Source organism: Mesorhizobium erdmanii (assembly GCF_013170725.1).
Taxonomy (GTDB): domain Bacteria; phylum Pseudomonadota; class Alphaproteobacteria; order Rhizobiales; family Rhizobiaceae; genus Mesorhizobium; species Mesorhizobium erdmanii.
The window spans coordinates 3,119,670-3,349,000 of record NZ_CP033361.1 but is presented as its reverse complement, the minus strand read 5'-3'; the positions used below and the strand labels follow the sequence as shown (position 1 = coordinate 3,349,000).

Annotated in this window: 209 protein-coding genes, 2 other RNA genes and 1 pseudogene (2 of these 212 cut by a window edge); 83 read left to right on the top strand and 129 right to left on the bottom strand. The window is 63.7% G+C overall.

What is annotated here, in order from left to right; genetic code table 11:
- Nucleotides 1-524: the 5' portion of a (R)-1-hydroxy-2-trimethylaminoethylphosphonate oxygenase gene (gene tmpB / locus EB233_RS16245; protein ID WP_064988234.1), read on the bottom strand. Its footprint begins 61 nt before the window's first position; 524 of the gene's 585 nt are visible here — the first part of the coding sequence; it begins with the start codon at nt 522-524; its stop codon lies off the left edge, out of view.
- Nucleotides 521-1,672 carry a 2-trimethylaminoethylphosphonate dioxygenase gene (gene tmpA, locus EB233_RS16240; RefSeq protein WP_064988233.1) on the bottom strand — a complete coding sequence of 384 codons (1,152 nt, stop codon included), beginning with the start codon at nt 1,670-1,672 and terminating at the stop codon, nt 521-523. Before tmpA ends, tmpB begins: the two co-directional genes overlap by 4 nt.
- A 119-nt stretch (nt 1,673-1,791) precedes the next feature.
- Here tmpA and EB233_RS16235 point away from each other — a divergent pair, with 119 nt between their 5' ends.
- A complete protein-coding gene (locus EB233_RS16235) occupies nt 1,792-2,679 on the top strand; it encodes a LysR family transcriptional regulator (protein WP_064988232.1) in 888 nt (295 codons plus the stop codon).
- Nucleotides 2,680-2,689: 10 nt separating this feature from the next.
- Here EB233_RS16235 and EB233_RS16230 read toward each other — a convergent pair whose 3' ends face one another.
- From EB233_RS16230 to EB233_RS16220, 3 genes are read right to left on the bottom strand one after another with little or no spacing between them, the layout of a single operon-like run.
- Complete coding sequence (locus EB233_RS16230) at nt 2,690-3,220, bottom strand: GNAT family N-acetyltransferase (protein WP_064988795.1); 531 nt, start codon at nt 3,218-3,220, stop codon at nt 2,690-2,692.
- Nucleotides 3,221-3,260: 40 nt separating this feature from the next.
- Entirely contained in the window at nt 3,261-3,569 is a 309-nt protein-coding gene (locus tag EB233_RS16225; RefSeq protein ID WP_064988231.1) for a hypothetical protein, read from the bottom strand.
- Between the two features lie 4 nt (nt 3,570-3,573).
- The gene (locus EB233_RS16220) at nt 3,574-4,137 is read right to left on the bottom strand and encodes a helix-turn-helix domain-containing protein (protein WP_064988230.1); all 564 of its coding nucleotides are present in this window, start codon (nt 4,135-4,137) and stop codon (nt 3,574-3,576) included.
- A gap of 154 nt (nt 4,138-4,291) precedes the next feature.
- Here EB233_RS16220 and EB233_RS16215 point away from each other — a divergent pair, with 154 nt between their 5' ends.
- Nucleotides 4,292-6,124 (top strand): ATP-binding protein, encoded by a 1,833-nt coding sequence (locus EB233_RS16215; RefSeq protein WP_027051189.1) that lies wholly within the window; start codon nt 4,292-4,294, stop codon nt 6,122-6,124.
- 227 nt (nt 6,125-6,351) lie between these two features.
- On the opposite strand, the gene EB233_RS16210 is transcribed toward EB233_RS16215, so the two are convergent.
- Nucleotides 6,352-7,143, bottom strand: coding sequence for a GGDEF domain-containing protein (locus EB233_RS16210; protein ID WP_027051188.1), 792 nt, complete (start codon nt 7,141-7,143; stop codon nt 6,352-6,354).
- Nucleotides 7,144-7,247: 104 nt separating this feature from the next.
- Nucleotides 7,248-8,237, bottom strand: coding sequence for a tRNA (adenosine(37)-N6)-dimethylallyltransferase MiaA (gene miaA / locus EB233_RS16205; RefSeq protein ID WP_064988229.1), 990 nt, complete (start codon nt 8,235-8,237; stop codon nt 7,248-7,250).
- On the opposite strand from miaA, the gene serB reads away from it, so the two are divergent.
- Complete coding sequence (serB, locus tag EB233_RS16200) at nt 8,227-9,114, top strand: phosphoserine phosphatase SerB (RefSeq protein ID WP_081293932.1); 888 nt, start codon at nt 8,227-8,229, stop codon at nt 9,112-9,114. The two genes, miaA and serB, sit on opposite strands and share 11 nt — an antisense overlap.
- Nucleotides 9,111-9,674 (top strand): GNAT family N-acetyltransferase, encoded by a 564-nt coding sequence (locus EB233_RS16195; protein WP_064988228.1) that lies wholly within the window; start codon nt 9,111-9,113, stop codon nt 9,672-9,674. Before serB ends, EB233_RS16195 begins: the two co-directional genes overlap by 4 nt.
- Here the strand turns inward: EB233_RS16195 and EB233_RS16190 are convergent, their stop codons facing one another.
- The 8 genes from EB233_RS16190 to EB233_RS16155 form a co-directional block, all read right to left on the bottom strand.
- Nucleotides 9,675-9,935, bottom strand: coding sequence for a pilus assembly protein HicB (locus EB233_RS16190; RefSeq protein WP_027051184.1), 261 nt, complete (start codon nt 9,933-9,935; stop codon nt 9,675-9,677). It lies immediately after the preceding gene.
- On the bottom strand, nt 9,932-10,357 hold the full coding sequence (locus tag EB233_RS16185) for a putative toxin-antitoxin system toxin component, PIN family (RefSeq protein WP_064988227.1): 426 nt from the start codon (nt 10,355-10,357) through the stop codon (nt 9,932-9,934). Before EB233_RS16185 ends, EB233_RS16190 begins: the two co-directional genes overlap by 4 nt.
- Nucleotides 10,358-10,404: 47 nt before the next feature.
- On the bottom strand, nt 10,405-11,919 hold the full coding sequence (locus tag EB233_RS16180) for a DegQ family serine endoprotease (RefSeq protein ID WP_064988226.1): 1,515 nt from the start codon (nt 11,917-11,919) through the stop codon (nt 10,405-10,407).
- A gap of 150 nt (nt 11,920-12,069) precedes the next feature.
- Nucleotides 12,070-12,258 (bottom strand): DUF2065 domain-containing protein, encoded by a 189-nt coding sequence (locus EB233_RS16175; RefSeq protein ID WP_064988225.1) that lies wholly within the window; start codon nt 12,256-12,258, stop codon nt 12,070-12,072.
- Between the two features lie 3 nt (nt 12,259-12,261).
- Entirely contained in the window at nt 12,262-13,233 is a 972-nt protein-coding gene (gene hflC / locus EB233_RS16170; protein WP_064988224.1) for a protease modulator HflC, read from the bottom strand.
- The gene (gene hflK / locus EB233_RS16165; protein ID WP_027051179.1) at nt 13,233-14,348 is read right to left on the bottom strand and encodes an FtsH protease activity modulator HflK; all 1,116 of its coding nucleotides are present in this window, start codon (nt 14,346-14,348) and stop codon (nt 13,233-13,235) included. The genes hflC and hflK overlap by 1 nt, the downstream gene beginning before the upstream one ends.
- 168 nt (nt 14,349-14,516) lie before the next feature.
- The gene (locus EB233_RS16160) at nt 14,517-15,035 is read right to left on the bottom strand and encodes a dihydrofolate reductase (RefSeq protein WP_064988223.1); all 519 of its coding nucleotides are present in this window, start codon (nt 15,033-15,035) and stop codon (nt 14,517-14,519) included.
- Entirely contained in the window at nt 15,035-16,051 is a 1,017-nt protein-coding gene (locus tag EB233_RS16155) for a DUF4424 domain-containing protein (RefSeq protein WP_064988222.1), read from the bottom strand. Before EB233_RS16155 ends, EB233_RS16160 begins: the two co-directional genes overlap by 1 nt.
- A gap of 128 nt (nt 16,052-16,179) precedes the next feature.
- Between EB233_RS16155 and cobF the strand changes: the two genes are divergently transcribed.
- From cobF to EB233_RS16115, 8 genes are all read left to right on the top strand, one after another.
- Nucleotides 16,180-16,956 (top strand): precorrin-6A synthase (deacetylating), encoded by a 777-nt coding sequence (gene cobF, locus EB233_RS16150; protein WP_064988221.1) that lies wholly within the window; start codon nt 16,180-16,182, stop codon nt 16,954-16,956.
- A 381-nt stretch (nt 16,957-17,337) separates the two neighbouring features.
- On the top strand, nt 17,338-18,873 hold the full coding sequence (locus tag EB233_RS16145; RefSeq protein WP_064988220.1) for an FGGY-family carbohydrate kinase: 1,536 nt from the start codon (nt 17,338-17,340) through the stop codon (nt 18,871-18,873).
- Nucleotides 18,870-19,646, top strand: coding sequence for a DeoR/GlpR family DNA-binding transcription regulator (locus tag EB233_RS16140; RefSeq protein WP_027051174.1), 777 nt, complete (start codon nt 18,870-18,872; stop codon nt 19,644-19,646). The genes EB233_RS16145 and EB233_RS16140 overlap by 4 nt, the downstream gene beginning before the upstream one ends.
- A complete protein-coding gene (locus EB233_RS16135) occupies nt 19,643-21,403 on the top strand; it encodes a glycerol-3-phosphate dehydrogenase/oxidase (RefSeq protein WP_064988219.1) in 1,761 nt (586 codons plus the stop codon). The genes EB233_RS16140 and EB233_RS16135 overlap by 4 nt, the downstream gene beginning before the upstream one ends.
- Before the next feature lie 308 nt (nt 21,404-21,711).
- Nucleotides 21,712-22,371 carry a DUF2291 family protein gene (locus tag EB233_RS16130; protein ID WP_064988218.1) on the top strand — a complete coding sequence of 220 codons (660 nt, stop codon included), beginning with the start codon at nt 21,712-21,714 and terminating at the stop codon, nt 22,369-22,371.
- Entirely contained in the window at nt 22,368-23,948 is a 1,581-nt protein-coding gene (locus EB233_RS16125; RefSeq protein ID WP_064988217.1) for a sugar ABC transporter ATP-binding protein, read from the top strand. Before EB233_RS16130 ends, EB233_RS16125 begins: the two co-directional genes overlap by 4 nt.
- Nucleotides 23,911-25,068 carry an ABC transporter permease gene (locus EB233_RS16120; RefSeq protein ID WP_064988216.1) on the top strand — a complete coding sequence of 386 codons (1,158 nt, stop codon included), beginning with the start codon at nt 23,911-23,913 and terminating at the stop codon, nt 25,066-25,068. The genes EB233_RS16125 and EB233_RS16120 overlap by 38 nt, the downstream gene beginning before the upstream one ends.
- A gap of 31 nt (nt 25,069-25,099) precedes the next feature.
- A complete protein-coding gene (locus tag EB233_RS16115; RefSeq protein WP_027051169.1) occupies nt 25,100-26,053 on the top strand; it encodes a D-ribose ABC transporter substrate-binding protein in 954 nt (317 codons plus the stop codon).
- A 54-nt stretch (nt 26,054-26,107) separates the two neighbouring features.
- On the opposite strand, the gene EB233_RS16110 is transcribed toward EB233_RS16115, so the two are convergent.
- From EB233_RS16110 to modA, 4 genes are all read right to left on the bottom strand, one after another.
- A complete protein-coding gene (locus EB233_RS16110; RefSeq protein WP_027051168.1) occupies nt 26,108-26,449 on the bottom strand; it encodes a winged helix-turn-helix domain-containing protein in 342 nt (113 codons plus the stop codon).
- Nucleotides 26,450-26,540: 91 nt separating this feature from the next.
- A complete protein-coding gene (gene modC / locus EB233_RS16105) occupies nt 26,541-27,653 on the bottom strand; it encodes a molybdenum ABC transporter ATP-binding protein (RefSeq protein WP_064988215.1) in 1,113 nt (370 codons plus the stop codon).
- Nucleotides 27,650-28,354, bottom strand: coding sequence for a molybdate ABC transporter permease subunit (modB, locus tag EB233_RS16100; RefSeq protein WP_064988214.1), 705 nt, complete (start codon nt 28,352-28,354; stop codon nt 27,650-27,652). The genes modC and modB overlap by 4 nt, the downstream gene beginning before the upstream one ends.
- Nucleotides 28,355-28,374: 20 nt before the next feature.
- Nucleotides 28,375-29,169 (bottom strand): molybdate ABC transporter substrate-binding protein, encoded by a 795-nt coding sequence (gene modA, locus EB233_RS16095; RefSeq protein ID WP_064988213.1) that lies wholly within the window; start codon nt 29,167-29,169, stop codon nt 28,375-28,377.
- Between the two features lie 142 nt (nt 29,170-29,311).
- On the opposite strand from modA, the pseudogene EB233_RS16090 reads away from it, so the two are divergent.
- Nucleotides 29,312-29,520: pseudogene (locus EB233_RS16090) on the top strand (TOBE domain-containing protein).
- 13 nt (nt 29,521-29,533) lie between these two features.
- On the opposite strand, the gene EB233_RS16085 reads toward EB233_RS16090, so the two are convergent.
- Together EB233_RS16085 and EB233_RS16080 are read right to left on the bottom strand one after the other, a co-directional pair.
- Nucleotides 29,534-30,328, bottom strand: a complete 795-nt coding sequence (locus tag EB233_RS16085; protein WP_027051163.1) for a thymidylate synthase — start codon at nt 30,326-30,328, stop codon at nt 29,534-29,536.
- Nucleotides 30,329-30,505: 177 nt separating this feature from the next.
- On the bottom strand, nt 30,506-30,817 hold the full coding sequence (locus EB233_RS16080; protein WP_064988212.1) for a DUF2853 family protein: 312 nt from the start codon (nt 30,815-30,817) through the stop codon (nt 30,506-30,508).
- Between the two features lie 168 nt (nt 30,818-30,985).
- Between EB233_RS16080 and ssrA the strand changes: the two genes are divergently transcribed.
- Both ssrA and EB233_RS16070 read left to right on the top strand, forming a co-directional pair.
- Nucleotides 30,986-31,346: a transfer-messenger RNA gene (gene ssrA / locus EB233_RS16075) on the top strand.
- A 117-nt stretch (nt 31,347-31,463) separates the two neighbouring features.
- The gene (locus EB233_RS16070) at nt 31,464-32,018 is read left to right on the top strand and encodes an AAA family ATPase (protein ID WP_064988211.1); all 555 of its coding nucleotides are present in this window, start codon (nt 31,464-31,466) and stop codon (nt 32,016-32,018) included.
- Between the two features lie 45 nt (nt 32,019-32,063).
- Here the strand turns inward: EB233_RS16070 and EB233_RS16065 are convergent, their stop codons facing one another.
- Nucleotides 32,064-33,269, bottom strand: a complete 1,206-nt coding sequence (locus EB233_RS16065; RefSeq protein ID WP_064988793.1) for a multidrug effflux MFS transporter — start codon at nt 33,267-33,269, stop codon at nt 32,064-32,066.
- A gap of 188 nt (nt 33,270-33,457) precedes the next feature.
- On the opposite strand from EB233_RS16065, the gene EB233_RS16060 reads away from it, so the two are divergent.
- From EB233_RS16060 to EB233_RS16045, 4 genes are all read left to right on the top strand, one after another.
- Nucleotides 33,458-34,147 (top strand): TetR/AcrR family transcriptional regulator, encoded by a 690-nt coding sequence (locus tag EB233_RS16060; protein ID WP_064988210.1) that lies wholly within the window; start codon nt 33,458-33,460, stop codon nt 34,145-34,147.
- Between the two features lie 164 nt (nt 34,148-34,311).
- The gene (locus tag EB233_RS16055) at nt 34,312-34,848 is read left to right on the top strand and encodes an SspB family protein (RefSeq protein ID WP_027051159.1); all 537 of its coding nucleotides are present in this window, start codon (nt 34,312-34,314) and stop codon (nt 34,846-34,848) included.
- A gap of 16 nt (nt 34,849-34,864) precedes the next feature.
- The gene (locus tag EB233_RS16050) at nt 34,865-35,059 is read left to right on the top strand and encodes a DUF4169 family protein (RefSeq protein WP_064988209.1); all 195 of its coding nucleotides are present in this window, start codon (nt 34,865-34,867) and stop codon (nt 35,057-35,059) included.
- Nucleotides 35,060-35,083: 24 nt separating this feature from the next.
- Nucleotides 35,084-35,308 carry a ribbon-helix-helix domain-containing protein gene (locus tag EB233_RS16045; protein WP_064988792.1) on the top strand — a complete coding sequence of 75 codons (225 nt, stop codon included), beginning with the start codon at nt 35,084-35,086 and terminating at the stop codon, nt 35,306-35,308.
- Here EB233_RS16045 and EB233_RS16040 read toward each other — a convergent pair.
- The gene (locus EB233_RS16040) at nt 35,305-37,107 is read right to left on the bottom strand and encodes a chloride channel protein (protein WP_064988208.1); all 1,803 of its coding nucleotides are present in this window, start codon (nt 37,105-37,107) and stop codon (nt 35,305-35,307) included. The genes EB233_RS16045 and EB233_RS16040 overlap by 4 nt on opposite strands.
- Between EB233_RS16040 and EB233_RS16035 the strand changes: the two genes are divergently transcribed.
- A complete protein-coding gene (locus EB233_RS16035) occupies nt 37,106-37,249 on the top strand; it encodes a hypothetical protein (RefSeq protein WP_155765291.1) in 144 nt (47 codons plus the stop codon). The two genes, EB233_RS16040 and EB233_RS16035, sit on opposite strands and share 2 nt — an antisense overlap.
- Nucleotides 37,228-37,674 carry a MarR family winged helix-turn-helix transcriptional regulator gene (locus tag EB233_RS16030; RefSeq protein ID WP_171892237.1) on the top strand — a complete coding sequence of 149 codons (447 nt, stop codon included), beginning with the start codon at nt 37,228-37,230 and terminating at the stop codon, nt 37,672-37,674. The genes EB233_RS16035 and EB233_RS16030 overlap by 22 nt, the downstream gene beginning before the upstream one ends.
- 71 nt (nt 37,675-37,745) lie before the next feature.
- On the opposite strand, the gene EB233_RS16025 is transcribed toward EB233_RS16030, so the two are convergent.
- Complete coding sequence (locus EB233_RS16025) at nt 37,746-41,732, bottom strand: AsmA family protein (RefSeq protein WP_064988207.1); 3,987 nt, start codon at nt 41,730-41,732, stop codon at nt 37,746-37,748.
- A 132-nt stretch (nt 41,733-41,864) separates the two neighbouring features.
- Between EB233_RS16025 and EB233_RS16020 the strand changes: the two genes are divergently transcribed.
- Nucleotides 41,865-42,848, top strand: coding sequence for a Dyp-type peroxidase (locus EB233_RS16020; RefSeq protein ID WP_064988206.1), 984 nt, complete (start codon nt 41,865-41,867; stop codon nt 42,846-42,848).
- A 31-nt stretch (nt 42,849-42,879) separates the two neighbouring features.
- Here EB233_RS16020 and EB233_RS16015 read toward each other — a convergent pair whose 3' ends face one another.
- The 3 genes from EB233_RS16015 to EB233_RS16005 form a co-directional block, all read right to left on the bottom strand.
- Entirely contained in the window at nt 42,880-43,401 is a 522-nt protein-coding gene (locus tag EB233_RS16015; RefSeq protein WP_064988205.1) for a hypothetical protein, read from the bottom strand.
- A 104-nt stretch (nt 43,402-43,505) separates the two neighbouring features.
- A complete protein-coding gene (locus EB233_RS16010; protein ID WP_064988204.1) occupies nt 43,506-44,063 on the bottom strand; it encodes a hypothetical protein in 558 nt (185 codons plus the stop codon).
- Nucleotides 44,064-45,482, bottom strand: coding sequence for an FAD-binding oxidoreductase (locus tag EB233_RS16005; protein ID WP_064988790.1), 1,419 nt, complete (start codon nt 45,480-45,482; stop codon nt 44,064-44,066). It lies immediately after the preceding gene.
- 161 nt (nt 45,483-45,643) lie between these two features.
- Here EB233_RS16005 and EB233_RS16000 point away from each other — a divergent pair, with 161 nt between their 5' ends.
- Nucleotides 45,644-46,123 carry a thioesterase family protein gene (locus EB233_RS16000; RefSeq protein ID WP_064988203.1) on the top strand — a complete coding sequence of 160 codons (480 nt, stop codon included), beginning with the start codon at nt 45,644-45,646 and terminating at the stop codon, nt 46,121-46,123.
- Nucleotides 46,124-46,372: 249 nt separating this feature from the next.
- Nucleotides 46,373-46,570 carry a hypothetical protein gene (locus tag EB233_RS15995; RefSeq protein ID WP_015317249.1) on the top strand — a complete coding sequence of 66 codons (198 nt, stop codon included), beginning with the start codon at nt 46,373-46,375 and terminating at the stop codon, nt 46,568-46,570.
- 29 nt (nt 46,571-46,599) lie between these two features.
- Here EB233_RS15995 and EB233_RS15990 read toward each other — a convergent pair whose 3' ends face one another.
- Entirely contained in the window at nt 46,600-47,079 is a 480-nt protein-coding gene (locus tag EB233_RS15990; RefSeq protein ID WP_081293931.1) for an Lrp/AsnC family transcriptional regulator, read from the bottom strand.
- A gap of 89 nt (nt 47,080-47,168) precedes the next feature.
- On the opposite strand from EB233_RS15990, the gene EB233_RS32160 reads away from it, so the two are divergent.
- From EB233_RS32160 to EB233_RS15980, 3 genes are all read left to right on the top strand, one after another.
- Nucleotides 47,169-47,297 (top strand): hypothetical protein, encoded by a 129-nt coding sequence (locus EB233_RS32160; protein ID WP_279626465.1) that lies wholly within the window; start codon nt 47,169-47,171, stop codon nt 47,295-47,297.
- A gap of 309 nt (nt 47,298-47,606) precedes the next feature.
- Nucleotides 47,607-48,755, top strand: coding sequence for a histidine kinase dimerization/phosphoacceptor domain -containing protein (locus EB233_RS32155; RefSeq protein WP_064988201.1), 1,149 nt, complete (start codon nt 47,607-47,609; stop codon nt 48,753-48,755).
- Nucleotides 48,752-49,198 (top strand): response regulator, encoded by a 447-nt coding sequence (locus tag EB233_RS15980; protein ID WP_064988200.1) that lies wholly within the window; start codon nt 48,752-48,754, stop codon nt 49,196-49,198. The genes EB233_RS32155 and EB233_RS15980 overlap by 4 nt, the downstream gene beginning before the upstream one ends.
- A 9-nt stretch (nt 49,199-49,207) precedes the next feature.
- Here the strand turns inward: EB233_RS15980 and EB233_RS15975 are convergent, their stop codons facing one another.
- Complete coding sequence (locus EB233_RS15975; protein ID WP_064988199.1) at nt 49,208-50,095, bottom strand: dienelactone hydrolase family protein; 888 nt, start codon at nt 50,093-50,095, stop codon at nt 49,208-49,210.
- Nucleotides 50,096-50,172: 77 nt separating this feature from the next.
- Nucleotides 50,173-50,448 carry a hypothetical protein gene (locus EB233_RS15970; protein ID WP_155765290.1) on the bottom strand — a complete coding sequence of 92 codons (276 nt, stop codon included), beginning with the start codon at nt 50,446-50,448 and terminating at the stop codon, nt 50,173-50,175.
- Nucleotides 50,449-50,527: 79 nt separating this feature from the next.
- Here EB233_RS15970 and EB233_RS15965 point away from each other — a divergent pair, with 79 nt between their 5' ends.
- Entirely contained in the window at nt 50,528-50,965 is a 438-nt protein-coding gene (locus tag EB233_RS15965) for a hypothetical protein (protein ID WP_064988197.1), read from the top strand.
- Nucleotides 50,966-50,996: 31 nt separating this feature from the next.
- Here EB233_RS15965 and EB233_RS15960 read toward each other — a convergent pair whose 3' ends face one another.
- Nucleotides 50,997-53,312: a glucose/quinate/shikimate family membrane-bound PQQ-dependent dehydrogenase gene (locus EB233_RS15960; RefSeq protein ID WP_064988196.1), complete on the bottom strand. Its 2,316-nt coding sequence runs from the start codon at nt 53,310-53,312 to the stop codon at nt 50,997-50,999.
- A 260-nt stretch (nt 53,313-53,572) separates the two neighbouring features.
- On the opposite strand from EB233_RS15960, the gene EB233_RS15955 reads away from it, so the two are divergent.
- Entirely contained in the window at nt 53,573-56,236 is a 2,664-nt protein-coding gene (locus EB233_RS15955) for an ATP-dependent helicase (RefSeq protein WP_064988195.1), read from the top strand.
- Between the two features lie 22 nt (nt 56,237-56,258).
- On the opposite strand, the gene EB233_RS15950 is transcribed toward EB233_RS15955, so the two are convergent.
- The 5 genes from EB233_RS15950 to EB233_RS15930 all read right to left on the bottom strand — a co-directional run bounded on the left by EB233_RS15950 (nt 56,259) and on the right by EB233_RS15930 (nt 61,248).
- On the bottom strand, nt 56,259-57,308 hold the full coding sequence (locus EB233_RS15950) for an ABC transporter permease (protein ID WP_064988194.1): 1,050 nt from the start codon (nt 57,306-57,308) through the stop codon (nt 56,259-56,261).
- The gene (locus EB233_RS15945) at nt 57,305-58,102 is read right to left on the bottom strand and encodes an ATP-binding cassette domain-containing protein (RefSeq protein WP_064988789.1); all 798 of its coding nucleotides are present in this window, start codon (nt 58,100-58,102) and stop codon (nt 57,305-57,307) included. The genes EB233_RS15950 and EB233_RS15945 overlap by 4 nt, the downstream gene beginning before the upstream one ends.
- Nucleotides 58,103-58,189: 87 nt before the next feature.
- Entirely contained in the window at nt 58,190-59,197 is a 1,008-nt protein-coding gene (locus EB233_RS15940) for a substrate-binding domain-containing protein (RefSeq protein WP_064988193.1), read from the bottom strand.
- A gap of 114 nt (nt 59,198-59,311) precedes the next feature.
- Nucleotides 59,312-60,220: a sugar phosphate isomerase/epimerase family protein gene (locus tag EB233_RS15935; protein WP_064988192.1), complete on the bottom strand. Its 909-nt coding sequence runs from the start codon at nt 60,218-60,220 to the stop codon at nt 59,312-59,314.
- Entirely contained in the window at nt 60,217-61,248 is a 1,032-nt protein-coding gene (locus tag EB233_RS15930) for a Gfo/Idh/MocA family protein (protein ID WP_064988191.1), read from the bottom strand. The genes EB233_RS15935 and EB233_RS15930 overlap by 4 nt, the downstream gene beginning before the upstream one ends.
- Before the next feature lie 195 nt (nt 61,249-61,443).
- Between EB233_RS15930 and EB233_RS15925 the strand changes: the two genes are divergently transcribed.
- Entirely contained in the window at nt 61,444-62,469 is a 1,026-nt protein-coding gene (locus EB233_RS15925) for a LacI family DNA-binding transcriptional regulator (protein ID WP_064988190.1), read from the top strand.
- Nucleotides 62,470-62,488: 19 nt separating this feature from the next.
- Here the strand turns inward: EB233_RS15925 and EB233_RS15920 are convergent, their stop codons facing one another.
- Nucleotides 62,489-62,803 (bottom strand): ferritin family protein, encoded by a 315-nt coding sequence (locus EB233_RS15920; protein WP_064988189.1) that lies wholly within the window; start codon nt 62,801-62,803, stop codon nt 62,489-62,491.
- Nucleotides 62,804-62,857: 54 nt separating this feature from the next.
- Entirely contained in the window at nt 62,858-63,613 is a 756-nt protein-coding gene (locus tag EB233_RS15915) for a bestrophin-like domain (RefSeq protein WP_064988188.1), read from the bottom strand.
- A gap of 169 nt (nt 63,614-63,782) precedes the next feature.
- On the opposite strand from EB233_RS15915, the gene EB233_RS15910 reads away from it, so the two are divergent.
- From EB233_RS15910 to EB233_RS15895, 4 genes are all read left to right on the top strand, one after another.
- The gene (locus EB233_RS15910) at nt 63,783-64,835 is read left to right on the top strand and encodes a sensor histidine kinase (RefSeq protein WP_064988788.1); all 1,053 of its coding nucleotides are present in this window, start codon (nt 63,783-63,785) and stop codon (nt 64,833-64,835) included.
- 5 nt (nt 64,836-64,840) lie between these two features.
- Entirely contained in the window at nt 64,841-65,452 is a 612-nt protein-coding gene (locus tag EB233_RS15905; RefSeq protein WP_064988187.1) for a response regulator transcription factor, read from the top strand.
- A gap of 777 nt (nt 65,453-66,229) precedes the next feature.
- On the top strand, nt 66,230-67,987 hold the full coding sequence (locus tag EB233_RS15900) for an ABC transporter permease (RefSeq protein WP_064988186.1): 1,758 nt from the start codon (nt 66,230-66,232) through the stop codon (nt 67,985-67,987).
- Nucleotides 67,988-68,011: 24 nt separating this feature from the next.
- On the top strand, nt 68,012-69,346 hold the full coding sequence (locus tag EB233_RS15895; RefSeq protein ID WP_064988185.1) for an ABC transporter ATP-binding protein: 1,335 nt from the start codon (nt 68,012-68,014) through the stop codon (nt 69,344-69,346).
- 44 nt (nt 69,347-69,390) lie between these two features.
- On the opposite strand, the gene EB233_RS15890 is transcribed toward EB233_RS15895, so the two are convergent.
- Together EB233_RS15890 and EB233_RS15885 are read right to left on the bottom strand one after the other, a co-directional pair.
- The gene (locus tag EB233_RS15890; RefSeq protein WP_064988184.1) at nt 69,391-70,944 is read right to left on the bottom strand and encodes a trimethylamine methyltransferase family protein; all 1,554 of its coding nucleotides are present in this window, start codon (nt 70,942-70,944) and stop codon (nt 69,391-69,393) included.
- A gap of 12 nt (nt 70,945-70,956) precedes the next feature.
- Complete coding sequence (locus tag EB233_RS15885) at nt 70,957-73,368, bottom strand: GcvT family protein (protein ID WP_064988787.1); 2,412 nt, start codon at nt 73,366-73,368, stop codon at nt 70,957-70,959.
- A 305-nt stretch (nt 73,369-73,673) separates the two neighbouring features.
- On the opposite strand from EB233_RS15885, the gene EB233_RS15880 reads away from it, so the two are divergent.
- Nucleotides 73,674-75,143: an esterase-like activity of phytase family protein gene (locus EB233_RS15880; RefSeq protein WP_064988183.1), complete on the top strand. Its 1,470-nt coding sequence runs from the start codon at nt 73,674-73,676 to the stop codon at nt 75,141-75,143.
- Between the two features lie 54 nt (nt 75,144-75,197).
- Here the strand turns inward: EB233_RS15880 and EB233_RS15875 are convergent, their stop codons facing one another.
- Nucleotides 75,198-75,998, bottom strand: coding sequence for a L,D-transpeptidase (locus EB233_RS15875; RefSeq protein ID WP_064988182.1), 801 nt, complete (start codon nt 75,996-75,998; stop codon nt 75,198-75,200).
- A 183-nt stretch (nt 75,999-76,181) separates the two neighbouring features.
- On the opposite strand from EB233_RS15875, the gene EB233_RS15870 reads away from it, so the two are divergent.
- Both EB233_RS15870 and EB233_RS15865 read left to right on the top strand, forming a co-directional pair.
- Nucleotides 76,182-77,654, top strand: coding sequence for an MATE family efflux transporter (locus tag EB233_RS15870; protein WP_064988181.1), 1,473 nt, complete (start codon nt 76,182-76,184; stop codon nt 77,652-77,654).
- A 173-nt stretch (nt 77,655-77,827) separates the two neighbouring features.
- A complete protein-coding gene (locus EB233_RS15865; protein ID WP_064988180.1) occupies nt 77,828-78,403 on the top strand; it encodes a TMEM175 family protein in 576 nt (191 codons plus the stop codon).
- Nucleotide 78,404: 1 nt separating this feature from the next.
- Here the strand turns inward: EB233_RS15865 and EB233_RS15860 are convergent, their stop codons facing one another.
- A complete protein-coding gene (locus tag EB233_RS15860) occupies nt 78,405-78,686 on the bottom strand; it encodes a hypothetical protein (protein ID WP_013894692.1) in 282 nt (93 codons plus the stop codon).
- 204 nt (nt 78,687-78,890) lie between these two features.
- Between EB233_RS15860 and EB233_RS15855 the strand changes: the two genes are divergently transcribed.
- Nucleotides 78,891-79,757 (top strand): SDR family NAD(P)-dependent oxidoreductase, encoded by an 867-nt coding sequence (locus tag EB233_RS15855; protein WP_064988179.1) that lies wholly within the window; start codon nt 78,891-78,893, stop codon nt 79,755-79,757.
- 12 nt (nt 79,758-79,769) lie between these two features.
- Here EB233_RS15855 and EB233_RS15850 read toward each other — a convergent pair whose 3' ends face one another.
- The 3 genes from EB233_RS15850 to EB233_RS15840 form a co-directional block, all read right to left on the bottom strand.
- Nucleotides 79,770-80,195, bottom strand: coding sequence for a low affinity iron permease family protein (locus EB233_RS15850; RefSeq protein ID WP_064988178.1), 426 nt, complete (start codon nt 80,193-80,195; stop codon nt 79,770-79,772).
- A 275-nt stretch (nt 80,196-80,470) separates the two neighbouring features.
- Nucleotides 80,471-81,112, bottom strand: coding sequence for a transferase hexapeptide repeat family protein (locus tag EB233_RS15845; protein WP_064988177.1), 642 nt, complete (start codon nt 81,110-81,112; stop codon nt 80,471-80,473).
- Between the two features lie 79 nt (nt 81,113-81,191).
- Nucleotides 81,192-81,710 carry a CreA family protein gene (locus EB233_RS15840; RefSeq protein ID WP_064988176.1) on the bottom strand — a complete coding sequence of 173 codons (519 nt, stop codon included), beginning with the start codon at nt 81,708-81,710 and terminating at the stop codon, nt 81,192-81,194.
- A 185-nt stretch (nt 81,711-81,895) separates the two neighbouring features.
- Between EB233_RS15840 and EB233_RS15835 the strand changes: the two genes are divergently transcribed.
- Together EB233_RS15835 and EB233_RS15830 are read left to right on the top strand one after the other, a co-directional pair.
- The gene (locus EB233_RS15835) at nt 81,896-82,474 is read left to right on the top strand and encodes an SCO family protein (protein WP_027051121.1); all 579 of its coding nucleotides are present in this window, start codon (nt 81,896-81,898) and stop codon (nt 82,472-82,474) included.
- A 10-nt stretch (nt 82,475-82,484) separates the two neighbouring features.
- A complete protein-coding gene (locus EB233_RS15830) occupies nt 82,485-83,357 on the top strand; it encodes a 50S ribosomal protein L11 methyltransferase (RefSeq protein WP_064988175.1) in 873 nt (290 codons plus the stop codon).
- 40 nt (nt 83,358-83,397) lie between these two features.
- On the opposite strand, the gene EB233_RS15825 is transcribed toward EB233_RS15830, so the two are convergent.
- The gene (locus tag EB233_RS15825) at nt 83,398-86,430 is read right to left on the bottom strand and encodes an autotransporter outer membrane beta-barrel domain-containing protein (protein WP_064988174.1); all 3,033 of its coding nucleotides are present in this window, start codon (nt 86,428-86,430) and stop codon (nt 83,398-83,400) included.
- Between the two features lie 631 nt (nt 86,431-87,061).
- Here EB233_RS15825 and EB233_RS15820 point away from each other — a divergent pair.
- Nucleotides 87,062-88,906: an aminopeptidase P family protein gene (locus EB233_RS15820; RefSeq protein WP_064988173.1), complete on the top strand. Its 1,845-nt coding sequence runs from the start codon at nt 87,062-87,064 to the stop codon at nt 88,904-88,906.
- A gap of 182 nt (nt 88,907-89,088) precedes the next feature.
- On the opposite strand, the gene EB233_RS15815 is transcribed toward EB233_RS15820, so the two are convergent.
- Entirely contained in the window at nt 89,089-89,385 is a 297-nt protein-coding gene (locus EB233_RS15815) for an AzlD family protein (protein ID WP_064988172.1), read from the bottom strand.
- Nucleotides 89,382-90,110, bottom strand: a complete 729-nt coding sequence (locus tag EB233_RS15810; RefSeq protein ID WP_064988171.1) for an AzlC family ABC transporter permease — start codon at nt 90,108-90,110, stop codon at nt 89,382-89,384. The genes EB233_RS15815 and EB233_RS15810 overlap by 4 nt, the downstream gene beginning before the upstream one ends.
- A 200-nt stretch (nt 90,111-90,310) precedes the next feature.
- Here EB233_RS15810 and EB233_RS15805 point away from each other — a divergent pair, with 200 nt between their 5' ends.
- The gene (locus tag EB233_RS15805) at nt 90,311-91,069 is read left to right on the top strand and encodes an SDR family NAD(P)-dependent oxidoreductase (RefSeq protein WP_064988170.1); all 759 of its coding nucleotides are present in this window, start codon (nt 90,311-90,313) and stop codon (nt 91,067-91,069) included.
- Between the two features lie 25 nt (nt 91,070-91,094).
- On the opposite strand, the gene EB233_RS15800 is transcribed toward EB233_RS15805, so the two are convergent.
- The 9 genes from EB233_RS15800 to EB233_RS15760 all read right to left on the bottom strand — a co-directional run bounded on the left by EB233_RS15800 (nt 91,095) and on the right by EB233_RS15760 (nt 103,295).
- Nucleotides 91,095-91,790 (bottom strand): DUF2461 domain-containing protein, encoded by a 696-nt coding sequence (locus EB233_RS15800; RefSeq protein ID WP_064988169.1) that lies wholly within the window; start codon nt 91,788-91,790, stop codon nt 91,095-91,097.
- Entirely contained in the window at nt 91,787-93,991 is a 2,205-nt protein-coding gene (ligA, locus tag EB233_RS15795) for an NAD-dependent DNA ligase LigA (RefSeq protein ID WP_064988168.1), read from the bottom strand. The genes EB233_RS15800 and ligA overlap by 4 nt, the downstream gene beginning before the upstream one ends.
- Before the next feature lie 133 nt (nt 93,992-94,124).
- Complete coding sequence (gene recN, locus EB233_RS15790) at nt 94,125-95,798, bottom strand: DNA repair protein RecN (protein ID WP_064988786.1); 1,674 nt, start codon at nt 95,796-95,798, stop codon at nt 94,125-94,127.
- Between the two features lie 216 nt (nt 95,799-96,014).
- Nucleotides 96,015-96,887: an outer membrane protein assembly factor BamD gene (locus EB233_RS15785; protein WP_027051112.1), complete on the bottom strand. Its 873-nt coding sequence runs from the start codon at nt 96,885-96,887 to the stop codon at nt 96,015-96,017.
- Nucleotides 96,888-97,149: 262 nt separating this feature from the next.
- The gene (gene lpxC, locus EB233_RS15780; RefSeq protein ID WP_027051111.1) at nt 97,150-98,100 is read right to left on the bottom strand and encodes a UDP-3-O-acyl-N-acetylglucosamine deacetylase; all 951 of its coding nucleotides are present in this window, start codon (nt 98,098-98,100) and stop codon (nt 97,150-97,152) included.
- A 280-nt stretch (nt 98,101-98,380) separates the two neighbouring features.
- Nucleotides 98,381-100,069: a cell division protein FtsZ gene (ftsZ, locus tag EB233_RS15775; RefSeq protein WP_027051110.1), complete on the bottom strand. Its 1,689-nt coding sequence runs from the start codon at nt 100,067-100,069 to the stop codon at nt 98,381-98,383.
- A 66-nt stretch (nt 100,070-100,135) separates the two neighbouring features.
- A complete protein-coding gene (gene ftsA / locus EB233_RS15770) occupies nt 100,136-101,443 on the bottom strand; it encodes a cell division protein FtsA (RefSeq protein WP_064988167.1) in 1,308 nt (435 codons plus the stop codon).
- The gene (locus EB233_RS15765) at nt 101,440-102,381 is read right to left on the bottom strand and encodes a cell division protein FtsQ/DivIB (RefSeq protein WP_064988166.1); all 942 of its coding nucleotides are present in this window, start codon (nt 102,379-102,381) and stop codon (nt 101,440-101,442) included. Before EB233_RS15765 ends, ftsA begins: the two co-directional genes overlap by 4 nt.
- Nucleotides 102,369-103,295 carry a D-alanine--D-alanine ligase gene (locus EB233_RS15760; RefSeq protein WP_064988165.1) on the bottom strand — a complete coding sequence of 309 codons (927 nt, stop codon included), beginning with the start codon at nt 103,293-103,295 and terminating at the stop codon, nt 102,369-102,371. The genes EB233_RS15765 and EB233_RS15760 overlap by 13 nt, the downstream gene beginning before the upstream one ends.
- A 135-nt stretch (nt 103,296-103,430) precedes the next feature.
- Here EB233_RS15760 and EB233_RS15755 point away from each other — a divergent pair, with 135 nt between their 5' ends.
- A complete protein-coding gene (locus tag EB233_RS15755; protein ID WP_155765289.1) occupies nt 103,431-103,628 on the top strand; it encodes a hypothetical protein in 198 nt (65 codons plus the stop codon).
- Between the two features lie 375 nt (nt 103,629-104,003).
- Here the strand turns inward: EB233_RS15755 and murB are convergent, their stop codons facing one another.
- Genes murB through mraZ form a run of 12 tightly spaced genes read right to left on the bottom strand, consistent with a single transcriptional unit; the run spans nt 104,004 to nt 117,711 of the window.
- Nucleotides 104,004-104,969, bottom strand: a complete 966-nt coding sequence (gene murB, locus EB233_RS15750; protein WP_027051106.1) for a UDP-N-acetylmuramate dehydrogenase — start codon at nt 104,967-104,969, stop codon at nt 104,004-104,006.
- On the bottom strand, nt 104,966-106,366 hold the full coding sequence (murC, locus tag EB233_RS15745; RefSeq protein ID WP_064988164.1) for a UDP-N-acetylmuramate--L-alanine ligase: 1,401 nt from the start codon (nt 106,364-106,366) through the stop codon (nt 104,966-104,968). Before murC ends, murB begins: the two co-directional genes overlap by 4 nt.
- Nucleotides 106,363-107,490, bottom strand: coding sequence for an undecaprenyldiphospho-muramoylpentapeptide beta-N-acetylglucosaminyltransferase (gene murG / locus EB233_RS15740; RefSeq protein ID WP_064988163.1), 1,128 nt, complete (start codon nt 107,488-107,490; stop codon nt 106,363-106,365). Before murG ends, murC begins: the two co-directional genes overlap by 4 nt.
- A gap of 1 nt (nt 107,491) precedes the next feature.
- Nucleotides 107,492-108,643 carry a putative lipid II flippase FtsW gene (ftsW, locus tag EB233_RS15735; protein WP_027051103.1) on the bottom strand — a complete coding sequence of 384 codons (1,152 nt, stop codon included), beginning with the start codon at nt 108,641-108,643 and terminating at the stop codon, nt 107,492-107,494.
- On the bottom strand, nt 108,643-110,043 hold the full coding sequence (murD, locus tag EB233_RS15730; RefSeq protein ID WP_064988162.1) for a UDP-N-acetylmuramoyl-L-alanine--D-glutamate ligase: 1,401 nt from the start codon (nt 110,041-110,043) through the stop codon (nt 108,643-108,645). The genes ftsW and murD overlap by 1 nt, the downstream gene beginning before the upstream one ends.
- A gap of 9 nt (nt 110,044-110,052) precedes the next feature.
- Nucleotides 110,053-111,135, bottom strand: a complete 1,083-nt coding sequence (mraY, locus tag EB233_RS15725; protein ID WP_064988161.1) for a phospho-N-acetylmuramoyl-pentapeptide-transferase — start codon at nt 111,133-111,135, stop codon at nt 110,053-110,055.
- Between the two features lie 23 nt (nt 111,136-111,158).
- On the bottom strand, nt 111,159-112,613 hold the full coding sequence (locus tag EB233_RS15720) for a UDP-N-acetylmuramoylalanyl-D-glutamyl-2,6-diaminopimelate--D-alanyl-D-alanine ligase (protein WP_064988160.1): 1,455 nt from the start codon (nt 112,611-112,613) through the stop codon (nt 111,159-111,161).
- Nucleotides 112,610-114,064, bottom strand: coding sequence for a UDP-N-acetylmuramoyl-L-alanyl-D-glutamate--2,6-diaminopimelate ligase (locus EB233_RS15715; protein WP_064988159.1), 1,455 nt, complete (start codon nt 114,062-114,064; stop codon nt 112,610-112,612). Before EB233_RS15715 ends, EB233_RS15720 begins: the two co-directional genes overlap by 4 nt.
- 54 nt (nt 114,065-114,118) lie before the next feature.
- Nucleotides 114,119-115,828 (bottom strand): peptidoglycan D,D-transpeptidase FtsI family protein, encoded by a 1,710-nt coding sequence (locus EB233_RS15710; RefSeq protein WP_064988158.1) that lies wholly within the window; start codon nt 115,826-115,828, stop codon nt 114,119-114,121.
- Nucleotides 115,825-116,220, bottom strand: a complete 396-nt coding sequence (gene ftsL, locus EB233_RS15705; protein WP_064988157.1) for a cell division protein FtsL — start codon at nt 116,218-116,220, stop codon at nt 115,825-115,827. The genes EB233_RS15710 and ftsL overlap by 4 nt, the downstream gene beginning before the upstream one ends.
- A gap of 4 nt (nt 116,221-116,224) precedes the next feature.
- On the bottom strand, nt 116,225-117,241 hold the full coding sequence (gene rsmH, locus EB233_RS15700; protein WP_027051096.1) for a 16S rRNA (cytosine(1402)-N(4))-methyltransferase RsmH: 1,017 nt from the start codon (nt 117,239-117,241) through the stop codon (nt 116,225-116,227).
- Complete coding sequence (gene mraZ, locus EB233_RS15695) at nt 117,238-117,711, bottom strand: division/cell wall cluster transcriptional repressor MraZ (RefSeq protein ID WP_027051095.1); 474 nt, start codon at nt 117,709-117,711, stop codon at nt 117,238-117,240. Before mraZ ends, rsmH begins: the two co-directional genes overlap by 4 nt.
- Nucleotides 117,712-118,118: 407 nt before the next feature.
- Between mraZ and EB233_RS15690 the strand changes: the two genes are divergently transcribed.
- Nucleotides 118,119-119,234, top strand: a complete 1,116-nt coding sequence (locus EB233_RS15690) for a cystathionine gamma-lyase (RefSeq protein WP_064988156.1) — start codon at nt 118,119-118,121, stop codon at nt 119,232-119,234.
- Here EB233_RS15690 and EB233_RS15685 read toward each other — a convergent pair.
- From EB233_RS15685 to EB233_RS15655, 7 genes are all read right to left on the bottom strand, one after another.
- The gene (locus EB233_RS15685) at nt 119,224-119,403 is read right to left on the bottom strand and encodes a type II toxin-antitoxin system RelE/ParE family toxin (protein ID WP_081293929.1); all 180 of its coding nucleotides are present in this window, start codon (nt 119,401-119,403) and stop codon (nt 119,224-119,226) included. The two genes, EB233_RS15690 and EB233_RS15685, sit on opposite strands and share 11 nt — an antisense overlap.
- Nucleotides 119,400-119,684, bottom strand: a complete 285-nt coding sequence (locus EB233_RS15680; protein ID WP_064988155.1) for a type II toxin-antitoxin system ParD family antitoxin — start codon at nt 119,682-119,684, stop codon at nt 119,400-119,402. Before EB233_RS15680 ends, EB233_RS15685 begins: the two co-directional genes overlap by 4 nt.
- A gap of 168 nt (nt 119,685-119,852) precedes the next feature.
- An RNA gene (gene rnpB / locus EB233_RS15675) (RNase P RNA component class A) lies at nt 119,853-120,252 on the bottom strand.
- Between the two features lie 77 nt (nt 120,253-120,329).
- On the bottom strand, nt 120,330-121,028 hold the full coding sequence (locus EB233_RS15670) for a lytic transglycosylase domain-containing protein (RefSeq protein ID WP_064988154.1): 699 nt from the start codon (nt 121,026-121,028) through the stop codon (nt 120,330-120,332).
- A 212-nt stretch (nt 121,029-121,240) separates the two neighbouring features.
- Nucleotides 121,241-121,996 carry an N-acetylmuramoyl-L-alanine amidase gene (locus EB233_RS15665; protein WP_064988153.1) on the bottom strand — a complete coding sequence of 252 codons (756 nt, stop codon included), beginning with the start codon at nt 121,994-121,996 and terminating at the stop codon, nt 121,241-121,243.
- The gene (locus EB233_RS15660) at nt 121,993-122,712 is read right to left on the bottom strand and encodes a J domain-containing protein (protein ID WP_064988785.1); all 720 of its coding nucleotides are present in this window, start codon (nt 122,710-122,712) and stop codon (nt 121,993-121,995) included. The genes EB233_RS15665 and EB233_RS15660 overlap by 4 nt, the downstream gene beginning before the upstream one ends.
- Nucleotides 122,713-122,858: 146 nt before the next feature.
- The gene (locus tag EB233_RS15655) at nt 122,859-123,071 is read right to left on the bottom strand and encodes a hypothetical protein (protein WP_027051090.1); all 213 of its coding nucleotides are present in this window, start codon (nt 123,069-123,071) and stop codon (nt 122,859-122,861) included.
- A gap of 180 nt (nt 123,072-123,251) precedes the next feature.
- Here EB233_RS15655 and EB233_RS15650 point away from each other — a divergent pair, with 180 nt between their 5' ends.
- The 3 genes from EB233_RS15650 (at nt 123,252) to EB233_RS15640 (ending at nt 129,348) form a co-directional block, all read left to right on the top strand.
- On the top strand, nt 123,252-127,205 hold the full coding sequence (locus EB233_RS15650; protein ID WP_064988152.1) for a hydantoinase B/oxoprolinase family protein: 3,954 nt from the start codon (nt 123,252-123,254) through the stop codon (nt 127,203-127,205).
- A gap of 158 nt (nt 127,206-127,363) precedes the next feature.
- Entirely contained in the window at nt 127,364-128,662 is a 1,299-nt protein-coding gene (locus EB233_RS15645) for a BtaA family protein (protein WP_064988151.1), read from the top strand.
- Nucleotides 128,659-129,348, top strand: a complete 690-nt coding sequence (locus EB233_RS15640; RefSeq protein WP_064988150.1) for a class I SAM-dependent methyltransferase — start codon at nt 128,659-128,661, stop codon at nt 129,346-129,348. The genes EB233_RS15645 and EB233_RS15640 overlap by 4 nt, the downstream gene beginning before the upstream one ends.
- On the opposite strand, the gene EB233_RS15635 is transcribed toward EB233_RS15640, so the two are convergent.
- The gene (locus EB233_RS15635; RefSeq protein ID WP_064988149.1) at nt 129,342-130,721 is read right to left on the bottom strand and encodes a serine hydrolase domain-containing protein; all 1,380 of its coding nucleotides are present in this window, start codon (nt 130,719-130,721) and stop codon (nt 129,342-129,344) included. The genes EB233_RS15640 and EB233_RS15635 overlap by 7 nt on opposite strands.
- A 377-nt stretch (nt 130,722-131,098) precedes the next feature.
- On the opposite strand from EB233_RS15635, the gene EB233_RS15630 reads away from it, so the two are divergent.
- The 3 genes from EB233_RS15630 (at nt 131,099) to EB233_RS15620 (ending at nt 133,643) form a co-directional block, all read left to right on the top strand.
- Entirely contained in the window at nt 131,099-131,890 is a 792-nt protein-coding gene (locus tag EB233_RS15630) for a glycoside hydrolase family 25 protein (RefSeq protein WP_027051083.1), read from the top strand.
- Nucleotides 131,891-132,127: 237 nt separating this feature from the next.
- A complete protein-coding gene (locus EB233_RS15625) occupies nt 132,128-133,306 on the top strand; it encodes a lytic murein transglycosylase (protein WP_064988148.1) in 1,179 nt (392 codons plus the stop codon).
- A gap of 1 nt (nt 133,307) precedes the next feature.
- On the top strand, nt 133,308-133,643 hold the full coding sequence (locus tag EB233_RS15620; protein WP_155765288.1) for a hypothetical protein: 336 nt from the start codon (nt 133,308-133,310) through the stop codon (nt 133,641-133,643).
- Nucleotides 133,644-133,669: 26 nt separating this feature from the next.
- Here the strand turns inward: EB233_RS15620 and EB233_RS15615 are convergent, their stop codons facing one another.
- On the bottom strand, nt 133,670-134,890 hold the full coding sequence (locus tag EB233_RS15615) for an alanine racemase (RefSeq protein WP_064988147.1): 1,221 nt from the start codon (nt 134,888-134,890) through the stop codon (nt 133,670-133,672).
- Nucleotides 134,891-135,105: 215 nt separating this feature from the next.
- Here EB233_RS15615 and EB233_RS15610 point away from each other — a divergent pair, with 215 nt between their 5' ends.
- On the top strand, nt 135,106-136,023 hold the full coding sequence (locus EB233_RS15610) for a DMT family transporter (protein ID WP_064988784.1): 918 nt from the start codon (nt 135,106-135,108) through the stop codon (nt 136,021-136,023).
- A gap of 432 nt (nt 136,024-136,455) precedes the next feature.
- On the opposite strand, the gene metF is transcribed toward EB233_RS15610, so the two are convergent.
- Nucleotides 136,456-137,373, bottom strand: coding sequence for a methylenetetrahydrofolate reductase [NAD(P)H] (gene metF / locus EB233_RS15605; protein ID WP_064988146.1), 918 nt, complete (start codon nt 137,371-137,373; stop codon nt 136,456-136,458).
- Nucleotides 137,373-138,389, bottom strand: coding sequence for an ArsR/SmtB family transcription factor (locus EB233_RS15600; protein WP_027051078.1), 1,017 nt, complete (start codon nt 138,387-138,389; stop codon nt 137,373-137,375). Before EB233_RS15600 ends, metF begins: the two co-directional genes overlap by 1 nt.
- Before the next feature lie 191 nt (nt 138,390-138,580).
- Here EB233_RS15600 and tsaA point away from each other — a divergent pair, with 191 nt between their 5' ends.
- Nucleotides 138,581-139,120, top strand: a complete 540-nt coding sequence (gene tsaA / locus EB233_RS15595) for a tRNA (N6-threonylcarbamoyladenosine(37)-N6)-methyltransferase TrmO (RefSeq protein ID WP_081293928.1) — start codon at nt 138,581-138,583, stop codon at nt 139,118-139,120.
- Nucleotides 139,117-139,431: a DUF2293 domain-containing protein gene (locus EB233_RS15590; RefSeq protein WP_027051076.1), complete on the top strand. Its 315-nt coding sequence runs from the start codon at nt 139,117-139,119 to the stop codon at nt 139,429-139,431. Before tsaA ends, EB233_RS15590 begins: the two co-directional genes overlap by 4 nt.
- A gap of 4 nt (nt 139,432-139,435) precedes the next feature.
- Here the strand turns inward: EB233_RS15590 and EB233_RS15585 are convergent, their stop codons facing one another.
- Entirely contained in the window at nt 139,436-139,945 is a 510-nt protein-coding gene (locus tag EB233_RS15585; RefSeq protein ID WP_064988144.1) for a hypothetical protein, read from the bottom strand.
- A 154-nt stretch (nt 139,946-140,099) separates the two neighbouring features.
- Between EB233_RS15585 and EB233_RS15580 the strand changes: the two genes are divergently transcribed.
- Together EB233_RS15580 and EB233_RS15575 are read left to right on the top strand one after the other, a co-directional pair.
- Complete coding sequence (locus tag EB233_RS15580; RefSeq protein WP_064988783.1) at nt 140,100-141,062, top strand: D-amino acid aminotransferase; 963 nt, start codon at nt 140,100-140,102, stop codon at nt 141,060-141,062.
- Nucleotides 141,063-141,194: 132 nt separating this feature from the next.
- Nucleotides 141,195-142,034, top strand: coding sequence for an SDR family oxidoreductase (locus EB233_RS15575; protein ID WP_064988143.1), 840 nt, complete (start codon nt 141,195-141,197; stop codon nt 142,032-142,034).
- A 67-nt stretch (nt 142,035-142,101) separates the two neighbouring features.
- Here the strand turns inward: EB233_RS15575 and EB233_RS15570 are convergent, their stop codons facing one another.
- Complete coding sequence (locus tag EB233_RS15570; protein WP_064988142.1) at nt 142,102-142,719, bottom strand: MOSC domain-containing protein; 618 nt, start codon at nt 142,717-142,719, stop codon at nt 142,102-142,104.
- A gap of 17 nt (nt 142,720-142,736) precedes the next feature.
- Entirely contained in the window at nt 142,737-143,366 is a 630-nt protein-coding gene (locus tag EB233_RS15565; RefSeq protein ID WP_064988141.1) for a TetR/AcrR family transcriptional regulator, read from the bottom strand.
- A gap of 113 nt (nt 143,367-143,479) precedes the next feature.
- On the opposite strand from EB233_RS15565, the gene EB233_RS15560 reads away from it, so the two are divergent.
- The 3 genes from EB233_RS15560 (at nt 143,480) to EB233_RS15550 (ending at nt 144,975) form a co-directional block, all read left to right on the top strand.
- Complete coding sequence (locus tag EB233_RS15560) at nt 143,480-143,899, top strand: tautomerase family protein (protein ID WP_064988140.1); 420 nt, start codon at nt 143,480-143,482, stop codon at nt 143,897-143,899.
- A 1-nt stretch (nt 143,900) separates the two neighbouring features.
- On the top strand, nt 143,901-144,299 hold the full coding sequence (locus EB233_RS15555; protein WP_064988139.1) for a VOC family protein: 399 nt from the start codon (nt 143,901-143,903) through the stop codon (nt 144,297-144,299).
- A gap of 109 nt (nt 144,300-144,408) precedes the next feature.
- A complete protein-coding gene (locus tag EB233_RS15550) occupies nt 144,409-144,975 on the top strand; it encodes a methyltransferase family protein (RefSeq protein ID WP_064988138.1) in 567 nt (188 codons plus the stop codon).
- 25 nt (nt 144,976-145,000) lie between these two features.
- On the opposite strand, the gene EB233_RS15545 is transcribed toward EB233_RS15550, so the two are convergent.
- From EB233_RS15545 to ettA, 5 genes are all read right to left on the bottom strand, one after another.
- Nucleotides 145,001-145,417, bottom strand: a complete 417-nt coding sequence (locus EB233_RS15545; protein WP_064988137.1) for a GFA family protein — start codon at nt 145,415-145,417, stop codon at nt 145,001-145,003.
- A gap of 178 nt (nt 145,418-145,595) precedes the next feature.
- Entirely contained in the window at nt 145,596-146,717 is a 1,122-nt protein-coding gene (locus EB233_RS15540) for a beta-ketoacyl-ACP synthase III (protein ID WP_064988136.1), read from the bottom strand.
- Nucleotides 146,718-146,916: 199 nt separating this feature from the next.
- Nucleotides 146,917-147,705, bottom strand: coding sequence for a trans-aconitate 2-methyltransferase (gene tam, locus EB233_RS15535; protein ID WP_064988135.1), 789 nt, complete (start codon nt 147,703-147,705; stop codon nt 146,917-146,919).
- A 31-nt stretch (nt 147,706-147,736) separates the two neighbouring features.
- Nucleotides 147,737-148,501 carry a hypothetical protein gene (locus EB233_RS15530; protein ID WP_064988134.1) on the bottom strand — a complete coding sequence of 255 codons (765 nt, stop codon included), beginning with the start codon at nt 148,499-148,501 and terminating at the stop codon, nt 147,737-147,739.
- Between the two features lie 2 nt (nt 148,502-148,503).
- Nucleotides 148,504-150,153: an energy-dependent translational throttle protein EttA gene (gene ettA / locus EB233_RS15525; protein ID WP_027051064.1), complete on the bottom strand. Its 1,650-nt coding sequence runs from the start codon at nt 150,151-150,153 to the stop codon at nt 148,504-148,506.
- A 258-nt stretch (nt 150,154-150,411) separates the two neighbouring features.
- Between ettA and EB233_RS15520 the strand changes: the two genes are divergently transcribed.
- Nucleotides 150,412-151,698, top strand: a complete 1,287-nt coding sequence (locus EB233_RS15520) for a GGDEF domain-containing protein (protein WP_081293927.1) — start codon at nt 150,412-150,414, stop codon at nt 151,696-151,698.
- 119 nt (nt 151,699-151,817) lie between these two features.
- On the opposite strand, the gene EB233_RS15515 is transcribed toward EB233_RS15520, so the two are convergent.
- Entirely contained in the window at nt 151,818-152,825 is a 1,008-nt protein-coding gene (locus EB233_RS15515) for a ribonuclease T2 family protein (protein WP_064988133.1), read from the bottom strand.
- A gap of 182 nt (nt 152,826-153,007) precedes the next feature.
- Here EB233_RS15515 and EB233_RS15510 point away from each other — a divergent pair, with 182 nt between their 5' ends.
- The 3 genes from EB233_RS15510 (at nt 153,008) to EB233_RS15500 (ending at nt 156,862) form a co-directional block, all read left to right on the top strand.
- Nucleotides 153,008-153,940, top strand: a complete 933-nt coding sequence (locus tag EB233_RS15510) for an alpha/beta fold hydrolase (RefSeq protein WP_064988132.1) — start codon at nt 153,008-153,010, stop codon at nt 153,938-153,940.
- Between the two features lie 82 nt (nt 153,941-154,022).
- Entirely contained in the window at nt 154,023-155,216 is a 1,194-nt protein-coding gene (locus EB233_RS15505) for a CaiB/BaiF CoA transferase family protein (RefSeq protein WP_064988131.1), read from the top strand.
- A complete protein-coding gene (locus tag EB233_RS15500) occupies nt 155,213-156,862 on the top strand; it encodes a thiamine pyrophosphate-binding protein (RefSeq protein WP_064988130.1) in 1,650 nt (549 codons plus the stop codon). The genes EB233_RS15505 and EB233_RS15500 overlap by 4 nt, the downstream gene beginning before the upstream one ends.
- Nucleotides 156,863-156,913: 51 nt before the next feature.
- Here EB233_RS15500 and EB233_RS15495 read toward each other — a convergent pair whose 3' ends face one another.
- Nucleotides 156,914-157,357, bottom strand: a complete 444-nt coding sequence (locus EB233_RS15495) for a CHRD domain-containing protein (protein ID WP_064988129.1) — start codon at nt 157,355-157,357, stop codon at nt 156,914-156,916.
- 160 nt (nt 157,358-157,517) lie between these two features.
- The gene (locus EB233_RS15490; protein WP_064988128.1) at nt 157,518-158,801 is read right to left on the bottom strand and encodes a cystathionine gamma-synthase family protein; all 1,284 of its coding nucleotides are present in this window, start codon (nt 158,799-158,801) and stop codon (nt 157,518-157,520) included.
- A gap of 122 nt (nt 158,802-158,923) precedes the next feature.
- On the opposite strand from EB233_RS15490, the gene EB233_RS15485 reads away from it, so the two are divergent.
- Complete coding sequence (locus EB233_RS15485; RefSeq protein WP_064988781.1) at nt 158,924-159,382, top strand: Lrp/AsnC family transcriptional regulator; 459 nt, start codon at nt 158,924-158,926, stop codon at nt 159,380-159,382.
- Between the two features lie 63 nt (nt 159,383-159,445).
- On the opposite strand, the gene EB233_RS15480 is transcribed toward EB233_RS15485, so the two are convergent.
- The 4 genes from EB233_RS15480 to EB233_RS15465 form a co-directional block, all read right to left on the bottom strand.
- A complete protein-coding gene (locus tag EB233_RS15480) occupies nt 159,446-160,417 on the bottom strand; it encodes an ABC transporter substrate-binding protein (RefSeq protein WP_056571965.1) in 972 nt (323 codons plus the stop codon).
- Between the two features lie 40 nt (nt 160,418-160,457).
- Nucleotides 160,458-161,612, bottom strand: coding sequence for an ABC transporter permease (locus EB233_RS15475; protein ID WP_064988127.1), 1,155 nt, complete (start codon nt 161,610-161,612; stop codon nt 160,458-160,460).
- Nucleotides 161,609-162,487 (bottom strand): ABC transporter permease, encoded by an 879-nt coding sequence (locus EB233_RS15470; protein ID WP_064988126.1) that lies wholly within the window; start codon nt 162,485-162,487, stop codon nt 161,609-161,611. The genes EB233_RS15475 and EB233_RS15470 overlap by 4 nt, the downstream gene beginning before the upstream one ends.
- A 343-nt stretch (nt 162,488-162,830) precedes the next feature.
- Nucleotides 162,831-163,622, bottom strand: coding sequence for an ABC transporter ATP-binding protein (locus EB233_RS15465; protein WP_027051052.1), 792 nt, complete (start codon nt 163,620-163,622; stop codon nt 162,831-162,833).
- A 129-nt stretch (nt 163,623-163,751) separates the two neighbouring features.
- Between EB233_RS15465 and EB233_RS15460 the strand changes: the two genes are divergently transcribed.
- Nucleotides 163,752-164,156, top strand: coding sequence for a cupin domain-containing protein (locus EB233_RS15460; RefSeq protein WP_027051051.1), 405 nt, complete (start codon nt 163,752-163,754; stop codon nt 164,154-164,156).
- Nucleotides 164,157-164,179: 23 nt separating this feature from the next.
- On the opposite strand, the gene EB233_RS15455 is transcribed toward EB233_RS15460, so the two are convergent.
- The 5 genes from EB233_RS15455 to aptA all read right to left on the bottom strand — a co-directional run bounded on the left by EB233_RS15455 (nt 164,180) and on the right by aptA (nt 169,217).
- Nucleotides 164,180-164,557: a hypothetical protein gene (locus EB233_RS15455; RefSeq protein WP_064988125.1), complete on the bottom strand. Its 378-nt coding sequence runs from the start codon at nt 164,555-164,557 to the stop codon at nt 164,180-164,182.
- Between the two features lies 1 nt (nt 164,558).
- Nucleotides 164,559-166,010 (bottom strand): dihydropyrimidinase, encoded by a 1,452-nt coding sequence (gene hydA / locus EB233_RS15450; protein WP_064988124.1) that lies wholly within the window; start codon nt 166,008-166,010, stop codon nt 164,559-164,561.
- Nucleotides 166,011-166,075: 65 nt separating this feature from the next.
- A complete protein-coding gene (locus tag EB233_RS15445) occupies nt 166,076-167,326 on the bottom strand; it encodes a Zn-dependent hydrolase (RefSeq protein ID WP_064988123.1) in 1,251 nt (416 codons plus the stop codon).
- A 3-nt stretch (nt 167,327-167,329) separates the two neighbouring features.
- Nucleotides 167,330-167,776: an endonuclease domain-containing protein gene (locus EB233_RS15440; protein WP_064988122.1), complete on the bottom strand. Its 447-nt coding sequence runs from the start codon at nt 167,774-167,776 to the stop codon at nt 167,330-167,332.
- A gap of 112 nt (nt 167,777-167,888) precedes the next feature.
- Nucleotides 167,889-169,217: an omega-aminotransferase AptA gene (gene aptA / locus EB233_RS15435; RefSeq protein ID WP_064988121.1), complete on the bottom strand. Its 1,329-nt coding sequence runs from the start codon at nt 169,215-169,217 to the stop codon at nt 167,889-167,891.
- 224 nt (nt 169,218-169,441) lie between these two features.
- Between aptA and EB233_RS15430 the strand changes: the two genes are divergently transcribed.
- Nucleotides 169,442-170,095, top strand: coding sequence for a TetR family transcriptional regulator C-terminal domain-containing protein (locus EB233_RS15430; RefSeq protein ID WP_064988120.1), 654 nt, complete (start codon nt 169,442-169,444; stop codon nt 170,093-170,095).
- A gap of 101 nt (nt 170,096-170,196) precedes the next feature.
- Here EB233_RS15430 and EB233_RS15425 read toward each other — a convergent pair whose 3' ends face one another.
- Nucleotides 170,197-171,069 carry a helix-turn-helix transcriptional regulator gene (locus EB233_RS15425; RefSeq protein ID WP_064988119.1) on the bottom strand — a complete coding sequence of 291 codons (873 nt, stop codon included), beginning with the start codon at nt 171,067-171,069 and terminating at the stop codon, nt 170,197-170,199.
- A 104-nt stretch (nt 171,070-171,173) separates the two neighbouring features.
- Here EB233_RS15425 and EB233_RS15420 point away from each other — a divergent pair, with 104 nt between their 5' ends.
- Both EB233_RS15420 and EB233_RS15415 read left to right on the top strand, forming a co-directional pair.
- Nucleotides 171,174-172,013 carry an SDR family NAD(P)-dependent oxidoreductase gene (locus tag EB233_RS15420; RefSeq protein WP_064988118.1) on the top strand — a complete coding sequence of 280 codons (840 nt, stop codon included), beginning with the start codon at nt 171,174-171,176 and terminating at the stop codon, nt 172,011-172,013.
- A complete protein-coding gene (locus tag EB233_RS15415; protein WP_064988117.1) occupies nt 172,010-172,732 on the top strand; it encodes an SDR family oxidoreductase in 723 nt (240 codons plus the stop codon). The genes EB233_RS15420 and EB233_RS15415 overlap by 4 nt, the downstream gene beginning before the upstream one ends.
- A 9-nt stretch (nt 172,733-172,741) precedes the next feature.
- On the opposite strand, the gene EB233_RS15410 is transcribed toward EB233_RS15415, so the two are convergent.
- The 8 genes from EB233_RS15410 to EB233_RS15375 all read right to left on the bottom strand — a co-directional run bounded on the left by EB233_RS15410 (nt 172,742) and on the right by EB233_RS15375 (nt 179,354).
- Entirely contained in the window at nt 172,742-173,119 is a 378-nt protein-coding gene (locus EB233_RS15410; RefSeq protein ID WP_064988116.1) for a DoxX family protein, read from the bottom strand.
- Nucleotides 173,120-173,181: 62 nt separating this feature from the next.
- Complete coding sequence (locus tag EB233_RS15405; RefSeq protein ID WP_027051041.1) at nt 173,182-173,640, bottom strand: carboxymuconolactone decarboxylase family protein; 459 nt, start codon at nt 173,638-173,640, stop codon at nt 173,182-173,184.
- 11 nt (nt 173,641-173,651) lie between these two features.
- Nucleotides 173,652-174,182 (bottom strand): RrF2 family transcriptional regulator, encoded by a 531-nt coding sequence (locus tag EB233_RS15400; protein WP_064988780.1) that lies wholly within the window; start codon nt 174,180-174,182, stop codon nt 173,652-173,654.
- Between the two features lie 288 nt (nt 174,183-174,470).
- Nucleotides 174,471-174,854: a cupin domain-containing protein gene (locus EB233_RS15395; protein WP_064988779.1), complete on the bottom strand. Its 384-nt coding sequence runs from the start codon at nt 174,852-174,854 to the stop codon at nt 174,471-174,473.
- Between the two features lie 114 nt (nt 174,855-174,968).
- Complete coding sequence (gene preA, locus EB233_RS15390) at nt 174,969-176,282, bottom strand: NAD-dependent dihydropyrimidine dehydrogenase subunit PreA (protein ID WP_064988115.1); 1,314 nt, start codon at nt 176,280-176,282, stop codon at nt 174,969-174,971.
- Between the two features lie 12 nt (nt 176,283-176,294).
- Complete coding sequence (locus tag EB233_RS15385; RefSeq protein ID WP_064988114.1) at nt 176,295-177,137, bottom strand: class I SAM-dependent methyltransferase; 843 nt, start codon at nt 177,135-177,137, stop codon at nt 176,295-176,297.
- Between the two features lie 5 nt (nt 177,138-177,142).
- The gene (locus tag EB233_RS15380) at nt 177,143-178,498 is read right to left on the bottom strand and encodes an NAD(P)-dependent oxidoreductase (protein ID WP_064988113.1); all 1,356 of its coding nucleotides are present in this window, start codon (nt 178,496-178,498) and stop codon (nt 177,143-177,145) included.
- 121 nt (nt 178,499-178,619) lie between these two features.
- Nucleotides 178,620-179,354, bottom strand: a complete 735-nt coding sequence (locus EB233_RS15375) for a gamma-glutamylcyclotransferase (RefSeq protein ID WP_064988112.1) — start codon at nt 179,352-179,354, stop codon at nt 178,620-178,622.
- A gap of 168 nt (nt 179,355-179,522) precedes the next feature.
- On the opposite strand from EB233_RS15375, the gene EB233_RS15370 reads away from it, so the two are divergent.
- A complete protein-coding gene (locus tag EB233_RS15370) occupies nt 179,523-180,299 on the top strand; it encodes a VOC family protein (protein WP_064988111.1) in 777 nt (258 codons plus the stop codon).
- 235 nt (nt 180,300-180,534) lie between these two features.
- On the opposite strand, the gene EB233_RS15365 is transcribed toward EB233_RS15370, so the two are convergent.
- Complete coding sequence (locus EB233_RS15365; protein WP_064988110.1) at nt 180,535-181,023, bottom strand: hypothetical protein; 489 nt, start codon at nt 181,021-181,023, stop codon at nt 180,535-180,537.
- A 220-nt stretch (nt 181,024-181,243) separates the two neighbouring features.
- Here EB233_RS15365 and EB233_RS15360 point away from each other — a divergent pair, with 220 nt between their 5' ends.
- The gene (locus tag EB233_RS15360) at nt 181,244-181,636 is read left to right on the top strand and encodes a DoxX family protein (RefSeq protein ID WP_064988109.1); all 393 of its coding nucleotides are present in this window, start codon (nt 181,244-181,246) and stop codon (nt 181,634-181,636) included.
- Between the two features lie 22 nt (nt 181,637-181,658).
- On the opposite strand, the gene EB233_RS15355 is transcribed toward EB233_RS15360, so the two are convergent.
- Together EB233_RS15355 and EB233_RS15350 are read right to left on the bottom strand one after the other, a co-directional pair.
- Nucleotides 181,659-184,085, bottom strand: coding sequence for a GcvT family protein (locus tag EB233_RS15355; protein WP_064988108.1), 2,427 nt, complete (start codon nt 184,083-184,085; stop codon nt 181,659-181,661).
- 85 nt (nt 184,086-184,170) lie between these two features.
- Nucleotides 184,171-185,709: a trimethylamine methyltransferase family protein gene (locus EB233_RS15350; RefSeq protein WP_064988777.1), complete on the bottom strand. Its 1,539-nt coding sequence runs from the start codon at nt 185,707-185,709 to the stop codon at nt 184,171-184,173.
- On the opposite strand from EB233_RS15350, the gene EB233_RS15345 reads away from it, so the two are divergent.
- Together EB233_RS15345 and EB233_RS15340 are read left to right on the top strand one after the other, a co-directional pair.
- Complete coding sequence (locus EB233_RS15345) at nt 185,708-185,905, top strand: hypothetical protein (RefSeq protein ID WP_155765286.1); 198 nt, start codon at nt 185,708-185,710, stop codon at nt 185,903-185,905. The two genes, EB233_RS15350 and EB233_RS15345, sit on opposite strands and share 2 nt — an antisense overlap.
- 21 nt (nt 185,906-185,926) lie before the next feature.
- Nucleotides 185,927-186,517 (top strand): transglycosylase SLT domain-containing protein, encoded by a 591-nt coding sequence (locus EB233_RS15340; protein WP_064988107.1) that lies wholly within the window; start codon nt 185,927-185,929, stop codon nt 186,515-186,517.
- A 13-nt stretch (nt 186,518-186,530) separates the two neighbouring features.
- On the opposite strand, the gene EB233_RS15335 is transcribed toward EB233_RS15340, so the two are convergent.
- From EB233_RS15335 to EB233_RS15310, 6 genes are all read right to left on the bottom strand, one after another.
- Nucleotides 186,531-188,864: a dipeptide ABC transporter ATP-binding protein gene (locus tag EB233_RS15335; protein WP_027051029.1), complete on the bottom strand. Its 2,334-nt coding sequence runs from the start codon at nt 188,862-188,864 to the stop codon at nt 186,531-186,533.
- Between the two features lie 50 nt (nt 188,865-188,914).
- Nucleotides 188,915-190,072, bottom strand: a complete 1,158-nt coding sequence (locus EB233_RS15330) for an ABC transporter permease (RefSeq protein ID WP_064988106.1) — start codon at nt 190,070-190,072, stop codon at nt 188,915-188,917.
- Nucleotides 190,073-190,084: 12 nt separating this feature from the next.
- Complete coding sequence (locus EB233_RS15325) at nt 190,085-191,119, bottom strand: ABC transporter permease (RefSeq protein ID WP_027051027.1); 1,035 nt, start codon at nt 191,117-191,119, stop codon at nt 190,085-190,087.
- Between the two features lie 150 nt (nt 191,120-191,269).
- Complete coding sequence (locus EB233_RS15320) at nt 191,270-192,928, bottom strand: ABC transporter substrate-binding protein (protein ID WP_064988105.1); 1,659 nt, start codon at nt 192,926-192,928, stop codon at nt 191,270-191,272.
- A gap of 251 nt (nt 192,929-193,179) precedes the next feature.
- Nucleotides 193,180-199,236 (bottom strand): translocation/assembly module TamB domain-containing protein, encoded by a 6,057-nt coding sequence (locus EB233_RS15315; protein WP_064988104.1) that lies wholly within the window; start codon nt 199,234-199,236, stop codon nt 193,180-193,182.
- Between the two features lies 1 nt (nt 199,237).
- Nucleotides 199,238-201,166: an autotransporter assembly complex protein TamA gene (locus EB233_RS15310; RefSeq protein WP_064988103.1), complete on the bottom strand. Its 1,929-nt coding sequence runs from the start codon at nt 201,164-201,166 to the stop codon at nt 199,238-199,240.
- Between the two features lie 280 nt (nt 201,167-201,446).
- On the opposite strand from EB233_RS15310, the gene EB233_RS15305 reads away from it, so the two are divergent.
- The 7 genes from EB233_RS15305 (at nt 201,447) to EB233_RS15275 (ending at nt 214,047) form a co-directional block, all read left to right on the top strand.
- A complete protein-coding gene (locus tag EB233_RS15305; protein ID WP_064988102.1) occupies nt 201,447-206,927 on the top strand; it encodes an alpha-2-macroglobulin family protein in 5,481 nt (1,826 codons plus the stop codon).
- A 98-nt stretch (nt 206,928-207,025) separates the two neighbouring features.
- Nucleotides 207,026-209,116 (top strand): penicillin-binding protein 1C, encoded by a 2,091-nt coding sequence (gene pbpC, locus EB233_RS15300; protein WP_081293979.1) that lies wholly within the window; start codon nt 207,026-207,028, stop codon nt 209,114-209,116.
- The gene (locus EB233_RS15295; RefSeq protein WP_081293925.1) at nt 209,109-209,840 is read left to right on the top strand and encodes a M15 family metallopeptidase; all 732 of its coding nucleotides are present in this window, start codon (nt 209,109-209,111) and stop codon (nt 209,838-209,840) included. The genes pbpC and EB233_RS15295 overlap by 8 nt, the downstream gene beginning before the upstream one ends.
- A 203-nt stretch (nt 209,841-210,043) precedes the next feature.
- Nucleotides 210,044-211,072, top strand: a complete 1,029-nt coding sequence (locus tag EB233_RS15290) for a sulfate ABC transporter substrate-binding protein (RefSeq protein ID WP_064988100.1) — start codon at nt 210,044-210,046, stop codon at nt 211,070-211,072.
- 76 nt (nt 211,073-211,148) lie between these two features.
- Entirely contained in the window at nt 211,149-212,000 is an 852-nt protein-coding gene (cysT, locus tag EB233_RS15285) for a sulfate ABC transporter permease subunit CysT (RefSeq protein ID WP_064988099.1), read from the top strand.
- Nucleotides 211,993-212,877, top strand: coding sequence for a sulfate ABC transporter permease subunit CysW (gene cysW / locus EB233_RS15280; protein ID WP_027051018.1), 885 nt, complete (start codon nt 211,993-211,995; stop codon nt 212,875-212,877). Before cysT ends, cysW begins: the two co-directional genes overlap by 8 nt.
- 129 nt (nt 212,878-213,006) lie before the next feature.
- A complete protein-coding gene (locus EB233_RS15275) occupies nt 213,007-214,047 on the top strand; it encodes a sulfate/molybdate ABC transporter ATP-binding protein (RefSeq protein ID WP_064988098.1) in 1,041 nt (346 codons plus the stop codon).
- A gap of 20 nt (nt 214,048-214,067) precedes the next feature.
- Here the strand turns inward: EB233_RS15275 and EB233_RS15270 are convergent, their stop codons facing one another.
- Nucleotides 214,068-214,502, bottom strand: a complete 435-nt coding sequence (locus EB233_RS15270) for a PIN domain-containing protein (protein ID WP_081293924.1) — start codon at nt 214,500-214,502, stop codon at nt 214,068-214,070.
- 53 nt (nt 214,503-214,555) lie between these two features.
- Here EB233_RS15270 and EB233_RS15265 point away from each other — a divergent pair, with 53 nt between their 5' ends.
- The 3 genes from EB233_RS15265 to EB233_RS15255 all read left to right on the top strand — a co-directional run bounded on the left by EB233_RS15265 (nt 214,556) and on the right by EB233_RS15255 (nt 217,437).
- Nucleotides 214,556-215,542 (top strand): sulfate ABC transporter substrate-binding protein, encoded by a 987-nt coding sequence (locus tag EB233_RS15265; RefSeq protein WP_064988097.1) that lies wholly within the window; start codon nt 214,556-214,558, stop codon nt 215,540-215,542.
- Nucleotides 215,543-215,792: 250 nt separating this feature from the next.
- Nucleotides 215,793-216,242 (top strand): RrF2 family transcriptional regulator, encoded by a 450-nt coding sequence (locus EB233_RS15260; protein WP_010910348.1) that lies wholly within the window; start codon nt 215,793-215,795, stop codon nt 216,240-216,242.
- Between the two features lie 70 nt (nt 216,243-216,312).
- A complete protein-coding gene (locus EB233_RS15255) occupies nt 216,313-217,437 on the top strand; it encodes a hypothetical protein (RefSeq protein WP_064988096.1) in 1,125 nt (374 codons plus the stop codon).
- A 104-nt stretch (nt 217,438-217,541) separates the two neighbouring features.
- On the opposite strand, the gene EB233_RS15250 is transcribed toward EB233_RS15255, so the two are convergent.
- The 7 genes from EB233_RS15250 to EB233_RS15220 form a co-directional block, all read right to left on the bottom strand.
- Nucleotides 217,542-218,105, bottom strand: a complete 564-nt coding sequence (locus EB233_RS15250; RefSeq protein WP_064988095.1) for a gluconokinase — start codon at nt 218,103-218,105, stop codon at nt 217,542-217,544.
- Nucleotides 218,106-218,221: 116 nt separating this feature from the next.
- A complete protein-coding gene (locus tag EB233_RS15245; protein ID WP_155765302.1) occupies nt 218,222-219,208 on the bottom strand; it encodes an ABC transporter permease in 987 nt (328 codons plus the stop codon).
- A 14-nt stretch (nt 219,209-219,222) separates the two neighbouring features.
- On the bottom strand, nt 219,223-220,203 hold the full coding sequence (locus tag EB233_RS15240; protein WP_064988093.1) for an ABC transporter permease: 981 nt from the start codon (nt 220,201-220,203) through the stop codon (nt 219,223-219,225).
- Nucleotides 220,200-221,747 (bottom strand): sugar ABC transporter ATP-binding protein, encoded by a 1,548-nt coding sequence (locus EB233_RS15235; protein WP_027051011.1) that lies wholly within the window; start codon nt 221,745-221,747, stop codon nt 220,200-220,202. The genes EB233_RS15240 and EB233_RS15235 overlap by 4 nt, the downstream gene beginning before the upstream one ends.
- Nucleotides 221,748-221,826: 79 nt before the next feature.
- A complete protein-coding gene (locus EB233_RS15230; RefSeq protein ID WP_064988092.1) occupies nt 221,827-222,954 on the bottom strand; it encodes a sugar ABC transporter substrate-binding protein in 1,128 nt (375 codons plus the stop codon).
- Nucleotides 222,955-223,258: 304 nt separating this feature from the next.
- Nucleotides 223,259-224,287 (bottom strand): HTH-type transcriptional regulator GntR, encoded by a 1,029-nt coding sequence (gene gntR, locus EB233_RS15225; RefSeq protein ID WP_064988091.1) that lies wholly within the window; start codon nt 224,285-224,287, stop codon nt 223,259-223,261.
- 164 nt (nt 224,288-224,451) lie between these two features.
- Entirely contained in the window at nt 224,452-225,678 is a 1,227-nt protein-coding gene (locus tag EB233_RS15220) for an MFS transporter (protein ID WP_064988090.1), read from the bottom strand.
- Nucleotides 225,679-225,855: 177 nt separating this feature from the next.
- Between EB233_RS15220 and EB233_RS15215 the strand changes: the two genes are divergently transcribed.
- Nucleotides 225,856-226,161: a DUF3175 domain-containing protein gene (locus tag EB233_RS15215; protein WP_343064839.1), complete on the top strand. Its 306-nt coding sequence runs from the start codon at nt 225,856-225,858 to the stop codon at nt 226,159-226,161.
- Here the strand turns inward: EB233_RS15215 and EB233_RS15210 are convergent.
- Entirely contained in the window at nt 226,153-226,929 is a 777-nt protein-coding gene (locus EB233_RS15210) for a FadR/GntR family transcriptional regulator (RefSeq protein ID WP_064988774.1), read from the bottom strand. The genes EB233_RS15215 and EB233_RS15210 overlap by 9 nt on opposite strands.
- A gap of 102 nt (nt 226,930-227,031) precedes the next feature.
- A complete protein-coding gene (locus tag EB233_RS15205; RefSeq protein WP_064988089.1) occupies nt 227,032-227,928 on the bottom strand; it encodes an NAD-dependent epimerase/dehydratase family protein in 897 nt (298 codons plus the stop codon).
- A 119-nt stretch (nt 227,929-228,047) separates the two neighbouring features.
- Here EB233_RS15205 and EB233_RS15200 point away from each other — a divergent pair, with 119 nt between their 5' ends.
- A complete protein-coding gene (locus EB233_RS15200) occupies nt 228,048-228,986 on the top strand; it encodes an NAD(P)-dependent oxidoreductase (RefSeq protein ID WP_064988088.1) in 939 nt (312 codons plus the stop codon).
- A gap of 14 nt (nt 228,987-229,000) precedes the next feature.
- On the opposite strand, the gene EB233_RS15195 is transcribed toward EB233_RS15200, so the two are convergent.
- Nucleotides 229,001-229,331, bottom strand: the 3' end of a protein-coding gene (locus tag EB233_RS15195) for a FadR/GntR family transcriptional regulator (RefSeq protein WP_064988773.1). 452 nt of this gene lie beyond the right edge of the window; the window shows 331 of its 783 coding nt (coding positions 453-783); the start codon falls outside the window, past its right edge; it ends in the stop codon at nt 229,001-229,003.

Sequence of the window (229,331 nt, the reverse complement as noted above, 5' to 3'; positions counted from 1 at the left end):
GCCCGCGTCTCCATGTTGGCGACCTTGCCGCCCTCGTCCCAGATGCGGACCCGTACCGCTTCCTCGTGGAATGGGTTCTCGCGGAACTCCGCCACCTCTTCCGCGCTCATCGGCCCGCCCTGCAGCGACAGCGTATGCACCGATGCCGGCGACAGCTTGGAGAAATAGGTCGGATCGGTGGCGCATAGATAGCGCTTGGCCGCGACATGCAGCCTGACGCATTCGACGATGACGGGTGGGAAGAACGGCGCCAGCACGTCGCCGCCGGCCTCGTCATGATGCTTGTCCTCGACATCGTCGGGCGAATAGGTGCCGAACTCGCTGGTATAGTGGCCGATGTCGTGCAAAAGGGCCGCGGCCACCAGCGCTTCGGGCGCGCCGTCCTGTTCCGCCAGCCAGGCGCCCTGCAGCATATGCTCGGACATCGTCACCGGCTCGCCGAGATAGGATTCCGCGCCCCGCCGCTCGAAAATGTCGGCGATGAACTCGACAATGTTGTCCGCGTTCAAATCCTGGCCGCTCATTCCGCGGCCTCCTTGAAGCTGTGCTCGATCGCCGCAAGCGTCGACAGCAAGCCATCCTTGTCGGCGTAGCAGCCCTGCAGCCAGCGTGTGCCGGTGCCGGAGAATGCCTTGCGGGCATGCATGACGCGGGTGTTGTCGACGATGAAGGCCTGCCCTGCCTCCAGCTTGAACGTGACTTCGAAGGACGGATGCTCGATCAGTTCAGCGAACCGGCGATAGGCGGCATAATAGGCGTCCATGTCGGCGAACGGCACGTCGACGACAGGCGCCAGCGAGCGGTTGTTGAAGCGGATGCAGATCAGCTCGCCATCCGGCCCGAGCTCGATCATCGGGCGCTTCGCCTGCAGCCGCACGCCGGATGAACCGGCATATTCGAAACGCGCCGGGCAGCAACTCAACAGCCGGAAGCCTTCCGGGTTCTCGGCCTGCAGCGCGGCCGCGACGGCAAATCCGTCGACGACACTGGACTCGCCACCCTCCACCGTATTCTCGATGCAGGACAGGATCTGCAGCGTCGGCACCGGATCGCGATAGGGATTGTCGGTGTGCGCCTGAAGGCCGAGATTGGTGTAGGCGAGATTGTTCGGATTGACCTCGGCCCGCACGTCGAACCAGCGGCCGTAATTGGTCTCCCTGATATAGCCGAACAGGTCGGACACCTTGCACAGCGAACCGGATTCGGCCGGCAGTCCGTCCATCACCGCAAAGCCATAGGTCCGCACCGACGAGAGCCATTCGCGCAGGACGCCGCGGCTATGAAATGCCGCCCGGTAGCCGGCGCGCGGCACCGAATTCTGCATCGTCACCTTGGTCCAGCGCTGGACGATATCGGCTGTCCAGCCGGGCTGGCGGTGTTCGTCTCGATCATAGGCATTGGCGCTCAACCATTGCGCTGGAAAGCTGACCGTTTTTCCTTCCGGCATGAAATTGACCTCCAGCGCGCCGGCCTTGATCGAAGCCGCCCCGATCCTGGTGTCGCGTGGAATGTCAAGGATGGTGACGAGGCGCTGGCCATTGCCGGCACTGCGTGTCTTGTCGTCGAGCGCATTGTCGCGCAGCCACATTGCGTGAAAGCGGGTGCGCCTCCCGTCCTGCCACCCAAGTTCGATTGTTCTGCCTTCGTCGCCGATCAGCGCGTGGGTGAGCATGGAGATCCGTTCCTGTCCGCTTCGCCCCACGGCTCTATCCATGGGTTTCGGTTGCATGTTGGTCTCGCGACAGGCATAACTCAAATTATCATTTTTTGGCCAAAGATCATAAATAACTAATGGCTCGAAGAACCATCCCCGCGCTGCCGCCACTCGACTGGCTGCGCAGTTTCGAGGCCGCGGCGCGGCTGTCGAATTTCACCGCGGCCGCTGCCGAACTCGGCCTGACCCAGGCCGCCGTCAGCCAGCACATACGATCTCTGGAGGAACGGTTGAAGACGCGCTTGTTCTCGCGGCTGGCGCGTGGCGTGGCGTTGTCGCCGGAGGGGGCCGCCTACCTGCCGCACATCCAGTCGGCCTTCGCCACTATCTCCAGCAGCACGGCGGAGCTGTTCGAGCCACGCGCCATCCAGACCGTCTCGATCCGGGTGCCGATCTCCTTCGCCCTGCTGATCCTGGTACCGGCGCTGCCCGATCTCGCCGAAGCATTGCCACGCATCCAGCTCGATCTGGTGACGATCCACCGGCCAACCGACTACGACCTGCCGGGCTCGGCGCTCGACATCCGCTTCGGCAACGGGTCCTTTCCCGGTCGCGAGGCCGACATGCTGACAGCCGAGCGGCTTGTGCCCGTGGCAAGTCCGGCGCTCGCCGACGCCGCCGACTGGACAGCGCTGCCGCTGCTTCTGGTCGCCGGCGCGCGCGAAATGTGGGCGGAATGGTTCGCCGCGGCCGGATTGGCCGGTCACCCCCAGCGATCGCATCGCTTCGACAGTTTCGTTGCCGCGATGGAGGCGGCAAGCGCTGGCGCTGGCGTGCTTCTCGGCTCGCGGCCGCTTGTCGACGCGGCACTCACGAGCAGGACCCTGGTGCCACTCTCGGGCTTCGAGCTATCCAGCACGTCAGGCCATTTCCTGACCCGAGCGTCGACGGCGCGCCTGACCAGCGCCGAAGAGGATTTCCGCCAATGGCTGCTGAGCTATCTGTCCAGGGAAACCTCTGCGTGACCGGCGTGAGCTATCGCGACGAAGCGCCGATGCGCTTCCAGTAGATCAGCGTGCCGGTCAGCCCGCCATGCGGTTTCAGCGCATAGTCGGGTATTTCCCCAGCCAGGGTGAAACCGAGTCTTTCGTAAAGGCCCGAAGCCCCCTCGTCCGTCGCCGTGTCAAGAACCAGAAGCGTGCGCCCCTTGTCCACGGCAAGACGCTCGGCGGCCCGCATCAGCCGCGTCCCGACACCCCTGCCCCGGTATTCAACCGACGTCATAAGCTTGGCGATCTCGGCCCGGTGCGGCTGGTTGGGCGGGCAATCGAGCAGCAGGGTCACGGTACCGACCAGGACCGTGCCATCCCATGCGCCGAGCACCATTCGCTCCCCTCTGGCCGCTGCCGCCAGCGACTTCTCCCAGAACGCGCTCGCCGCTCCCGGCGCCAGCGGATGCATGAAGCTGACCGATCCGCCGGCCGCAACCGTCTCGACCAGCAGATCAGCCAGATCAGCCAGCGTTTCGGAACTGGCGCTCAGGGCTCCGATTTCGATGGAATTCATGGCCAGTCCTTTGGAAACGATGAATGGATTCAATGCTGTATCAGTCGAGATGGCGCACCCGGCGTCGCTTGCGCGCGGCCTTGATGGCGCTGATGCGCTCGGTGTCTCCTTCCCTGAGATGCCGCCCGCGCTCGAGGATCTCGAGCGTGTACTCCTCATAGGTCAGGCCCAGCCGTTCGGCCTTGTCCATGCGCATCAGCATGACCTCTCGGCTTGGCGCCTTCCACGCCTTGGCGTGCGCGGCCTGCCAGGCGAGGAAAATATAGGGATCGCCCTTGCCCCATGGCGGTCCCCTGTATTCGTCAAGCGGCGGCCCCCCATTGTGGGAGCGCTTGGGTCGTCTGGCCATGATGTCAGCCCCTGACCAGCGCGACGAGATAGTCGGCGTCCGCCTCTGGAGCATGGAAGGTGCAGTCCGACGGCGCGCCGAGCGCCAGGCAGTCGCCGGGCGCCAGCCTGTGTACTTGCTCGCCCTCGGTGAATTCGAGCTGCCCGGAAATCAGCCATATCTGTTGCTTGATGAAGGCATAGGAGGCCGCCGGCAGGCTGACCCTGGCGCCCGCCGGCAGATGCACCTTGATCAGTTCGAGCGGCATGTCGCTGGCCGGCGACAAATGTCGCCTGATATAGCCCGTATCGGGATCGCGCCAAACCGGCTGGTCGGCCTCGCGCAGCAGCCCGCCGCCCTGCAGCTCTGCCCGCGCGATGAGCGTCGACAGCGTCATGCCGAAGGCCGCCGCGATGCGCACCAGAAGGGTTGCCGTCGGACTGGTCATGCCGCGCTCGATCGTGCTCAGCATCGCCTTGGAAACACCGGATCGATCTGCGAGCTCGGCCAGCGACCAGTCCCGCAGGGTTCTTTCGGTGTGTATCCGCTTGCCGATGGTCGAGGAAATGTCGTTCGCTATATCATCCATTCGTCCATTATAGCGAAGGGATGCGATTGGAAAAGAGCGATCTTGTAACAATTTTTGTCAGGCTCTTAATCCTCTCTACACCATCCGACCTCATCCGACCTTAACCCCATCCCTGTAGGGTCCGATCTCCAGGAAAATGGGGATTGGCCTGTCCATGTATGTCGAACGCGAAGCTTCCGTCGGAGAACCGACATCGCAGGAGCGCCGCAACGCAGAGCAGAACGACAGACGCATCCTGGGCAATGTCGTACAATGCGACGGCGCGCGCGCCACCATCAGCGCCTATGCCGACGATGTCGACGGCGCCGTCACCGGCCTGTGGACGGTCGGCAAGATGATCTCCATCAATCTGGGCACGACGCGAACCGTCGGCCTGGTCTATGCCATCGGCAAGTCGGACCGCGCCTGGAGCAGTGAAGGCCAGAACGCCATCGAGGTCAGCATCGAGCTGGTCGGCGAAGTGCGCGACGGTATTGAGCCCGGCGCCAAGCCGATCTTCGATCGCGGCATCACCACCTATCCGCATATCGGCGCAATAGCGCACCGTATCCGCACCCGCGATCTGCAGGCCGTCTACGACCTTGCCGGGCGTCATTCGATCACCGTCGGTTCGCTGGCGCAGGACGAAGCCATCGCCGCCAACATCGCCATCGACGACACTCTCGCGCGCCATTTCGCCATTGTCGGCACCACCGGCGTCGGCAAATCCACGGCCGTCTCGCTGCTGCTGCGCAAGTCGATCGAGGCGCGGCCCGATCTGCGCATCCTGATCCTCGATCCGCACAATGAATTTGCCTCGTCTCTGCCCGAATATTGCGTCAAGGTCGATTCCAAGACGCTCGATCTGCCATTCTGGATGTTCAAGCTCGAGGAATTCGCCGAGGTGCTGTTTCGCGGGCGCGAAACGGACGCCGAAGAAATCGACGCCCTGCGCGACCTCATCCCGCTTGCCAAGAACCTCTACCGCAACCCGAACTCAGGCGCCTATCTCAGGCGCGGCAACGATGCGCTGACCGCCGATACGCCGGTGCCTTACCGCATCGCGGACCTGCTCAAGCAGATCGACGAGCGTATGGGCATGCTGGAAAGCAAGAACGATCGCCCGACACTGAAATCGCTGAAGACGCGCATCGAATCGGCGGCCGCCGATCCGCGCTACCGCTTCATGTTCAGTTCGCGCCTGATCGAGGACACCATTCACGAGACGATCGGCAACATTTTCCGCGTGCCGCATCACGGCCGCCCGGTGACGTGCTTCGAGATGGCCGGCATGCCCTCCGAAGTGGTCAATTCCGTCTGTTCGGTGTTGGCGCGCCTGGCCTTCGATCTCGCTCTGTGGAGCGAGGGCAAGCTGCAGCTGCTGTTTCTGTGCGAGGAAGCGCACCGTTACATGCCGGCCGATCCGCGCCTCGGCTTCGCGCCAACCAGGCACGCGCTGTCGCGCATCGCCAAGGAAGGCCGCAAATATGGCTGCTATCTCGGCGTCGTCACCCAGCGTCCAGGCGAGCTTGACCCCACCATCCTGTCACAGTGCTCGACCTTCTTTGCCATGCGGCTGGCCAACGAGCAGGACCAGGCGATCATCCGTTCGGCCATCGCCGACTCGTCGGCCTCGACGCTTGCCTTCCTGTCGTCGATGGGCCAGCGCGAAGCCATTGCCTTCGGCGAAGGCGTGGCGACGACCATGCGGCTGAAGTTCGAAAGATTGCCCAGCCACCTGCTTCCCGGTACGGCCAAGCGCGAAGAGGCCGAGTCGCCAAACGCAGGCAACGATGTCGATCTGGTGGCGATCGTCGAGCGGCTGCGCAACGTGCCGAAACCGACGCCGCAGGCGATGGCTTTCGCCGAGGTGGTCGATTCCGGGCGGCAGGCAGGCGACCCCGACTACCGCAAGCCCGCGACCACCCGCGTGCAGGCGGACGACGATTTCGACACCCGTTACGGCCTGAAGCCCGCGACCTTCGGCCTGCGCCCGCAGAACGATTGAGCCCAGAGCGTCACGCCCATTTGCCGGCAGTTCTGAGAAGCCGCGCCAGGCTTACATGGCTCTTCTTCGCTCGAAAGCTTGGGTAAATCCCGTCAGGGAATTCGTCAGGCCGAGTCGGCTGGTTGCTGTTTTCGAGAACCGGAGCGGAGCGGACTTTTGGTCCGTGAGCACCGGAAGCGCAGAAAATGGCGGCAGACGGCCGGCCTCACGAATTCAATGATGGGATTTTAGGCGCAGACGCGATTGCGGCCTTGCCGCTTGGCTTCATAGAGTTGCCTATCCGCCCGGCGGTAGAACGCCTCGGCCGTTTCCTGGCGGTCCCAGACGGCAAGACCGACGCTGGTCGTGATCTTGAGCCGGACATTGCCCGAGAGTATCGACATGTTGGCGATCGCCTTGCGGATGCGCTCGGCGAATTTGGCCAGCAGTTCCGCCTCCATGTTGGGCGTAACGACGGCGAACTCCTCGCCGCCCAGCCGCGCCACCACGTCGTGGTAGCGCGTCATGTCCTTGAGGCAACTGGCGACAGCCTTGAGCACCTCGTCGCCGACATCGTGGCCATGAGTGTCGTTGACCTGCTTGAAATGATCGAGATCGAGGATCATCAGCCCGACCGGCTTTTCGATGCGCCGGAACTCCTCGAGATATTCCTTGAGCGCATCGTCGAAATAGCGCCGGTTCTGCATGCCGGTCAGGCCATCTGTCAGTGCCGCGTGCTCGAACGTTTCGGAGCGGGCGCTGAGCGAAACCGTCATGGCGCGCAGCTTGCCTTCCTCCGTCGCCTGTTTGCGGATCAGCGGGTAGATGAAGAAGATGCCGAAAAACAGCGCGGTCGCCAGCAGAACGCCCGTCGCGAACAACAGCTTGTTGAGGTAGATGACCTTGTCCAGGCCCGACTGCGTCTGGAGTTCCGTGGCGAAGGATTGCAAGAGACCATAGGCGTGCAGCGTCACCAAGCCAGCGGCCAGGATCACGAAAATAAAGACGAAAAAAGCGGATTCCGCCTTATGGAAACGCATCTGCTCCCCAATGGAAAGTGCCCATCGACCTTATGGCACGGGCCGCCTTACGGAGCGTTAATCCCGACAACTTCGGCGGGAACCCTTCCCTCAAGGTCAACTTTTTAAGTTGCATTAGCAACAAGTGTTTGGATCGTGGTTTCGAGATCGTCACCCGCGCGCAGCCTTTGCCATTCCGGCCCCAGCTGATGCCGAAACCAGGTCGACTGCCGCTTGGCATATTGCCGGGTTGCGATCTTGGCGCGCTCGATCGCTTCGGGATAGCCCAGCTGTCCGGCCATCGCGGCCTGCAGTTCACGAACCCCGATCGCCTTCATCGCCGGCAGATCCGGATCGAGGCGAAGGGCCGCTATTTGCCTGACCTCCTCCAGCGCGCCCTTGTCCAGCATCTGATCGAAGCGCCGCTCGATGCGACCGACCAGCGCGGAACGGTCCGGCTCGATGACCAGGAAACGCGCCGTCTGCCTGTCGATGAGCGGCCGGCCGCGCTCTGCCTGCCATTCCAGGATCGATCGTCCGGAGGCGTCCAGCACCTCGAGCGCCCGCACGATCCGCTGGCTGTCGGTTGGCTTCAACTGCATGGCGACCTTCGAATCCTCGCGCAGCAAAAGGGCGTGCAGCTTGACCGCGCCTTGCTCCTTCAACTCGTAGCGCCAGCGGTCGCGGATGCGCGATGGAATGTCGGGCATTTCCGAAATACCCTCGGCCAGCGCGCGAAAGTAGAGCCCGGTACCACCGACGAAGACCGGCCGACGCGACAGCGTTCCGTCAGGCCGCTCGAAAAACGCGCCTTCGTCGATGAGTTTCATCACATCGCGCAGCCATGCGCCCGTCGAATAGGCGGTACCGGGATGGACATGGCCGTAGAGAAAATGCGGCACCCGAGCGAGGTCGGCCGCCTCCGGCCGGGCGGTCAGCACATCGAGGACCGAATAGCCCTGCATGGAATCGGTGTTGACGATGACGCCGCCTGTGCGTTCGGCGAGATCGAGCGCCAGTGCCGACTTGCCGCTGGCGGTCGGCCCGGCTATCAGGATCGCGTTCTTCACGCGGCCTTCGCCCGCATCCGCGCCGGAATTCTCCATGCCGCTCATTGCCACGCTTGTTTCCCGTCCCGCCGACCGCGCTCTGTCGCCGTCGCTTGCGACTATGGCCTCACGGTCGGTCGGCGCAAGCACTGTCGTCTGGCTGGCCGAAGGCATTGCCTGCGATCTTGCCTTGCCGCAAGAGGCCGACGCCGCCGATATAATGAATGCCCTGCGCGCCGCACTGGCCACGGAGCCGGTCGACGTCATCGTCCAGCAGACCGAGACGCGTCGCAAGAAAATCCTCATCGCCGACATGGATTCGACCATGATCGACCAGGAATGCATCGACGAACTGGCCGACGAGATCGGCGTCAAGGATCGCGTTGCGGCGATCACCGCGCGTTCCATGAATGGCGAGATCGCCTTCGAGCCGGCGCTGCGCGAGCGCGTCGCGCTGTTGAAGGGGCTCGATGCCGCCGTTGTCGATAGCATCGTTGCCAACCGGCTGACCTTGGCTTCGGGCGGCCGCGCACTGGTCCGGACCATGCGCGCCAACGGCGCCTGGACGGCCCTGGTCTCGGGCGGCTTCGAGGTCTTCACGACGCGCATCGCCGCCATGCTGGGCTTTCAGGAAAACCGGGCCAATCGTCTGCTCGAACAGGACGGACGCTTCACTGGCCTGGTCGGCGAACCGATCCTCGGCCGCGCCGCCAAGGCTGACGCTCTGATCGGGATTTCGGCGCGTCTTGGATTGACGCCGGACGATGCCATCGCCGTCGGCGACGGCGCCAATGATCTCGACATGATCCGCCTCGCCGGCACTGGTGTGGCGCTGCATGCCAAGCCGACCGTGGCGGCGCAGGCAAAGGTTCGCATCGACCATGGCGACCTCACCGCATTGCTCTACCTTCAGGGCTACCGGAGTGAGGAAATCGTCCAATGAAACCCATGCGAACCGAGCGCCTCATCCTGCGTAACTGGGAAGAGCGCGACCGCGAGCTCTTCCATCGCATCAATTCCGATGACCGTGTCATGGAATTCTTCCCGTTCCGTCGCGACCGTGCCGCCGCTGACGCCAAGATGGACGAGGTCCGCGCCTGGATCGATAAGGATGGCTATGGCTTTGCCGCGGCCGAAATTGCCGCCACGGGCGAGTGCATCGGCTTTGTCGGGCTATCGGGAACAGAGGATATCGACGTCCTTCCGGCCGGCACGATCGAGATCGGCTGGCGGCTGGCGCCCGAATTCTGGGGCAAGGGCTACGTCACCGAAGCCTCTGAAGCCTGGCTGGCCTACGGCTTCGAGACATTGGCCGTCGACGAGATCGTCTCCTTCGCCGTCGCGGAAAACCACCGCTCGACCGCCGTCATGAAACGCCTCGGAATGATGGCCGATCCCTCGGCCGATTTCGATCATACCGGCATTCCCGACAGCCATCCGAAGCTCAAGCGGCATGTGCTCTACCGGCTCGCTGCAGCGGATTGGCGGGGGGTTCGTCGCTGATCAGTGCCTGTCAGGTGGAAGCTCATCGCCGGGTTGCGGCGACCTGTCTGCGACCTGCTCAAGCATCTGTGCGAAATCGCCGGTTGACGCATTACCAGCCCGGCGACGCAAGAAGGCGGCTGCCGTTTCCATTGCCCCTACCTTCTGTGCCACAGCCGATGCAATCCATTGATTGAGCGACACGCCATCAGCCTTCGCGAAGCGCGCTGCTGCTTCCTTGACCGAAAGCGGGAGTTTCAACGGATAAGTCGCCTTGCTCATGTTCGAAGTCCTTCCAGGAACTCGGCCGGGCTTACAACTCGAACGTCGAACCGGCCTGCCACGGCGGAAAAATCCCGGCGATTGTGAGTCACCAGCGCATCTGCTCGACCGTTGATCGCAGCTTCAAGCACCATCTCATCCTTCGGATCGCTCAACTGCGGGCGCCAAAGAAAGTGTAACTCGACAGGCGCCCCCAAAGTGGCGAAGCCAGCAAGCAAGCGATCGAGATCCGCGGTGGACAATCCGTGAGCTGCCATCTGCTCGGGTCTGGTCAGTACGGTCTCGTATTCAAGAAACAGCGCTGTCGTCACCAATGGGCAAATCTGTTGATCCGCAACCAATTGCAGGATGGCAAACGATGCGCCATTCCTGCTTCGCAAACCTGCCGTCAGAACGTTTGTATCCAGTACGATCCGCTTCACAAGTCAAAATAGTACATCCCATGGGATGTTACAACATGCCTGTTCGCTCAATCCATCCGGATCGTCACGAAGCGCAACTCGCCTGTCTTCGAGGCCAGCATCAGGAGCGCGTTCTTGCGGCCCTGCTCCTTCAGCGCGCCGATCCTGTCCATGACATCCTTCGGCGTGGCGACCGATTCCTGCGCGATTTCGGTGATCACTTCGCCGGGCTGGATACCACGTTCGGCGGCGGCCGAGTCCTTGGCCACATCGGTGACGACGACGCCGGAGACATCGGCGGCGATGCTGAACTTCTTGCGCGTCTCGTCATTCAGTTCGCCGACGGTCATGCCGAGCACCGAAGCGGTCGAGACCGCCGGTGCCTTGTCCCCCTTTTGCTGGTCCGTGTTGCCATTCTCGCCACTGGCGAGCTTCTCGCCATCTTCGAGCCGGCCGAGCGTCACCTTTACCGTCTGCTCGACGCCCTTGCGCACGATCAGCACGTCGACCGCCTTGCCGACCGGGCTTTCGGCAACGACACGCGGCAGGTCGCGCATTTCATGGATGTCCTTGCCGTCGAACTTGAGGATGACGTCGCCCGCCTGGATGGTGCCGTTGTCGACCGGTCCGCCCTTGATGACGCCGGCCACCAGCGCGCCCTTGGCGGTCGCCATGCCGAGGCTCTCGGCTATATCGTCCGTCACCGGCTGGATACGCACGCCGAGCCAGCCGCGCCGTGTCTCGCCATACTGGCGCAACTGGTCGACGACGCCCGAGGCGAGTTGCGAGGGAATGGAGAAGCCGATGCCGATCGAACCGCCGGACGGCGAAATGATCGCCGTGTTCATGCCGATAACTTCACCAGCGCTGTTGAACAGCGGTCCGCCCGAATTGCCGCGATTGATCGCCGCATCGGTCTGAATGAAATCATCATAGGGACCGGAGTTGATGTCGCGGTTGCGGGCCGAGACGATGCCGACCGTAACCGTGCCGCCAAGGCCGAACGGATTGCCGACCGCCATCACCCAGTCGCCGACGCGCATCTTGGTGGAATCACCGAACTTCACCGCTGTAAGCTTGTGGCCTTTCGGATCGACCTTCAGCACCGCGACATCGGTCTTGGTGTCGGTGCCGACCAGCGTCGCCTTCAAGGTGACGCCATCGGAGAAATTGACCTCGATGTCGTCGGCGTCCGCGATCACGTGGTTGTTGGTGACGACGATGCCTTGCTCGGCGTCGATGACGAAGCCGGAGCCCAGCGACTGGACCTTCTGCGAGCCGGCATCCTTGTCGCCGCCTTTGTTCTTGAAGAAATCATCGAAGAAATCCTGGAACGGCGAACCTTCGGGCAGCTGCGGCATCGGCACCGCGCCTGGGCCTTCCGTGCCCTTCACGGTCTGCGAGGTCGAGATGTTGACCACCGCGCCGAGCACACGCTCCGCCAGATCGGCCACCGACGCAGGCCCATCGGCGGCGAAGGCCGGCGACGTGAAGGACGGGACGGCAGCCGCGCCGACAAGAAGCGCCGCCGTGCCGGCGATGAACGTCCGCCGTGCCGCGCGCAAAATGGATGTGGATGTCATCGAGAAGCCTCCCGGTCTTTCCTAGAGAGAAAGCGCTACGGCGAAAACACCGCGTTGCGCCATGTTGGCAAAAAATACGGCACGTTTGCGGCTACGACTACCGGCTGAGGATAAATCCTTCATTATGCCGGAGATCAAAACCTAGCGTTCTCATCCGCCCCGGACCAGCCAGACGATGCCGACACCGATGCCGATCGCGACCAGCCCGGCGATCCGCAACGCATTCTCCGGCATTGACAGCACCTCGCTCGCGAATTTCCTCGCCAAGCTCGGAAAGCCGCCATAGACCAAGCCCTCTATCACGAGGACCAGGCCTATCGCCGCGAAGAAATCCTGCACCGGCTATTGCTGGCCAGTGCTGGGTTGTGTCGCCGGCGCGGCAGGCGCCGCCGCTGGAGCGACGGGCGCAGCGGGCGTCGGTTTGGCCGGCCCTTCCTTGCCGTCCGAATCACGGAAGAAACGGAAGAACTCCGAACTCGGCGACAGCACCATGGTCGTCCCGGTGTTGTCCAGCGCTGTGCCATAGGCATTCATCGACCGGTAGAAATCGAAGAAGGCCGGGTCGCGCTTGTACGCGTCGGCGAAGGTGGCACTGCGCTGGGCTTCGCCCTCGCCGCGCAGGATCTCGGACTCCTTCTGCGCTTCGGCAACGATCTCGACCACTTCGCGATCGGCGCGTGCCGTAATGCGCTGGGCCGCTTCGTTGCCGCGTGCCCGAAGCCGAGCGGCCTCGGCCAGACGTTCGGCCTTCATGCGGTCGTAGGTCTGCTGAGAAACCTCGGCCGTGAGGTCGGTGCGGCGGATGCGGACATCCTCGATCTGCAGGCCGAGCGACGTGGCGTCGGGCCGCAGCTGATCGCGCACTTCGCGCATCATCACAGCGCGCTCTTCCGAGAGCGCCGCCTCGAAGTCGCGCAGACCGTAGACACGGCGCAAGGCAGCGTCGAGACGTGTGCGCAGCCGCTGTTCGGCCAGATCGATGCTGCCAGACACGGCTGCACGGAAGACGCGTGGATCCGAGATGCGGTAGGCGATGAAGGCGTCGACCTCATAGAACTTGCCGCCCGACACCTGCACACGGATGTTGTCGAGATCGAAACGCAGCACCCTGTTCTCGATCAGTTGCACCGTATCGGCGTCGAAGAACGAGAACGGCGCCTTGAAGTAGATGCCGGGCTCACTCTTGACGTCGACGATCTCGCCGAAGCGCAGCACCAACGCCTGCTGGCGGGCATTGACCACGAAGACCGAGGAATAGATCAGGAAGAGGATGACCGCCGCGATGACGACGAAGATGGGAAGACGGTTGGCCATCACTGTGCAGCTCCCGTGTTCGCGGCAGGCGCGGCCGCAGCCGGCGGTTTCGGCTGCAACGCCGGCAGCGGCAGATAAGGCACGACACCTTGTCCGTTGCCCTGCTCGACGATGACCTTGCTCGAGTCCTTCAGAACCTTCTCCATGGTTTCCAGATAGAGGCGTTTGCGCGTGACGTCGGGTGCCTTGGCATATTCGTCATAGACCGAGATGAAGCGCTGGGCTTCGCCTTCGGCTTCCTGCACGACGCGGTTCTTGTAGGCGGCGGCGTCTTCGCGGATCTGTGCCGCCTCGCCGCGCGCCTGGCCAAGCTTCTGGTTGGAATACTGGTTGGCCTGCTCGACGAACTTGTCCTCGTCCTGCTCGGCGCGCTGCACCTCGTCGAACGCATCGGCGACTTCGCGCGGCGGAGCCGCATCCTCGATGGAGACGGCGTTGATGTTGAGGCCGGCCTTGTAGCCGTCCAGCGTCGTCTGGATGATCTCGCGCACCGAGGCCGCTATGCCCTGGCGGTCATCGCGAAAAATGTCCTGTGCCGGCCGGCGGCCGACGGCTTCGCGCATGGCGCTTTCGGCAACCTGCCGCAGCATGCCGTCCGGGTCGGAGACATCGAACAGATAGGCGCGCGGATCGGAGACCTGATAAGCCACCGAAAACTGCACGTTGACGATGTTCTGGTCGCCCGACAGCATCAGGCCGTTGCCGCTGGTGTTGCCGCCGCCAATGTCGACGAGCTGCTCGGAAATCTTGGCCGTCTCGACGGTTTCAAGCGGCCACCAATGGAAATGCAGGCCTGGCTGGGAGAGTTCGGGCTTCGGCTTGCCGAAGCGCAGTTCGACCGCGACCTCGTCGGGCTGCACCGTATAGACCGCCTGGAATGCCCAGAGAACGACCAGCACCGCGCCGATCAACCCGAACACCGCCGGGCTGGCGCCGCCGCCACCGGGCAGCGCGCGCCGCAGCCGGTCCTGGCCGCGGCGGATGATGTCTTCGAGGTCGGGAGGCGACCCCTGCGGGCCGCTTGGCCCCTTCGGCCCCTGCCCCCAGGGTCCCTGATTGTTACCGCCGCCGCCCCACGGGCCGCCGCCTCCGCCACTCTTGTCGTTCCAGGGCATGAATGTCCTTTCGCTTGGAATTCCCTCAAGCGCCGGAGTTACGGCGCAAATCCAGTGTCGTTCTTCTATAGGGACGCCATGGCACGCTTTCAACGCGATGCGCCGCCGAGTTCATCCGTTTTGGGTCGGTAGCGACCCTTTGTCGTCCTTCAATGCACTTTTTGTCTATCAATGCATCTGGCGGCGGCGCTCGTAAACCGAATAGCGCGTCGCTTGGCTGTCCTTTTCCCCGGCCGGAAACTCCTGCGAACCGACCACGCGCCATGTCTGAGGGTCGATCGGCGGGAAATGCGCGTCGCCCTCGACGGTGGCCAGCACATGCGTGACGTGCAGCCGGTCGGCCAGCGGCAGCGCCTGCGCGTAGATCTCGCCGCCGCCGATGACGCAGATCTCGTCCACGCCGGTCATGCAGCGTCCGCGCACCGTAGCCAGCTGAATTGCCGCCTCCAGCGTATGCGCCACTTCGACGCCATCGGCGCGCCAGGCCTTGTCGCGGGTGACGACGATATTCAGCCGGCCCGGCAACGGGCGGCCGATGCCTTCATAGGTCTTGCGGCCCATGATGATGGGCTTGCCCATCGTATCGGCCTTGAAACGCTTGAGATCGGTGGACAGCCGCCAGGGCAGCTCCCCGTCCCGCCCGATCACGCCGTTCTCGGCGATGGCGACATAGATCGCGACATGCATCAGTTCGCGTCCCCGCCATTGTTGTCCGACGGTTCGAGCAGCAGGATATCGATGTCGTGCTCCGGGTAGAAATCGTTGGCGGTCATCTCGAAGGTTGTCGGCCCGACCTTCTTGACATTGTCGCCACAGAACGAGACCAGGGCTTTTGCGCTGCCCTTGTCGATGGTCAGCTTGAACTTGCCGATCGTGCCGGCCGCCCAGTTGCCCCCGGTGGTCAGGATATAGGCGATGCGGCTTTCGTAGAATTTGGGATAGCCGTCGGCATTGTCCTTCGCTGCCTTGCGCACAGCGTTCTCGAACGTGCCGTCCATGCAATAGCGGGTCTTGTAGGCCGCGTACGAGCCTTGAAACTGGCCCTCGCTGAAAAAACTGACCGACGACGTGCCGCCGACGCTCGGCTTGTAATGGTGCGAGACTCGGACGTCCTTGTTGGCCGGAAAAGTCGAGCGCCACCAATAGGTCGAGCGCAGCTGCCACCATGGCGCATAAGCTGATTTCATGCCGTCGCCATTATCGGCTGTGTCTTCGATGATGATGCCGCGGTTGACCCAGTCCTCGGCCACTGCCTTTGGCAGCTTTGCCAATGCCGCCTTGGCCGCGTCGCCGAACGGATTGAACGGCACATTCTGCGCCTTCAAATCGGCGCTGATGTCGATGCCAAGCGCGAACACCTTCTGCTCGAGTTGCGGCTTTGCCGCGACGCCGTCAATCGTCACCTCGAAGCCTAGGAAATTGTCGTTCTGGTTTTCCGGGATAGCCGGCATCTCCTCGGGATTACCCGAAATGTCGGGCAACGGGAACGCGACGATCGCGTCGACATCCTTGTCGGTGTTGTTGTGGAAGACGTAGTCGACCGTGACCTTTTCGGGCGAGATGAAGAGGTCCTCGCTTTGCATCGCGACCGCATCGCTGCGCGACAGGATCAGGCCGCCGGTGCCGAGTTCGGCGACCGAGTCGTTGGCTGATGCGGATGCCGCCGACAGGGCCAGCACGGTGGTCAGAACATATCGCAGCATGAAAGCCCCCTCGGCGAGAATGCCGGCAGGACCCTAGCCGTTTCAATGCGGCGTTCAAAGCCCTTGCGTGACCAACCCACACTGGTCGGGCTGGACTAAAAGTTTCCGATCGGGCAGGAGTTCGCCCCATGCGCAAGCTTCTCGTCATCGGCATCGGCGCCGGCAATCCCGACCACATGACGGTTCAGGCCATATCAGGCCTGAACCGCGCCGACGTGCTGTTCATCCCCGATAAGGGCGCTGGGAAAACCGACCTTGCGGAATTGCGGCGCGAAATCTGCGACCGCTTCGTCACCAACCCGAAATCGCGTCGCGTCGAGTTCGACGTGCCGGTACGCGCCGAGCCGGCGCCGTCCTACCGCTCGACCGTCGACGACTGGCACGAAGCGATCGCCGCAATCTATGAAGGGCTGATCCGCGACGAGATTGCCGAGGATGGCTGCGGCGCCTTCCTGATCTGGGGCGATCCCTCGCTCTATGACAGCGCGCTGCGCATCCTGGAGCGGGTGCGTCTGAGGGGCAATATCGCCTTCGAGCTGGAGGTCATCCCCGGAATCACCGCTATCCAGGCACTTGCCGCCAGTCACAAAATGGCGCTGAACCGCATCGGCGATTCCATCCTGATCACCACCGGCCGCAGGCTTACCGAAGAGGGTTTGGCCGGAAATGCCGGCAGCACCGTCGTCATGCTCGATGGCAAATGCGCCTTCAACAAGCTGGATGACAGGGATGTCGTCATCCATTGGGGGGCCTATCTCGGCACGCCGGACGAGATCATCCTCTCCGGCCTTCTCGGCGACGTCGGCGCCGAGATCGAAAAGGTCCGCGAGGAAGCCCGTCGCGACAAGGGCTGGATCATGGACACCTATTTGCTGCGCAAGCCCGGCGAGCCCCAAGGCGACTAGAGCCTGACACAGACACGAATCGGGTTGTTACCGCTGCCAGCCTCCAAGACCGTGGTAGGCGGGCTGGGCGACATGTAGCCATGGCTTGAATTCTGTACCGTCAGGCTGAACAGGGACGCCTCCCCGGCGGCGGGATCACACAGTCGACGGTATAGAAAGATGCTTTGAAAAATGCAATAAATCCAGCATATTGATCAGTCCATGCGGCCATTATCACCGTCCTTGCCGCATATGGTCGGGAAGAAATCACAAACATTGACGTTAAAATCACACCATTGTATGGTCGATTGCGTAGCTTGGTACGCGCATCGCAGTTTTCGTTTGGCCGCCGTTTCAGTTCGTTGCCCATAAGTTCATGGGACGCCGGCGAGGGTAATTTCCATGTCCAGCCTGCTTGGGATCGACAACGGCCTGACGGTCACGAAGGCGGTGATCTTTGATGCCGATGGGTCGCAACTGGCGGTGGCCAGGCGCCGGGTACCGCAATCGATGCCGCATCCGCGCTGGGTCGAACGCGATATGCTGGGCCTCTGGCAAGCGACCGCCGAGGCGATCAGGGAAGCCATCGCTCTGAGCGGCAGGCCGGCTAGCGACATCAAGGCGGCGGCGGCTACCGCGCATGGCGACGGGCTGTATCTGCTCGACAGGAATCGCAGGCCGCTCGGTCCCGGAATATTGTCGCTCGACAGCCGCGCCGGCGAGATCGTCGATGAATGGGAAAAGGGTTCTGTTTTTGCCGAGGCCCTCGCCCTGACCGGACAGGTTCCGCACGCTTCGGCACCATCGGCGATACTGGCCTGGCTGAGAAAGCACGCCCCGGAAGACTTCAGCCGGATCGGCCATATCATAGGCTGCAAAGACTGGCTCCGCTTTTGCCTGACGGGCACGGTCGGCACCGATTTGACCGAGGCGAGCACCTCGTTCACCGACGTGCGCACGCAGGCCTACGCACCGGAAGCGATGCGTATCTTTGGGCTGGGGGAGCTGTTCGCGGCCTTGCCTCTGGCCACGCATTCGGCCGACATTGTCGGCTACACGACCGCTGACGCGGCAGCCCTGACCGGGCTTGTGGAAGGCACGCCGGTCGCTTGCGGCCTGCATGACGTCACCGCTTCGGCGCTTGGCATCGGAGGCCACCAGGATGGCGTCGTCAGCATCGTCGCCGGCACCTACTCGATCAATGAAGTGGTCTCCACCGAACCGCGTACCGACCCGCGCTGGTTCTGCCGCAACGCCATCGACCTCGGCCGCTGGAACAACATGTCGATCTCGCCGGCCTCGACGGCGAATTATGACTGGTTCCTCGACACGCTCTGCCGCGCCGAACAGGAAGAAGCCAAAAGGACCGGCGGCTCGATCCACGAGATGCTGGCGGCGGAGATCGACAGCGCGCTGAAGAAGCAGTCGACCTTGCTCTTCCACCCCTATCTGTTCGGTTCGCCCTACGGCAATGCCGCGAGCGCCAGCTTCGTCGGCTTGCGCGGCTGGCATGACCGCGGCGATATGCTGAAGGCGGTGCTGGAAGGCATCGCCTTCAACCACCGCACCCACGTTGAAGCCCTGCGCGATAGCTTTGCGGTTCGCGAGGTTCGGCTGACCGGCGGCGCCTCCCGCAATCCTGCATTCGCGCAGATGTTCGCCGACGTGCTCGGCGTGCCGGTCATTGTGACCTCGACCGACGAAGCGGCCGCCTACGGCGCCGCTCTGTGCGCTGGCGCGGCGGTCGGCCTGTTCGCCTCGCCGCAAGAAGGCGCGCGCGCCACCTGCACCGTGAGCCGCCAATACCGGCCGGACCCGTTGCGTAGTGCCGTCCTTGACGAGCGCTATTCCATCTATGGCCGCGTTGCCGAGCAGCTCAGGCCGAAATGGGTGGAGATCGAAAGCCTTGCAGGGCAAGAAATGGGGGGCGCGACATGATCAAGGCAGACGAACGGCGTGAAGAAATCGCCGAGTACGTGATAAAACTCGGCCAGGTGCGCATCGACGATCTGGTCGAGCATTTCGGCGTGTCGCGCATGACCATCCACCGCCATATCGATCAGCTGGCGCATCAAGGCGTGCTCCGCAAGCTGCATGGCGCCGTCACCGTGCAGCCATCCGGCCTCTACGAAAGTACTTTCCGCTACCGGGTAACGGTTGGGCGCGCGGAGAAGGACGCGCTGGCCCGCGCCGCGATGGATTATGTCGAGCCCGGCCAGGCGGTGATCTTGGACGATTCGACCACGGCGAATGCCGTTGCGCCGCTGCTGCTTGACGTCACGCCGCTGACCGTCATCACCAACAGTGTGTCGACGGCGGCATTGCTGACCAATGTCGACGACATCGACTTTATCTGCCTCGGTGGCCAGTACCATCGCACCTACAACGCCTATATCGGCATCGTTTGCGAGAACGCGATCTCGCGCTTGCGCGCCAATCTGCTGATCTGCTCGGCATCCGCGATCAGCGGCACCACGGCCTTCATCCAGGACCAGCATGTGGTGCGGGTCAAGCAGGCGATGATGGCGGCGGCGATCAAGCGCGTGCTCCTGGTCGACCATTCCAAGTTCGACAAAGTGGCCTTGCACGTGCTCGACGATTTGGTCAGCTTCGAGGCGGTGCTGATCACCGACGGCATCAGTGACAAGCATGCGCAAAAGCTGGAGCAGGCCGGGGTACAGTTGCGCGTCGTCAAGACGGCGAAGCCATGAATTTAACCGCCGAAAGCCATCACGGCTCCGAGCGGCGCTCCGGCATCCCCGGTGACGGCGATGTCGATGTCATTATCCTCGGCGCCGGCATCAATGGAGCCGGCCTGTTTCGCGATCTCTGCGCGCAAGGCGTCAGTTGTTGCATCGTCGACAAGGCGGATTTCGGCTCCGGCACGAGTGCGGCGCCCTCGCGCCTGATCCATGGCGGGCTGAAATATCTGGAGACCGGCGAGTTCGGGCTGGTGGCGCAGTCGACGCTGGAGCGCAACCTGCTCCTCAAAAACGCACCGCACTATGTCAGCCCGCTGCCGACGGTCATCCCGATCTTCTCCTGGGGCAAGGGCATGTGGGCCGCGCTGCGCACCCTCCTGGGCTCGACCAGCGCGCCGCGCAGCCGAGGCGCCATCCTCATCAAGATCGGCCTGATGATCTACGATTTCTACGGATCGCGGCACCGCGTGATGCCGCGCCACCGCCTCGTCGGACGACGCCAGGCTCTGCGCGACATGCCGGCGCTAACCGGGTCGATCGTCGCCACCGGCACCTATTACGACGCCAAGATCAGCCATCCCGAGCGGCTGGTGCTAGAGCTCATCGCCGATGGCCTCGCGGCCAATCCCAGCTCCAGCGCGGCCAACTACACCGCGCTGGTCTCCTCCTCGAACGGAGTGCTGGCGTTCAGGCGGGAGAACGGCGGACGCGAGTTCTCGCTGCGGCCGAAATTGGTCATCAACGCCGCCGGCCCATGGATCGACCATGTCAACGCCGCGCTCGGCGCTCCTTCCAGGATGATCGGCGGCACCAAGGGCTCGCACATCGTCCTGAAGCACGACGCGCTGGTGCAAAGCCTGGCCGGGCGCATGCTGTACTTCGAGGCCGACGACGGCCGCATCTGCCTCGTCTACGACTATCTCGGCAAGGCGCTCGTCGGCTCGACGGATCTTGCGGCCGACAACCCGGATACGGTTCGCTGCGAGCCGGACGAAATCGATTATCTGCTGGAAAGCGTGCGCACGCTGTTGCCGGGCATGAGCTTCGAACGCGACCAGATCGTCTATGCCTATAGCGGCATCAGGCCCCTGCCCTCGTCCGACGCCGCTGTCCCCGGCCTGATCAGCCGGGACCATTCGGCGCCCGTGGCGGAACCGGCGCCTTCGCGCCCCTTCCCGATCATCTCGCTGATCGGCGGCAAATGGACGACGTTTCGCGGTTTCGCCGAGGAGGTCGCCGACACCGTGCTCGATCGCCTCGGCCGCGACCGCAAGGTGACTACGCGCACGATGCCGATTGGCGGCGGCAAGGACTTTCCGGCCGACACGGCGGCACGGGCGAGCTGGCTGGCCAATGCCGCATCAGCTTCAGGCATCGACGAGGCCCGCCTCGACCAACTTTTGTCGCGCTACGGCACCAATGCATTGCGGATAGCCAGCCACCAGAGCCCGTCGAACAACGAAGATCGCTTGCCGGACTCGCATGACTACAGCCTGTCGGAGATCGACTACATCGCCCGCAACGAATTGGTCGAGCATCTGGCCGATATCGTCATGCGGCGCACGACGCTGGCCATCAGCGGCGAACTGACGAGCAGCGACTTGCAGCGGATCGCCATGGTTGCGGGCCAGGCGCTTGGCTGGAACCCGCAAAGGACAAGCGATGAGATCGATGCGGTTGTCGCGCGGCTCAACGGCACCAATTTGATGGGACTGCAGTCGGAGCGACACCCGCGAACCGCGAGCGAGTGCGCCAAACAGGCTTGAGCACGGAAAGACCCCTTGCCGTCTTGAAAACAAGCGTATCACAGTCTCTGTGAGATATTAATCGCCTAAAAAAGACAGCAAAATCAATTGCATTGCTCGATTTATATCAGCCATACGGTCACATGAATGTTACATTCTTGCCAAAGTATCACACTCATTGACGGTAATTTCACATCGATGTATGGTCGATTACACTGGAGGAGCACGCTGCCGGAGGGGTCGATGCAAGCGAACCGCCCGTACAGCGGCTTGTGCGGCGCTGCGCGCCGACAAAACGAAATCGCTACCATTACACAGGTCGTCACAGCATGAGTTCGCACCCAGCAACCACCACGATGAATCGGCGAGGATCGCCAGGCGTCCGTTGGGTGATCGTCGCGGTCGCGATCCTGGTCCTGCTCGGCGCGATGATCCTCGATACCAAGGTCGTCACCATCGGCTCGGCCGAAGATACCCGCAAGGCCGCCTTCTCTCCGGAAGCGTTCGGCAAGGCTGAGTTTCCGAACGTGCAGTCCGCCGTGGAACAGCGTGCCGTCGATGCCCCGACGCTGGCGTCGGCCATCGCCAAGGACAAAGCGGCCGCGGAGAAACAATATGGCGTGCCGGCCAATGTCGGCACCGAATTCTCGGTCAAGTTCACGGGCGTCGTCGGTGAGGGAAAGTCCGGCATCTACACCATCAAGGTCGCTGACGTCCCCGATGCGCTGGTCGTTCGCGTCCAGACCGGGCCGGCGATCAACGGCACCGAGTTGCGCGACGCAACCGGTACGATCACGTTCGGCCAGTTTACCAACCAGATAGAATATCAGAACGCAGGATCCGCGCTGAACAACGAGATGAAGAAGCAGGTGCTGTCGACGATCGACAGCACGCAGCTCACGGGAAAGACCATCTCGGTCGTCGGCGTCTTCAAGCTGATCAATCCCAAAGGCTGGCTGGTCACGCCGGTGAAGCTGAGCGTCCAATGAATGCGGCGCCTGAATTCGAGCCGGCCGCCGGCGACACCGTGCTTGCGGCCCGCCACATCGTAAAGACCTATGGCGGCACGCACGCCCTCAAGGGCGTCAATTTCGACATCCGTCGCGGCAAGGTCACCACGCTGTTCGGCGAGAACGGCGCCGGCAAATCGACATTGATGAAGATCCTGTCCGGCGTCACCACGCCGACATCGGGAAGCATCGAGCTCGATGGTCAATCCGTCAGCTTTTCCTCCGCGTCCGACGCCCGCGATCGCGGCATCTCGATCATCCATCAGGAGCTCAGCCTCGCGCCCAATCTGAACGTGCGCGACAACATCTTCATGGGCCGGGAAATACGCGGCGCGACCGGGGTCGATTTTGCCGAGGAAGCCCGGCAGACGCGGCTGCTGATGGCAGATCTCGAGGAAGACATCGATCCGCTTACACTGGTCCAGGATCTGCGCCTGGGGCAGCAGCAGATCGTCGAGATCGCCCGTGCGCTTTCGGTCGATTCGCGCATCCTGATCATGGATGAGCCCACTTCGGCGCTTAGCGCCACCGAGGTGGAGGTGCTGTTCAACGTGATCCGCGACCTGACGGCCCGCGGCGTCTCGATCGTCTACATTTCGCACCACCTCGAGGAGGCGCTGCAGATCACCGACTACGCCGTGGTGCTCAGGGACGGAGCGATCACCGCGACGGCCAACGCCAGGCACATCAACCTCGAATGGATCGTCCGCAACATGGTCGGCGAGAACTTCGACCTCGGCTCGCCGCCCGTGGGATACGCCTTCGGTGAGGTCGCCTTGTCGGTCGAGGACGTCAGCATCGCCGACGCGTCGAGTTCGGAACGGTCGGTCGTCGACAGGCTCTCGCTTGAAGTACGCAGCGGCGAGATCGTCTGCATCTACGGGCTAATGGGCGCCGGGCGCACCGAACTGCTGGAATGCATCGCCGGGCGCCTGCAGCCGTCGGGCGGACGCATTTTGCTCGGCGGCAACGACATCTCCCGCCTCAGCATCGCCGAACGCATCGCCCGGGGGCTCGTCCTGGTGCCCGAGGACCGCCAGCGTGACGGTCTGGTTCAGACGATGTCGGTAGGCGCCAACCTGTCGCTCGCCAGCATCGGCTCCTTCGTCAGGGGAATGCTGTTGTCGCGGTCGCAGGAGCGGTCGCTGGTCCACGCGTCGATCCGCGACGTGCACGTCAAGAGCGCTGGCGGCAACGCGCCCATCGGATCGCTGTCCGGCGGCAACCAGCAAAAGGTCGTCATCGGCAAGATGCTGACCACCAATCCAAAGGTCATGCTGCTCGACGAGCCGAGCCGCGGCATCGACATCGGCGCCAAGGCGGAGGTGTTCCGCCTGCTTGGCGAACGGGCGACACGTGGGCTCGCCGTCGTCTTCTCGACTTCGGAAGTCGCCGAGTGCCTGAGCATCGCGCATCGGATCATTGTCATGCATCGCGGCAGGATCTCGGCCGAGTTCGGCGCCGATGCCACGAAGGAGGAGATCATGACGGCTTCCGGCGAGGCCGTGGTCTCCGACCATGAGGAACACAGGAGCCACCATCGTGACCGACGCTAGCCCAGACCGCAGCCGCTCCCGTCCAAGAGTTTCGGCCGACGGCTTCAGCCTAGCCAAGCTTTTGCTGGAGGGCCGCGCGTTTTTCGCGCTGATCGCGATCATCATCGTCTTCTCGCTTCTCTCTCCTTATTACTTCTCGGTCGGCAATTTCCTGACCATGGCCTCGCATGTCGCTATCTTCGGCATCCTGGCGGTCGGCATGCTGCTGGTCATCCTCAATGGTGGTATCGACCTGTCGGTCGGCTCGACGCTCGGTTTCTCTGGCGTGATCGCCGGCTTCCTGATGCAGGGCGTGCAGTTGTCCACCTTCGGCGTCATTCTCTATCCGCCGGTCTGGGTCGTCGCGGTGCTGGTCTGCGTGCTCGGCGCCCTGGTCGGCCTGATCAACGGCGTGCTCATCGCCTGGCTGAAGGTGCCGGCCTTCGTCGCCACGCTCGGCATGCTCTACGTCGTGCGCGGCGCCGCGCTCCTGATGACCAACGGCCTGACCTACAACGATCTCGGCGGCAAGCCGGAACTCGGCAACACCGGCTTTGAATGGCTGGGCTTCAACCGCCTGCTCGACATCCCGATCGGCGTGCTGGTCATGGCGGTCATCGCCCTCATCGGCAGCATCATCCTCAACCGTACCGCCTTCGGCCGCTGGCTCTATGCGTCCGGCGGCAACGAGCGCGCCGCCGAACTCTCCGGTGTGCCGGTGAAGCAGGTGCAGGTCTCGGTCTATATGCTCTCCGGTATATGTGCGGCGGTGGCGGGCCTCATTCTGTCCTCCGAACTGACCTCGGCGGGCCCGACCGCCGGAACCTCATACGAACTGACCGCCATTGCCGCCGTCGTCATCGGCGGCGCCGCCCTGACCGGTGGCCGAGGCAATATACGCGGCACGCTGGTCGGCGCCTTCGTTATCGGCTTCCTGTCCGATGGTCTGGTGATCATCGGCGTCTCTGCCTACTGGCAAACAGTGTTCACCGGCGCGGTCATCGTGTTGGCGGTGCTGCTCAACGCCATCCAGTATCGCCGCCGCGTCAAGCTTCCGAGCCCGGCCGGCAGCCCCCCGACTTCTCCACAAAAGGACAAGGCCCAAACGGCCGATCCCGCTCTCGAGAAGACTGCCGGTTGACCGGCGCAATTGTAAACAATGGAGGAACTCTATGTATCGCAGTGCCAGAATTCTGATGCTCTCGGCCTTCGCCCTGGCCGCTCCGATTGTCGCGGCAACCGCGGCATCGGCCGGAGGCCTTATCTCGATCATCGTCATCGATCCGGCCAATCCCTACTGGCTGACCGAAGGCAATGTCGCCAAGGCCGAAGCCGAGAAGCTCGGCTACACCGCGACCGTCGGCGCCTCGAAGGCCGACACCAACACCGAAAGCAAGTTGATCGATACGGCGATCACCAACAAATCCGTGGCCATCATCCTTGACCCGGCCGATGCCAGCGGTTCGATCGGTGCGGTGAAGAAGGCGATCGCCGCCAACATCCCGGTCTTCCTCGTCAATGCCGAGATCAACCAGGAGGGCCTCGCCAAGGCGCAGCTTGTCTCCAACAACGCGCAGGGCGCCGCACTCGGCGGCCAGCAATGGGTGACGGCCATCGGCGAGAAGGGCAACTACGTCGAACTGCTCGGCGCCCCGTCAGACAACAACGCCGCCACCCGCTCGAACGGCTACGAGACCGTCATCAGCCAGTATCCGGACCTCAAGAAGGTCGGCTCGGAAGTCGCCAACTGGGACCGCACCCAGGGCCACGACAAGATGCAGAGTCTGCTTCAGGCCCATCCCGACATCATCGGCGTGACCAGCGGTAATGACGAAATGGCGCTCGGCGCGATCGCTGCCCTGAAAGAGGCCGGAAAACTTGCGAGCATCAAGGTCGGCGGCTTCGATGGCTCGCCGGACGCTGTCGCCGCCATCAAGGCCGGCGACCTGCAATACACCGTGCTGCAGCCGGTGGCCGTCTACTCGGCCAAGGCCGTGCAGCAGGCCGATTCCTTCATCAAGACCGGCAAGACCGGTGCCGCGACCGAGAAGCAGCTGTTCGACTGCCTTCTCATCACCAAGGACAATGTAGACAAGTACACGGCCCCGTTCACACTCTCGGAGTAATGCTGATGAGGGGCGACCTTCGGGTCGTCCCTCACCTATTCCCGCCCGGTCAACTCAGCCCGCATCGATCTCCGCCTGCAACGCATCCATATGCGTCGTAGCCGCGGCGGTTGCGGCGCGCTCGATGGCGCGAAAGCGGCTGACCACCGCCAGGCCGATGGCGGTCAGTTGCGCGCCGCCGCCCTTGCGGCCGCCGGTCTGCGCCGCGACCAGCGGCTTGCCGAACACCCTGTTCATGTCCTCGACCAGGTCCCAGGCGTGCTTGTAGGACATCTCCATGCCGCGGGCGGCGGCCGAGATCGAACCGAAGGTGGCGATGTGCTCCAGAAGCTCGATCTTGCCCGGACCGATCCGCCCGTCCGGATCGAGATTTATCCGCAAGCTCAGCGATGGCATCTCTGCTCCTCCGCGGTCATCGGGACTCCTATCGAAGCCACTTCGGAAAAACCGCTATTCCAAAACAATATAGCGGCGATCGCCGCACCTGTCAGCCATCCACCACGAACGGCAGGCCGGCGCCAGTATTCGCCCCGTCGAAGCTCACTGTCTTGACCACCGCGAAAACCTTCCCTCCGAGCCGCAGCTTCAGCGCATGCCGCGACTGTTCGGTGATGCGGGCCAGCACCGTTGCGCCATTGCAGTCGATGCCAAGCTCGACCGCCGGCCCCTCGCCTGGGCGGATAGCGACGATCGTGCCGGGCAGGATGTTGAGCGCGCTGAGGCCTGTCGGTTTCTCCGTCGCGATCATCACATCGCGGGCACGGATGCGGATACGCACGGGGGCCCCGGTCTTCACCGCAAGCCGCGGCACGCGGATCTCGCCGCCGGCCGAGCCCAGCACGGTCATGCCGAACACTTCGTCGTGGCGCAGCACTCTCGTATCCAGCACCGCCCCGCCCTCGCCGCGCTCCTCAGCCGGCAGCAGGTCGAGCCTTTGCATGACCGCTTCGGTCGGTCCGGTGGCAACGACCTTGCCTTGCGCCAGCATCACCACGTCGCTCGCCAGCCGCGCCACCTCGGCGACCGAATGGCTGACATAGACGATCGGGATCTTCGTCTCGTCACGCAGCCGCTCGATATAAGGCAGGATCTCAGCCTTTCGCGCTTCGTCGAGCGAGGCCAGCGGCTCATCCATGAGCAGAATTTTCGGGCTGGCCAGCAGCGCCCGGCCGATCGCCACGCGCTGCTTCTCGCCGCCAGACAGCTTTGCCGGCCGCCTGTTCAGCAGCGGTCCGATGCCGAGCAATTCGACAACCGAATCCGTCTCCACGTAACGCTCCGCCGGCGGCGTGAACCAGCGGCCATAACGCAGATTGCCGGCCACGCTCATATGCGGAAACAGGCGTGCGTCCTGGAACACCATGCCGATGCGGCGCCTGTGCTTCGGCACGAAAACGTCCTTGGCCGTGTCGACCAGCACCCGGCCGTCGACCTCGATGCAGCCCTTGTCGGGCCGGATCAGTCCGGCGATCAGGTTGATGAGCGTCGTCTTGCCGGAGCCGGACGGCCCGAACAACGCCGTCAGCCGCCCGGCGCTGTCGAAACGCGCCTCGATGGCGAAATCGCCGAGCCGGTGGCCGATGTCGACGAGGACGCTCATTCGATGTCCATCCGCCGGCCGACGCGGCGCGCCAGCACTTCCGAAGCAACCAGTGCCGCCATCGAGATGACGATCGAGATCAGCGTCAGCCGCAGCGCGCTTTCGTCACCGCCCGGCACCTGCGTGAACGTGTAGATCGCCGAGGGCAGCGTCTGCGTCTCGTTGGGAATGTTGGAGACGAAGGTGATCGTCGCGCCGAACTCGCCCATCGCCTTGGCGAAGGCCAGGATGGAGCCGGCGATCAGCCCGGGCACGATCAGCGGTAGCGTGATGGTGGCGAACACCCACAGGGGATTGGCGCCGAGCGTGCCCGCCGCCGCCTCCATCTTGCGGTCGACCGCTTCGATCGACAGCCGGATCGCCCGCACCATCAGGGGAAACCCCATGACCCCGCAGGCGAGTGCCGCACCCGTCCAGCGAAACGAGAAGACGATGCCGAAATGCTCGGCCAGGAAGGCGCCGGCCGGGCCGCGCTTGCCGAACGTCAGAAGCAGGAGATAGCCGGTCACGACAGGCGGCAGGATCAGCGGCAGGTGCACCAAACCGTTGAGCAGCGTCTTGCCCCAGAATTGTCCGCGGGCAAGCAGCAGCGCGATCAGTATGCCCGGCGGCAGGCTGAAAAGCATCGCCACCGTCGCCACCTTGATGGACAGCCGGACCGCATTCCATTCGTCGGGAGTGAGGTCCAGCAGCCAGGTCATATTGCTTTATCGGGCCCTTTTCAGTTGCTCGGCGCGAGCACGGTAAAACCCTGTTCCTTGAACAGCGCGCCGGCCTTGGCGGACTGCAGGCATTTCAGGAAAGCCGGCGTATCCTTGTCCTTCGAATCGGCGGTCTGGGCAACCGGATAGACGATCGGCGGATGCGAATCCTCCGGGAAGGTGCCGACCACCTTGACGCCCTTTTCGGCATGCGCGTCGGTGGCGTAGACGATGCCGAGAGCGGCCTCGCCTGTCGAAACCAGCTTGAGCGCCGCACGGACGTTCTCGGCTTGCGCCACCTTGCCCTCGACCGAGGACCAGACGCCGAGCGATTCAAGCGCCGCCTTGCCGTATTTGCCGGCCGGCACCGCCTTGAAGTCGCCCATGGCGAGCTTGCCGTCGCCGATCAGCTTGGCGAGGTCGAAACCCTTCTCGATCTTGGTTTCAACCGTCGAATCCTTCGGCGCCACCAGCACGATCTCGTTGCCGAGCAGCTTCACCTCGGTGTCGGACTTGGTCAGCTTCTTGTCGGAGAGATAGTTCATCCAGTCGAGGTCGGCCGAGATGAAGACGTCGGCCGGCGCTCCGCCCTCGATCTGCTTGGCCAGCGCCGAGCTCGCGGCATAGGAAACGGTCGCGGCCTCGCCGACATCGGCCTCGCAGGCCTTGTTCACCGCGTCGAGCGCGTCCTTGAGGCTGGCAGCCGCAAACACCACGACCTTGTCTTCCGCGTGCGCGGCCGGCGCCGCCGCCAGCAAAGCCGCCGCGAAGCCGCCAATGGCCATCGCCCTCAACCCGAAACCTTTGCGCGTCATCGAAACTCTCCCTGGTTTGAAATCCGTGCGGCGCGAAGCCTGCCGATCGATATATCCGCATGAATATAACAAGGGAAGGCCCAGCACCAGAAGTGACCTCGGTTTTGGGAGAACGACATGCAGAAAAGCAAGGGAGAGCCCACTGAAGATCCACGCCCGCAACGTCCTCGAGGGGACGATCACCGAGATCGTCAAGGAAGCCACCACCTCGCATGTAAGGATCGACATTGGCGGCGGCGCCATCGTCACCGCCTCGATCACCAACGAGGCGATCGCCGATCTCATCTCGAAAAGGGCCAGCAGGCCTATGCCGTGGTCAAGGCCTCGGACGTGATGGTCGGCATCGATTGAACCCGTCTGTGGCTCAGACCGCTATCGGCGCCTTGATCGAGGCATCGGCGAGGTAGTTTTCCAGCCGGAAATCCTCGAAGCGGAAGGCGAACAGATCCTTCACCTCCGGATTGATCCACATCGTCGGCAGCACCCTCGGCGTGCGCCGCAATTGTTCGCGCGCCTGTTCGAAATGGTTCGAATAGAGATGCGCATCACCCAACGTGTGGACGAAATCGCCCGGCTTCAGCCCGGTCACCTGCGCCACCATCAGTGTCAGCAGCGCGTAGGACGCGATGTTGAACGGCACGCCGAGGAAGATGTCGGCCGAACGCTGGTAGAGCTGGCAGGAAAGCCGGCCCTCGGACACGTAGAACTGGAACAGGCAGTGGCAGGGCGGCAGCGCCATCGCTTCCACCTCGGCCGGGTTCCACGCCGAAACGATCAGCCGCCGCGATTGAGGATTGCGGCGTATCTCCTTCAGAAGATTGGCGATCTGGTCGATCGATCCGCCATGGCCATCCGGCCAGGAGCGCCATTGCTTGCCGTAGACCGGGCCAAGGTCGCCATTCTCGTCGGCCCATTCATCCCAGATCGTAACGCCGTGGTCGGTGAGATATTTAATGTTGGTGTCGCCGGCCAGGAACCACAGGAGTTCGTGGATGATCGACTTCAGATGCAGCTTCTTGGTCGTGGTGACCGGAAAGCCACGCGCCAGATCGAAGCGCATCTGGTAGCCGAAGACGGAGCGCGTGCCGGTGCCGGTGCGGTCACCGCGATCGGCGCCGTTTTCCAGCACGTGCTGCAAGAGGTCGAGATACTGGCGCATCGGTTCCGGCTCGATTCGAGATTTCACCAATCATAGCGCAAGTGCGCGCCGACGCCACGCCTGTCTGAAGTCTTTCCTACCCAGATCGGGGGCAGAGCCTCTTCAGAACTCACTCTGGCGAGCCGGAGGCGCAGTAACCCGCGCCAGCCGGCGGCCAGAGTAGCATCGTCAGAGGTCTCAGAGCGAGCCGAGTTTGCCCAGATCCTTGGCCACCAGATAGTAGAAAGTCACGCGGCCCTTGCTGTGATCGGCCGCCATCGCCTTGCAGGTCTTCTCGATCGCGGCATCGGCCTTGGCCCCGTCACTGACGCCGAGTTTCTTGGCCACCCAGCTCTCCTTGACGCGCTCGAGTTCCTTCGGGTCGGTGCAGGACACCAGCGAGGAGTCGCGGTTCCTGAGCGCAATACCCAGATGCTTGACGATCTTTTCGACCGCATCGGCGCTGGCGCCCGCATCGTACTTCTTCACGTCTGCAAGATAGTCGGCCATTAAAATTCCCCTCGTCGGCGCCACGGATCCGATCGATGAGGGCTGTGGCGCGCTTCGCAACCTGTGCGCTAGGTCGGTAACGCCTCACCGTCCGCAAAGCTTCCGTTGAGACCGCGTCCAAGTCAACCCTTGCCGTCGCAATTTGACACAGGGACAAAGCCCCATTGCGGCCTTTCATTTCTCACGCTGGCCCCCTATATTCGTTTTGTCGGCTTGACCGACTATGGCGATAAATGGGCGATGAAATAAGCCGTTCGGACCCGGGGGCGGTACCCGGCGCCTCCACCAAAAGCCGCTGTCGACGACAGAGCGGTTTTTGCTGGGGGCGAAATAGGATCGACGAAGGTGTAAAGATCGTACTTTTGCCCGGCATTGTACCACCGTCATCGGGCTAAACTTATAGTTGCCAACGACAACTATGCGGAAGCACGTCTCGCTGCTTAATGCAGTGCGATAGCTTCAAATCAAGCCCTAGGGGTTCGCACTTCTAGGCGGGGTTCGGAGGTACCTGGCAACAGAAACCTCCACTTCTCCCCTCCTCCAATCCGCCTCATGCGCAACGGCAGCTTTTTGCCGTCCAGACTTCGCTCGGCCCGTCGGCCGCGAAGTGACCGCATCACGTATCTCCTTCCCAGTAGGCAAAGAAATGCAAAACGATTCCGATCGATTCTTCGTGCTGACCGGTGGCCCGGGCTCCGGCAAGACCACACTGATCGAGGCGCTGCGCCAGGCCGGCTTTGCGACGGCGCCGGAGGCCGGGCGCGGCATCATCCGGCACCAGGTGGCGATCGGCGGCCCTGCCCTTCCCTGGCACGACCGCGCGCTCTTCGCCGAACTGATGCTGTCATGGGAGTTGCGTTCCTGGCATGCCGCGCATGCTGAGCGCGGCCCAGTCTTCTTCGATCGCGGCGCGCCTGACGCGATAGGCTACCTCAGGCTTTGCAGCCTGCCAGTGCCGGATCATGCCATTAGCGCGGCCAAGACATTCCGCTATGCGCGCCGTGTCTTCATCGCTCCGCCCTGGCCGGAAATTTTCGCGCAGGATGAAGAACGCAGACAGACGATCGACGAGGCTATGCGCACCCATGATTCGGTGGCTGGCGTCTATGCCGAGCTCGGCTATGAACTCGTCCCCCTGCCGCTCGCCCCGGTCGAAGAACGCGTCCGCTTCATTCTGGACGAGACCGGCCCGCGGGCATGAAAAAGGCCGGGGCAAGCCCGGCCTTTCCCAGGTATTTGCGATCGCCTACTCAGCGGGCGCCTCGACGGCTTCGCGCGAACGGCCAAGCGTGACCTTGGCCAGCGTGAACGAGATCACCGCACAGAGCGTGATGCCGGCGACCATCGGCAGCGGCGTGCCGTCGAAGAACACGCCGGCGACGCCCATGGCGAGCGCGCCGATGGCGAAGTGCAGCGTGCCCATCAGAGCCGAGGCCGTGCCGGCGATTTCGCCATGTTCTTCCATGGCCAGCACCGAGGTGGTGGGGATGACAAGGCCGAGGAAGCCGTAGCCGACGAACAGCAGCGCCGCCATCACGTCGAGCCGGTCGACGCCTGTCGCCATGATCGCAAACAGCACCACCATCGTCGAGGCATAGCCGGTCACCGCGACGCGCACCACGCGCCGAAGCCCGAAACGCTCGGCCAGCAACCCCGTCAGCTGCGACATGCCGATGAAGGCCACCGCATTGATCGAGAAGAACACGCTGTAGACCGAAGGCGACAGCCCGTAATGGTCGATCAGGATGAAGGACGAGCTCGACAGATAGACGAAGAAGCTTGCAATGCCGAAGCCGGCGATCGCCACCAGGCCAAGGAAATTGCGGTCACCCATCAGGAAGCGGTAGCCGGCAAGCGCGGTTCCGAAGGAGGAACCGACGCGTTCTTCCGCCGGCCGCGTCTCCTTGAGCGAGGTGGCGAGCAGGATGGTGGCAAGGGCTGCCGCCGCGGTGACCGTCCAGAACACGGCGCGCCAGCCGAAATTCTCGATGATCTGGCTGCCGGTCAGCGGCGCCAGGATCGGCGACACCGAAAACACCAGCATCAGCAAGGACATCAGCTTGGCCGCCTCGTTGCCGGTGTGCAGGTCGCGCACGATGGCGCGCGGCACGGCCATGCCGGCGCTGGCGCCAAGGCCCTGTAGGAAGCGGAACGCGATCAGCCACTCGATGGTCGGCGCCATCGCCGAACCGATGCCGCCGACCATGAACAGCGCAAGGCCGCCATAGAGCGGCAGCTTGCGGCCGACCATGTCGGAGATCGGCCCGACGACGATCTGGCCAAAACCCATCGACAGGAAGAAAATCAGCAGGCTCATCTGCACGGCGGCGGTGCCGGCGTGAAGATCCGCGCCGATTGACGGCAAAGCAGGAAGATACATGTCGATCGCGAAAGGACCGATGGCGGACAACAGGCCGAGCACGACCGCGATGCGGAGGAATTTGGGACTCATGATATTGGCTTCTTTCGAATCTGGCTGCCGCCGCCAGGCGGCGTCTAACCCCAGGACGTTCCATCCCATGAGGTTCCGACACTCCAAGGGCAAATTCTATTCGCCCCCCGGCGCGAAATCTCTTTATCGTATGTCCACAAATTTAGACACCCTTGTCCAAATCGTCAATCGCCTCTATATAGATTTTCATGAGAGCAAGCGTTTCTCCTGACATTTTCCCGCCACGTGGCCATGAGGCCAAGCGCCTGTCGATCGTCGACGCCGCGGCGAGCGTGTTTTGCCGCGAGGGCTACGCCGGCGCCAACATCGACCTGATCGCCGCCGAGGCCGGGGTGTCGCGCCAGACCGTCTATAACCACCATGGCGACAAGGAAAAGCTCTTCATGGCCGTGGTGCGCGACCTGACCGAGCGCTGCAATGTCGGCATTTTCGCCACCATCGCCACCTTCCCAGACCAACCCGGCGATCTCGAAGCCGATCTGATCGGCTTTGCCGTGCGCCTCAACCAAAACTGCATCTGCAACCGCGACGGAAAATTCCTGCGCAAGCTTATCCAGACCGAAGGCGAGCGCTATCCCGAGTTGTTTGCCGAGTGGCGCGAACAGGGTCCGGGCCGGACATGGCCGGCAATCGCCGCCCGCTTCGCCCGCCTCGCCTATGGCGGCTACCTCGCCATCGACGACCCCGACGTCGCGGCACGACAGTTTCTTGGCCTGGTCAACGCCGAATTGCAGACCACCTTCATGCTTGGCGGCTCGCCAAGCGAAGACGAGGTGGTGCAATCGGCGAAGAATGGCGTGCGCACCTTCCTGCGGGCTTTCGGCAGGCGCCCTCCCCCGGGCGGCATCAAGAAGCACACTGCGCTGGCTAACGCCTGACATTTGCGCTTGCCGCCATCCCGCCTTGCCGAAACAAGCCGCCTTGCCGATCAAATCATTCGCAATAGTCCTCGTCTCGGTGCGGCGGTGGGCTATATCAGGTTTACGCCGCGCTCAAGCTTGATTACAGCTATGCGGACGATTCAACGGAACCCGACCACCCCATGGCCGACGACCACATCCGCTACGACATTCTGGCCCAGGAGGCGTTGCGCGGCGTCATGCGCAAGGTCCTGGCCGAGGTCGCACGCACCGGCCTCCCCGGCAACCATCATTTCTTCATCACCTTCCTGACCGGCGCGCCCGGCGTGCGCGTTTCCTCGCGCCTGCGCGAGCGCTACCCCGAGCAGATGACCATCGTCATCCAGTTCCAGTACTGGGACCTCAAGGTGACCGACACCGGCTTCGAGGTCGGGCTGTCCTTCTCCGACGTGCCGGAAAAACTCGAGATCCCGTTCTCGGCCGTGCGCGGCTTCTATGATCCCTCGGTCAATTTCGAACTGGAGTTCGACGTCAAGACCGACGCGCAGGTCGAAGAGGAAGCGGCCCAGCCTGCGCCCGAGCCACTGACCATCGTTACCGAGAAGAAGCCTAAGGCCGAGAAGAAGGCTGCCGCCGAAGCGGAGAAGAAGCCCGCTGCGGCCGAAGCCGGCGCCAAGGGCGCCGAAGTGGTTTCGCTCGACGCCTTCCGCAAAAAATAGCTCGGCCGTTCGCGCCATGGCCGACATCGTCAACCTCCGCCAGGCCCGCAAGCAGAAGGCGCGGGATGATAAGACGCGCGTCGCCGAACAGAACCGTGCCTTGCATGGCCGTTCCAAGGCGCAGAAGCAACGCGACCAGCTTATTGCCGACAAGGCCGAGAGATTTGTCGGCGGCCATCGCCTCGATCCATCCGGCAAGGACGAGCAGTGAGTGTTCGGCCATGAGGGTCTGGCCATGAGCGTCGTCGAAAAACGCTCGGTGACCATTCGTGGCCATCGTACCAGCTATTCCCTCGAAAAGCCCTTCTATGACGATCTCGTCGCCATCGCGGCGGCGAAAGAGCGGACGCTCGCCGCCCTTGTGGCCGAAATCGACGAGACCCGGCCCCGCGACACCAATTTGTCCTCGGCGCTGCGGCTTTATGTGCTGGAGTGGGCGAAGCGCGGCAGGAGCGACTAGAGGCTTTCTACCGCGTCCGTCCTTTTCCCCCGCCTGGTGCCAAAGCCAAGCAAGGTCGAGCGATCACGCTCTTCGGCCTGTTTGCGCGACCGGACGCGCATCAAATCCTTCCAGCCGACATAGCCGACCAGCCTTCCGTCATCGCGGGTCACGACCGGCAGATGCGAGACGTTGGCCATCAACAGCTTGTCCGACAGGCCTTCCAGATATTCGTCGGGATAGGCCAGCGTCACCTTGCTTCCGGCAAGCAGTTCGCCGAGCGTTGTCGTCCGGTGCGTGCCGGCGCGGCGCCAGCGCAGGATCGCCGGCGGGTCGATGAGGCCGAGCACCTGCCTGTTCTCGTCGACCACCGGAAAGCTCGGGTGCCGGGTTTCCGGCGCGGTCAGGAAGGCTGCCGCGCCATGCAGCGTCATCGTCGCCGGCACGCTCTCGACCTGCGACGTCATCACCTCGCGCACCCTGGTCAGGGCGAACGGATCGACGCGATATTCGCGCACCAGGTGATGCCCTCGCCTGGCGATCTTCTCGGTCAGGATGGAACGCTTCATCAAGAGCACGGTGACGGCATGCGCCGCGGCACAGGCCGCGATCAGCGGCACCAGCACATGCGTGTTGCCGGTCAGTTCGACGGCGAAGAACGTCGCCGTCAGCGGCGCCCGCATCGTGCCGCCCATCGTCGCCGCCATCCCCAGCAGCGCCCAGAAACCGGCATCGGCTGGCGGCAGGAATCCGCCGAGCACGGCGCCCATCGCGCCGCCCATGATCAACAGCGGCGCCAGCACGCCGCCAGACGTCCCCGAACCGAGCGCCACCGACCAGATGATGGCCTTGACCACCAGCAGCATCAGCGCGGCGGTGGCGAGCGTGCGGCCATCGAGCATGTCGGCGATGTTGTCGTAGCCGACGCCAAGCGCCTGCGGCTCGATCAAGCCGCCCAGGCCGACCACCAGGCCGCCGATCATCGGCCACCACATCCAGTGGATGGGCAATTTCTGGAAGGCGTCCTCGCAGGCATAGACCATCTGGGTGAGCAACCCCGACAGCAGGCCGGCGCAGATGCCAACCAGAACCCAGCCGCCAAGCCCGACGAACGACACCGCCATGCTGCCCTGAAACGGAAAGATCGGCCCGGGCAGGTGCAGCACGGTACGCTCGACCTCCGCCACGATGGCCGCCACCGCCACGGGAATGAAACTGCGCGGCGTCCATTCGAACAGCAGCAACTCCACCGCCAGCATGATGGCGGCGATCGGCGTGCCGAACACGGTGGTCATGCCGGCCGCGGCACCCGCCACCAGCAGCGTCTTGCGTTCGTTGTCGGTGACCGGCAGCATCTGCGCGATCAGCGAACCGATGGCGCCGCCGGTCATGATGATCGGTCCTTCGGCGCCGAACGGCCCGCCGGAGCCGATCGAGATCGCCGACGACAACGGCTTCAGGATCGCCACCTTGAGCCCAAGCTTCGAACGCCCGAGCAGGATCGCCTCGATCGCCTCGGGAATGCCGTGGCCGCGTATCTTCTCACTGCCATATCTGGCCATCAGGCCGATGATCAGCGCACCGATGACCGGCACCATCACCGCGGCAAGCCCAAGCGGCGTGTCCTGCAATTTCAGATCGGCGAGCGTGAACTGGCCGAAATAAGCAATGTTGGTGGCAAGCCGGATCAGCTTCAGCAGCGAGATGCCGGCGAACAGGCCCGCCGTGGCGACCACCACGGCTATGGTGGCAATGGTCAGCACGCGCGCGTCGGTGGTGAAATCGCGCAGATGATCGTTTTCGGAATGATGAGGCTTCATGTCAGGCTTTCTGGCGGCGGCCGATCTCGGATATGCCGGCTTTATCGGCTCGCTATGTATCGTAACACGATATAAATTCAAGCGGGTCTTGCAGCAAAACCGTTTGAGCCTTTTGCCGGAATGGAACACATGTCTGGAATGACGCAGCCCAAGAAACCTCGCCCCGCCATCAAACAGGCCGACTACCAGCGGCTTTCCGAGTTCCGCTACCTGATCCGCCGCTTCCTCGAATTCAGCCAGGTGCAGGCGGAAGACGCCGGCCTGACGCCGCGCCAGCACCAGGCGCTGCTGGCGATCAAGGGCTATCCGGGTGGCGGACCGGTGACAGTCGGCGATCTGGCGGCGCGCCTGCGCATCCGCCATCACAGTGCCGTCGAACTGGTCAATCGCCTGTGCGAGGCCGGACTGGTCGTGCGGGATCAGGATAAGGACGATCATCGCCGCGTGCTGCTTCGGCTGACCGATCGCGCGGACGATTGCCTTGCCGAGCTGTCGGCGGCGCATCTCGATGAGCTTTCGCGCATCGAGCCCATGCTGAGGCGCTTGCTCGATCAGGGCCGCGAGTGACGCTTCGGCGTCTTGGCGGCAAAAAGCTCATCCTTTGAAACAGTGCCGGAACGAGAAGGCTGCCCTGCTGCCTACTGCAGCGACTTCAACAAATTGTCGATCGTGAACGGATTGGCCTTGGGCTTGGCGGGCGGCGGATTGTCGTTGGCCTCCGGCGGCGGCGCGCGCTCCACTTTCGGCGCCTGTTGCGCCGCCTTGCGCTCAGCTTCCAGCCTGGCCTTTTCCTGCGTGGCGATGCGCATCGCCTCTTCCGCCTTTTGCCGCTCTTGCTCGGCCTGCGCCTTGGCGGCTTCGTCGGCGGCCTGCTGTTCCGCCGCGGCCTTTGCATCGGCATCGGCCTTCGCCTTTGCGTCGGCGTCCGCCTGGGCCTTCGCTTCGGCATCGGCTTTGGCCTTCGCTTCGGCCTCAGCCTGAGCTTTGGCATCGGCATCGGCTTTCGCCTGGGCGTCAGCCTCGGCTTTCGCCTTGGCATCCGCCTCCGCCTTCAGCCGCGCCGCCTCTTCCTGCTGGCGCAGTTCCTCTGCCGCCCTGTCACGTGCATCCTGCAAGGCCGCGTAATAGCGCACCTCGCGCCGCAGCCGCTGCTTTTCGAGCAGCGCGGCCTGCATCGCCTCGACCCGCTGCTGTTCTTTTTCCAGCGCGCGCTGGGTCAGGAACTGCGCCAGCGGCTCGCTGTCGAACTGCCGTTTGACGGCACCGAAGGGCCCTTCGGCGGTGAAATTGATGACGGGTTCGGAGCCAACCAAAGCCTCGTCACCTGGCTTGTAGGTGATCGCGCCCTTGGCTGACACCGTGCTCGCGTTGAGATCGGCGGTGATGTCGGCGGATAAGGTCGCCGCCGGATTTTCGAGACTGATCGGCGGCGCCCGCAGCGTACCGCCGGCAATCGTGAAGGCGACGTCGGCATCCCCGGCGGCAAAGCTGCCATCAGCGGCAATGGCGGGTGCGAACTCCGCGGTCTTGGCCGCGTCGATGTCGCGCCCGATCGCATCCGCCTTGGCCAGCAAGGCGCCGAACGCATCGGGATTGACGCCGTCGATCCGTAAGCCCTTGAGCGTCGCCGTGCCGGACCCCGACAGGGCGGCGATCATCGCGTCGACCGACTTGCCGCTGGTCGACAGCGTCGTCGAGAAATCGCCCAAGCCGTTGATGCCGGCGTCCGGCAGCACATTTGTCAGATCGGCACCCGCCAGTTTCATCTGGCCGGTGAAAAGCCCGGTGCCCTCATTGTTCTTCAACTCGAACAGGCCGGTCAGCGCCCCGCCGAGAAGTTTCGCCTTGAGGTCCGAAACACGGATGCCTTCCTGGTCGACTTCCAGCGAAAAAGAAGCACCATAGGCGGTGGCGAAAGGCCCGGCGGCAAGGGCTGCCGTCGTCAGGTCGAGATCGGCGGTGAACGGCAGGCCGGACTTCTGGCTGAACGGAGCGGCGGGCCACGCGCCAGCCTTGTCGCTCGCACTCTTGTCTGCCCCATTCTTGTCGGCCAGAAAGGCGGAATCGCCGAACAGCGCCACCGCCATCGGATCGAAGTCGAGTTCGTCGAGCGCCAGCGCGCCAGCCAGATGCGGCACACCGTTCTTGGCGTCGATGTTGACGTCGCCCGAGACGGCCGCCTCGTTGATCGCACCGCTGACATTGTTGAGCACCAGCAGGCCGTTGCCATAGTCACCCTGCGCTGAGAGTGAGGTCGACATGCCCGCCCCCATGCCCGGCAAGCCGATGCCCGATGTCATCAGCCAGGGTTCGATGTCGGCGGCATCGAGGTTGATCTTGCCCTTGGCGGCGGGACCTTGCGGCGTATCGGCGATCGTGCCTTCGAAGCCGGCCTTGAAGTCATTGCCGGCAAGGCTGAAAGTCGTCGCCATGCCACCGCCAAGCGTGCCCTTGGCCTGAATATCTGTGGTCGCCTCACCCAACATGCCGAGCGGCAGCGCCGGCAGGCCGTAAAGCGCCAGCAGCGCGGTGGCGTCCGGGTTCCTGGCGTTGAATGTCACCGTCACCGGCGCGTCGAGCAGCTTGTCCGGCGCGCCCTTTCCCGACAGCGAGGCGGAGAAGGCCGAGCCACCGGCCTTGCCCTGTCCGCTTACCGCCAGGCCCGTGGTGCCATCGCCATTGTCGGCGGCACTGGCCACGACATCGACGCGCGCATCCTGGAACAGGTCCGGATAGGCGGCGACACGGCTGGCAAGCCCCTTCAGCACCGCATTGTCGGGATAATGCTGCGCGGCAACGTCGATCAGCGGCTTCAAGTCGACCGCGACAACCGACGCATCGAGCTTGCCGGTCGGGCTCGCCGGAAAATCCTTGACCCGGCCCGTGGCGCTGATCGAGGCGCCGGCAAGTCCGCCGATCGACAGCCTGTCGACCTCCAGCAGCCCGTCGCGCAGCCTGAGCGCGGTATCGACCGTGTCGGCGGTCAGCCCGCCGGCGCTGACCGGGCCGGCCTTGATCTGAAAATCGAGATCGCTGTCGGCAAACCGGTTGGCGCCCTTGTCGCTGACGAAGATCGAGGCGAAGGCCGCCAGCCCGTCGACGTCGAGTTCGCCGCCTTCGAGCCGCATCAGCACCGATGGCCTGGCCTCGTCGGGCTGGCTGGCATCGATGCGGCCGGAAAACTTCGCCTTGCCCAGGATCAGTTCGAGATCGCTGAAGGATTGATGGTTTTGCGAGAGATCGACCTTGGCCTTGAAGCCGGCGGCAGGCAGACGGCGGATCGCCTCGTCGACATCTTTCGACAGCCACGCCGCAAAACCCGAAGGTTGCGCCACGGCCAGCAGCAGCGAGCCGGTGAAGTCGAAATGGCTCTGTACGTTGAGCACCAGCATGCCATCGGCTTCCAGCGTGGTGCGGCCGGGCAGCGTCGCGGCAAGCGACTTTATCTTCCAGCCGCCTTCGACCGGTTCGGCGGAGAGATGCACGTCGCGCACCGTGGTGTCGCCGGCCACCACCGCCGGCAACTTGACCTCGACCGTTCCGGGTATCGTCGGCTTCGGCAGGTCGAGCAGCGTCTGCTCCAGCCCGGCAATGCGCTGGTCGAGCGTCAGGCCGGCGCCGGCCTCGGCGCCCACCGCCTCGTCGAACTGCACCTGCGCGCCATTGGCCTCGATGGCAAAGCTCGGTTGCTGGCCAAGATCGACCGAGGCCTTGCCGTCGGCGGTATAGGGATTGTCGAGTGGTCCGGTCTCGAAACGGAATTCGTCGACACCAAGCTTCTGGTGGTCGAGCGAGAACTTGCCATTCAGCCGAAAGCCCGGATCGGGCTTGCCGGTGCTGACCTTCACCGTCTCGCCATCGGTGCCGCGCAATTCGGCGCTGTTCTTGTCGGCGCCGGAGATCTTGAACTGGCCGGAATAGAGAGCGGCGCCGTTGACGATGCCGGCATTGCCGTCGGTTTCGATAACCAGCGGATAGGCATCGGGATCGGCGCGCACCCGAAGCCGTATCTGTCCCGAGGGTTCGGCCTTGCCGGTCGATGCCGCGACCGTGGTGCGCAAACCGTCCAGCCGCAACGTGCCATCCATCCGCCAGGGACCGGCCAGCGATTTCGCCGAAATGGTCGAGTTGATCTCGGAAAAAATATGGCTGCGGCCGCCGGCGGCGTGGCGCAGTTCGATCTGCCCTTCCGTCACCGTCAGCTTCTCGATCGAGATCTGGCCGGGATCGACGGGCGTGGACGGCCGCATCGCCCAATCGACGGTTCCGTCGGCGGCAATGTCGATCGTGGCCTTCGGCCGCACCAGCCGCATGTCGAAGATCAGCACCTCGCCACGCAGGAAAGGCGCCAGTTCCGCGTCCATCGAAAACGTTTCGACCGTCATCGCCGGCTGGCCGTTGGGGCCGCCGGCGACCGCGACATTGGAGAAGGTTACCGACGGGAACGGCAGCAGCCGCGCCGTCGCATCGCCCTGCACGGTCACCTTGCGACCGAGGATGGCGCTTGCCTCGCGCTCGAACTCGGCGCGGTAGCCGGTCCAGTCGACGAAATACGGCACCACCAGCGCCGCGCACAGCACCAGCACGAACAAGCCACCGAAGATCACGAACAGGCGTGCGAGCATCAGCTCCGAACGGGTTGATTGAATTTCTGCCGCACTCTACCTGCATCCGCGTGTCGATAAAGAGGCAATTCATCCTGTATTGCGTCATCCCGGGCTATCTGAAACAAATCCGGGAAAAGCGGAGATTCTCGGATGTCGGGCAAGAACTGGGACCGCGTGCCGATCGACGCGCAGAGCGTCGATGCTCCGCTCTCGCAGTCGGCGATTTTCCTGGTCGTCACCGTCGCCGCGGATCAGCCGGCCCTGGCCAAGGTTTGTTCGGTGCTGGGCGAGCTTGACGATCTGGTCAAGACCGTCGGGTTCCGCGACCTTGGCGGCCGCCTGTCGTGCATTTCGGGCATCGGCCGCGATCTCTGGGATCGTCTCAGCCCCGGTCGGCACCCGCTGGAGTTGAAGCCATTCGCGCCGATCAAGGGGGCGGCCCATTCGGCGCCATCGACCCCGGGCGACCTCCTCTTCCACATCCGCGCCGAACGGCCCGATATGTGCTTCGAGCTCGAGCGTATCCTGCTCGACAGGCTCGGTCCTGATGTGACCGTCGTCGACGAAGTGACCGGCTTTCGCTATTTCGATGCCCGTGACCTGCTCGGCTTCGTCGACGGCACCGCCAATCCCACCGGCCTCGACCTGCCCGCCTCGGCGCTGGTCGGCGACGAGGATGCCGACTTTGCCGGCGGCAGCTACGTCGTCGTCCAGAAATATCTGCACGATATGCAGGCCTGGGCGCGCATTCCGACGCCCGAGCAGGAGGCGATCATCGGCCGCACCAAGATCGACAACATCGAAATCGACGACGACGCGCCGCGCAAATCGCACAAGTCGCTGGCCACCATCGAGGATGCCGACGGCAACGAATACGACATATTGCGCGACAACATGCCGTTCGGCCGGCCCGGGCAGAATGAGTTCGGCACCTATTTCATCGGCTATTCCAGATATCTCTGGGTCACCGAAAAGATGCTGCAGCGCATGTATGTCGGCGACCCGCCGGGCGCCTATGACCGGCTTCTCGATTTCTCCACGCCGCACACGGGCACAACCTTCTTCGCGCCGACCCGCCCCATGCTGCAGGCCCTTGTCGAGGGCGCGCAGAGGCAGCTTCCCGCCGCACGGTAATCGGCGACTGACCACACTTATCCGCTGAACCTCAGCGTGCGTCGCGCTTGGCCTGCGCCACCTTGCCCGCCTTGCGCTGCCGGCCGAGTTCCGCCGGCCGCACCAGCTTCGGCGCCCGCTCGTTGGCGACCGCCCGCATGCCCTTGTGAGCCGTCCGTGAATTGAGCGCGGGACCGTCAGCCGGCGCATTTTGCTTCAAGGCCAGTGCCTTGCGCGCATTGCCGACCAGCGAAATGCGGGCCGCCAGTTGCCGCCGCCGTTCGGCCTCGCCATTCAGCCGTCGCATCGCGTTCGCCAGCACCGCGAGCTTCATCTGCGAACCGCCATCAGCCTTCGAGGGCGCAGCGCCCTTCGCCGCGCCCTTGCCGCGTATTTCACGCCGGCGGCGATGCGCTTCGGTCTGCGCCTTGTCGCGCCGCTCGCGCAGCAGCTTGACCAGGCCGGAAAGGTCGGCGTCGGAAAGCTCCTGCACTGCCGGATGGTGCGATTTCTCGACCAGTTCCTTCTCATCGGCGCCCAGCGCGCGCGCTTCTTCCTTGCGTGAAATGGCCATGACAGTCCTCCTCGGCTGGCAAACCTCTCTGTTACAGGCTTGCTGCCGGAGGAGCGTCGGCCCGAATGGCGGCGTGGTCAAGGCGGCGAGAATCCCCCGAGGGATCAATTGCGTCGCCAAAGCCTGTCGAGAAAACGGGCCTGTCTGACGCGCTGCATTGGGAGGCTGTGTCCAACAGTCTCCATGAGCACGGTCAAAAGCGCCCCCTCGTGGAGGTTGATCGAGAAACGCTCTGCAATGAACTCAAGTGTCGAATCATGGAACGTCAGGATGAAATGCCGATAGCCTGCAAACAGTTCAGACGTGTGGGACGAATGAACCCGATTTGCCTTTTCCAGGGATGCGATCCACGACGAGTTGAGGATTTCAAATGCCTCGTAAGGCCGCAGGCCCAGCGCATAGAGACGGTGGCCGCTGATAGCCTCATCGTTCGGCGGGCCGAACTGAAATGCCAGATAGGGCTCTGCCGTCAGGATCGCGACCGACTGCTTGCCTGTTAGTAGCGAAACCGAGCGCGGATTTGTACCGTCAAATGACGGATCCGGAGCATTGGCGATGTAGGCAACGAGCAGCTTGCCTTCATCCGCAAACACATGAGGAAGTGGCGCGCCCGCCGACGACGGCGGGATGTCGATCGGCTGCAGGGTCTCGCCGGTCGACATCTAATGGCCGGCGCCCGGCAAAATCTTCCCCGGATTCATGATATCAAGCGGGTCTAGCGCCTGCTTGATGGTGCGCATGATGTCGACGCCGTGGCCTAGTTCGCTACGCAGGAAACCGATCTTGCCCTGGCCGATGCCGTGCTCGCCGGTGCAGGTGCCGTCCATGGCGATCGCCCGCATGTTGAGCCGCGCGACGAATTTTTCCGACAGTGCTATCTCCTTGGGATCGTTGACGTCCATCAGCACCAGCACGTGGAAATTGCCGTCGCCGGCATGGCCGACGATCGGCGCGATCAGACCCATCTCGGTGATATCGGCCTCGGTTTCGGTGACGCATTCGGCAAAGCGAGAGATCGGAACGCAGACATCGGTCGACAGTCCCTTGGCGCCCGGCCGCAGCGTCAGCGACGACCAATAGGCGTCGTGCCTCGCCTTCCACAGCTTCGTCCGTTCCTCGGCGACACTGGTCCACAGGAACGGCCCGCCGCCGTTTTCCTCGGCGATCATGCCAAAAGTTTCGGCCTGCTCGGCAACGCCGGCGTCGCTGCCATGGAATTCGACGAACAGGCACGGGCTCTCAGGGTAGTCGAGCTTGGAATAGGTCTTCATCGCCCGCATCTGCAACGCGTTGACCAGTTCGATGCGCGCCACCGGAATGCCCATCTGGATCGTCGCGATGACGGCGTTGCAGGCCGCCTCGACGCTTGGGAACGGACAGACGCCGCCGGAGATCGCCTGCGGGATGCCTTGCAGCTTCAGCGTCAGCGAGGTGATGATGCCGAGCGTACCCTCCGAGCCGACCAGCAGCCGGGTCAGATCGTAGCCGGCCGAGCTCTTCTTCGCCCGCTTGCCGGTCGTTACCGTCTCGCCATCGGCCATGACGGCCGTCAGCGACAGCACGTTCTCGCGCATCGTGCCGTAGCGCACCGCATTGGTGCCGGAGGCCCGGGTCGCCGCCATGCCGCCGAGCGAGGCATTGGCGCCGGGATCGATCGGGAAGAACAGGCCGGTGTCGCGCAGATGCCGGTTCAGATCCTCGCGCGTCACGCCTGGCTCGACCGTGCAGTCGAGATCCTGCGGATTGACCGCAAGGATGCGGTTCATGCGCGAGGTGTCGACCGAGATGCCGCCGCCCGGCGCGTTGGTGTGGCCTTCCAGCGAGGAGCCCACGCCAAAAGCGATGACCGGCACGCGATGCGCCGCGCAGGCGCGCACAATGTCCTGCACCTCGGCGGTCGTCTCGGGGAAAGCGACGCCATCGGGCGCCTGCGTCGGGATATAGGTGGTGGTGTGGGCATGCTGCGAGCGAATGGCCTGGCCGGTTTGAAAACGCTCGCCCAGTCGTTGCTTGAGGATGCCGAGCACCGCGGCGATGCCTTCCTCGTTGCGTTCGACCGGATTGAGGTCGCTCAGGGCCATGAATTCCTCCGCGAATGGACCAGCGTCCACGCTTGTCATGCAGCTATGGATGATGCCTAAAGCAATTCCAGGAAAAGTGTGAAGCGGTTTTCCCTCCGGAATTGCGCCACAACAAAGGACCTCAGCAGCCACGCCCTGTCCAGCGCCAGAAGGAAGTTTCGATGCCCATCCCCGCCCCCTTCGTCTCCAAGCCCATGGACATCGAGAAGGACTGGATCGATTACAATGGCCATCTCAACATGGCCTACTACAACGTGCTGTTCGACCGCTGCTCGGACGAGGCCTTCGAGGCGATGGGCATGGGACTGGACTACGTGAAGAACCGCCGCCTCACCATCTACACCGCCGAAGTCCATGTCTGCTACGTCCAGGAACTGCATCTGGACCACAAGGTCGTTGTCTCCTTCCAACTCATCGACCATGACGAGAAGCGGCTCAGGGCCTATCAGGAAATCCGCCATGTCGATGGCTGGCTCGCCGCCACTTCGGAAACCCTGTCGCTGCACGTCGACATGTCGGGGCCGAAGGTAGCGCCCTTCCCCGGCGATGTGCTGGCCAAGGTCGAAGCCATGCGCGCTGCACATTCGGTGCTGCCGATGCCGGAGCGGGCCGGCCGCTCGATCGGCATCAAACGCAAATAAGCCGACGCCCGTCTCTCCCCCGTCGACAGCGACGGCCGGACCTCAAAGCCACACCGGCAATTCAAAATCGCCAAACGCTGAAATCCGCCGGCACCGGTGCTTGAAGCCGCCTCGCCCCCGCATTAACCTTACCGAGGTTTTAACGGGAACAAGCCAATTGAGCCGTTGAACGACTCAGCGGAGCGGTCGAAAACGTCCGCACTGGGTTGTTTTACGGGCGGCAGGGCGAAGCCGGTTCGAGGGACGTGCATGAAAACCGACATCAAGGTCGAGGTGGACAGGCTGGCCGCTGATCCGCGCATATCGGACTATGATTTCTGGCGTTCGCTCAAGAACGTCGACAACGAGATCTTTCACATCGCCAACAACAACGAGCCGATCCCGTTCGACATGATCCGCTGGCGCAGCATCTTGAAGCGCGCCCGCCTGAAGCGCGGCCACGCCTGATCATCGGGCAACCAATCAAATCGCGCCGTTCACACCGATCGCTTCACCGCCGATAGCGGCGAGCGCGCCATCACCGGTGACGACTGGATGATGGCCGTGTTGGTCATCGCATAGGGGATGATCCGGTCGATCACCCGTTCGAGTTCGGTCATCGAGCCGACATGCGCCAGCGCGATGAAGCAGTCCTCGCCTGTCACCCGGTCGCATTGCACGATCTCCGGCAACTCACGGATGATCCCGGCCACCACGGACAGTTGCCCCGGCACCGGCCGGATGCGCAGCCACGCCGATAGCGTAAGGCCGAGGGTCGCGGGGTTGATCCTGACGCAATAGGCTTCGATCACGCCGTTTTCCTGCAGCCGCTTGATGCGCTCGGCGACACTCGGCGCCGACAGGCCGACCGCACGCGCAAGCTCCGCCGTACTGGCGCGCGCATCCTTTTCCAGCAGACGCAGGATCTTCATATCAGCCGCATCGAGGTCGGCTTTTTCTGTTCGAAGGCGTTTCAATGAAAACTCCTTGCTTCTGATAGCGGAATTGTCACAGCGTCTGGCCATCTTCCATATGAAGCGGGGAAATCGCCTGCGATACTGGTCCGATGAACGATCAGACGCAAGCATCTGATCTCTACCCTGCGCCCGCATCCGCCAGCCCGGCGGCAAGATGGCCGCTCCATGTCTGGTTCGGGCTCGGCGCCATCTTCTATCTCGGCCGGCCTGTGCCGTGATGCTGTTCCCGCATCTCGGCGCACCCATGAGGAGGCTGCGCATAGCAACCGCGCCACAGATGTTCGCGTCGTGCGGCGCCAATTGCAGGCCTGACCGATTGACCCGGCATCGCACTGGTCATCGCGGGCGTTGCCCTCCACAAGCCGGCGGCTGCCGGCAGAAGCCAGGAAGTTCCTTTCCCCTCAATCTCTTGCAAAAGTCGCCCGTTGGTTCCCCGCCTGCGACGAACTGCGACAGGGCATTCGAGATTGAACCAAATCCGCCTCCGAGCCGTTTTCCCCCCACGAAAAAAGGCTTGGAGCGACGCGATGGATTGGAAAAGAACCAGGGAACCGGCCGGCGCATGGCACATGACCGACGACCTTCATGCCGAGCAAGGCAAGGGCGACCCCTTCGCGGCGGCCATCCGCGCAACGCGCATGTCGATGATCATCACCGATCCGCGCCGACCCGATAACCCGATCGTCTTCGCCAATGACGCCTTCCTGCGGCTGACGGGCTATGAGCGCCACGAGGTCATCGGGAAGAACTGCCGCTTTCTGCAGGGGCCGAAAACCGATAAGTCCGCCATCGCGCAGATACGCGATGCGATCTCGGGCGAAGCCGATCTCAGCGTCGACATCCTGAACTATCGCAAGGACGGATCGACATTCTGGAACGCGCTCTACATCAGCCCGGTCTCCAACGACAAAGGCGAACTGCAGTTCTTTTTCGCCTCACAGCTCGATGTCTCGGACCGCAAGCGCTCGGAGCATCGCATTACCGCGGACAAGGACCGCTTCGAAAAGGCGGTGAAAGAACGCACGGCGGAACTCGAAGCAGCGCTCGAGGCGCAGACCACGCTTCTGCACGAGGTCGATCATCGCGTGAAGAACAACTTGCAGATGATCTCTTCCCTCATCCTGATGCAAAGCCGCACCGCAAGCGACAAGAACCTGAAACGCTCTTTGAGCACGATGCTTGAACGCATCGAGGCACTCAGCACCGTGCACCGTCGGCTCTACCAGTCCAAGGATGTCAGCAAGTTCGACGTCTCGGACTTCGCCAGGGATCTCATCTCCGACCTGCTCACGGCTTCAGGGCGTTCGGAAATCAGCCCGACACTCGATCTCGAGCCGATCGTCATCCCGGCCGAGAAGGCGACGCCTGTAGCGCTGATGGTCAACGAACTCGTTACCAACGCGCTGAAGCATGCCTTCAAGGAAAAGCCGGATGGAACGAGGTCAGGCAGGATTGGCATCAAGATGAGCCAGCCTGACGGCCACTTGAACATCGAGGTCTCCGATGACGGCGTCGGCATGGCCGATGCCAATGGTGACGCCTCCTTTGGCATGCGGCTTATCAAGTCGCTTGCCCGCCAACTGCGCGCCGACATCGAGTGGCGCGATGCCGGTCCCGGCACCCGTGTGGTCATCTCGATGCCCAACGGCCCTCAGCAAAAAGGCAACCAGTCATGATTGAACCACTCAAGGTCTTGATCGTCGAGGACGAGGCGCTGCTGGCCATGGAGTTGGAAAGCCTTGTCGAGGACGCCGGGCACAGTGTCGTCGGCTGGGCGACATCGCTTGCCGAGGCAAAGGACATGGTCGATTCCACGCGGGCCGACATCGCCTTCGTCGACATCCATCTCACCGACGGCCCGACCGGCGTCGACGTCGCCGAATATATCGGCGACAGGAAGAACTCGATGGTCGTCTTCATGACCGCCAATCCGAAGCGCATTCCCGATCATTTCGCCGGCGCGATCGGCGTCATTGCCAAACCGTACACAATGAACGGATTCACCTCCGCCTTGCGCTATTTGCAGGAAGGGGTGCGGCGCCCGCCGCCTACGTCGGAACGCCCGGCGGGCTTCACCTTGTCGCCGGCCTTCGAGACGGTCTGGGCACCAGCCACCTGACGGTGATCCTCAAGCAAGTTTTTCCTTGAGGAACGCTATCGTCCGGCCCCAGGCGAGGTCGGCAGCCTTCTTGTCGTAGCGCGCCGCCGACGTGTCGTTGTTGAAGGCATGGTTGGCGCCTTCATAGACATAGACGGTGTATTCGACATGCGCGGCATCGAGTTCCTTCTTGAAGGCGTCGATGCCCGCATTGGTGCGATCGTCGAGGCCGGCATAGTGCAACAGCAAGGCGGCCTTGATCTTCGACGCGTCGGCGGCCTTTGGCTGCATGCCGTAATAGGCGACGCTGGCGGCGAGGTCTGGTGCGTTGACGGCCAGCATGTTGGCCGTGCCGCCGCCCCAGCAGAAGCCGATGGCGCCAACCTTGCCGTTGCCGTCCTTGTCGGCCTTGAGGAAGGCGACTGTCGCCACGGCGTTGGCGACAGTCTGCGCCGGATCGAGTTTCGTGAACATGTCGCGCGCCTTGTCCTCGTCATCAGGCGTGCCGCCGAGCGGCGACAGGAAATCCGGTGCAAGCGCCACGAACCCCTCCAGCGCCACGCGTCGGGCGACATCGCGTATGTGCGGGTTGAGCCCTCTGTTTTCGTGGATAACGATGACGGTGCCGAGCTTGCCGGTCTGGTCCGCCGGTTTGACCAGGTAGCCCTTCATCTCGCCGCCGCTGCCAGCATAGCTGATGTCCTCGCCTTTCACCCGGGCATCGCTTTCCGCGACGATCGCCGCCTGGGCGGAATTCGCCGCCAGCATCGGCGCGATCGCCGCCGCCGCCGCACCCGATCCGGCAAGCCTGGTCAGCTGTTCCATGAAGCGGCGACGATCGAGCGTCAGATGCGTGTATTCGTCATAGGCGTCGATCATCGCCTGGGTGATGACCGGTTTTCCAGTCCATTTCGACATGGCGCACTCCTCGATCGCGGTGTCTCGACGTTTATCCTTGCCGCTCGCAAGATAGGGGCGAGCCTCGCATGGTCCAGTCACGGGTCGGTGAGGCTCGCCTTCCCTTGACGAGCGGCGGCCGTCATCATCACATTTAAGTCATCGGCGACAAATCTTGATGGCGCTGCCACAATAGTAGCGGAAACTGATTGCCGGCCTGCTCCATGGCGCGGCCACGGCCTTGAAAAGCTTGATATGAAAGGAATAGTGCCGATGACGATGACGTCGCCGATCCTGGCAACCGCCTTCATGGTCGCCGCGGCCGCCATTCTGGCGATGCGCGCGAGTGTTCTCGCCGTGAGCCGGAAGTCCATGGTCAAGGTCCCCAGCCGCCAGGCTAGCAGCCGCCAGCGCCATCCGGCAAACACGAAAACCCAAGGTTGAGGTGAAGTCATGGACGTACAGGATATCGTGAACACGGTTTCGCAGAAGGCCGGCCTCGACCAGGCAACGACGGAAAAAGTCGTCGGCACCATTTTCTCGGTGCTCGAGCACGAGGCGGACGGCACCAGCGCCTCATCCTTCTTCGCCAAGATTCCGGGCGCCGATGCGCTGGCGCAGAAATATGACGTCATGGCCGCCGCCCCTGCCGGCGGTGGCGGCGGCTTCCTGTCTTCGCTGCAAGGCGCGCTTGGCGGCGTTCTCGGCGAAAAGGCGGGCGCCCTGGTCAACGGCCTCGCCGCCCTCAAGGCATCCGGTCTGGACATGGCGCAAATCCAGAAAGCCGGCGCCACACTGGTCCAGCAGGCCGAAGCAGCCGCCGGCCCCGATCTGACCAACCAGGTCCTCGGCTCCGTGCCGAGCCTGAAGAGCCATCTGGGGCTTGGCTGATCGACAATTTGCCTCCAGGCAACGCCACCCTTTATTTGGGCAGCGCGTAAGCCATCACGTAATCCCCCGGCTTAGTGCCGACCGAGCCGTGGCCGCCGGCGACGATGACCACGAACTGGCGCCCGTCGGCGACCGTATAGGTCATCGGCGTCGATTGCCCGCCAGCCGGAAGCCGCGCCCGCCAGAGCTGCTTGCCCGTCGTCAGGTCATAGGCGCGCAGATAGTCGTCGACCGCAGCTGCCAGGAAAGCGACGCCACCGGCGGTGATCATCGGCCCGCCAATGCCGGGCACACCGACCTTCAACGGCAGCGGTAGAGGTGTCATGTCGTAGACGGTGCCGTTGCGGTGCTTGTAGGCGATTTCGCCGGTCCTGAGATCGACACCGGCGACATAACCCCAGGGCGGTGCCTGGCAAGGGATGCCGAGCGGCGACAGGAACGGTCCCATCACCACCGCATAGGGAGCGCCTTCGTTGCGGTTGAGGCCCTGCTCGCTGCCGCGCCCCTCGTCCGGCGGCGGCACCTGATCACGCGGAATGAGTTGCGACTTGAACGCCAGATAGGTCGGCATGCCGAACATCACCTGCCGGACCGGATCAACCGCCACGCCACCCCAGTTGAACGTCCCGAAATTGCCGGGATAGATCAGCGAGCCCTGTACGGAAGGCGGCGTATAGCGACCCTCATAACGCAGGCCTTGGAATTCGATCCGGCACGCCAGCTGGTCGAACATGGTGATGCCCCACATGTCGGCACCTGTCAGTGGCTTCGGATTGAAGGAGAGGTCCGACGCCGGCTGGGTCGGCGACGTGTGGTCGCCTTCGATGGCGCCGCCGGGCGCCGGCACTTCCTTGACCGCGATCACCGGCTCGCCGGTACGCCGGTCGAGCACATAGAGATCGCCCTGCTTGGTCGGCCCGACCAGAGCGGGCACGACGGAGCCGTCGGCCCTGGTGATGTCGATCAGGCTCGGCTGCGCCGGCACGTCCATGTCCCAAAGGTCGTGATGCACGGTCTGCCGCACCCATTTCAACTGCCCGGTATTGAGGTCGAGCGCGGTGATCGAGGACGAGAATTTCTCGACATTGGCGCTGCGGCCCATGCCAAGCTGGTCCGGGGTTTGGTTGCCGAGCGGCACGTAGAGCAGGCCCAGCTTCTCGTCGGCGCTCGGCGTCGACCACATGTTGGGCGAGTTGGCGGTGTAGGTCTGGCCGGCCGGCAGCGGGGTCGTCTGGTCTGGATTGCCGGAATCCCAGTTCCAAAGCAGTTTGCCGCTGCTCGCATCATAGGCACGGATGACGCCGGACGGCTCCTGCGTCGAATAATTGTCGTTGACCGCGCCGCCGACGATGATTTTTCCGCCGGCGATCAGCGGCGCCGAGGTCGAGTAATAATAGCCCGACTTCGGATAGGGCATGTTGGTCAAAAGGTTGAGCGTGCCGGCCTCGGCGAAGGCCCGACAGACCTGCCCGCTGGCGGCATCGAGCGCGATCAGCCGCGCATCCGAGGTCGGCAGATAGACGCGGGTTGCGCAGGGCTGCCCGGCGGCGCCGGCGGCATCGGCATAGTAGGATACGCCACGGCAGGTCTGGTGCTGGCGATCCTTGTCGAGCTTGATCTTGGGATCGTAACGCCATTTTTCCTTGCCGGTGGCTGCATCCACGGCAATGGCGAAATTGTGCGGCGTGCAGATATAGAGCGTGTCGCCGATCTTGAGTGGCGTCACCTGGTAGGTGGTCTCGCCGACGTCGTCCGGCCCTTTCACGTCGCCGGTGCGGTAGGTCCAGGCAGGCTGTAGGTTGGCGACATTGTCCGGCGTGATCTGGTCGAGCGGCGAATAGCGTTGGCCGAACTGTGTGCGGCCATAGAAGTGCCATTCGCCCGCCGGTACGTCGTTGCCGAGATTGGCGTTGGGGATCACCTTGTCGGTGTCGAGCGCGCCGGCGATGTCCTTCGGGTCCGTGGTCATCGAATAGCCGGCCACCGCCACCGATGCCAGCACAGCCAGGATCAGCGGCGCGCGCCCGTCGGGACCGGCAAGGCCTCGCCTCGCCCACGGCGTCAGCAGCCACAGCGCCACCAGCACGATGATGCCGCCGCGCGGACCGAGCTCCCACCAGTCGAAGCCGGTTTCCCACACCGCCCAGGCCAGCGTGCCGATCACGATCGCCGCGTAGAGCCACAGTGCCGTGGAACGGCGGCGATAGAGCAGCCAGGCGGCTATCAGGAACGCCAGGCCGACGATCATGTAGTACCAGCTGCCACCCAGCGAAGCCAACCAGACACCGCCGGCGCCGAGCGCCAGGCCGATGAGGCAAAGGATCAGGGAGGTGATGGTGACAGCCAAGATGATACTCCTTCGACTGTTGCGCGCTCACGCGGCCATAGGCGGCCGATGCACCGTTGCCGCCCGGCGCACAGCTTTCTCCCGCCTGCCTCGCCTGTCAAGCTTGGGCCACGAGCCGAGGATGCGGCTGCCGGTCCGCCGCAAATGCGCGGCGGCCTGATCATCATGCGTGCCAAGGTGGCCGGATAAGCCACTTTACCGGGAACAAAACGTAGACGCTTCTGGTCTTTCCCTCCCGAATCACTACATTCGGGGGGAAGATGTCCGGCTTTTCCGAAGACATGCCCTTTTTCGACGAACCCAATGCGCGGCTCACGGCCCCGTCGGGCATCGCCGCGCGCGCCATGGCTGCCCGCGGCGGCAATAACGGCGCGCCGGATTATCTGAAGGGGCTCAACCCCGAGCAGCGGCTGGCGGTGGAGACCACCGAAGGCCCGGTTCTGGTACTGGCCGGCGCCGGCACCGGCAAGACCCGTGTGCTCACCACCCGCATCGCTCACATCCTCGCCACCGGCAAGGCCTTCCCCTCGCAGATCCTGGCCGTAACCTTCACCAACAAGGCCGCGCGCGAGATGAAGCAGCGCATCGGTATCCTGATCGGCGAAGGCAATGTCGAAGGCATGCCCTGGCTGGGCACCTTCCACTCGATCGGTGTCAAGCTGCTGCGCCGTCATGCCGAGCTTGCCGGTTTGAGATCCGACTTCACCATCCTCGACACCGACGACGTCGTGCGGCTGATCAAGCAGTTGATCCAGGCCGAAGGCCTGGACGACAAGCGCTGGCCGGCCAAGCAGTTCGCGCAGATGATCGACGGCTGGAAGAACAAGGGCCAGGGACCAGCCGACATCGCCGAGGGCGACGCCCGCAGTTTCGCCAACGGCAAGGGCCGCGAGCTCTACAAAGCCTATCAGGAGCGGCTGCGGACGCTGAACGCCTGCGATTTCGGCGACCTGCTGTGCCACCCCATCCGCATCTTCCGCGCCAATCCGGACGTGCTGAAGGACTACCACCGGCGGTTCAAATACATCCTCGTCGACGAATACCAGGACACCAACACCGCCCAGTACATGTGGCTGCGCCTGCTCGCGCAACGGCCGGATTCAGGACGTAACAACTCGACGTCGACAGATGTGCGCACGGCCGAAGGCCGCAAGCCCGACCGGGCGCCCGAACCCTTGCGAGGCCCGCGCGGAGGGCCCGCGCCGGCAGGCGCGGAACAGCCCGTGAGCGAAAACAAGGTCAACATTTGCTGCGTCGGCGACGACGACCAGTCGATCTATGGCTGGCGCGGCGCCGAGGTCGACAACATCCTGCGCTTCGACAAGGATTTTCCCGGCGCCACCATCATCCGGCTGGAGCGCAACTACCGTTCCACCGCGCACATACTGGGCGCCGCCTCCCACCTCATCGCCCACAATGAGGGCCGTTTCGGCAAGACGCTGTTCACCGACCGCAACGACCCCGAGGATGGCAAGGTCAATGTCCACGCCGCCTGGGATTCCGAGGAGGAAGCCCGAGCCATCGGCGAGACCATCGAGGCGTATCAGCGCCAGAAGCATAATCTCAACGACATGGCGATCCTCGTGCGTGCGTCTTTCCAGATGCGCGCCTTCGAGGATCGCTTCATCACGCTCGGCCTCAACTACCGCGTCATCGGCGGCCCGCGTTTCTACGAGCGCTTGGAAATTCGCGACGCGCTGGCCTTTTTCCGCGTCGTCGCCAACGGCACCGACGACCTTGCCTTCGAGCGTATCGTCAATGTGCCGAAGCGCGGCCTGGGCGAAGCCACCATCCGCCAGATCCACGACACCGCGCGCGCCCTGCGCATCCCGATGCTGGAGGCTGCCGCCAACCTCGCCGAAAGCGATGAACTGAAGCCGAAGCCGCGCGCCGCGCTGCGCGAAGTGGCTGCCAATTTCGAACGTTGGCAAAAGGCGCTGGAAACCAAGCCGCACACCGAGCTTGCCGAGACCATTCTCGAGGAGAGCGGCTACACCGACATGTGGAAGAACGACCGTTCGGCCGAGGCGCCGGGACGGCTGGAGAACCTCAAGGAACTGATCCGCTCGATGGAGGAGTACGAATCGCTGCGCTCCTTCCTCGAACATGTGGCGCTGGTCATGGACGCCGAGCAGAATGCCGGACAGGACGCCGTCTCGATCATGACGCTGCATTCGGCGAAAGGCCTCGAATTCGAAACCGTCTTCCTGCCCGGCTGGGAGGAAGGCCTGTTCCCGCATCAGCGCGCGCTCGATGAAGGCGGCCGCTCCGGGCTGGAGGAAGAGCGCCGGCTGGCCTATGTCGGCCTGACCCGCGCCAAGAAGAACCTGCATCTGTGGTTCGTCTCCAACCGCCTCATCCACGGCCTCTGGCAGTCGACCATCCCGTCGCGCTTCCTTGAGGAACTGCCGGAATCGCATGTCGAGATCGCCGAAAGCGGCAATTCCTATGGCGGCTACGGCAATTCCTATGGCGGCGGCTCCTTCGCCTCCGGTCGTGGCGGGCGGCAGAACCCGTATGGCGCCTCGCGCTTCGACAATGTCGGTGCTGAAAGCGAAAAATCCGGCGCCTTCTCCAACACCTATTCGACGCCGGGCTGGCAGCGCGCGCAGGCCAACCGCACCGAAGCGACCGATCGAAACTGGGGCACGCGCTCCGGCCACCAGGTCGAGCGCATCGGCTATGGCGAGACCGACTCCGGATACGGCGCCGGCCGCACGAGCGTGAAAGGCCGCACCATCGACGGCGAACTGGTCGCCAAATCCGTCTCCGACACGCCTTCGGCCTTCACTGTCGGCGACCGCGTCTTCCACCAGAAATTCGGCAACGGCAACATTTCGGCCATCGAAGGCAACAAGCTGACCATCGACTTCGACAAAGCCGGCCAGAAGCGTGTGCTGGACGGGTTTGTCGCGGCAGTGTGAGTCAGCCTTTAGTGGCTGCCCCTCACCTGTACCGCGCCTGGTTCCATTTGTGCCCCAGCAGCGACAGGATGATGATCAGGCCGTTGAAGAACTGCACGTAGAAGCCGCTGAGGCCCGCCGCTACCACGCCGGTCTGGATGAATGACACGGTGACCGCGCCGATGGCTCCGCCGGCCACGGTGCCGATGCCGCCCCAGGTCGGGGTGCCGCCGACGAACACCGAGGCCAGCACCGGCAGCAGATAGCCGTCGCCCGCCGTCGGCCACCAGGTGAAGTTGATCATCACCGAGAAGCAGCCGGCGATGGCCGCACCGATGCCGACGAAGACGAACACTTTCACCCGCACCCGTTTGACGTCGATGCCCATCTGACTGGCGCTGTCGGGATTGTCGCCGACCACCTTCACCTGCGCACCGAAACGGTGCCTGTTGTAGAGCATCGCCGACAGCACGACGAAGGCGATGGCCCAGAAGATCTGCACCGGAACGCCGTAAACCTGGCTGGAGAAGATCTTGTAGGCCGGGCTGTTGGCAAGGCCGGTCAGGGCCATCGACTTGCCCTCGTTGATGATCTGGATCAGGCCGCGCAGCAGGAAATTCATGCCGAGCGTGGCGATCAGCGACGACAGCCCGCCATAGACGACCAGCGATCCCACGAGGAAGCCGAGCAGAATGCCGGTGAGAACAGCCGCCGCGATGCCGAGGAACGGATCGTAGCCTGCCTGCACCACGAGCGCGAACACCCAGGACGCAAAACCCATCGTCGCCGGAAACGACAGATCGATCTCGCCGCAGGTGACGACGAAGACCAGCGGCACCACCACGAACAGCGCAACGGGAAGCGTCGTCAGCACGGAGCTGTAGAGATACCAGGTGGTGAACACGGTCGGGTTGGCGATCATGAACACCGCCATCATGACGATGAACACGGCGAGCGTGCCGAGCGAGGCGCGGTTGTCGAGGACGAAGCCGCGCAGCCCGTGACTGGCGGGATGTCTCCATTCCTTGCCCTCCACTGCCGCGCGCACGTCTCCGAAGGGATTTTGCAGATCGGGTTCCATGGCCTTGCTCATCGTGCTCCCTGCTCCGCTGCGCTCGCTTCGCGCAGGCCGGGCAAGCCGCCGGGATGCGCGATGTCCTCCATGAAGTGAATGAGGTCTTCCGCCGACTTGACCGCGCTGCGGTCGGTGGTCAACGCCACCTTGCCGCGGTCGAGCACGACGAAACGGTCGGCGATTTCGAAGACATGATGGATGTTGTGCCCGATGAACAGGATCGAGCGGCCGCTCGCCCGCACCTGGCGCACGAAATGGAACACCTTGGCGGTCTCGGTCAGCGACAGCGCCGTCGTCGGCTCGTCGAGGATGATCAGCTCGGCCTGCTTGTAGATGGCGCGCGCGATGGCCACGCCCTGGCGCTCGCCGCCGGAGAGCTGGCCGACGATCGAGTGCGGCGTGAACACTTTCGAGGTGAAGCCGATCTCGCGCATCAGCCGGCTCGCCTCCTCGATCTCCTTGTTGACCTTCAGCCAGCCCATGAAGCCGGTCAGTTCGCGGCCCATGAAGATGTTGCGCACGATGGTCTGCTGCACGGCAAGCGCCCGGTCCTGGAACACCGTTTCGATGCCGGCATCGCGCGAGCGCGCCGCGCTCCAACCGCTCACCGGTCTGCCGCGCACGAGGATGTCGCCGCTGGTCGGCCTGACGACGCCGGACAGGATCTTGATCAGCGTCGACTTGCCGGCGCCATTGTCGCCGATCAGGCCCACCACCTCGCCGCGGTCAACCGAGAGATCGACGCCGCCCAGAGCATAGACTTGACCGTAGGACTTCTTGATGTCGCGCAGTTCGATGATGCGTTCGGCCATCGGATCCTCGCTTTTCATTGTCGCTTGCCGGCATGTTCGCCGGCGGTCCTGCCGGCCGGGCCTGGCCCGACCGGCAGCCTTGGGAGGTCAGCGCAACGCCTGCTTGGCGAGCTCTGAGACGATCTCGTAATTCTGCGGCGTGACGAAGCCGGCGCCCGTGTCGACATTCATCGGCGACAGGCCCAGAACCACTTGCTGGCAAAGGCTGAGGATCGGCAGATAGCCTTGCATGAACGGTTGCTGGTCGGCGGTCAGTTGCACCCACCCGCCCTTGAAGGCCTCGACGATCTGCGGACTGGTATCGAAGCCGAAGTTGAAGATATCGCCGGGCTTGCGCCCCGCGGCCTGCATATAGGTCGGCACATTGCCGAGCATCTGCCCACCGGGATAACCGACCGCCTTGACGCCGGGATTGTTGAGCAGTGCGGCGGTGATCAATGGGATCGCCAAATTCGGATCGGCAGCCCACTCGGTTTGGGAATTGATTTGGACGACATCGATGCCGGCCTCTTTCAATGCCGCGACGGTCCCACGCTCGCGTGCGCCTCGGCTTTCGTTCTCGAACGGGCCGATCATGATCGCCTTGTCGCCAGATTTCAGCCCGGCCAGCTTGAACGCCTCGGCGCCGAGCGCGCGGCCTTGCTGTTCCTGCTGGGCGCCGACATAGCCGCCGCCAAACGCCGCCGTGACCGTCGGCACCGGCACGTTCTGATACATCATCTTGATGCCGTCCTTATGCGCCTGTTCGGCCAGCGGCATGATCGCGGCGTCGCCGGGATGGCCCATCATGGCAATGCCGTTGGGCTTGACGGCGACCGCCTCACGCAATTGCTGGACCATCTTTTCGACGTCCCAGCCCGAGAAGATGTAGTCGACCTTCGGCCCGAGATCGGCCGCCGCCTGCTTGGCGCCATTATAGACGATGGTGCCGAAAGCGTCGCCCTCGGCGCCGCCCACGAAGAACCTGATATGGACATCCTTGCACCATTGGGCGTCGAGCGCCCGTGCCGGCAAGGTCGAGACGGCGGCGCAAAGCGCCGTGGTGGCCGCCATGACGGTCGTGCGCACAAATGTCGTTCTGATCGCGATGCTCATGCACTTGTCCTCCCATTGTTTCCCTCGTCAGCCGAGGGGGCTGTTGACGATTGCTGGCATTGGCATGTGACGGCCGGCTCCTCCCGCCGGCCGCTTCTCACGTCGAATCTGGCCTCAATTCGGGTTTGGCAGGTAGCTCGCACCTCCCCGGCATTGCTTGAGATACTCCAGCCCCCGCACCTGGCCCGTAATTTCGAGATCGCCGCGATAGACCGGGTCGTGCCAGCCCTCGATATCGATGGCGCCCTTGTAGCCGGCCAGCCGCAATTCGCTGATCACCCGCGTCCAGTCGCTGTCGCCGAAGCCCGGCGTGCGCATCTGCACGAAAGGCAGCCGGCCGAACACGCCGTGCTCGCGGATGACATCCCAGCGCACCGTCGCGTCCTTGCCGTGGACGTGGAAGATTCGCGGCGCCCATTTGCGGATCTGCGGCATCGGATCGATGAGATAGACCAGCTGATGGCAGGGCTCCCATTCCAACCCGAGATTGTCGTCGGGCAATTCGTTGAACATCAGCTCCCAGGCATCCGGATTGTGGGCGATGTTCCAGTCGCCGGCGGCCCAATTGCCGTCCATGGCGCAGTTCTCGAAGGCGATGCGCACGCCCTTGTCGGCGGCGCGCTTGGCCAGCGGCCCCCACACCTCGCGGAAGCGCGGCAAGCTGTCGGTCAATGGTTTGCCGCGGATACGGCCGGTGAAGCCGCTGACCGTGGAAGCGCCGAACAGATGCGCATTGTCGATCACCGTCTCCCACGCCGCGAGCACGCCGCGATCGACCTCGCCGCTCTCCAGCGGGTTGCCGAACACGCCGAGCGAGGACACGATGACGTCGGCATCGCCGATCGCCTCGCGAATCTGGCCAGCAAGTCGCGGCAAATCCTTGCCATCCAACGTCTGCCAGAAGAAGGGCTGGATGCTCTCGAAACCGAGCGGCAGTATCTGTTTGATGTAGGCGGCCGGATCGTCGAGATTGGCCCGCACCATGGTGCCGATACGGATGTCGAGAAGCGGGTTTGGCATCATGGTTCTTCCCTTGCAATCGCCACGCGCCGGCCGGTCTCGGCGCTTTCGATGGCGCCGAAAACCATGGCCAGGCTTTTGATGTTGTCGGCACCGCGCGTCTCCGGCTCGGTGCCGGTCTCGATGGCGTGGATGAAATCCCTGATGAGGCCGAGATGGCCGCCGACGCGATCGGCAGGATCGAGCGGCGGCACCTCGATCGGTTGGGTTTTGTCGAAAATCCCGTCGCGGCCAGGCACCACGACCTCCGCCTTCAACGCATCATGGCCATCCCAGAGGAGGCTGCCGCGCTCGGCGACGATGCGCCAGCTGCCTTCCCAACTGGTGCGGAAGCCGTCGGCGCACCAGGAGCCGGCATAGGTGAAGACCTTGCCGCCTCCGAGATCGAAGACGGCACTTGCCGACGATCCCTGCCGGTACCAGGAACCGGCCGGTTCCCATTCCTGGCAAAAGACACCGGCCGGCTCTCCATCGGCCATGTAGCGGGCGGCATCGAATGTGTGGATCGCCATGTCGAGCAACAGCACATGCGCCATCTCCTCGCGGAAGCCGCCGAAATGCGGCGCCACGAAGAAGTCGGCGTGGATGCTGGTCGCCCTGCCAATGGCGCCGGAGTCGAGAAAGCGGCGGATGCGCCGGACATTGGCGACATAGCGCCGGTTCTGGACGACGGCATGCAAGCGACCTGCGCTTCGCGCAGCCTCCACGATGGCGCGTGCATTCTCCGGACTGTCGGCCAGCGGCTTCTCGGTCAAGAGATGGCAATTATGGGCAAAGGCCGAAAGCGCGACCTCACGGCGGGCGGCCGGAACCACGACATCGAACACCATGTCAGGCCTGGTCTGGTCGAGCACCGCGTCGAGGCTGGTGCCGACGACGGCGTCGGTGAGATTGTATTCGAGCGCCCTCGTCTTCGCCCGTTCGCGGTCGAGGTCGACGAGCCCGACGATGGCGAGACCGTCGATCTGCCTCGCGGCATCGAGCCACTGCCTGCTCATCGCGCCGCAGCCGACGAGGACGACTTTCATCATCCGGCGTTCCTCCCGTCCGGCCCCTCCCGGCCGAATGTCACGGCATTCACGGCATCGCCGTAAACGTTTTTCCGTAAACGTTTACGAGAACACACCCGATAGCGTAGAATGTCAATTGGCTGCCTTGAAAAATCGTCTGTAAGTCTTGGCCTGAGTGGCAGCCGGTGCTAGCCAGAGGTCGGGGGAGAACTGTCCTTGGCGTCCACCATCCATGACCTCGCGCGTCACCTGAACATCTCGATCGGCACCGTATCACGGGCGCTGAATGGCCGCGCCGACGTCAACGCCGACACCCGCCAGCGCGTGCTCGACGCCGCCAAAAAGCTGAACTACTCACCCAACCAGTCCGGCCGCAGTCTCAGGCAGGGCGCCACCCACTCCATTGCCTTCATGCTGCAGCCGCACCCCGGCGACCAGCAATATGGCGAACCGTTCTTCATCCCCTTCCTGATCGGGCTACAGGCGAAGCTTGCCGAGCACGGCCTCGATCTGATGGTCGTCATGGGTGAGCCCGGCCAATATCAGCAGGAGCGGTTGCGCCGCGTGGTTGAGACACGATTGGTCGATGCCGTCGTGTTGGCCAACACGCGACGAGCGGACGATCGGATTGACTATCTCAGCAAGGCCGGCTTTCCCTTCGCCACGCTTGGCAGAAGTCAGTCCGGCGACGACACCTATCCTTCGCTCGATATCGATTTCGAGGGGGCGGGTGATGAAGCCGTCGACCGCCTGGTGGCGCGCGGACACCGCCGCATTGCCGCCATTCGCCCTTCGAACGATCTCAACTTCGGTTATCTGTTCCTCGACGGCTATCGCAAGGCCTTGCGGCGGCACGGCATCGAGGTCGACCCCTCGCTGATCGCCGATGGCTTCATCAACGAGGCCGGCGGCTACGAGGTGACGCCGGAGGTCATGCGCTCGCAGGACCCACCGACGGCAATCATCTTCAACAATGACGCCATGGCGCTTGGCGGCTGCAAGGCCCTGGCCGAGATGGGCATCAAGCCTGGCCATGACATGGCCGTGATTGTCATCGTCGACACGCCGCTCTGTCGTTATTTTTCCCCGGCGCTGACTGCCTTTCGCCCGGCGCTGGAGCCGATGGGCCGGCGGCTGGCCGAAATGCTGCTGGCCTCGCTGCCGGCCTTCGCCGGCCCCGAAGGCACGCGCATAATCCGCGAAGTCTGGCCGCTTGAGTTGGTCGCGCGCGACAGCGATTGATGGGGCCGGCGTGAGCCGATCAATCCACCTTCTTCTCGCCCCGCTCGCCGGCCTTGACGATGTCGCCCGTCGTGAACAGGATCTCCTTCAGTTCCGCCCGCCAATCCTTCTTCTGGCGCAGCAGGAATTCAAGATCCATGCCGAAATGCTTGAACTCCTCGCTCTGCGCATTCTTCATGATCGCGCGGGCCTGAGGATCCTTTTCCACCGAGATGCGCTGTTCGTACCAGCCGATCGCTTCCGCCTCCTCGATCAGCGAGGTGATCATGCGGGCAAAGGTCCGCACCTTCTGCGACAGTTCCTCAGGCGGTTCGTGATACTGGTCGAAACCCATGTCGTCCTCCGTGGTTGATTCCCATGAATGCTTTGGGATGTGGCCGGTTCCTCGTCATCGCTGCAATTCCACGAGCGCCCGCTGCAGCGGCAACTGGGAAATCTGGATCGGACCAGAGAACGGCACGTCCATGTCCAGGATCAGATAGATCGCCCCGGCAATCAGCGCGGCCGACACCAGCAGGGTTGTGGCGGTGATGGCATTCCTGGGTGCCCTGAATCCGAAACTGGCAAAGATCAGCGCCAGCCACGCGACCAGCATCGCAATCAGCGGCCAAGGGATCGCCCCCTCCGACTGCTCGACCAGGATCCAGCGCAGTTCCAGCACCTTCTGCAGACGCTGGCGTCCATCCTGCAGAAGAAAACCATGGACGGCATTGGGGGCGGTCAGCCCGTTGAGCCGCAAGCCAATTTCCGTCAGCAGACGTTCGGACAGCTGGTTGGCGACGATGGTCGTCTCGGTGGTTTGTGACGAGGTCGCCACCACTCTCTCCATATAGGCGACCAGAGGTTGTCGCACTGCGTCGGTTTCCGGACCATACTGGCGCAAGGCCCGGTCGAGCAGGATCAGCTCCGTCGCATAGGCATGCAAATTGTGATCGATCGATTCGAAGGTATTCTTGGCCGAGTTGATCATCAGGCCGAGTATCAGCGAGGTCATGACCGCGAACAAATTGGCGGTGAGCCGGACCACGGTGTTCGTGTCGTCATCACGATGTTTGGCAGGCAATCTCGGCCAGATCGTCATGCTGGCGAACGCCGATGACGCCAGGCACAGGAAGATCACCATTGCGATCAAGGCTTCACGCATGAGGCTCATCTCTGCACGCCATGCGCCGATTGCCAATGGCAAGACTACCTGCGGGCGGCGAAAGTTCGGTCATGCCGGCGGCTATGCGCCTTGCCGCCTCAAAAAACGGCGCGGTAATGTCCTTCCCGTTCTGGCCATCAGCGAGGGTCGCTTGTTCCCAAGATCATCCATGCCCCTCCTCTGGCGCCGGCCGCTGCTGCCGGCGCTGCTCGTGCTGCTGGCGGCGGCGATCTTCCTTGCCGACACGATCACCAATCTCGAGATCGCCGTCGCGGTCTTCTATGTCGCCATAGTCCTGATCGCGGTTCGCTATCTCGACCGCCGCGGCGTGGCAATGGTAGCGGCGGCCTGCATGGCGCTCACCGTGCTGAGTTTTTTCCTCACGCGGGCGGGTTCCGTGCCGGCGGGCGTGATCAACTGCGCCATCAGCCTGGTGGCAATCGCCGTCACCGCCTATCTGGCGCTGCGCACCGCCACAGCCGAGGCGACCGCGCGCGAGGCACAGGCGCAGCTCGCTCACATCACGCGGGTGACCATGCTGGGCGAATTGACCGCCTCGATCGCCCACGAGCTCAACCAGCCGCTGGCGGCGATCGTGCTGAACGGCAATGCCGCCCAACGCTGGCTGGCGGGCGGCAATCGCGATGAGGCCGGCAAGGCGGCCGAGCGCATCGTCAGGGATGCCGAGCGCGCCAGCGAACTGATCAAGCGGCTGCGCGGCCTCACCAGGAAAGTCGCCGGCAAGGCAGTCTGGCTCGACGTCAACCAGACGATCGTCGAGACGTTGCCGCTGGTCCAGAACGAGGCCGGCCGCAATCACGCCGCCTTGCGGACCGAACTGGCCAGGGACCTTCCCCGGATCCAGGTCGACCCGGTGCAGGTCCAGCAGGTCATTCTCAACCTGATCCTCAATGCCCTGGAAGCGGTGAAGGATGAGCGTGTGCGCGACGTGACAGTGCAGACCAGCCTCGGCAAACCAGGCGAGGTTGTCATTGCTGTCCGCGATTCCGGCCGTGGATTGAAGGGCGTCCAGCTCGACCATGTCTTCGACGCCTTCTACACCACCAGGCCGGACGGTATGGGCATGGGGCTTGCCATCAGCCGCTCGATCGTCGAGAGCCATGGCGGACGCATCTGGGCGGAGCCGACGGTGCCGCACGGCGCCATCTTCCGCTTCTCGCTGCCGTCCGGCAGGACAGGCCTGCGCCAACCAGACCGGTGAAGCCAATGAATGAGCCAGATCAGATCGTTTTCGTCATCGACGACGATCCCGCCATGCGCGAGGCGCTCGACAGCCTGCTGCGCTCGGTCGGGCTGGCGGTGCGTTGCTTCGGCTCGGTCGCCGAATTCCTCGGCGCGCCCAGGCCCGACATCCCCTCTTGCCTGGTGCTGGACGTGCGCCTGCCGGGCAAGAGCGGCATGGATTTCCACAAGGAGCTCGCTCATTCCGAGACGTCGCTGCCGGTCATCGTCATGACCGGCCATGGCGACATCGCCATGTCGGTGCAGGCGATGAAGGCCGGAGCCGTCGATTTCCTGCCAAAGCCGTTTCGCGAACAGGACCTGCTCGATGCCATCACGGCCGCCCTGGACAAGGACCGGCAGCAGCGGGCGCGGTCGGCGGAACTCGACACCTTGCGCGAACGCCAGGCGACGCTGAGCGAAGGCGAACGCGGCGTCGTGGCGCTGGTCGTGCAGGGACGCCTCAACAAGCAGATCGCCGGCGAGCTCGGCGTCAGCGAGATCACCGTCAAGGTCCGCCGGGCGCGAGCCATGCGCAAGATGCAGGCCGGCTCGCTCGCCGAGTTGATCAAGATGTTTGGCCGGCTGGAGTCGTAGCCGGCGAAAGCCGGCAATGCCTGCTCTTCAAGGCATTGCCCGTGCACCCCTAACCGGCTGATCCGGACGGCCATACGTTGGCGGTATGCGTGGGTATCAGGCCATATACTTAAGATTCCCGCGGCCGCGTTGACACGACGTGAGCGGCGGGCGTAAGGCGGCGTGGCTTCGGCTGATCGAAGCATCAACTCGAGATCGAACAGGTTATGGACAGCTACCCTAGTCGCTGTCCGGATACGGCCCCAGGCACGGTCCGGACACTGGCCCCGTCAACAACTATCGTTTCCGGCATGTGGCGCCGGTCGGGCCTCGGCAGGGCATAACCCGCCTGCGGCTCGCCTTGCCGTCCCGCCGGACCGCAAGAGGTGAGCCATGAACACCAAAATCATTCCTTTCCGCACGCGCGCTGTCAGGCGCCTAGCGTCAACCACACGGCCGTCCGTCGCAACGACGCGTGGCCTGGCGGGGAAGGCCGGTTTCACCACGCCGCCGACCCGGCTCGTCTGCGTCTGGCGCCACGGCTTGGTGAGCGGCCGCCTGGAATGCCGCTGGATGCAGGAACGGCAGCCCGTTTCCGAAGAGGGCGTCAGTCGTCGATCGGCCCTCCCACGGCGCGCTGCCTGAGTCCCTCTTCGACGCGGCACAAGACTCCGCGAAAATCTCCGCATTGACAGCCGAGCCTTGGCGTCCGGCGCGACCGCCTCCCGGCCGCTCCCTTTCGCATGTCCGCAATCTCCCAAGCCATTCCGAAAACGGCCCATCTTCCGGAGGCCCGCCATGATCTTCCTGCCCCACAACCGCAATTCCCTCGGCGAGGCAGCCGCCCTCGCGCGCGGACGCATCGCCCCCAACATCTACGACACCATCGCCTTTGCCCTGCTGGTGGCGTTGCTGGTGCTTTTGGCGCATGGCGCCGCCGGCATGCACGCACCGAGCACCTTGCTCACCACCTCGCCGGTGACGCTCGACCTCGCCAAACTGCCGGAATACGCGCTGCGCACGACGCTGCGCATGTTCGCGGCCATCATCTTCTCGCTGATCTTCACCTTCACGGTGGCGACGCTCGCCGCAAAGAGTCGCCGCGCCGAGATGGTGATCATTCCGGCGCTCGACATCCTGCAATCGGTGCCGGTGCTGGGTTTCCTGACCTTCACCGTGACCTTCTTCATGGGCCTGTTTCCCGGCAGCCAGCTCGGCGCCGAATGCGCGGCGATCTTCGCCATTTTCACCAGCCAGGCCTGGAACATGGCGTTCTCGTTCTACCAGTCGCTGCGCACCATTCCGGGCGACCTCGACGAGGTCAGCCGTGGCTTCGGGCTCACGGCCTGGCAAAGGTTCTGGCGGCTGGAGGCCCCGTTCGCGGCACCAGGCCTGGTATGGAATACGATGATGTCGATGTCCGGCGGCTGGTTCTTCGTTGTCGCTTCGGAAGCCATCACCGTCGGCAATACCACGGCGCAGCTGCCCGGCATCGGCTCCTGGCTGGCGCTGGCCATCGACAAGCAGGATTTCAGGGCCGTCGCCTGGGCCGTGCTGGCGATGGGCATGCTCATCCTGCTCTACGACCAGCTGCTGTTTCGCCCCGTTGTCGCCTGGGCCGACAAGTTCCGCTTCGAACAGACCGCCGGACAGGAAAAGCCCCGCTCCTGGGTCTACGACATCTTGCGCCGCGCCCGGCTGCTGCACACCGTGGGGCTGCCGATCGCCTGGCTCTGGCAGCGCGCCATGCTGTTTCGCCTGGCCAAGCGGGCCATGCCGGCAGCCTCCACCAACGCGTCGCGCCGGTTGTCGCGGGCGCTCGACATCGTTTGGCTGGGCCTGGTGCTGCTTATCGCCCTGTGGAGCGCTGTCGAGACGGTCCTGTATCTGCGCCAAACCCTTGGCTGGAACGACGTCGTCGAAGCGTTCGAAGGCGGCCTTCTCACCTTGCTGCGCGTCGTCGTGCTGATCGCCGTGGCCAGCGTGATCTGGGTGCCGATCGGCGTCTGGATCGGCCTGCGGCCCGCTGTCGCGGAGCGCGTTCAGCCGCTGGCGCAGTTCCTCGCCGCCTTCCCCGCCAACGTGCTGTTTCCGTTCGCGGTGATCGCCATCGTCGCCACCGGCGCCAGCCCGAGCATCTGGCTGTCGCCGCTGATGGTGCTGGGCACGCAATGGTACATCCTGTTCAACGTCATCGCCGGCGCCAGCGCCTTCCCTTCCGATCTCAAGGAGGCGGCCAGGGTCTTCAAGATACGGTCTTGGTCGTGGTGGAAGAACGTCATGCTGCCGGGGATCTTCCCCTACTATATCACCGGCGCGCTGACCGCCTCCGGCGGCTCGTGGAACGCCTCCATCGTCGCCGAACTGGCAAGCTGGGGCAACACCAGGCTCGAAGCCTTCGGCCTCGGCTCCTACATCGCCAAGGCAACCGAAGCCGGCGATTTCCCGCGCGTCATCCTCGGCATCGCAGTGATGTCGCTGTTCGTCACTTTGTTCAACCGCACCCTTTGGCGCCCCCTCTACGTCTTTGCCGAACGCCGCATGCGGCTCGACTGACCCCCATCCATCAGGAGACCGATCATGAACCAAGCTCTCATCACCCAAGCCGTAATCACGAAGACCCTCCCGCTCGTCGAAGTCCACGGCGTCTGCCAGACCTATGACAAGGGCAGCGCCGGCAAGCTCGTCGTCCTCGACCAGGTCGGGCTGACGCTCGTCTCCGGCGAGATCGTCGGCCTGCTCGGCCGCTCGGGATCCGGCAAGTCCACTTTGCTGCGCTCCATCGCCGGCCTGATCCGGCCGAGCGAAGGTGCCATCACCTTCGAGGGCAAGGCCGTGTCCGGCACGCCGGACGGCATCGCCATGGTCTTTCAGAGTTTCGCGCTGTTTCCCTGGCTGACCGTGCTGCAGAACGTCGAACTCGGGCTTGAGGCACAGGGCGTCTCGCCCGCCGAGCGCCGCAGACGGGCGCTGTCGGCCATCGACCTGATCGGCCTTGACGGCTTTGAGAACGCCTATCCCAAGGAACTGTCCGGCGGCATGCGCCAGCGTGTCGGCCTCGCCCGCGCGTTGGTCGTGCACCCGAAGGTGCTGTTGATGGACGAGCCGTTCTCGGCGCTCGACGTGCTGACGGCCGAGACGCTGCGCACCGACCTGCTCGACCTCTGGTCGGAAGGCCGCATGCCGATCGAATCGATCCTGATGGTGACGCACAACATCGAGGAAGCGGTGTTAATGTGCGATCGCGTGCTGATCTTTTCGTCCAACCCGGGCCGCGTCGTCGCCGAGCTCAAGATCGATCTGCCGCAGCCGCGCAATCGACTGGACCCGGCCTTCCGCGCCTTGGTCGAGGACATCTACGCCCGCATGACCGCCAGGAAGGAAACCGGCGCTCCTGCCCGCGACGGGGTCTTCCCTGGTTCGGGCATCGCCATGGTGCTGCCGCGCGTCTCGACCAATCTGCTGGCCGGCCTGATCGAGGCCGTCGCCGCCCCGCCTTACAACGGCCATGCCGACCTGCCGCCGCTGGCGGCCAGCCTGCAACTCGAGATTGACGATCTGTTCCCGATCGCCGAGACGCTACAATTGCTGCGCTTTGCCGAACTGGCCGAAGGCGACATCCAGCTGACCCCAGCGGGAAGACGCTTCGCCGAGAGCGAGGTCGATACGCGCAAGCAATTGTTCGCACAGCAGCTGGCAACTTATGTGCCGCTGGCCGGCCATATCCGCCATGTGCTGGATGAGCGCGCCAATCACAAGGCGCCGGCCCGCCGCTTTCGCGACGAGCTGGAGGACCACATGTCCGAGGACTATGCCGACCAGACGGTGCGGGCCGTCATCAGTTGGGCCCGCTACGCCGAGTATTTCGCCTATGACGAGGAGAGCGATCTCTTCACGCTCGATAACCCGACATAGCGGGTTTGTCCGGCCGACGAGTCAGTCCGCCTTGACCGACCTCGTCACGATATCGGCGCGGCGCCACCCTCTTCGGTGCGCCGCGCGATGAATTCGTCGAGCACGCCTGATGTCCCGGCAGCCGACGCCGGCGGCTCGAAATCGGCCAGGACCCGCTTCCAGATACCCGTGGCACGTTCGGTCGCGGTCTTCGATCCGCTTTGCGTCCAGTTGCCGAAATTCGACCAGTCGGCGACCAGCGGCTCGTAGAAGGCGGTGCGGTAGCGCGCCATCGTGTGGCCGGCGGAGAAGAAATGCCCGCCAGGCTGCACCTCCGCGATCGCCTCGAAGCCGATCGAATCCTCGTCACCCGGCGTCGCGGCGCACAATTCCGCAAGCGTCTGCACCGCCTCGATGTCGGTGATCAGCTTTTCATAGGAGACGCTCAAGCCACCTTCCAGCCAGCCGGCGGCGTGGATGCACATCGTCGCGCCGGCCAACACCGAACCCCAAAGCGCGAACTGCGACTCATGGGCTGCCTGGACGTCAGAAATGTTGGCGGCACTGCCGGCGCCCGAACGCCAGGGAAGGCCGATGAAGCGCGCCAGCTGGCCGGCCCCCAGCGTTGCCTTGACATGCTCGGGCGTGCCGAAGGCCGGCGCTCCCGACTTCATATCGACATTGGAGGAGAAGGAGCCGTAGAGCACCGGTGTGCCCGGGCGCACGATCTGCGCCAGCGCCAGACCGGCCAGCGCCTCGGCATGCTGCAGCGTCAGCGCGCCGGCGACAGTGATCGGCGCCATGGCCCCGGCTAGGCAGAACGGCGTGATGACCAGGATCTGTCCCGCGCGGGCGAAGTCGATGATGCCTTGCGCCATCGGTATGTCGAGCTGGCGCGGCGAATTGGTGTTGATGATGGTGTAGCAATGGGCGCCGGCGCGGAATTCATCCTCCGACAGCCGGCGTGCCAGCCGGATCATCTCGAACCCATCCTCGACCTGCGGCGTGCCGCGCGCGAACACGAACGGAAACTTGTCGGACAGCGTCAGTTGCGCGCGGTTGACGGCATAGTGGCGCAACCGGTTATCGACATCCTGTGGCTCGATGGCGGGGCAAAGCATGTGCAGCACGTCGAAATGCTGGATGAGCTTGGTGAGCTCCTCGAAGGCGGCGAGCGTTCCCGGCCGCCGGCCGCGTTCGAGATCGGTGACGTTGGGCGCCCCGGCGCCGGCGAGGAAGGTCATCGAGCCGAGTTCAAGCGTCAGATCGCGGCTGCGGTCGCCCGCCAGCGCTGGAATTGATTTTGGCGCCGAGGCCAATGCCGCGACGACGATGTCGCGGCCGATGCGCACCATCTGGCTGTCCTCGTCGACCAGCGCGCCGGCTCGGGCGAAGATCTCCCGCGCCTGCGGCAGCAGCACCTTGATGCCGAGTTCCTCCAGCACGCGCAGCGCCGTGTCGTGGATCGCCGCGACCTGGTCGTCCGAAAAGACCGGCTGCGGCAGGAACGGGTTCTTCAGCGAGCGGTAATTGGGCCGGCGGCTGCTTTCGCTGCCAGCCTCGCCCGTGCGCCCACGCCGGCGTTCGCGCCTCGAGTCTCGTGCCGCGTCATCGACCATCGAAAATCCTCCTCATTGCCGCATCGCCTCGCCCGAGGGATCGTAGGGCGAGGCCGCGATGACCCGCGCCGGCCGTTCGACGCCGACAATGTGCACCGAAAGCGCCGTCCCCTCCTCGGCAAAATCGTCGTCCACCAACGCCAGCGCGACGCTCTTGCCGATCGTGTAGCCAAAGCCGCCCGAGGTGACGAAGCCGACGCGCCTGCCCTCGTGCCAAACCGGCTCGAAGCCGCTCGCGTCGGCATCGATGGCGTCGATCTCGAGCGTCACGATCCTTTGCGAGACGCCTGCCTGGCGTTCCCTGAACGCTGCTTCGCGGCCGACGAAATCGCCCTTGTCGAATGCGATGAAACGGTCGAGGCCGGTCTGGCCCGGCGTATAACCCTGGGTGAATTCGCGCGACCAGATGCCAAAGCTCTTCTCCAGCCTGAGCGCATTGAGCGCGTAATAGCCGATCTCGGCCAGGCCGAGATCCTCGCCGGCGGCAAGCAGTGTATCGCGCAGTGCGGCATGCATGGTTGCCGGGCAGCTGATCTCGAAGCCGAGCTCGCCGGCGATGGAGACCCGGGCAACTCGCGCTGGCACCATGCCGATGTCGAACCCGCCGCAGGCCATGAATGGCAGTGCCGCGGCGGACACGTCCTGATGCGTCGTGCGCTCCAGGATCCTGCGCGCGTTCGGCCCGGTCAGCAGGAAGCCGCCCGTCGTGTCGGAAACGTCGGCGACCGTGACGCCTTCCGCCGCGTGGCTTTCGAACCAGCGCATGTGGAATTCCCTGAGATAGTAGGAGCCCATCAGCCAATGGTCGCCACCGCCCCAGTTGATCGCGGTGAGGTCGCCCTTCAGCCGCCCGTCAGGCCCCAGCATCGGCGCCAGCCGCGCCTGCCCTGCCTTCGGCAGCTTGCAGGCAAGCAGCCGGTTGAGCCATGCCTCGGCGCCGGGCCCGGACACCGCATAGCGTGAATAGGCCGAGATATCGACGAGGCCGGCGGCCCGCCGGACCTGCAGCGCCTCGTCGCCGACGATGTCGAAGGCATTGGAACGCTTGAGCGTGGTGTTCTCGCGAAAACCCATCGGCGCGAAATAGGCCGGGATTTCCAGCCCCCACGACGCCATCCATTCGCAACCCGCGGCACTCATGCCGTCATAGGCGCCGGGGCGTTTCAAGGGCCTGCCCGCCGGCAGCCGCTCATTGGGAAATGTCATGACGAAACGGCGCGAATAGAATTGTCGCGTCGTTTGCCTCAAATACTCACGGTTGGCGGCGAAGGCGCCATAGCGGGCGATGTCCATGCCGAAAATGTCGGCCTGCGGCTCGCCGTATATCATCCATTCGGCCAGCGATTTGCCCACGCCACCGCCCTGGCTGAAGCCGGCCATGACGCCGCAGGCGACCCAGTAGTTCTTCACGCCACGCACCGGCCCGACGATCGGGTTGCCGTCAGGGGTAAAGGTGAAGGCGCCGTTGACCCATTTGCGGATGCCGGCACTCGCCAGGCAGGGAAAGCGCTCATGCGCCTTGGCGAGTTCGGGACTGATGCGGTCGATGTCTTCCGGGATCAGCTCTATGCCGTAGTCCCATGGCGCACCATCCATGTTCCAGTGCTTCGGGTTCTGCTCGTAGACGCCGAGCAGCACGCCCTTGCGCTCCTGGCGCAGGTAGGAAAAGCCGTCGAGATCGACGGCGATGCCGATCTCCCGGTCGAGTGCGGCGATCTCCGGAATGTCCTCGGTGATGAAATAATGGTGCTCCATCGGCGTTACCGGCAGATCGATGCCGGCCATGCGGCCAAGCTGCTTCGCCCACAACCCGCCGGCGTTGACGACATGCTCGGCGACGATGGTGCCTTGCTCGGTGACGACGTCCCAATGGCCGTCGGCGCGGGACTTCAACTCGACCACACGATTGCGCAGGATGATTTCAGCCCCACGCTTCTTCGCGGCGCCGGCATAGGCGTGCGTGGTGCCGTAGGGATCGAGATGGCCTTCGTTGGCATCATGCAGGCCGCCGAGCACGCCGGTGACATCGACAATCGGGCAGATCGCCTTGATCTCTGCCGGGGTCACTAGGCGCGCCGTCTCGATGCCGACCGACTGGAACACCGCCCAGGCCGATTTCAGCCATTCCCAGCGCTGGGGATCGCTGGCGATGTTGACGCCGCCGGTCATGTGCAGGCCGATATTCTGGCCGGATTCGGCCTCGATCTCGCGGTAGAGGTTGATGGTGTAGTCCTGCAGCGCCGCTACGTTGGGATCGGCGTTGAGCGCATGGAAGCCGGCCGCCGCATGCCAGGTCGAACCGGCGGTCAATTCGGCGCGCTCGATCAGCGCCACATCGGACCAGCCGAACCGCGTCAGATGGTAGAGCACCGAGGCGCCGACCACCCCACCCCCGATAACCACTGCGCGATAATGCGGCTTCAAGGTTCCCTCCCGGTCTGCCTGAAGCGGCACCTTATACACACTGGACATAAGTGTCTAGTACTCTGCGAATGCACGATGCCTTGTCGACCTGGGACTTGACAGACCATCAATTCCTTCGCCCGAGCGCATGTCCTTGTCGGCGCGCGAAACAGGCCAGCAGCCATCCATCCCGCACTTGTCACGCAAGCATCATGTTCGCGCCGTAGACCGCTTTGGGGGGCGCGCGGCGTCATCGATGTGCCGCCTCCTTTCAGCTTTTTCGTCTTTCGGCCGCTCCGGCACATCCGTCACAAAGAGGATTATCCATGAAACACCTGTACCGAACCGCGTCGCTCGGCGTCGCGCTGGCCGTGTTCACAGCCTTGACACCGGCGCTGGCCGACGGCGCCGCGACCGTCGGCGGCCTCGTCAACAAAGGCCTGGTCGGCGTCGGCCGGATCCCGGCCGCCCAGCGCGACAAGTTCGGCGAGACGTTCGGTTCAGGCTCCGGCATGGCGATCGATACCGCCAGTTGGACGCATGATGCCGGCACCTACAAGGGTTCGCTCTGGCTGCTCCCGGATCGCGGCTACAATGTCGCCGGCACCACCGATTACCGGGCGCGCGTCAACACCATAGGCATCGAATTCACCCCGGCGGCACCAGGCGCGGTCGGCCAGGAGCAGACCGAAGTCAAGGCGACGCTTGCCGACACCATGCTGCTCACCGACGACAAGGGCGCCGACACCACCGGCCTCGATCCCCTGTCGGATGTGCGCGCCGCCGCCGGCGACATGCCGATGCTGCCCGTCGCCACCAACGGCAAGCTCGCCCTCGACGACGAGGCGATCGTGCGGCTGCCCGACGGCTCGATGTTCATTTCAGATGAATACGGCCCCAACATCTACCGGTTCTCGGCGCAAGGCCGACTGCTGTCGGCGACCCAGCCGCCGGCGGCCCTGGTGCCGATGCGCAAGGGCGCGCCGAACTTCTCCTCCGACAATCCTGGTCCGGGTGCGTCAGAGCCCGATCCGAAGGATCCCGATACCGGCCGCCAGAACAACCAGGGCCTGGAAGGCATGGCGATGACGCCGGATGGCAAATTCCTGATCGCCGTGCTGCAGTCGGCGACGAGGCAGGACGGCGGCGATTCCCCTGCGACGCGGCAGAACACCAGGGCCCTGGTCTATGACGCCTCCGACCTCGCCCATCTCAAGCTGGCGCATGAATATGTCGTGCCGCTGCCGGTGTTCAAGGATGCCAAGGGCAAGACCAAGATCGCCGCGCAAAGCGAGATCGTGGCGCTGTCGGACACGTCCTTCCTGATGCTGGCGCGCGACAGCGGCAACGGCCAGGGCCTGAAGGGCGACACATCGCTGCTGCGCCAGATCTTCGTCGTCGACGTTTCAACCGCGACCGACATCGCCGGCGGCGCCTTTGATGCCGCCAACAAGCCGGTCGCTCCCAAGGGCGTGCTCGATCCGTCGGTGACGCCGGCCAGGCTGACGCCGTTCATCGACATCAACGACAATGCGCAACTCAATCGCTTCGGCCTGCACAATGGCGCGCCGAACGACCACAACAATCTCTCCGAGAAGTGGGAGGCGATGTCGCTGGCCAGTGTCCTGGACCCGAATCTGCCCGACGACTACTTCCTGTTCGTCGCCAATGACAACGACTTTCTCGCCCAGGACGGCTTCCAGGTCGGCGCGCCCTACAAGGCCGACGACGGCGCCAATGTCGACACCATGTTCCTGGTCTACCAGGTCACGCTGCCCGGCCTCGCCAAGAAGTAGTCGCCACTTCCAGGCGGACGCGCATGACGTGTCCGCCTGGAGAGGCCGTGAAGGCTACTTCAAGAATTCCGCATCCTTCGGCACGCCCGCATCGATCGGCTCGGCGGTCCTGCTCGACACGGCCATGATCTTGCCGGCAGCCGACAGGTTGGGACGCACGTAGACCTGGGCGGGGCCGTTGACCCGGCTGTAGAGGTCGATGATGTCCTGGTTCATGAAGCGCACGCAGCCCGACGATGCGTTCTTGCCGATGGAATCCCACTCCGGCGTGCCGTGCAGCCGGTACATCGTGTCCTTGCCGTCGCGGAACAGATAGAGCGCGCGGGCACCGAGCGGGCTCTGCGGGCCGGGCGGCATGCCGTCCTTGTATTTCGCCAGTTCCGGCCGGCGCTGGATCATTTCCGGCGGCGGCGTCCACACCGGCCACTTCTTGCGCGCCTGGACCACGGCGTTGCCGGTCCATCCGAACCCGGCCTTGCCGAGGCTGACGCCATAACGGATGGCCTTGCCGCCGTCGCGCACCAGATAGAGGAAGTGCTCGGAGACATCGACGACGATCGTGCCGGGTTTCTCTCCGGTCGGATCGGCCACGATCTGGCGCACGAACTTCGGATCGAGCTTGGCGACCGGGATGGCCGGCAGCTGAAAGCCCTCATCGGTGCGCGCGGTGTACATGCTGGCGGCATCGCCGAGAGCGGGCTCGCTCGGGCCCGACGGTGGCGCCGGCGCCACTGTCGGCGGTGCCACTTCGGTCGTGGTGCAGGCGGAAAGAGCCAGCGAAGTGGCACCCAAAGCGGAAGCGCCAAGAAACGCACGCCGGCTCAGGCGCTCGGAAAACTGCGAGATATCGGACATGAACCCCCCGGCTCTAATAGAAACGCGGTCCCGCGCGGGGAGGATCAATATCCCATTCCTGATGCTTTGAGAACATGCCGGGATCAAGGATGCCGGGACTGAAGCGGCGCGGCATGGACCTCTCCGCTTGAATCGGCGATCATCGGCGGCGGGCCGCAGAGAAGCTTTACCGAGTAGCAAGCCATGGACGAGAAAATGCCGGCGCGCCGGCGTACCGGCGACCTGACCAGCGGCCCGATCCCGCGCACGCTGCTTATGTTTGCCTTGCCTGTGCTGGGCTCCAACGTGCTGCAGTCACTCAACGGCTCGATCAATGCCGTCTGGGTCGGCCGTTTCCTAGGTGAATCGGCGTTGACCGCCACTTCCAACGCCAACTTAGTACTGTTCCTGATCCTGGGCACGGTATTCGGCATCGGCATGGCGGCGACCATCCTGGTAGCGCAGTCGGTCGGCGCCCGCGACCTGCCCGAGGCGCGTCAAATCGTCGGCACCAGCGCCACCTTCTTCTTCCTCGTCTCGGTGGTGTTTGCCGTCTGCGGCTGGATCTGGGTCGACGCCATCCTCAACTCCCTTGGTACGCCAGCGGACGCCTTGCCGCTGGCGCGCTCCTACCTGCGCATCATCTTCGTCGCCGTGCCGATGATGAACCTCCTGTCCTTCGTCATGACCGTGCTGCGCGGTGCCGGCGATTCACGCACGCCCTTCATCTTCATGGCGTTGGCGGTCGTCCTCGATATCGTGCTCAACCCGCTGCTCATCCGCGGCATCGGCCCCTTCCCGGAACTCGGTATCGCCGGCTCCGCCACCTCGACGCTGATTGGCCAGACGGTGAGCGTCATCGCCATCCTCATCGTGCTTTATGCGCGCAAGCATCCCTTGCGGCTGGCGGGCGCCAACCTCGCGCTGCTACGCCCCGACCCGGCGCTGCTGCGCATCGTCGTCTTCAAAGGCGTGCCGATGGGGCTGCAGATGATCGTCATCTCGGTGGCGGCACTGACGGTGATGGGCATCGTCAATTCCTACGGTTCCCAGGTCGCCGCCGCCTACGGCATCGCCGCGCAGTTGTGGACCTACATCCAGATGCCGGCGCTCGCCATCGGTGCCGCGGTCTCCTCCATGGCGGCACAGAATGTCGGCGCCGGCCGCTGGGACCGGATCGGCCGCATCGCCGCCTCCGGCGTCGGCTTCAACCTCGTCCTGACCGGCGCCCTGGTCGCGCTGCTGTGGCTCTTCGACCGTTCGATCCTCAGCCTGTTCCTGAGCAGCGACAGCGCGGCGATCGACGTCGCCGCCCACATCAACACGGCCGCGTCCTGGTCATTCATCCTGTTCGGCATCACCATCGTGCTGTTCGCCACGGTGCGCGCCACCGGAGCCGTCATGCCGCCACTGGTCATCCTGGTGATTTCGGTGCTGATCGTGCGCACCGGCTTTGCCTACTTCATGCGCGGCGTCATCGGCGAGGAAGCGCTGTGGTGGAGTTTTCCGGCCGGCTCGATCACCTCGCTGGTTCTGGCCGCGGCCTACTACCGCTTCGGCGGCTGGCGCAGCTTGCACATGATCGAGAACAGGCCGGCCGCCGGCGAACCGCCGGATACCGGCCTCGGCGTGCCGCGTGGGCGCGCCAACATGGCTCCTGAAACGCCGAACGGTTGAGAACCGACATTCAGGCCTTTCCCGACTCCGTTCGGCTCATCTAGATTGGCAGCCTAGAGCAATTCCAGGAAAAGTGTGCAACGGTTTTCCGTTCGGAATTGCGTAAAAACAAAGAGTTAGAGCAGTTCAGCGATTCAATCAAACGCTGAACCGCGCTAACGGCGGGAGGTTCCATGGGCAAAGGCAGGGTCGAGGCATTCACCGATGGCGTGGTGGCCATCATCATCACCATCATGGTGCTGGACCTGAAAGTGCCGGAGGGTGAGGATTTTTCGACACTGCTGCCGCAGTGGCCGATCTTCCTGTGCTACGTGCTGTCGTTCATCAATGTCGGCATCTACTGGAACAACCTGCACAACATGTTCCACACCGTGCAGCGCGTCGACGGCCGGGTGCTTTGGGCGAACCTGCATCTCTTGTTCTGGCTGTCGCTGATGCCGGTGACGACCGCTTTCATGGGCGAGAACCATTTCGCCACGGTTCCGGTCGCCGTCTACGGTTTCGTCCTCGCAATGTGTGCGACCGCTTACACCATCCTGGTCCTGGCTCTGCACCAGTTGCATGGACAAGATACCGCCTTTGCCAAGGCAGTTGGCAATGACCGCAAGGGAAGGATTTCGCTTGCCGTCTACATTGCGGCCGTTCCGCTGACCTTCCTCGACCGGTGGATCGGTGTGGCGCTCTATGTCGCCGTCGCCCTGGTGTGGCTGGTGCCCGACACGCGTTTTTCGCGCGTCCTGGAGAAGTAGTTCATCTACGCATCGCTTTCAGCTTTTCCGCCACCGACGCGGCAAGGTCGGCATAGCGTTCCTCCAGCCGTTCGGCCGCCTTGATGATCGAGAAATCATGGCCGAACTTCTCCAGCGCCATGCGCAGTTTCTCGACGAACTCGGCCTGTTTTTCCAGCGCCGAGAACAGCGTCTTCACCTGAGCTTCGCTGATGTCGGGATTGGCCAGCATCTGCGGCACCTCGCGCCCCATCTGGTCGCCGGTGGCGGTCTGCTCCTTCAGAATTGCGACCCAGTCCGTCAATCGCGAAATCTCCTTTTACCCCCAGGGCAAAAGTTTCCTTTTGTCCCAGAAAAAGTCTCCTTTGCCCCGGCAAAAATCTCTTTTGTCCCGGCAACATGCGCAGCCACGGCCCGACTGGTCAACCCGGACACGTGCCGACGGAGGCTTGCACAAGCCTGTTCCAGCGCTAAGGTCTGCGCGATCGAGAAAAGGATCCCATTGCTCATGATTACCGACGCCGAAATCCAGACCGCCCTGCCCGCGCTCAAGCCCGGCAACGCCGCCGTCATCACCGGCGCCGCCAGCGGCATTGGCCTGGCGGCAGCCAAGCGGCTAGCGCTGATGGGCATGAAAATCGTGCTCGCCGACATTGGCGGCACCCGCCTTGACGATGCGTTCCGGGCCGTCTCGGCCATTGCCGGCGAAGACGCCGTGCTTGCCGTTGCCTCGGACGTTTCGAAGGCCGATGAGGTCGATCGTCTCGCCGACCGGGCATTCGGCGCCTTCGGCGAAGTCTCGCTGCTGATGAACAATGCCGGCGTCGGCGACAACCCCGGGAAACCCTGGGAAAACCGTGATGCCTGGAAACGGCTGCTCGACATCAATTTCTGGGGGGTCGTGCATGGCGTCGAAGCCTTCGCGCCGCGGATGCTGGCGTCGGCCAGGCCGGGCCTGATCGTCAACACCGGCTCCAAGCAAGGCATCACCACGCCGCCTGGCAACCTTGCCTACAACGTCTCCAAGGCGGGCGTTAAAACATTCACCGAAGGCCTCGCGCATGCGCTGCGAAACGAGCCTGGCGCTCGCCTGTCGGCGCATCTCTTGATCCCCGGCTTCACCTATACCGGCCTCACCGAAGGTGCGACGGAAAAGCCGGCCGGCGCCTGGACCGGCGAACAGGTCGTCGATTTCATGCTGGAATCCCTGGTCAGGGGCGACTTCTATATCCTTTGCCCGGACAATGATGTGGCACGCTCCATGGATGAAAAGCGCATGGCCTGGGCGATCGGCGACATCATCGAGAACCGTCCTGCCTTGTCGCGTTGGCACGCCGATCACAAGGACGCGTTCGCGGCCTTCATGAAGGGCTAATTTTCCAGGTCTTCAAGCCGCCCTCTTCTTCGGAGCCCGCTTCTGCGCCACGGCCTTCTTCGCCGCCATGGCAGCGATCTTCTTGTCATGGCGCAATGCCGCGCGCTCGCACTTGTCGCGGATTTCCTCGACTTCGGATTCGGTCAGGTGCTCGATGCCGATGAAATGGTTGTGGCCCTCGCTGACCCGGATCAGCTCATCGAGCTTGGCCTGGATCGCCGCGCCATCGCGGTTCTGGGTGTTCTGGATGAGGAACACCATCAGGAAGGTGATGATGGTGGTGCCGGTGTTGATCACCAATTGCCAGGTGTCAGAGAACCCGAAGAACGGCCCGCTCACCGCCCAGACGATGACAATCAGGCAGCAGCCGGCAAAGGTCAGCGGCAGGCCCGTTATGTGGGCGACCGAGTTGGCGACCTTGGTGAAAAGCTTTTCCATCTATCGAGATCCTCAATGGCTGCCGCGATGAGAAACAACCGTCGCCCGTCTCGGGTTCCCACCGGCAACAAATACGTCAGGTGCAATTGGATACACGCGACGCGCGCATGGGATGGAAAACACGCTTTATGGGTTTAGTGTCATGGTAGCCGTGCAGGCAGAGAGCCTGTTCCTTCCGCTTCACAGCGGTTTACCTCCAGCCCCTTCCGCCGCGCCACCCCCGCATGGCGGAAGGGGTTTCAGTCCGGAGCTTGCCTCGCAAGCGTGTGCGGGCTCTAACCGGCGTCGTTTTCCCAACGATCGAGGAAGGCCTCGATTGGCATCACCTGGATGTCGGGAACCGCCCTGGCGAGTTTAGCGACCGGCCAGTCCCACCAGGCGAGCGCTTCGATCCGCGCCGCTGTGTCAGGCGCAAAGCGCGGCCTGAGCGGCTTCGCCGGCACGCCGGCGACGATCGTGTAGGATGGCACGTCCTGCGTCACCACCGCATTGGCGCCGATGACCGCGCCATTGCCGATGGTGATGCCGGGCATGACCACCGCGCCATGGCCGATCCAGACATCATGGCCGATGGTCACGGCTTTCGCCTGCCGCCGCTCGCGGAACGCCGCATCGACGCCCAGCCAGCGAAAATATTCGTTTGGCCGATAGCTGACCTTATGCTGGGTCAGCCTTTCGATCGGATGTTCCAGCGCGTTGATGCGGCTGTCGGCGGCGATCGAGCAGAATTTGCCGATGCTCGTATAGATCGCCTCGGCATGACGCTCGAAATAGGAGAAGTCGCCGACGCTCACCTCGCGCAGCACCACCCGCTCGCCGATCGAAGCGTAGCGGCCGAGCCTGCACGCCTTCAACTCCGCGGTCGGGTGGATGCGCGGCTCTGGATCTTTCAGGACGAGATTTTCGGAACGGTCCATGCCGGCGGCTTTACCTCCGAGCGATTGGTCCCGCAAGCGGGACCAATCGTCCGCCAAGCCAGTTCCAGTAAAGAGCCCCCTATTTCGGCTTGCCGTTGGTCCACACCACGCTCTGGCCGTAGAGCGGCACGGTTGTGACCGACATTTTGGCCGAGCCGTTCTGTACCTGGCGCGAATGCGAGAGATAGATCAGCGTCTCGTTGGTCTTGTCGTAGATGCGGTTCACTACCTGCTTCTTCCAGATCAGGCTTATGCCTTGCTTGAAAACCTCCTCGCCGCCCTCGCTCATGTCGATGTCGCCGATGGTGATCGGACCGGTCTGACGGCAGGAGATCGAGGAGTCGGAGGGATCCTCGAACCAGTTGCCCTTGTGCAGGCGATCGATGACGCTGCGGTCGAAATAGGAGACATGGCAGGTCACCCCCTCCACCTTCGGGTCCTTGATCGCCTCGACGATGATGTCGTTGCCGACCCAGTCGACGCCGACCTTGCCGACTTCCTCGGCGACGGCGCTGCCCGCGCCGAGCGCAACGCACGCGGCGAGCGCGCCGCCGATCAGTTTTCGCCCAATCCGTTCGCGCCCAATCAATTCGAGCAAAGGAGCCTCCTGCGGTTCGAGTTGCCGGTCTCAGGTGGGACGCGTTGTGCGGCTTTGCAAGCGGAAGCGTCAACACAACGGTTGCGGCAACGCGGCACTTTGCCTGCACGGGGCCGAACCGCTAAGAGTGTCGCACCGGCGCGGCATCGAGCCGGCGCGATGATTTCAGCGGACGGACTTTTCTGATGATGCGTTCTATCCTGGTCGGCATTCTCGTCTTGATGGCGGCCGGCATCGGCTGGCTGACCTTCGATTGGTATCGCGGCCATTATGGCGGCGAACCGTTCGGCGCTCCCTTCACGCTGGTCGACCAGAAAGGCGCGCCGATCACCGAGGCGGCGTTCCGCGGGCAGCCCAGCGTCGTCTTCTTCGGCTTCACCCACTGCCCCGAGGTCTGCCCGACCACGCTGTTCGAGCTCTCCGGCTGGCTGAAGACGCTGGGCGACGACGGCAAGAACCTGCATGCCTACTTCGTCTCGATCGACCCGGCCCGCGACACGCCGGCGGTGATGAACGCCTATGTCAGCAATTTCTCCGACCGCATCACCGGCATATCCGGCGACCCGGACAAGGTATACGCCATGGCCAAGTCGTTCGGCATCTACTGGAAGAAGGTCGATACCGGTGACGGCGACTACACGATGGACCACACCGCCTCGGTGCTGCTGCTCAACTCCAAGGGCGACTTTGCCGGCACCATCGCCTATGGCGAAAGCGCCAGCACCGCCGTGGAAAAGCTGAAGCGGCTCGCGGCCAAGGGTTGATCCGGACAACATGACCCAGACGCGGCTCCATTTCACCAGCGGAAAGATCGAGGCTGAGCGCATATTCGCGGCGCTCGAGCTGGCTTTCGAGGAAGAAGGCCTGCCGATCGCCGTGCTGGAAGTCGACGAGGACCGGGACATCCACGAAGTCTCGCTCTATACCGATGGCGACGTCGACGCGGTCGAGGCGCGGGTAAAGGACGTTCTAACCGGTCTAGCTCTGTCAAAACCGATCGAGCGTGAGGCGCTGCCCGACATCGACTGGGTGGCGCGCTCGCTGGAGGGCCTGAAGCCGGTGCGCGCCGGCCGTTTCTTCGTCCATGGCGCGCATGACCGCAGGAAGCGCCACAGCGGCGAACTCGCCATCGAGATCGAGGCCGGCCTTGCCTTCGGCACCGGTCACCACGGCACCACATCAGGCTGCCTGGAAATGCTGGAGAAGGTGGTGCGGCGCGAGCATCCGCGCAACGCGCTCGACCTCGGCACCGGCAGCGCCGTGCTGGCGATCGCCGTCGCCAAGCTGGCGCATATTCCGGTGCTCGCCACCGATATCGATCCGGTGGCGGTGAAGGTCGCCGCCGCCAATGCGCGGCTCAACCACGTCAAGGCATCGATCGAAACGGTGACCGCACCGGGCTTCCATCACCCGATCTTCGGCAAGCGTGCCCCCTTCGATCTGATCGTCGCCAACATATTGGCGCGGCCGCTCATGCGGCTGGCGCCGCAGATGGCCCGGCATATCTCACTCGGCGGCTCGATCGTGCTGTCAGGCATCCTCGAGCGCCAGCGCGACCCCGTCATCTCGGCCTATGTCGGCCAGAACTTTCGCCACGTGCGCACGCTCCACCGCGAAGGCTGGGTGACGATCCATCTCAAGCATTGAGGCCGGCAAGCAGCGCCGGTCCTCTGACGCTTGCCAATTCTTAGAACTTGATGCCCAGATTGGCCTTGAAGCCATTTTCGAAGGCATCCGGCCCGAACTGTCCGGCATAGGACAGGCCAAGCGTGGCGTTCCGCGCCAATTGCACCTCGAAGCCGGCTTCGACCAGCATCGCGTCCCTGGCGATCGGCACGCCGGCAATGGTGAAGTCGTCGCCGCCGGCAAACGCGACGGTCGATAGCGGTGTCACGTCGCCGAAGGCATGGCGCCAGCCGAACATGCCGCGCGCGGTCGCCGCAACGCCACCGATGGTGATGTCGGTGGAAGCCCTGACGCCGAGCGTGGTAAAGGTCACGTCTGACGTCGAGCTGGCGCTGGTCAGCGCAGCGGCGCCGCCGCTCTCGGCAAAACCATCCGTGTGCAGATTGACATAGGCGAGATTGGCGAAGGGCTCGAAGGCAAAAGGCCCGGCATCGGTCTTGTAGGCCACCTCGCCGAAGGCCTGCGCGGTCGCGGCATCGTAATCGGCCGACAGATTGTCGGTGAAGCCCTGGAAAGCCACGGAGCGCGATGTCGAGATCCGGTGCCAGGTGTAGGCGGCACCGGTCCGTAAGGCGACGGCGCCCCAATTGGTCCCGCCATAGAGACCGAGATGATAATTGTCACTGTCGCCGGACGAGTTCCTGTCGTCGGCATTGAAGCTGGTGCGGCTGTAGCCGCCAACCACGCCGATCCGCCAGTCGCCGGCCATGCCGTCGGCGCCGATCAGCAGGCCGCCAGTGGAACGGTCGAACGCGGCCGCATTGCCGTCGCTGTCGGTACCGCCCCAGGAGCCGAAACCCTGCGACCAGACGGCGAAGCGGTCCGTGTCGGCGGCTACGGGCTGAACGCCGTCCTCGCCATAGGCCATGACCGGCAGCGAGGCGGTCTTGCCGCTGTCGCCGAAGGCGGCGCGCAGGCGCGCCGTAACCGCGTCCCGCAGGAAGTGGCTGTCCTGGAGAATCATACCCTTGGCCGAGGCATGGATTTCGCCCGAAAGCTGGTCGAAAGCCGCCTGCGCGGCCGCGTCGCTCGGCAAGCCAAGCACCGCGCTGACCAAGGCACTGCTGGCCGCACTGTCGAGCCCTTCGCCGGTGGCGGTCTGGTTCGGCGTCAGGCCGGCTGAACCGAAGGTCTTTGTCTGGCTGACGTCGACATAGGCGTGGGTTGCGTCGGATGTGGTGCTCAGGCTGGCGAAGGCGGAGACCTGCGGATCGCCCACCAGGGTGAACGTTCCGCTCACGCTGCCTGCCCGGAGCACCGTGTAGCGGGTACCCGCGACCAGGCCACTCAGCCCGATATTGGTCACCGTCAAGCCGGCGCCATTGGTTACGGTAGCGGCACCGGATGCGTCGATCAGATCCGAAAGACCAGCCGAATTGAGTTCCACCGCATAGGTCGAGCCGGACTCGAACTTGGCGGCGCCGTTGACGGTCAGCGTGCCGATCGCATTGTTGCCGGGCGCGACCGTGCCGGAAGCATCGAACGAGCCAACCGTGCCGCCGCTGGCGAGCGTGGCGCCACTGTCGACTGTAACGGCAGAACTGGCCAGCGAGCCTGAGACCAGCAAGGTACCGGCCTTCACGTCGGTCCCGCCCGACAACGCGTTGACACCCGACAGCTCGAAGGTTCCAGTCCCGTCCTTGATAAGTCCGTTGGTACCGGTGATGGCGCCCGAAAATACCGTCGAGCCATTGTTGCCTCCGGTTGTCAGCTTGCCTGTGCCGCTGGTAACCGCTCCCGCGCCGGCAAGCGAGCCGATCGCCTGGTCGAAATTGTTGAGGTCAAGCGTTGCGCCGCTTGCCACCGTATAGGCGCTGTTCGCGCTGAAGATGTTGGTCGTGGCCGCCTTCAGCGTGCCTTGGGCCACGTCCGTGGCCGTAGCGTAAGTGTTGTTGCCGGCGAAACCGTCGGCCGTCAGCGTCCCCGCGCCGGTTTTGGTGAATGTCCCGCTTGGCGTATCATTGTCACCCATGCTGGCGTTCGTGCTGACGTCGAAGCCATTCGTGTCGATGGTGCCGCCGGCAGTTCCGAACAGGATCGAGACGTTCGCAAGGTTGAGGTTTGCGCCCGCCTGCCACGTGCCGCCATCCAGCGTGATCGGGCCCGAACCCAACGCATGATCGGCCGTGACCCGGATCGTGCCCTCCTCGATCCTGGCGCCGGAGCTGAAACTGTTGCTGTCGTTGGTCAAAACGAGCGTGCCGGCGCCGGTCTTGGCGATCGCGGTTGGATCGCTGAATTCCGAAATCTGACCGGCATAGGTTCCGGTTGCCCCCGAGCCGACATTCAGATTCATGCCGGCATACATGATCAGGTCATTGTTGATCGTGATGCCGTTCTGGATGTCGATGGTCGTGCCGCCGTTGGCGTAGACAGCCCCCGTCCCAAGCGCCGCATCGTTGCCAAGGCTGAGCGTGCCGCCATAGAGGTTGGTGCCGCCCGTGTAGGTGTTTGCACCATTCAAGGTCAGCAAGCCGTCACCGCTCTTGGTGAGGCTTGCGCCTGAGATCACTCCATCGGCCGTAAAATGAGCACCGGCATCGACCGTGACGACAGTGTCGGAGACGAAATTGAAGCTGGCGCCGGCGTCCAGGTCGGAAATGAAATTGTTCGTCTGCACGTTGATCGAGGCCTGCCCAGAGGCCTGGAAATTCAAAACGCCGCTTGAAAACCGGTAACCGCCGGAGGTGCTCGTGGCATTCAAGTTCAGCGTGCCGACCGTATAGGGTCCACCAGTCAGGAAAACGGTATAGCCGAGCCCCTGGTCCGGCGCATCATGGTTGAAGTTCACGACCGCATCGACGCTGTTGGGAACCGTTGCGGGAGTCCAGTTCGCAGCCGAACCCCAATCGCCGCTGTTGTGAGCGAAATCCTCGGCCGAGGCGCCACCTGACATGATCGGCGTTACAGCGGTCGCAATCAGCCCGGCTATCAGCAGAGCCGGAAGCGACGTCGACGACCGAAGCGAGCCCGCAAGCCGCGCATTCACCTCGCCATCGCCTTTGGCACGCGCTGCGGAAACAGAATATCTCATCCAAAATCCCCCCGACCAACCATCCTTAAGCCCGTGTCGACGCTACGAAACCCGCTGCCGAGAGACAAGCGAATGGAAGCCGTATAGATTACCGGAACCAAGCAACACGGAGCCCAGACAAGAAATCAGAGCAAATCCGTTGCGAATTTGCATCGATCAATAGTTGGCCACACCAGACGCCAGGCCGCGAACAAGCACGGTTGTTGCCGACTGAATGGCTCAAGACGTAGTCCTCACTTTCAACATCGACCCTGCAAACGGCAAGCGGCCAGCATCATCGCTTTCAACAGCGTGCCGGAACTGGCCGCCGACACCAACCACCGGAAGGCCCCGCCCCCGGCTGTCAAGAAAAGAAAACCCGAACCAGATAACTTGCCATGCGAAGTGACGCACGCTCAAAAAGCAGGCGTTGCTGACTTTTTCTGGTTACAATTCCCGTGTGCTGGCGGGCAGCGCAGCAAAGCCGCGTTGTGTCGGGGATGAACAACGACACCCAGCCCTCGTACTGCGGCTGGACCAGCCCCATCTGGTTGTCAGCCAGGCGGCACTGTAGCAGGTTGCGCCAGCTGGAAATCGATTCCGATTTCCAGGGCCGTGAGCTACGGTTGCGTCAGTGCAAGGGAGGCCCATCATGTTCCAGACCTTCGATTCCGCGGGCGACCCTTCGGTCGGCAAGCCGCGCGTGGCGCTGCTGCGCCAATGGCTGGCCGCTAATGGCCTCGACGGTTTCATCGTTCCGCGTGCCGACGAGCATCAGGGCGAATATGTCGCCGATCGTTCGGCACGGCTTAAATGGCTGACCGGCTTCAGCGGCTCTGCAGGCGTCGCCATCGTGCTGCGGGACCGCGCCTTCATCTTTGTCGACGGGCGCTACACGCTGCAGGTGCGCAGTGAGGTCGATCTCGACATCTTTTCGGTCGAAAGCCTGGTCGACAACCCGCCCGCGGTCTGGCTCAAGGATCATCTGGGCAAAGGCGCGCGGTTAGGCTTCGACCCCTGGCTGCACACGATCGGCGAGGTCAAGGCGCTGCGGGCCGCGGCCGACAAGACCGGCGCCGTGCTGGTGCCTCTCGAGAAAAACCCGATCGACATCATCTGGAAGGATCAGCCCGCCGCGCCGGTGACGCCGGTCGAGCTGCATCCGATCGGTTTTGCCGGCGAACTCGCCAAGGACAAGCTGGCGCGGCTGGCAACGGCGATCGGCAAGGACGGCGCGACCCATGCGGTGCTGACCGACCCCTCCTCCATCGCCTGGGCCTTCAACATCCGTGGCGGTGACGTGCCGCATACGCCGCTGGCGCTCGGCTTCGCCATTCTCGCCGCCGACGGCTCGCATCAGTTGTTCATGGACAGCAAGAAATTCTCGCGCCAGGTCGCGGCCTATCTCACGCAGCTTGCCGATCCGCACGAGCCCGGCGAATTCGAGGCGGCGATCGCCGCCCTCGCCAAGGGCGGCGCCAAAATCGCGCTCGACCCGATGCTGGCCGCCGACAGGCTGCGCATGCTGGTCGAGGACAATGGCGGCACGGTGATCGCAGCACCCGATCCCGCCCGCATCCCGCGCGCCACCAAGAACCAGGCCGAGATCAACGGCTCGCGCGCAGCGCATCGCCGCGACGGTGCCGCGGTGGCGAAGCTTTTGTGCTGGCTGGAGCGGCAAAAACCCGGCTCGCTTGACGAGATAGCGGTCGTCACCAGGCTGGAAGAAAGCCGCCGGCAGACCGGCGAGGAAACCCAGATGCCGCTACGCGATGTCTCCTTCGACACCATTTCCGGCGCCGGCCCGAACGGCGCCATCATGCATTACCGCGTGTCGCGCGCCACCAGCCGCAAGCTCAATGCCGGCGAGCTGTTCCTGCTCGATTCCGGCGCGCAGTACCAGGACGGCACCACCGACATCACCCGCACCGTGCCGATCGGCGAGCCGACGCGGGAGATGCGCGAGCGCTTCACGCTGGTTCTGAAGGGCATGATCGGCATTTCGACACTGCGCTTCCCCGCCGGCACACGCGGCTCGGAGATCGACGCCGTCGCCCGCATGGCGCTGTGGAAGCATGGCTGCGACTTCGCCCATGGCACCGGCCATGGCGTCGGCTCGTATCTGGCCGTGCATGAAGGCCCGCAACGCATTGCCCGCACCGGTACCGAAAAGCTGCTCGAAGGCATGATGCTGTCCAACGAACCCGGCTACTACAAGGAAGGTTCTTACGGCATCCGCATCGAAAACCTCATCCTGGTGACGCCGGCCGAACAGATCGAGGGCGGCGACATCGCCATGCATGGCTTCGAGACGCTGACGCTGGCGCCGATCGACATCAGGCTGGTGCGGTCGGACCTGTTGACGCGCGAAGAGTTGCACTGGCTCGACGCCTACCACGCCCGCGTGCTGGCCGAGATCGGACCAATGCTCGACGGCGAAACGCTGGCCTGGCTGGAAAAGGCGACAGCGCCACTGCCGCACGACGCGAAGATTTAGATTTTCCGAGACGCAGGGCGTGTCGAGATTCAGGTCAGGACGAGCCGAGAATGGTGGTTTCCGAGAACCGGAACGGAGCGTACTTTTGGGTACGTGAGCACAGTTCTACTGCGACGCAGTAGAACGGGGAAGCGCAGGAAGCCGCCGTTTGCAGGCCGTCATCACCTGAATATCGAGATGCCCTACCCCACGAACTGCCGCGCTACGATCAGCACCGCCGCGCCGGCCAAAAACATCGCCATCAGTCCGCCGCGCAGCGAAACCACGGCGGTGACGACAAGTGCTAGCCATTCCGCCGGTCCGGCATTCAACAGTTCCGGCGCCACCAGCGTCGTCAACACCGCCGCCGGCACGGCGTTAAGGCCGGCCTCGACGCGCGGATGGATGTTGTCGAAGCGGGAGATGACCAGATGTCCGCCGATGCGCGTCAGGTAAGTGGCGATGGCGCCGGCGATGATGATCCAGAATGTCGTGCTCATGGCCGCTCTCCCACGCCGCTATGGTGCGGCGGCAGGATGACCGCAAGCAGCACGCCGGCAATGGCGCCGATCGAAACATGCCAGGGAGAACCCACCGTCTTGTAGGCGATGATCGAGGCGCAGCCACTGGCCACGACCACCGGCAGCCACAGCGGCCGCTTTCGGAAGCCCATCACGAGGCCGAGAAAGTAGATCGGCAGCAGGAAATCGATGCCCAGCGCATGCGTGTCGGGAATGAGCTTGCCGAAGAGAGCGCCGAGCCCGCTCTCTACAATCCAGAACACATAGACTGGCAGGCCAAGCCCCAGATACCAGGCGAAGCCGACCGTCTGGCCCGATTGTGCCCGCGCTTCGGCCACCGCGAATTGCGGATCGGTAAGAATGAAATAGCCAAGCGCCTGCTGCACGATCGGCCAGTGCGCGATGCGCCGGCCGATGCCGGCGGAGTAGAGCACATGGCGGAAATTGACGGCGAAGATCGACAGCACGATCAGCCACGGCGCGACATGCTGGCCGAACAGCTGGATGCCGACCATCTGGCTGGCGCCGCCGTACACCAGTGCGCTCATCAGGAATGCTTCGAGTACCGAGAAGCCCTGATCGACGGCAAGCGCTCCGAACAGCACCGCGAACGGCGCCGACGCCACCACCACCGGCATGGAGAGCCGCACGCCCTGCCAGAAGTCGCTTTTGCCGCCGCTCTGTGAGATCACGTCCGTCGCCATAGGCCGCTCCTGATGGAAACCGCCGATTTAGGAAGTGCGGCCCGCCTTGTCACACGAATTCGCTTGAGCCAAATGATCAGCGGAAATGATCGTCGCCAGCATGCGCGCGATATCGTGCATAGATACTGCTCAACAACGTTGCCTTTGCGCCGTCTGCGCCCCTATTGTCCTGTCATCGCGAATTTGCGGACGGGGCTCAGATGATCGCTTATGATTTCACCGGCAGGCATGCGGTCGTCACCGGAGCGGGCGGCGGCATGGGCGAGGCGATCACGCTGGCGCTGCTCGATGCCGGTGCCTCGGTCACCGCCATCGACATCAAGCCCCGCCCGGCCTCGCTTGCTTCCTATGACGACAGGCTTACCTTCGCCCAGGGCGACCTTACCGACGCCGCTTTCGTCGAGCGGACCATCGGCGCCGCCGGCCGCGAACGCGGCGGCATAGACTACCTCGCCAATGTCGCAGGGGTGCTCTGGTTCGGCCGCGACAAATCGGCTCTTGAGATGGACCTCGATGTCTGGGACCAGGTCTTCAACATAAACCTGAAGTCCTTCGTGCATACGGCGCGCGCGGTCGTTCCCCAGATGCGCGCCGGCGGCCGTGGCGGCGCCATGGTGCATTTCTCGACCATCCAGTGGTATCGCGGCGACCTGAAGCCGCAGGATGCCTATCAGGCGTCGAAAGCGGGCGTCTGCGCACTCTCGAAGTCGCTGGCCATGCAACTTGCCGGCGAACGCATCCGCTCGAATGCGATCTGCCCCGGCATGGCGCTGACGCCGCTCCAGGCGCGCTGGGACACCGAGGAGAAGCGCGCCGCGGTGGCCGACTACACCCCGCTCGGCCGCATCGGCACGCCGCAGGACATGGCCAATGCCGCGCTGTTCCTGCTCTCGGACGCGGCGAGCTATATCACCGGCATCGAGCTTGCCGTCGACGGCGGACTGTTGATGCGAATGTAGCCATCGCATCCCAAGTGCTGGAAATTTAACACTCCGGCACGTTGCCCTCGATCGCCCTGCCCCAGTCGAGCAGCGGCTTGGCGCGAAGGGTGAAATCAACGAGCTCATCGACAAGCGCAACCGTTTGGATCCCAGCCGGATCGATGGCGTGGCGGACGGCGAAATGACGGCTGCGGATGGCGCCGACGAGGTCTTTGTCCGTAACGTGCTCGAAGCCGCGTGGCGTGCGTTTCATGGCGCCTTCGGCATCGAGTTCGAGGCCGTTCTTCTTCAACGCCTTCACCATGGCGCGAAACCTGTCGGGCCACGTCTCGATGGCGCGCCGCATCGCCAGCAGCAGCGCTGCCTCCGGCTGCCACCAGGCGACGCCGGCAAAGCAGCCCTCGAGCCCGATGTGAATGTAGAAGACGCCCTGCACGGCCTTGCTGCCATCAGGCGACAGGATCGCCGAGACATGCCGGTTGTAGGGGCGCTTGTCCTTGGCAAAGCGCACGTCGCGATTGATGCGGAACAGTGATTTCTTGCGGTCACCGCGCAAGCCGAGCCCGGCATCCGTGAACCGTTGCGTCAGCGTGTCGACGAGATCGCCCAGGGGATCGCGCAACTCCTGTTCGAACAGATCGCGATTTTCCAGGAACCATTCGCGGCTCTGGTGGAAATCGAGTGCCTTCAGGAATGGAATGGCCTTTGGGCCGAAGCCTTTGAACGCGCCGTCCGTCACGACTTGCCGACCCGCTGCAGCCAGGTGTCCTCGTCAATGACTTCGACGCCGAGTTCGCTGGCAAGCTTGAGCTTGGAGCCGGCACCCGGCCCCGCCACCAAGAGGTCGGTCTTGGCCGAAACCGAGCCGGCCACCTTGGCGCCGAGACGCTCGGCCATCGCCTTGGCTTCCGATCGCGTCATCTTCTCCAGCGTGCCGGTGAAGACGATGGTCTTGCCGGCGACCTCGCTGTCGGCCGAAACGGTGACGACATACGGCTTCGGCTTGACCTGCTCGAGCAGCTTGTCGAGCACGTCGTCATTGCGCTCATTGCCGAAGAAATCGCGCAAAGCACCGATCACCGTGTCGCCAATGCCGTTGACCGACGGAAAGACGGTGTGCGGATCCGCCGCCGCCGCGGTCTCCTTGCCGACGCGGATCAGCTCTTCGATGGTCGAGAAGGTCTTGGCGAGCACGGCGGCCGTCGTCTCTCCGATATGGCGGATGCCGAGCGCGAAGATGAAGCGGTCGAGTTCCGGCTCGCGGCGCGAATCGATGGCCGCAAACAGCTTGTCGAGGCCTTCATAGTTGCGGTCCTCGACACTGCGCACATTCTTGCGCGTCTTGCCGGACACCGCCTCGCGCTGCCTGGCCTGCTCCTCGCGCCGCTCGGCAAGTGCCTTGGTGACTGCGGGGCGGCGATCCCGAAGCGTAAAAATATCGGCGGCCGTCTTGATCAGCCCGGCATTGAAGAATGTGTCGATGTTTTCGGCACCCAGGCCCTCGATATCCAGCGCTCCGCGCGAAACGAAATGGCGCAATCTTTCCACGGCCTGTGCGCCGCAGATCAGCTCGCCGGTGCAGCGCCGGCGCGAGTCCTCCTTGCCGGACTTCTCGTTGATCTCGCGCGTGGCGGGCGAGCCGCAGACAGGACAAATATGCGGGAATTCGTAAGGCACGGCATCGGCCGGGCGCTTGTCGATGACGACGCTGACGATCTGCGGAATGACATCCCCTGCCCGCTGGATCACCACCGTGTCGCCGATGCGAACGTCGATGCCGTCGCGGATCGGCTGGCCGTTGCTGTCGAAACCCTTGATGTAGTCCTCATTGTGCAGCGTGACATTCTCGACCACGACACCGCCGACGGTGACGGGTGCAAGCCGCGCGACCGGCGCCAGCGTACCGGTGCGTCCGACCTGGATGTCGATCTTCTGAACTGATGTCATTGCCTGTTCGGCCGGGAATTTATGCGCAACGGCCCAGCGCGGCTCGCCGGTAACAAAGCCCCATCGGCGCTGCAGTTCCAACTGGTCGACCTTGTAGACGACGCCATCTATGTCATAGCCGAGCGAGGAGCGCTGCTCCTCGATCAGATGGTAATGCGCAATAAGGTCCTCGACCGACTTCGCCCGCACCATCAAAGGACTGACCTTGAAGCCCCATTCGGCGAATTTCTGCACGGCATCGTACTGGGTTGGCGCCGGATCCGCTGTCGTGAAGCCCCAGGCATAGGCGAAGAATTTGAGGTTGCGAGCGGCGGTGACGGAGGCATCCTTCTGGCGCAGCGAACCGGCCGCCGTGTTGCGTGGATTGACGTAATCCTGGCCGCCGGCCGCCGCCGAGCGCGCCTTCAGCGCCTCGAACTCGGCATAGGTCATGTAGACCTCGCCGCGTATCTCGATGACATCAGGCCAGCCAGAGCCTTTCAGCCTGGCGGGGATGTCGGCGATGGTCCGGAGATTGGCGGTGATGTCTTCGCCCACAGTGCCGTCGCCGCGCGTTGCGCCCTGCACGAACACGCCATTCTCATAGCGCAGCGAAGCCGACAGTCCGTCGATCTTCGGCTCGGCGGTGAAAGCGATGTCGAGGTCCCTATCGCGATCGAAGAAGCGCCGGCCGCGCTCGATGAAATCAGCGACGTCCTCGTCGGTATAGGCCTTGGCGAGGCTGAGCATCGGCACGGCATGGCGCACCTTGGCGAAACCTTCCGCCGGCGCGGCACCCACCCTGCGCGACGGCGAATCGTCGCGCACCAGGTCGGGAAAGCGCGCCTCGATGGCGAGGTTGCGCTGCCGCAGCGCGTCATATTCCGCGTCCGTGATCGTGGGCGCGTCTTCGGCGTGGTAGCGCACATCGTGCACGGCGATCTCTTCGGCCAGCCGCCGGAGCTCGGCTTCAGCCTCGCTTTCGCTGAGCGAATCGACAGGTTTTTCGGCCATGCTTTTCTCCCCCGAACGGTGGCGCGTCACAATAGAGCATGATCCCGAAAAGAGGGAACCAGTTTTCGGGAAAGATCATTCCTGAACAGCAGGATGGAGCCATATCCTGACTCGCCTCATGACGCAGTATGTCTTACGCCGCGCTTGTATTTTCACGCAGCAGCCGCTCGGCGGCGGCACGTGCCTCATCGGTGATGGTGGCGCCGGCCAGCATGCGGGCGATCTCCTCTTGCCGGGCCGTCCTGTCCATCTCGGCGATGCCGGTCGCCACGCGGTCGGTGCTGCCCGATTTGGAGATCAGGAAATGCGTCGCCGCGCGCGCCGCCACCTGCGGCGCATGGGTGACAGACAGCACCTGCACGCGCTTCGACAGCCGCGCCAGCCGCTGCCCGATCGCGTCCGCCACTGCGCCGCCCACACCGGTGTCGATTTCGTCAAAGACCAGCGTCGGCGCCGAGCCGCGATCGGCCAGCGCCACTTTGAGCGCCAGCAGGAAGCGCGACAGCTCGCCGCCGGAGGCCACCTTCATCATCGGCCCCGGCCGTGTGCCGGGGTTGGTGCGCACCCAGAACTCGATCTGGTCGATGCCCTCTTCCATGCGCGTCTCGGCCTCGCTCTTCATCTCGACGATGAAAGCCGCGCGCTCGAGCTTCAACGCCGGCAGTTCGGCCATCACGGCCTTGGTCAGGCCGACTGCCGCGGCGTGGCGAAGCGAGGAAAGCTGCACTGCCGCGATGTCATAGGCCTCGCGTGCCGCGGCCGCCTGTTTTTCCAGTCCATGCAGGCGTTCCTCGCCGGCGTCGAGATCGGCGAGATCGGCAACCATCGTGTCACGCAGTTGCGCCAGGTCGTCGACGGCGACGCTGTGCTTGCGTGACGCCGCGCGCAGCGAAAACAGCCGCTCTTCCGCCTTCTCCAGCCGCTGTGGATCATACTCGGTCGCGCGAAGGGCAGCCTCGACGCCCGATTGCGCCGCGTCGAGCGACAGCATCGCTTCATCCAGCGATTTGACGACGTCCTCGAGCAGACCGGGCGCCTCCGTCGCCTTGCGCTGCAGCCGCCTCAACAGGCTGGCGAGTTGCGGCAAGGGCGAGGATGGGCCGGACAGCACATCCTGCGCATCATGGATTTCCGAAGCGATCTTTTCGGCGCGCATCATATGGGCGCGCAGTTCTGCCAGTTCCGTCTCCTCGCCGGGCTGCGGATCGAGCTTGGTCAGTTCCGCCACCGCGGCGCGCAGATAGTCCGCCTCGCGCGCTGCGGCCGCCACCTTGGCGCGGTGGCGCGTAAGCTCCTGCTCACCGGCGCGCCAGTGCCGCCAGGCCTCGCCGGTCGAGCGAACGGCGCCGAGATGGCCGCCGAAAGCGTCGAGCACGTCACGGTGAGCGCCGGGATCGACCAAGGCGCGCTCGTCATGCTGGCCGTGGATCTCGACTAGCGCGCGGCCGACATCGCGCATCAGGGTCACGCTGGATGGTTGGTCGTTGACGAACACGCGGGTGCGGCCGTCCGCCGTCTGCACGCGGCGCAGGATGACGTCGCCGTCATCCTCGATGGCGTTTTCGGCAAGCAGCGCGCGCACCGGATGGTTGCGCGGCACATCGAACACGGCGATGACCTGGCCTTGTGGCGCGCCATGGCGCACCAGCGAGGCGTCGCCACGCGCGCCGAGTGCCAGCGACAGGGCATCGAGAAGGATGGATTTGCCGGCGCCGGTTTCGCCGGTCAGCACGGAAAGGCCCGGCTGGAAGTCAATATCCAGCTTCTCGATCAGGACGATATCGCGGATCGACAGTCTGGAAAGCATCAGAACCCGGACCTCAGGCAATTCCAGGAAAAGTGCGTAGCGGTTTCCCACCGGAATTGCGTCAACAACGAGACAGGACGGTTCAGCGCTTCAATCAAATCGCTGAACCGCTTTGGAAGCGGCATGCGACCAATCAGAGTCGCAGCGCCGCACTATCTTTTTGTTTCAGCATCGGATCAATCCGAAAAAGCGCGTCGCTGCGACGCGCTTTGGATGTCAGGCGCCGGTGATCAGCTTCCCGGCCTTGGATATCCACGAGCCGGCATTCTCGCGCGGCGCCAGGCCGTTGCTCTGCAACAGCTTATAGGAATCCTTGTACCACGGGCTGTCGGGGTAGTTGGTGCCGAGCACCGCGGCGGCCGTCTGGGCCTCGGACGTCAGCCCCAGCGCGTAATAGCTTTCAGTCAGGCGGGCCAATGCTTCCTCGACGTGACGTGTGTTGGAATAGCTTTCGACCACGGTGCGGAAGCGCTTGACGGCGGCAATGTACTCGCGGCGCTCCAGATAATAGCGGCCGATCTGCATTTCCTTGCCGGCGAGTTGGTCGTTTGCGAAGCGGATTTTCTCCTTGGCGTCGTCGACATATTCCGACGTCGGCCAGCGGGTGACCAGATCCTGCATCGTCTGCAGCGTCTGGCGCGCTTCCTTCTGATCCTGCGTCACATCCTTGATCTGGCGATAGTAGCTCAGGCCGATGATGTACTGCGCATAGGGCGCGTCCTCAGTGGACGGATAAAGCGCCAGATAGCGTTTGGCCGAAGAGATCGCGTCGTCGTAGCTGCCCTTCCGATAGTCAGCGAAGGCGCCCATCACCATCGATTTGCGGGCCCATTCCGAATAGGGATGCTGACGGTCGACGGCGTCGAACTTCTTGCTCGCCTCATCGAGGCGTCCCGCATTCATGTTGGCGAGGCCCTGATTGTAGAGGACATCGGCCGGTTCGGTCTGGTCGACATAGGTCGACAGGTTGATGTCTTTTTCCGGCGACGACATGCAGGCCGACAGAAAGAGCGATGGAACAACCAGCGAAAGCCCCAGGAGAACAGACCGCTGTGGCGCTTTCGATTGACCGACTCGCGTGAAGAACATGATTGGATTGCGCCCTTTCGGCGTTATTTTAATGCCTCTTGCATGCAGTTGTCCCAAAACTGGTCCCCACTTTTGAGCGACATGCACTAATCGACGGCAGCAGCCATAAACCATAACCGCCTTGCCCGGCAACGCTATCTCCGGGCAATCGCGCATTTTTGTGGCGGCGAAGCGCGGCTTGCTCGTCCACGCCATTTCGCTGGCCGATGATGCATTCATGCAACACCCGCACGGCCATCCTATCAGAGAAAAATGAACAGAATCAGATCATCCAAGGAGCGTAGAGCGGCGCATTGACGGCGCTCATCTCCGCCGCACGGCCACGCTCGCGGCGTGTCGTCTCGACGATCTCGAAGGCCGTGCGGTCCGACAGCAGGCGCCGCAGCGCCGCAGCGTTCAGCCTGTGGCCGCCGCGATAGGAACGGAAACAGCCGATGAAGCGGGCACCGGCCAGCGCCAGGTCGCCCATGGCGTCGAGCGTCTTGTGGCGCACGAATTCATTGGGATAACGCAAGCCGCCCATATTGATGACCCGGTTGTCGTCGCCGATCACCAGCGAGTTTTCGAGCGAGGATCCCAGTGCATAGCCGGCGGCCCACAGCCGCTCGACATCCTTCATGAAACCGAAGGTACGGGCCCGCGCGATGTCGCGGCGGAAAATGTCGGCATTGATATCAGAGGCGAAGAGCTGACGGCCGATGGCCGGGCTTTCAAAATCGATCTCGACCTCGAAGCGGGTGCCGTCGTAAGGCCTGAACTCCGCCCAGGAAGCGCCGTTCTCGATGCGGACCGGCTTGACGACCCTGATATAGCGCCGCTTGACCGGCAACGTCTCGATTCCCGCGTGGTCGATGGCTTCCACGAAGGCCATGGCGCTGCCGTCGAGAATCGGCACCTCGTGGCCGTCGATCTCGATGAGAACATTGTCGATGCCGAGCCCGAACAGGGCGGCCATGATGTGCTCGACCGTGGCGATATGCTCGCCTGCGGGATCGCCAAGCATGGTGCACAAATCGGTGGCGCCGATTTCGGAAAACAGGGCACGGAACTCGCGGCCCGGCCCTTCCTCATTGAGCAGCTGGAACACGATACCGGTATCGGCATCCGCGGGCAGGAAACTGATGGAAACTTCTTTGCCACTGTGAACGCCGGTGCCCGTAAGCGACGCGCGCGTCTTCACTGTCGTCTGATGGTCGTGCAAGACAATCCCCATAAGCCCGAAATGCCTAGGTCCGCTTCTCCAGCCCGAGGGCGCGGCTCTTGTTAAATCGGCAGGCAGGGGCACTTCCCCCGAAATCCCGGCGCACCGACCATGGTAGGCAGCGAAGATAGTGTCCCGGCAGGGAGACTCCAAATCACGGTTTCTTACCCTTTGTAACCGCGAGCCGGAGCGAGCTCGACATCGTAACCTTTTGATTTTGCGCCATTTAAAACGTTAACAGGCAAGCAATTCCTTGCCTGCCTGTTAACAATTGTTACAGTCCGTTAACCGTTCAGTTGGCTTGGCGGCGCAGGAACGCCGGAATCTCCAGCTGATCGTCATCCTGAGTCGCCCTGGTCTGCGGCGTCAGGCGGCCCTGGTCGTCGAGCTGGCCGCGGCGCGGCGCGTAGAGCTGGGCGTCCTGGCTGGCGAGACGGCGCACTTCGGGGGCAGCCTGGCGCAGCTTGGGCTCGCGCGGCTGTGCCGGCTGCAGCCTTGCAGGCTCCTCCTCGCGACGGGTCAGGCCGTTGGTCAGGCGCTTCAGGAGGCCCATCGGCCCGCTGTTGTTTTCGTGGTCCACCGGGCGGCTCTTGGCGTCGACTTCCGCCTTCACCACCGGCGGAAAGTCCTCGACTCGCGGCATGCGCTGCGGCGCCATCGCCACCGGCTGCTGGACCTCGCGCAGCATTTCACGCGGCTGCGGGGCCGGCTGCATCATCTGCTGGACGACCGGCTGCGGCATCGGCTGCTGCGGCGGCGCCTGGAAGATCTTGCTCTGCGGGCGGAAATCGTCGGCATGGGCGACCGGAGCCGGACGGGCCTGCGCCATCGCCGCGGCATTTGCCTCGGCGAGCTGGATCGCCTCGGCGACCGGGTCGGCGGCACGCGGCTCGTAGACAGGCTGCTGGACCGGCGCCGGGCGGCTTTCCACGGCGGCGATGGCCGGGCGGGCGGCCGGCTTCTGCTGCGGCGGCGCGGCACGGATCGAGATCGGCGCGGCGGCGATGTCGGCCGCCGACTTGTCGATACCCGTGGCAACCACCGAGACCCGGATGACGCCTTCGAGTTCTTCGTCGAAGGTAGCGCCGAGGATGATGTTGGCGTCCTGGTCGACTTCCTCGCGGATGCGGGTCGCCGCCTCGTCGACTTCGAACAGGGTGAGGTCGCGGCCGCCGGTGATCGAGATCAGCAGGCCCTTGGCGCCCTTCATCGAGGTCTCGTCGAGCAGCGGGTTGGCGATCGCAGCCTCGGCGGCGGCCATCGCACGCCCCTCGCCCGAAGCTTCGCCGGTGCCCATCATCGCCTTGCCCATCTCGCGCATCACCGAACGCACGTCGGCGAAGTCGAGGTTGATCAGGCCTTCCTTGACCATCAGGTCGGTGATGCAGGCAACACCGGAATAGAGCACCTGGTCGGCCATGGCGAAGGCGTCGGCGAAGGTGGTCTTGTCATTGGCCAGCCGGAACAGGTTCTGGTTGGGAATGACGATCAGGGTGTCGACGCATTTCTGCAGTTCCTCGATGCCCATGTCGGCCGTCTTCATGCGGCGTTGGCCTTCGAAGTGGAACGGCTTGGTGACGACGCCGACGGTGAGGATGCCCTTTTCGCGCGCGGCGCGGGCAACGACCGGAGCAGCACCGGTGCCGGTGCCGCCGCCCATGCCGGCGGTGACGAAGCACATATGGGTGTTGGTGAGATGGTCGAGGATCTCGTCGATGCACTCTTCCGCCGCTGCGCGGCCGACTTCCGGCTGCGAGCCGGCGCCGAGGCCTTCGGTGACATGCGCGCCAAGCTGGATCAGCCGGTCGGCCTTCGACATGGTCAGCGCCTGCGCGTCGGTGTTCGCCACGACGAACTCGACACCGCGCAGACCGGCGGTGATCATGTTGTTCACGGCATTGCCGCCGCCGCCGCCGACACCGAACACGGTGATGCGCGGCTTAAGCTCGGTGATGTCCGGCTTTTGCAGATTGATGGTCATTGTCTCCGTCCTTTGCCTTTCACGCCGCTTCGCCGCCGCGGCCGCCTATGGGGCTGTCCCCGTCAATTAGAAACTGTCTCTCAACCACTGACTCATGCGATGCAGTTTTCCACCCGTTCCGGTCATCCTGAGACCGGAAATGCCTTTCGCCGGATGGCTCTCGAAGCTCGCCATCTGCGGATAGATCAGAAGCCCGACAGCGGCCGAGAAGGCCGGTCCCTTCGCGGCTTCGGGCAGGCCGGCCACGCCGAGCGGGCGGCCGATGCGCACATTGCGCCCCAGGATGCGGCGCGCCGCCTCCGGCAGGCCGGCCAGCTGGCTGGCGCCACCGGTGAGCACGACGCGCTTGCCGACCGCATTGCCGTAGCCGGACTTGTTCAGCCGGTCGCGCAGGAGTTCGAGCGTTTCGTCGATGCGGGCACGCACGATGCGCGTCATCACCGAGCGCGGGATCTGCAGTGGCACGTCGCCATCGTCACCGATCGGCTGGATCGAAACCAGGTCGCGGTCGTCGGCACTGCCCGGCAGCGCCGAACCATGCATGACCTTGAGCCGTTCGGCGGCATCGAGCGAGGTCGAAAGCCCCTTGGCCATGTCGAGCGTGACATGATTGCCGCCGATGGCGATGGCGTCGCCATGAACGAACTTGCCTTCCGAAAACACCGAAATGGTCGTCGTGCCGCCGCCCATGTCGATACAGGCCGCGCCCAGTTCCAACTCGTCGTCGACCAGAGCCGCCAGCCCGCTGGCATAGGGCGTCGCCACCATGCGCTCGACCGACAGATGTGAGCGATTGATGGAAAGCTCCAGATTGCGCATCGGGGCGGCGTCGCCGGTCAGTACGTGCATGTCGACACCGAGCGCATCGCCGACCATGCCGCGCGGATCGCGCACGCCGCGTTCGGCATCGAGCGAGAAGCCGACGGGCAGCGAATGGATCACCTCTCGCTCGGCTTTCAGCGCCTGCTTGGCGCCCGCGCCGAGCACGCGCTTGATGTCGGCCTCGTCGGCCTCGTGGCCGCCAAGATTGATGGTTGCCGAGAAGCTTTCGCTCTTCAGCCGGCCGGCGGTCATGTTGACGATCAGCGAATCGACCGTCAGCCCCGCCATGCGCTCGGCGGCGTCGACGGACAGGCGGATGGCATGCTCGGCGCGGTCGAGATCGACGACCACGCCCGACTTCACGCCTTGCGACTTCTGATGGCCGATGCCGATCACCTGGATGCGGTGCGAGCGGCCGCGCAAAAGCTTGCCGTCATCGTTCGGCTTGAGCTTGGCCACCATGCAGCAGACCTTGTTCGAGCCGACATCCAGCACCGTGAGAGTGCCGGACCGGCGCGACGAGGCATCGCCTGAACCGCCAAGCCAGCTCATATCTTCGTCTCCGGCTTGCGCTTGAGGGTTTTCGGTTTTTCGTTGAGCGCGGCTTCGCGCTGCGTCGCCGCTTCGGGCGTCAGCTCCACGACCAGCCGGTCGGTCAGGCGCATGTCGACAGCGGCGATGTCGCGCGACAGCAACCCTTTTTCCTTGTCCATCGTGACGAGTTCGGCCAGCGCCTGGTCTTCCGCGCCCTCGGGCAGCTTGACGGTGATGCCATTGTCCAGCTTCAGGTCCCAGCGCCGATCGCCAACGCGAATATAGCCTTTGACCCGGCTCGCCAGAGCAGGATACTTTTCGATCTTGGCGAGGAAATCCGGCGCCTTGGCCGGCGCGCCGTCGCCGATCAGCAGCGGCAACAGCACCTGCTTGCCGCCGGAGAACGGCGCGATGACAGCGCCATCCTTCTCGATGACCGAAAGATCATTGCCCTGCTGCCACAGCGCGAAAGCCTCACGCTCCTCGACGCGCACTTCCAGCGTGTGCGGATAGACCTTGCGCACCGCCGCCATCTCGACCCACGGCAGGCCGGAGATGCGCTCGCGCGCCGCTTCCGCGTCGAAGCCGATCAGCGAAGTCCAACCGTCGAGTTCGAGCCTGTCGAGAATGTCGATCTCGGAGGTCTGGCGGTTGCCGACCACCTTGACCTGATCGACGGCAAAGCCGGTGCGGGCGGTGATGCTCTGAATGATGCCGTCGGCATGGCCGCCGAGATAGGAACCGTAGACACCGCTCGAAGCAAGCAGCACGGCCGACATGATCGCGGCGGAGAAGCGCGGCGCCTCGAAGTCACCATCGCCCAGGCGCGCCAGGATGCGAACCGGGCGGCGAAGCACGCGCGGCAGCACGAAATGGCCTGATGGCAGCGACAAGCCGAACAGCGACGGCCCTGCCGCGCCCTTCCCCTTGCCCTGCCCCCATTTCAACGCAGACACGAAGCGTCCTCCACCATCCAACTTAACAATTCACCAAACGAATGCCCGGCATGGGCAGCGATTTCAGGCACCAAAGACGTCGGCGTCATGCCCGGCTGAGTGTTGACCTCGAGCCATACAACCTCGCCATTTTCGGAGTGACGATCGTCATAACGGAAGTCCGACCGGGAAACGCCCCGACAGCCGACAGCTTGGTGAGCCTTGAGCGCCAGTGTCTGTATTTTTTGGTAAATATTCGGTGAAACTTTTGCGGGGCATTCGTGTTTTGATCCGCCCGCGACATATTTTGAATCGTAATCGTAGAAGGAATGGCCCGTCGGGATGATCTCGCAGACACCGAGCGCCACATCGCCCATGACGGCACAGGTCAGCTCGCGCCCGTGGATGTAACGCTCGACCATGACGGTATCGCCATATTTCCACTCGGACGAACCGACGACCTGCGGCGGATGCGACTGCCCCTCCGACACGATGACGACGCCGAAGCTCGACCCCTCATTGACCGGCTTGATCACGTAGGGCGGCTTCATCGGGTGCTTGTTCTGGATGGCGAAGCGATTGGCGACCTTCGATTCGGCGACAGGAACGCCGACCGATTTGACGACCCTCTTCGCCTGCTCCTTGTTCATGGCGAGGGCCGAGGCGAGCACGCCAGAATGCGTGTAGGGAATGCCGAGATATTCGAGGATGCCCTGGATGGTACCGTCTTCGCCGAACGGGCCGTGCAACGCATTGAAAGCGACGTCAGGCCTGAGCTCGGCAAGCACGGAGCCGACATCGCGCCCGACATCGACGCGGGCGACTTGATAGCCTTCGTTCTCCAGCGCATCGGCGCAGGCCTTTCCGGAGGACAGGGACACGGGCCGCTCGGACGAAAAACCTCCCAGCAGGACGGCCACATGCTTACTTTTCATTCCCCGTCATCCCCTCTCATGGCGGACCAGAAACCAGATTTCCGCAACATTGAGTCCGAGTCTCCCGGCAGGTTGCCCCCCCAGACGGAAAACGCGGGTAACGCGTCGAACGACTCAAATCAGGAAACGCTTTAAGTGCAGAGAATCAGAGAGTTGATTCACTGGCAAGTATTTATGATTCCGAGAGATTCACTTTCTGAGAAAATGGCTGCGAAAACCGCGCGGCTGAGTCTTTGCGGCAACGGTGTCGCGCGTTTCGTGAGCCCGTTGAAGTTCATCCATCACATGAACTTCGGCAGCGGCTGGCTGACGGATCGACCGAGCCTGCACTGACAGACCGCATGCCTTGGCGATCGGAGCAATTCCAGGAAAACTGTAAGCGGTTTTCCGTTAGGAATTGCGTCAAATAAAGGGTTGGAAGCGCCCCTCACTTCGTCATCCTGGGGCGAAGCAAGGAGCGAAGCGACGCGGCGCAGACCCCAGGATCCATGCCGGGACGCGGAAGCGTTGCTACGGTGCGGAATTCTGCTCCGCCGCACTCCATGGCCAGGGTCACGGAAGGGATCCTCGGGTCTCCGCGACGGAGCTTCGCTCCTGCTCCGCCCGTGGATGACGAATTTGGAGAGGCATCTGCCAATCTCCAAGGTCTGCGATCACTCGTGCTCGCCGGCGGACTGTAAACCCGCCAAAATCCGCGGAACGGCGCCCCTAAAGCAACTGCCCCAAAAACTCCTGGACGGCATGTCCAGGCCGGAAATTGCCTATGCGCTTGATCTCCCAGTGCAGCCTGATGCCCGAATGTTCCAGCACGCGGGCGCGCACCGTCTCGCCGAGATACTCAAGGTCGTAGCCGGTCGCGGTGCCGGTGTTGATCATGAAGTTGCAATGCATCGGCGACATCTGCGCGCCGCCGATCATCAGGCCACGGCAACCCGCCTTGTCGATCTCCTTCCAGGCCGACGTGCCTTCGGGATTCTTGAAGGTCGAGCCGCCGGTCTTCTCGCGGATCGGCTGCACCGTCTCGCGATGGTTCTGCACTGCGTCCATCGCCGCCTTGATGGTGGCCTTGTCCTCGGCAAAGCCTTCGAACACCGCCGAGGTAAAGATCAGGCCGGCAGGGGCGGACGAATGGCGATAGGCGTAGCCCATGTCAGCGTTGAGCAAGGTATGGACATTGCCCTTGCGGTCAAGAGCGCGCACCTCGACAACGCGCTCGCGCGTCTCGACGCCATTGGCGCCGGCGTTCATCCGCAGCGCGCCACCGATGGCACCGGGAATGCCGTGATAGAAATGGAAGCCGCCAATGCCTGCCTCATAGGCGGCGGCTGCCACGCGCTTGTCTGGCGTGGCGGCCCCTGCCTTGATCCTTATCGGCGAAACAATCTCAGCCTCGCCGAAACCTTTGGCCGAAAGCCTGACGACGAAGCCTGGAATACCGCCGTCTCGGACCAGAAGGTTCGAGCCGACACCGACTATGGTCAGCGGGATCTCTTCGGGAACCGCGCGCAGGAATGCGGCAAGATCTTCCTCGTCCGCCGGCTGGAACAACGCCTCGGCCAGGCCACCGGCGCGGAACCAGGTGATCTTGTCCATCTCGGCATTCGGCGTCAGGCGGCCGCGCAGGCCGGCAAGCCGGTCGCCGAGTTTGTCGATCAGGGCCTGGCCGTGCATCATGAGGCGGCAAGCTCCTTGGGCAAGGCATAGGCCCATTGGGTGATGTTGCCGGCGCCGAGGAAGACGACGAAATCGCCGGGCTTGGCCAGATCACGGACGATTGGCGCGATAGCGGCCGGCCCCTCTATGTAGCGCGCGTCGCGATGGCCGCCGGCGCGGATGCGCGAAACCAGCTCATCCGAGGTGACACCGTCGATCGGATCTTCGCCGGCCGCGTAGACCGGCGCCACCATGACGGTATCGGCGTCGTTGAAGCAGGCGGAGAACTCGTTGAACAGGTCGTGCAGCCGGGTAAAACGATGCGGCTGCGCAATGGCGATGACGCGGCCCTTGGTGGCGCTGCGCGCCGCCTTCAGCACCGCCGAAATCTCGACCGGATGATGGCCGTAATCGTCGAACACATCGACGCCGTTCCATGAACCGGTCTGGGTGAAACGGCGCTTGACGCCGGCGAAAGACGACAGGCCCTTCTTGATGGCTTCTCCCGATAGGCCGAGCTCATGCGCGACGGCGATGGCGGCGGTGGCGTTGGAGACATTGTGGCGGCCGGGCATCGGCAGCCGCAGGTCCGCTATCGTCTTCTGGCTGCCGGTCTTGCGGTCGCGGATCACCACGTCGAATTCCGAAATGGCACCGGCCATGCGGTGGTTGGTAAAGCGCACATCGGCCTGCGCGTTTTCGCCATAGGTGATGACGCGGCGGTCCTCGATGCGGCTGACCAGCGCCTGCACTTCCGGATGGTCGGTGCACATCACGCCGAAACCGTAGAACGGCACGTTCTCGACGAACTGGCGGAACGCCTCGCGCACCTTGTCGAAGCTGCCATAGTGATCGAGATGCTCGGGATCGATGTTGGTGACGACGGCGATATCGGCCGGCAGCTTGAGGAATGTGCCGTCGCTCTCGTCGGCTTCGACCACCATCCATTCGCCGTCGCCCATGCGGGCATTGGTGCCATAAGCGTTGATGATGCCGCCATTGATGACGGTCGGGTCGAGCCCGCCCGCTTCGAGCAGTGTCGCGACCATCGAGGTGGTCGTCGTCTTGCCATGCGTACCGCCTATCGCCACCGCCTGGCGGAAGCGCATCAGCTCGGCCAGCATCTCGGCGCGGCGCACGATGGGCAGCAATTTTTCGCGCGCGGCCTTCAGTTCCGGGTTGGATTTCTTGATCGCCGTCGAAACGACCACCACCTCGGCATCGCCGAGATTCTCGGCCCTGTGGCCGACGAAGCATTCGATGCCCTTGTCGCGCAGCCGCTGGACATTGGCGCTGTCGGCCTGGTCCGACCCTTGCACCTTGTAACCGAGATTGTGCAGCACTTCGGCGATGCCGCTCATGCCGATGCCGCCAATCCCGATGAAATGCACAAGGCCGATGGTCTGCGGCATCTTCATGCGTCCGTCCCCTTCCTGAAATCCGATATCGTTTTGCGGGACGCAATAGCCTCTGTGAGATCGGCGAGCAACCTTGCCGCGTCCGGCCTGCCGGCCGACTTCGCGCCGGCGGCCATCGCCGCCAGCCGCTCGGGATTGTCCATCAGCCCACCAAGGAGAGCCGCGATGCTCTCGGGCGACAACGAGGATTGCGGGTGCACTTCGCCGCCGCCGGCGGCGGCAAGCGCCGCCGCGTTGGCCGCCTGGTCATGGTCGAGCGCATAGGGATAGGGCACCAGCAGCGCGGGCCTGCCGATGACGGCAATCTCCGAGACGGTCGAGGCACCGGAACGCGAAATCACCAGATGCGCCGCCGCCATGCGCGCGGCCATGTCGGTGAAGAAGGGCGAGATCTCGACGGCGACGCCAAGGGCGGCATAGGCCGCCTTCACCCGCGCCACGTCGTCGGCGCGCGCCTGCTGGGTGATCACCAGGCGCCGGCGCTGCGCATCGGAAAGCAGCGCGATGGCGCCCGGCATGGCATCGGAAAAGAACTGTGCGCCCTGGCTGCCGCCGAACACCAGCAGGCGGAAAGGCTCCTGCCCCGTCGACACGGCGTAAGGCGTCTTGGCCGCCTCGAGCACCGCGGGCCTGACCGGGTTGCCTGTCGTCACCGTCTTGGCGCCGGCGGCACTCGTATCCTGCGGCAGGAAGCCACCGGCGATGGCGTCGACACGGGCGGCCAGCGCCCGGTTGGCGCGCCCCATCACCGCGTTCTGCTCATGGATCAGCGTCGGCACCTTGCGCCGCGTCGCCGCATAGAGCGGCGGCAGGGTCGGGTAGCCGCCAAAGCCGACAACCGCGTCCGGCTTGATCCTGCCGATGATGGCGGAGGCCTGGCGCACGCCGCGCCAGATTTTCCAGAAGGCGCCAAGCACGGCGATGGGATTTTTCGAACCCATCGTCGCCGACTGGATCGGATGAATGGCGACAGCCGGGAAATGACCGGCAAACCGCTCGGCGCGGTCGTCGGTGGCCAGTTGCACCGTCCAGCCGCGCTCGATCAGCTCATGCGCCAGCGCCTCGGCCGGAAACAGATGTCCGCCGGTTCCGCCCGCCGCGAGAAGGATGACACCCCTCGCCATGTCACTCCGCCGGCATGGCGCGCTGCGGCAGGGCGAAGCCCATCTGCTTGCGCTTTTCCGGCCGCTTGCGCGTCAGCGCCAGCACCATGCCCATCGAAATGGCGATGGCGATCTGCGAGGAGCCGCCATAGGAGATGAAGGGGAGCGTCATGCCCTTGGCCGGCACCAGCTGCAGGTTGACGCACATGTTGATGACGGCCTGCAAACCGAACACGGTGACGAGGCCGCCAACGGCATAGCGGGTGAAATCGTCATGTTCCTTGAGTGCCGTGTTGAGGCCGCGCAGCACGATGAAGGCGAAGATCGACATGATGAAGAAGCACATGATCAGCCCGAATTCCTCGCCCGCGACCGAGAAGACGAAGTCGGCGTGGCTATCGGGGATGACCCGTTTGACGGTGCCCTCGCCCGGTCCGACGCCGAACCAGCCGCCATTGATCAGTGCGTCGCGCCCCATGTCGACCTGGAAGGTGTCGCCTTCGCCGGTGAGGAACTTGTCGATGCGCAACGCAACGTGCGGAAACACCGTGTAGGCGGCAAAGACGCCGCCGACGCCGGCGGCGCCGAGCACGATGATCCACAGCCAGGGCAGCCCAGCCATGAAGAACATGATGCCCCAGGTGCCGGTCGTCAGCATGGTCTGGCCGAGATCCGGCTGCGCCACCAGCAGCGACACGACAAGCACCAGGAGCAGCATGGCGAACAGATTGCCCGGGATGTCGGGCTGGCGCTTGTGCTCGGCGAACAGCCAGGCGCACATGATGACGAAAGCCGGCTTCAGGAATTCCGACGGCTGGATAGACAGGCCGGCGAGCGAGACCCAGCGCCGCGCGCCCTTCACCTCGACGCCGACATAGAGCACCGCCACCATCAGCACCAGCATCAGGCACAGCATGATCAGCGACATGCGCCGGATCTGCCGGGAATCGAGGAACGAGACGGCCAGCATCACGCCGAGCGCCGGCACGGTGAAGATGATCTGCCTGGTGGCGAAATGGAAACTGTCGAGGCCGATGCGCTCGGCCACCGCCGGGCTGGCGGCGAAGGACAGCACGATGCCGAGTCCCATCAGCGACAGGAACGCCGCCAGGAACCAGCGATCGATCGTCCACCACCAGGTTGCGACAGGACTTTTATCGAGACGGCTCTGCATTATCGTGCCCCTCCGATGGGTTTCACACCCTCGATAGCATTCGCAGCTTGCCTGAAGGCTTCGCCGCGAACTTCGAAATTCTTGAACTGGTCGAAACTGGCGCAGGCCGGCGACAACAGCACCACTACCTCGCCGCTGTCGTCGCTACCCGCGTCCCGCGCGGCATGCTCGACGGCGGCTGCCAGCGTGCCCGATATCTCGTAAGGCACCGCTTCGCCCAGCGTCGCCGAAAAGGCGGGTGCCGCCTCGCCGATCAGATAGGCCTTGGCGATGCGCGGGAAGAAGCCGCGCAGGGGTTCGATGCCGCCTTCCTTGGGCAGGCCGCCGGCGATCCAGTAGATGCGCGGAAAGCTCGACAGCGCCGGTGCCGCCGCATCGGCATTGGTCGCCTTGGAATCGTTGACGAACAGCACATGATCCTTGCGGCCGACCTGCTCCATGCGGTGGGCGAGGCCGGGGAAGCTTTCAAGCCCCGTCTGGATCTCGCCGAGGTCGAGCCCGACTTTCAGGCAAGCGGCGACAGCGGCAAGCGCGTTCTGCGCATTGTGCTGGCCACGCAGAGAGCCGATGCCTTCGAGGAAGGCGACCTTGCTGTAACGGCCGTGCACGGCTTCCATCAGATTGGTGCCGTCGGCGAAATAGCCGTCAGTCAGCGGCAGCCGCTTGGAAATGCGGATGACCTGCCGCCCTGCCCGCTCCAGCCGCTCGGCGATCTGCGCGCACCAGGAATCGTCGATGCCGATGATCGCCGTCTCGCTGCCCGCCACCAGCCGCTCCTTGATCGAGGCGTAGTGCTGCATGGTGCCGTGGCGGTCGAGATGGTCCGGCGTCAGGTTGAGCAGGATGCCGGCCGTCGGGTCGATCGAGGGCGCGAGGTCGATCTGGTAGGACGAGCACTCGACGACATAATGGCGATCGGGCTTCGGCGGATCGAGCGTCATCACCGCGCGGCCGATATTGCCGCCCATCTGGGTGTCGCGGCCCGCCGATTTGAGGATATGCGCCGTCAGCGCCGTCGTCGTCGACTTGCCGTTGGTGCCGGTAATGGCGATGAAAGGCGCCGTTGGCGCCTGCAAAATCCGCTCGCGGCAGAAAAGCTCGATGTCGCCGATCACCTCGACACCGGCGCCCTTCGCCAGTTCCACCGTCCAGTGCGGCTTGGGATGGGTCAGAGGCACGCCTGGCGACAGCACGAAGGCAGAAAACTTCGCCCAGTCGGCACCGCGCAGATCGGCGGTCGCGATGCCCGTCGCGGCCGCCTTGGCGACGCTATCGGGGTTGTCGTCCCAGGCCAGCACCTCAGCGCCGCCCTCGATCAATGCGCGCGCGGTCGCGATCCCCGAGCCACCGAGCCCGAAGAGCGAAACGTGCTTGCCTGCGAAGGATGCGGCGGGGATCAAGGAGGTTTCCTATCTCAGCTTCAGGGTCGACAGGCCGACCAGCGCCAGGATGACGGCGATGATCCAGAATCGGATCACCACCTGGCTTTCGGTCCAGCCGAGCTTTTCGAAATGATGGTGGATCGGCGCCATCAGGAACACGCGCTTGCCGGTCATCTTGAAGTAACCGACCTGGATGATGACGGAGAAGATCTCGACCACGAACAGGCCGCCGACGATGACCAGCACGATCTCGTGCTTGGTGGCGACCGCGACGGTGCCGATCAGGCCGCCCATGGCCAGCGAGCCGGTGTCGCCCATGAAGATGGCCGCCGGCGGCGCATTGAACCAGAGGAAGCCGAGGCCGGCGCCGATCACCGCGCCGAGCACCACCGCCAGTTCACCGGTGCCGGGAACGAAATGGATTTGCAGATATTCGGCGAACACCGCATTGCCCGAGAGATAGGCGATGACGCCGAAGGAGGCCGCCGCAATCATGATCGGCACGATCGCCAGCCCGTCGAGGCCGTCTGTCAGGTTCACCGCGTTGCCGGCGCCAACGATGACGAAGCAGGAGAACGGAATGAAGAACCAGCCGAGGTTGATGATGAATTCCTTGGCGAAGGGGAATGTCAGCGATGACGAGAACGGCGCCTGGCCGTTGTGCATGATCACCCACGCGGCGATGCCGGCGATGACGAATTCGAGCGCCAGCCGCGCCTTGCCGGAGAAGCCGAGATGCGACTGCTTGGTCACCTTCAGATAGTCGTCATAGAAGCCGATCGAACCGAAGCCCAGCGTCACCAGAAGCACCACCCAGACATAGATGCTCGACAGGTTCGCCCATAAAAGCGATGAGCCGATGATGCCCGACAGGATCATCAGCCCGCCCATGGTCGGCGTGCCGGCCTTCTTGAAATGCGTCTGCGGTCCGTCGGCACGGATCGGCTGGCCCTTGCCTTGCCTGAGCCGCAGCGAATTGATGATGGTCGGTCCGAAGATGAAGACGATCAGTGCCGAGGTGATCAACGCTCCGCCGGTGCGGAACGTGATGTAGCGGAAGACATTGAAGACCGAGATCTTGTCCGCGAAATCGACCAGCAGTGTAAACATGCGCTCTCGTCCCCCGACTTGACCTAGGTCAGTTTGCTGGTTGTCGTTTCAGCCGGGAACTTGCCCAGCAGCGCATCGACCAGTTTTGCAAAACCGATGCCCTTCGACGATTTGATCATCACCACGTCGCCCGGCTTCAGCGCAGCAAGCAGCACCGGCTTCAACTCCTCGGCACCGCTGCGGTATTCCGTCTTGATATCGCCCGGCAGCGCTTCCGCCAGTGCCCGCATTTCCGGACCGCCGAGAAAAACCGTCCGCGTGCCGGTGCCGACGATGAGATCGGCAAGGGCGGCATGCAGCTTGGCCGAATGGTCGCCGAGTTCGAGCATGTCGCCAAGCACCGCGATGCGGCGCCCCTCGCCCGTCACCGGCGTCGCGTTGAGCAGCGCCATGGCGGCGCCCATCGAAGCCGGATTGGCGTTATAGCTCTCGTCGATCAGCGTGATCGGCCCGGGGTGGCTTGAAGTCGAGCCACCGGGATGGCGCAGCACATGGCGTTTGCCGCGGCCGCGCTCGGCCGAGAGATCGACCAGCGCCAATGCCACCTTGTCGAGATTAGCGCCCACCAGTTGCGCCGCGCCCAGCACCGCCAGCACGTTCTGCACCATGTGCCGGCCGGGCGCGCCGATACGGGCGATCATGTCATGGCCGCCGATCCGCGCCGCGATATCGGAATGGTCGGCATGCAATTCGCATTTGGTGAGCTTGAAGGTCGCGCGCGCATTCTCGCCAAAGCCGTAGACATGCTCGACGCCGGCGGCATGCGCCATCTTGTCGAGAAGCTTGAAACGCGCATCGTCGCGGTTGAGGACGGCAGCGCCTCCAGGTTCCAGCCCTTCGAAAATCTCGGCCTTGGCCTTGGCGATCTCGTCGAGATTGCGGAAGAAGCCGAGATGCGCGGCCGCGATCATGGTGACGATGGCGACATGCGGCCTAACCATCTTCACCAGCGGCCGGATCTCGTCGGGATGGTTCATGCCGATCTCGAACACCGCATAATCGCAATGATCCGGCATGCGCGCCAGCGTCAGCGGCACGCCCCAATGGTTGTTGAACGACTGGGCCGAGGCATGCACCTTGCCGACCGCCGACAGCACATGGCGCAGCGCTTCCTTGGTGGTGGTCTTGCCGGCCGAACCGGTCACCGCGATGATCTTGGCCTGGGAGCGCGTCCGTGCCGCGACGCCCAGCTTTTCCAATGCCACCAGCACATCCTCGACGACGATGATCGGCGCCGTCAGCCGGCCAAGCGACGGCAATTTGCCCTCGGCGACGACCAGCACGCCGGCGCCTGCCTTGATGGCCGCGGTGACGAAGTCGTGGCCGTCCATCGCCTCGCCCTTGATGGCGAAGAAGGCATCACCCGGCTGCAGGCTGCGGCTGTCGATCGAAATGCCGGATATGCCCTCGGGCATAGGACCGAGCGGCCGCCCATCCATGGCGGCAACCAGCGCCTCGGAGGTCCACAGCAAACTCATGCGGCACGCTCCCTGAGCGCGGCGCGAACTTCCTCGTGGTCGGAAAAATGCAGGGTCTCGGCGCCGATGGTCTGGCCCTCCTCATGACCCTTGCCAGCCACGATCAGCGTGTCGCCGGCATGCAGCATGCCGACAGCCTCATGGATCGCCTTGCGCCGGTCGCCGATCTCGATGGCGCGGGGAGCCGCGGCCATGATGGCGGCGCGGATCGTCTCCGGCGCTTCGGAGCGCGGATTGTCGTCGGTGACGATGACGACATCGGCAAGCCGGGTCGCGATCTCGCCCATGATCGGCCTTTTGCCCCGATCGCGGTCGCCGCCGCAGCCGAACACGACCATGACGCGGCCGGTGGTGAACGGCCGCACCGAGGCCAGCACATTTTCCAGCGCGTCCGGCTTGTGGGCGTAGTCGACATAGACCGGAGCACCGCCGGCCGTGGTGCCGACGAGGTCGAGCCTGCCCGGCGCGCCCTTCAGTTTCTCCAATGCCATCAGGGCCTTGGCGACGGATGTTCCCGTCGAAATAGCAAGACCCGCCGAAACCAGCGCATTCGAAATCTGGAAATCGCCGGCCAGAGGCAGGTCGATTTCGTAAAGCACGCCCTCGGCCTCGACTTCCGCGCGCTGGCGATGGCGTTCGTGCTCCACCCGCTTCAGCGTGAGGAAATCGCCATGCCGTCCGACCGTCAGCACCTTGAGCCTGGCTGCCTTCGCCGCCTGGATCGTCGGCGCCGACCACGGATCGTCCGCAAAAATGACCGCCGGCGCGCCTTTCGGCAGCAGCGTGTCGAACAGGCGCAGTTTGGCGCGATGATAGTCCTCGACCGTCGGATGGTAGTCCATGTGGTCGCGGCCAAGGTTGGTGAAGCCGCCGGCGGCGAGTTTCACGCCGTCGAGCCGGCGTTGGTCGAGCCCGTGGCTCGAAGCTTCCATCGAGGCGTGGGTCACGCCGGCATCGGCCAGTTCGCTCAGCAACTGGTGCAAGGCGACCGGATCGGGCGTGGTCAGCGAGCCGTACTCGTTGCGGCCTGGCGCGACCACGCCGGTGGTGCCGATGGAGGCCGCGGCATAACCCACCTGCTCCCAGATCTGCCTGGTGAAGGCCGCGACCGAGGTCTTGCCGCTGGTGCCGGTGACCGCGACCATGGTCCGCGGCTGCTTGCCGAAATAACGGGCGGCACTCAACGCCAGCGCCAGGCGCGGATCATCGACCGCCAGCACCGGAACCTGCAGCCCGCCAACCGCACTGCCCTTGCCTGTCACGATCGCAAGCGCGCCACGCCTGGCGGCGTCGGCGGCATATGCCGCGCCATCGGCCTTGGTTCCGGCAAGCGCAAAAAAGACGACGCCAGGTTTTACCTGGCGGGAATCGGATGAAATACCCGCAACCTCCAGATCGGCGGAAGCTGTTCCTTCGACTGGCAGGATACCGGCTAGATCTCTGAGCTTCATCGAGTCCCGTTCACCGCAACAAAATAGCGCGCAGTTGCCGGCGCGCCCCAAGAATCACTGATAGGAAACCAGCGTTGCACCATTTTCATGGCTGAAATCTGGCTTCACGCCAAGCATGGCGGCGGACCGCCTGATGATATTGCCGGCCATGACCCCCGCATTGTTGGCCGCGACGTCGGTCATCCCGGGCTTTTCCGGATGCGGGGCGTCGGCGATCGTAAACACCAGATATTGCGGATCGTCCATCGGGAAGGCGGCGACGAAAGTGTTGAAATTCAAGTCCTTGGAGTAGCGGCCGTTGATGACCTTTTCGGCCGTTCCGGTCTTGCCGCCGACGCGGTAGCCGGGGACCCTGGCGTTTCTCGCGGAGCCCTTCTCGGCGTTGAGCGAATAGAGGTAGCGCATGCCCTCGACAGTCTTTTCGCTGACCACTTTCTTGGCAATCGCCATCGCTTCCTCCTGCGTGCGCACCAGGAAGGTCGGATTCATCAGATAGCCGCCATTCATCAACGCCGCGCAGCCGACAGCTGCCTGCAGCGGCGTCGTCGATACGCCATGGCCGAAGGCGATCGTGAACGAGTTGACCTGTTTCCAGACCTTCGGTTCGGTCGGGCGCGCGACTTCCGGCAGTTCGGTCTGCATCCTCTCCAGGATGCCAAGGCGATGCAGGAATTCCCGGTGTCCCTCGATGCCGACCAGTTCGGCCTCCCTGGCCGACCCGATGTTGGACGAATAGAGGAACACCTCCGGCAGCGACAGCACCCGGTTCTTGCCGTGGAAATCGTGAATGGCCTGATGACCGACCCGGATCGGATGCGAGGCATCGAAGCGGCTGTTCATCGTCGCCTTGCCGGAATCGAGCGCCATGGCCGAGGTGAAGCTCTTGAAGGTCGAGCCCATCTCATAGAGGCCCGCCGACATCCGGTTCAGCCGGTCCTTTTCCTGTGCATTGTAAGGATTGTTCGGATCAAAATCCGGGACAGAGGCCATGGCCACCACTTCCCCGGTCTTGACGTTGATCACGACGGCGCCGGCACCGATGGCGCGATAGCGCTCCAGGCCGGCGGCGATCTCGTCGCGCACCACATGCTGGACGCGCAGATCGATCGACAGCTTCACCGGCTTGAGATCCTTGGCCACCGCCAGGCCCGACGCCTGCAGGTCGCTCAGGCCCTGCTCGTCGATATACTTCTCCATGCCGGAGATGCCTTGGTTGTCGATGTTGGTCAGCCCGACAATGTAGGACGAGGTTTCGCCGCTCGGATAGAAGCGGCGCTTCTCCGTGCGGAACCCGAAGCCGGGAATGCCGAGTTGCATGATGTCGGCCTGCTGCTTGGGCGTCAGCTGACGCTGCAGCCAGACGAAGCCGGCGCCGCTCTTCAGCTTGTGGTAGGTCTGCTCGTAATCGATCTCGGGCAGCACGGTCTGCAGCTTCTCGATCGCTTCGTCGGCATCGACGATGCGGCGCGGCTCCGCGAACAGCGATGCCGTCTTGATATCGGTCGCCAGCACTTCGCCGTTGCGGTCGACAATGTCGGGTCGCGAGGCGGTGATCCGGCTCTGCGGGCCGCCCGACAGATCAGGCGTCTGGAAGCCGAGATAGACCAGCCGCCCCGAAATGGTCGAGAAGATGCCGAAGAACACGGCCATCGTCATCACGATGCGCGCCTTGCCCTTGCCGCCGGTCGCCTTGCGGGCGCCTTCGACGACGATCGACCCGTCTTCAGCTGTCCTGGCGCGGCGCTTCAGCAGTTTGCCGATCATTGGGCGATGCCTCCGGTCACCACGGGATCCTTGTCGCCAGACGGCGCCTTGTCGGAATTGTCGGCCATGCTGTCCTGGCGTCCCTTCAGTATGTCCTGAATATCCAGGGCCTTGGCCGGCAGGTCCCCCAGGCCGACGATCTGGCGCCCACTGACCGGTTCCAGCGCGAGCTGCGACTTGTAGAGTTCGGCGAGCTTCTGCAGCCGCGATGGCTGGGTGAGCAGGCTCCAGTCGGCCTTGAGCAGGTCGATCGTCTCCTCCTCATAGCGTATCTGGTTGTGGATCTTCTGCACCGCCGCCAACTGGTCCTCGGCCTCGCGCTTGGTCTTGTAGGTCAGGGCCGCCGCCGAAACCATGACGGCGATCAGGACAATGTCGCTGGTACGGAACACGTGCTTACCTCTCCCCCGGCAGATCGATGCCGGGAAGCTTTGGGAGACCGAAAATCGAAAAATCGCCGGCGCGCGCCGGTGCCTCGGTGCGGATCGCCGCGCGCAGCCTGGCCGAGCGGGAACGCGGATTGGCGGCGACCTCGGCATCGCCTGCCGTCACGCCGCCGCCAGCCTTGCGAAAGGTCGCGGTGCGCGCCTGCGCCTCGGGCATGTGGCGCGAACCGGTCATGGCGTCGGCACGGTCGGCAATGAAGCGCTTGACGATGCGGTCTTCCAGCGAATGGAACGTCACCACCACGAGCCGTCCGCCCGGCTTCAGCGCGCGTTCGGCCGCAAACAGCGCCTTGGCCAGTTCGCCAAGCTCGTCGTTGACGTAGATGCGCAGCGCCTGGAAAACGCGGGTCGCCGGATGGATCTTGTCCTTCGGCGCGCGGCCGATATGCGTCTCGATGGCGTCCGCCAGTTCGAGCGTGCGCTCGAACGGCTTCTTTTCGCGGCGCGCCTCGATCATGCGGGCGATGCGCCCGGCGTGGCGCTCCTCGCCGAGGAAGCCGAAGATGCGGGCAAGATCGCCCGGCTTGAAGCTGTTGACGACGTCGGCGGCGCTCAAGCCCGCCTGCGCCATGCGCATGTCCAGCGGCCCATCATTGCGGAACGAGAACCCGCGCTCGGCCTGGTCCAGCTGCATCGACGACACGCCAATGTCGAGCACGACGCCATCAGCGCCTTCGACATGCTCGTCCAGCGTCGAGAACGGCGCCTGCACCAGCTTCAGCCGGCCGCCCGATTGGGCCTCGAGATCGCGCCCGGCGGTGATGGCGTCGGGATCGCGATCGATGGCGACGACGGAAGCGCCGGCCGCCAGGATGGCCCTGGTGTAGCCGCCGGCGCCGAACGTACCGTCGATGATGATATCGCCCGCCGCCGGCGCCAGCGCCTCGATCACTTCGCCAAGGAGGACCGGAATGTGGCGGACCGGTCCGCCAACGGCGTTGATGTCATCGCCGTGGCCCGCCGTCATTCCGGTCGCTCCCCAGCCTTGGCCTCGTGAGCCTTCGTCCCCTGCCGAAGCTGCAACAGCCTGGCCCGCGCCTGCGCCCCATAGGCCGCAAGCCGTCCCGGCTCCCAGATCTGAAAGAAATTGCCGCGCCCGACAAAGGCCACCTCCGCCGAGATGCCGGTATGTTCGCGAATGAAATCGCTCATCGTGATGCGGCCGTCCTGGTCGAGTTTCAGGAAGGTTCCATCGCCATGGCAGAAGAACGACATGTCGTCCGCCGTCTGCAGGAACGGGTCCTCGAGCGCGATGCGCTGCTCGTAGCGGTCGAGCAGGTCGAGCCCGCCGACATCCATCGCCGGCAGGTCCAGGCAACGCAGCGCATAGAGTTCCGAATAGCCGCGCTTCTGCACGACGGCGCGGAAATGCGCCGGAACGGACACGCGCCCCTTCGCATCGATCCTGCTCACCGTGTTCGACAGAAACCGGTCCATTAAACGCTACAGCCGCTTGCGCCGCCGCACCCCTCTTCATCGTCGTGCACGCGCCGCCGCAGCGCGTTCCCTGCCCCGCATCAGCCCCGCCCGCATGGGCAAAAACCGGCAAACGCGCAGCCGCCGCGGCTGCCCGATTGGCGTACGCTTTACCCTGACGCGGAACGAAGGCTTTGATGTCGAAATGGGATATCATGGGGCACTATGGGCGTCAACGGGAATGGGCTTCACAAACACACGCACCGCGACCAATCGGAGCAGCCGTTACGGCACGTCTCGTCTTTATGATCCATTAAGCCTAACGAAGCGTTTAGAGCCCTCTGGCCCAAAAGACCCGGCTTGCCGCCGATCACCCGCGCGCATAGCGTCGAGCGACGTCTTCCGCTGAGATAACAAGGATCGAGCTCATGTCCGAGACGGCAAAGTCACGCGCCGCCGAACTTTCCCATTTGCGCAGCCGCGATTTCGCCAATGGCGACCCGATCCCCTTGCCGCTGACCATGGCCTCGATCTTTCACACGCCGGGCGTCGAGAGCGGGATCGACCAATATGGCCGTTACGACAACCCCACCTGGCGCGCCGTGGAACATGTGCTCGGCCATCTGGAAGACGCGCAATGCGTGAGCTTTCCCTCTGGAATGGGTGCAATTTCCGCGGTGTTTTTCGCGCTCCTGAAATCGGGCGACCGCGTGCTCCTGCCTGCGGACGGTTATCATGCCACGCGCGCAATGGCCGAACGCTTCCTGAAACCGTTCGGCATAGTGTGCGAAACCAGGCCGACGCCGACCCTCCTTGATGGCGGCTTCGAAGGCTATTCGCTGGTTTTCGTCGAAACCCCGTCCAACCCGCGTCTGGACATCTGTGATATCGCGGCCGTCGCCAAGGCTGTCCACGAACAGGGCGGGATTCTTGTCGTGGATAACACGACGATGACGCCATTCGGCCAGCGTCCGCTCGATTTCGGCGCCGATGTCGTCGTCTCCGCCGACACCAAGGCGGTCAACGGCCACTCGGACGTGCTGTTCGGCCATGTCGCCAGCCGCAATGCCGACATCATCACCAAGGTGACGGACTGGCGCGCAATGGCCGGCGGCATTCCCGGGCCGTTCGAAGCCTGGCTGGTGCATCGTGGCCTCGAAACGCTGGAGGTCCGCTTTGACCGCATGTGCTCGTCGGCCGACACGGTCGCGCAACGGCTGAAGGAGCATCGCGCGGTCACTGGCCTGCGTTTTCCCGGCCTGAATGGCGACCCGTCGCACAACCTCGCCCGCGTCCAGATGGAGCGCTTCGGCTTTCTCATCTCCTTCGAGCTCGCCTCGGAGCAGAAGGCCGAGGACTTCATCAACAATTGCCAACTGATAGAGGCCGCGACCTCCTTTGGCGGTGTCCACACTTCGGCCGAGCGGCGCATGAAGCGAGGCGATGCGGTTGCACCCGGATTTGTGCGCCTTTCGATCGGCTGCGAACCGGTGGAAGAGCTTTGGAGAGCCATCGAGAAGTCGCTGGACAAGATCAGCGGCTGACCGGGCCGATCACGGCCCGAGATCGTCCAAAGCGATGCAACGTCAATAAATCCCACCGTCGTTCAAGCGCTTCCACGAGGCGAACTGCCGCTCGCGGATCATGGCTGGCAATATAGTCACCGATGCTTTCGAGATCGGCCACCGCCTGTGGAACCAGGCGGTATTTCACTCGTGAAAGCCTTTGGTGCCGGCCATCGTCAGATATTTGGCGCGCAACCTGTCCATGATCGGCTGGCCGTCGTGCCCCGGCCCGCTGTCGATGCCTTCCTGCACCAGCTTGCGCAGTTCCTCGAGCGTATAGCCGAAGAGATCGCGCCGGTCCTTCCATTGCCTGAGCGCATCGCGGATCACCTCGCTCGCCGAGGCATATTCGCCGGCGGCGACCACATCGTCCACCGCTTGCGCCAGTTCCGGCGACAGCGTGATGCTGCGTTTGTCGACCTGTCCCATGATAGGCTCCCGATAGTGATTTGGAACCATGGTACGATTTAATCGCACCAGCTTCAAGCAACGAACGACTACCGGCCTATGGTGCGGAGCGGCTGAACCAGCCTGAATCCACAGGTGCGCCCAAGGGCGCAACCTGCTGATCCCAAAGGATTTCGCTATCGCGGAGAAACTGCCAGCTGGCCTGTAAGCCGGGTTCTGTATGGCCCTCGCCCCTTGCGGCACGAGAACGTGGCGGCCATTCATCTTGGGCGCATGTTGCCATGCGCCTCACGCAACCTACCCGGACGGTGAGCCGGAAACAGCCCTCGAGGGTTTCCCCTCGCACCGCCCCTATTCGGTTTTGCTCCCGGTGGGGTTTACCGTGCCGCTCCTGTTGCCAGTCGCGCGGTGGGCTCTTACCCCACCCTTTCACCCTTACCCCGACAAAGTCGTGGCGGTTTGCTTTCTGTGGCACTTTCCCTGGGGTCGCCCCCGCCGGCCATTAACCGGCACCGTGTCTCCATGGAGCCCGGACTTTCCTCACTCGCGGCCTTTCGGCGTTTGCGAGTGCGGCCGCCCAGCCAGCTGGCAAGGCGTATAAAGGGGTTCAGCCGAGAAAACGCAAATGAAAAAGCCGGCTTGTCCGCCGGCTCTCACAACATGCGATCAAAGCGCCGCCATCTGCACCTTGACCTTGCTGCAATAGGCGGCGGACACCGGGTTCATCCGTGTCGCGCCGTGGCCGGCATTATATTTCAGGATCGTACCGCAGGTGGTGCCGCCGCCCAGATCCCGCGCCATGGCAAGATACTTCATGCCATATTTGATGTTGGTGTCGGGGTCGAACAGACCCTTGGCCGAACCGTTGTAGCCCATCATCCGCGCCGTCGCCGGCTTGATCTGCATCAGTCCGATCTCGCCGGCGCCGCCGACCATGTTCGGCCGATAGTTGCTCTCGATCTTGATAACCGCATTAGCCAGCGAGATTGGTACGCCGTAGCTTGCCGCATAGCGGGCAACGATCGCGGAATACTGGCCGCTGCTGGCCACCGCCGCGGTTGACGCGGCAACATTCCTGAGGCCGATAGATGCCGTTGTCGTCATGTCGACGGTCTTGCGGCCGCGCTTTGTCTGCCTCTTGGATTTCGTCGCCTTGGTCCAGCTGGCCTTTTCCACCTTCGCTGAAGCCTGCTTCGTCGCCTTCGCACTCCTGCTGCTTTTGGCCGAAATGGCCTTGCCCTTGGCGGTCGCCACGACGAGCCCCTGGTCGGCCCGGGGGCTCAACGATGCGGCGTCAGCCACACTGAAGGCAAAAGTCATTACGCCGGCAGCAAGAGCTGCCGTTACAACGGTCAATTTCTGCATGTGATCCTGTTCTGTCTGGGCCGCGCGAAGATTTTCGCGCGGTGCGGCTTAATCAATATCGAAACATCCGGGGGGCTGGATGTCCGACAAACTGTACGGATTGCCCTTTGAAGTTCGAATTGGCGCCAATGAAGGCGAGGCAAGTCACTTTGAGTGACAGTTTGTAACCTGACAGCGAAAAAACATTACTTGAGCAGCGCCTTGACCCTGGGTCAGCGGCTCACCGAGGCAAGCAATCCTTGCAGCGTGCGCATCGTCGAGCCGTCGGCCAGCCCGTCGACCCGGCGGGGCCGGAAATGCCGTTGGAAAGCCTCGACGACGATCCGTGTCTGATCGTCGAAAATCCCCGTTATCTCGACACCATAGCCGTAGAGCGCCAGCATCGACTGCAGTGCTTCGACATCGGCGCCATTGTCACCGGGCCTCAGCGCGGCTCCGCGCCGGACGGGCGCGGCCGGTACGAGATGACCGACGCCGGACTCGAACAGTGCCGCCCACGGGAACTTCTCGCCCGGATCGATCTTGCGCCCCGGTGCGACGTCGGAATGCGCCAGCACGCGCGTAGCGAGGATCTCATGCCGACCGGCAATCCCCTTGCATAGGCCGATCACCGCATCGATCTGGCGCCGGGGGAAGCCGGGATAGCCCAGCGAATGGCCGGGATTGACGATCTCGATCCCGACCGAGCAGGAATTGATGTCGGTGCGTCCGAACCAGGAACTCTTGCCGGCGTGCCAGGCGCGGTCGCTCTCCCTGACCATCTGCACGATGTGGCCATTCTCATGAACCAGATAGTGCGACGAGACTTCGCTCGACGGATCGCACAGCCACGCCTCCGCCCCGGTGCCCGTCGCCATGCCAGTATAGTGCAGCACGATCATGTCGGGCTTCAGCGTGTCGCGCCTTGGCCCGAAATTGGGCGATACCCTGACCTCGGCGCTCGGCTCGTCGGGCAGGAAGCCGCTCATGCGTGCCGCAGGCCCCGCTCGATCATCTCATAGGCGGCGTTGATCGCCGCGACCCTGGTCGTCGCGATCTTGATGAATTCCTGCGGCAGGCCGCGCGCGATCAGCCGGTCCGGATGGTTGTCGGACACCAGCTTGCGATACCGCTTCTTCACCTCTTCGAACGGCTTGCCGCGCTCGATGCCGAGCACGACATAGGGGTCGCCGGCGCCGAGGTTGACGTGCCGTGCCAAGATGGCTTCGTAATGCGCCTCGTCGATGCGGAAGATCTCTGCGATGCGATGCAGGAAGATGCCTTCGCCCTCATGCACCACCCCGTCGGCCTTGGCGATGTGGAACAGCCCGTCGAGTATGTCTTCCAGCATCACACAGTTCGAATGCCCGGAGCCGCACATCTGCGCCATGCGCTCGGCATAGGTCTCGAACCCGGCGACATCCCGCTGGGCGAGATCGAACAACCGGGCCACGTTGCGTCTCTCTCTCGGCGGCACCTCGAATATTTCCTGGAAAGCGCGCACCTCGTCCTGGGTGACGATGCCGTCGGCCTTGGCCATCTTGGCCGAAAGCGCGATCATCGCCACCGAGAAAGCGACGCGGCGGCGCAGGTCCGCATCGCCCGAGAAAACCGTGCGCACGGCCTCAACGACTTCGGCAACGCCCGACGTCGCCGAAGATGATACCCGTGTGATAAACTCGCCGAGGCGGTCCCAAATCGACATGGCCCGCTTCATAGAGCCAACCGGTCCCCGCTATCAAGCCAATAACGGCCGCCGCGGTGCGCGAACGGTCTCCATGATCGCCATGCAAGAAAGGGCCGGCGAGACGCCAGCCCTTTCCTCTCAAGACACTCTTACTGCTTTACAAACTACTGCGCGGGCGCAGGAGCGGGCGTTGCCGGAGCCGGCTCGGCAGGCTTGGTCGAATTGTTGGCAGGTGCGGCAGGCTTCATCGGCTGCTCCGCGGCCGGCGGATTGGTGCTCTGCGTGGTGGTCTTGTCAGTGCCCGAACCACTGTCGCTGCAGGCCGCGACGCCGAGCAGGGCAAGAGCTGACACGGAAGCCAGAATGAGCTTTTTCATAACATCTCTCCTTCAACACACGCTCACGTTGCAGTGAACGATCGAAAGGAAAATGCACCAAGCGGTCATGAGTTTCGTAACGTTGCGTTTCCGCATGTAACATCAACGGGATACGTTGCTGCCGGCGCGGCGGCGCATTAACAACGGAACCGGAAACGAAAAATGCCGGAGACATCAGCCATGGCCGCGAAATGGGATTTCTGGATCGACCGCGGCGGCACCTTCACCGATGTCATCGGCCGTGACCCGCAAGGCGAACTGCATCCGCGCAAGCTGCTTTCGGAGAACCCCGAAGCCTATGCAGATGCCGCCATCCAAGGCATCCGCGACCTGCTCGGCCTGGAACCGGGCGCTGCCATCCCGTCCGGGCTGATCGGCGACATCAAGATGGGCACCACGGTCGCCACCAACGCGCTTCTCGAGCGCAAGGGCGACCGCGTGCTCCTGCTCATCACCAAGGGGTTTCGCGATGCGCTGAAGCTCGCCTACCAGGCGCGGCCCGACATTTTCGCCAAGGAGATCATCCTTCCCGAGCAGCTCTATGAGCGCGTCATCGAAATCGACGAGCGCGTGCTCGCCGATGGCTGCGTCGAACGGCTGCTCGACATCGCCGCATGCCGGCCGGCGATCGAGCAGGCGAAGGCCGACGGCATCGATGCCGTCGCCATCGTCTTCATGCATGCCTGGAAATACCCCGACCACGAGAAGGCGGTGGCGAAAGTCTGCCGCAAGCTCGGTTTTGGCCAGGTCTCGGTCAGCCACGAGGTCTCGCCGCTGATCAAGCTGGTCGGCCGCGGCGATACGACCGTGGTCGACAGCTATCTCTCGCCCATCCTGTCGCGCTATGTACAAAGGGTTGGCCAAGAACTTGGCGTCCTCTCCCCCCTCGAGGGGGGTGAGGAGCGGTTGGCCGAAGGCCAAGAAAAAGCCAACGATTTGGCTTTTTCAGCGACGAACGCCAGGAGCGATAGCGAAAGGCAGGCCGCAAAACCGACAGAGGGGGTCATCTCGGAAGGCACCGCCAGAACGTCGCACCCAGTCGAACCGACCCCACCCGGCGGCTTCGCCGCCACCCTCCCCTCGAGGGGGAGGGAAAGTCCCCATCTCATGTTCATGATGTCCTCCGGCGGCCTCACCGCCGCCGACATGTTCCAGGGCAAGGATGCGCTGCTGTCAGGTCCGGCCGGCGGCGTCGTCGGCATGGTCGAGACGGCGAAGCTCGCCGGTTTCGACAAGGTCATCGGCTTTGACATGGGCGGCACCTCTACCGATGTCGCCCACTATGATGGCGAGTACGAGCGCGCCTTCGACACGGAAGTCGCCGGTGTGCGCGTGCGCGCCCCGATGATGCGCATCCACACCGTCGCCGCCGGTGGCGGCTCGATCCTGCATTACGAGGCCGGCCGTTTTCGCGCCGGGCCGGACTCCGCCGGCGCCAACCCAGGCCCCGCCGCCTACCGGCGTGGCGGCCCGCTGGCCGTCACCGACGCCAACGTGATGCTCGGCAAGCTGCAGCCCGATTTCTTCCCGGCGATCTTCGGTCACGGCCAGGACCAGCCGCTCGACGTCGCGACCGTGCGCGCAAAATTCGCGGCACTGGCCGACCAGATCGGCGACGGCCGCTCGCCGGAAGCGGTTGCCGAGGGCTTCATCACCATCGCCGTCGAGAACATGGCCAACGCCATCAAGAAGATTTCCGTGCAGCGCGGCTACGACGTCACCGAATATCTGCTCAATTGCTTCGGCGGTGCCGGCGGCCAGCACGCATGTCTGGTCGCCGATGCGCTCGGCATGGAAGCTGTGCTGATCCATCCCTTCTCAGGCCTGCTTTCGGCCTATGGCATCGGGCTTGCCTCTGTCTTTGCCTCGCGCCAGCAGGCGCTGCTCAAGCCGCTTGCCGAAGGATCCAGAGCCGAGATCGACAGCCTCATCGCCATCTTGAAAAAAGCCGTTATCGCCGAACTCTCGGCGCAGGGCATCGCCGAGGACGCGGTCGCCACCAAGCCAGTGCTGCACATCCGCTACGACGGCACTGACACGACCCTGCCGGTGAATTTCGAAAGCGACTCGATTTTCCAGGCAAAGCGCGATTTCGAAATCGCCCACAAGGCGCAATTCGGCTTCGTCTATGACGACAAGCCGATGATCGTCGAGACGGTCGGCGTCGAAGGCATCGAAACCGGCGAAAGCAGCGCCGAAGCCCATGCGCCCGCCGGACCCGCCAGGATTGAAGCCGGCGCTTCCGGGACACGGCGCATCTACACCGAAGGCCGGTGGCATGAAGCGGGCATCCATCGTCGCGAGAACCTGCGCCCATCCAATCTGATCGGGGGCCCCGCTCTCATCATCGAGCCCAACCAGACCATCGTCGTCGAGCCGGGTTGGCAGGCCGAAATCACGAACCTTAACCACGTCGTGATCCGCCGAACGGCAAGGAAAGCGCGCACTGCCGCCCTCGGCACATCAGCCGATCCGGTCATGCTCGAAGTCTTCAACAACCTCTTCATGTCGATCGCCGAGCAGATGGGCGTGACGCTGCAGAACACCGCCTACTCCGTCAACATCAAGGAAAGGCTGGATTTTTCCTGCGCCGTCTTCGACCACACCGGGGCGCTGGTGGCCAACGCCCCGCACATGCCGGTACACCTCGGCTCGATGGACCGCTCGGTCGAAACCATCATCCGGCTGAACTCCGGCGACATCCATCCAGGCGACGTCTTCGCCTTGAACGCCCCCTACAATGGCGGCACGCATCTGCCTGACATTACGGTCGTGACGCCGGTCTTTTCCCTCCCCCCTGAGGGGAGGGTGGCCGCGCAGCGGCCGGGTGGGGTCCTCTCGGAAGGCACCGCAAGAGCGTCGAGCCCGGTCGACCCGACCCCCTCCGGCGGCTTGGCCGCCACCTCCCCCTCAAGGGGGGAGGAAATTCTCTTCTACGTGGCCTCGCGCGGCCACCACGCGGATATTGGCGGCACTGCTCCCGGCTCGATGACGCCGCTTGCCACCACGGTCGACGAGGAAGGCGTGCTCTTCGACAATTTCCGCATCGTCGACCGCGGCAAATTTCGGGAAAAAGAGCTGCATGCGCTGCTCACCGACCATCGCTACCCGGCCCGCAACCCGCATCAGAACATTGCCGACCTCAAGGCGCAGATCGCCGCCAATGAGAAAGGCGTCGCCGAATTGCGCAAGATGGTCACGCATTTCGGTCTCGATGTCGTCGAGGCCTATATGGGTCACGTCCAGGACAACGCCGCCGAAAGCGTGCGGCGCGTGATCGAACGGCTGCCGGACACATCGGCTTATGAATATCCCACCGATACCGGCCAGGTGATCAAGGTGAAGATATCGGTCGATCGGCAAAAACGCGAGGCGACGGTCGACTTCACCGGCACGTCGCCTGTCATGAAGAACAATTTCAACGCGCCGGAGCCCGTAGCCCGTGCGGCAGTGCTCTACGCCTTCCGCGTCATGGTCGAGGACATGATCCCGATGAATGCCGGGTGCCTCAGGCCAATCAACATCATCATTCCCGACGGCTGCATGCTGAAGCCCGCCTACCCTGCCGCCGTCGTTGCCGGCAATGTCGAGACCTCGCAGCATGTCACCAATGCGCTGTTCGGCGCCATGGCCGCCATGGCCAATGCGCAGGGAACGATGAACAATCTGACCTTCGGCAACAGCAAGTACCAGTACTACGAGACGATCTGCTCCGGCTCGCCGGCCGGCCGCATGAACTCCGGCCGCGGCTTTGCCGGCACCTCCGGCGTCCACACCCACATGACCAATTCGCGCCTCACCGATCCCGAAGTGCTGGAACTGCGCTTTCCCGTGGTGCTCGAGGATTTCCACATCCGCCAGGGATCCGGCGGCAAGGGCCGCTGGAATGCCGGCGACGGCACCAAACGCACCATCCGGTTCCTCGAAAAGATGGAATGCGCGATCCTCTCCTCGCATCGCAACCGCCCGCCGCAGGGGCTGGACGGCGGCGGCGACGGCGAGGTCGGCTCGACCAAGGTCCGCCGCAAGGACGGGGCGGTCGAGGTGCTGAAGGCCTGCGACCAGACGGTACTCGATGCCGGTGAAGCGGTGATCCTGACGACGCCGACGCCAGGCGGGTTTGGACACGCCTGAGGAGGCTCGAGAATTTGCTGCGGCGAGTAAGGTTACGTGGCTTTCGAGAAACGGAGCGGAGCGGACAGTGAACTCCGTGAGCACCGGAAGCGCAGCAAGCCGCGTCAGATGACCGCCGCAGTAGAATTATCGGTGCCTCCGACTGTCACCGGCCTGTCATGACCCTGGGTTACCCGCTTGCGGCAAAGCAAATGGGGAATCACTTTGTCATGACGGACGTCTCCTCGGATCTGGTTTTTCGCCGCGGCAAGGAAGTTGGAAAGGCGGTCTATCAGAACCGCGCGCTTTCGAAAGCCGGCATCTCGGAGCGGCTGTTCGCTTTCCTGTTTTCCGGCCTCGTCTATCCGCAGATCTGGGAAGATCCCGATGTCGACATGGAGGCCATGCAGCTTGGCGAAGCCCACCGCATCGTCACCATCGCTTCGGGCGGCTGCAACATCCTGGCCTATCTCACCCGCTCGCCGGCGCGGATCGACGCCGTCGACCTCAACGCCGCGCACATCGCGCTGAACCGCATGAAGCTGGAGGCGGTGCGCCGCCTGCCATCGCAGGGCGACCTGTTCCGCTTCTTCGGCGCCGCCGACACCAGCCACAATTCGCAAGCCTACGACCGCTTCATCGCGCCGCATCTCGATCCGGTCAGCCGCCACTATTGGGAGCGCCGCAACTGGCGCGGCCGCCGGCGCATCGGCGTCTTCGACCGCAACTTCTACCAGACCGGCCTGCTCGGCCTGTTCATCGCCATGGGCCACCGCGCGGGCAAGTTCTTCGGCGTCAACCCGGCCCGCATGATGGAGGCCAGGAACATCGGCGAGCAGCGCCGTTTCTTCAACGAAGAGCTGGCGCCGGTCTTCGACAAGAAGCTCTTGAAATGGGCGACCTCGCGCAAGGCTTCGCTGTTTGGCCTCGGCATTCCGCCGGCGCAGTACGATTCGCTGATCACCTCCGGCGACGGCACCATGGCCAGCGTGCTGAAGGCCCGGCTGGAAAAGCTCGCCTGCGATTTTCCCTTGGAAAACAATTACTTCGCCTGGCAGGCGTTTGCCCGCCGCTATCCCGAGCCCGGTGAAGCCGCCCTGCCCGCGTATCTGGAAAAGCAGAACTACGACACCATCCGGGGCAATATCGACCGCGTTGCCATCCACCATGCCAATCTGATCGAGTTCCTCGCCGGCAAGGATGCCGGCACCGTCGACCGCTTCATCCTGCTCGACGCGCAGGACTGGATGACCGATGACCAGCTCAACGCACTGTGGTCGGAAATCAGCCGCACCGCCTCGGCCGGCGCCCGCGTCATCTTCCGCACCGCCGCCGAGCCAAGCCTGCTGCCGGGCCGTGTCTCGACCTCGCTGCTCGACCAGTGGGACTATCACAAGGAGGCATCGCGCGAATTCTCGGCCCGCGACCGCTCGGCAATCTATGGCGGCTTCCACCTCTATGAGAAGCGCGCCGCATGAGCACGACCGAGCTGCCGGCCAGCCCCGAATTCAAGGCCAACCATGCCGAACTGATGGACGGCGTCTACCGCTGGCAGCGCCACATCTACGACCTGACCCGCAAATACTATCTGCTTGGCCGCGACCGATTGATCGAGGGGCTGGATGTGCCGCCCGGCAGCACGGTGCTGGAACTCGGTTGCGGCACCGGCCGCAACATCGTGCTCGCCGCCCGCCGCTACCCCGACATCAGCTTCTTCGGCCTCGACATCTCGGCCGAAATGCTGGAGACGGCCGCCAAGGCGATCGACCGCGAAGGCCTGTCCGGCCATGTACTCCTGGCAAGGGGCGACGCCACCGACTTCAACGCCAAGGCGCTGTTCGGCCGTGACGGCTTTGACCGCGTGTTCGTGTCCTACTCGCTGTCGATGATCCCGGGTTGGGAAAAGACCGTCTCGGCGGCATTGGCCTCGTTGTCGCCGGGCGGGTCGCTGCACATCGTAGACTTCGGCCAACAGGAAGGCCTGCCGCGCTGGTTCCGCTCCCTGCTGCGCGGCTGGCTCAAAAAATTCCACGTCGCACCGCGCTCAACCCTACGCGAAGTTCTTGAATCGGAATCCCGGAGAACCGGCGCAACCTTCCGTTTCCGCACACTTTATCGGGGCTATGCCTGGCTGGCCGTGCTCGGACAGCCTGGCCGTCAGTGAAGCGCCTTCACCAGCGCGCCGACCATCGTCTGCGGACGGTAGCCGAGCTTGGCCGGCGTCAGGCCAAGCCGCACAATGACCAATTGCTCCGAGGGAATGATGGCGACCGTCTGTCCGTCATGTCCCTCCATCCAGTAGGTGTCCCTGGGCAAGCCGGCGGCCACGCCGGCGCCGGGATTGCCCTCGTCGCCCGGCGCTTCGATCCACAGCTGGCCCTTGCCATATACCTTTGACGCCGGCGCCGGCTCGCGCATCCAGTCGACGAAGCCCACGGGCAGGATCTGGTTGCCGTTCCAGACCCCGCCTTGCAGCAGGAACTGGCCGAAGCGCGCCCAGTCATGCGCCGTGGCGTAGAGATAGGATGAGCCGACGAAGGTGCCCTGCTCGTCGGTTTCGAGCACGGCGCTGTGCATGCCGAGCGGTTCGAACAGTGCCGAGCGCGGCCATGTCAGCGCCTTGGCCTTGTCGCCGATCGCATCCTGCCAGAGGCGTGACAGCATCACCGCCGTACCGCTCGAATAGGAAAACACCTTGCCGACCTCGGCCGCCAGCGGTTTTGATTCGGCAAAACCCGCCATGTCGGGTTCGAGATAGAGCATGCGCGTGACATCGGCTACGTCGCCATAGTCCTCGTTGAATTCCAGCCCGCTCGACATCGCCATCATGTCGGCAAGGCTGATCGATGCGCGGCCGTCCGCCTTCCACGGCGCGAACAGTCCCTTGTTGTCGACCGCCATCTTGCCGTCCTTGACCAGCGTGCCGATGATGGCGGCGTTCACCGTCTTGGTCATCGACCAGCCGAGCAACGGCGTCTTGGCGGAGAAGCCATCGCCATAGCGTTCGGCGACGACGCGGCCGTTCTTGACCACGACCACCGCGCGCATGCCGGAACCGGTCAGCGCCGCGTCGTCAAGCAATTTGGCAATCACCGGATCCTGAGAAGCGTCGACCCGCTCGCCTTCGGGCCACAGCGTATCCTGACTGGTTGCCAATGGCTCGGCATGGACCGCCGTGCGCCGCGCCTTGCCGACATCACCGTCGGGAACCGAGGCGCAGCCCAGCCCGTCGCGCGAAACCGCTTCGCTCTTGCCGAGGAAACCGAGCAGCCCGGCCGAGACCGTCCCCCTGTTCTTGTCGACCGAGACTCGCATCAGCCGCAGCAGCGGGTGTCCGGGCGCTTGCACGTCGACGGCAAGCACCTCGTTGGCATCGCGCCCGGCAATGAAGACGTTGGAGCAGACGATCTTGGCCGAATAGCCCGAACCGACACGGATCAGTTCGGGCGGCGCGATGTAGAGCCAGGCGAAGACCGCGGCGACCGCCAGCACGATCAGGCCAAGCAGCCATTTGACGATCTTGACCACGAACCGCATCTGTTTCCTCCCAATGCATGTCGCGCAAAAGTGACCGCGGTTTTGCGAGAACGACATGCATAAAATTGAGAAACCTAAACGCGTCGCGCCAATCCGTTTCAATGCGACGCGCTTTAGGCTTTCGCTCGAACCTTATGTCATCGAATTGCCGCCATTGCTTCCGCAAAATCGGGGTACTTGTCGAGCGCCGTCAACCGATTATCAACCATGATCGGCGATCACATGATGCATGTGCCCAAAAGTGCTCAGCGATTTTGGGACAACGACATGCACGAAAAATGCCGGACGATGCGTGGGGCGATCGTTCGGAGGGGGCCGAACCGGCCATCGATGCACAGACCCATCAGCGACCGGCTGATTCCGGCTTGGAAGTTGTGATGCGCCGTCTTGCGGTTCTTTTCATGCTGACGCTGCTTGGCGCCTGCTCGACCGTCGACGATCTGTCGCCGTCCGCTTCCAGCAGCCCGACGGTCGCGGTGCGCGCGCCGCGCTTCGCCGATTCCAAGCCGCATGAATGGGACAGCGGCGCGCCGTGGAACTATGCCGTCCACGGCACCGATGTTTCCAAGTACCAGACCTCGGTCGACTGGCCGACGGCCAAGTCGAACGGCATTTCCTTCGCCTTCATCAAGGCCACCGAAGGCGGCGACCGCTTCGATGAGTATTTCAACGAGCACTGGGCGCGCACGAAAGCCGCCGGCGTGCCGCGCGCTGCCTATCATTTCTTCTATTTTTGCACCCCGGCCGCCCAGCAGGCACGCTGGTTCATCCAGAACGTGCCCGTCGACCGCTCATCCATGCCTCCCGTCCTCGACATGGAATGGAACCCGAAATCGCCGACCTGCCGACTGCGCCCCGACCCTGCCACGGTGCGCAGCGAAATGACCACCTTCCTCGAAATCGTCGAACGGCATTACGGCAAGAAGCCGATCATCTACACCTCCGTCGACTTCTTCGACGACAATCAACTGTCGACCTTCCGTGGCTACCCCTACTGGCTGCGCTCCGTCGCCGGCCACCCGCGTGAAAAATACGGCAGCCACCCCTTTACCTTCTGGCAGTACACCGGAACCGGCATCGTTCCCGGCATGACCGGCAAGTCCGACATCAATGTCTTCAACGGCTCGGAAGCTGCATGGAACAAGTGGCTGCGGCAGAACTCCCGCTGACGTCAGTTCAACGGCCGCACCACATCGACTAAATCACTCCGGGAGAGTTCCCCTTGAACCGGGTTCAGCGGCAGCGAACCGTCTTCAACGACAGGCTGCCGCAGAAGAACCGTTGACACCGGGCCTGTCGCCTGCTTTTCGACACAGCCAGCGGTGAAGAGTGCAACCGCCGGTAATTCAGGGCGTTGGGGTTTCAGCCAAGCACGACAATGCCCTCTTCGTTTCGAAAGGAAGCTGATGCGACTGCGTTCTCAAGCCCTCGCGGCGCTATTCCTGTGCGCCACGGCCTTGCCGGCGATGGCGCAGGAATGCGGCGGCGACTTCGAAACCTGGAAACAGGGCGTGGCGGCGGAAGCCAAGGCAGCCGGTGTCGGCGCCGTCGGTCTCGACGCGCTGGAAGATGCCAGGATCGACGAGCGGGCTTTGGCACGCGACCGTGCCCAGGGCGTGTTCACGCAGACTTTTGTCCAATTCTCGAACCGCATGATCTCGGCCTATCGGCTGAAGCAAGGTGCGGCGAACATGAAGAAATACGCCGATATCTTCGCGCGCGCCGACCAGCAGTTCGGCGTCCAGGCACCTGTCATCACCGCTTTCTGGGCGCTGGAAACGGATTTTGGCGCGGTGCAAGGCGACTTCCACACACTGAGCGCGCTGGTGACGCTCTCGCACGACTGCCGCCGGCCGCAACTGTTTCGCCAGCAACTGGTGCCGCTCCTGGAACTGATCGATCGCGGCGTGCTGCCGGCCGATGTCACCGGCGCCTGGGCCGGCGAGATCGGCCAGACGCAGATCCTGCCTTCGGACTATCTCGCGCGCGGCGTCGACGGCGACGGCGACGGCAAGATCGACCTGCGGGGCAGCGTGCCCGACGTGATCATGACCACGGCAAACAAAGTGCTGTCGCGCGGCTGGAAGCGCGACGAGCCCTGGATCCAGGAAGTGCGCGTACCCGACGAGATGCCGTGGGACCAGACCGGGCGCACCAACAAATTGCCGCTGACGCAGTGGGCTGAATGGGGCGTCACCAATCGCGACGGCTCGCCGCTGGTCGACAAGGGCCTGAAGGCCGGCCTGGCGCTGCCCATGGGGCGCAAGGGGCCAGCCTTCCTGACCTACGAGAATTTCGACGTCTATCTCGAATGGAACCAGTCCTTCACCTACGCCCTGACCGCGGCCAACCTCGCCGCGCGGCTGGCCGGCGCACCGCCGCTTGACCCGCGCGATCCGGAACCCGGCCTCAACAACGACCAGATGAAAGAGTTGCAGACCAAGCTCGAAGCCCGGGGCTACGATGTCGGCACCGTCGACGGCATTCTCGGCACCAACACCCGCGAAGCGATCCGCAAGGAACAGATGCGATTGGGATTGCCGGTGGATGGCTGGCCGACACCGGAGCTGTTGGGGAAATTGTGAAATGATCCACAAAGCTTTTCGCCCTACCACAAGCAGAGAATTTACGGGAAAATACCTATCCTGTGAGCAGATTGAAGCGGTTTTGCAGGCTCATCTTGCTCAATACCCAGATGCAATTGATCGTATGCATCTAATCATGAAACATCCCCATCGTGACAACAAAGAAGCAACCAATCGAACAATTTTGGAAATAAGCAAAACATTGGAATCAATGTCATTTTATCAAGAGTATTTGAAAAGTGCTCCTAGCCGTTCGTTTCACGAAGCTTTCCGTGATGTAGCAGATTTCGTAGGGAATATGCTCGGCCCGGTTGGATCACGCAGGGTCGAGGAATAGAAGACCCCGAAGTCGCGGTAGCTGCCCTAATCCGCCATCGTCTCCAAACTGGCAAATCCCTGCGGCGCGTCGCCTTCGTCGAACGGCGTCGTGACCTCGACGAACGTATCGGGATAAAAGCCGTTGAAGCGGGTCCGGAGCGACAGCGAATACGCGCCGATATGGCCGATCTCGATCCAGTCGCCGGTGTCCACAGTCTCCGGAAGCCAGAATGGCCTGGACAGGATGTCGACGGAATCGCAGGTGGCGCCGCAGACCTTGAACGGCACGATGTTCTTTTCATCGCCGTTGCGGGTCCTGATCGCAGGATCGGGAATGAAACGGGCCGGCAGCGTGATCTTGCCGGTCCACGAATCCGACAGCGACGCCCAGATGCCGTCATTGATGTAGAGCCGCTTGCCCTTGCGCAACAGCACGCGCACGATCAGCGACAGGCAGCGCGCCACGATCACCCTGCCCGGCTCGGCCACCAGCGGTATCTGGTCGAACTGATATTCCTTCAGGTCGCCCGACAGCCGCGACATGATCTGGCCGAGCGACGGCATCTCGACCTGCTTGCGGTTGGGATCGTGGCCGTATTCGGCTGGAAAGCCGCCGCCGACGTCGAGCCCGGCGAGGTCGAACGTCAGGCGGTTGCGCACCCAGTCGGCCGAGGCCAGCGCCCGCTCATAGGTGTCGGGATCCTCGATCTGGCTGCCGACATGGAAACACAGGCCGACCTTGTAGCCGGTGCGGTTCAGCCGCTCCGCCAGTTCCACGGCATAGGCCGGCCCGGCGCCGAACTTCTTCGACAATTCATAGGCCGCGTGGCCCTTTGTCTGCACCCGCACGAATACGCTGACCGCGCCCGGATCGATATCCAGCGCCCGAACCACCCGGGTCAACTTGGTGATCTCGTCCTCATGGTCGAGCGAGATGACGCGGATGCTGTATTTCTCCAGCGCCAGCTTGATATCCGACTGCGCCTTGACCGGGTGCATGTAGAGCATCTCGGCATCGGCGGACACGGCGCGCACAGCGGCGAACTCGCCGGGCGAAGCGACGTCGAAGGCGGTGACGCCGGCCTCGACCAGGGTTTTCAGCACGATCTGCTCGCCATTGGTCTTGACCGCATAGGCGGTCTTGCCGGGGAACATGCCCATGAACTGCCGGGCGTCGGCCTTCAGCACCTGCGGGCGGAAGCAATAGACCGGTTCGTCGGGACGAAGCGCCAGGGCCGCCTCGCCGGCATTCTCGAATCGCTGCATTGACGAATCCTCGACTTCAGCCTGCGCACAATTAATCCAAGCTAGCGGCTAATGAAAACAATTCTGTGTCTCGTGCCGCTCACGCCGCGGCGCTAGTTTTTAGCGATGTTGTCAGCCATCAGGTTTCGGGTGGCCCTTGTCGCCGGACCGGATATGCCTGTGTCTGACCGGCTGGCATTCGGGCCGGCATGTCGGTCATCGGGGGGGACATGGGCATGGCAATAGCCGCGACTTCAACGCCACGCGGACCGATGACGCTCACCGACTGGGGGCAGTTGCTGCTGCTCGGCGCGATCTGGGGTGGCTCGTTCTTCTTCGCCCGCATCGCGGTGGCGGAGCTTCACCCGCTGGTGCTGGTTTTGTTTCGCGTCGCCATCGCAGCGATCGCGCTGCAGCTCTACCTGGCCATTCGCGGCCCTTCCTTCCGTCTCGCCTTTCCCCATGCCGGCCTGTTCTTCCTGCTGGCCTTCACCAACAATGTCGTCCCCTTCTCGCTGATCTTCGCCGGCCAGACCCAACTTGGCGCCGGCGTCGCCTCGGTGCTCAACGCGACCACGCCGTTCTGGACGCTGATCCTCGCCAACGCGCTGACATCGGACGAAAAGCTGTCCTGGAACAAGCTCGCCGGCATTGGGCTCGGCGTCGCCGGCACCGCGGTGATGATCGGCCCCGGCCTGCTCGCCGGGCTTGGCGGCCCTGTCTGGGCGAAATTCGCGTTGATCGGCGCGTCTTTGTCCTATGGCATCGCGCTGATGGTCGCCCGCCGCTTCAAGGGCGTGCCCTCGCCGGTCATCGCCACCGGACAACTGACCGCTTCGACCATCATCATGATTCCTGTCGTGCTGCTGGCGCACGGCCCCGCCGGCCTGTTCTCGGCCTCACCGCCCGTCTGGGCGGCGGTGCTGGCGCTGGCGCTGCTCTCCACCGCCTTCGCCTATATCCTCTATTTCAACCTGGTCGCCTCGGCCGGCGCCACCAACGCCTCCCTGGTCACGCTCATCGTGCCGGCCAGCGCCATGCTGCTTGGCTTTCTTTTCCTCGGAGAACGGCTCGAACTGTTCGAGATCGGCGGCGTGGTGCTGATCGGGCTCGGTCTTCTCACAATTGACGGGCGCGTCCTTGGAAGGCGGTAGACTGAACCCGCCTTGGCGCGAGAGTCGAAGTCGGGTTTCGCGGTGGTAGCGCTGCCATGACACAGGATCGACATGCCGTCGCCATAATTTATTCACAGGTCCGAAGCGGGTTTTTGCCGAGAAGTTTCAACGGCTAACGGCAGAAATCGGGTCGCTATTTTCACAATCACGTCGCAATGCAGCACATTTTCCGCTTGCCTGTGGCACAAATGAACCTAGACTCCAGGCATAGCTCTTTAAGAGGAGGCTATGTCATGGGACTTACGAGGCCAATCAACGCATTGATGATTTGTGCTGCGTTCGCTTTCATCGGCGCCCTCATTATGGGCGTCCTTCCCTGAACCCGCCAACACGGGGAAGACCAGCACCAGATAGTCTAAGCAATTCGAAAGGCCGGGTTTTTACCCGGCCTTTTGCCTTTCTGGCTAAACCTTACGCTGCGGCCGAGCCTGCCACCTCCGCCTCGTGGGAGCGGATGCCGATCATGTGGCAGATGGCAAAGACAAGGTCGGCGCGGTTCATCGTGTAGAAGTGGAAGTCGCCCACGCCGCGCTCGACCAGGTCCAGCACCTGCTCGGCAGCGACGGCGGAAGCCACCAGCGCATGCGTCTGCGGGTCGTTCTGCAGGCCCTCGAAGCGCTCGGCCAGCCATGCCGGCACCAGCGCGCCGCAGCGCGCCGAGAAATTGGCGACCTGGATGAAATTGTGCACCGGCAGGATGCCCGGCACGATCGGGATGTAGATGCCGGCGCGGCGCGCCCGCTCGACATAGCGCTCATAGAGATCATTATCGAAGAAGAACTGGGTGATTGCCCGCGTCGCGCCATTGTCGACCTTGCGCTTCAGCATGTCGATGTCGGTGGCGAAATCGGGGCTTTCAGGATGCTTCTCCGGATAGGCCGAGACCGAGATGTCGAAATCGCCGGCATCTTTCAGAGCGCCGACCAGTTCGGCACCGTTGGCATAGCCCTCCGGATGCGGACGGTAGGCGGTGCCGACGCCGGCGGCCGGGTCGCCGCGCAAGGCAACGAAGCGCTTCACGCCCATATCGGCGAATTCCTGGATTACCGCGTCGACCTCATGGCGGGCGGCGTCGACGCAGGTCATGTGCGCGGCCGGCGTCAGGCTGGTCTCGTTCAGGATGCGGCTGATGGTCCGCGCCGTGCGTTCACGCGTCGAGCCGCCGGCGCCATAGGTCACTGAGACGAATTTCGGCTTCAACGGCTCCAGCCGGGTGACCGTGTCCCATAGCCGTGCCTCCATCTCATCGGTCTTGGGCGGGAAGAATTCGAAGGAAACCTTGACCTTGTCGCCAATGTCGGGGCGGCGGGAAAAGCGGAACTGGTTCATCAGGCGATTTCCCCTATCGAGTTTACTTTGGTCTGCTCACTGGCCGGATCGGCGATCAAAAGCCGCCGGTCGCGGCCAAGCCAGAGTTTTACCGTGAGCCTTGCCTCGTTGCCGCCGCGCGGCTCGAATTCCTGGGCATCCTCGAGGTCGAGGCCGGCCTCGGCGAACCACTCGCTGATCTGCCGGTCGGAAAAGCCGAGCCTGACATGAGCATGCTCGTCGCGCAGGAATTCCAGCGCGTGCGGTGCGAAGTCGACGATGACCAGCCGGCCGGCCGGGCGCAAAAGCCGCGCCGCCTCGTGGATGGCGCGGGCCGGATCGTCGAGATAGTGCAGCACCTGGTGGATGGTGACGAGATCGAAGGCATCGCGCTCGACTGGCGGCGAGAATATATCGCCCTGCCGCACCTGCGCGTTCGAAACGCCGGCCTTGTCGAGATTGGCGCGCGCCACGGTCAGCATTTCGCGCGACATGTCGATGCCGACGCCGCGCCGGTAGAGCGGCGAGAAGATCTCGAGCAGCCGCCCGGTGCCGGTGCCGAGGTCGAGCATCGACTGGAACGGCCGCTTGCCGACCAGCTTCAGCATCGCCGCCTCGACGGCACGGTCCGGTACATGCAGTGAACGGATATGGTCCCAGCTTGCCGCGTTCACCGAAAAATACTCCGTCGCCCGGTCCTGCCGCTTGCGCTTGACCGAGGCCAGGCGCTCGAGATCGCGCTCGACCTGGGGATCGGCCCCGCGAATGCTGGAAACCAGCCCCATGACGAAGTCACGCGCGGAATCGGCATCCGACAGGCGGAAGAAGGCCCACGACCCCTCCTGATAACGGCCGATCAGCCCAGCCTCGAGCAAAAGCTTCAGGTGCCGCGAGACACGCGGCTGCGACTGGCCGAGGATTTCGGTGAGGTCGGAAACAGTGAGGTCGCCGCGCGACAACAATGCCAATATGCGCAGACGGCTGGATTCGGCCGCCGCCTTCAGCGTATCCACCATGGTGTCGAGCGAGACATGCATCAGCGTATTCTCATTTCAGTGCGTTCACTTTGAAAAAGATATAAACATATGTTTATGTCGGTTTTGACAGCCTTGCAAGCGCTATGTCGTTTCCGGACCAGAAAATGCCGCATGCGTGATTTTCCGGTGCGTGCCGCCCCAAAATGTGGTGCGGTCGGTTGATGACAGACACCAAACAAGAGATGGGCAGAATGAGCGGGCTACGCGAAATGTTCGAGGCACGCGAAGGCGAGCAGAGGCTGGAACACGATCCTGCAAAGATGACGGCGGATGCCGGCGTCGTCTTCATCGGCCGCATCGCTTCGCCTTGGGCGACGCGCGAGAGCTGCCCGAAAAACATGCGCGAGGCCCGCGAGACCGGGCAACCGGCGGTGCTGACCATCGACGCGCCCTATCGCGAAGGCTTGCGCGGTCTGGAGCGCGCCAGCCATGTCGTCATCCTGTCTTGGCTGCATCACGCGCCGCGGAATCTGATTGTGCAGAAACCCCGCCATGCGGCTGAAGCCAAAGGCGTATTCGGCCTGCGCTCCCCTGCCCGGCCGAACCCGGTCGGCCTTCATGTGGCCAGACTCGTGGGGCTGGACATCGCCACTGGACGCATCGACATTGACGCCATCGACGTGCTCGACGGCACGCCGGTCATCGACATCAAGCCTTACTTTGCCTCGACCGATGCCATTGCCGAGGCGACCGTCGCGGGGCGCGAAGAGCCCAGGCAGGTTCGACAATGACGGCGCCAACCGGCCGCCGCCGCGCCATCGCCAAGGCGCTGACAGCTCTTTTGCCGCTGGCGCCCTATGCCGACATGGAAAAGATCCGTGCTGATGCCGGCGCGGTGCATATGAAGACCTTGCCGCCGACGATCGCGGTGTGGCTGGCAACAATCGCCCATATCCGTCACATGCACACCGACTACGAAAAGCTGCTGGCCGAGGGCTATGACCGCGACTCGGCGCGCTTCTTCGTCATCGAGCAGACCAACACCGTGCTCACCCGCTGGCGCGCGACACGTCTGCTCGACGCAGACGACGAGGAAGAATAAGACGCTACTGCCGCGTCAGCACGGCGATGGCATTATAGGGCTGGCCGTCGGCCTGGCCGACCCAGGTCCACGACAGATTTCCCTTGAAGAACCGGACGGTGACATCGCCACCATCGATGCACTTGTCCTGGCCGTAGGTGATGGTCTCGTGGAATTCGGCCGACGTCTCGTCCCTGGACGTCTGCGACAGCGACCCCCCACAGCCAAGTGAGGGATAATCGATCGACGCGCCGTCATCCCTGATCGTCATCGTGATCGACCAGTCGGCGCCGGCGTCACCCGCCGGGCTCTGGTGGCCGCTGCCAACCCAGGCGCCAGTCAGAGACGGTGCCGGCGCATTCACCGCGCAAGGCACGTTCTGGAAGATCGGCGTCAACTCGCTGCCGGTCTTCTCGCAGCGATAGGTCTGGCCGTTCTGGCAGAGGTCTTCGCCCTCCTTGGTGCACAGCGTGCCGGCTTCGCCGGCGGTGGCGAAGATCATCATGGCTGCGATGACGGTCCCAAGCCTGCCCATGTCCCCTCCCGTTCCGAGCTGTCCGATCATAAGGCAAGTCCAATCCAATGTATCGGCCGGATCGTGGAGGACGAACGGCACCTCTCGGGTGGCTCTACATCTTCTGTCCAGCACCGATAGCCTGCTGCTCCGCTCTGTGCGCGAGGAGGCTGCGATGGACCAGACGACGGCACCAAAGGCTTCAAAGCCGCTGCCTGCGGTCGGCGACCGCCACGTCGACCCGCATTCCTATCCCGACGGCATCGCCTTCCTCGACGGCCAGTATCTGCCGATGTCGCAAGCCAAGGTGTCGGTGCTGGATTGGGGGTTCCTGCATTCCGACGCCACCTACGACACGGTGCATGTCTGGGACGGACGCTTCTTCCGCCTCGACCTGCATCTCGACCGCTTCTTCGGCGGGCTGGAAAAGCTGCGCATGACCATCCCCTTCGACAGGGACGGCGTGGCCGAGATCCTGTACAATTGCGTGGTGCTTTCGGGTCATCGCGCCGCCTATGTCGAGATGCTGTGCACGCGCGGCGCCTCGCCGACCTTCAGCCGTGATCCACGCCAGGCGATCAACCGCTTCATGGCCTTCGCCGTCCCCTTCGGCTCGGTCGCCAATGCCGAGCAGTTGCAGCGCGGCCTGCATGTCGCCATCAGCGACAAGGTGCGCATTCCGCCGGCTTCGATCGATCCGGCGATCAAGAACTACCACTGGCTCGACCTCGTGCGCGGTCTGTACGACGCCTATGACGGCGGCGCCGAAACCGCTCTCATCCTCGACTTCAACGGCAATGTCGCCGAGGGCCCGGGCTTCAACGTCTTCTGCGTCAAGGATGGCAAACTGTCGACGCCGGCCATCGGCGTCCTGCCCGGCATCACAAGGCGCACCGTCTTCGATCTTTGCGCCGAAGAAGGTCTCGTCGCCGCCGCCACCGATGTCAGCGTTGCCGCGCTCAAGGCAGCCGACGAGGTCTTCATCACCTCGACCGCCGGCGGCATCATGCCGGTGACGAGGATCGACCGCGCGGCGATCGCCGACGGCAAGGTCGGGCCGATCACCGGCCGGCTGATGGCGCTCTATTGGCAAAAGCACGACGACCCGGCGTGGTCGTCTCAGGTGAACTACCCCTGATCAAAGGGCGACCTTGTTCAAAAAGATTTCCCCTCGCCTCTGGAAAATCAGGGCATAGGCCGTATATGCCCGAAAGCGGAGAAGCCTCCGCTTTCACCAAAATTGCGCCCGCAGGGGCAAGGATTTCACATCATGACATCAAAGGTTTGGTTCATCACCGGATCGTCGAAGGGCTTTGGCCGCGTCTGGGCCGAGGCCGCATTGGCGCGCGGCGACCGCGTTGCCGCGACCGCCCGTGACACCGGCACTCTCGCCGATTTGGTCGCGAAGTATGGCGACAACATCGCCGCGATAAAGCTCGACGTCACCGACAAGAAAGCCGTCGATGCCGCGATCGCCGAGGCACACAAGCGCTTCGGCCGGCTCGACGTCGTCATCAACAATGCCGGCTACGGCCATTTCGGCGCCATCGAGGAAATCAGCGAACAGGAAGCCCGCGACCAGATCGAAACCAATGTGTTCGGTGCGCTCTGGGTCACCCAGGCCGCCCTGCCGATCATGCGGGCGCAGCGGTCCGGCCACATCATCCAGATCTCGTCGATCGGCGGCGTCAATGCCTTTGCCTCGCTCGGCCTGTACCACGCCTCGAAATGGGCGCTGGAAGCCTTCAGCCAGTCGCTGAGTATCGAGGTCGCGGAATTCGGCATCCATGTCACGCTGGTCGAGCCCGGCGGCTTCGCCACCGACTGGTCCGGCGCCTCCGCCAAGGTCTCCAAGCCGATCGAGGCCTACGCACCCGCCCGCGCCAAGATGGCCGAGCGCCGCGCCAATTCGGTCGCCGGCGATCCCGAGGCCACAGGCCCGGCGATGCTGGCCATTGTCGACGCCGCCGAGCCGCCGTTGCGCGTGTTCTTCGGCGACGGCGGCCTGCCGATGATCCGCCAGGAATACGCCAACCGCCTCGCCACCTGGGACAAGTGGGACCACGTGTCCGTCATGGCGCAAGGCGCGAAGAAGAACCGCAAGGGCTGAGCCCCGGCGCTAATGCTACGCCGCCGCTAGGGCGGCGTAGCCTTTCGGCCACGATGCGAACGCGCGGCTAGGCCTGATAGATCCACTGCTCCGGCACCCGCGCCGAAATCTCTTCGCCGACCCTGATCGTTCCCGGTTTCTCGACCCAGGCAACGACGCCACGCAGCCGCTTCGCCATCTTGGGGAACAACAGGGCACCGGCCTCGATGTCGGCCATTCCCGCATTTTCAGCGATCGATCGGCCGGCGATGCGGCAAGGTCCGTTCTGGGCGTCAACCTTGAGCGTGACACCATCCCTGAAGAACAGCAGCGTGCCGGCGGGCAGCATCGACAGCTGCGGCACGCCTTCTATGACCAGATTGGCGCCGATCCATTCCGGCTTGATCTGGGCCAAGCCCATCCGCTCGGCAACTATGGCCAGTTCGTCCGCGGCGACGATCGACAGCTGCCGCTCGTTGCGCATTTCGGTGCCGCGCGGATACCAGGGTTCGCGCCCGCCCGAGCGCCGTGTCGGCCCGGCATGGAAATCGCCTGAAATGCCGTCGAAGCCCAGCCGCAATTCGTCCACCGGACGCGTCTGGAAATGATCCGCCGGCGCGACATAGAGCGCCGCCGCGCGGGCCGGAAGCTTCTTTGCCGGGATGATTTCGACCGGCTTCTCGGCCTCGGGAAAGAGATCCAGCATGGCGTTCCGTCCTTGAATCACGCTTCCCGTTTTTGCCCCTCGGCAGGCATGGCCGCAAGAGCGGTTAGGGCCAAAACGCGTAACTCTTCGGCCGATGCGCCGTCCCGCGCCTGGATCGACATGCCATTCATGACGCCGGCAATGTATTTGGCAAGGCTCTCGACGGAGAGCTCTTCCGGCAGCTCGCCCGCCGCCCTGCCCTTAGCCAGCCGGTCCGCGATCGCCGCTTCACTCGCCTTGCGATAGGCCCTGAGTTCATCGGCAATGGCTTGCGCCTGCGGCGAGGCCGCCAGCGCGCCGCTGACGAACAGGCAGCCACCCGGCTTGCCGGGCCTGGAATAAGCCTGCGCCGCCCCCAGCAGCAACCGCGATATCGCCTCCCGCACCGGCACCTGCGCGCTGAGCGCGTCCAGCGCAAAGCCGATCTCGGTCTCATGATAGCGTGCCAGCGCCTTGCGGAACAAAGTCTCCTTGTCGGTGAAGGCATTGTAGATCTGCGGCGGCGTCAGCCCCATCGCCTCGCGCAGCATGGCCAGCGACGTCGCCTCATAGCCATGCTCCCAGAACAGATGCATCGCCGCATCCAATGCCCGGTCGAGGTCGAACGCGCGCGGCCGGCCGCCACGTGGCTTTTCCAAACTATCCATAGCGATCGATACGAAACCTGTTGACTTGCTCGTTACCGATAACGTAACAATTGATACGAAACATGGCAAGCCGGAAGCATCCGGCAAAGCCGTGCAACCCGAGGAGAGCCCAAATGCCAATCACCGTGACCGCGCCGGAAGGCGTGCTGACAGAGGCCGGAGAGCGCGAAATCCTGCCGCGTCTCAGCGCGGCGCTCATAGATGCCTCCGGCGCGTCAGGCAATTCCTTCTTCAGCGCGATCGTCGGCGGCACGGTCCACGTCCTGCCGCCGCGCCACATCTATGCCGGCGGTGCCAACCGGCCCGTCGTTATGGTCGAGTTGAAATTGCCCAATATCGGCCTCGGCTCGATCGAAACCCGCAAAGCCTTCATCGCGACCGCAGCCGCAATTGTCGCCGAACTCTGCGTGCCCGGGCATAAGGCCGAAAACACCTGGATCAACATCGTCAACGCGCCAGACGGCGGCTGGGGCATAGGCGATCGGCAATATACCGGCGATGCGCTCGTCGCAGCCGCCGTGGCCGCGCATTAGGATGCGGCTCTCCCCTTCGCTGTTCTTCACCACCAATTGCGAGCCGGCGCTGACCTTCTACGAACAGTGCGGCCTTGGCCTGAAAACAATCCTGCTGCGCTGGGGCGACAACGACATGCAGGTGCGAACCGAAGCCATGCGCGGAAAAGTGCTACATGCGCGGTTCGAGGGCCCGGGCGTCTTGTTCCATGCCTCCGACAATGACGATGCGGAGCCGATGAAGGGCTCCGCCATGATGCTGGAGTTCGACGATCTGGCCGCCATGCGCGAGCTTTTCGCCCGCATGACAGCGGGCGGCCGCATCACCGTGCCGCTGGCGCGGCAATATTGGGGCACCAGCTTCGGCATGCTTGTCGATGCCTTTGGCGTGCAGTGGATGTTCAGTTCCTCAAGTGATTGAGCAGGGATCACGATCTTCTTACCGGAACAGCCGCCGGTTCCTGATACTGCCGCATTGTTGCCGCGTTGCCCCCGCTTCATGGTGATCCGGACAGTCGGCGGAGGTCCTCATGCGACCGGTGACGGCAATCACGCTGCTTTGGTTGATCTGGGCGGTGAGTTGGGCCGCCGCCGCTTTGTGGGCCGACCCTGCCCAGAAGCGCGTCGGATTCAAAGCGGAGGCCCGCTACAGGGTTCTTTGGTTGGCGGGTGCGATCCTGTTGTTTATTCCAGCGCATGGCTATGAGGGCCGGCTCAGGCTGTGGATGCCTAATCTCGCCGAAGCTTGGATCTGCGTCGCCCTGATTGCCGTCGGCATTGCCATTGCCTGGTGGGCGCGGCTGCATCTCGGCAGGCTTTGGTCCGGCACGGTCACCGCCAAGGCCGATCACCATGTCGTCGACACCGGTCCTTACGGCCTCGTCCGCCACCCGATCTACACCGGACTGCTGCTCTCCATCCTCGCCACCATGGCGGCCAAGGGCACGGTATGGGGCATTGCGGGCACCGTGCTGCTCATCATTGGCATCGTCGTCAAGGCAAGGCTCGAGGAGAGCTTCCTGCGTGGCGAACTCGGCAGCACCTACGACGATTATGCCGGGCGAGTTCCGATGCTGATCCCCTTCACATCAGCCTGACCTGCAAGATGCGGCGAACGCCAGGTCAACTCGATTTCGCCGCCACGCTGCCTCGCCAAAAATGGTCTGCAGCATCGTCGATCTGGACCCAATCATGTTTCGACTGCTCGAAAATCGACTTGACGGGAGGCGGGTATTTCGGGTCGGCCAGCGCGCCGACGGCCACGCCGATCATCGATGGCAGCCTGTCGGCCTTCCAATAAACCGTCGAGCCGCAGTCTGGACAAAAGTAGCTGTGCACCTTGCCGCCGCTTGCCGCGTCGCGGGTGAATTCTTTCGGCGTTCCAGAGATGACCACAGCGTCGGCCGGATAAAACGCGCCGACGCCGAAGGGCGCTCCGGTTCGGCGCTGGCAGTCAGAACAATGGCAGGCGACAACCAGTCTTGATGGTCCTGGAAGCGTCAGCGTGAGAGCGCCGCAACTGCATCGGGCATCAACCATTGGAAAGCTCTCCTTTCTCAAACGAAGGCGCGTTGGTTGAAGCTGAGCCCTCGACACGGCTGTGCAGGGGTCAGGTCAGGCCAAACGGGAGGGAAGACAGGCGCGAAGCGGCCTGGGTGGGCGGATTTCGAAATCCCAGACGACCCTTACAGGCCAGGTCACCTCGATATCAATATGCCTAAAGCATTCTGATGAGCGCGCCGCCTATCGAATAGCCCGCGCCGAACGCACAGATCAGGCCGAAATCGCCGGACTTCATGTCGGCATGGTTCTCCGACAACGCAACGATGGCGCCGGCACCCGCCGTATTGCCCAGCCGTTCCAGCACCATCGGCGCCCGATCGTGATCGACATCATGGCCGAACGATAGTTTCAGGATCATCGCATTCATGCGCGCATTGGCCTGATGCAGCCAGAAGCGCCTGATCGCCTGCGGCGTCAGCCCGTGCTCGGCCAGGAATTCGACGATGAATTTTTGCCCGGCGACGGTGACTTCCTTGAACACCTTGTTGCCGACCTGCTTGATCAGGTTGCCTTCGAGGTTGATCATGTAAGGATCATCCTGGGCGGTGCGGGTGTGATAGCCGAGATTGGTGCGGATGTTGTTCGACATCTGCGTCCACAGCCGCGTGTCCAGCACCTCGAAACGCCCCGGCCGCTTGTCGCCCTGGGCAAGTCCTTCCACCACCAGGGACACCGAGGCGTCGCCGAAGATGAAATGCGTCTGCCGGTCGCGGAAATTGAGATGGCCGGTGATGATCTCCGGCGTGGTCACCAGGATGCGCTTGTGCGCGCCCGAGCGCACCAGATTGACCGCCAAGTGCAGACCGGCCGCGGCGGACGAACAGCCGAGCCCCATGTCGAAGCCGGCGCCCCTTGTCCCCAGCGCCTCTTGCATTTCGATGGCGATCGCCGGATAGGGCCGCTGATGGTGCGAGGCCGAGCAGATGATCAGATCGATCTGGGACGGGTCCAGCCCGGCGTGATCGAGCGCCTTCCTGGCCGAGGCGATGCCGAACTCAGCCTCCAGCGATAGCGCGTCGTCGGGCCGCGCCGGAATGCGCGGCGTCATCCGGGTCGGATCGAGAATGCCTTCGCGCTCGATCACGTGACGGGATTTCACACCCGAGGCATGGACGATGAAGTCGCTGTCGGATTTCTGCAGCAGCGGCTCGCCGGAGCCCTGTCGCCGCGCATTCTCCATGTCGACCCAGCTGTTGAAGCTCTCGACCAGTTCTTCATTGGTGATAACAGGTTCAGGAATTTCAGCGCCGATGCCGCTGATGATGACGCGATGCATGTTTCAGTCCGTCCCATCCGCGGGCGTTGCGGCTTCATGTGGGCGCCGAAACGCTTCGGCGCAACACTTTTCTCATCAGGCCGGTTTACGCCGGCTTAAACCAAAGTTCAGACTAGCTTGAACCTGGTTCAACATGATCATTCATCCCTCTGCCACTCGGTCATGACGCCACACATGAATTGCGCATGACGGAATTTTTCTAACCGGCGCGTTTTGCGACGATGAAGAAGCGGGGGAAACGCAGCAGTACCTTGCCGCTTGCGGTCTTCGGATAGGCCTTGGCGATCCTGGCCGTGTAGCTGTCGAGGAAGATCTTGCGCTCGTCGGCCTCCAGCGGATCGAGGAAAGGCTTCAGCCCGGTCGACTTCACCCACTCCACTATCGCCTCGGCACTGGCTAGCGGATGATTGTAGACCGTGTGCCAGATGTCGAGCCGGTCGGAGAGTGGCGACAGCAGGTCATAGTAGAACGACACCGGTGGCAGCGGCGCACGCGCCGCGCCCTTTATCTTGGCCGCAAACGGCATTGCGGCGGCGGTCTCGCGCATCAGCCTGTGCGAATCCTCGGCCATGTTGTCGGGCATCTGGACGGCGAGCGCGCCGCCGGGCGCGAGGAAGCTCATCAGCCGCTGAAACACCGCAGGGTGCTCAGGCAACCACTGGAAAACCGCATTGGCGAAGATGACATTGACCGGCTCGGCCGGCTGCCATGTCGAAGCATCGGCGAGGTCGAAGCTGACGTTGGGCAGGCGCGCCCTCGCCTTTTCGATCATGTCGGGAGAGGTGTCGAAGCCGCTCACCTGCGCATCGGGCCAGCGCTCGACCAGGAGTTCGGTCGAATTGCCCGGCCCGCAGCCGATGTCGACGACCCGGCGCGGGAAATCGACCGGCACTTGGGCCGCGAGATCACGCGCGGGCCGCGTGCGCTCGTCCTCGAACTTCAGATATTGGGCGGCGGACCAGTCGTTAGTCAAATTCTTACTGATCATAAGCCGAACCCCTGTTTCGATACGATCCAGTCTAGATGCCGAAAAGCCACTTTGCTAAAGCCGCAACGGCAGCGGTTGCTGCCTTCCCCATCGCTGCATCTGTAAATTTTTTGGCTATGAATTTCATCGGGGCGTAGAGGCCTTCTAAGATTGCCTTTCTACTGGGCATACCGGACTTTAGTGACTGAAGGCTACCTTTCATTGACTCAACAATAGAATTCCGTTCACCGGGTTCGCTGTCAGCGTATCCGTTGCTCGCCTCAATAACGGCAATCGCTTCCTCAGATAAGGAAATGGCCTCTTCTAAATTCGGATCGGCAAGATCTACGGGAAGTGGCTGCCATTCATGGCGATCACTCGACGCTGTCTCGGCATCAACAATCAGCTCGGCTTCCTGGTTTTCCAAGTAACTCGATGCCCTGTTATTTATTTTAACCAACGCAGAGGCAAGCCAAGAATGTCCGTTGTCTCCGAGCATATATAGGCGCTGAAACGGCGTATTTTCAACCATAGAATCAAACAAAGACTGGGGATTTTCAATATAGATTATTGTTTCCGCTATATCATCCTCCCAAACCTCGACAAAGCCACCTTCCGAAAGAGCTCTCAACGCACCTTTCAACATCAAATCATTTGACAATAGAGTACGGCTATCGAGGATAGTCCTTATCGAGTAATGGTTTAGAATCCTAGAAATTGGCAAGGCGCATGCGCCGTCGGCCCGTGTCCCCTCGTTTTGGGTTTGCTCAATCCCATCGACGAGCGCTGCGACATAGTAGTCGATCGGCTCAGCCATGGCTACCGCGTCAGCCGCTTGTGTGTCATGCGGTGCGGGGCTGCCGCTTCGGCGCCGAGGCGCCGCAGCTTGTCCTTCTCGTATTCCTCGAAATTGCCTTCGAACCATTCGACATGCGCATCACCTTCGAAGGCAAGCATGTGCGTGGCCATGCGGTCGAGGAACATGCGATCGTGGCTGATGATGACGGCGCAGCCGGCATAGGCCTCCAGCGCGTCTTCCAGCGCACCGAGCGTTTCGGTGTCGAGGTCGTTGGTCGGTTCGTCGAGCAGCAGCACATTGCCGCCGTTCTTCAGCATCTTGGCCAGGTGCACGCGGTTGCGCTGGCCGCCCGACAGATTGCCGACTTTCTGCTGCTGGTCGCCGCCACGGAAGTTGAAGGACGAGCAATAGGCCCGGCTGTTGATCTCGTGCTTGCCGAGCTTGATGATCTCGGCGCCGCCGGAGATTTCTTCCCACACCGTCTTGTTGCCATCGAGCGCGTCGCGGCTCTGGTCGACGTAACCGAGCTTCACCGTCTCGCCGATGCGCACCGTACCTGCATCCGGCTTTTCCTGGCCGGTGAACATCTTGAACAGCGTGGTCTTGCCGGCGCCGTTCGGGCCGATGACACCGACGATGCCGCCTGGCGGCAGCCGGAACGACAGGTTCTCGATCAACAGCTCGTCGCCAAAACCCTTGGTGAGGCCGTCGACCTCGATGACGACGTTGCCGAGGCGCTCGCTCGACGGGATGACGATCTGGGTGTCGGTCGGCTTGCGGTTCTGCGACTGTTCGAGCAGTTCCTCGTAGGCCTTGATACGCGCCTTCGACTTGGTCTGGCGTGCCTTGGGCGACGACTGGATCCACTCGCGCTCGCGCCAGATCGACTTCTGGCGGGCGTCGTCCTCGCGGCCTTCCTGGATCAGGCGCTTGGCCTTGGCATCGAGATATCTGGTGTAGTTGCCCTCATAGGGAATGCCGCGGCCGCGATCGAGCTCGAGAATCCAGCCGGTGACGTTGTCGAGAAAGTAGCGGTCGTGGGTGATGATCAGCACCGAGCCGGGATAGTCGCGCAGGTGCTTTTCCAGCCACGCCGTGGTCTCGGCATCGAGATGGTTGGTCGGTTCGTCGAGCAACAGCAGGTCAGGCTGGCGCAGCAGGAGCTGGCAAAGCGCGACGCGGCGGCGCTCGCCGCCCGACAAATTGGTCACTTCGGAATCGCCTGGCGGGCACTGCAGCGCATCCATCGCCATCTCGACCTGCTGCTCGAGATCCCACAGATTGAGCCGGTCCATCTCGTCCTGGAGCTTGCCGGACTCGTCCGCCGTCTCGTCGGAATAATTCATCATCAGCTCGTTGTAGCGCTCGATGATGGCGGTCTTCCTGGCGACGCCTTCCATGACGTTTTCCATCACGGTCTTGTTGGGGTCGAGCTGCGGCTCCTGCGGGAGATAGCCGACGGTGGCGCCCTCGGCCAGCCACGCCTCGCCCTGGAACTCCTTGTCGAGCCCGGCCATGATGCGCAGGATGGTCGACTTACCCGAACCGTTGGGGCCGAGAATGCCGATCTTGGCGTCCGGATAGAAGGACAGATGAACGTTATCGAGCACCTTCTTGGTGCCATAGGCCTTCGACAGGCCCGACATGTGATAGATGAACTGGCGTGCCACGCGCGCTTTCCCTGAAAAACTGACTGGATTTGCCGATTTGAATGAGGTTGGCCGCTATGTAGGCGATGCGGCGGCGAACGGCAATCGCTTTTGCCAGTTCAAGCTGAACACACGGACAAGTGTGTGCTGACCGCCAAAGTTTTCCACCAGTCACCAGGTGCGCTGAAATCTCTGGTTAACCCTTGCGCGTCAAAACAGGATCGGGGTGGAGTCGCCGGCTGGTCGCGATTCCTGGCGCGAAAGAGCGGATCGACGGCATTGCTGAACAGTTGCCTGCTCCTTGCCGAAGCGATCGTCTACTTCAGCGTCATGGTGACGCTTTTCCGCTTCCGCAAGCGCATTGGTCTCGGCGTCTTCGTCTGCGCGCTCGGCGTCATGCATTTCCTGGAAACCTATCTCGCCAGCGTCTTTTACGTCGCCTTGCCGTTCGGCATGGTCTCGCCGGGCTCGGCGGTGCTGTTTTCAGGCAAGCTGGTGATGTTGCTCCTGCTCTACATCAAGGAGGACGCCGCCACCGTGCGCCAGCCGATCTACGGCCTGCTGCTCGGCAATGCGCTGATGATCGGGCTGGTGCTGCTGTTGCGCCTGCACGTTATCGCACCGCTGCCCGACGGCAAGCTGCCCGACATCGGCTTCATCGACGAGATGGGCTGGCTGATGGTCTGGGGCACGACGCTTTTGTTCATCGACGCCATCCTGATCATCCTGCTCTATGAAAAGCTTGGGCGATACCTGCGCAGGGCGCAGTTCGCGCGCATCCTGACTTGTGTCGCCTGCGTGCTCACCTTCGACCAGGCGGGTTTCTTCACCGCGCTGCATTTCGTCGCCGGCGCGCCAGTCGCGGTCTTTTTCGGCGGCTGGTTCGCCAAGATGGTGGCGGCGCTGACCTTCAGCGCCATGCTCGTCGCCTACCTCAAATGGTTCGAGGCCCGCGACATCCAGATACCGCGTGGGCTGACCGATATTTTCGAAACCCTGACCTATCGCGAGCGCTATGAAGCGCTGGTCGAGCATGTCGGCCGCGACGGCCTGACCGGCCTTTTGCATCGCGGCCGCTTCGACGCCGACGGTGAGGCCGCCGTCAAGGTCAGCCTGCGCACGGCAAGGCCGCTCAGTCTGCTCATCATCGATGTCGACCATTTCAAGTCGATCAACGACCGTTTCGGCCATGCCGAGGGCGACAAGGTACTGAAAGCGGTTGCTGTCCTGCTGCGCGAAGTGGCCGGCGCCGAAGACCAGGTTTTCCGGATCGGCGGCGAGGAATTCGCCATCCTGAGTTCGCGCCCGCATTCGGTCGCCAGGCTGTTTGGCGAAAGCATCCGCCACGCGCTCAAGGCATCGGCCGTCACCAGCCGCTTCGAGCTGACCGTCAGCGCCGGCGTTTCCACCGTCGGCGAAACGACGCGCTGCCTTGCCGACCTGTTCGCGCTCGCCGACCAGCGCCTCTACAAGGCCAAGTCGACCGGGCGCGATCGCGTCGTCGGCGAACCGGGCGGCCCCGAGGCCGATATGGCGGTAGCTTGGACCAAGTCGGCGCAGATCTAGCGCCGGTCTGGGATCTTCTCTGGCGTCGAATCCACGACAACGTCGAGACCGCCATCAACGTGATCGCCAGCCATTTCAACGCAGGGCTTCACGGGCGGTCGACAGCCGTTCGCGCGTGCTTACTGGAACCCGATCGCGTCGACGGTGCCTGTCGGGCAACCGGCCTTGTTGGTCGGCACGGAGGCCAGCAACAGGTCCTTGAGCGAGCTGTTCGGGCCGATCGGCCCGGCAAGGCCGAGCGTCAGTTCGCCGATCAGCCGCCGGCCGTTCGAAGGATCGATGACGCAGGACACGCGCACGCGATCCCCCGCCCCCGCGCCGAAAGCGGTGTCGAAGGCGCCGCGGATCTGGTCAGCCGTCAGCTTGCCGCCAATGTTCTTGGTGAAGAGATCGCGCACGGGCGAGGCGTTCACCTGCCGCATCAGGCCGAGCGCGTCGGAGAAGTATTCCTGCTGGGTCTTGCCGTAGCAGGTGCCGTGCTTGATCCACTCATGCCGCTCGAGCTGGGAGGCCGTGCCCGGCATCACCTGATCGAGCTCCTTGCGGGTGCCGGCGTCGAGATTGACCGGCGGCAGGTCTTTCCAGTGGGCGGGATTGTCGTTGGCCTTGTCGCCCGCCGCCACCTGGCAATAGAAATTGCCGTTCGGCTGCGGCCACAGGCCGTGCAAGGTGAAGTTGGTGGCATCGAACTCGTTCGGGTTCTGCGCCCTGCATTCAGCCTTGCTCGACTTGGTCTCGCAGAAGGCCGGCTGCCAGCTTAGCGCGAACACATATTCGGGCTTTCCCGAGGTGGCGGGCTTGCCCTGTCCGCCCGGCGCCGCCGGCACCGTGGCGGCGCCGCTGCCCGACAGATGGCCGCAACTGACCTTCACCCAGCGGCGCTCCGGATCGGCGCCCGGCACCTGGATGAGATAATGCGTCGGCGTGTCCTTGTTGCCGGCCAGCAGCTGGTAGCTCTGTCCGGCATCGGTCGAGACATTGCCGGGGTTCTTGCCGTTCTTGATGGCCTGCGTTGCCGGACAGGCAGCGTCGGCAACGAAGGTGCCGCTCATCTTGACTTCGGCATGCGCCGCGCCAGCCAGCGACACCGCCAGCATGGCCAATCCGAAAACGACACCAATGCGCATGAGCAAATCCCCGGCTGAAGAAGTGGGCGACAGACTGAAGCTGTCTCCATGTCAGAATTGCGATATTTTGCTGGCCAAACGCAAGAAACATCGTCACGCAAAAGCAGGCATGACGGATTGACGCATAATCGGCGGCGGCGCAAACAAAGCCAACAAAAAATAAGCAAGGGGGATCAGGCGCCATGTCATTCAGCCAGCAGCGCGTGGTCCGCTCGCCGACTGGCGCCGATCTCAATCTCTTCGTCAGGCAGGCTGACGGCAAGCCACGCGCCGTCGTCCAGATCAATCATGGGCTGGCCGAGCATGCCGCACGCTATTCCCGCTTTGCCGATTTTCTCTCCACACGCGGCTTCCACGTCTATGTCCACGACCATCGCGGCCATGGCGCGACCAAGGCGCCGGACGCACCACTCGGCCAATTCGCCGACAGGGATGGCCCGGCCAGGGTGATCGCCGATGTCGACGCCATCCACGATCTCATCGCCCGCGAACAGCCAAACCTGCCGGTCATCCTCTTCGGCCACTCGATGGGCGCGTCGGTGGCGCTGAACTACCTGCTGGGCCATTCACCCCGCATCCATGCCGCCGCGATCTGGAACGGCAATTTTTCACAAGGCCTGCTTGGGCAGGTGGCGCTCGCCATCCTCGCCTGGGAACGCATGCGGATGGGCTCCGACGTCCCGTCGCGCCTGCTGCCGAAACTCACCTTCCAGGCCTGGGGCAAGGCGGTGCCCAACCACCGCACGCCGTTCGACTGGCTGTCGCGCGACGAGGCCGAAGTGGCGAAGTACATCGCCGATCCGCTGTGCGGCTGGGATGCCTCGGTGTCGATGTGGCGCGACGTGGTTTCGATGGCGCTCAACGGCGGCAGGGATGCCGCCTTCGCCGGCGTCCGGCGCGACCTTCCGGTCGCCGTCGTCGGCGGCGAGAAAGACCCCGCCTCGGACTATGGCAAGGGCATCACCCACCTTGCCGAGCGCATGCGCAAGATGGGCTTTTCGAATCTGCTTTCAAAGGTTTACGCCGACACCCGCCACGAAAGCCTGAACGAGGTGAACCGTGACGTGATCATGGGTGATTTTGCCGCCTGGGCCGACGGTGTGCTGAAGAGGTGACGGGATTGGCCCATCGCAAGAGCCGTGACAGCAGCACAAGGTGTTGATAGAGGCTGCGCTTCCGACCAATTTCTGGTGATTTATGGCCGAACCTCCGTTGAAAGGCGTCCGCGTCGTCGAACTCGCCCGCATCCTTGCCGGACCTTGGGCCGGGCAATTGCTTGCCGATCTCGGTGCCGATGTCATCAAGGTCGAAAGCCCCGACGGCGGCGACGACACCCGCAAATGGGGGCCTCCCTTCGTCATGAGCCATGACGGGGAGAACCTGTCGGCCGCATACTACCATTCCTGCAATCGCGGAAAGCGCTCCATCGCCATCGACTTCTCGACGCCGGAAGGCGCCGAAACGGTGCGCCGGCTGGTTGCGACGTCCGACGTCCTGATCGAGAACTTCAAGCTTGGCGGCCTGAAAAAGTACGGGCTCGACTATGACAGCCTGCGCAAGATCAATCCGCGTCTCGTCTATTGCTCGATCACCGGCTTCGGCCAGGACGGCCCCTACGCGCCGCGTGCCGGCTACGACTTCATCATCCAGGCCATGGCCGGCATGATGTCGATCACCGGCGAGCCCGGGCGCGAGCCGCAAAAGGCCGGCGTCGCCATCTCCGATATCTTCACCGGCCTCTATTCCGTCATCGCCATCCAGGCCGCATTGCGCCATGCCGAGCAGACCGGTGACGGCCAGCACATCGACATGGCGCTGTTCGATACGCAGATATCGGCGCTCGGCAACCAGAATCTCAACTATCTCGTGTCCGGAAAGTCGCCGGTGCAGATGGGCAATGCGCATATGAACATCGCGCCTTACGAGGTGGTGCCGGTCCGCGACGGCCACATCATCCTGGCGGTCGGCAATGACGGCCAGTTCGCCAAATTCTGCGCCGCCGTCGGCTTGGATGAATTGTCGACCAACCCCGACTTCGCCACCAATCCGGCCCGGGTCGCCAACCGGGTGAAGCTGCGCGAGCACGTCATCGAGGCGCTGAAGACCCATGACCGCGATCCGTTGCTGGCAAAGCTGGAGGCGGCGAGCGTGCCGGCGAGCCCGATCAACACGATCGGCCAGATGTTCGCCGACCCGCAGACGATCGCGCGCGGCATGCGGCTCGACCTCGACGACGGCCACGGCAACCGTCTGCCCTCGGTGCGCGCGCCGATGGTGATGTCCGGAACGCCTTTGGTCTATGACCGCCCCTCGCCGCGCCTTGGCGAACACACTGACGAAATCCTTGCTGAAGTGGCAAGACTGGCCGAACTGGAGAGATCAGCGAAATGAAGACCGGTGGACAACTGATCGTCGAAGCGCTGGAAGCGAACGGCACCGACCGCATCTTCTGCGTGCCGGGCGAATCTTATCTGGCCGTGCTCGACGCGCTACATGACTCGGCGATCCGCACCTTCGTCTGCCGCCAGGAAGGCGGTGCCGCGATGATGGCCGACTGCCAGGGTCGCCTGACCGGCCAGCCCGGCATCTGCTTCGTTACGCGCGGCCCCGGCGCCACCAACGCGTCGGCCGGCGTGCACATCGCCATGCAGGATTCGGTGCCGATGATCCTGTTCATCGGCCAGGTCGCCAGCCACGCCAAGGAGCGCGAGGCGTTCCAGGAGGTGGACTATGTCAGGTTCTTCGGCGACATTGCAAAATGGGTGGTCGAGATCGAAGACGCCTCGCGCATCCCGGAATTCGTCACCCGCGCCTTCGCCGTGGCGACGTCCGGCCGGCCTGGCCCGGTCGTCATCTCCCTGCCGGAGGACATGCTGACCAGCGAGGTCGAGGCGCCGCAAGCCCTTCCCCACACGCCGGTCGAGACTTATCCCGGCGGGGCCGAACTCGACGCGCTGGAAATGCTGCTCAACGGCGCCAAGCGACCGTTCGTCATCCTGGGCGGTACACGCTGGAATGAGGAAGCGGTGACGCGCATGCGCGCCATATCGGAGGCATGGTCGCTGCCCGTCGGTTGCTCGTTCCGCCGCCAGATGCTGTTCGACCATCTTCATGCGAATTACGCCGGCGACGTCGGCATCGGCATCAACCCCAAGCTGGCGGCTCGGATCAAGGCGGCCGACGTCGTGCTCTTGATCGGCGGCCGCATGGGCGAGATGCCCTCCTCGGACTATACGCTGCTGAAAAGCCCCTACCCCGACCAGGCGCTGGTGCATGTCCACGCCGATGCCGGCGAACTTGGCCGCGTCTACCGGCCGACGCTGGCGATCAATGCCTCGCCCTCGGCTTTCGTCGAGGCTTTCGCCAAGCGCAAGCCCACAGCCAAGCCATCCTGGGCCGATGAGACGGCGAAGACACACGCCGCCTATCTCGAATGGTCGACGCCGCCGGAAACCGGGCCGGGCGCCGTCCAGATGGGGCCGATCATGAACTATCTGGAAAAGGTGCTGCCTGACGACGCTATCCTCACCAACGGCGCCGGCAATTACGCCACCTGGGTGCATCGCTTCCACCGCTCCCGCCGCTTCGCCACGCAGGCGGCGCCGACCTCCGGCTCGATGGGCTACGGCACGCCGGCCGCCGTTGCCGCCAAGGCGCTGTTTCCCGAGCGTACCGTGGTTGCTTTCGCAGGGGACGGGTGCTTCCTGATGAACGGGCAGGAATTCGCGACCGCTATCCAGTACGACCTGCCAATCATTGTGATCGTGGTCAACAACGGCATTTACGGCACGATCCGCATGCATCAGGAGCGGGAGTACCCAAGCCGCGTCGTCGCCACCGATCTCAAGAATCCCGACTTCGCGTCGCTCGCCCGCGCCTATGGCGGCCATGGCGAGACGGTCGAGAAGACGGCGGATTTCGCGCCAGCCTTCGAGCGGGCGCGCGCCAGCGGCAAGCCGGCGATCATCGAGATCAAGCTCGATCCCGAAGCGATCACGCCGACACGGACGATGACCCAGATACGCGACAAGGCGTGATCCAACAAAAAAGGGACGGTTGCCCGCCCCTTTTGTCGACGTGGTTTGCGCCTACTTCGCGGCCTCGATCTGGCCGCGAATCTCGCCATCCTTGTTGGCAGCGGTGTGGACGTTGACGTAATAGTTGCCGGCCGCCAGGTCCGCGGCCTGCGCGTCCGTCAACGTTGCCGACCCTTTGATCGGGCTCTTGAGCTTGCCCTTGAACGGGATGACGGGAGCGGCATTCGCACCCATCGCCGCCGGGCCGTGAATGTGCGCTGCCGTCGCGGGTCCGCTGAGGCCGGAATATTTGACGTTCCAGCTGAGCTTCTTCTTGGTGGTGTCGAATGTGAGCGTGGCGCTGCCCTTGCCCTTGGTGGTGACGGGCGGGTTCTGCTGGCTGCCATCGAGCGTCGCCTTGTACTTCACCACCTCGGCCATGGCCGGGGATGCAAGCAGGAAAGCGGTCGAAACGGCCAGGGCCGAAAGCACCGGCAGGAAGGAGTGTGTGCGCATGAAGAACCTCCGATTGGCTTGTCGCATACGTCGTTGCCCCCGGCACGCGCATACCTCACCGGAACGGTTGGGCAGCGCAATGTTTCCCGACACACGTTTTTGTGAAGAGGACAGCATCAGAAGGGCCGATCGCTCACCCTGCCATTGTCCGCAGGTGCTCTCAGACCGCCGCCAGCGCCTGCGTCAGGTCGGCGATCAGGTCGTCGGGATGCTCGACGCCGATAGACAGCCTGACCGTCGTTTCCAACACGCCGATGCGCTGGCGCACCTCGAAGGGAATGCCTGAGTGGGTCATGGCGGCTGGATGGCTGGCGAGCGATTCCGTGCCGCCGAGGCTTACCGCCAGCTTGAAGATCTGCAGGTTGTTTAGAAAGGCGAAAGCCGCCTTCTCTCCGCCCTTGATGTCGAAAGAGAAGGTCGAGCCGGCGCCGCTGCATTGCCTGAGATAGGCGCGCCCCGCCGGCGTATCCTCGCCGAGGAACGGAAGATAATGCACCTTGTCGACCTTGGCATGGTCGCGCAGGAATTCGGCGACCTGGCGTGCATTGTCGTTGGCTCGCTCCATGCGGATCGACAGCGTCTCCAGCGAGCGGCCAAGCATCCAGCAGGAATGCGGATCGAGCTGCGTGCCGATCGCGCCGCGCAGCGCCTTGATCGGCTTGGTGACCGCCTTGCTGCCCATGGCAGCACCCGCGATCAGGTCGGAATGTCCGCCGACATATTTGGTCAGCGAATAGACGGAGACATCGGCGCCATGCTCGATCGGCCGCTGGAAGACCGGGCCGAGCAGCGTGTTGTCGCAGACGATGATCGGTGCGGAGCCTTGGCCAGTGCCGATCTTGTCGGCGATCGTCCGCATCAAAGCGACATCGACCAGGCTGTTGGTCGGGTTCGACGGTGTCTCGATCAGAATGACCGAAACGCGCCCCTTCGCAACCGCCGCATCGGCGGCTGCCCGCACCGCCTTCTCGTCGACACCGTCGGCGAAGCCGACGGCGCCGATGCCGAAGCCGGCAAGCGTGCGTGTCAACAGCGTCTCGGTACCGCCGTAGAGCGGCTGCGAATGCAGGATGACATCGCCCGGGCGGGCATAGGCGAGCAGCGTCGTGGCAATCGCCGACATGCCCGACGAGAACAGGATGCAGGCGTCCGTTCCCTCATAGATCGCCAGCCGGTCCTCGACGATCTCTGAGTTGGGATGGTTGAAGCGCGAATAGACCAGGCCGGACGCCGTGCCGCTCGGCGGTTCCTTGCGGCCGGAGGTGTAGTCGAAGAAATCGCGCCCCTCCTCCGCCGATTTGAACACGAAGGTCGAGGTCAGGAACACCGGCGGTTTGACGGCACCCTCGGAAAGCTGTGGATCGAAGCCGTAGCTCAGCATCAGCGTCTCCGGATGGAGCTTGTGGTTGCCGATATGGGTTTTCGAAGGGCGCGGCGCGGTCATGGCTTTTCCTGCTTTTCGAGGGGTATTCCGCCGCAATTTATGCGATCCCGATCAGCCAGTCCTTGCTATTCTTGGGCTCGCATGGCTGCATGCCGGCAACAAATTGCCGCGAGAGGGCGAAAGTGCAGCAGAAGATAGCGGATGATTTTGACCTGAGGATTCTGCATGAATTGCGGGCGGACGCCCGCATCACCAACAACGAGCTCGCCGAGCGCATCGGCCTGTCTCCGTCGCCCTGCCTGCGGCGCGTGCGCAGGCTGGAGGAGACCGGTGTCATCCGGGGCTATACGACGCTGGTCGATCCCGCCGCCTTCGGCTGGAGCATGGTGGCCATCGCCACCATCCGGCTCAGCCGGCAGAACGAGGACGAGATCGTCATGTTCGAGGACGCGATCCGCGGCTGGGAAGAGGTGCTGGAATGCCACCTCGTTACCGGTTCGCGCGACTATGTGCTGAAGGTGGTGACAGGCAGCCTGGAGCAGTATGAGCGCTTCATCAAGGAAAAGATCGCGAGGCTGAAATGCGTCGCCTCGATCGAGACCAGCTTCGTCATGAACACCATAAAGGAACGGCGCCTCTGACACTGGCAGAGGCGCCGTTTTCGCGACGTTGGTCGCTGACTGGGTTTACTTCACAACCAGGGTTTACTTGATCGCCTTGTCGGTGATCGCGGTCGTGTAGGCGCCTTTCGGCTCCTTGGTGATGATCTTCTGGTCGAGCAGCGCCTTGGCGGTGCGCTCGTAGGTCGCCGGGTCGAGCTTGCCATCGGCATTGTCGATCAGCTTGGCGACTTCGCTCATCATCCGCTTCTGGTGGTTCTCGTCCTGGCCACCGCCGTCCATGACGATGCCTGCGGCTTCGTCATTGTTGTCGACGGCGTATTTCCAGCCCTTCATCGAGGCACGCACGAAACGCACCATCTTGTCCTCGAAGGCCGGGTCCTTGAGCTTGTCTTCCGAGGCATAGAGGCCGTCCTCGAGCAGGTCGTTGCCCATCGCCGAATAGTTGAACACGGTCAGCTGTTCCGGCTTGTAGCCGGCATCGATGAGCTGCCAGTACTCGTTGTAGGTCATCACCGAGATGCAATCGGCCTGCTTCTGGATCAGCGGCTGCACGTCGAAGCTCTGCTTCAAGACGGTGACGCCATCCGGTCCGCCATCGGTCTTCAGCCCAAGCTTGTTCATCCAGGCATAGAACGGATATTCATTGCCGAAGAACCAAACGCCCAGCGTATGCCCCTTGAAGTCGGCCTCGGTCTTGATCGGGCCATCCTTCGGGCAGACCAGCTCCATGCCGGCCTTCTTGAACGGCTGGGCGATGTTGACCAGCGGCACGCCCTTTTCGCGCGCGGCCAGCGCGCCGCCCATCCAGTCGACGATGACGTCGGCGCCGCCGCCGGCAATCACCTGCTCGGGCGCGATATCGGGGCCGCCCGGCTTGATATCGACGTCGAGCCCCTCGGCCTCATAGAAACCCTTGGCCTTGGCGACATAGTAGCCGGCAAACTGGGCCTGCGTGACCCATTTCAGCTGCAACGTCACCTTGTCGGCGGCCATTGCCTGGAAAGCGGCCAGCGACATCGCGCCGGCCAGAACGGGAATAATCAGTTTTTTCATTCTTTTACCCTCTGAAGTTAGTGCCCTAAACCCACCGCCCCTATCCACCACGGACAGAGGGATGCCAAAACGTGACGGCTCTTTCGACAAGAGCGACCACGCCATAAAAGACCGAACCCGCAAGTGCTGCAACTGCGATTTCGGCCCAGACCATGTCGATGTTCATCCGCCCGACCTCGGTCGAGATGCGGAAGCCCATGCCGACCACGGGCGTGCCGAAGAACTCGGCGACGATGGCGCCGATCAGCGCCAGCGTCGAGTTGATCTTCAGCGCGTTGAAGATGAAGGGAGCGGCGGCCGGCAGCCTGAGCTTGATCAGTGTCGGCCAGTAGCCCGACGCATAGGTGCGCATCAGGTCGCGCTCCATATGGCCTGACGCGGCGAGCCCGGCGACCGTGTTCACTAGCATCGGGAAGAAGGTCATGATGATGACGACGGCCGCCTTGGACTGCCAGTCGAAACCGAACCACATGACCATGATCGGCGCGACGCCGATGATCGGCAGCGCCGAGACCATGTTGCCGATCGGCAAGAGCCCGCGCCGCAGGAACGGCACGCGGTCGGCCAGGATCGCGGTGATGAAGCCGGCGCCACTGCCGACGACATAGCCGAACAGCACCGCCTTGAAGATCGTCTGCCGGACGTCGGCGCCGAGCACCGGCAGCGAACTTGCGATGCGCACGCCGATCGCGCTCGGCGGCGGCAACAGGATGAAGGGAATGCCGGCACCGCGCGTCACCGCTTCCCAGATGATCAGGATCCAGGCGCCGAAAATGGCGGGGATGATCAGGCGCAGCGCGTTGCGGGCCGAGTTCGCCATCGGGCGAAGGCTGGACAGCACCGCCACGCAGCGCCAGCCGAGCAGCCACGCGGCGGTGAGCAGCAGGAAATACGGTGCCAGTGCCGTGCCCTCGAAACCTGTAATGCCCGAGATCAGCAGCCAGGCGACGAGGTGGGCGCCGACAAACAGCACGACGGCTTCCGCAAGCGAAGGGATCCTGATCATCGAGATCAGTGCCGCCACGATCGCCAGGGCGAGCATCAAACCCTTGGTTCCGAGATAGGGATAGTTGACGCTGGTGGTCGGGTCCGCAAGCGCTGCCGCTTCCGGCTTCGACATCGCGCCAAGGGCGACCGCGATCAGGCAGAGCACGATCGCCAGCACCGCTTGCCAGGAGGGCTTCAGCCAGTTCATGCCGGCCTCCCGCCCATGGCGCGGTCGACGATGCGTCCGGCAATGCCCACCACCACGACCAGGAGGGCCGCGACGATGGAACCGGCAACCAGCGCCGACCAGATGTCGATCGACTGGCTGTAATAGGCGCCGGCAAGCAGCTTGGCGCCGATGCCGGCGACGGCACCGGTCGGCAGTTCGCCGACGATGGCGCCGACCAGGCTTGCGGCCACCGCCACCTTCATCGAGGTGAACAGGAACGGCACCGAGGCCGGCACGCGCAGTTTCCAGAAGGACTGCGAGGCGCTGGCATTATACGTGTGCATCAGGTCGAGATGCATGATTTCGGGCGAGCGCAGGCCTTTCACCATGCCGACCGTCACCGGGAAGAACGACAGATAGGTCGAGATCATCGCTTTCGGCACAAGCCCGGTGATGCCGACAGCCGCCAGCACGACGATGATCATCGGCGCCACCGCCAGGATGGGAATCGTCTGCGAGGCGATGATCCATGGCATCAGGCTGCGGTCGAGCGTCGCCACATGCACGATGCCCACCGCAATGACGATGCCGAGCGCGGTGCCGAAGGCAAAGCCAAGCAGCGTCGACGACAGTGTCACCCAGGCATTGTAGACCAGGCTGCGGTTCGAATTGATCGGCCGCAGGAAAGTGTTCTCGAAGAAATTCACCGCCACCTGGTGCGGCGCCGGCAGCGTCGGCTTGGGCTGCGCCAGCGTCTTGCCGATGAACTCGACGGTGCCGGGGGTTTCGTTGGCCCGGGTGTCGAGATCGCGCTGGAACGGCGCGTTGAGGATGACGGCGAAGACGTACCAGAGCACGACCACGCCGGCGAGGATCGAGGTCACGGGGATGAGCTTGTCACGGAAGGTGTCCATCTAGCAGCGCCCTTCTCCTCTCCCCATTGGGGAGCGGGTGGCCGGAGCGAAGCGAAGGCCGAGCACCTTCGAGTGGGGTACTGCGGCGTTCGTTCTTTTCGTCATACTAGGGCGAAGCAAGGAGCGAAGCGACGCGGCGCAGACCCTAGGATCCATGCCGTGAACTCGACGCTCGGCAACGGTGCTGAACATGGCTCCCTGTGCCTCGCACTGCTTGGCGGGTATTCTCAGCCGCTTGCGCCCTCCGACCAACGTCACGGAATGGATCCTAGGGTCTGCGCGACGCTTCGCGTCGCTCCGCCCTAGGATGACGAAGGCGTGGAGCGTTCTCTGACGAGGGTGCTCAATCGTCATAGCTATGCCCTGCCCGCAACCCGTCGCGCACGCGCGCGGCGATCGCCAGAAACTCCGGCGTTTCGCGGATGTCGAGCGGCCGCTCCTTCGGCAGCGTCGATTCGATGATGTCGCTGACCCGGCCAGGCCGCGGCGACATCACCACGATGCGCGTCGACAGATACACGGCTTCGGGAATGGAGTGAGTGACGAAGCAGATGGTCTTGTTCGTCCGCGCCCACAATTGCAGCAATTGCTCGTTGAGGTGGTCGCGAACGATCTCGTCCAGCGCCCCGAACGGCTCGTCCATCAACAAGAGGTCGGCATCGAAAGCCAGCGCACGCGCGATCGAGGCGCGCTGCTGCATGCCGCCGGAAAGCTGCCAGGGGTATTTCTTTTCGAAGCCGGAGAGGTTGACGAGGTCCAGCGTGCGCTTGATGCGCTCCGCCTGTTCCGCCCTCGACAGGCCCATGATCTCCAGCGGCAGCGCGACATTGCGCTCGATGGTGCGCCAGGGGAAAAGCGCGGCGGCCTGGAAGACATAGCCATAGGCACGCTTCTCGCGCGCCTGCTCCGCCGTCATGCCGTTGACCGAAATCGTTCCCGAGGTCGGCTTCTCCAGGTCGGCGATGACGCGCAGCAGCGTGGTCTTGCCGCAACCCGACGGCCCGATGAAGGAGACGAACTCGCCCTTGCCGATGGTCAGGTCGACATTGGACAGCGCCTGCACCGGCCCGTCATTGGTCTGGAACGTGAGGCCTAGTTTGCTTGCCGCGACGACGGCTGGCGAAGTTCCCGTCATCGGCCGAAGCCTGCCTGTTTCCGCCCCTGCCGCGCCGGCCGGATTCCGATTGCTTTTATCGCGATGTTGTTTTCCACTCGCCCAGTCCCATTGACCCTGTTCCACTCAATCGACGCCCGGAGTTCCCCGATGTCGCCCAATTCAACTTGTCATCTTATCCGCCCCGAAAGCACTTATGAAGGCAAGCAGGGACTGACCTATTTCGCCGGCATCGCCGCCGAGTCAGTCGGCTCCTCCGGCATCTGCATGCACGTGCTCACCATGCCGCCCGGCGCCCGCGCCAAGGCGCATCTGCACGAGAGCCATGAAACGGCGATCTACGTACTCTCCGGCGAGGTCCATACCTGGTATGGCGACCGGCTCGAACATCATATCGTCGTCAAGGCCGGCGACCTCTTCTACATTCCGGCCGGCGTTCCGCATCTGCCGGCCAATTTGAGCAACGCCCCCTCTTCGGCGGTCATTGCCCGCACCGACCCCAACGAACAGGAAAGCGTCGTCCTGCTGCCGGAACTGGACGCGCTGGTCGCCTGAGGCAGGGGCAAAAATTCTCGCCGTCATTTGCACCGTGAGACTTCGCCCATGACGTTGCCGTCCTCGTCGACGACAGACAGTTTCTTGGCGTTCTTGGCGCTGCGCTTGATGGTGAAGGTCGCCGGCGACTTGCCGTCCTCACCTTCGGCTTCGCACTCCGCCTTCACCGTCAGCGAACCGTCGGCCTGAGCCTTCGTCTCGGTGAAGGTGCAGGCGCTGGCCGCCGTGATCAGCTCCTTGTCGGTCAAAAGCAGCATCTGATCGGCCGCGACCTCCTGGCCGTTCTTGTTGATGCAGCCATACTTGTCGCCATAAGGCTTGGACAGGTCGATGGCCGCGGCCGAGACCTGTCCGGCGGTCAGCACAGCCACCGCCGTAAGGGCGAGAAAAACAGTCCGCACCTCAGACCCCCGTCGCCGGGATGCCGGTGCGTTCCACCTTGCGCGGCGCTGTGATGTCTTTCCATGTCGACAGCGCCCGGTTGACCGCGGCGTTCGGCTCGCGGCCGACGAACTGGCCATGGCCGAGCTTGGCCTTGACCTCAGCTTCCTCGATCGACAGCTCGCCGCGCGAGAAGACGAAGCGCGGCAGGCCGGTCACCTCGACACCCTCGAAGACGTTGTAGTCGATGACCGACTGCTGCTTCTTCGAAGTGATGGTTTTCTTTCGCTTCGGATCCCAGACGATGATGTCGGCGTCAGCACCTTCGACGATGGCGCCCTTCCTCGGATACATGTTCAGGATTTTTGCGATGTTGGTCGAGGTCACCGCGACGAACTCGTTCATCGTCAGCCGTCCGGTGTTGACGCCCCGGGTCCACAGCACCGGCAGGCGATCCTCGAGACCGCCGGTGCCGTTGGGGATCTTGGTGAAATCGCCGACACCGAAACGCTTCTGCTTGGTGGTGAAGGCGCAATGGTCAGTCGCCACCACCTGCAACGACCCGGCCTGCAGGCCGGCCCACAGCGAATCCTGGTGCAGCTTGTTGCGGAAGGGCGGGCTCATCACGCGGCGTGCCGCATGGTCCCAGTCCTTGTCGAAGTACTCGCTCTCATCCAGCGTCAGGTGCTGGATCAGCGGCTCGCCGAACACCCGCATGCCCTTCTGCCGCGCCCGGCGGATGGCCTCGTGGCTCTGCTCGCAGGAGACATGCACGACATAGAGCGGCACGCCGGCCATGTCGGCGATCATGATGGCGCGGTTGGTCGCCTCGCCTTCCACTTCAGGCGGGCGCGAATAGGCGTGACCCTCGGGTCCGTTGTTGCCGGCGGCGAGCAGCTTCTGGGAAAGTGCGGCGACCACATCGCCATTTTCGGCATGCACCAGAGGCAGCGCGCCGAGATCGGCGCAGCGCTGGAACGACGCATACATCTCGTCGTCATCCACCATCAGCGCGCCCTTGTAGGCCATGAAGTGCTTGAACGAAGTGATGCCCTTGTCGACGACGGTGGCCATCTCGTCGAACACCTGCTTGCCCCACCAGGTGATCGCCATGTGGAAGGAGTAGTCGCAGGCGGCCTTCGACGTCTTGTTGTCCCACATCTGCAAGGCTTCGAGCAGCGATTGCTGCGGCGCCGGCAGGCAGAAATCGACCACCATCGTCGTGCCGCCGGCGAGCGCGGCCCGCGTGCCGGATTCGAAATCGTCGGCCGAATAGGTGCCCATGAACGGCATTTCAAGATGGGTGTGCGGATCGATGCCGCCGGGCATGACATAGCAGCCGGTGGCGTCGTACTCGTGATCGCCGTGCAGGTCCGAACCGATGGCGACGATCTTGCCGTGGCTGAACAGCACGTCGGCCTTCCAGCTGCGGTCGGCGGTGACGACGGTGCCGTTCTTGATGACTTTGGTCATTTTCTTGTTCCCTTGTTCTTTTCGCGCTTCTTTACGAGCGGCGTTTGAAAGGTAGACCTGTAAATTCACTCCACGATGACGGCCGTCTCCACCACCGCATGGAACAGCACGTCGGCGCCGGCCGATGCCCATTCCTTGGTGATCTCTTCAGCCTCGTTGTGTGACAACCCATCGACGCAGGGACACATCACCATAGCGGTCGGCGCGACGCGGTTGATCCAGCAGGCGTCGTGGCCTGCGCCGGAGACGATGTTGCGGTGCGTGTAACCGAGCCGGTCGGCGGCATCGCGGATCGCCTTCACGCAACCGGCATCGAAGGTCACCGGGTCGAAGGCGCCGACTTGCTCGACCTTGTACTGGATGTCGAGCGCGTCGCAGATCGTGTCGATGCCCTCGCGGATGCGGCCATCCATGGCGTCCAGCACTTCCTTTTCCGGCGACCGGATATCGATGGTGAAGACGGTGCGCCCGGCGATGATGTTGCGCGAGTTCGGAAACACTTCCATATGGCCGACCGCGCCGACGGCGTCCGGCTGGTAGTCCATGGCGATCTCGTGCACCAGTTCGATCACGCGAGCCATGCCGAGGCCGGCATTGCGGCGCTTGGGCATCGGCGTCGAGCCGGTATGCGCTTCCTTGCCGGTCAGCGTCACCTGCAGCCATTTCAGTCCCTGGCCATGGGTGACGACACCGATATCGATGTCTTCGTCCTCCAGGATCGGCCCCTGCTCGATATGCAGTTCGAAAAAGGCGTGGATCTTGCGATCGCCGACCTTCTCGGTGCCCTTCCAGCCGATACGTTCGAGTTCCTCGCCGAATTTCTTGCCCTGCTTGTCAGTATGTTCGTAGACATCGGCCTGCTCGAGCACGCCGGCGAACACACCCGACGCCATCATCGCCGGGGCGAAGCGCGAGCCCTCTTCATTCGTCCAGTTGGTAACGACGATCGGATGTTTCGTCTTGATGCCGAGATCGTTGAGCGAGCGCACCACTTCCAGCCCGCCGAGCACGCCGAGCACGCCGTCATACTTGCCGCCTGTCGGCTGGGTGTCGAGATGGCTGCCGACATAGACCGGGGGCAGGCTGGGATCGGTGCCTTCGCGGCGTGCAAACATGGTGCCCATTTCGTCAAGGCCCATTTCGAGACCGGCGGCCTCGCACCAGCGCTTGAACAGATGTCGGCCCTCGCCATCCTCGTCGGTCACCGTCTGGCGGTTGTTGCCGCCGGCAATGCCGGGGCCGATCTTCGCCATCTCCATCAGCGAATCCCACAAACGGTCTGAATTGATTCGCAGATTTTCGCCGGGTGCGGCCATTCTCTAAAACCTCATGGATTGCGGAGCGCCGACGTCCCCCTCCCCCTCGAGGGGAGGGTGGCCGCGAAGCGGTCGGGTGGGGTCGCCTGACATGAGCTCGACCTTCCCTTTGACCACCTGCGCAACATGCCACGCGCTGTTTATGACATCGGGCTCGTCAACACGAAAGATATCGAACCCGAGTGAACGCAGATATGCGTCACGGACAGCGTCGTGCCGTTTGCCTTTCTCATGCTCGTGCAGATCGCCATCCACCTCGACCACCAGCTTCACACCGAAGCAGGCAAAGTCGACGATGTACGGCCCGATCGGGCACTGACGGCGAAATTTTATTCCGATCGATTTGAGATCGCGCAACTCATACCAGAGCAAGGATTCGCCCTTGGTCGCGTGAACTCGGAGAGCGCGCGCCTTCTCGCGCATTTCGTAGCTCACGCGGGTGCGGGGCATCAGGAGCGACCTCGCGGCAAAAGATCAGGTCGGCGCCCAGTCGCACCGACCCCACCCGACCGCTTCGCGGCCACCCTCCCCTCGAGGGGGAGGGATATCCGCGCCCAGATCTTCAATCGATAGACCTCAAAACTTCACGCACATGGTCGATCAGTTCGTTGATCTGGCCCTTGGTGATGATCAGCGGCGGCGACAGCGCGATGATATCGCCGGTAGTGCGGATCAGCGCACCGCGCTCGAACGCCTTGACGAAGGCCGAGAAGGCCCGCTTCGTTGGGCTGCCGGCGATCGGCGCCAGCTCGATAGCCCCGATCAGGCCGATATTCCTGATGTCGATGACATGCGGCTCGCCCTTCAGCGAATGCAGCGCGTCTTCCCAATAGGGCGCCAGTTCTTCGCCACGCGTCAGCAGGCCCTCTTCCTTGTAGGTGTCGAGCGTGCCGAGTGCCGCCGCGCAGGCAATCGGATTGCCCGAATAGGTATAGCCGTGGAAGAACTCGATCATGTGCTCGGGGCCGGTCATGAAGGCGTCGTGGATCTCCTTCTTCACGAACACCGCGCCCATCGGGATGACGCCGTTGGAGACGCCCTTGGCGGTGGTCATGATGTCGGGCGTGACGCCGAAATAATCGGCCGCGAATGGCGCGCCGAGACGGCCGAAACCTGTGATGACCTCGTCGAAGATCAAAAGGATGCCGTGCTTGGTGCAGATTTCGCGCAGCTTCTCGAGATAACCCTTGGGCGGCAAGATGACGCCGGTGGAGCCGGCGACCGGCTCGACGATGACGGCGGCGATGGTCGACGCATCATGCAGGGCGACGATGCGCTCCAGCTCGTTGGCGAGCTCCGCGCCATATTCCGGCACGCCCTTGGAGAAAGCATTCTTCTCCGGCAAATGCGTGTGCGGCATATGGTCGACGCCGCCCAGCAGCGTGCCGAACATCTTGCGGTTGGTGACGATGCCGCCGACCGAGATGCCGCCGAAATTGACGCCGTGATAGCCGCGCTCGCGGCCGATCAGACGGGTGCGCGAGCCCTCGCCCTTCACCCGGTGATAGGCGATCGCCATTTTCAGCGCGGTCTCGACCGATTCCGAACCGGAATTGGTGAAGAAGACATGGTCCATGCCCTTGGGCGCGATGTCGACCAGCCGATTGGCCAGCTCGAACACGATCGGGTGCCCCATCTGGAAGGCCGGCGCATAGTCGAGCTCGGCGGCCTGGTGCTGGATCGCCTCGGTGATCTTGGGCCGGCAGTGGCCGGCATTGACGCACCACAGGCCGGCGGTGCCGTCCAGCACCTTGCGGCCGTCGCTGGTGGTGTAATGCATGTCCTTGGCGGACACGAACATGCGTGGCGCCTGTTTGAACTGCCGGTTTGCCGTGAACGGCATCCAGAATGCGCTGAGATCGTTCGGCGTGACTTTCAGCCGGTTGGACATGACCAAGACTTCCCCTTGTAATCTGTTTCGGTGCGTCCAACGCTTGGTCTTTGCGCTGTTTTCATGCTACGCAAATTTTTGACCGATTGGACAAACGTTAGCACCGCCCTGTCGGCGGTCAAGGGATTACTAGCGGAAATGCGGCTCCTGAAGTGCGTTCCACAGCCCGGAGAAAAACTGGTCCAGAGAATTGGTCCAGATGACCTTGAACGCCGGATCTGGCAATGGGAGGGCTGGCAACGGTGAACACCGGCACGGACGCCCCTCGCCGCACGCGCATCCAGCAGGAAAAGCGCGAGCTGATCCTGGAGGCGGCGCTCGAAGTGTTCTCCACCAACGGCTTCCGCGGCTCGACCATCGACCAGATCGCCGAAGCCGCCGGCATGTCGAAGCCGAACCTGCTCTATTACTTCCGCCGCAAGGAAGACATTCACGAGACATTGATGCAGCGCCTGCTCGACACCTGGCTGGCGCCGCTCAGGGAACTCGACGACATCGGCGATCCGATGACCGAACTCAGGAGCTACATCAGGCGCAAGCTGGAGATGGCGCGCGATTTCCCGCGCGAGAGCCGGCTGTTCGCCAACGAGATCCTGCAAGGCGCGCCGCGCATCATGCCGCTCTTGGCCGGCGAACTGAAGACGCTGGTCGACGAGAAGGCCGCGGTCATCAAGGGCTGGATGCGAGCCGGTAAGATCGCCCGCACCGACCCCTGGCATCTGATCTTCTCGATCTGGGCAACGACGCAGCATTATGCCGATTTTGACGTCCAGGTCCGCGCCGTGCTCGGACCAAACCGAGGCGGCGACGGCCGTTTCGAAGATGCGGCGCGGTTTCTGGAGCAGTTGTTTCTGGATGGGTTGAAGCCGAAGGGGTAGCGGCTCGTCAAGGCAGCTCGGGTTTGGCAGTTAGGACGATTGGTCGAGGGGCCCATCACTTCGTCATTCTAGGGCGAAGCGGAGTGCTGCGGCCAATATCGTCACGCGCTGCGTCGCTCGCCCGGAAGCTCGTCCAGCAATGTCCTCAACTTGGCAACCGAGTTCTGCTCGGCGAGCGGCGTGTAGACGATCAGTTTCATGTCCAAGCCGTCGTCGATCGACAGGCTCATATGCTCGAACACCATCGCGCCGGCGATCGGGTGACGCAGATGCTTCAGGCCGGACAGGCGGTGCACGACATCGCGCTGCGGCCACCATTCGTGGAATTCGGGGCTTGAGCGCATCATCAGCGCGATCAGCCGCTCGAAATCCGGATCGCCGACATATTTCGCGCTTTCGGCGCGGAAGGCGGCGAGAGTGGCGCGGGCCACCTGCTCCCAGTCGACCAGCAGATGCCGCCGGTGCGGATCGGTGAACACGCCGTGGATGATGTTGCGGGCATCGCCCTCGAGCAGGCCGTAATCGCCGAAAATGGCAACGGCCGCGTCGTTCCAGGCCAGCACATCCCAGCGCGGCCCGACGACATAGGCGGGCTGCAGGACCAGGCTCTGCAACATATGCAGCAAAGGCCCCTCGACCTTTGACGGCACGATGCGCCGCCGCTCCGGCTGCTGGCGGCCGGCGAGCGTGAAGAGATGCCGCTTCTCCGCCGGATCCAGCCGCAGTGCCTCGCTAAGCGCGGTCAACACCTCCACGGAAGGCCTGACATCCCTGCCCTGCTCCAGCCAGGTGTACCAGGTGGTGCCGACGCCGGCGATCATCGCCACCTCTTCGCGACGCAGGCCGGGCGTGCGGCGCCTGAGACCGGTCGTGATGCCGGTTGCCGCAGGCGTCAGCCTTTCGCGGCGCGAACGCAGGAAAGCGCCGAGTTCGCGTCGGCGGCTGTCTTCAGCGGAGTGAGTGGGAGCATCCATGATGGTTATTATAGCAGTATTGATACCAGGATAAAGTTTGAACTGTTTGAGATCAATCGGACGTCCCATCTTGCGTTCGGAGCAACAGACAGGAGGCTCCGGACATGGACCTGAAAGACAAGACAATCCTCATCACCGGCTCGACCGACGGCGTCGGCCGCGTCGTGGCACTTAGGCTGGGTGCCGCCGGCGCCCGCGTGCTGGTGCATGGCCGCGACGCTGCGCGCGGCAAGGCTGCCGTCGCCGAAATCGAAGCCGCCGGCGGCAAGGCCGAGTTCTTCGCCGCCGACCTCGCCGCCCTGGCCGAGGTGCGCCGCCTCGCCGGGGCCGTGCGCGCCCGAACGGACCGGCTCGACATCCTCATCAACAATGCCGGCATCGGCACGGCTGGCGCCAAACGACAGATCAGCGCCGATGGCTATGAACTGCGCTTCGCCGTCAATTATCTCGCCGGCTTCCTGCTGACCTCGGAGCTACTCCCGCTGCTGAAGGCCAGCGTACCGGCGCGCGTCGTCAATGTCGCCTCGGCCGGCCAGCAGGCGATCGACTTTAGCGATGTCATGCTGACCCATGGCTATAGCGGCGTGCGCGCCTACTGCCAGAGCAAGCTGGCGCAGATCCTGTTCACCGTCGATCTGGCCGAACTGTTGAAAGGCACCGGGGTCACCGTCAACGCGTTGCATCCGGCCAGCTACATGAACACCACCATGGTCAGGCAGGCCGGCGTGACACCATGGAGTTCGGTCGAAACCGGCGCCGAAGCCATCGTCAACCTCGCCACCTCATCCGCCCTCGAAGGGCGCAGTGGCCTCTATTTCGATGGCCTGCGCGAATCCCGCGCCGACGCCCAGGCTTACGACGCCGGGGCACGACAGCAATTGCGAAGCCTGAGCCTCGACCTTGTCGGGCTGGTTTCATCAAGATCGAAGGAACAACACTCATGAGCGACAAAACGGAACACACGGTCATCATCGGCGGCTCATCCGGCATCGGCCTCGCGACCGCGCGAAAACTGCTTGGTCCCGGCATGAAGGTGACGATCACCGGCCGCAGCCAGGACAAGCTCAACAGCGCCTGGAAGGGCCTTGGCGGCGCCGCCGACAAGGCAGCCTTCGATGCGTCGAAGCCGGATGAGGCGCGCCAGTTCTTCGAGCGTCTCGGTCCGTTCGACCACCTGGTTCTGGCGGCGAGCGGTGGCAAGGGCCTTGGCCCGTTCGAGACCCTCGACCTTGCCGACATCGGCAGCGGCGTGGAGGAGAAAGTACGGCCGCAACTGTCCTGCCTGCAACTGGCCCTGCCGACGCTCAACAGATCGGGCTCCGTCACCTTCATATCGGCGGTGTCGGCGCAGGCCGCCATGCCCGGTATCGCTGGCATCGGCGCCATCAACGGCATGCTGCTGACGGTGGCTCCCATCCTGGCGGTCGAACTGAAGCCGTTGCGCGTCAATGTCGTGGCGCCCGGCGTCATCGACACGCCATGGTGGGACTTTTTACCCGAAGGGCAGCGTCAGGCGGTGTTTGCCGAATATGCCGACAAAACCCCGGTCGGCCGCATCGGCCGCGCCGAGGACGTCGCATCGGCGATAGCCTTCCTCGTCTCCAACGGCTTCATGACCGGCCAGGTTTTGACCTGTGATGGCGGCCTGCGGTTCGCCGCCTGACTGCGACCTTCAGAGCGACTGCGCGATCAGCGTCAAAAACCCACCGCCCAGCGCGACATTGCCGACGAAGCCGTTGATGCGTGCTGCCCGGTCGGGGCCCTGATGGTCCCAGAAATTGTGGAACATCGGCGTGGCGGCGATGAGGAACAGCACCAGCACCGCGCAGGCCAGCGCGGTCCACAGGCCGGCCATGACCATGGCGCCGGCAATGACCTGGAGCACGATGCCGGCCCCCAGCGCCAGCCGCGCCCGCGGCACGCCGCGCGCAGCCATCAGCCCGGTGAGGAAAGCCGCGTTCTGGATGTTGCGCAGGCCGGCGACGACGAAAGCACCACCGAGCAGCAGGCGGCCGAGAAACAACAAGGTCCAAGGCAAATCGACAGGCACAAAACGCTCCCTTGAAAAGGAAAGCGCCGCCTCCTCGGCGGCGCTCCCATCGCGATGGAAAATCAGGCCGCCTTGGCCGCCGGCATCGGATGAATGGCGTGGAACGGAATGCAGAGCCGGTTCCAGGTGTTGATCATGCCGAGCGCAACCGACAGCTTGACCAGTTCCTCTTCCGAGAAATGCTCCAGCGTGCGCGCATAGAGCTCATCCGACACGCCATTGTTGGCGATCAAGGTCACCGCCTCGGTCCAGGCCAGGGCGGCGCGCTCACGCTCCGAAAACAGCGGCGATTCCTTCCAGGCCGCGACGAGATAAAGCCGCTGCTCGGTCTCGCCGTCGCGCCTCGCCTCGCGGCTGTGCATCTCGACGCAATAGGAACAGCCATTGATCTGCGAGGCCCGGAGCTTGATCAAATGCAGCAGGCCGACCTCCAGCCCGCATTCGTCGACCGCCTTGTTGAGTGCCGACACCGCCTTCATGATTTCGGGGGCCTTGGCGAAAAATTGCATCCTCTGTTGCATCGCTTTTCCTTTCATGTCTGCTTTGGGTTTCGCGGGTTCGAACTGGATTTCTGCGGCCGTTGGTGGCGCGCAACGAAGGCGCAGCTCGCGGCAAAGGATCTGGGATCGCCCTCCGCCGCGTATTCCGCGACGATGTCGGACAATCTGGTTTCGGCCAGCGCTGCACGATAAGCGCGCTCGGCCCTGAGCATCGCTGCATTGATGCCGCAGGGTTTGACATAGGCCGAGGCATCGATCTTGACTGGACCGTTGCGGCGTATCTCGCCGCAGCGAAATGCCGGCTCGCGCCCTTCCACGGCGAGCACGAGATCGAGCAGCGTTATGCGTTCGGCAGGCTTTGCCAGCCTGTAGCCACCCGCCGGCCCCGGCACCGATTCCAGGATGCGCGCTGTCGTCAGCATATTGAGATGCTTCAACAGATAGCTCGGTGACAGGCCGAAGGATTCCGCCAGCGCGGCGCCTGGCATGGTGCTGTTGCCGTCGACGCTGGCCAGCGTGGCCGCGCAGTGGATGGCCGCTTCAACGCCCTCGCCCAGCTTCATGGTGCCGATCTCCCATTCATGGATATGAATTATCATGGATAAACAATATCCGCAATAAAGGAATGCGGCATTCGCCAGCGGTCGGAGCGACAATACGTTGACGATTGGCGAAATCGGCGAGATAGCGTCTTTCTCCCCGTCCCTATACGGGGAGAAATGCCCGGCAGGGCAATGAGGGGCAGCGCGAACTTATGCCGTCGTGGCCGCCATGCAACATCGCCCAGTATGGACATACAGGGCGATTGAGCTAAATCGGCGACGACAACGCCTACTCCGCCGCCATCTCCGTCAGACGGACGGCTCCCACGCACCAATCAGATGCGACGCTTCATGATGCCCCGGCCACGGAGGCATTGAGATGCAGATGAACTTGAAGGGCGTGTCACCGACGTTTCTGTATTGAAAGGCGGTGCCAACCGGTATGTCGACAGACACTCCGGGCACGAGCGCCGTCACACGCTCTTCCGTCTCGTCCCTTCGCCAGATTTCTCCCGCTCCCTCCAACACATACCAGAACTCGCTGACCGTCGCGTGAACCGTTGCCTTGTTGATCTGACGAGGCGGCACGGTGCTGTGGATCATGTTCCCAGCAGTGCCGTCCATGATGAAACGGATATCTGCCCCTGCGGGTGATTTTGCGTCAGGCGCGGAAGAAAGAGTGGTTTCTTTCACGGGACATTCCTCAAGTTGAACAGGTTGGAAGTGCGTCCGTTGTTGGCACATTTCGGCGGTCTATCCGACGGACGTCACGAACCGCCCCACCGCCTAAATCGTCGACAACAAATCCTACTCCGCCGCCACCTTGGCCATCGGGTTGTTCGGATGTGTCGTCCAGTTGGCGTAGACCGGCGACACCGGCTTGCCGGTGCGTTCATCCATCGCGCCGGCGGCCAGCGGCTCCATGGTGATGCAATTGTCGACGGGGCAGACGTTGACGCACAAATTGCAGCCGACGCACTCGGCCTCGATCACCTCGAAATGCCTGACGCCGTTGACCATGTTGGTTATCGCCTGATGCGAGGTGTCCTCGCAGGCGATGTGGCAGCGGCCGCATTTGATGCAGGCGTCCTGGTCGATATGCGCCTTGGCGACATAGTTGAGGTTGAGATACTGCCAGTCGGTGACGTTGGGAGTGGCGCGGCCGATGACGTCGTCGAGCGTGCGGTGGCCCTTCTCGTCCATCCAGTTTTCGAGGCCAGCGATCATCTCCTGCACGATCTTGAAGCCGTAGGTCATCGCCGCCGTGCACACCTGCACATTGCCGGCGCCAAGCGCCAGGAATTCGGCCGCGTCGCGCCAGGTGGTGATGCCGCCAATACCCGAGATCGGCAGGCTGCGTGTTTCCGGATCGCGCGCGATCTCGGCCACCATGTTCATGGCGATCGGCTTCACCGCCGGACCGCAATAGCCGCCATGCGAGCCCTTGCCGTCGATGGTCGGCATCGGCGCGAAACTGTCGAGGTCGACGCCGGTGATCGAATTGATGGTGTTGATCAGCGACACGGCATCCGTTCCGCCCGCGTGCGCGGCCCGCGCGGGCTTGCGGATGTCAGTGATGTTGGGCGTCAGCTTGGTGATGACAGGCATGCGCGTATACTGCTTGCACCAGCGCACCACCATTTCGATATATTCCGGCACCTGGCCGACGGCCGCGCCCATCCCGCGTTCCGACATGCCGTGGGGGCAGCCGAAATTGAGCTCGATGCCGTCGGCGCCGGTCTCCTCGACCAGCGGCAGGATGGCTTTCCAGCTCGCCTCTTCGCAGGGAACCATGATCGAAGCGATCAGCGCGCGGTCGGGCCAGTCCATCTTGACCTGCTTCATCTCGCGCAGATTGGTCTGCAGGTCGCGATCGGTGATCAGCTCGATATTGTTGAGGCCGAGCAGCCGGCGGTCGGCGCCCCAGATCGCGCCGTAGCGCGGGCCGTTGACGTTGACGACCGGCGGGCCTTCCTCGCCCAGCGTCTTCCATACCACACCGCCCCACCCTGCCTTGAAGGCTCGGATGACGTTGTAGGCCTTGTCGGTCGGCGGCGCCGAGGCCAGCCAGAACGGATTTGGCGATTTGATGCCGACGAAATTGTTGCGGATATCTGCCATGACAGGTCCCTTTCAGCCGAGACGAAGAAGCAGTTCGACGGGTGCGAGAATGCCGCCTTCAAGCGCGGCGGTGAGATTGGCGATCTTGGTGCGGGCATCCTCGCCCATGACGAGGCCGACGCCGGGCGGCGGCTTTCGGCCGTCGGCCTGCGCGGCAGCCATCCGCGCTCGCATCGTGGCGAAGAACTCGACGGCAAAGGCGCCACGCGGCCGCTCCGATGTCACCGAGAAGCCCGCCGCGGTGGCGGCCGATCGATAGTCGTCGGGCGTAGCGACGAAAGACATGGTTTCGTCAGAGGCCCATGGCAGTGGATAGGTCAGCGCGCCGGCCTTCAGCCGCATCACATCGTAGACGGCAAAGACGCCGCCCGGCCGCAACACGCGCGCGGCCTCGCTCATCAGCTTCGCCTTGTCGGGCAGGTTCATGCCGACATGCAGGATCATGGCCGCATCGAAACTGGCATCGCCGAACGGCATGTCCAGCGCGCTGCCTTGCACGAAGTGGGTCCTGTCCGCCATTCCCGTGCGCTTCGACAGGCTGGTCGCGACATCGACATAGCTTTGCGTCAGGTCGATGCCGGTGACATCGGCCTCGGCACTGTTGGCGACAAACCGGGCTGGACCGCCAATGCCCGATCCGATGTCAAGCAGCCTGGCTGTCGGCTTCAAACCCATCTGGTCAAGCAGTTCCCTGGTGGCGGCGACGCCGCCAATGTGGAATTCGTCGACTGCTTCGAGATCGCTGACGCGCAGATGGGCAACGTCCACGCCAGTATCGGCGAGTGCGGCAAGTATCCGCTCTTCAAGCCCCGATATGTCGTAGTGACGGGCAATGCCCGGTTCCACCGTGCTCATGACCCTTATCCCTGCGTCAGACTCCTGTGGATGCTCTCGGCCGCGTCGCGCCCCTGCGCCACTGCCGACACGGTCAGGTCGTCGCCGCCAAAGATGCAGTCGCCGCCGGCCCAGACCTTGGCCAGCGAGGTGCGCCCTTCCCCGTCGACCTTGATGCGGCCGGCATCAAGCTCGATCGACGCGCCGCTGCCGTTGAGGGCGGCCGGAACAAAACTCTGGCCGATCGCCTTGAACACCTGGTCGGCGGTGAGCGTCAGCGTCTCGCCCGTGCCGGCAAGCTTGTCGCCGTTGAGTGCCGTGTATTCGAGTTCGATGGCGCTGACCTTGCCGCCTTCGGCAATTACCCGCTTCGGCTGCAGCCAGTGGCGGATGGTGACGCCGTTAGCGGCGGCAAGATCCTGCTCGAACTCCGACGCGTTCATGTGCTCCTGGCCACGCCGGTAGCAGATCGTCACCTCCTCGGCACCGAGCAGCTTCGATTGCACGGCGGCGTCGATCGCCGTCATGCCGCCGCCGATGACGACGACGCGCCGGCCGACCGGCAGGCCGGAAAGATCGCTGGCCTGGCGCAGCTCGGCGATGAACTCCACCGCGTTGGTGACGCCGTCGGCATCCTCGCCATCGGCGCGCAGCGCGTTGACGCCGCCAAGCCCCATGCCGAGGAACACGGCGTCGTAATTGCGCATCAGGTCGGAGAGCTGGTAATCGCGGCCAAGCGCCTTGCCATTCTGGATGTCGATGCCGCCGATCGCCGTGACATAGTCGACCTCCGCCTGGGCAAAATTGTCGACGCTCTTATAGGCGGCGATGCCATATTCGTTGAGGCCGCCCGCCTTGGGCCGCGCCTCCAGTATGGTCACGTCATGGCCATGGCGGGCGAGCCGATGAGCGGCGGCAAGGCCGGCCGGACCGGCGCCGACCACGGCGACCGTCTTGCCCGTCGGCGCGGCGCGCGGATAGAACTGCTTGTTCTCGGCCATGGCGACATCGGTGGCGTAGCGCTGCAGGCGGCCGATCTGCACCGGCTTGCCTTCCGCCACCTCGCGCACGCAGACTTCTTCGCAGAGCGTCTCTGTCGGACAGACGCGGGCGCACATGCCGCCAAGGATATTCTGGTCGAAGATGGTCTTGGCCGAACCGATCGGATTGCCGGTCGAAATCTGCCGGATGAACAGCGGGATGTCGATCGAGGTCGGGCAGGCATTCATGCACGGCGCGTCGTAGCAGAAATAGCAGCGGTCGGATTCGACCAGCGCCTCGTGATGATCGAGCGGCGGATGCAGGTCGGAAAAATTGTCCGCGTACTGTTCGGCCGCAAGCCGGCCGCCGACGATACCTTCCTTGAACTGGCCTTCTGGCATTGTCAGTTCCCCATGTTTTCGTTTTGGGGAAGGCTAGCACGTTTTATTTTTTTATCAATTGGTCAATTTTCGGCGCAAGTCCCTGAAAAGGCTAGATAAAAATATGATTTTTTTACTCATGTTATGCGACGGTCGACCGCTCCTGCCGGGACGGGAAGTTCTCGTCGACCGGCCGGCCATGAAGGGCGCGAACTTCATCCGCCACCAGTTGCTGCAGCCGCCACAGATTGCGGTCGCGGATGCCGAACGCTTCGAGATGGCTGACCGTGTTGTAGAGATATTCGGCGCCGGAGCCGATATGGCCGCAGGCCCTGGCCAATATGCTGGCCACCTTGTCCAGCGGCTGGCCCGGTGACGTTCCCCGCCCTTTAACCCCGACCCAGAAGCCGAGCGCCCGCAGCGCGCCCTGCGTGGTATGCACCGGCAGCCATCTGACCGAGCTGATGCTCTCATGGTCGCTGATCTCGCGCCGCAGCAGCCTTTCGACCTGAGCCGGCTTTTCGCCCTCCGGCAAGCGGTAGATCACGCCGTTGCAGCGTCCGCCGCGTTCGAGCGCCATCATCAATCCCGGCTGCGCGGCAGTGCCGCGCCAGCGCACCATGTCGAGGCAGAAGGAGCGGTGCCAGCCGAAGGCTGTGGCGAGCCGTTGCTCGACCGAATCGAATTCCGGCTTCCAGATCAGCGAGCCATACGCAAACACCCAGAGCGGTCCCTCGTCGGCTTCACCGGCGAGCCTCACGGCCAGCGCCTTGAAATCCTCATCGTTCAGCTCCGTCCAGCTTGGGTCCGGGCCGGGATCGACCTCTTCCCTGTGGCACAGTGCGACAAGCTCCGGCGTGAGCGACATAAGGCGCATGAAACGACCCCCTTGCCGTACAGAAATCGAAAACAGCGGAGCACGCAACCGGCTAACGCATGTCATGGACAGACATTATTGTTCGGGCGCTTGTCGGATTTCCGCCGCCCGGATCGTCCTGGGGTGGATCGGACAACGATCGATGCTTGAACGGTGAGGAGACCGACCATGCCGAAATCCCCGATGCCCTTTTTCTGGTACGAGCTGATGACGTCAGACCTCGACGCCGCCGAGGCCTTCTACACCAAGGTTGTCGGCTGGACGGCGCAGCCCTTCGACAAGTCGCCCGGTATGCCGCGCTACGTCGTCATGAATGTCGGCGAGCGTGGCGTCGGCGGCCTGATGACGATGCCCGACGATGTCAAGAAGATGGGCGCACCGCCGGCGTGGCTCGGCTATATCCATACCAAGGACGTGGACGCCGCGACGAAATCGTTGAAAGCGGCCGGCGGTGGCGTCCACTGCGAACCCAGCGACATTCCGGGCGTCGGCCGCTTTGCCGTCGTCGCCGATCCGCAAGGTGCGACCTTCATGTTCCTGCAACCGAACGGCCCCGACCAGCCCGGCGTGCCGGCCAGCACACCTGGCCATATCGGCTGGCATGAGCTCTACACCACCGATTGGAAGGCCGCGTTCGACTTCTATTCCGGCCAGTTCGGCTGGGCCAATGCCGGCGATTTCGACATGGGCCCGATGGGCATCTACCAGACCTTCACCGCAGGCGCCGAATCCGGCGGCGGCATCATGAACAAGCCCGCGCAGATTCCAGTGCCGGTCTGGCAGTTCTATTTCAACGTCACCGGCATCGACGCTGCCGCGAAACGCGTCACCGACAATGGCGGCAAGATCCTGATGGGACCGATGGAGGTCCCCGGCGGCAGCTGGATTGTGCAATGCCAGGATCCTCAAGGCGCGCATTTCGCCTTGATGGCGCCGGTGCGGTAAGCGCCTCCAGAAAACTTGAAGCTGGCGATCCTTGGCGCCCCCCTCTGTCCTGCCGGACATCTCCCCCACTTGGGGGGAGATTGGCTGTCCTGCAGACTTTCGCCAATCTCCACGTTGAAAAGAAGGCGGCAGCGCCAAAGCTGCCAATCTCCCCCCTTGTGGGGGAGATGGCCGGTAGGCCAGAGGGGGGCGCTGTCCCGCTGACCTTTGCTTTTTTGAACGATGTCTCGTGAGGCTATTCCGGCGTCAGCACCGCGACCTTCAGCTCAGCCTTTTTCGCGCCGCTGAACTGCACGGTGGCCGGGCCGGCCGCAAGCTTGAAGCGCACGCTCTTGCGGATGCCGGGGCAGGTCTTCACACCGCTATAACCGGCCGATTTCACGGCCTTGCCATCCTGGATGACATCAATCCAGGCCTCGCCCGACAGGCTGATCTGGATGGCGCCTTCGCTCGGCACCTCAACGCTGGCGACGGCACCGAACGTGCCCTCCGCCGGTGCGCGCTCGGGCGGCATCGCAAAACCGGCTTTCTCGGCCGGCACCAGGGCCAGATCAGCGGCGGCCCCCACCGCCAGTGTCGCTCCAGCCGGCGTTGCGGGCGCCGCGACAAACAGCGCCTGTTCCCGCGTCACCGGCCATTTGAAGGCCTCGCAACCGGCGTCCTCGGCCACGGCCAAGCCGGTGCCTGCAAGCAATGCAAAGAGGCTGACAATGACTTTTTTCATAACAACAAGACTTTCATGGCAAGGGAACCGAAAGGTTTAGAGCGTCCATATTTATACAACCATGGCGATATTAATGCAACCCTGACGAGAACAATATGAGAGGGCATACTGGGGAACATTTCCAATCACCGATTGTTGATGGTCAGCCACGGGAAGTGAATGGTCCATCGCCGGGCGATAATCTATCGCCGAGCCGAGGGGGTGAAAATTGGAGTTTTAGATGAAGCTTTTTGAGGGCCTTGTCAGATACCAGCCGCAGGCGCTCGGCGTGCTGCGCATCATGACCGCGCTGCAGTTCATCGAGCATGGCAGCCAGAAACTGTTCAACTTCCCCGTCAGCGCCCAGCCTCACGCCCTCACCGGGCTGACGACGGCCGCCGGCATCCTCGAATTCGCCGGCGGCATCCTCTTGGCGCTTGGCCTGTTCACGCGGCCCGTCGCGTTCCTGCTGGCCGGCGAAATGGCTATCGCCTATTTCATGGCGCACATGCCGCGTGACTTCTTCCCGGTCAACAACAGCGGCGACGCGGCGATCTCGTTCTGCTTCATTTTCCTCTATCTGGTGTTCGCCGGCGCCGGTGCGTTTGCGCTCGACAGCCGCGACAAGGCTTGATGCAGGATGCGGGGGTGAGAGTTCACCCCCGCATCCGTTCGAAATTCGCGTCGAACAGCGGCGTCGACTGGATCCGCGCCACGTGGCGCTTGCCCAGCAACTCGATTTCGAAGCCCTCACTCTCGTCGGCGATTTCCTTCGGCACATAGCCGACGGCGACGGATTTCTTCGAATGATGAGCGTAGCCGCCTGACGTCACCCAGCCACGCACCGCGCCATCGAACCAGATCGGTTCGTCGCCGATGACATCGGCATCGTCGGCGTCGACAATGAAGGTACGCAGCCGCAGCTTTCCGCCCTGCTTGCGCTCGGCCAATGCCGCCGACTTGCCGATAAAGTCCGCATCCTTGCCATAGGCGACGAAACGGTCGAGCCCGGCTTCGAGCGGCCCGTAGATCGGCCGGTATTCGCGTCCCCATGAGCCGTAGTTCTTCTCCAGCCGCAGCGCATTGAGCGCGCGCGAGCCGAACAGGCCGATGCCGAATTCCTCGCCCGCCGCCATCAGCGCGTTGAATGCCGCACGCTGGTATTCCGGCGCCACCCAGATCTCGTAACCGAGATCGCCGGTGTAGCTGACGCGGCCGACAAGGCACGGCGCCATGCCGATATCCATCTTCGCCACCGCCATGAACGGGAAGGCGGCGTTGGAAACGTCGGCGCGGCTGACCTTGGCCAGCACCTCGCGCGCCTTCGGCCCGGCAATGGCAAGACCTGTGAGCCTCGCCCCCAGCGCCTCGATATGGACCGAGCCGTCCTTGGGCAGATGCGCCTCGAACCAGCGCATGTGATACTGCTCGGCAATGCCGGAGCCGGCGACAAACCATTCATGGTCATCGATGTTGGCAAGCGTGAAATCGCCGATCAGCTTGCCGTCGTCCTTCAGCATCGGCGTCAAGGTCATACGGCCGCGTTTGGGCAGCTTGCAGGCAAGCATGCGGTCGAGCCATCCGGCCGCCCCCTCGCCCGTCACCTTGTATTTGGCGAAGCTCGAAATCTCCGCCAGGCCGACACGCTCGCGAACCGTCGCGACCTCTTTTGCGACATGGGAAAAATCGCTGGAACGCCGCCAGGAGAACTCGTCCTTGATGCCTTCCGGCGCATACCACAGCGGTACTTCCAGCCCATAGGCGACGCCCCACTGCGCGCCCCTGGCCGATAGAAGGTCGTAGACCGGGGTGGTCTTCAGCGGCCGCCCGGCGGGCAATTCCTCATTGGGGAAGCGGATCGAGAAGCGCCTGGAATAGTTCTCGCGCACCTTGGCGTTGGTGTAGGCCATCGTTGCCCAGTCGCCATAGCGCGCCACGTCCATCGCCCAGATATCGGCGCCCGGATCGCCTTCGATCATCCAGTTGGACAGCGCCAGCCCGACGCCGCCGCCCTGGCTGAAACCAGCCATGACGCCGCAAGCGACCCAGAAGCCAGGCAGGCCGCGCACCGGGCCGACCAGCGGGTTGCCGTCCGGCGCGAAGGTGAAGGGCCCGTTGATGATCTGCTTGATGCCGGTCTTCTCGAAGGCCGGGAAATGGCGGAAGCCGACTTCCAGTGACGGCGCGATGCGGTCGATATCGGGCGCCAGCAGTTCATGGCCGAAATTCCACGGCGTCTGGAACTCGGACCAGACCTTGTTGGCCTTTTCGTAGGTGCCCATCAGCATGCCGCCGCGCTCCTGGCGCAGATAGAGTTCGCCATCGAAATCGACCGCATGGATGATCTCGGTGCCGGTCTTGGCATTCCAGGCCGCGACCTCCGGCATGTCCTCGGTGATCAGGTACATGTGCTCCATGGCCAGCACAGGCAGTTCCAACCCCACCATGCGGCCGACCTCGCGCGCCCACAGGCCGCCGGCATTGACGACATGCTCGGCCACCACCTCGCCCTTGTTGGTGATGACGCGCCACATGCCGTCGGGCCGACGCACGATGTCCTCGACCTTGGTGAAGCGCTCCACCTCGGCCCCAAGCTTGCGCGCGGCCTTGGCATAGGCATGGGTGACCCCGGATGGATCGAGATGGCCGTCCTCCTTGTTGCGCACCGCGCCGACGAATTGGCTGGGATCGATCAGCGGCATCAGTTCGGCCGCCTCCTTGGCCGAGATCACCTCCAGGTCGATGCCGAGATAGCGTCCCTTGGCGACGACGCCGCGCAACCAGTCCAGCCGCGCCTCGGTCGCCGCCAGCAGCACGCCGCCGGTCAGGTGCACGCCTGTCGCCTGGCCCGACAGTTCCTCGATCTCCTTGTAGAGGCTGATCGTGTATTTCTGCAGCTTGGCGACGTTGGGGTCGCCATTGATCGTGTGCATGCCGCCGGCCGCGTGCCAGGTCGAGCCCGAGGTCAGTTCGTCGCGCTCCAGAAGCACCACGTCGGTCCAGCCATGGCGGGCGAGATGGAACAGCACGGAACACCCGACGACACCGCCGCCAATGACCACGACCTTTGCATGCGATTTCATCAGTTTTTCTCGTCAGTTCAGTGAGTTAGGGAGATGAAGTGAATCGAAAAAGCAGCGCCAGGCACGCCTCTCTGGGCGCCTCGCGTCACGGCTCGCCCTGCCCGATGGCTTCCTTGCGCCTGGCGACATAGGCCTCCAGCGCCTCGCGCACGGCGATGTCCATCGCCGGTTCGACATAATCTTCCAGCGCCTTCTTCCACAGCCGTGTCGCGCGCGCGGTCGTATCAAGGCCGCCGGCCTCCTGCCACGCCTCGAAATTCTGCCAGTTGGAGAGCATCGGCTGGTAGAATGCGGTGGCGTAACGTTCCAGCGTGTGCGGCTCGCCGAAGAAATGGCCGCCGGTCGGCACCGCGCCCAGCGCCTCGACGGCAAGCTCGGCTTCGTCGACCACGATCGGCCGCAGGAACTCCATCATGTGCTGGATCATCTCGACATCGATGATGAGCTTTTCGAACGACGCCGTCAGCCCGCCTTCCTGCCAGCCGGCGGCATGATAGACCAGATTGCCGTGGCCAAGCACCGCGCCCCACAGCGCCATCAGCGTCTCATAGGCGCCTTGCGCGTCCGCCACGTTGGAGGCCGAGCCTGGCGTCGTCCGGTAAGGCAGGCCATAGCGCCGCGCCAATTGTCCCGAGGCGATGTTGGCCTTGGTGTTTTCAGGCGTGCCGAAGGCCGGCGCGCCCGACTTCATGTCGACATTGGAAGTGAAGGCACCATACATCACCGGCGCCCCCGGCCGCACCAGTTGCGTCAGCACGACGCCGAACAGCGCCTCGGCATTCTGCTGCGCCAGCGCGCCCGCCAGCGTCACCGGGCTCATCGCTCCCATCAGCGTGAACGGCGTCACCGCCACCGATTGGCCGAATTCGGCCATGGTCATCAGCCCCTCGGCCATCATCTCGTCGAAGCGGCGCGGCGAGTTGACCGAGATGATGGTGGCGATGCCCGGATCGTCGCGCAACTGGTCCAGCGTCAGCCCGCGCGCGATCGCCATCATCTCGACGCCGTCCAGCGCCCTGCCCCGGCCGATCGCCGAGACATGGAAGCTCTTGTCGGTCAGCGTCAGATTGGTGAAATAGGTGTCGAGATGACGGGAATTGGCCGGCAGCTCGACCGGCGCGCAGACCTGGTTGCCGAGCATGTGGACGCAGTTGAAATGCTGCGCCAGCCGGGTGAGATCGGCATAGTCGCGCAAATTGCCGGCACGGCGGCCGCGCTCCATGTCATGCACATTGGGCGGCCCGGCAACGAGCGTGAAGTTGATGGTGTTGCCGCCGAGATGGATCGTGTTGGCCGGGTTGCGTGGCGTCAGCGTATAGCTGGACCGCGTCGTCTTCAGCGCCTCGTCGACCATGCCGCGATCGATGCGGACATTGGCCGAGGCATGATCGACCACGGCACCCGCCCTCTCGAACAGCGACAGCGCCCGCGGGCTCATCACCTCGATGCCGAAATTCTCCAATATATGCATCGACGCCTGGTGGATCGCGTCGATCTGGTCGGGCGCTAGCAACGCCATCGGCGGATAGGGATTGGTCACGCGCCTGGTCGGCAGCTGCGGGATGGGCGCTGGACCCCTGTTGCTGGTGCGCTCGGCGCCGCGCTTGCGTCTTGGTTCGTTCATGGCGGGCATCAAAGCCTCGGCAAACCGGCCAAGCTGTCAGAAATACGCCGTCGCCAGGCGTGATTTTAGCCAAGGCGGCATTTCTCGAATATCAATTTATAAAAACCGACAAACCGCGTCGGATTATCAATACGGCTTTTTCCCGAACATTCGAGCCGATGCAGCATTAACGAACACAGCAAGATTCCTTTTATGATTTCGGCCTATTGCTCATCCGATGCGTAGGTCGAGTTTTAGTAAAATTGTAGCGGTTGGCGTGCTTCTGGCTCTTTCGGCCTGCGCGACCGCGCCCAGCCACATCAACAATGTCTGTGCCGTCTTTGACCAGAATGACGGCTGGTTCGACAACTGGCAGTCGGCGGCCGAGCGCACGCAACAGAAATACGGCATACCCGTGCCAGTGCTGATGGCGACGGTACGCAAGGAATCCGGCTTCAAGAGCAATGCCCGGCCGCCGCGCACCAAACTGCTCGGCTTCATTCCGTGGAAGCACGTCTCGTCGGCCACCGGCTTCTCGCAGGCGCTCGACGGCACCTGGTCGCAATATCAACGCGAAACCGGCAACTGGGCGGCGCGGCGCACGAAATTCGCCGACGCCGTCGATTTCGTCGGCTGGTACCATTCCAAGACCGCGGAAACATACGGCGTCGCCCGCAACGACACCTACAATCTCTATCTCGCCTACTATCTCGGCTGGACCGCCTATGGCCGCGGCAACCGTGGCGACGCCGGCGTACAAGGCTACGCCCGGGCTACCGACAAGATGGCCCGCGATTATGATGCGCAGCTAAGGCAGTGCGGGGGCTAAGTCCCTGCCTGGCTCAATGCCGCCTAGTTGTATCCTTCGGCTTTGAAACGCCGGTTTCCGAACTCTCATCGCGGACTTCGTGACGACGGGCGCGCATGCCGGCCTGGCTCTCCTCGACATCCTCGCCGAGCTGGTCAGCCTTCAAATTTCCCTTTTTGCCGCGCGGCCGATTGGGCGGCGTTCCGACAAGGCCAGGCCCGGTCCCATGCGGTGCATCGGCCGGCACGCCTTCATGCGCGGCATGGTCCTTGTCGAACTTGATCACCGGCTCCATCTTCGCCAGCACGTCGTCGGCCAGCCAGCACAGGCTCATATGGCCGTCGCCGAGGTTCTTGACCGGCGGCACCTTGGTCTCGCACAGATTGTCCGGAACCAGCTTCTTGTAGCCGCAGCGTGTCTGGAACGGGCAGCCGGATGGCGGGTTCATAGCCGAGGGGATATCGCCCTCCAGCACGATATGTTTCTTGATCACGCTGGTGTCGGCGATCGGGATCGCCGACAAAAGCGCCTCGGTGTAGGGGTGATAGGGCGGCGCGAAGATCTGGTCGGTCGTGCCCTGCTCGACGATATAGCCGAGATACATGACGACGACGCGGTCGGCGATGTAGCGGACAACAGACAGATCGTGGCTGATGAACAGCATCGTCGTCTTGTTCTTGCGCTGGATGTCCATCAACAATTCGGTCACCGCCGCCTGCACCGACACGTCGAGTGCCGAGACCGGCTCGTCGGCCACCACCACCTTGGCGTCGCCGGCAAAGGCCCGCGCCACGCCGATGCGCTGCTTCTGGCCACCGGAGAGCTGGCGCGGCTTGCGCGTTTCGAAGGCGCGCGGCAGCTTCACCAGGTCGAGCAGCTCCAGCATGCGCTTGCGTCGGTCGGCGACCGTCTTGCCGACATTGAATTTCTCGAGCGTGCGGATGATCTGCGCCCCGACCGAATGGCTGGGGTTCAGCGTATCGAAGGGGTTCTGGAACACCATCTGGATCGACGACACCGTGTCGACGCTACGGCTTTCGATGCCCGTCGACTGGATTTCCTTGTTGCCCAGCGAAACTTTGCCGGAGCTTGCCGTCTCCAGCCCGAGCAGCACCTTGGCCAGCGTCGACTTCCCGCAGCCGGATTCGCCGACGATGGCCACGGTCTCGGATTCGCGCGCCATGAAGGAGATGGTCTCGTTGGCCTTGACGACACGGCCTTCGCTCGAACCGAACACCTCGCTGCCGCCGACCTTGTAGTACTTCCGCAGGTCCTCGATCTTGAGCACCGGCGCGCCGGGCACGACCTTCTCGTTGACCTTCTTGGCCCCGGGCGGCAGCGCCTCCCAGTCGATCTCGTTGAAGCGCACGCAGCGCGAGAAGTGACCTTCGTGGCCGGCGACCTCGACCATCGGGATTTCGGCGGCGTTGCAGACGCCCTCGACGAAATGGTGGCAGCGCGGACCGAAATTGCAGCCCTTCGGCCGCTCATGCGGCAGCGGCAACTGGCCCGGAATGGCAATCAGCGGCCGCGAATTCTTGTCGGCGCCCGGAAGCGGGATCGAACGGAACAGCCCTTGCGTGTACGGATGGCGCATCCGGTCGAAGACGTCCTTGATCTTGCCGGTCTCGACCGCCTCGCCCGAATACATCACCGTGATCTTGTCGCAGGTCTCGAGGATGAGGCCGAGATTGTGCGACACGAAGATCATCGAGGTGCCGAACTTCTCGCCGAGCCCCTTGACCAGTTCGACGATACCGGCTTCCACCGTCACGTCGAGCGCCGTTGTCGGCTCGTCGAGCAGAAGCAGTGCCGGCTTCGACAGCAGCGCCATGGCGATGACGATGCGCTGCTGCTGGCCGCCGGAGAGCTGGTGCGGATAGGAGCGCATCATGCGCTCTGGATCGGGCAGCTTGACCGAGCGCACCATTTCCAGCGCCCTCGAACGGGCCTCTTCCTTCGACACCTTGTCGTGGATCAGCGGCACTTCCATCAATTGCTGGCCGATCTTCATCGCCGGATTCAGGCTCGCCATCGGCTCCTGGTAGATCATGGCGATCTTGTTGCCGCGGATGCTACGCAGCTCCTCTTCGGAGAGCTCGCCCATGTCCTTGCCCTGGAACTTGATCTTGCCGCCGACGATCTTCCCGATGTTGGAGAGGTCGCGCATGATGCCGAGCGACACGGTCGACTTGCCGCAGCCGGATTCGCCGACGATGCCCATCGCCTCGCCCGGCATGACCGTGCAGGAAAAATCCATGACGGCAGGGATTTCGCCCTTGCGGGTGAAGAAGGAGATCGACAGGTTTTCGATCTCGATGATCGGCCCGTTGGTCGGCTTGGCCGGATTTCGAACTGCCTCGTTCATGGGTCGCTCCAATCCTAGTTCTTAGCCAAGTGGGGTCTGGGACCCCACCGTCAATCCTTCATCGATTGCTCGCGCAGGGAATCGGCGAGCAGGTTCAAGCCCAGCACGAAACTCATCAGCGCGATCGTCGGCGGCAGCGCCGGATGGATGAAGGAACGCAGCAAGCGGCTTGCGTCCTTGATCGCCGTGCCCCAGTCGGGACTTTCCGGTGCCAGGCCGAGGCCGAAATAACCCAGCGTCCCCAGCAGGATGGTGGTGTAGCCGATGCGCAGGCAGGCATCGACGATCAGCGGTCCGCGCGCATTGGGCAGGATCTCCCATAGCATGATGTACCAGGGCGATTCACCGCGCGTCTGGGCCGCCGCCACATAGTCGCGCGTCTTGATGTCCATCACCAGGCCGCGCACGATGCGGAACACGCCGGGGCTGGAGGCGAACACCACCGCCACGAAGATGTTGAGCTGGTTGGGATCGATGTGGACGATGTGCAGCGGGTCCCTGTCGAAGACAAGGCCGAGATAGATCCAGCCGCCTATGATCAACGTCAGGCCGAGCAGGATGTAGATGCGGTCCGGCCGGTTCTTGAAGCGCGTCCAGAACAGAACGCAGAAGAAGATGATCGGAAACAGGAAGAAGACGCCGGCCAGCGCATAGGGGATCGGCGTGTCCATGATCCCCGGCGTCACCAGCAGGTAGAACAGCAGGATCACCGGGAAAGCCAGCACCAGATTGGCCAGGAACGACAGGATGGAATCGATCTTGCCGCCGTAATAGCCGGCCGGCAGGCCGAGCGTGATGCCGACCATGAGAGCGAAACCGGTCGCCGCCGGCGCGATGATCAGCACGATCTGGCTGCCATAGACCATGCGCGAAAACACGTCGCGCGCCAGCTTGTCGCCGCCGAACAGGTAGACCAGCCCCGATTGCGGCTCGATGGCGCCGGGCAGCGTGTCCTTCATGATCGGGATCTGGCCGAGCGGATCGAAAGGCGAGATGGTCGAGGCGAAGATCGCCGTGAACAGCCAGAACAGGCAGATGAACACGCCCGCTATGCCGACGCCGCTGTCGAACAACTGGCCGTAGAGCGCCAGCTTCTTCTTGTAGAGGAAGCTCGCCCCCATGACGATGGCGAGCGCGACCCAGACCGGCCAGAAGCGCCAGAGCACTTCGAGGATGATGGTGGAGGCGCCGATATATTGAGCTTGCATGCGCCTTCTCCCCTACTGGACCCGGATGCGCGGATTGAGGAACGCGTAACCGACATCGGAAATGAGCTGGGTGATCAGCACGATGAACACCGAGACCAGCGAACAGCCGAGCAGAAGATCGATGTCGTTGTTGCCCGCGGCCTCGACCAGCGTGTAGCCGAAGCCCTGGTAGCGGAACATCACCTCGACGATGACGACGCCGGTGAGCAGCCAGGGAAACTGCAGCATGATGACGGTGAAGGGCGCGATCAGCGCATTGCGCAGCGCGTGCTTGACCACCACGCCGCGGAAGGAAAGGCCCTTCAACCGCGCCGTGCGGATATATTGCTGCGTCATCACCTCGACCATCGAGGCGCGCGTCATGCGGGCGATATAGCCGATGCCGTAGATCGCCAGCGTGATCACCGGCAGGGTGAAATTGTAGAAGGTGATGCCCTGGCTCGCCGAGGCGGCCGAGCCGTTCAGCCAGCCGAGCCATGAAGCGAAGACGACGGTGAATATGACGCCCGACACATATTCAGGCGTTGCCGTCGAGGCGATGGATGCGACGGAAAGCACCCGGTCGGTTCGTGACCCCTCGCGCATGCCGGCGAGAATGCCGACCAGCAGCGAGACCGGCACCATCACCCCCAGCACGCACAGCATCAGGATGCCTGTGGCGCCGAGGGCCGGGAACAGCTTGGCCGCAACGGTGGTCTTGAATTTGGTCGAACAGCCGAAATCACCCTCGAGCACACCGGAGAATGTCGGCACGGTCGGGTCGTTGCAGAAGGTGAAACGCTGCGTCGTCTTTCCGGTCGCCGGATCGGTGATCGGCTGCTTGGGCACGACGCCGAGCCACTGGCCGTAGCGCGAGAAGAAATTCTGGCGGTAGCCGTGGTTGACCAGCCAGCTTTCGAGCTGATCGGCCGAGGTGTGCATTTCGGTCTGGCTGATCGCCAGCTTCTTCAGATTGGGTTCGAGATTGACTAGGAAGAAGACGACCAGCGTCAGGCACAGCATCGTGAGCAGAATTGTGCCGATGCGTCTGATGATGAATGAGAACATGCGTGCCCCCTGCCGGCCGGGTTGGGGTCAGATATAGTCAACCCTGTGACGAAAACCTTGTGACGTCACGCCGCCGCTGCATCTCATGCAACGGCGGCGATCCTGCGAATGCGAAGGGCCGTGCGCCCCTCGCATTCTTCAAGCTGTGGGTCACGCCTGATCGAGCCAGACCTTGCCGAAATCGTGCTCGTAGGTCGGGTGCATCGAGTGGTTCTTCACCTCGGGCTTGATGTTGATGTAGAGCTTGCGCCAGTACGGCTGGATGATGATGCCGGACTCCTGCAGCATCGTCTCGATGTCCTTCATCACCACCTTGCGCTTCTCCGCATCGGCGATGCCGAGCGCCTCGTTGACCTTCTTGTCGAAGTCCGGATTGGCGTAAGCGGTCTCGTTCCAGGCTTCGCCCGTGCGGTAGGCGATGGCGATGACCTGGATACCAAGCGGACGCATGTTCCAGTTGGTTTCCGAGAACGGATATTTCGTCCAGTCATTCCAGAAGGTCGAGCTCGGCAGCACGGTGCGCTTCACCTTGATGCCGGCTTCGCGCAACTGGGCCGCGATCGCGTCCGTGGTGTTCTTGTGATAATCCTCGTCGTTGCTGATCAGTTCGTGCTCGAAATCGATCACGCCGGCTTCCGTCAGCATCTGCTTGGCCTTGGCCATGTCGCGCTTGATCTTCGGCAGTTCGACATATTCAGGATGGATCGGCGCGACATGGTGGTTCTCGGCCGGCGTGCCGGCATTGCCGTAGCCAAGCTGCAGCACCACCGAATTGTCGACGGCCAGAGCCATTGCCTGGCGCACCTTCTGGTCGCCATAGGGCTTGGCGTTGACGTTGAAACGCGAGACCACGGTGGCCGCGGTCACGACTTCCGAGGGCGGCGCGCCGACGCCTGCGATGATCTTGACGTAGTCGGCGGTCGTCTCGTGGTTGGTCTGCACTTCGCCCGATTCGAAGGCGGAGACAGTCGCGGCCGGATCGGTGCCGTAGTCGATGAACTCGACGCCATCGAGGAAGGCCTCGCCCTGCCACCATTTGCCGGTGGTGCGGCGCTTGTAGACGACCTTCTGGCCGACATCGTAGGACACGAGTTCGAACGGACCGGTGCCGATCGGGCAGTTCTTGAAGTTCGCGCCCTTCTCGTCGAAGGTCTTGTGGACGATGAGGCCGGGATAGTCGCACAGGTTCGGGATGATGGCGATATCGGGCTTGGTCAGCTTGAGCTTGACCGTCATGTCGTCGACCTTGACGACCGAGCCTGCGCGCAGCTTCTTGGTCGTCTCATCGACGAGGCTGCCAAGGCGGCCCGGCATCGAGTTGCCTGCCGCCGACTTGTCGGCCCAGCGGGTGAAATTGTAGATCACGTCGTCGGCCGTGAACTTGTCGCCATTGTTCCATTCGACGCCCGGCCGCACATGCAGCGTGTATTCGGTGGCGTCGTCATTGATGTCCCAGCTCGCCAGCAGATACGGCGCGAAGGTGTACTCCTTGGTGTATTTCACCAGGGGCTCGAGCGCCTGGCGTTCGGCGTTGGAAATCTCCGACCAGTCGGCGGTACGGGGATCCTTGGGATCCTTGACCGACATGGCGACTTTCAGAACGCCGCCCTTCTTGCCCTTCACGTCCTCGGCTCTGGCCGGCGTCGGCGCGGCAAGGCCGAGCAGTCCGTAGGCCATGGCCGTCGATGCGCCAAAAACGCTGGCAAGCGCCAGGAATTCGCGGCGATCTACCGCTCCTGCCTTGGCTTCTTTGGCCATGGCCAGGATGTGATCCGGAACGCTGTCGCCGTTGCTCTTATAAATCGTCATGACTAACTCCCATTGTTGGCTTTCCGCCGATTAACATTCCGCATCCAGGCCATGATGTCAAAGACGGCGTGGAATGGGAACATGTTAGCGAATGTGCAACTTTGAAAAGGGAGCGGTTCGCGCGATAGCGACAGTCTTGGCGCAAAAGTGCTAGTGCGCCCAGATTTCGCCAAAATCTCTTTTGGCCATTAAACTGAGACATTTGCACGGCTTGCGACAGCGCCAGTTCCAGCCATCGCAGGGGCCAGCCCTCAATATTCCTTTTCGTAGAAGATGCCGCCCTTGGCCTCGCCGGCGTCGGTCGCCTCGCCGCGCAATTTGACGCCGCGCCCGACATTGAGGTCGATGGTCGCCTTGCCCGAACCCGGCTTGTCGCCCTTCTGGATGGTCACATAGGTGCGGTCGTTGAGGTACTTGCCGGCCGACACCGCCGTGCCGCCCTGGCTATCGGTGGTGACGTCGAGATCGTCGACGCCAATGGCGCTGCGCAGGTTCTCCAGCAATGACGTCGAGCCACCGACGCCGGCCAGCTGCCCGGCTGCTTCGGCCAGTTGCGCGATCTGCAGTGGCGACAGGTTCGACATCGAGCGGCCGAAGATCAGTTGCGCCAGCACCTCGTCCTCGGGCAACGCCGGCACCGAGGAGAAGGTGAATTTCGGATTGGTCGCCTCGCCCGACACAACGATGGTGACGGTGGCGCTGGTCGTCGTCGTCGTCGCGGTCAGGTTGAGGTAGGGCACCAGCGAGCCGGAGAAGCCGACCGTGCCATCGGTGAAGGTCAGCCGCTTGCCGAGGATCGACAGCCGGCCGCGCTGCAGGGTGAAGGTGCCGACCGCCTGGGGCGACGAGGCGGGGCCGGTCAGCCTGAGGGAGCCGCCCAGTTCGGCGTCGACACCCCTGCCCTGGATGAAGATCTGGTTCGGCGCATTGACGGTGACGTCGAGCGCGAGCCCGCTGCCGCCGCTCTTGCCGCTGGTCGTCGCCGGCCGCAGTGCCTTGTCCTGCGCCCTGACGGCACCAGGCGCATTCTTGTGCTTGACGTCGAGCGCCGAGAGCGAGCCCGGCAATTTATCCGGAACGGTGATGACGGTCTTGGCGAGATTGACGGTTCCGGCAATCGCCGGCGCCGATGTCAGCGGCCCCTTGATCGTCAGGTCGCCACCGAGATTGGCGGTCACCACGCGCCCATCCGTATAGCGCCCGTCGGTAAGCTTGATTGACAGATCGGCCGGAAAACCTTGCGCCGGGTTGATGCCGACCGTGCCGCTGGCCGACAGGCTGCCGCGTGTTGACAATGTTCCGGTCAGCCGGTTGATCCTGGCGACGCCGCCGCCGATCGAGACATCGGCCGTGAGGTCGTTGACGGCCAGCCCCGAGCGCGCATCGACCAGCCGCGCCCCCGAAGTGCTGACGCTGCCGCCGATGACGGGCGAAGTCGCCGGCCCGCGCACCTGGACATTGACATTGGCGGTCCCCGTCAACGCCAAGCCTTGCGCGGCAAGCTTCTGGCTGAGGATGCCGAACGGCACGGCGCCGTTGAAGTCGAGCACCAGTGCCGGCGTGCCCGCCGTGGTCACCGTGCCGCCGCCCTTCAGGCCAAGGCCGGCGCCGTCGCTGACATTGGCGTTGAAGGTCAGCTTTTTGCCGGCAAAAGTGCCGGACGAGGACACGCTCACCGCGCCGACGCCGGCACCCCGGGTCTGCGATGTCTGCACACCGGCCGCGTCGATGTTGAACGCGACGGCGGGACTGGCCGGCGCGCCCGTCACCTTCACCGTACCGGAGATCGAGCCGGCGGCATCGAGGCCAGGCGAAAAACTGTTGGCGAGCGACATCGGCACCTTGGCGAGCGTCGCATTGATGTCGAGCGCTTGCCCGACCTTGCCGGTGACCGTTGCCGTGCCGCCGCCAAGGTTGAGGACCAGCCTGTCCAGCGTCGTCGTACCGTTGGCGATGCTGACCGTCGAGGCCTGGGCGATTGCCGCCTTGAAGCCCTGCACGGTCGCCTGGCCGGAGGCGAGTTCGATGGTGGTTGTGCCATTGGCCACCTTCACGCGGCCCGCGGCCTGCGCCGGAATGCCCTTGACCGTGGCGCCACCGGAAAAGCCGGTCCAGTCGCCGTCGCGCTTCAAATCAACGTTGATGCCGCTGATCACGGTACCGCCCGATGTGACGGTATCCGCGCGGATCTTGCCCGAGATCACCGGCGCGGCGAGGTAGTTGGCGATCAGCGCATCGATGGAAACGGCCTTTGCCTGCAGGTCGCCGCGGGTGATCGAGGCGGTGGCAGCCTTGATGGCGACTTGCGGCGCTGCCCCGTTCCTCGTGAAGGCGATCGTGCCGCGCACGTCGCCCTCGGCCTTTTCCAGCGCTAGCGCCGCAAGCGGCCCGATATCGGGCAGATCGAGCGAGATGGTTCCCTCGGGCACGAACTTGTCGTCCAGCGCCAGATCGCCGGAGATCTTGTTCTTGCCCAGCGACAGCAGCAGGCCGTTGATGGCGCTCTTGCCGTCAGCCGTCGCCAGCACCGCGCTGCCTTGCAAGGCTTGTCCCGCGACATTGCCGGTGAGCTGCACATTCGCCGCCGGGTTGGCGGCATCCGCCTTGCCGGTGGCGGTGAGCCTCAGCCCGGTGATCTCGCGCTCCGCAACCAGCAGGCGATCACTGTTGACCGTCAGCGACAGATCGGGCGCGACGGCCGGTCCCTGTGCGCTTAGCGCAAAGGCAATGGCGCCTTTGGCGTCCTTCGACAGCGGCGAGATATCGGCAAGGGCGCCTGTGATGTCGGCCGCCACCTTGTTGTCGGCAAGGCTCGCCTGCCCCTGTGCGGTCAGTCCACCCGATGCCAGCTTCAGTCCATCGACATTGATACTGCCGTTGGGATCGCGCTTCAGTGTGGCGCTGATCCGCGCGCGTTCGCCGAGCATGCCACGCGCTGCGGCCGGCAAGGCCGACGACGGTGCGTCCGCGCTCAGCGTAAGGTCGATGGCGCCGTCGCGCAGCGATACCTGGCCGGCGACCTGGCTGTTCAGCGCTTCGCTCTTGAGCGAGCCACTTTCGATGGCGACGGAGTTGGGCGTCAGCCGGGCGTTGAGTGCGGCCGTGACCTTGCCGGCGATCAGCGGCGCGATCGCGGCATTGTCGAGACCGACCTTGTCGACCGACACCGTGCCGGAAACCGGCCCGGCGCGATTCCTGAGATCGAACGCATCCGAATGCAACGCCAGGACAAGCCCGTCCACCTTGGCCGGACTGGTGGTGACCGACGGCAGGATCGCGGAAACGTCCAGGCGGGCCTGCGTGCTCTCGCCCGCCACCTTTGCCGACAGGGACTGGACTTCGATCCTGACCGGGCTCGCGGCGCTGCCGACCGTCAGCGGCAGGCTGGGGCCGGATGAGATGAGATTCAGCACGAAATCGCTGGCGCCATTGGGGTTGATCGTGCCGGAAGCCTTGCCGGAAATCTTCTCGCCCGAGAGCGTCGCATGGTCGAGCGCGACGCCGCCAGCCAAAGTGTAGGCGCCGGCCGCATCGACAGCGAGCGGCCCTAGCCCGGCCTGGCGGGTTTGGCTGGTTTCGACGCCGGCAAGCTGTGCGTCGAACCGAACCTGTGGAGCAGCCGGCGTTCCGGTCACCTGCGCCGTGCCACCCAGCGTACCTACGGCATCGAGCCCAGGTGCAAAATCATTGGCAAGGGCTGCCGGCAGCGCGGAAAACTGTGCCGCGAGATCGAGCGTCTGGCCGACGCTGCCCGACAACGTCACCGCGCCGCCGCCAATGTCCAGCGCCAGTCTCTCGATGCTGGTCGTGCCATTGGCGATGGTAAGTGTCGAGGCTTCAGCGATAGCCGCCTTGATGCCGCGAACCGTCGCCTCGCCCGAGGCGATCTCGACGCTGGTGGTCCCCTCGGCGATCTTGACCCGGCCGGCGGCTGTCGCCGGAATGCCTGCAATCGTCGCGCCGCCGGTGAAATTGGTCCAGTCGCCGTCGCGCTTCAGGTCGACACCGATGCCGCTGATCTCGGTGGCGCCCGCCGTGACAGCGTCAGCCTTGATGGTGCCCGAGATCGCCGGCGCCTTGAGATAGTTGGCGATCAGCGCGTTGACGGCGATCGTCTTGGCCGTCACCTCGCCACGCGCGATCGACGTGCTTTTCGCATCGATGGTGACGGACGGTGCCTCGCCATCCCGAGCAAAGAGGATGGTGCCGTTGATGTCGCCGGTCACCGCCTGGCCGGCGAGTGCCGCCAACTGGTCGATTGCCGGTGCGGCGAGCGTCAACGTGCCGAGCGGCATGAACTTGTCGTCAAGCGCGAGGTCGCCAGAAACCTTGTTGTCGCCCAGCGAGACGAGGAAACCGTTGATCGAGCGCTTGCCCTCGCTGGTCACCAGCGCCGCCTTGACGTCGAGCGGCTGGTCGTTGACGGCGCCGGTCAGCGAGACATCGGCGGAAGGGCTTGCAATGTCGGCCTTGCCGCTCGCCGTCAACTTGATCGCCTTCACGGTGCGGCCTGACGCCGTCAGGCTATCGCTGTCGGCGGAGACGGTGAAATCCGGCGCCGTCCGGGCGCCGCTGGCCGACAGCGAGAAATTGACGCCGCCGGCAACCGGCACGCCGACCATTGGCGACAGCACCGAAACGTCGCCCAGCGTGCCCTTGATGTCGGCCTGGATGTCCGTTCCTTGCGCACTGGCGGTGCCGCTGGCGCTGAGCGAACCGGACGTCAACGAGATCGAATTGGCGGCAAAGGCGCCTTGCGGATCGCGCGTCGCGGCGGCCGAGAATTTCACCCGGTCGCCGAGCACCGAGCTGATCTGCGGCGGCAAGGCGGTCGACACCGCATCGGCGTTCATCTTGAGCTGCATCGAGAGATCGGCAAGCGCCACCGTCATCGTCAGCGAGGCGTTGAGCGCATCGGAGCGCATTGTGCCCTGGTCGATAGTGATGGCATCCTTGCTCAGCGATCCCGCCAGGTCGACATCGACCTTGCCGGTGACCAGCGGCGCCAGCGTCGCCACATCGGTCTTCAACCCGCCCGCCGTCAGCTTGACGGCAACCGGACCGGCGCGGTTCTGGATGTCGAAGCCGTCGGAATGGATTTGTGCCGCCAGATCGTTCAGTTGCGTGCCGCCCGCCACCACCGAAGCCAGCGAAGCACCGATATCGACGATCGGCGCCTTGCCGTCGCCGAACGCACGGGCGGTGGCGTTCCTGATCGCCAGCGTTATCGGTTGCGCCGCACTTCCCACCGTGATCTGCACAGGCGCGCCCTTGGCGGCAATTTGAACCGATAGATCGCTGGCGCCGGCCGGGTCGGCGATGCCGGTCGCGGTGCCATGGATGGCATCGCTTTCGATGCTGGCCCGGTCGATACTGATGCCGCCGGCCGATGTGGCGGTGCCGGCGACATCGAAGCTGGTCTTGCCGGCAAACAGCGGCCTCAGATTCTCCGGCAGGAAGGGCGCGAACTCACCATCGCCCTTGGCCTCCACGTGATTGCCCTTGTCGGTGAGCTGATGACGGCCCGTCAATTGCGTGACGATCTTGCCGTCGACCGTGAACGTGGCGATGCCGTTCCAGTTGGCGAGCGGCCCCGTGCCCGAGACGGTTATGTCGACCGGCGGCGCGTCCGGCAGCTTGAGCAGATTGGCGATGATGCCGCCTGCCGGCTCCGAAGCCTTGAGGTCGAGGTCGAGCCTGTTGTCACCAGGCGCGAAGTGAATCTTGGCGTCGACATTGCCTTGCTTGCCGTCGTGGCGGGTGACGGCGAGCGTCGTTTCGACCGCCAGCGGCGCGGCGTCGGCCTTGAGCATCCCCTTGGCGGCAAGTTCGGCGATGCCGCTGCCGGCCAGTTGCGGGCCAAGCGCGATTTCGGGAAGGTCTATCTGCTTGACGTCGATGGCAACCGGCAGCGTCGTTGCGCCGCCACTCGGCGCCGGCGGCTGCGTGCCGGCGATCGGCAGGCGTGCGAGTTCAATGCGCTCGGCGGCGATGCGGTCGGCACTGAAGCTTTTCGACAGAAGCGCCAGCGGCGACCAGTCGACGGCCACCTTGCGGGCAACCAACCAGGCGCCCTGGCGGTCTTCCAGCACGACATGATCGACGCTGAGGTTACCCGACCAGATGCCATCGATGCCGCTGACCGTGATCTTGCGGTCGTCGTTCGAGGCCAATCGCGAAACGATGCCGGCGAGATTGTCGCGTCCGCGCTCGGTCTTGGTCAGCACGACAAGCGCGCCGATCACGCCCGCAACCACGATCAGCAGCGTGTAGAGGACAATGCGGAGGATGCGCCAGACGATCTTCATGTCAAAACGCCTGCCCGATGCCGGCATAGATGCCGAAATGCGGATCACTGGGGTCGCGGTTGAGCGGCACGGCCGCATCGATGCGCAGCGGCCCGAACGGCGTGACATAGCGCAGGCCGACACCGGCGCCGACCTTGACGTCGGAGAAGTTCGGAACCGACTTCGTCGACACCGTGCCGGCATCGACGAAAGGCACGATGCCGATCGTGTCGGTGACGGCGATGCGCATCTCGACTGAGGTCTCGAAGAAGGACAGGCCGCCGATCGGCTGGCCGTTGAAATCCTTGGGGCCGATGCCCTGATAGGCATAGCCACGCACCGAACCGCCGCCGCCGGAGTAGAAGCGCCTGTCGGCAGGCACGTTCTGCAGTCCAGTGCCGACGATCGAACCTACGGCGACGCGCTCGGCCAGCACGAACTTCGAGGCCGTGTCCAGCGACTGATAGGCCGAGCCCTCGCCCTTCAGCTTGAGGAAGGCCGCGCCACTCATGATGTCGTAGCTCGGCTCGGCATAGGCCAGGACCCGGAAGCCGCTGGTCGGGTTCAGCCTGCTATCCCTGTTGTCATAGACATATTGCAGCGGGACACTGGCGATAAGGTAGGTGTGTTTGCCGAACGCATCCGTGATCCTGGAATAGTCGAGCGCCACCTCCGCCGAGACGGTCTGCTTCTTGTCGAGTTCATAGGACAGGCCTGTGCTGCCCTTGACCGAGAAATGGTCATACGCGTCCGGATGCTCGAGCACGGTCTTCACGCCGGCAAAGAACTTCGACGCCGGTCCGATCACGCCGGGTTTCTCGAACATGATGCCGGCATTGTAGTTCAGTTCCGAGAGATTGTTGCTGCCGATGCCCGAGATGGCGCCGTCGATGCGCAGCTTTTCCGCGTGGCCAAACAGGTTGCGATGCCCCCAATAGCCTTCCAGGCCCAGCCCCTCGGTGTTCGAGAAGGTACCGCCGAGGCCGAAATAGCGCGGCTTGCGTTCGCTGACCTGAACGCCGATCGGAAGGTTGCCGTCGGCGTCGAGCTTGTCGGCTTCCTTGAAGGTCACGCTGTTGAAGACCTCGAGCGCCAGCAGCCTGTCGCGCGCGTCGCTGATCTCCTGCGGCGAGTACTGCTTGCCGCGCTTCAGCCCGGTCATGTATTCGGTGAAGTCGCGGTCGACCTTCTCGGTGCCTTCGACCGTCGTCGCGCCATAACCGGCGACCGGCCCGGCCGCCACCGTCAGCGTCACGTCGAGCGTCGAGTTGGCATGGTCGGCGACGATCTGCCGGTCGGTCACCTTGGCCAGCGGCCTGCCCTGCTCCTTCAGCGTCCGCACGATCAGCGCCTCGGCCTTGAGCACGGCGCCCGACCCGGCGTCGCCGCCCGATATCAGGCCGTAATCGGCGCTCATCAGCCCGGCGGCGTCGCCTTCCAACCTGATGTTACCGAGGGTGAATTTGGGGCCGGTGGCAATATTGATCGACACCGGGATCGGCTGCGGGCCCTTGAATTCGGCGTCCGGCGGCAAGTCGTCGAGCGGCTTGCCGTCTATGGTGATGGTGACCACGCCTTCATAGCGGGCATCGGCGTAAAGGGCGGCGACCAGTTGCTCACGGTCGCTACGCGCCTTGGCCATGAGCCCGAGGGAACCCGAAACCGGGCGATCCTCGTCGCCCTTTAGCGCCGAGGCGTTTTCAAGCTTCTTGGTGAGGTCCTTGTCCGCGTCGGGCGCGTTGAGCGTCACGGCGTAGCGCAGGGGATCGACGATGTCGGCGTCCTGGTCGTTGGAGGATCCCCACAGCTTGATGCCGAAAAGCTCGAAAGCAGCGGCGGTCCTTGATTCGGCGACCAGCGCGCTCGTGCACATCACGGCCAAAAGCAGGGCGCGCGGAAGGGCGCGCCCTGGCGCGTTCCTTCCTGACATCTGCTTTTCATGCGCCGGCATTAAGACAACCTAGGTTACAAAACTAAAATTGGAATGAAGTTCTGAAGCGCTCGTAAAGGGGCCACAATCCAATTGTCTGAAATAGGACGGGCTTGGAATTCACACCTTCTGCGTGTCCGCAAGAATGCGTGATCCCCTGTCCTATGGAGGTTACTGTCCGCATACCGGTCCTTGGCCGGAAAATAAACCGTTGGCAGGCGGCACCTGCCGCGTCCGCGCGTTGACAAGCTCGACTGAAGCTTGAACATGCCCGGACGTCTGCAATTGTCTGGAGGGTGTTATGACAATGCGCGCGGCTCGTGGTCTGTCGATCCTGATCCTTTTTTTCTTCGCTTGGGGAACTGTCGCGCAAGCGGCCGAGGCCCGGCGAATCGCAACGACCGACAATTCCGACTATTTCGGCTTTGACCTCAGATCCGACCAGAATGTCACCCTCGACCAGTGCAAGACGACATGCCTTGGCGATCCGGCCTGCCGCGCCTTCACTTACAACACTAAGGCCAAATGGTGCTTTCTCAAATCCGACTACAACCAACTGAAGCCGTTCAACGGCGCGGTCGCCGGCAAGATCGTCAAAATTGACGGCGATCCCGATATCGGCGCCCCGCCGGAACTCGCCTTCTTCCCCAACTGGATGGCCGACCAGGCCCAGCAATACCGCAACAGGCTGCTTGGCCCGGCCTTTGACAAGCCGACCGAAGGCATGGCCGCCTTGATCAACTCGGCCGAGCAGGCCGTACAGACCGGCGACCATCGCTCCGCCATGCAGAAATACGAATCCGCTGTCTCGGTAATGCCCGACGATGGCAAGCTTTGGCTCAACCTGGCACGCGAAACGCTGGCCGTGCAGCCCACGGCCGGCACCGTGGAAGTCTCCACTTTCCCGATGAACGGCACTTCGGCTGCTTTCAACGCCTATAAGCTCTTGCGCACCACCAAGACGCGCGCCGACGCGCTGGCCCTGCTCGGTGCCGGTCTCGACAAGCGCGATCTCTACCGGCCGGCCCTGCAGGCATATGAGGCGAGCCTGGCGCTGGTAACGTCACCGGCCGTGCAGGCCGACTATGCCGATCTGAAAGCCCGCAAGGGTTTCCGCGTCATCGACCACAGCGTCGACGCCGACACCAGCGCGCCGCGCATCTGCGCGCAATTCTCCGAGGACCTGGTCAAGACCGGTGTCGATTATGCGCAGTTCGTGACAGTCGACAACGCGCCGCCGAAGGGCGTCGAGGCCAAGGGCAAGCAGATCTGCGTCGAAGGGCTCGAACACGGCCAGCATTATGACGTCACCTTCCGCGCTGGCCTGCCTGCGGCGATCGGCGAAGTGACCGCCGCTCCCGTGGTGCTGTCGATCTACGTGCAGGATCGCGCCCCGTCCGCCCGCTTCACCGGCGACAGCTTCGTGTTGCCGGCTGGCGCGCGCCGCGGCATTCCGGTGGTCACCGTCAACATGAATGCAGCCGAGATGAAGCTCTACCGCATCGGCGACCGTTCGCTGGCGCAGCTGCTGTCGGGCTACCAGTTCCTTCACCAGCTCGACGGCTATGACATCTCCAACATTTCCGAGCAGATGGGCGCGCCGGTCTGGCAGGGCCAGCTCGACATCGTCAACGACCTCAACAAGGAGGTCACCACCTCCTTCCCGGTCGACGAAGCGCTGCCGCAGCGCAAGCCCGGCGTCTATGTGCTGACCGCCCAGTCCGTCAACGGCAAGGGCGACGACTACAATTCGATGGCCACCCAGTGGTTCGTCGTCTCCGACATCGGACTGTCGACCTATACCGGCCAGGACGGGCTCAACGTCTTTGCCCGTTCGCTTGGCTCGGCCAAGCCGATCGCCGGCGCCGAACTGACGCTGGTTGCCCGTAACAACGAGATTCTCGGCACCGCGACCTCGGATGCCGACGGCCACGCCGTCTTCAACCCCGGCCTGACGCGCGGTGACGGCGGCATGGTGCCGGCCGTTCTGATGGCCAAGCAGGGCGACAATGATTTCGTCTTCCTCGACATGTCCAAGGCCGGCTTCGACCTCTCCGACCGTGGCGTTACCGGGCGCGCGGCGCCCGGCGCGCTCGACGTCTATGCCTGGACCGAGCGCGGCATCTACCGCGCCGGCGAGGATATCCATGTCGCCGCTCTTGCCCGCGATGGCGCCGCCAAGGCGGTCGAGAACCTGCCGCTGACCTTCATCTTCTCGCGCCCCGACGGCGTCGAGGACCGCCGCATCGTCAGCGACGGCGCTTCGGCCGGCGGCCATGCCGTCGACCTGCCGCTCGAAGCCAACGCCATGCGCGGCACCTGGTCGGTGTCGATCCATACCGATCCCAAGCAGCCGGCCGTCGCCAGCCAGATGTTCCTGGTCGAGGATTTCGTGCCGGATCGCATCGAATTCGACATGAAGGCCGACAAGCAGGAAATCGAGCGCGGCGAAACCGCCAACATCGACATCGACGGCCGCTTCCTCTATGGCGCGCCAGCGGCGGGCCTGGCACTGGAAGGCGAACTGACGCTGTCGACGTCCCGCGACTGGGACCGCTTCCCCAACTTTTCCTTCGGCCTCGCAGACGAGCAGTCGGCGGAACCGACGGTCACGCCGCTGACCAACCTGCCGGTGGTCGGCGATGACGGCAAGGCGACCTTCCCGATCTCCGTCGACCAGTTGCCCTCGACCACCAAGCTGGTCAACGGCAAGGTGACGGTGCGCATGCGCGAAACCGGTGGCCGCGCCATCGAGCGCTCGCTCAACATCGGCATCCGCCCGCAAGGCCATATGATCGGCATTCGTCCGGACTTCGCCGATGATGAGGTGCCGCAGGGCGGCACGGCCAAGTTCAGCCTGATCGCGGTCGATCCGGCTGGCAAGCGCGAGGCGCTGAAAGGCGCGCAGTGGACGCTGGTCAAGGTCGAACGCAATTACCAATGGTACCGCTCCAACAATTCGTGGAGCTACGAGCCGGTCACCTTGACCAAGTCGATCGCCAACGGCCAGATCGACCTCAGCGCCGATGGTGACGCAACCGTCTCCGTGCCGGTCGATTGGGGCCAGTACAGGCTCGAGGTGGAAACTTCCGATCCCGAGGGTCCTGCCACCAGCTACGAATTCGACGCCGGTTGGTATGTCGCCTCGACCACCACCGAAACGCCCGACGGCCTGGAGATCGCTCTCGACAAGGACAATTATGCCGCCGGCGAAGTGGCGAAGCTGAAAGTCTCGCCGCATTTTGCCGGCGAACTTCTGATCAATATCGGTTCCGACAAGCTGTTGAAGACCGTCACGGCGACGGTGCCGGCCGGCGGCAGCACCGTCGACATCCCGGTCGGCGACGATTGGGGCGCCGGCGCCTATGTCACGGCAACCCTGTTCAGGCCGGGCGACGCCCAGGAAACACGCATGCCGGCCCGCGCCATCGGCGTAAAATGGCTGACGGTCGATCCGGGATCGAAGAAGCTCGCCGTAACGCTGACGCCGCCGGGCAAGACGACGCCGCGCCAGCAACTGTCGATCCCGGTTGCCGTGGCTGGCGTGCAGCCGGGCACCAACGCCTATGTCATGGTGGCCGCCGTCGATGTCGGCATCCTCAATTTGACCAACTACAAGGCGCCGGACCCGGAGAACTGGTTCTTCGGCCAGCGCATGCTGGGCATGGAGATCCGCGACATCTACGGCCGCCTGATCGACGGCTCGCTCGGCACCACCGGCAAGCTCAGGACCGGCGGTGACGGCGCCAACATGCAGGCGCAGGGCAGCCCGCCGACCGAAAAGCTGGTCGCCTTCTTCTCCGGCCCGGTCCAGCTCGACGCTGACGGCAAGGCACGCATCGACTTCGATATTCCGCAGTTCAACGGCACCGTGCGCGTCATGGCCGTCGCCTGGACCAAGGAAGCGGTCGGCCATGCCCAGTCGGATGTCATCGTGCGTGACCCGGTGGTCATCACCGCCGGCCTGCCGCGCTTCCTGGCGCCCGGCGACGCCGCCGTCATGCGGCTCGACGTCGCCGACACCGATGGCCCCGCCGGCGATTATGCCTTCTCGATCGACACGACAGGCGACCTGTCGACGGGCGACAAGCCCCTGCCGCAGAAGCTGACGCTCGCCCAGGGCAAGCGCCAGACGCTGACCGTGCCGCTGATCGCGAAGACGCCGGGCAATGCCTCGCTCACCATCAAACTGGCGCATGCCGACGGCACCAAGGTCGAGCAGACGCTGTACGTACCGGTGCGCCCAGCGCAGTTGCCGGTCACCACGCGCCTTGTGGTCGACCTCAAGGGCAATGGCGGCGCGCTCCGCGTCGACAAGGAGCTCTTGGCGGCAAGCCTGCTCGACGGTGCTTCCGTCAGCGTCGGCGTTTCGCAGGCGGCGGCCTTCGACGTGCCCTCGCTCCTGATGACGCTCGACCGCTACCCCTATGGCTGCGCCGAGCAGACCACCAGCCGCGCCATGCCGCTTCTCTATGTCAACGAGATGGCCTCGGGCATCGGCATGGAAAGCGACCCCGACCTGCATGGCCGCATCCAGGACGCCATCTACAAGGTCCTGAGCTACCAGTCCTCGAGCGGCAGCTTCGGCCTGTGGGGTCCGGGTTCCGGCGATCTGTGGCTCGATGCCTATGTCAGCGAGTTCCTGACCAGGGCGCGCGAGCAGAAATACGAGGTGCCGGCGCTGGCCATGAACCAGGCGCTGGGCAATCTGCAGAACTCGCTCGGCTACGACCAGAGCGTACAGGACCGCGGCAGCGAGATCGCCTACGCCCTCTACGTTCTGGCCCGCAACAAGAAGGCCTCGATCGGCGACTTGCGCTACTATGCCGACACCCAGCTCGAAGCCTTCTCGAGCCCGATGGCCGTTGCCCAACTGGCGGCGAGCCTTGCGCTCTACGGCGACACACAGCGCTCGGAGGCGACGTTCAAGACCGCATTGCAGCTGGCCAAGTCGCAGACCGACTACGACTGGTACCGCTCCGACTACGGTTCGGCGCTGCGTGACGGCGCGGCGATGCTGTCGCTGGCGGCGGAATCGAAGCCGGTGTCGACGATCGTGCCCGAGCTGATCAAGCTGGTGACCAGGGAACGCGCCGAAGTCCGCTGGACTAGCACCCAGGACGATTCCTGGATGCTGCTGGCGGCCCGCGCGCTGAAGGAGGGCAACGACTCGATCACGCTGACCGTCAACGGCGCGCCGCATTCGGGCGGCTATTCCAGCCAGGTCAACGGCTCCGAATTGGTCGACAGCCCGCTCGAAATCGCCAACACCGGCAAGACCCCACTGCAGGCCGTCGTCACCACAGTGGCATCGCCGATCCAGCCCTTGCCGGCCGGCGGCGACGGCTTCACCATCGACCGCACCTACTACAAGCTCGACGGCACCGAAGCCAATGTGACGGAGGCTACCCAGAACGAACGCTATGTCGTCGTGCTCAAGGTCACCGAGCAGAACAGCTGGCCGTCTCGCCTTCTGGTCACCGACCTCTTGCCGGCCGGCTTCGAGATCGACAATCCCGGCCTGGTCTCCAGCGCCCAATTGACCAACTTCTTCTGGCTGGCACAGACCGACGCCGCGCATCTTGAATTCCGCGACGACCGTTTCGTCGCGGCGTTCAACCCGGCCGATGGCGACCACGACCACAATCTGACGCTTGCCTATGTCGTGCGCGCCGTGACGCCGGGCACCTACGCACATCCGGCGGCAACGGTGGAGGACATGTACCGGCCGCAATTTTCGGCCCGCACCGCCACCGGCATGATGGAGATCAAGGCGCCGTAAGGCGCCTTGGCGAAGATGAACACGCCGATATCCGCGACAGTTGCCTTCTCCCCGATCAACGGGGAGAAGGTGCCGGCAGGCGGGTGAGGGGCAGCGCCATGCTCTCCAGAAAATTTCTCCGTCGAACAGGCATCGCCGCCGCCTCCCTGGTGGGTTTTGCGGCAATAGCCGTCGCCGCGCTGTGGGAACTCGACCGCGCCTTCCCGCCGCCCCTGCCGGCGGAACTCACCGTCTCGACCGAGGTCCAGGACCGCGATGGCCAGCTGTTGCGCGCCTTCGCCGCGCCGGACGGCTACTGGCGGCTCGAAACCCGGCTCGACCAGGTCGACAAGCAGTTCGTCGACATGCTGGTCACCTATGAGGACAAGCGTTTCTGGGACCATGAGGGCGTCGACGTGCTGGCGCTGGGCCGTGCCGCCGGCCAGCTCGTCACCAGCGGCCACATCGTTTCCGGCGGCTCGACCCTGTCGATGCAGCTTGCACGCCTGATCGAGCCGCGCGAAAGCCGCAGCCTCGGCTCCAAGATCAAGCAGATGCTGCGCGCCATCCAGATCGAGCGGCGACTGTCCAAGCGCGAGATCCTCGAACGCTATCTGACGCTGGCGCCTTATGGTGGCAATCTGGAAGGCGTGCGCGCCGCTTCGCTTGCCTATTTCGGCAAGGAGCCGAAACGGCTTACCGTGTCGGAAGCCGCCTTGCTCGTCGCCTTGCCCCAACTGCCGGAAAAGCGCCGGCCCGACCGCAACCTCGAAATCGCCCACGCCGCCCGCGACCGTGTGCTGAGCCGTATGGTCTCGTCGGGCTTGATCGGCGAACGCGAGGCGGCACGCGCCGCCCTCGACGATGTGTCGGGCCTGCGCCGTACCTTGCCGGCGCTCGCCGCGCACGCCGCCTATGCGATGCTGCCCAAGGCTGTTCCAGGCCAGCCCTTGCAGTTGACGATCCGCAAAAGCGTCCAGGAAGGGCTGGAAAAGGTGGCACGCGACGCCGCGATCAGGCTTGGGCCGCGTCTGTCCGTCGCCATGGTGCTGGCCGATTCCCGCACCGGCGACATTCTGGGCGAAGTCGGCTCGGCCAACTTCTTCGACGCCAGCCGTTCCGGCTGGATCGACATGACCAAGATCGTCCGCTCGCCCGGCTCGACGCTGAAGCCGTTCATCTATGGCCTCGCCTTCGAACAGGGACTGGTGGCGCAGGAAACGCTGATCGAGGACAGCCCGGTCGATTTCGGCGGCTACCGGCCAAAGAATTTCGACATGGGCTACCAGGGCGATGTCTCGATCCGCCAGGCGCTGCAGCTGTCGCTCAACGTGCCGGCGATCCGCGTGCTCGACGCCGTCGGCCCGGCGCGGCTGACGGCGCGCTTCCGCCAGGCCGGCGTCAACCCGATCCTGCCGATCAACGAGGCGCCCGGCCTGGCCATCGGCCTTGGCGGCGTCGGCGTGACGCTGCGCGACCTCGTCCAGCTCTATACGGGGCTCGCCAATGGCGGCAAGACGCACACGCTGCATGACGGCACCGAGCCGGCCAATGCCGAGCGCACCACCGCCACCATCCTCAACGACCAGGCGAACTGGCAGATCATCGACATCTTGTCGGGGGTCAAGCCGCCGGAAGGCGCCTTGCAGCGCGGCATCGCTTACAAGACCGGCACCTCATACGGCTATCGCGACGCCTGGTCGGTCGGCTTCGACGGCCGCTATGTCTTGGGTGTCTGGGTCGGACGTCCCGATGCCAGTGCGGTGCCGGGCCTTTCCGGCTATGTCTCGGCCGCTCCCATCCTGTTCGAGGGCTTTGTCCGCTCGGGTCTCGCCACCGTACCGCTGCCGGGTAAGCCGCCGGGCGCCTTCACCCCCAAGCGCGAGGACCTGCCGGTGACGCTTGCCCGTTTCGGCGCCGGCGCCGATGGCTTGGTGCAGGCAGCGCCGACCGAGCCCGCACCAACCATCATCTTCCCGCCGGACGGCGCCCGCGTCGACCTCGCCACCAATTCGGCCGATGCGTTGCCGCTGGTGCTCAAGCTGCAAGGCGGCCGTGCGCCATTCCGCTGGCTGGCCAACGGCAAGCCTTTGGCCGGCATCGACCGTCGCCGCACCGCGACCTGGCAACCCGACGGCGCCGGCTATTCGACGCTGACGGTGATCGACGCGGCCGGACGGGCGGCCAGCGTGAAAGTGTTCGTTGAATAGAGCGCGCCAGGCGATTCAGCGCGTTGGTTTTTGCGCGCTGACGCTTGCCACGTCCGCTCTGCCGGCACATGCAGACCCCCTGCCCGCCGGCTTCGTTCGCCTTGCCGACATCGCCCCTTCGATCCGCCAGGACATCCGCTACGCCGGATCGGACAATTTCCTGCATCGCAGGGTGAACGGCTATGACGCGCCGGTCTGCATTCTCACCTTGCAGGCGGCGCAAGCTCTTGCAGGCGTGCAGAAGACGATGACCGCCAAAGGTCTCACGCTCGTCGTGTTCGACTGCTATCGCCCTGCCCGTGCCGTAGCCGACATGGGCGAATGGACGCAAGAGGGCGGACCACCCGATCGGCAATGGTATCCGAAAGTTCGGCGTGGCGACCTCATCGCCAAGGGTTATGTCGGCGAACTGTCAACCCACTCGCGCGGCTCGACCGTCGATGTCGCGGTCGCGCGGGCCGGCGATCCATCCGTCTCCAGACCCGCCTGTGGCGCCGTCGATGCTGACACGCTCGATTTCGGCACCGGTTTCGACTGTTTCGATCCGACGAGCAAGACGGCGCACCGTCCGCTTGGCAATGAAGCGGCTGCAGACCGCAAGCTGCTGGTCGACGCCATGCGTGGAGCCGGCTTCAAGAACTACGCCCGCGAATGGTGGCATTTTACGCTCGGGCACGAGCCCTTTCCTAGCCGGCGCTTCGATTTTCCGGTGAGCGCCAACTGATTGCCGCACCAAGCGGTCTTGTCGTGGAACCGTGTGTCTCCAGATAGGACGTCGAGTCCGTCCAGGGCCTCCGCGAGGAAAATATTTCGCGAGGCGGCGGAAGATCATCGAAGATTTTCTTCAGGAGGGCAAAAAAGGCAACATTCGATGCATCTAAATTCTATCACTTCGCTAGATTTAACGCAGGTTCAACGGAGGCAGAAATGACCAAACCTCATTTCCGGAAACTGCTCGGCGCACTGGTCGCCACATCTGTCCAGTTCGGGACGCTCGGTTTCGCGTTCGCCGACACCACCATCCTCAACGTTTCCTACGATCCGACCCGTGAGCTCTACAAAGCCTATGACGAGGCCTTCGCCGCGCATTGGAAGGCCGAAACCGGCGAGACGGTCACCATCCGGCAGTCGCATGGCGGATCGGGCGCCCAGGCGCGTGCCGTGATCGATGGCCTCGACGCCGATGTGGTGACGCTGGCGCTTGAGGGCGACATCAATGCCATCGTCTCGAAGTCGAAGAAGATCAATCCCGACTGGCGCAAGAAATTCGAAAACAATTCAGCGCCTTACACCTCGACAATCGTCTTCCTGGTGCGCAAGGGCAATCCCAAGGGGATTCACGACTGGAGCGACCTCGTCAAGGACGGCACCCAGGTGATCACGCCCAATCCCAAGACCTCGGGCGGCGCCCGCTGGAACTATCTGGCAGCCTGGGCCTACGCCAACGCCAACGATGGCGGCGATGAGGCCAAGACCAAGGAGTTCGTCGGCAAGCTCTACGCCAATGCCCCGGTGCTCGACACCGGCGCGCGCGGCTCTACCGTCACCTTCGCGCAAAAGGGCATTGGCGACGTGCTGATCGGCTGGGAGAACGACGCCTATCTGGCACTCGACGAATTCGGCGCCGACAATTTCGAGATCGTCTATCCGCCGACATCGATCCTGGCCGAGCCGCCGGTGGCGATCGTCGACGCCAATGTCGATGCCAGGGGCACGCGCAAGGTGGCCGAAGCCTACCTCGGCTGGCTCTACTCCAAGGAAGGCCAGACGATCATCGCCAAGAACCATTACCGTCCGGCCAAGCCCGAACTGGTGGCGTCGGCGGATCTGCCCAAGACCCCCGACATCAAGTTGATCTCCATCGACGACCCGCTTTTTGGTGGCTGGAAGAAGGCACAACCTTATCATTTCGGCGACGGTGGTATATTCGACCAGATCTACAAGCCTGCCCAGTGAGGTTCGATACTGGGGGTCCGCCAATGGGCTTCTTCGGCAAAGTCTGCTTGAGCAAGAAGGGACAATCCAGAACTCCATGACCACAACACCCGCGCAGGCGGGGTGGCGTTTCAGGCAGCCGAGTGTCATTCCGGGTTTCGGATTGACGCTCGGTTTCTCGCTTGCCTACCTCACCCTCATCATCCTCATTCCGCTGTCCGGGCTGATCTGGCGCTCGGCCTCTCTCGGCTGGGTCGACTTCTGGGCGATCGCCAGCGACCGCCGCACCATCAATGCGCTGAAAATCAGCTTCGGCACCGCTTTCGTCGCGGCTGCCGTCAATGTCGTCTTCGGCACGCTGGTCGCCTGGGTGCTGGTGCGCTACCGCTTTCCCGGCCGCCGCATCGTCGACGCCATGGTCGACCTGCCCTTCGCCCTGCCGACGGCGGTGGCCGGCATAGCGCTTACCACGCTCTACGCACCGAACGGCTGGATCGGCAACTTGCTGATGCCGCTCGGCATCAAGGTCGCCTACACGCCGCTCGGCATCGTCGTTGCACTCGTCTTCATCGGCCTGCCCTTCGTCGTGCGCACCGTGCAGCCGATCATGGAAGAGATCGACAAGGAGGTGGAGGAAGCAGCAGCCACGCTAGGCGCCAGCCGCTTCCAGATCATCACCCGCGTGCTGTTCCCAGGCCTGGCGCCAGCCATCATCACCGGCTTTTCGCTGGCCTTCGCGCGCGGCGTCGGTGAATACGGCTCTGTCATCTTCATCGCCGGCAATCTGCCGTACAAATCCGAGATCGCGCCGCTTTTGATCGTCATCCGGCTGGAGGAATACAATTATCCGGCGGCGACCGCGATCGCGGCAATCATGCTCGCTCTGTCGTTCGTCATGCTGTTGGTCGTCAATCTTGTCCAGACATGGAGCCGCAAGCGCTATGGCTGATCCCGAGATCAAATCCTATGAACCCTACCATGAGAGCCGCTCGGCGGCGGTGACCGAAAGCCGCCCCGCGCAAGCCGTGTTGATGGCGATCGCCTTTGCCTTCCTCGGCGTCTTTCTGCTTTTGCCGCTGATCATCGTCTTCCATGAGGCGCTGGCGAAAGGCATTGGCGCCTATGTGCAGGCATTGAGTGAGCCCGACGCACGCTCGGCCATCCACCTGACATTGCTTGTCGCGGCGATCTCGGTGCCGCTCAACGTCGTCTTCGGCATCTCCGCCGCCTGGGCCATCGCCAAGTTCGAGTTCAAGGGCAAGGCGTTTTTGACCACGCTGATCGATCTGCCCTTCTCGGTCTCGCCGGTCATTTCGGGCCTGGTCTATGTGCTTTTGTTCGGTGCGCAAGGGCTGCTCGGCGACTGGCTGAAGGGACATGGCATCCAGATCCTGTTTGCGGTGCCCGGCATTGTGCTCGCCACCGTCTTCGTCACCTTCCCTTTCGTCGCCCGCGAACTGATCCCGCTGATGCAGGAACAGGGCAATGGCGATGAGGAGGCGGCGCTTTCGCTGGGCGCCAATGGCTGGCAGACCTTCTGGTATGTGACCTTGCCCAACATCAAATGGGGCCTGCTCTACGGCGTCCTGTTGTGCAACGCGCGTGCCATGGGTGAGTTCGGTGCGGTGTCCGTGGTATCGGGCCATATACGCGGCCTGACCAACACCATGCCTTTGCATGTCGAAATCCTCTACAACGAGTACAACGCCGTCGGCGCCTTTGCCGTCGCCTCACTGCTGGCCGGGCTGGCGCTCGTCACCCTGGTCTTGAAAACACTGCTCGAGATGCGCTACGGCGCCGAACTCGCCGCGACGCGCGGGCACTGATGCATGTCGCCCAAAAGTGGAGGCCGGTTTTGGGCCAACTACTTGCATGAAACAAAGAAGTGCATGTCGCCCAAAAGTGGACGCCGGTTTTGGGATAACGACATTCATCCACCAAAAAAGGTTGTTTAAATGGAAGTTCGCGTTGCCAGTGTGCGCAAGGAATTCGAGCGGTTTCCCGCGCTCCACGACGTCTCGCTCGACATCAAGTCGGGTGAGCTGATCGCGTTGCTGGGACCGTCCGGCTCCGGCAAGACGACGCTGCTCAGGCTGATCGCCGGGCTGGAGCGGCCGACGCGTGGAAAGATCTTCTTCGGCGACGACGACGCCTCGCAGAAATCGATCCAGGAGCGCAATGTCGGCTTCGTCTTCCAGCACTATGCCCTGTTCCGGCACATGACGGTCGCTGACAATATCGGCTTCGGCCCGAAAGTCCGGCATGGATCCTCGCGGCCACCGGCCCAGGAAATCCGTCGCCGCGCCTCCGAGCTTCTCGACCTCGTCCAGCTTTCGGGGCTTGAGAAACGCTATCCGGCGCAGCTCTCGGGCGGCCAGCGCCAACGGGTCGCGCTGGCGCGCGCCATGGCGATCGAACCCAAGGTGCTGTTGCTCGACGAGCCGTTCGGCGCGCTCGACGCGCAGGTACGCCGCGAACTGCGCCGCTGGCTGCGCGAGATCCATGACCGCACCGGCCACACCACCGTCTTCGTCACCCATGACCAGGAAGAGGCGCTGGAGCTTGCCGACCGCGTCGTGGTGATGAGCCAGGGCCGCATCGAGCAGGTCGGCACTGCCGACGACATTTACGACACGCCGAACTCGCCCTTCGTCTACGGCTTCATCGGCGAATCGAGCTCGCTTCCCGTCAAGGTCGAGAATGGCGAGATCTGGCTCGCGGACCGTCCCATCGGGCTGTTGGCGCCGCACGCGCCGGAGGGCGAGGCAACGCTCTATTTCCGCCCGCACGATGTCGAACTGCTCGACGGCTGCAGCGGCTGCATCGCTGGCACGGTCGCCGCCAGCCGCCGCGTCGCCGGCACCAGGCGCGTCGAACTCGAGATCGGCGGCGAGCGCCAGCGGGTCGAAATCGAACTGCCGGTCGGCCATCCCGCGGCGCAGAAGAGCCGTGTGGCGTTCCGTCCGGGACGCTGGAAGCTGTTTCCGGCGGCCTAATATTCGGGTCGAGCGCTAAATTATTCCAGCCAATTCTCGACCTTCAGCTTCCGTAGCCGGGTGAACTCCCCCATGTTGGCCGTCACCAACGTGGCCCCCAATACGCAGGCGTGAGCGGCAATATAAAGGTCACTGTGGCCAACGGCCCCGAGTTCGGCGCGAAGCGCGCCGTACTCAGCATCGACCGGCACATCGAGCTGCAAGACAGGGATCTCGGCCAGCAGGTCCTCGACCTTCTTGCGCAGCTTGGCCGATCCTTTCCTGGCGCAACCATATCGCAATTCCGAGGCGACTATGATGCTGGTGCAGACGGCGGCGTCCCCCTCACGCACCATTGCATTGGCCGCCCTGCAAGCCGGCGGCAGACTGGAATAGAATTCTAACGACAGACGTTCGCGACGCCGTCTTTTCTCACGATGACACCATGCAACCGCCGCGCGTACCTCGTCGCACATCACCCATTACCGCTATGTTGAACTCATAAACGCATTGCATCCGGAGCCTTTTCATGAAGCGATTTTTCCTGGCCACCGCCGCCCTTGCCGGCCTTCTCCTCGCATCCTCCCAAGCCTGGTCGGCCGACAAGCTGCTCAACGCCTCCTATGACGTCGGCCGCGAACTTTTCGTTCAGGTCAACAAGGCTTTCATCGCCGGCCATCCTGGCGTGACCATCGACCAGTCGCATGCCGGCACCTCGGCGCAGGCGCGCGCTATCGCCGAGGGCCTTGGCGCCGATGTCGTCACCTTCAACCAGGTCACCGACATCGATTTCCTGGTCAAGAAGGGCTTTGTCTCGGCCGATTGGCAGAAGGATTTCGCCGACAACGCGTCACCCTTCTATTCGCTGCCTTCGTTCCTTGTCCGCGCCGGCAACCCCAAGCACATCAAGGACTGGAACGACCTGGTGCGCGACGACGTGCAGGTGATCTTCCCCAATCCAAAGACGTCGGGCAATGCGCGCTACACCTATCTGGCGGCCACCGCCTACGCCAAGGAAGCCTTCAAGGGCGACGATGCCAAGGTGAAGGAGTTCATCACCAAGCTATTCAACAACGTGCCGATCTTCGACACCGGCGGGCGTGCGGCGACCACCACTTTCGTGCAACGCGAGATCGGCGACGTGCTGATCACCTTCGAATCCGAGACGCGCGGCATCCGCAAGGAATATGGCGACGACAAGTTCGAGCAGGTCACGCCCTCGGTCAGCCTGCTCGCCGAATTCCCGGTGGCGATCGTCGACAAGGTCGCCGACGAGCACGGCACGCGTGATCTGGCCAAGACCTATCTCGACTTCCTCTACACGCCTGAAGGCCAGGATATCCTCGCCCAGAATGGCAACCGGGTGCGCGACGCGGCTGTCGCCGCCAAATACAAGGCTGACTTCCCGGACGTACGCCTGCTGACGGTGGAAGACGTCTTCGGCGGCTGGGACAAGATCCAGAAAGAGCATTTCGCCGCCGGCGGTTTGCTCGACCAGGCCTATGGCAGCCGCTGACCGCTACCGCATGCGAAGAACAGGCAATTGAAAGCCGGCAATGAGCCGGCTTTCATCGACTTTGCCATCGGTCACGACAAATACGGCGCCATTTCCTGTAAAGCGTTACAAAGAATCAACGCGTTTGTGCCTAATGTACCATTCGGCGTCTTGTTTTCGCGAAACACCATCGCACGGCAATATCGTCATCATTTGCACACAAACAGCCGCCAGATGCGATGTGGTTGGGGCTTCAACGGGTTATCAGGGCATGCTGACGAAAAAAGGCAAATACGGCCTCAAGGCCCTTGTGCATCTTTCAAGTCTTCCGGTCGGCCAACTGGCCTTTGTCAACGACATCGCCGTCGCCAACAACATCCCGAAGAAATTCCTCGACGCCATCCTCGGCGAATTGCGCAATGCCGGCTTCGTCCAGAGCCGCAAGGGCAAGGAAGGCGGCTATCGCCTCGCCCGGCCTGCCTCCGAGATCAAGATCGGCCATGTCGTGCGCGTGCTCGACGGGCCGCTGGCGCCGATTCCCTGTGCCAGCCGCACGCAGTACCAGCGCTGCGAGGATTGCGACGAGGCGACCTGCCAGGTCCGGCACATGATGCTGGAAGTGCGCCAGGCCATCGCCGAGGTGCTGGACAACAGAAGCCTCGCCGCCATGCGCGATGCCGACAACGACGATTTCCCGGTCGAGCTGTCCTCGCAGATCTAAGCCCCCGCGCCACAAGGTTGCACGGCCCGTGCCAACGCAGTAAAGCGGTCTTGGACAACAGGCTGGACCGATGAGGCTGTCGTGGTTCGCAAAATCCCGCAAGCCGCCATCCGCGGCAACCTTCCACACTGAAATCATCGCCGACGTCCCGGTGCCGGAAAGGGCCGAGGACGTGCGCTTCTTCAGCCGCAAGCTGGTCCAGCCCGGCAGGGTGCGCCGGTTCTCGAACCAGGACCTGCGCGAAAGCGCGATGGCCCTGTTCTATCTTGTGGTGGCGGCTTCAATGCCAGTGCGCTGGTGGGCGTCGATCTGCGACCGGATGTCCAGGCTCCGCCTGAAGCGCCATGTCCGCAAGCAATTTCCAGCCTATGCCGCCGCCACGCGCGCAGTGCTTGGCGGCGGTCTCGACGCGCGCAAGCTGTTCGAGGCATTGCTCGCGGCGCGCCACCGCCGCCGGCTGCAGCTTGCCGCGCACCTCACTGGCTTCCGATGGGCGCCCACAATCCGGCTGGACGGTCAGGAAGGACTGCAGGCGGCCTTGCTGCGCGGCCACGGCGCCATTGTCTGGTGCGATCAGTTCACCTCCCAGACCATCCTCGGCAAGCGAGCCCTGCACGAGGCGGGCGTCGAGGCGCATCAGGTCAGCGTCAATTCCCACGGCGTCTCGGAATCGATGTTCGGCCTGCGTTTCCTGAACTGGCCGCTGGTCGAGGTCGAGAACCGCTACCTGAAGAGCCGCATCGTCTTCGAGCGCGACGATGCCTATCAGGTCACCATTCGCATCCAGAAGATCCTGAAGAGCAATGGCGTGGTGCTGATGACCAACACGATCCACGCAGGCTCGACCTTCACGGAGGTTGCCATCGGCGAAAGCGGCTGGACGCATCTTGCCTCGGCACCGGCGAATTTCGCCGCAAGGGGCAAGGCGGCGCTGTTTGCCATGTCGACCTTCGAAACCGTTCCCTTCCGCGAATACCGGGCCGTCATCAGCCCGGAACTGTTGCCGGCTGAAGCGGAGATGGGACGGGACGGAGCCAAGGATATGGTGCTGCAGGCACGCTATATCCTGCTCAAGCGCGACCGGCTGCTCGAAGCGCTGAAATTGTTTCCCGAACAGATGCTGACCTGGTCCCGCAACGGGCGGTTGACCGAAGCTTCCGCCGATCCCATGACAGAGGACGATCCCGGTTCATGACCTAGAGCGGTTCGCCGTTTCACGAAAACGGCGAACCGCTCTAACTCTTTGTTTTGACGCAATTCCCAAAGGGAAGCGCTATGCGCTTCTCCCGGGAAAACCGTTCACACTCTTCCTGGAATTACTCTAGCCAGCAGCCGCGTCGCATCGGCAACGGCATCGGTGACGGGGCGCGTCGCGTCAATTGTCAGGGCCCGCTCATCCGTCCCCGGCGGCTCCAGTATGGCGAACTGGCTGTCGACCAGGCTTGCCGGCATGAAATGGCCCTTGCGGCCGGCGACCCGCTCACGAGCAGTCGCCGGGTCGATCTCCAGATAGAGGAAGACGATGTCAGGGCAAAAACCGCGCAGGCGTTCGCGATAGCCGCGCTTCAGCGCCGAGCAGGCCGCGACCACGCTTTGCCCGTTCCCAACCGATGCAGCGATGCGCCTGCCGATGGCGTCGAGCCACCCCTCGCGTAACTGGTCGGTGAGCGGCTCGCCACTTGCCATGCGGGCGACGTTCTCCGGCGGATGCAGCCTGTCGCCTTCGATGAAGATGGCGCCGAGTGCAGCCGCCAGCGCGATGCCGACGGCCGACTTGCCGCAGCCGGCGACGCCCATCACCACGATGGCCGGGGGCACTGAGCCGGGAACGCGCGCCGGCGCCTGCGCTGCTTCTTCGTCCACGGCTAGAACGTGATGCCGAAAAGTGTGAAGCGGTTTTCGGACGACATCATGCTCTATCTCCTTGATTTAGATCTGGATTGAGATTTCAGGGCGATTCGACCTGAAATCATCCGGCTCTAGCGGCTTGCCGGCGCGCGGCCGTAGAGCAAAAGCATGGCGACGATGACGACACCATAGATGATCTGCCGTCCCGCTTCCGGCATCTGCATCACCGACAGGATGGATTGCAGCAGCGTGATCAAGATGACGCCGGCGACGGTGCCGAGATAGGAGCCACGCCCGCCGAGGATCGAGGTACCGCCGAGCACCACCGCGGCGATGGACGGCAACAGATAGGCATCGCCCATCGACTGCGCCGCCTTGGAGGCGTAGCCGGCGAGCAGCACGCCGCCAAAGGCCGAAAGCCCGCCGGAGGCGGCGAAAGCGATCATCACCACGCGCCTTGTGTCGATGCCGGAAAGATAGGCGGCGCGCTCGCGGTTGCCGATGCCATAAACGATGCGGCCAAAGCCGGTACGGGTCAGCACGAACACCATCGCGGCCCCAATCAGTGCCCAGATGATGACCGCGTTGGGGACGCCCGGAATGGCAAAGCCGGTGGCGACGTAGCGCATGGCGCCGGTGGCCGAATCCTGTGGTGAGAAGCCGCCAGTATAGACCACCATCAGCCCTTGCGCGACGGCGTTGGTGGCCAGCGTGATGATCATCGAGGGGATGCGCAGATAGGCGACGCCGATGCCGTTGACGACGCCGATCAGCACGCCGCAAAGGATGCCGAAGGGAATGGCCAGCGCCACGCCGGCCGGACCGTATGCCGCTGCCGCGCAGGCCATCATGGCGCCGGCCGCGACCGACCAGGGCACCGACAGGTCGATCTGGCCGAGCAGGATGACCAGCATCATGCCGGTGGCGATGACGCCGAGGAACGACGCCACCTTGAGCTGCTGCAGCAGATATTCAGGCGACAGGAAGCTTCTGGAATAGAGGCTGCCAAGGAATAGCAAAAGCACGATGCAGGCAAAGGCCGTCAGCACCGCCGGATCGGCGCGGCGGAGGAATTTAGGCATGCGGCTGGCAATGCCGCCGTCGCTCTTCCCAACCATCGGCGTCGTTTCGCTCACAGGAACCACTCCAGCCGGTTGCGGACCCGAAACAGGGCGAAGGCGCCGAGACTGACGGCGACCAGCAGGATGACGCCCTGAAACAGGGGTTGCCAGAGCGGATCGAAATCGAACACGAACAACAGATCGCCAATGGTCCGGAAGGCGAGCGCGCCGAAGATTGCACCGATGGCGCTGCCCTTGCCGCCGAACAGCGAGACGCCGCCCAGCACGACGGCGGCGATCGAGAACAGCGTGTAGGCGTTGCCGCTGGCATAGGCCGCGTCGCCCGTATAGGTGAAGAAGGTCAGGAACAGCCCGCCGATCGCGGCAAGCAGCCCGGCCAGCGTATAGGCGGCGAATTTGCCGCGTCGTATCGGCACACCGGACATGTAGGCCGCCGTCTCCGACGAGCCCGCCGCATAGGCTGCTCGGCCGAGCACCGAGCGGCTGAATGGCACCCAGATCACCAGCACGATTGCCGCCAGCACGACGAGGCTCGCCGGCACGACGCCGAACACTCGGCCTGTCAGCGCGTCGGCCAGGTCCTCATTGACCGAGCCGCCCGGGAATGGCCGAAGCAGAAGGCCGATGCCGTAATAAACCGCACCCGTGGCGATGGTGGCGACGATCGGCTGCAGCCGCCCATAAATGACAATGGCGCCGTTGATGGCGCCGCACAAAAGCCCGACCACCAGCACGGCAATCAGACCCAGCGTCGTCTGCATCGGCGTTCCCACCACCAGCCAGGAGGCCAGGCAGTTGGTGAGCAGGAAGATCATGCCGATAGAAAGGTCGATGCCTGCGGTGATCACAACCAGCGTCTGCGCCATGGCGACAAAGGCAAGCAATACGCCTTTGTTCGCCGCCGTCTGCACGACATTGGCGGTGAACCCGGCCGGATGGTTCGAGGTGTAGATGGTAAACATGACGATGAAGATGCCGAGCGCCAGCAGCGTTCCGCGCTGCTCGGCCAGCCAGTAGCGCCAATCCTTCACGCGCTCGCTCCCAGGCCCACCGGGCTCTCCTTGCCATCGATGTTGAGCGCGCTCGATATCAGCGCCCGCTCGGTGATCTCGGCGCCGACCAGCTCGCGCTTGACCGCTCCGTCATAGAGCACCAGCACCCGGTCGCAGCAGCCGATAAGCTCGTCATAGTCGGTCGAATAGAACAGGATCGCCGCACCGGCCTCCGCCAGCTTGCGCATCAGCTGGTAGATTTCCTGTTTGGTCCCGACATCGATGCCGCGCGTCGGATCGTTGAGCAGGATGATGCGCGGCTGGCGCATCAGCCATTTGGCGATCACAACCTTCTGCTGGTTGCCGCCCGACAACGCCCCGACCGGTATGTCGAGACCAGCAGTCTTGATCGCCAGCAGGCCGACCATGTCGTCGATCAGCCGCTGCTCGGCGGCGCGGTCGATGATGCCGCCTTTGGACAGCCGGTCGAGCGCGGCGAACGACAGGTTCTCGCGCACCGTCATCGGCAGCATGAGGCCTTCGGTCTTGCGGTCCTCAGGGATCAGCGCCATGCCGATGCCGTCCTGTCGTGCCTTGGCGGGGCTGCCGATCGCCACCGGCTTGCCGTCGATCAGAACCTCGCCGCTGAGGCCGCGCAGCACGCCGAAGAAGGCCAGCAGCAACTCGCGCTGGCCCTGGCCATCGAGACCACCGAGACCGACCACCTCGCCCGCCCTGACGGTCAGCGAGATGTTATCCAACCGATCGGCCCAGGAGAGCTTGCGGGCTTCCAGAACCGGCACAGTGCCGGCTGGTGCTGCAGCCGGCTTGGGCGGAAAGATATGGCTGTATTCGCGGCCGATCATCAGCTCGACAACCTCATTGTCGCTCTTCGAGCCGGCCTTGTAGCTGGCGACGTTGCGGCCGTTGCGGAACACCGTGCACTGGTCGGCAAGCTCGGCGATCTCGTTCATGCGGTGCGAGATGTAGAGCAGCGCAAGCCCTTCCGAACGCAGCCGCTTCAAGACGCCGAATATCTTCGAGACATCCGCTGCCGTCAGCGCCGACGTCGCCTCGTCGAGAATGAGGATGCGCGGCTTGCGCGCCAAGGCCTTGGCGATCTCCACCATCTGCCGTCTTGAAAGGGGAAGATCCTTGACCAGCGCCAGCGGATGGATGTCCGAGGCGCCCGCGCGAGCAAGGGCTTCCTCGGCAATGCGCCTTTGCGCTCCGCGATCGATCATGCCGAAGCGTTTGGGTGGATCTGATATGACGATGTTGTCGGCGACACTGAGTTCGGGGATCAGCGACAATTCCTGGAAGATGCAGACGATGCCGGCCTTGTTCGCCGCACCGGGCGAGGCGAAGGTCACGTCGCGCCCGTCCAGCATCATGCGGCCCTCGTCGGGCGCCACGACACCGGCCATGACCTTGATCAGCGTCGATTTGCCCGCGCCGTTTTCACCGAGAACGGCGTGGATGCTGCCGGATATGACCGAAAGTTCGGCCTTTTCCAGCGCCCGCACACCGCCATAACGTTTGGATATGCCTTCCATCTGGAAGAGCGGTACCGCACCGTCCATCGGCCCTCCCCAGGCACTTTGACGACTGAGAATATCGGTTGGCCGGCGCCGCGGCGGTGCCGTGGCGCCGAGTGTGCAACTATTGGTCCGCCTTGGTCTGGCCCATGATTTCCTGCGCGGTGAAGTTGATGCCGCAGGTCGGGAAGGAATTGCCGACGAAGAAATTGTCGGACTGGTCGGGGAAGAAATCCTGACCGGCCTTGAAGTTCGGATCCTCGACGATGGCAAGCGGCAGCTTGACCGACTGCGGGACGACGTTGCCTTCAAGCGCCGCGATCGCGGTCTTGATGGCGACAGCCACCTGCGCCGGACCGGTACCGGCCGAGGAACATTTCAAACCGTCGGCGGCATGGGCTGCGCAGAATTTGCGGAAACCGTTCTCGGTCTCGCCACCAAACGGCACGAAAGGATGCTTGGCATCGATCATCGCCTGCACGATGCCGGTGTCGCCGCCTTGTCCGGTGACGCCGTCGAAGGGGCCGTTGGTGGCGATTGCGTCGGCCGAAGCCTTTTGCGCAACGCCGTCATCCCACTTGCCGACGACCTCGGTGACGGCCCATTTCTTGCCGGACGCATCGAGAACCTCGTGGATGCCATTGTGGCGGTCGGTGTCGACCGAAGTACCGGCAACGCCGCGCACTTCGAGCACCTTGCCGCCGTTCGGCACATGCGAGACCAACCATTTGCCCCACAGCGCGCCGAGGCCTTTCTGGTCGACGTTGACGTTGATGGCGTCCTTCGTGTCGAGAATATTGTCGAAGGCAACCAGCACGACGCCTGCTTCCTTGGCGCGCTTGATCACCGGCCCGAATGCGGTCGGGTTCTGCGCGTTGACGACGATCGCGTCATAACCGGAATCGATGAAGTTGTTGATCGCCGAAATCTGCGCCGGCACATCCTCGCCGGTCGAGACGACCTTGAATTCCTTCAGCTTCGCGGCGACATCCTTCTGTGCCGCATAAGCCTTCGCCGTCTGCACCATCTGGATGCGCCAAGTGTTGGCGATGTAGCCATTGGCAAGCGCAATGCGGTATGGGCCGGCCTTCTTGGGGAACTTGAAGAATTGCGTATCCGCCGCCCAGGGCGCGAAACAGTCCGGCTCGGCGGCCGGCCCCTTCACGATTTCGGGACCCGCAGCCATGGCGGCTGAGTTGAGCATGACAAATGCAGTGGCGGCAACGATGCCACCAACCAGTGACTTGATCATCGATAATCCTCCCATTTGTAGTTCTGATTGTCGTTTTTACGTCTTGAAATTTGGCACGTCCGGCCAGGCACCTCCCGCCTTGCTTTCAGCGCCACTCAGGCGGCCGAATGCCGACCCGATCCCTCCCCCGTTTCCTGCTCGGAGCAACAAAAAACTATCATATTATCCATAATAAACAAGTATCAGCTGTCACTTATGTATAATAAACAAATTTCCCGGCGTGTTCCGAGCGTTCTTTCGAGGCGCATGGTAGCGCTACCATTACGTTGAGTAAAGCGGCATTTGCAGGCCGATGAATGCCGGTTCAGCGGGCCGTGCTCTCGCGGCGCCTGAGCTCGAAGCCGAGGTCTACGATCCGCTCCTGCGGCCTGTCCCCGGCGATCGCCGCGAGCGCCATGGCGACCGCGCGCCGGCCGATTTCGTAGCGATAGGTGCGGATACTGGTGATCGAAGGGAACGCCACCTGCATCATGTCGAGATCGTTGAAGCCGACGATGCCGATCGTCTTCGGCACATCGATCGCGGCGCGATGGCATTCGAACAGCACGCCGAGCGCGATATCGTCATTGTTGCAGAACACGCCGTCGAGCGTCGGCATCTTGGCGAGAGCATCGCGAAACAGTTCACGGCCAAGCGAAACGCTGGACAGCAGCGGTGTCGTGGTGACCAGGCGCGGGTCGAATAGGCCGGCCTTCTCCACCGCCGCGCGGTAACCGGCCAGGCGCCGCTGCGAGCGCGGGTCCATGCGCGCGCCGATGAAGCCGATGCGGCGATACCCCATCTCGATCAGGTGCTCGGTTGCCCTCCGGCCGCCGTCGAGATGCGAGAAGCCAACCATCATGTCGACGGGATCGGGTCCGGTCTCCATCACCTGCACCACCGGACAGCCGGCATTTTCGAGCAGTTTGCGCGAGGTCGGCGTCTGGTCGATGCCGGCTACGATGAGTGCTGCCGGCCGCTGCGAGCCGAACACCTGCAACAGCCGCTCTTCCTCCAGCCCGGAATAGTGCGTGTTGCCGAGCTGGATGCGAAACGGGGTGTCCGACAGGCTGTCATAGATGCCGCGCACCACTTCGGCGAAGACGTTGTTGGTGAGCGACGGCACCAGAACCCCGAACACTTCGGCACGCGCCGAGGCCAGCGCCCGCGCATTGGGGTCCGGCACATAACCGAGCTCGTCGACAGCAAGCAGGATCTGGCGGCGCAGATCCTGGCTGACGCGCTCCGGTTCTCGCAGCGCACGCGACACTGTGATGGCGCCAACGCCGGCCTTGCGCGCGACATCCGCAATGGTCGGGCGGCCGCCGCCCCGGCGTGAGCGCGGCTTGATCAAGGCCGCGCCTCCTGCGCGTGGCCGTTGAACCACGTCCTTAGTATGATCATCCGAGCTGTCGCCATCCGACCGGCCTGTTGCCGCACCCCTTGGCCTCTGGGGTCGCGCAGTGCCTGCCCATTGTCAAGCCGACGCACTTGGCGGGCTCTTCCCCGCCGCCTGCCTCAGGCTGCCATGACGGGCCTTTGCCTGGCCTTCCACATGAACAGACTGATCGCCAATATGTTCAGCAAATTCCAGGCGATACCGTTCAGGAACGCAGCGGCGTAGGAACCGGTCAGGTCGTAGATCCACCCGGACATCCAGCCGCCGATCGCCATGCCGAAAATCGTCGCCATCATGACGAGGCCGATGCGCTGGCCGGCCTCCTTGGCGGGCAGATATTCGCGCACGATGATCGCATAGCAAGGCACGATGCCGCCCTGCGACAGGCCGAACACCAGGGACACGACATAGAGCGAGGCAAGCCCATCGAACGGAATGTAGAACAGCAACGACAGGCTTTGCAGCACCGAACCGATGATCAGGGTTTTCGCGCCGCCGATGCGATCGGCGATAAAGCCGGAGGCAAGCCGGCTGACGACCCCCGCCGCCATCATGATCGACAGCATGTCGGCGCCATGCGCCATGCCGTAGCCTAGATCCATGCAGTAGGCGACGATGTGCACTTGCGGCATCGACATCGCCACGCAGCAACCGAGGCCGGCGATGATGAGCAGCACCTGCAATGCTGCCGGCGACATTGGCATCGGCTGCACCGGCCGGCTACCCGGCGAGCCTGCGGTGACCTCCGGGGCGCCGCGCCGCAGCAACAGCACCAGCGGCACCATGGTCACCAGGCAGAAGATGCCGATCGCCGCATAGGTGAACCGCCAGCCTTCCGCCTTGATCAGCGTCGGCATGATGGTCGGCCATAGCGCGCCGGCGAGATAATTGCCGGCTGCCGCCGCAGTGACGGCAACGCCACGCCGGCGGTTGAACCAGTGCGAGATGTCGGCGATCAGCGGCCCGAAGATCACCGACGTGCCGACACCGATCAGCACGCCCTGGGCAAGAGTGAATTGCAGGATCGAGGTCGAAAGTGCGGCAAGCAAGAGGCCGGCTGAAAGCGCCACGGAAGAAACCAGCGCCGGGATCCAATAGCCCATGCGGTCGATGGCGCGGCCGACCAGCACATTGCCGGCGGCGAAGCCGACCATGGTCGCGGTGTAGGGCATGGACGCCGCCGCACGGTCGACGCCGAACTCCGCCTGCACGGCGGGCAATACGACGACAACAGCCCACATGCCGACCGCGCCGATCGTCGCCAGCACCATCGAGATGGCCAGCCGCATCCAGGCGTAGGAGCTGTCGATGCCGGGGCTGGGCCGGCTCAAATCGGTTCGGGTCAAAGGCGTTTCCTGTCGGCGGTCTCGAAAACCGGCCGCCGTTTGCACCACTATCGGCGCATTCTCGGCGCACAGCAGCGCCACGACCGGCAAATCCGTGGCTCCAGAGCGGACAGCAAGGCGGGAACCGACGCCAATGCCTGGAGTTTTCCGATCAGCAAAACCGCAAAGGAGACCCGCATGACCGCTGCCAGGCAAAAATGGTCGGCCGAGGTGACCGAGCACAGCGACGCGATGGATCTTGAAGACCACATCTTCGAATCCGACGACGCCAAGAAGATCGCAGCCTCGCTAAAATGGTCGGCCGAACACAGCCACCGTCGCAAGGCCGAACCTTTCCAATCCGCCATGTCGATGCTGAATTTCTACATCAACCGCGCCGGCAAGAACCTGCCGCCGCGCGCAAACGAGTGCTCGAGCACGCCAAAGACGAACTGCGCGTGGCCTTCGGACGCGAGAAGGACGATTAGGTTGGCCCTATCGTGATCTGATCACGCCATCGGTATTGGCCAGCAGTTTGCGCACTGCGGCGCGCGCCGCGTCGGGCCGTTGCAGGCGGATGTTCTTCTCGATCGCCTCATGCAGCTTCTGCGCATGATTGAGATCGTCCACGGCCCGCGTCGTAAAAGTGAAGAGATGGTCGAAAGCGGATTCGATCAGCACGCCGAGCGGCACCAGCAGATCGTTGCCCGAGGCGCGCAGGATGGCGAGGTGAAAGCGCGTGTCGGCACGTGTGCGCTCCTGCAGGCTGGCCGCCTCCCCCATCTCGCGGCAGGCCTGGCTGATTTCGGCCATCTGCTCGTCGGTCCGCCGCATGGCGGCGAAGGCCGTCGCTTCCGGCTCGATGATGTGGCGGAATTCCTGCACGGTCTTCAGGAACACCTCGCGGTCGGGCGAGGTCGCGTACCAGGCAAGCACGTCGCGGTCGAGCAGGTTCCAGCGCTCCTTCGGCTCGACCCAGCTGCCGATCTTGGGGCGTGAGGCAAGCAGACTCTTGGCCATCAGCATCTTGATCGCCTCGCGCACCGCCGAGCGGCTGACGCTGAAGGTCTCCGACCATTTCGCCTCATTGGGCAGGATGGTGCCGGGCGGATAGTCGCCGCGCACGATGCGCAAACCAATTTCGCTCGCCAGCGACGTGTGCACGCTGGCGCCGGGAATGCGCGCCGCGTCGGGCCGGCGAACTCCGGAGGGGCGCTCGGCGGCATCAGCCTTTTTCGGCGATTTTTCCTTGTTCGGCTTTGCGTCCCGCATACCCTTCAAAAAGGCCGGTTTGCGCAAGCTGTCAAGCGCCACGCAAGGGTTGGCCCGCAAAGCGCACCGCTATACACAAGCCAACCCCGTCTATCCGCTCCCTCAGGCGGTTTTCACGTATTGGCGCCAGCTGTGCTCCGGGCGGAAGCCGAGCATGTCGCGCGCCTTGCGGTTCGACAGCAGCGTCTCGTATTCGCCGAGTTCGGCCTTGACCGGCACGTTGGGATAGAACCGCTTCAAGAGTTCCGCCGTCGGCAGGTCGGACGAGGTGTCGTCATTGGCAGCGTTGAAGACCTGGTAGCCGAGCCCGTCCTTTTCGACGGCACGCAGCGTGATCTGGCCGAGATCGCGCGCGTCGACATAGCTCCAGGCGATGCGCTTGCGGAAACCGGCATCGGCGAACCATTTCGGGAACAGCGAATACTCGTGCGGCTCGATGACATTGCCGATGCGCAAGGCATAGATATCGATGCCGTTGCGCTGCGCGAAGGCGCGCGCGGTCTGCTCGTTGACGATCTTGGACAGCGCATAGCTGTCCATCGGATCGACGTCATACGCCTCGTCGAGGGGGAAATACTTGGGATCGCGCGGCTCGTTGGCGAAGACCAGGCCGTAGGTCGTCTCCGAGGAGGCGATGATGACCTTCCGGATGCCGAGCTTCACGGCTGCCTCGATGACGTTGTAGGTGCCCATCGCATTGATGCGGAACACCTCATTGTCCGGCGTGATCATGATGCGCGGGATGGCGGCGAAATGCACCACCGCGTCGACCGGCTGCGGGCGAAGCGACGGGTCGAATTCGTGCAGGCCCATATAGCTCGACAGTGCGTTGAAAACCTGTCCGCTATCCGTGATGTCGGTGATCAGCGTGCGCACCTTGGGATTGTCGAGCGGCTTGGTGTCGATGTTCAGCACCTGGCAGCCCTGCTCGACAAGATATTGCACGACATGGCGCCCAGCCTTGCCGCTGCCGCCGGTGAACATGATCCGCTTCGTCATTCTGGTCTCCACAACAGGCTCTGGAATAACCGTCTATTGTCAGACAATATTGCTTTCCGCAACCGTATACGGCTAAAACGGCATCGCAATTATCGATAATCCGGGACAGGACCGACGACATGAGCACCACCACCGCGCGCGAAAAGATCGGCTTCATCGGCCTTGGCCTGATGGGGCACGGAATCGCCAAGAACATCGTCGACAAGGGCTATCCCCTGACATTTCTCGGCCGCAAGAACCGCAAGCCGGCGGAAGATTTGCTGGGCCGGGGCGCCAAGGAAGCCGCCACCTCGCGCGACGTCGCGGCGGCATCCGATATAATCTTCATCTGCGTCACCGGGTCGCGCGAAGTGGAAGCCATCATCCGCGGCCCAGCCGGCCTCAAGGAAGGCTTGAAGAAGGGCTCGGTCGTCGTCGACTGCTCGACCTCCGACCCGGTTTCGACCGTGGCGCTCGCGACCGAACTCAAGGCGCTCGGTATCGACTATGTCGACGCGCCGCTGAGCCGCACGCCGAAGGAAGCATGGGAAGGCACGCTCGACGCCATGGTCGGCGCCCCCGACGCTCTCTTTGCCAGGGTCAAGCCGGTGATCGAAACCTGGGCCGGGCGCATCGTCCATATCGGCGACACCGGCGACGGCCACCGCATGAAATTGCTCAACAATTTCATCTCGCTCGGCTACGCCGCCATCTATTCCGAAGCCCTGGCGCTGGCCGAAAAGGTTGGCATCTCGCCACCGCGTTTCGACAGCGTCATCCGCAACGGCCGCATGGATTGCGGCTTCTACCAGACTTTCATGCGTTGGACGCTGGAAGGCGACCGCGACGCCCACAAATTCACCATTGCCAACGCCTTCAAGGACCTGACCTACCTGGAGTCCATGGCGGGCGCCGCCGGCATCGCCAACCCCCTCGGCAACGCCACCAAGAATTCCTTCGCCGGCGCCCATGCCACCGGCCCGGCCGAACAGTTCGTGCCGATGCTGGCGACCCATATCGGCAAGGTTAACGGGGTGGACCTCATGCCGTCGAAGGACGGCAAGAAGCAGACGATCTGAGAACCAGCCGGCCGCTACCGCCGCGACCGCTCGATGACCTCGTCGGTATTGGCGAGCAATTTGTGCACCGCGCTCCTGGCGGCGGCCGGCCGTTGCAGGCGGATGTTCTTCTCGATCGCCTCATGCAGCGCCTGGGCGCGCCGCTGGTCGCTGTGCTCGCGCGTGACGAAAACGAACAGATGGTCGAGCGCGGATTCGATCAGCACGCCGAGCGGCACCAGCAGGTCGTTGCCCGAAGCCCGCAGGATGGCGAGATGGAAACGCGTGTCGGCGCGGGTGCGTTCCTGCAGGTTTGTCGCCGCACCCATCTCGCGGCAGGCCTGGCTGATCTCGGCCATCTGCTCG

Coding starts and splice junctions, on each gene's coding strand:
- EB233_RS16000 (WP_064988203.1), top strand. CDS start 45,644: ATGCCCATCCCCGCCCCCTTCGTCTCCAAGCCCATGGACATCGAGAAG.
- EB233_RS15680 (WP_064988155.1), bottom strand. CDS start 119,684: ATGGGACAGGTCGACAAACGCAGCATCACGCTGTCGCCGGAACTGGCG.
- EB233_RS16115 (WP_027051169.1), top strand. CDS start 25,100: ATGTATCGCAGTGCCAGAATTCTGATGCTCTCGGCCTTCGCCCTGGCC.
- EB233_RS15495 (WP_064988129.1), bottom strand. CDS start 157,357: ATGCGCACACACTCCTTCCTGCCGGTGCTTTCGGCCCTGGCCGTTTCG.
- EB233_RS15320 (WP_064988105.1), bottom strand. CDS start 192,928: ATGACGATTTATAAGAGCAACGGCGACAGCGTTCCGGATCACATCCTG.
- murG (WP_064988163.1), bottom strand. CDS start 107,490: ATGGCGAGGGGTGTCATCCTTCTCGCGGCGGGCGGAACCGGCGGACAT.
- EB233_RS16120 (WP_064988216.1), top strand. CDS start 23,911: ATGAGGAACACAGGAGCCACCATCGTGACCGACGCTAGCCCAGACCGC.
- EB233_RS32160 (WP_279626465.1), top strand. CDS start 47,169: ATGAACGATCAGACGCAAGCATCTGATCTCTACCCTGCGCCCGCATCC.
- EB233_RS16155 (WP_064988222.1), bottom strand. CDS start 16,051: ATGCTGCGATATGTTCTGACCACCGTGCTGGCCCTGTCGGCGGCATCC.
- EB233_RS15760 (WP_064988165.1), bottom strand. CDS start 103,295: ATGAAAAGTAAGCATGTGGCCGTCCTGCTGGGAGGTTTTTCGTCCGAG.
- ftsW (WP_027051103.1), bottom strand. CDS start 108,643: ATGCAGAGCCGTCTCGATAAAAGTCCTGTCGCAACCTGGTGGTGGACG.
- EB233_RS15420 (WP_064988118.1), top strand. CDS start 171,174: ATGGACCTGAAAGACAAGACAATCCTCATCACCGGCTCGACCGACGGC.
- EB233_RS15345 (WP_155765286.1), top strand. CDS start 185,708: ATGGCGGGCATCAAAGCCTCGGCAAACCGGCCAAGCTGTCAGAAATAC.
- EB233_RS15445 (WP_064988123.1), bottom strand. CDS start 167,326: ATGGCCGCACCCGGCGAAAATCTGCGAATCAATTCAGACCGTTTGTGG.
- EB233_RS16220 (WP_064988230.1), bottom strand. CDS start 4,137: ATGGATGATATAGCGAACGACATTTCCTCGACCATCGGCAAGCGGATA.
- EB233_RS15405 (WP_027051041.1), bottom strand. CDS start 173,640: ATGCAACAGAGGATGCAATTTTTCGCCAAGGCCCCCGAAATCATGAAG.
- EB233_RS15895 (WP_064988185.1), top strand. CDS start 68,012: ATGAACCAAGCTCTCATCACCCAAGCCGTAATCACGAAGACCCTCCCG.
- EB233_RS15970 (WP_155765290.1), bottom strand. CDS start 50,448: ATGGACTTCCGGCTCACGGCGAGAACACTCGCGCGCATCGCCAGAATG.
- EB233_RS16195 (WP_064988228.1), top strand. CDS start 9,111: ATGAAACCCATGCGAACCGAGCGCCTCATCCTGCGTAACTGGGAAGAG.
- EB233_RS15275 (WP_064988098.1), top strand. CDS start 213,007: ATGGAAGTTCGCGTTGCCAGTGTGCGCAAGGAATTCGAGCGGTTTCCC.
- EB233_RS15440 (WP_064988122.1), bottom strand. CDS start 167,776: ATGCCCCGCACCCGCGTGAGCTACGAAATGCGCGAGAAGGCGCGCGCT.
- EB233_RS15465 (WP_027051052.1), bottom strand. CDS start 163,622: ATGACGGGAACTTCGCCAGCCGTCGTCGCGGCAAGCAAACTAGGCCTC.
- EB233_RS15890 (WP_064988184.1), bottom strand. CDS start 70,944: ATGGTCGATGACGCGGCACGAGACTCGAGGCGCGAACGCCGGCGTGGG.
- murB (WP_027051106.1), bottom strand. CDS start 104,969: ATGATGCACGGCCAGGCCCTGATCGACAAACTCGGCGACCGGCTTGCC.
- EB233_RS15600 (WP_027051078.1), bottom strand. CDS start 138,389: ATGCATGTCTCGCTCGACACCATGGTGGATACGCTGAAGGCGGCGGCC.
- EB233_RS15805 (WP_064988170.1), top strand. CDS start 90,311: ATGATCGCTTATGATTTCACCGGCAGGCATGCGGTCGTCACCGGAGCG.
- EB233_RS15845 (WP_064988177.1), bottom strand. CDS start 81,112: ATGGACCGTTCCGAAAATCTCGTCCTGAAAGATCCAGAGCCGCGCATC.
- recN (WP_064988786.1), bottom strand. CDS start 95,798: ATGCTTTCCAGACTGTCGATCCGCGATATCGTCCTGATCGAGAAGCTG.
- EB233_RS15400 (WP_064988780.1), bottom strand. CDS start 174,182: ATGAAGCTGGGCGAGGGCGTTGAAGCGGCCATCCACTGCGCGGCCACG.
- tsaA (WP_081293928.1), top strand. CDS start 138,581: ATGAGCGGGCTACGCGAAATGTTCGAGGCACGCGAAGGCGAGCAGAGG.
- EB233_RS16015 (WP_064988205.1), bottom strand. CDS start 43,401: ATGGCCATTTCACGCAAGGAAGAAGCGCGCGCGCTGGGCGCCGATGAG.
- EB233_RS16040 (WP_064988208.1), bottom strand. CDS start 37,107: ATGAAGCCTCATCATTCCGAAAACGATCATCTGCGCGATTTCACCACC.
- EB233_RS15490 (WP_064988128.1), bottom strand. CDS start 158,801: ATGACCGCGCCGCGCCCTTCGAAAACCCATATCGGCAACCACAAGCTC.
- tmpA (WP_064988233.1), bottom strand. CDS start 1,672: ATGCTCACCCACGCGCTGATCGGCGACGAAGGCAGAACAATCGAACTT.
- EB233_RS15865 (WP_064988180.1), top strand. CDS start 77,828: ATGGGCAAAGGCAGGGTCGAGGCATTCACCGATGGCGTGGTGGCCATC.
- hydA (WP_064988124.1), bottom strand. CDS start 166,010: ATGACCAAAGTCATCAAGAACGGCACCGTCGTCACCGCCGACCGCAGC.
- EB233_RS16190 (WP_027051184.1), bottom strand. CDS start 9,935: ATGAGCAAGGCGACTTATCCGTTGAAACTCCCGCTTTCGGTCAAGGAA.
- EB233_RS15955 (WP_064988195.1), top strand. CDS start 53,573: ATGTCCGGCTTTTCCGAAGACATGCCCTTTTTCGACGAACCCAATGCG.
- EB233_RS16080 (WP_064988212.1), bottom strand. CDS start 30,817: ATGGCCGACTATCTTGCAGACGTGAAGAAGTACGATGCGGGCGCCAGC.
- pbpC (WP_081293979.1), top strand. CDS start 207,026: ATGCTCTCCAGAAAATTTCTCCGTCGAACAGGCATCGCCGCCGCCTCC.
- EB233_RS15560 (WP_064988140.1), top strand. CDS start 143,480: ATGCCAATCACCGTGACCGCGCCGGAAGGCGTGCTGACAGAGGCCGGA.
- EB233_RS16135 (WP_064988219.1), top strand. CDS start 19,643: ATGAATTTAACCGCCGAAAGCCATCACGGCTCCGAGCGGCGCTCCGGC.
- EB233_RS15630 (WP_027051083.1), top strand. CDS start 131,099: ATGCGCCGTCTTGCGGTTCTTTTCATGCTGACGCTGCTTGGCGCCTGC.
- EB233_RS15635 (WP_064988149.1), bottom strand. CDS start 130,721: ATGCGGTTCGTGGTCAAGATCGTCAAATGGCTGCTTGGCCTGATCGTG.
- EB233_RS16010 (WP_064988204.1), bottom strand. CDS start 44,063: ATGTCGACCGGCGAGACCCTGCAGCCGATCGACATCCCGCCGTCGTCG.
- EB233_RS15555 (WP_064988139.1), top strand. CDS start 143,901: ATGCGGCTCTCCCCTTCGCTGTTCTTCACCACCAATTGCGAGCCGGCG.
- EB233_RS15935 (WP_064988192.1), bottom strand. CDS start 60,220: ATGATGCCAAACCCGCTTCTCGACATCCGTATCGGCACCATGGTGCGG.
- tam (WP_064988135.1), bottom strand. CDS start 147,705: ATGATCAGTAAGAATTTGACTAACGACTGGTCCGCCGCCCAATATCTG.
- EB233_RS16045 (WP_064988792.1), top strand. CDS start 35,084: ATGAGCGTCGTCGAAAAACGCTCGGTGACCATTCGTGGCCATCGTACC.
- mraZ (WP_027051095.1), bottom strand. CDS start 117,711: ATGGACCGGTTTCTGTCGAACACGGTGAGCAGGATCGATGCGAAGGGG.
- EB233_RS15645 (WP_064988151.1), top strand. CDS start 127,364: ATGACCCTGGGTTACCCGCTTGCGGCAAAGCAAATGGGGAATCACTTT.
- EB233_RS15200 (WP_064988088.1), top strand. CDS start 228,048: ATGAGCACCACCACCGCGCGCGAAAAGATCGGCTTCATCGGCCTTGGC.
- EB233_RS15655 (WP_027051090.1), bottom strand. CDS start 123,071: ATGAAAAAGCTCATTCTGGCTTCCGTGTCAGCTCTTGCCCTGCTCGGC.
- EB233_RS15310 (WP_064988103.1), bottom strand. CDS start 201,166: ATGCCGGCGCATGAAAAGCAGATGTCAGGAAGGAACGCGCCAGGGCGC.
- EB233_RS15590 (WP_027051076.1), top strand. CDS start 139,117: ATGACGGCGCCAACCGGCCGCCGCCGCGCCATCGCCAAGGCGCTGACA.
- EB233_RS16140 (WP_027051174.1), top strand. CDS start 18,870: ATGATCAAGGCAGACGAACGGCGTGAAGAAATCGCCGAGTACGTGATA.
- EB233_RS15365 (WP_064988110.1), bottom strand. CDS start 181,023: ATGAAAAAAGTCATTGTCAGCCTCTTTGCATTGCTTGCAGGCACCGGC.
- EB233_RS15480 (WP_056571965.1), bottom strand. CDS start 160,417: ATGAAAAAACTGATTATTCCCGTTCTGGCCGGCGCGATGTCGCTGGCC.
- EB233_RS15415 (WP_064988117.1), top strand. CDS start 172,010: ATGAGCGACAAAACGGAACACACGGTCATCATCGGCGGCTCATCCGGC.
- EB233_RS15720 (WP_064988160.1), bottom strand. CDS start 112,613: ATGAGTTTGCTGTGGACCTCCGAGGCGCTGGTTGCCGCCATGGATGGG.
- EB233_RS15210 (WP_064988774.1), bottom strand. CDS start 226,929: ATGCGGGACGCAAAGCCGAACAAGGAAAAATCGCCGAAAAAGGCTGAT.
- murC (WP_064988164.1), bottom strand. CDS start 106,366: ATGAAGATGCCGCAGACCATCGGCCTTGTGCATTTCATCGGGATTGGC.
- EB233_RS16005 (WP_064988790.1), bottom strand. CDS start 45,482: ATGGCCCTGAGCGACCTCAATCCGGTCGAACGCAACGAGGAAGGCATC.
- EB233_RS15330 (WP_064988106.1), bottom strand. CDS start 190,072: ATGCAAGCTCAATATATCGGCGCCTCCACCATCATCCTCGAAGTGCTC.
- EB233_RS16125 (WP_064988217.1), top strand. CDS start 22,368: ATGAATGCGGCGCCTGAATTCGAGCCGGCCGCCGGCGACACCGTGCTT.
- EB233_RS16160 (WP_064988223.1), bottom strand. CDS start 15,035: ATGCATGTCGCGATCTATGTCGCCATCGCCGAGAACGGCGTGATCGGG.
- EB233_RS16130 (WP_064988218.1), top strand. CDS start 21,712: ATGAGTTCGCACCCAGCAACCACCACGATGAATCGGCGAGGATCGCCA.
- EB233_RS15425 (WP_064988119.1), bottom strand. CDS start 171,069: ATGGATGCTCCCACTCACTCCGCTGAAGACAGCCGCCGACGCGAACTC.
- EB233_RS15910 (WP_064988788.1), top strand. CDS start 63,783: ATGCCCCTCCTCTGGCGCCGGCCGCTGCTGCCGGCGCTGCTCGTGCTG.
- cobF (WP_064988221.1), top strand. CDS start 16,180: ATGCGCAAGCTTCTCGTCATCGGCATCGGCGCCGGCAATCCCGACCAC.
- serB (WP_081293932.1), top strand. CDS start 8,227: ATGCCGCTCATTGCCACGCTTGTTTCCCGTCCCGCCGACCGCGCTCTG.
- EB233_RS15550 (WP_064988138.1), top strand. CDS start 144,409: ATGCGACCGGTGACGGCAATCACGCTGCTTTGGTTGATCTGGGCGGTG.
- EB233_RS15670 (WP_064988154.1), bottom strand. CDS start 121,028: ATGCAGAAATTGACCGTTGTAACGGCAGCTCTTGCTGCCGGCGTAATG.
- EB233_RS16085 (WP_027051163.1), bottom strand. CDS start 30,328: ATGCGCCAGTATCTCGACCTCTTGCAGCACGTGCTGGAAAACGGCGCC.
- EB233_RS15870 (WP_064988181.1), top strand. CDS start 76,182: ATGGACGAGAAAATGCCGGCGCGCCGGCGTACCGGCGACCTGACCAGC.
- EB233_RS15835 (WP_027051121.1), top strand. CDS start 81,896: ATGATGCGTTCTATCCTGGTCGGCATTCTCGTCTTGATGGCGGCCGGC.
- EB233_RS15905 (WP_064988187.1), top strand. CDS start 64,841: ATGAATGAGCCAGATCAGATCGTTTTCGTCATCGACGACGATCCCGCC.
- EB233_RS15810 (WP_064988171.1), bottom strand. CDS start 90,110: ATGGCGACGGACGTGATCTCACAGAGCGGCGGCAAAAGCGACTTCTGG.
- EB233_RS15510 (WP_064988132.1), top strand. CDS start 153,008: ATGTCATTCAGCCAGCAGCGCGTGGTCCGCTCGCCGACTGGCGCCGAT.
- EB233_RS15530 (WP_064988134.1), bottom strand. CDS start 148,501: ATGGCTGAGCCGATCGACTACTATGTCGCAGCGCTCGTCGATGGGATT.
- EB233_RS15875 (WP_064988182.1), bottom strand. CDS start 75,998: ATGTCCGATATCTCGCAGTTTTCCGAGCGCCTGAGCCGGCGTGCGTTT.
- EB233_RS15880 (WP_064988183.1), top strand. CDS start 73,674: ATGAAACACCTGTACCGAACCGCGTCGCTCGGCGTCGCGCTGGCCGTG.
- EB233_RS15470 (WP_064988126.1), bottom strand. CDS start 162,487: ATGGACACCTTCCGTGACAAGCTCATCCCCGTGACCTCGATCCTCGCC.
- EB233_RS15360 (WP_064988109.1), top strand. CDS start 181,244: ATGAAGCTTTTTGAGGGCCTTGTCAGATACCAGCCGCAGGCGCTCGGC.
- EB233_RS15580 (WP_064988783.1), top strand. CDS start 140,100: ATGGACCAGACGACGGCACCAAAGGCTTCAAAGCCGCTGCCTGCGGTC.
- EB233_RS15255 (WP_064988096.1), top strand. CDS start 216,313: ATGAGGCTGTCGTGGTTCGCAAAATCCCGCAAGCCGCCATCCGCGGCA.
- EB233_RS15370 (WP_064988111.1), top strand. CDS start 179,523: ATGCCGAAATCCCCGATGCCCTTTTTCTGGTACGAGCTGATGACGTCA.
- mraY (WP_064988161.1), bottom strand. CDS start 111,135: ATGTTTACACTGCTGGTCGATTTCGCGGACAAGATCTCGGTCTTCAAT.
- cysT (WP_064988099.1), top strand. CDS start 211,149: ATGACCACAACACCCGCGCAGGCGGGGTGGCGTTTCAGGCAGCCGAGT.
- EB233_RS15785 (WP_027051112.1), bottom strand. CDS start 96,887: ATGTTCTTCACGCGAGTCGGTCAATCGAAAGCGCCACAGCGGTCTGTT.
- EB233_RS15830 (WP_064988175.1), top strand. CDS start 82,485: ATGACCCAGACGCGGCTCCATTTCACCAGCGGAAAGATCGAGGCTGAG.
- EB233_RS16035 (WP_155765291.1), top strand. CDS start 37,106: ATGTCAGGCTTTCTGGCGGCGGCCGATCTCGGATATGCCGGCTTTATC.
- EB233_RS15980 (WP_064988200.1), top strand. CDS start 48,752: ATGATTGAACCACTCAAGGTCTTGATCGTCGAGGACGAGGCGCTGCTG.
- EB233_RS15380 (WP_064988113.1), bottom strand. CDS start 178,498: ATGCCAGAAGGCCAGTTCAAGGAAGGTATCGTCGGCGGCCGGCTTGCG.
- ftsZ (WP_027051110.1), bottom strand. CDS start 100,069: ATGACCATCAATCTGCAAAAGCCGGACATCACCGAGCTTAAGCCGCGC.
- EB233_RS15355 (WP_064988108.1), bottom strand. CDS start 184,085: ATGAAATCGCATGCAAAGGTCGTGGTCATTGGCGGCGGTGTCGTCGGG.
- EB233_RS16050 (WP_064988209.1), top strand. CDS start 34,865: ATGGCCGACATCGTCAACCTCCGCCAGGCCCGCAAGCAGAAGGCGCGG.
- aptA (WP_064988121.1), bottom strand. CDS start 169,217: ATGTCCAACCGGCTGAAAGTCACGCCGAACGATCTCAGCGCATTCTGG.
- EB233_RS15460 (WP_027051051.1), top strand. CDS start 163,752: ATGTCGCCCAATTCAACTTGTCATCTTATCCGCCCCGAAAGCACTTAT.
- ligA (WP_064988168.1), bottom strand. CDS start 93,991: ATGGCCGAAAAACCTGTCGATTCGCTCAGCGAAAGCGAGGCTGAAGCC.
- EB233_RS16215 (WP_027051189.1), top strand. CDS start 4,292: ATGTATGTCGAACGCGAAGCTTCCGTCGGAGAACCGACATCGCAGGAG.
- EB233_RS16180 (WP_064988226.1), bottom strand. CDS start 11,919: ATGACATCCACATCCATTTTGCGCGCGGCACGGCGGACGTTCATCGCC.
- EB233_RS15215 (WP_343064839.1), top strand. CDS start 225,856: ATGACCGCTGCCAGGCAAAAATGGTCGGCCGAGGTGACCGAGCACAGC.
- EB233_RS15430 (WP_064988120.1), top strand. CDS start 169,442: ATGGGAGGGCTGGCAACGGTGAACACCGGCACGGACGCCCCTCGCCGC.
- lpxC (WP_027051111.1), bottom strand. CDS start 98,100: ATGGGGATTGTCTTGCACGACCATCAGACGACAGTGAAGACGCGCGCG.
- EB233_RS15610 (WP_064988784.1), top strand. CDS start 135,106: ATGGCAATAGCCGCGACTTCAACGCCACGCGGACCGATGACGCTCACC.
- EB233_RS15265 (WP_064988097.1), top strand. CDS start 214,556: ATGAAGCGATTTTTCCTGGCCACCGCCGCCCTTGCCGGCCTTCTCCTC.
- EB233_RS32155 (WP_064988201.1), top strand. CDS start 47,607: ATGGATTGGAAAAGAACCAGGGAACCGGCCGGCGCATGGCACATGACC.
- EB233_RS15690 (WP_064988156.1), top strand. CDS start 118,119: ATGTCCGAGACGGCAAAGTCACGCGCCGCCGAACTTTCCCATTTGCGC.
- EB233_RS16145 (WP_064988220.1), top strand. CDS start 17,338: ATGTCCAGCCTGCTTGGGATCGACAACGGCCTGACGGTCACGAAGGCG.
- EB233_RS15850 (WP_064988178.1), bottom strand. CDS start 80,195: ATGGAAAAGCTTTTCACCAAGGTCGCCAACTCGGTCGCCCACATAACG.
- EB233_RS15585 (WP_064988144.1), bottom strand. CDS start 139,945: ATGGGCAGGCTTGGGACCGTCATCGCAGCCATGATGATCTTCGCCACC.
- EB233_RS15205 (WP_064988089.1), bottom strand. CDS start 227,928: ATGACGAAGCGGATCATGTTCACCGGCGGCAGCGGCAAGGCTGGGCGC.
- EB233_RS16235 (WP_064988232.1), top strand. CDS start 1,792: ATGGCTCGAAGAACCATCCCCGCGCTGCCGCCACTCGACTGGCTGCGC.
- EB233_RS16060 (WP_064988210.1), top strand. CDS start 33,458: ATGAGAGCAAGCGTTTCTCCTGACATTTTCCCGCCACGTGGCCATGAG.
- EB233_RS15900 (WP_064988186.1), top strand. CDS start 66,230: ATGATCTTCCTGCCCCACAACCGCAATTCCCTCGGCGAGGCAGCCGCC.
- hflC (WP_064988224.1), bottom strand. CDS start 13,233: ATGGCCAACCGTCTTCCCATCTTCGTCGTCATCGCGGCGGTCATCCTC.
- EB233_RS15340 (WP_064988107.1), top strand. CDS start 185,927: ATGCGTAGGTCGAGTTTTAGTAAAATTGTAGCGGTTGGCGTGCTTCTG.
- EB233_RS16210 (WP_027051188.1), bottom strand. CDS start 7,143: ATGCGTTTCCATAAGGCGGAATCCGCTTTTTTCGTCTTTATTTTCGTG.
- EB233_RS15325 (WP_027051027.1), bottom strand. CDS start 191,119: ATGTTCTCATTCATCATCAGACGCATCGGCACAATTCTGCTCACGATG.
- EB233_RS16055 (WP_027051159.1), top strand. CDS start 34,312: ATGGCCGACGACCACATCCGCTACGACATTCTGGCCCAGGAGGCGTTG.
- EB233_RS15565 (WP_064988141.1), bottom strand. CDS start 143,366: ATGGATAGTTTGGAAAAGCCACGTGGCGGCCGGCCGCGCGCGTTCGAC.
- EB233_RS15305 (WP_064988102.1), top strand. CDS start 201,447: ATGACAATGCGCGCGGCTCGTGGTCTGTCGATCCTGATCCTTTTTTTC.
- EB233_RS15315 (WP_064988104.1), bottom strand. CDS start 199,236: ATGAAGATCGTCTGGCGCATCCTCCGCATTGTCCTCTACACGCTGCTG.
- miaA (WP_064988229.1), bottom strand. CDS start 8,237: ATGAGCGGCATGGAGAATTCCGGCGCGGATGCGGGCGAAGGCCGCGTG.
- EB233_RS15515 (WP_064988133.1), bottom strand. CDS start 152,825: ATGCGCATTGGTGTCGTTTTCGGATTGGCCATGCTGGCGGTGTCGCTG.
- EB233_RS16065 (WP_064988793.1), bottom strand. CDS start 33,269: ATGAGTCCCAAATTCCTCCGCATCGCGGTCGTGCTCGGCCTGTTGTCC.
- EB233_RS16110 (WP_027051168.1), bottom strand. CDS start 26,449: ATGCCATCGCTGAGCTTGCGGATAAATCTCGATCCGGACGGGCGGATC.
- EB233_RS15230 (WP_064988092.1), bottom strand. CDS start 222,954: ATGATCAAGTCACTGGTTGGTGGCATCGTTGCCGCCACTGCATTTGTC.
- EB233_RS15625 (WP_064988148.1), top strand. CDS start 132,128: ATGCGACTGCGTTCTCAAGCCCTCGCGGCGCTATTCCTGTGCGCCACG.
- EB233_RS15505 (WP_064988131.1), top strand. CDS start 154,023: ATGGCCGAACCTCCGTTGAAAGGCGTCCGCGTCGTCGAACTCGCCCGC.
- metF (WP_064988146.1), bottom strand. CDS start 137,373: ATGAACCAGTTCCGCTTTTCCCGCCGCCCCGACATTGGCGACAAGGTC.
- EB233_RS15715 (WP_064988159.1), bottom strand. CDS start 114,064: ATGAAGCTCAGAGATCTAGCCGGTATCCTGCCAGTCGAAGGAACAGCT.
- EB233_RS15965 (WP_064988197.1), top strand. CDS start 50,528: ATGGACGTACAGGATATCGTGAACACGGTTTCGCAGAAGGCCGGCCTC.
- EB233_RS15620 (WP_155765288.1), top strand. CDS start 133,308: ATGATCCACAAAGCTTTTCGCCCTACCACAAGCAGAGAATTTACGGGA.
- rsmH (WP_027051096.1), bottom strand. CDS start 117,241: ATGACGGCGGGCCACGGCGATGACATCAACGCCGTTGGCGGACCGGTC.
- EB233_RS16030 (WP_171892237.1), top strand. CDS start 37,228: ATGGAACACATGTCTGGAATGACGCAGCCCAAGAAACCTCGCCCCGCC.
- EB233_RS15375 (WP_064988112.1), bottom strand. CDS start 179,354: ATGCGCCTTATGTCGCTCACGCCGGAGCTTGTCGCACTGTGCCACAGG.
- EB233_RS15915 (WP_064988188.1), bottom strand. CDS start 63,613: ATGCGTGAAGCCTTGATCGCAATGGTGATCTTCCTGTGCCTGGCGTCA.
- EB233_RS15245 (WP_155765302.1), bottom strand. CDS start 219,208: ATGGTTGGGAAGAGCGACGGCGGCATTGCCAGCCGCATGCCTAAATTC.
- EB233_RS15270 (WP_081293924.1), bottom strand. CDS start 214,502: ATGTGCGACGAGGTACGCGCGGCGGTTGCATGGTGTCATCGTGAGAAA.
- EB233_RS15650 (WP_064988152.1), top strand. CDS start 123,252: ATGGCCGCGAAATGGGATTTCTGGATCGACCGCGGCGGCACCTTCACC.
- modB (WP_064988214.1), bottom strand. CDS start 28,354: ATGACCTGGCTGCTGGACCTCACTCCCGACGAATGGAATGCGGTCCGG.
- modC (WP_064988215.1), bottom strand. CDS start 27,653: ATGAGCGTCCTCGTCGACATCGGCCACCGGCTCGGCGATTTCGCCATC.
- EB233_RS15945 (WP_064988789.1), bottom strand. CDS start 58,102: ATGGCCGAACGCATCATCGAACTGCGCGACATCAAGAAGTCCTACGGT.
- EB233_RS15335 (WP_027051029.1), bottom strand. CDS start 188,864: ATGAACGAGGCAGTTCGAAATCCGGCCAAGCCGACCAACGGGCCGATC.
- EB233_RS15500 (WP_064988130.1), top strand. CDS start 155,213: ATGAAGACCGGTGGACAACTGATCGTCGAAGCGCTGGAAGCGAACGGC.
- EB233_RS15995 (WP_015317249.1), top strand. CDS start 46,373: ATGAAAACCGACATCAAGGTCGAGGTGGACAGGCTGGCCGCTGATCCG.
- EB233_RS15475 (WP_064988127.1), bottom strand. CDS start 161,612: ATGAACTGGCTGAAGCCCTCCTGGCAAGCGGTGCTGGCGATCGTGCTC.
- EB233_RS15815 (WP_064988172.1), bottom strand. CDS start 89,385: ATGAGCACGACATTCTGGATCATCATCGCCGGCGCCATCGCCACTTAC.
- preA (WP_064988115.1), bottom strand. CDS start 176,282: ATGGCAGATATCCGCAACAATTTCGTCGGCATCAAATCGCCAAATCCG.
- EB233_RS15820 (WP_064988173.1), top strand. CDS start 87,062: ATGTTCCAGACCTTCGATTCCGCGGGCGACCCTTCGGTCGGCAAGCCG.
- EB233_RS15260 (WP_010910348.1), top strand. CDS start 215,793: ATGCTGACGAAAAAAGGCAAATACGGCCTCAAGGCCCTTGTGCATCTT.
- EB233_RS15290 (WP_064988100.1), top strand. CDS start 210,044: ATGACCAAACCTCATTTCCGGAAACTGCTCGGCGCACTGGTCGCCACA.
- modA (WP_064988213.1), bottom strand. CDS start 29,169: ATGACGCGCAAAGGTTTCGGGTTGAGGGCGATGGCCATTGGCGGCTTC.
- EB233_RS15545 (WP_064988137.1), bottom strand. CDS start 145,417: ATGGTTGATGCCCGATGCAGTTGCGGCGCTCTCACGCTGACGCTTCCA.
- EB233_RS15855 (WP_064988179.1), top strand. CDS start 78,891: ATGATTACCGACGCCGAAATCCAGACCGCCCTGCCCGCGCTCAAGCCC.
- EB233_RS15660 (WP_064988785.1), bottom strand. CDS start 122,712: ATGTCGATTTGGGACCGCCTCGGCGAGTTTATCACACGGGTATCATCT.
- EB233_RS15950 (WP_064988194.1), bottom strand. CDS start 57,308: ATGAGCAAGGCCATGGAACCCGATCTGCAAAATCCCTTCGGAGACGTG.
- EB233_RS16020 (WP_064988206.1), top strand. CDS start 41,865: ATGTCGGGCAAGAACTGGGACCGCGTGCCGATCGACGCGCAGAGCGTC.
- EB233_RS16025 (WP_064988207.1), bottom strand. CDS start 41,732: ATGCTCGCACGCCTGTTCGTGATCTTCGGTGGCTTGTTCGTGCTGGTG.
- EB233_RS15825 (WP_064988174.1), bottom strand. CDS start 86,430: ATGAGATATTCTGTTTCCGCAGCGCGTGCCAAAGGCGATGGCGAGGTG.
- EB233_RS15940 (WP_064988193.1), bottom strand. CDS start 59,197: ATGAGCATCGCGATCAGAACGACATTTGTGCGCACGACCGTCATGGCG.
- EB233_RS16070 (WP_064988211.1), top strand. CDS start 31,464: ATGCAAAACGATTCCGATCGATTCTTCGTGCTGACCGGTGGCCCGGGC.
- EB233_RS15385 (WP_064988114.1), bottom strand. CDS start 177,137: ATGAGCACGGTGGAACCGGGCATTGCCCGTCACTACGACATATCGGGG.
- ftsA (WP_064988167.1), bottom strand. CDS start 101,443: ATGAGCTGGCTTGGCGGTTCAGGCGATGCCTCGTCGCGCCGGTCCGGC.
- EB233_RS15615 (WP_064988147.1), bottom strand. CDS start 134,890: ATGCAGCGATTCGAGAATGCCGGCGAGGCGGCCCTGGCGCTTCGTCCC.
- EB233_RS15975 (WP_064988199.1), bottom strand. CDS start 50,095: ATGTCGAAATGGACTGGAAAACCGGTCATCACCCAGGCGATGATCGAC.
- EB233_RS15235 (WP_027051011.1), bottom strand. CDS start 221,747: ATGGACGGTGCGGTACCGCTCTTCCAGATGGAAGGCATATCCAAACGT.
- EB233_RS15665 (WP_064988153.1), bottom strand. CDS start 121,996: ATGAGCGGCTTCCTGCCCGACGAGCCGAGCGCCGAGGTCAGGGTATCG.
- EB233_RS16230 (WP_064988795.1), bottom strand. CDS start 3,220: ATGAATTCCATCGAAATCGGAGCCCTGAGCGCCAGTTCCGAAACGCTG.
- EB233_RS16225 (WP_064988231.1), bottom strand. CDS start 3,569: ATGGCCAGACGACCCAAGCGCTCCCACAATGGGGGGCCGCCGCTTGAC.
- cysW (WP_027051018.1), top strand. CDS start 211,993: ATGGCTGATCCCGAGATCAAATCCTATGAACCCTACCATGAGAGCCGC.
- EB233_RS15350 (WP_064988777.1), bottom strand. CDS start 185,709: ATGAACGAACCAAGACGCAAGCGCGGCGCCGAGCGCACCAGCAACAGG.
- EB233_RS15575 (WP_064988143.1), top strand. CDS start 141,195: ATGACATCAAAGGTTTGGTTCATCACCGGATCGTCGAAGGGCTTTGGC.
- EB233_RS15640 (WP_064988150.1), top strand. CDS start 128,659: ATGAGCACGACCGAGCTGCCGGCCAGCCCCGAATTCAAGGCCAACCAT.
- EB233_RS15920 (WP_064988189.1), bottom strand. CDS start 62,803: ATGGGTTTCGACCAGTATCACGAACCGCCTGAGGAACTGTCGCAGAAG.
- EB233_RS15540 (WP_064988136.1), bottom strand. CDS start 146,717: ATGCATCGCGTCATCATCAGCGGCATCGGCGCTGAAATTCCTGAACCT.
- EB233_RS15930 (WP_064988191.1), bottom strand. CDS start 61,248: ATGATGAAAGTCGTCCTCGTCGGCTGCGGCGCGATGAGCAGGCAGTGG.
- hflK (WP_027051179.1), bottom strand. CDS start 14,348: ATGCCCTGGAACGACAAGAGTGGCGGAGGCGGCGGCCCGTGGGGCGGC.
- EB233_RS15710 (WP_064988158.1), bottom strand. CDS start 115,828: ATGATCGGCAAACTGCTGAAGCGCCGCGCCAGGACAGCTGAAGACGGG.
- EB233_RS15570 (WP_064988142.1), bottom strand. CDS start 142,719: ATGCTGGATCTCTTTCCCGAGGCCGAGAAGCCGGTCGAAATCATCCCG.